215 protein-coding genes, 1 tRNA gene, 3 pseudogenes and 1 riboswitch (2 of these 220 cut by a window edge) are annotated in these 222,683 nt (G+C 71.3%); of the genes and pseudogenes, 77 read left to right on the plus strand and 142 right to left on the minus strand.

Annotated elements, in window-relative coordinates; genetic code table 11:
• On the plus strand, positions 1–282 hold the end of the coding sequence (locus ACZ7PG_RS42515; protein WP_470244886.1) for a hypothetical protein. The gene continues 366 nt to the left of window position 1, outside the view; 282 of the gene's 648 nt are visible here — the last part of the coding sequence; its start codon lies off the left edge, out of view; the stop codon is at positions 280–282.
• A gap of 3 nt (positions 283–285) precedes the next feature.
• On the opposite strand, the gene ACZ7PG_RS42520 is transcribed toward ACZ7PG_RS42515, so the two are convergent.
• The 3 genes from ACZ7PG_RS42520 to ACZ7PG_RS42530 all read right to left on the minus strand — a co-directional run bounded on the left by ACZ7PG_RS42520 (position 286) and on the right by ACZ7PG_RS42530 (position 3,031).
• The gene (locus ACZ7PG_RS42520; RefSeq protein WP_470244887.1) at positions 286–1,110 is read right to left on the minus strand and encodes an NAD(P)H-binding protein; all 825 of its coding nucleotides are present in this window, start codon (positions 1,108–1,110) and stop codon (positions 286–288) included.
• Between the two features lie 47 nt (positions 1,111–1,157).
• A complete protein-coding gene (locus ACZ7PG_RS42525) occupies positions 1,158–1,529 on the minus strand; it encodes a YciI family protein (protein ID WP_470244888.1) in 372 nt (123 codons plus the stop codon).
• A 116-nt stretch (positions 1,530–1,645) separates the two neighbouring features.
• On the minus strand, positions 1,646–3,031 hold the full coding sequence (locus ACZ7PG_RS42530; RefSeq protein ID WP_470244889.1) for an MFS transporter: 1,386 nt from the start codon (positions 3,029–3,031) through the stop codon (positions 1,646–1,648).
• A 24-nt stretch (positions 3,032–3,055) separates the two neighbouring features.
• Here ACZ7PG_RS42530 and ACZ7PG_RS42535 point away from each other — a divergent pair, with 24 nt between their 5' ends.
• Together ACZ7PG_RS42535 and ACZ7PG_RS42540 are read left to right on the plus strand one after the other, a co-directional pair.
• Positions 3,056–3,481 carry a MerR family transcriptional regulator gene (locus tag ACZ7PG_RS42535; RefSeq protein WP_470244890.1) on the plus strand — a complete coding sequence of 142 codons (426 nt, stop codon included), beginning with the start codon at positions 3,056–3,058 and terminating at the stop codon, positions 3,479–3,481.
• 168 nt (positions 3,482–3,649) lie between these two features.
• Positions 3,650–4,876 (plus strand): annotated as a pseudogene (locus tag ACZ7PG_RS42540) (HNH endonuclease signature motif containing protein); the annotation flags it as partial.
• Positions 4,877–4,886: 10 nt separating this feature from the next.
• Here ACZ7PG_RS42540 and ACZ7PG_RS42545 read toward each other — a convergent pair.
• The 13 genes from ACZ7PG_RS42545 to ACZ7PG_RS42605 all read right to left on the minus strand — a co-directional run bounded on the left by ACZ7PG_RS42545 (position 4,887) and on the right by ACZ7PG_RS42605 (position 19,535).
• Entirely contained in the window at positions 4,887–5,936 is a 1,050-nt protein-coding gene (locus tag ACZ7PG_RS42545) for a radical SAM protein (protein WP_470244891.1), read from the minus strand.
• Between the two features lie 55 nt (positions 5,937–5,991).
• Positions 5,992–6,522, minus strand: a complete 531-nt coding sequence (locus ACZ7PG_RS42550) for a flavin reductase family protein (RefSeq protein WP_470244892.1) — start codon at positions 6,520–6,522, stop codon at positions 5,992–5,994.
• Positions 6,522–7,868: an FAD-binding oxidoreductase gene (locus ACZ7PG_RS42555; protein ID WP_470244893.1), complete on the minus strand. Its 1,347-nt coding sequence runs from the start codon at positions 7,866–7,868 to the stop codon at positions 6,522–6,524. Before ACZ7PG_RS42555 ends, ACZ7PG_RS42550 begins: the two co-directional genes overlap by 1 nt.
• Entirely contained in the window at positions 7,865–8,206 is a 342-nt protein-coding gene (locus tag ACZ7PG_RS42560) for an avidin-fold protein (RefSeq protein ID WP_470244894.1), read from the minus strand. The genes ACZ7PG_RS42555 and ACZ7PG_RS42560 overlap by 4 nt, the downstream gene beginning before the upstream one ends.
• Positions 8,203–9,501, minus strand: a complete 1,299-nt coding sequence (locus ACZ7PG_RS42565; protein ID WP_470244895.1) for an ATP-grasp domain-containing protein — start codon at positions 9,499–9,501, stop codon at positions 8,203–8,205. Before ACZ7PG_RS42565 ends, ACZ7PG_RS42560 begins: the two co-directional genes overlap by 4 nt.
• Positions 9,502–9,519: 18 nt before the next feature.
• Complete coding sequence (locus ACZ7PG_RS42570; RefSeq protein ID WP_470244896.1) at positions 9,520–10,950, minus strand: NAD(P)/FAD-dependent oxidoreductase; 1,431 nt, start codon at positions 10,948–10,950, stop codon at positions 9,520–9,522.
• Entirely contained in the window at positions 10,947–12,485 is a 1,539-nt protein-coding gene (locus ACZ7PG_RS42575) for a class I tRNA ligase family protein (RefSeq protein ID WP_470244897.1), read from the minus strand. The genes ACZ7PG_RS42570 and ACZ7PG_RS42575 overlap by 4 nt, the downstream gene beginning before the upstream one ends.
• Entirely contained in the window at positions 12,482–12,853 is a 372-nt protein-coding gene (locus ACZ7PG_RS42580) for a cupin domain-containing protein (RefSeq protein WP_470244898.1), read from the minus strand. The genes ACZ7PG_RS42575 and ACZ7PG_RS42580 overlap by 4 nt, the downstream gene beginning before the upstream one ends.
• A complete protein-coding gene (locus ACZ7PG_RS42585) occupies positions 12,850–14,196 on the minus strand; it encodes a SidA/IucD/PvdA family monooxygenase (protein ID WP_470244899.1) in 1,347 nt (448 codons plus the stop codon). Before ACZ7PG_RS42585 ends, ACZ7PG_RS42580 begins: the two co-directional genes overlap by 4 nt.
• Before the next feature lie 59 nt (positions 14,197–14,255).
• Complete coding sequence (locus ACZ7PG_RS42590; RefSeq protein WP_470244900.1) at positions 14,256–15,923, minus strand: peptide ABC transporter substrate-binding protein; 1,668 nt, start codon at positions 15,921–15,923, stop codon at positions 14,256–14,258.
• 41 nt (positions 15,924–15,964) lie between these two features.
• On the minus strand, positions 15,965–17,140 hold the full coding sequence (locus tag ACZ7PG_RS42595; RefSeq protein ID WP_470244901.1) for an acyl-CoA dehydrogenase family protein: 1,176 nt from the start codon (positions 17,138–17,140) through the stop codon (positions 15,965–15,967).
• A 164-nt stretch (positions 17,141–17,304) separates the two neighbouring features.
• Positions 17,305–18,129, minus strand: coding sequence for an isocitrate lyase/PEP mutase family protein (locus ACZ7PG_RS42600; protein ID WP_470244902.1), 825 nt, complete (start codon positions 18,127–18,129; stop codon positions 17,305–17,307).
• A gap of 20 nt (positions 18,130–18,149) precedes the next feature.
• Positions 18,150–19,535 carry an AlkA N-terminal domain-containing protein gene (locus tag ACZ7PG_RS42605; protein WP_470244903.1) on the minus strand — a complete coding sequence of 462 codons (1,386 nt, stop codon included), beginning with the start codon at positions 19,533–19,535 and terminating at the stop codon, positions 18,150–18,152.
• 169 nt (positions 19,536–19,704) lie between these two features.
• Here ACZ7PG_RS42605 and ACZ7PG_RS42610 point away from each other — a divergent pair, with 169 nt between their 5' ends.
• The 7 genes from ACZ7PG_RS42610 (at position 19,705) to ACZ7PG_RS42640 (ending at position 25,896) form a co-directional block, all read left to right on the plus strand.
• Positions 19,705–20,001: a putative quinol monooxygenase gene (locus ACZ7PG_RS42610; protein WP_284750715.1), complete on the plus strand. Its 297-nt coding sequence runs from the start codon at positions 19,705–19,707 to the stop codon at positions 19,999–20,001.
• A 231-nt stretch (positions 20,002–20,232) separates the two neighbouring features.
• Complete coding sequence (locus tag ACZ7PG_RS42615; protein WP_470244904.1) at positions 20,233–21,450, plus strand: MFS transporter; 1,218 nt, start codon at positions 20,233–20,235, stop codon at positions 21,448–21,450.
• Positions 21,451–21,653: 203 nt separating this feature from the next.
• Entirely contained in the window at positions 21,654–22,979 is a 1,326-nt protein-coding gene (locus ACZ7PG_RS42620; protein WP_470244905.1) for a helix-turn-helix domain-containing protein, read from the plus strand.
• A 208-nt stretch (positions 22,980–23,187) separates the two neighbouring features.
• The gene (locus ACZ7PG_RS42625; protein WP_470244906.1) at positions 23,188–23,760 is read left to right on the plus strand and encodes a hypothetical protein; all 573 of its coding nucleotides are present in this window, start codon (positions 23,188–23,190) and stop codon (positions 23,758–23,760) included.
• Positions 23,761–23,850: 90 nt separating this feature from the next.
• Positions 23,851–23,997 carry a hypothetical protein gene (locus tag ACZ7PG_RS42630; RefSeq protein ID WP_470244907.1) on the plus strand — a complete coding sequence of 49 codons (147 nt, stop codon included), beginning with the start codon at positions 23,851–23,853 and terminating at the stop codon, positions 23,995–23,997.
• 91 nt (positions 23,998–24,088) lie between these two features.
• Positions 24,089–24,886: a dimethylarginine dimethylaminohydrolase family protein gene (locus ACZ7PG_RS42635; RefSeq protein WP_470244908.1), complete on the plus strand. Its 798-nt coding sequence runs from the start codon at positions 24,089–24,091 to the stop codon at positions 24,884–24,886.
• Between the two features lie 125 nt (positions 24,887–25,011).
• Positions 25,012–25,896 (plus strand): intradiol ring-cleavage dioxygenase, encoded by an 885-nt coding sequence (locus tag ACZ7PG_RS42640; RefSeq protein WP_470244909.1) that lies wholly within the window; start codon positions 25,012–25,014, stop codon positions 25,894–25,896.
• A 5-nt stretch (positions 25,897–25,901) separates the two neighbouring features.
• On the opposite strand, the gene ACZ7PG_RS42645 is transcribed toward ACZ7PG_RS42640, so the two are convergent.
• Entirely contained in the window at positions 25,902–26,840 is a 939-nt protein-coding gene (locus tag ACZ7PG_RS42645) for an NADP-dependent oxidoreductase (protein ID WP_470244910.1), read from the minus strand.
• A 128-nt stretch (positions 26,841–26,968) separates the two neighbouring features.
• On the opposite strand from ACZ7PG_RS42645, the gene ACZ7PG_RS42650 reads away from it, so the two are divergent.
• Entirely contained in the window at positions 26,969–27,475 is a 507-nt protein-coding gene (locus ACZ7PG_RS42650) for a MarR family winged helix-turn-helix transcriptional regulator (protein WP_470244911.1), read from the plus strand.
• A gap of 27 nt (positions 27,476–27,502) precedes the next feature.
• On the opposite strand, the gene ACZ7PG_RS42655 is transcribed toward ACZ7PG_RS42650, so the two are convergent.
• Entirely contained in the window at positions 27,503–28,351 is an 849-nt protein-coding gene (locus ACZ7PG_RS42655) for a helix-turn-helix domain-containing protein (RefSeq protein WP_470244912.1), read from the minus strand.
• 55 nt (positions 28,352–28,406) lie between these two features.
• Here ACZ7PG_RS42655 and ACZ7PG_RS42660 point away from each other — a divergent pair, with 55 nt between their 5' ends.
• Positions 28,407–30,176 carry a pentapeptide repeat-containing protein gene (locus ACZ7PG_RS42660; protein WP_470244913.1) on the plus strand — a complete coding sequence of 590 codons (1,770 nt, stop codon included), beginning with the start codon at positions 28,407–28,409 and terminating at the stop codon, positions 30,174–30,176.
• On the opposite strand, the gene ACZ7PG_RS42665 is transcribed toward ACZ7PG_RS42660, so the two are convergent.
• Together ACZ7PG_RS42665 and rlmN are read right to left on the minus strand one after the other, a co-directional pair.
• The gene (locus tag ACZ7PG_RS42665; RefSeq protein ID WP_470244914.1) at positions 30,166–30,432 is read right to left on the minus strand and encodes a hypothetical protein; all 267 of its coding nucleotides are present in this window, start codon (positions 30,430–30,432) and stop codon (positions 30,166–30,168) included. The two genes, ACZ7PG_RS42660 and ACZ7PG_RS42665, sit on opposite strands and share 11 nt — an antisense overlap.
• A 33-nt stretch (positions 30,433–30,465) precedes the next feature.
• Entirely contained in the window at positions 30,466–31,572 is a 1,107-nt protein-coding gene (rlmN, locus tag ACZ7PG_RS42670) for a dual-specificity RNA methyltransferase RlmN (RefSeq protein ID WP_470244915.1), read from the minus strand.
• Between the two features lie 176 nt (positions 31,573–31,748).
• On the opposite strand from rlmN, the gene ACZ7PG_RS42675 reads away from it, so the two are divergent.
• Both ACZ7PG_RS42675 and ACZ7PG_RS42680 read left to right on the plus strand, forming a co-directional pair.
• Positions 31,749–32,462, plus strand: coding sequence for an RDD family protein (locus ACZ7PG_RS42675; RefSeq protein ID WP_470244916.1), 714 nt, complete (start codon positions 31,749–31,751; stop codon positions 32,460–32,462).
• 81 nt (positions 32,463–32,543) lie between these two features.
• The gene (locus ACZ7PG_RS42680) at positions 32,544–33,137 is read left to right on the plus strand and encodes a hypothetical protein (protein ID WP_470244917.1); all 594 of its coding nucleotides are present in this window, start codon (positions 32,544–32,546) and stop codon (positions 33,135–33,137) included.
• Here ACZ7PG_RS42680 and ACZ7PG_RS42685 read toward each other — a convergent pair.
• The 6 genes from ACZ7PG_RS42685 to ACZ7PG_RS42710 all read right to left on the minus strand — a co-directional run bounded on the left by ACZ7PG_RS42685 (position 33,130) and on the right by ACZ7PG_RS42710 (position 39,985).
• On the minus strand, positions 33,130–35,433 hold the full coding sequence (locus tag ACZ7PG_RS42685) for a transketolase-like TK C-terminal-containing protein (RefSeq protein ID WP_470244918.1): 2,304 nt from the start codon (positions 35,431–35,433) through the stop codon (positions 33,130–33,132). The two genes, ACZ7PG_RS42680 and ACZ7PG_RS42685, sit on opposite strands and share 8 nt — an antisense overlap.
• 107 nt (positions 35,434–35,540) lie before the next feature.
• Positions 35,541–36,026 (minus strand): Lrp/AsnC family transcriptional regulator, encoded by a 486-nt coding sequence (locus ACZ7PG_RS42690; protein ID WP_470244919.1) that lies wholly within the window; start codon positions 36,024–36,026, stop codon positions 35,541–35,543.
• Positions 36,027–36,129: 103 nt separating this feature from the next.
• The gene (locus ACZ7PG_RS42695; protein WP_470244920.1) at positions 36,130–37,137 is read right to left on the minus strand and encodes an ABC transporter substrate-binding protein; all 1,008 of its coding nucleotides are present in this window, start codon (positions 37,135–37,137) and stop codon (positions 36,130–36,132) included.
• The gene (locus ACZ7PG_RS42700; protein ID WP_470244921.1) at positions 37,127–37,945 is read right to left on the minus strand and encodes an ABC transporter ATP-binding protein; all 819 of its coding nucleotides are present in this window, start codon (positions 37,943–37,945) and stop codon (positions 37,127–37,129) included. Before ACZ7PG_RS42700 ends, ACZ7PG_RS42695 begins: the two co-directional genes overlap by 11 nt.
• Positions 37,946–37,955: 10 nt before the next feature.
• Entirely contained in the window at positions 37,956–38,981 is a 1,026-nt protein-coding gene (locus tag ACZ7PG_RS42705; protein ID WP_470244922.1) for a FecCD family ABC transporter permease, read from the minus strand.
• Positions 38,978–39,985, minus strand: coding sequence for a FecCD family ABC transporter permease (locus tag ACZ7PG_RS42710; RefSeq protein ID WP_470244923.1), 1,008 nt, complete (start codon positions 39,983–39,985; stop codon positions 38,978–38,980). The genes ACZ7PG_RS42705 and ACZ7PG_RS42710 overlap by 4 nt, the downstream gene beginning before the upstream one ends.
• A 160-nt stretch (positions 39,986–40,145) precedes the next feature.
• Here ACZ7PG_RS42710 and ACZ7PG_RS42715 point away from each other — a divergent pair, with 160 nt between their 5' ends.
• Positions 40,146–40,787 carry a PadR family transcriptional regulator gene (locus ACZ7PG_RS42715; RefSeq protein WP_470244924.1) on the plus strand — a complete coding sequence of 214 codons (642 nt, stop codon included), beginning with the start codon at positions 40,146–40,148 and terminating at the stop codon, positions 40,785–40,787.
• Here ACZ7PG_RS42715 and ACZ7PG_RS42720 read toward each other — a convergent pair.
• Complete coding sequence (locus ACZ7PG_RS42720; RefSeq protein WP_470244925.1) at positions 40,724–41,536, minus strand: class I SAM-dependent methyltransferase; 813 nt, start codon at positions 41,534–41,536, stop codon at positions 40,724–40,726. The genes ACZ7PG_RS42715 and ACZ7PG_RS42720 overlap by 64 nt on opposite strands.
• A 111-nt stretch (positions 41,537–41,647) precedes the next feature.
• Here ACZ7PG_RS42720 and ACZ7PG_RS42725 point away from each other — a divergent pair, with 111 nt between their 5' ends.
• A complete protein-coding gene (locus ACZ7PG_RS42725) occupies positions 41,648–42,493 on the plus strand; it encodes a VOC family protein (RefSeq protein WP_470244926.1) in 846 nt (281 codons plus the stop codon).
• Here ACZ7PG_RS42725 and ACZ7PG_RS42730 read toward each other — a convergent pair.
• The 6 genes from ACZ7PG_RS42730 to rpsB form a co-directional block, all read right to left on the minus strand.
• Positions 42,481–43,800 carry an MFS transporter gene (locus tag ACZ7PG_RS42730; RefSeq protein WP_470244927.1) on the minus strand — a complete coding sequence of 440 codons (1,320 nt, stop codon included), beginning with the start codon at positions 43,798–43,800 and terminating at the stop codon, positions 42,481–42,483. The two genes, ACZ7PG_RS42725 and ACZ7PG_RS42730, sit on opposite strands and share 13 nt — an antisense overlap.
• 80 nt (positions 43,801–43,880) lie before the next feature.
• Complete coding sequence (locus tag ACZ7PG_RS42735; RefSeq protein ID WP_470245682.1) at positions 43,881–44,771, minus strand: phosphatidate cytidylyltransferase; 891 nt, start codon at positions 44,769–44,771, stop codon at positions 43,881–43,883.
• Between the two features lie 449 nt (positions 44,772–45,220).
• Positions 45,221–45,778: a ribosome recycling factor gene (gene frr, locus ACZ7PG_RS42740; RefSeq protein ID WP_020644474.1), complete on the minus strand. Its 558-nt coding sequence runs from the start codon at positions 45,776–45,778 to the stop codon at positions 45,221–45,223.
• Between the two features lie 48 nt (positions 45,779–45,826).
• On the minus strand, positions 45,827–46,570 hold the full coding sequence (gene pyrH / locus ACZ7PG_RS42745) for a UMP kinase (RefSeq protein WP_003065595.1): 744 nt from the start codon (positions 46,568–46,570) through the stop codon (positions 45,827–45,829).
• Positions 46,571–46,688: 118 nt separating this feature from the next.
• The gene (gene tsf, locus ACZ7PG_RS42750) at positions 46,689–47,504 is read right to left on the minus strand and encodes a translation elongation factor Ts (protein ID WP_470244928.1); all 816 of its coding nucleotides are present in this window, start codon (positions 47,502–47,504) and stop codon (positions 46,689–46,691) included.
• A 93-nt stretch (positions 47,505–47,597) separates the two neighbouring features.
• Positions 47,598–48,482: a 30S ribosomal protein S2 gene (gene rpsB / locus ACZ7PG_RS42755; RefSeq protein ID WP_470244929.1), complete on the minus strand. Its 885-nt coding sequence runs from the start codon at positions 48,480–48,482 to the stop codon at positions 47,598–47,600.
• Between the two features lie 612 nt (positions 48,483–49,094).
• Here rpsB and ACZ7PG_RS42760 point away from each other — a divergent pair.
• Positions 49,095–49,628: a M23 family metallopeptidase gene (locus ACZ7PG_RS42760; RefSeq protein ID WP_470245683.1), complete on the plus strand. Its 534-nt coding sequence runs from the start codon at positions 49,095–49,097 to the stop codon at positions 49,626–49,628.
• Here ACZ7PG_RS42760 and ACZ7PG_RS42765 read toward each other — a convergent pair whose 3' ends face one another.
• From ACZ7PG_RS42765 to ffh, 17 genes are all read right to left on the minus strand, one after another.
• Positions 49,629–50,477, minus strand: a complete 849-nt coding sequence (locus tag ACZ7PG_RS42765) for a FliA/WhiG family RNA polymerase sigma factor (RefSeq protein WP_470244930.1) — start codon at positions 50,475–50,477, stop codon at positions 49,629–49,631. It lies immediately after the preceding gene.
• 109 nt (positions 50,478–50,586) lie between these two features.
• On the minus strand, positions 50,587–51,570 hold the full coding sequence (locus tag ACZ7PG_RS42770) for a tyrosine recombinase XerC (RefSeq protein WP_470244931.1): 984 nt from the start codon (positions 51,568–51,570) through the stop codon (positions 50,587–50,589).
• Positions 51,571–51,673: 103 nt separating this feature from the next.
• On the minus strand, positions 51,674–52,768 hold the full coding sequence (dprA, locus tag ACZ7PG_RS42775) for a DNA-processing protein DprA (RefSeq protein ID WP_470244932.1): 1,095 nt from the start codon (positions 52,766–52,768) through the stop codon (positions 51,674–51,676).
• 737 nt (positions 52,769–53,505) lie between these two features.
• Entirely contained in the window at positions 53,506–55,017 is a 1,512-nt protein-coding gene (locus ACZ7PG_RS42780) for a YifB family Mg chelatase-like AAA ATPase (RefSeq protein ID WP_470244933.1), read from the minus strand.
• On the minus strand, positions 55,017–55,394 hold the full coding sequence (locus ACZ7PG_RS42785) for a YraN family protein (RefSeq protein ID WP_470244934.1): 378 nt from the start codon (positions 55,392–55,394) through the stop codon (positions 55,017–55,019). Before ACZ7PG_RS42785 ends, ACZ7PG_RS42780 begins: the two co-directional genes overlap by 1 nt.
• Before the next feature lie 259 nt (positions 55,395–55,653).
• The gene (locus ACZ7PG_RS42790; protein ID WP_003096226.1) at positions 55,654–55,977 is read right to left on the minus strand and encodes a DUF2469 domain-containing protein; all 324 of its coding nucleotides are present in this window, start codon (positions 55,975–55,977) and stop codon (positions 55,654–55,656) included.
• The gene (locus ACZ7PG_RS42795; protein ID WP_470245684.1) at positions 55,974–56,816 is read right to left on the minus strand and encodes a ribonuclease HII; all 843 of its coding nucleotides are present in this window, start codon (positions 56,814–56,816) and stop codon (positions 55,974–55,976) included. The genes ACZ7PG_RS42790 and ACZ7PG_RS42795 overlap by 4 nt, the downstream gene beginning before the upstream one ends.
• A 91-nt stretch (positions 56,817–56,907) precedes the next feature.
• Positions 56,908–57,846, minus strand: coding sequence for a signal peptidase I (gene lepB, locus ACZ7PG_RS42800; RefSeq protein WP_470244935.1), 939 nt, complete (start codon positions 57,844–57,846; stop codon positions 56,908–56,910).
• 31 nt (positions 57,847–57,877) lie between these two features.
• Positions 57,878–58,246, minus strand: a complete 369-nt coding sequence (gene rplS / locus ACZ7PG_RS42805; protein WP_155545319.1) for a 50S ribosomal protein L19 — start codon at positions 58,244–58,246, stop codon at positions 57,878–57,880.
• Between the two features lie 166 nt (positions 58,247–58,412).
• Entirely contained in the window at positions 58,413–59,159 is a 747-nt protein-coding gene (gene trmD / locus ACZ7PG_RS42810; RefSeq protein ID WP_470244936.1) for a tRNA (guanosine(37)-N1)-methyltransferase TrmD, read from the minus strand.
• 1 nt (position 59,160) lies between these two features.
• Complete coding sequence (gene rimM, locus ACZ7PG_RS42815; RefSeq protein ID WP_470244937.1) at positions 59,161–59,673, minus strand: ribosome maturation factor RimM; 513 nt, start codon at positions 59,671–59,673, stop codon at positions 59,161–59,163.
• A 19-nt stretch (positions 59,674–59,692) separates the two neighbouring features.
• Positions 59,693–59,932 (minus strand): RNA-binding protein, encoded by a 240-nt coding sequence (locus tag ACZ7PG_RS42820; protein ID WP_003103110.1) that lies wholly within the window; start codon positions 59,930–59,932, stop codon positions 59,693–59,695.
• A complete protein-coding gene (rpsP, locus tag ACZ7PG_RS42825) occupies positions 59,929–60,372 on the minus strand; it encodes a 30S ribosomal protein S16 (protein ID WP_086855878.1) in 444 nt (147 codons plus the stop codon). Before rpsP ends, ACZ7PG_RS42820 begins: the two co-directional genes overlap by 4 nt.
• Before the next feature lie 183 nt (positions 60,373–60,555).
• Entirely contained in the window at positions 60,556–61,359 is an 804-nt protein-coding gene (locus ACZ7PG_RS42830) for a CPBP family intramembrane glutamic endopeptidase (protein WP_155545315.1), read from the minus strand.
• Between the two features lie 104 nt (positions 61,360–61,463).
• Positions 61,464–62,189 (minus strand): lysostaphin resistance A-like protein, encoded by a 726-nt coding sequence (locus ACZ7PG_RS42835; RefSeq protein WP_470244938.1) that lies wholly within the window; start codon positions 62,187–62,189, stop codon positions 61,464–61,466.
• A gap of 45 nt (positions 62,190–62,234) precedes the next feature.
• Positions 62,235–63,311, minus strand: coding sequence for an amidohydrolase family protein (locus tag ACZ7PG_RS42840; RefSeq protein WP_470244939.1), 1,077 nt, complete (start codon positions 63,309–63,311; stop codon positions 62,235–62,237).
• A complete protein-coding gene (ffh, locus tag ACZ7PG_RS42845) occupies positions 63,308–64,843 on the minus strand; it encodes a signal recognition particle protein (RefSeq protein WP_470244940.1) in 1,536 nt (511 codons plus the stop codon). The genes ACZ7PG_RS42840 and ffh overlap by 4 nt, the downstream gene beginning before the upstream one ends.
• A gap of 218 nt (positions 64,844–65,061) precedes the next feature.
• On the opposite strand from ffh, the gene ACZ7PG_RS42850 reads away from it, so the two are divergent.
• Both ACZ7PG_RS42850 and ACZ7PG_RS42855 read left to right on the plus strand, forming a co-directional pair.
• The gene (locus ACZ7PG_RS42850) at positions 65,062–66,852 is read left to right on the plus strand and encodes an ABC transporter ATP-binding protein (protein ID WP_470244941.1); all 1,791 of its coding nucleotides are present in this window, start codon (positions 65,062–65,064) and stop codon (positions 66,850–66,852) included.
• A gap of 9 nt (positions 66,853–66,861) precedes the next feature.
• A complete protein-coding gene (locus tag ACZ7PG_RS42855) occupies positions 66,862–67,326 on the plus strand; it encodes a MarR family winged helix-turn-helix transcriptional regulator (RefSeq protein WP_470244942.1) in 465 nt (154 codons plus the stop codon).
• A 279-nt stretch (positions 67,327–67,605) separates the two neighbouring features.
• Here the strand turns inward: ACZ7PG_RS42855 and ku are convergent, their stop codons facing one another.
• Both ku and ACZ7PG_RS42865 read right to left on the minus strand, forming a co-directional pair.
• Positions 67,606–68,472 carry a non-homologous end joining protein Ku gene (gene ku / locus ACZ7PG_RS42860; protein ID WP_470244943.1) on the minus strand — a complete coding sequence of 289 codons (867 nt, stop codon included), beginning with the start codon at positions 68,470–68,472 and terminating at the stop codon, positions 67,606–67,608.
• 52 nt (positions 68,473–68,524) lie between these two features.
• Complete coding sequence (locus ACZ7PG_RS42865; protein ID WP_470244944.1) at positions 68,525–68,884, minus strand: hypothetical protein; 360 nt, start codon at positions 68,882–68,884, stop codon at positions 68,525–68,527.
• A gap of 121 nt (positions 68,885–69,005) precedes the next feature.
• On the opposite strand from ACZ7PG_RS42865, the gene ACZ7PG_RS42870 reads away from it, so the two are divergent.
• The 6 genes from ACZ7PG_RS42870 (at position 69,006) to ACZ7PG_RS42895 (ending at position 75,108) form a co-directional block, all read left to right on the plus strand.
• Positions 69,006–69,593: a TetR/AcrR family transcriptional regulator gene (locus ACZ7PG_RS42870; RefSeq protein WP_470244945.1), complete on the plus strand. Its 588-nt coding sequence runs from the start codon at positions 69,006–69,008 to the stop codon at positions 69,591–69,593.
• A 22-nt stretch (positions 69,594–69,615) separates the two neighbouring features.
• The gene (locus ACZ7PG_RS42875; RefSeq protein WP_470244946.1) at positions 69,616–70,368 is read left to right on the plus strand and encodes a glucose 1-dehydrogenase; all 753 of its coding nucleotides are present in this window, start codon (positions 69,616–69,618) and stop codon (positions 70,366–70,368) included.
• 755 nt (positions 70,369–71,123) lie between these two features.
• Positions 71,124–72,428: a GGDEF domain-containing protein gene (locus ACZ7PG_RS42880; protein ID WP_470245685.1), complete on the plus strand. Its 1,305-nt coding sequence runs from the start codon at positions 71,124–71,126 to the stop codon at positions 72,426–72,428.
• Positions 72,429–72,498: 70 nt separating this feature from the next.
• Positions 72,499–73,101: a TetR/AcrR family transcriptional regulator gene (locus ACZ7PG_RS42885; RefSeq protein ID WP_470244947.1), complete on the plus strand. Its 603-nt coding sequence runs from the start codon at positions 72,499–72,501 to the stop codon at positions 73,099–73,101.
• The gene (locus ACZ7PG_RS42890; protein WP_470244948.1) at positions 73,098–73,760 is read left to right on the plus strand and encodes a VC0807 family protein; all 663 of its coding nucleotides are present in this window, start codon (positions 73,098–73,100) and stop codon (positions 73,758–73,760) included. Before ACZ7PG_RS42885 ends, ACZ7PG_RS42890 begins: the two co-directional genes overlap by 4 nt.
• Positions 73,753–75,108, plus strand: coding sequence for an FAD-dependent oxidoreductase (locus tag ACZ7PG_RS42895; protein WP_470244949.1), 1,356 nt, complete (start codon positions 73,753–73,755; stop codon positions 75,106–75,108). The genes ACZ7PG_RS42890 and ACZ7PG_RS42895 overlap by 8 nt, the downstream gene beginning before the upstream one ends.
• 185 nt (positions 75,109–75,293) lie before the next feature.
• On the opposite strand, the gene ACZ7PG_RS42900 is transcribed toward ACZ7PG_RS42895, so the two are convergent.
• From ACZ7PG_RS42900 to ACZ7PG_RS42910, 3 genes are read right to left on the minus strand one after another with little or no spacing between them, the layout of a single operon-like run.
• Entirely contained in the window at positions 75,294–77,609 is a 2,316-nt protein-coding gene (locus ACZ7PG_RS42900; RefSeq protein WP_470244950.1) for a [protein-PII] uridylyltransferase, read from the minus strand.
• 9 nt (positions 77,610–77,618) lie between these two features.
• Positions 77,619–77,957: a P-II family nitrogen regulator gene (locus ACZ7PG_RS42905; protein WP_086855863.1), complete on the minus strand. Its 339-nt coding sequence runs from the start codon at positions 77,955–77,957 to the stop codon at positions 77,619–77,621.
• Positions 77,954–79,336: an ammonium transporter gene (locus ACZ7PG_RS42910; RefSeq protein WP_470244951.1), complete on the minus strand. Its 1,383-nt coding sequence runs from the start codon at positions 79,334–79,336 to the stop codon at positions 77,954–77,956. The genes ACZ7PG_RS42905 and ACZ7PG_RS42910 overlap by 4 nt, the downstream gene beginning before the upstream one ends.
• 174 nt (positions 79,337–79,510) lie before the next feature.
• Here ACZ7PG_RS42910 and ACZ7PG_RS42915 point away from each other — a divergent pair, with 174 nt between their 5' ends.
• The 3 genes and pseudogenes from ACZ7PG_RS42915 to ACZ7PG_RS42925 all read left to right on the plus strand — a co-directional run.
• A complete protein-coding gene (locus tag ACZ7PG_RS42915; protein ID WP_470244952.1) occupies positions 79,511–80,362 on the plus strand; it encodes a putative RNA methyltransferase in 852 nt (283 codons plus the stop codon).
• 72 nt (positions 80,363–80,434) lie between these two features.
• Positions 80,435–80,617 (plus strand): annotated as a pseudogene (locus ACZ7PG_RS42920) (Fe-S oxidoreductase); the annotation flags it as partial.
• A 483-nt stretch (positions 80,618–81,100) separates the two neighbouring features.
• Positions 81,101–81,541: pseudogene (locus tag ACZ7PG_RS42925) on the plus strand ((2Fe-2S)-binding protein); the annotation flags it as partial.
• A gap of 6 nt (positions 81,542–81,547) precedes the next feature.
• Here the strand turns inward: ACZ7PG_RS42925 and ACZ7PG_RS42930 are convergent.
• From ACZ7PG_RS42930 to ACZ7PG_RS42950, 5 genes are all read right to left on the minus strand, one after another.
• The gene (locus ACZ7PG_RS42930; protein ID WP_470244953.1) at positions 81,548–82,405 is read right to left on the minus strand and encodes a sigma-70 family RNA polymerase sigma factor; all 858 of its coding nucleotides are present in this window, start codon (positions 82,403–82,405) and stop codon (positions 81,548–81,550) included.
• Positions 82,406–82,520: 115 nt separating this feature from the next.
• Complete coding sequence (locus tag ACZ7PG_RS42935) at positions 82,521–82,934, minus strand: PPOX class F420-dependent oxidoreductase (RefSeq protein ID WP_470244954.1); 414 nt, start codon at positions 82,932–82,934, stop codon at positions 82,521–82,523.
• A gap of 62 nt (positions 82,935–82,996) precedes the next feature.
• A complete protein-coding gene (locus ACZ7PG_RS42940; protein ID WP_470244955.1) occupies positions 82,997–83,434 on the minus strand; it encodes a VOC family protein in 438 nt (145 codons plus the stop codon).
• Entirely contained in the window at positions 83,431–84,729 is a 1,299-nt protein-coding gene (locus ACZ7PG_RS42945) for a serine hydrolase (RefSeq protein ID WP_470244956.1), read from the minus strand. The genes ACZ7PG_RS42940 and ACZ7PG_RS42945 overlap by 4 nt, the downstream gene beginning before the upstream one ends.
• A 40-nt stretch (positions 84,730–84,769) precedes the next feature.
• The gene (locus ACZ7PG_RS42950) at positions 84,770–85,300 is read right to left on the minus strand and encodes a DUF3887 domain-containing protein (protein WP_470244957.1); all 531 of its coding nucleotides are present in this window, start codon (positions 85,298–85,300) and stop codon (positions 84,770–84,772) included.
• A 278-nt stretch (positions 85,301–85,578) separates the two neighbouring features.
• On the opposite strand from ACZ7PG_RS42950, the gene ACZ7PG_RS42955 reads away from it, so the two are divergent.
• The 4 genes from ACZ7PG_RS42955 (at position 85,579) to ACZ7PG_RS42970 (ending at position 88,756) form a co-directional block, all read left to right on the plus strand.
• Positions 85,579–86,865 carry an O-acetylhomoserine aminocarboxypropyltransferase/cysteine synthase family protein gene (locus ACZ7PG_RS42955; protein WP_470244958.1) on the plus strand — a complete coding sequence of 429 codons (1,287 nt, stop codon included), beginning with the start codon at positions 85,579–85,581 and terminating at the stop codon, positions 86,863–86,865.
• Positions 86,862–87,338: a CoA-binding protein gene (locus ACZ7PG_RS42960; RefSeq protein ID WP_470244959.1), complete on the plus strand. Its 477-nt coding sequence runs from the start codon at positions 86,862–86,864 to the stop codon at positions 87,336–87,338. The genes ACZ7PG_RS42955 and ACZ7PG_RS42960 overlap by 4 nt, the downstream gene beginning before the upstream one ends.
• A gap of 37 nt (positions 87,339–87,375) precedes the next feature.
• The gene (locus tag ACZ7PG_RS42965; protein WP_470244960.1) at positions 87,376–88,131 is read left to right on the plus strand and encodes an MBL fold metallo-hydrolase; all 756 of its coding nucleotides are present in this window, start codon (positions 87,376–87,378) and stop codon (positions 88,129–88,131) included.
• Between the two features lie 451 nt (positions 88,132–88,582).
• Positions 88,583–88,756, plus strand: a complete 174-nt coding sequence (locus ACZ7PG_RS42970; RefSeq protein ID WP_196425520.1) for a hypothetical protein — start codon at positions 88,583–88,585, stop codon at positions 88,754–88,756.
• A 48-nt stretch (positions 88,757–88,804) separates the two neighbouring features.
• Here ACZ7PG_RS42970 and alc read toward each other — a convergent pair whose 3' ends face one another.
• Both alc and allB read right to left on the minus strand, forming a co-directional pair.
• On the minus strand, positions 88,805–89,818 hold the full coding sequence (gene alc / locus ACZ7PG_RS42975) for an allantoicase (RefSeq protein WP_470244961.1): 1,014 nt from the start codon (positions 89,816–89,818) through the stop codon (positions 88,805–88,807).
• A 1-nt stretch (position 89,819) separates the two neighbouring features.
• Positions 89,820–91,148 carry an allantoinase AllB gene (gene allB, locus ACZ7PG_RS42980; RefSeq protein WP_470244962.1) on the minus strand — a complete coding sequence of 443 codons (1,329 nt, stop codon included), beginning with the start codon at positions 91,146–91,148 and terminating at the stop codon, positions 89,820–89,822.
• A 131-nt stretch (positions 91,149–91,279) separates the two neighbouring features.
• Between allB and ACZ7PG_RS42985 the strand changes: the two genes are divergently transcribed.
• From ACZ7PG_RS42985 to ACZ7PG_RS43010, 6 genes are all read left to right on the plus strand, one after another.
• Complete coding sequence (locus ACZ7PG_RS42985) at positions 91,280–91,786, plus strand: helix-turn-helix domain-containing protein (RefSeq protein WP_470244963.1); 507 nt, start codon at positions 91,280–91,282, stop codon at positions 91,784–91,786.
• Positions 91,787–91,865: 79 nt separating this feature from the next.
• A complete protein-coding gene (gene uraD / locus ACZ7PG_RS42990) occupies positions 91,866–92,345 on the plus strand; it encodes a 2-oxo-4-hydroxy-4-carboxy-5-ureidoimidazoline decarboxylase (RefSeq protein WP_470244964.1) in 480 nt (159 codons plus the stop codon).
• Positions 92,342–92,659 (plus strand): hydroxyisourate hydrolase, encoded by a 318-nt coding sequence (gene uraH, locus ACZ7PG_RS42995; RefSeq protein WP_470244965.1) that lies wholly within the window; start codon positions 92,342–92,344, stop codon positions 92,657–92,659. Before uraD ends, uraH begins: the two co-directional genes overlap by 4 nt.
• Positions 92,660–92,662: 3 nt before the next feature.
• Positions 92,663–93,544 (plus strand): factor-independent urate hydroxylase, encoded by an 882-nt coding sequence (gene pucL, locus ACZ7PG_RS43000; RefSeq protein WP_470244966.1) that lies wholly within the window; start codon positions 92,663–92,665, stop codon positions 93,542–93,544.
• A gap of 759 nt (positions 93,545–94,303) precedes the next feature.
• Positions 94,304–94,864 carry a TetR/AcrR family transcriptional regulator gene (locus ACZ7PG_RS43005; RefSeq protein ID WP_470244967.1) on the plus strand — a complete coding sequence of 187 codons (561 nt, stop codon included), beginning with the start codon at positions 94,304–94,306 and terminating at the stop codon, positions 94,862–94,864.
• A 114-nt stretch (positions 94,865–94,978) separates the two neighbouring features.
• A complete protein-coding gene (locus ACZ7PG_RS43010; RefSeq protein WP_470244968.1) occupies positions 94,979–96,553 on the plus strand; it encodes a glycoside hydrolase family 27 protein in 1,575 nt (524 codons plus the stop codon).
• 1 nt (position 96,554) lies between these two features.
• Here ACZ7PG_RS43010 and pucD read toward each other — a convergent pair whose 3' ends face one another.
• The 4 genes from pucD to ACZ7PG_RS43030 are packed head-to-tail and all read right to left on the minus strand — an operon-like array spanning position 96,555 to position 101,465.
• Positions 96,555–98,810 (minus strand): xanthine dehydrogenase subunit D, encoded by a 2,256-nt coding sequence (pucD, locus tag ACZ7PG_RS43015; protein ID WP_470244969.1) that lies wholly within the window; start codon positions 98,808–98,810, stop codon positions 96,555–96,557.
• Complete coding sequence (locus ACZ7PG_RS43020; RefSeq protein WP_470244970.1) at positions 98,807–100,147, minus strand: 8-oxoguanine deaminase; 1,341 nt, start codon at positions 100,145–100,147, stop codon at positions 98,807–98,809. The genes pucD and ACZ7PG_RS43020 overlap by 4 nt, the downstream gene beginning before the upstream one ends.
• Positions 100,144–100,611, minus strand: coding sequence for a (2Fe-2S)-binding protein (locus ACZ7PG_RS43025; RefSeq protein WP_470244971.1), 468 nt, complete (start codon positions 100,609–100,611; stop codon positions 100,144–100,146). Before ACZ7PG_RS43025 ends, ACZ7PG_RS43020 begins: the two co-directional genes overlap by 4 nt.
• On the minus strand, positions 100,602–101,465 hold the full coding sequence (locus tag ACZ7PG_RS43030) for an FAD binding domain-containing protein (protein WP_470244972.1): 864 nt from the start codon (positions 101,463–101,465) through the stop codon (positions 100,602–100,604). The genes ACZ7PG_RS43025 and ACZ7PG_RS43030 overlap by 10 nt, the downstream gene beginning before the upstream one ends.
• Positions 101,466–101,608: 143 nt before the next feature.
• On the opposite strand from ACZ7PG_RS43030, the gene ACZ7PG_RS43035 reads away from it, so the two are divergent.
• Together ACZ7PG_RS43035 and ACZ7PG_RS43040 are read left to right on the plus strand one after the other, a co-directional pair.
• Entirely contained in the window at positions 101,609–102,925 is a 1,317-nt protein-coding gene (locus tag ACZ7PG_RS43035; RefSeq protein WP_470244973.1) for a PucR family transcriptional regulator ligand-binding domain-containing protein, read from the plus strand.
• A 1-nt stretch (position 102,926) separates the two neighbouring features.
• Entirely contained in the window at positions 102,927–103,415 is a 489-nt protein-coding gene (locus ACZ7PG_RS43040; protein ID WP_470244974.1) for a MarR family winged helix-turn-helix transcriptional regulator, read from the plus strand.
• Here ACZ7PG_RS43040 and ACZ7PG_RS43045 read toward each other — a convergent pair.
• Entirely contained in the window at positions 103,412–103,738 is a 327-nt protein-coding gene (locus ACZ7PG_RS43045) for a DoxX family protein (protein WP_470244975.1), read from the minus strand. The genes ACZ7PG_RS43040 and ACZ7PG_RS43045 overlap by 4 nt on opposite strands.
• Positions 103,739–103,794: 56 nt before the next feature.
• On the opposite strand from ACZ7PG_RS43045, the gene ACZ7PG_RS43050 reads away from it, so the two are divergent.
• On the plus strand, positions 103,795–104,889 hold the full coding sequence (locus ACZ7PG_RS43050) for a DUF2786 domain-containing protein (RefSeq protein WP_470244976.1): 1,095 nt from the start codon (positions 103,795–103,797) through the stop codon (positions 104,887–104,889).
• Between the two features lie 3 nt (positions 104,890–104,892).
• Here the strand turns inward: ACZ7PG_RS43050 and ACZ7PG_RS43055 are convergent, their stop codons facing one another.
• Together ACZ7PG_RS43055 and aceB are read right to left on the minus strand one after the other, a co-directional pair.
• Entirely contained in the window at positions 104,893–106,080 is a 1,188-nt protein-coding gene (locus ACZ7PG_RS43055; protein ID WP_470244977.1) for a DUF6986 family protein, read from the minus strand.
• Positions 106,081–107,658 carry a malate synthase A gene (gene aceB / locus ACZ7PG_RS43060; protein ID WP_470244978.1) on the minus strand — a complete coding sequence of 526 codons (1,578 nt, stop codon included), beginning with the start codon at positions 107,656–107,658 and terminating at the stop codon, positions 106,081–106,083.
• A 113-nt stretch (positions 107,659–107,771) separates the two neighbouring features.
• On the opposite strand from aceB, the gene ACZ7PG_RS43065 reads away from it, so the two are divergent.
• Complete coding sequence (locus ACZ7PG_RS43065) at positions 107,772–108,548, plus strand: IclR family transcriptional regulator (protein WP_470244979.1); 777 nt, start codon at positions 107,772–107,774, stop codon at positions 108,546–108,548.
• On the opposite strand, the gene ACZ7PG_RS43070 is transcribed toward ACZ7PG_RS43065, so the two are convergent.
• Positions 108,545–109,045, minus strand: coding sequence for a GNAT family N-acetyltransferase (locus ACZ7PG_RS43070; RefSeq protein WP_470244980.1), 501 nt, complete (start codon positions 109,043–109,045; stop codon positions 108,545–108,547). The two genes, ACZ7PG_RS43065 and ACZ7PG_RS43070, sit on opposite strands and share 4 nt — an antisense overlap.
• Positions 109,046–109,192: 147 nt before the next feature.
• Here ACZ7PG_RS43070 and ACZ7PG_RS43075 point away from each other — a divergent pair, with 147 nt between their 5' ends.
• Positions 109,193–109,663, plus strand: a complete 471-nt coding sequence (locus ACZ7PG_RS43075; RefSeq protein WP_470244981.1) for a hypothetical protein — start codon at positions 109,193–109,195, stop codon at positions 109,661–109,663.
• 118 nt (positions 109,664–109,781) lie between these two features.
• On the opposite strand, the gene ftsY is transcribed toward ACZ7PG_RS43075, so the two are convergent.
• Positions 109,782–111,068 carry a signal recognition particle-docking protein FtsY gene (ftsY, locus tag ACZ7PG_RS43080; protein WP_470244982.1) on the minus strand — a complete coding sequence of 429 codons (1,287 nt, stop codon included), beginning with the start codon at positions 111,066–111,068 and terminating at the stop codon, positions 109,782–109,784.
• A gap of 140 nt (positions 111,069–111,208) precedes the next feature.
• Between ftsY and ACZ7PG_RS43085 the strand changes: the two genes are divergently transcribed.
• The 4 genes from ACZ7PG_RS43085 (at position 111,209) to ACZ7PG_RS43100 (ending at position 114,870) form a co-directional block, all read left to right on the plus strand.
• Positions 111,209–112,417, plus strand: a complete 1,209-nt coding sequence (locus ACZ7PG_RS43085; RefSeq protein ID WP_470244983.1) for an anhydro-N-acetylmuramic acid kinase — start codon at positions 111,209–111,211, stop codon at positions 112,415–112,417.
• A gap of 20 nt (positions 112,418–112,437) precedes the next feature.
• The gene (locus ACZ7PG_RS43090) at positions 112,438–114,003 is read left to right on the plus strand and encodes a sodium:solute symporter (RefSeq protein ID WP_470244984.1); all 1,566 of its coding nucleotides are present in this window, start codon (positions 112,438–112,440) and stop codon (positions 114,001–114,003) included.
• Between the two features lie 84 nt (positions 114,004–114,087).
• On the plus strand, positions 114,088–114,588 hold the full coding sequence (locus tag ACZ7PG_RS43095; protein WP_470244985.1) for a DUF3455 domain-containing protein: 501 nt from the start codon (positions 114,088–114,090) through the stop codon (positions 114,586–114,588).
• A 57-nt stretch (positions 114,589–114,645) separates the two neighbouring features.
• Entirely contained in the window at positions 114,646–114,870 is a 225-nt protein-coding gene (locus tag ACZ7PG_RS43100) for a hypothetical protein (protein WP_470244986.1), read from the plus strand.
• A 4-nt stretch (positions 114,871–114,874) separates the two neighbouring features.
• Here the strand turns inward: ACZ7PG_RS43100 and smc are convergent, their stop codons facing one another.
• Together smc and ACZ7PG_RS43110 are read right to left on the minus strand one after the other, a co-directional pair.
• Positions 114,875–118,477 (minus strand): chromosome segregation protein SMC, encoded by a 3,603-nt coding sequence (gene smc / locus ACZ7PG_RS43105; RefSeq protein WP_470244987.1) that lies wholly within the window; start codon positions 118,475–118,477, stop codon positions 114,875–114,877.
• Positions 118,478–118,646: 169 nt separating this feature from the next.
• Positions 118,647–118,934: an acylphosphatase gene (locus ACZ7PG_RS43110; RefSeq protein WP_470244988.1), complete on the minus strand. Its 288-nt coding sequence runs from the start codon at positions 118,932–118,934 to the stop codon at positions 118,647–118,649.
• Between the two features lie 233 nt (positions 118,935–119,167).
• Between ACZ7PG_RS43110 and ACZ7PG_RS43115 the strand changes: the two genes are divergently transcribed.
• Positions 119,168–119,740, plus strand: a complete 573-nt coding sequence (locus tag ACZ7PG_RS43115; RefSeq protein ID WP_470244989.1) for a hypothetical protein — start codon at positions 119,168–119,170, stop codon at positions 119,738–119,740.
• Between the two features lie 138 nt (positions 119,741–119,878).
• Here ACZ7PG_RS43115 and ACZ7PG_RS43120 read toward each other — a convergent pair whose 3' ends face one another.
• The 8 genes from ACZ7PG_RS43120 to kdpF are packed head-to-tail and all read right to left on the minus strand — an operon-like array spanning position 119,879 to position 128,009.
• Complete coding sequence (locus ACZ7PG_RS43120; protein ID WP_470244990.1) at positions 119,879–120,106, minus strand: hypothetical protein; 228 nt, start codon at positions 120,104–120,106, stop codon at positions 119,879–119,881.
• 5 nt (positions 120,107–120,111) lie between these two features.
• Positions 120,112–120,342 (minus strand): hypothetical protein, encoded by a 231-nt coding sequence (locus tag ACZ7PG_RS43125; protein ID WP_470244991.1) that lies wholly within the window; start codon positions 120,340–120,342, stop codon positions 120,112–120,114.
• Between the two features lie 29 nt (positions 120,343–120,371).
• Positions 120,372–121,070: a response regulator gene (locus ACZ7PG_RS43130; RefSeq protein WP_470244992.1), complete on the minus strand. Its 699-nt coding sequence runs from the start codon at positions 121,068–121,070 to the stop codon at positions 120,372–120,374.
• Complete coding sequence (locus ACZ7PG_RS43135; RefSeq protein WP_470244993.1) at positions 121,067–123,601, minus strand: sensor histidine kinase; 2,535 nt, start codon at positions 123,599–123,601, stop codon at positions 121,067–121,069. The genes ACZ7PG_RS43130 and ACZ7PG_RS43135 overlap by 4 nt, the downstream gene beginning before the upstream one ends.
• A 4-nt stretch (positions 123,602–123,605) precedes the next feature.
• A complete protein-coding gene (locus ACZ7PG_RS43140) occupies positions 123,606–124,196 on the minus strand; it encodes a potassium-transporting ATPase subunit C (RefSeq protein WP_470244994.1) in 591 nt (196 codons plus the stop codon).
• A gap of 5 nt (positions 124,197–124,201) precedes the next feature.
• Positions 124,202–126,250: a potassium-transporting ATPase subunit KdpB gene (kdpB, locus tag ACZ7PG_RS43145; protein WP_470244995.1), complete on the minus strand. Its 2,049-nt coding sequence runs from the start codon at positions 126,248–126,250 to the stop codon at positions 124,202–124,204.
• Entirely contained in the window at positions 126,247–127,908 is a 1,662-nt protein-coding gene (gene kdpA, locus ACZ7PG_RS43150; protein WP_470244996.1) for a potassium-transporting ATPase subunit KdpA, read from the minus strand. The genes kdpB and kdpA overlap by 4 nt, the downstream gene beginning before the upstream one ends.
• On the minus strand, positions 127,908–128,009 hold the full coding sequence (gene kdpF, locus ACZ7PG_RS43155; RefSeq protein WP_328443292.1) for a K(+)-transporting ATPase subunit F: 102 nt from the start codon (positions 128,007–128,009) through the stop codon (positions 127,908–127,910). The genes kdpA and kdpF overlap by 1 nt, the downstream gene beginning before the upstream one ends.
• Positions 128,010–128,412: 403 nt before the next feature.
• Between kdpF and asnB the strand changes: the two genes are divergently transcribed.
• Both asnB and ACZ7PG_RS43165 read left to right on the plus strand, forming a co-directional pair.
• Positions 128,413–130,254 (plus strand): asparagine synthase (glutamine-hydrolyzing), encoded by a 1,842-nt coding sequence (gene asnB, locus ACZ7PG_RS43160; RefSeq protein ID WP_470244997.1) that lies wholly within the window; start codon positions 128,413–128,415, stop codon positions 130,252–130,254.
• A 34-nt stretch (positions 130,255–130,288) separates the two neighbouring features.
• A complete protein-coding gene (locus ACZ7PG_RS43165; protein WP_470244998.1) occupies positions 130,289–130,588 on the plus strand; it encodes a hypothetical protein in 300 nt (99 codons plus the stop codon).
• 1 nt (position 130,589) lies between these two features.
• Here the strand turns inward: ACZ7PG_RS43165 and ACZ7PG_RS43170 are convergent, their stop codons facing one another.
• Together ACZ7PG_RS43170 and ACZ7PG_RS43175 are read right to left on the minus strand one after the other, a co-directional pair.
• On the minus strand, positions 130,590–131,588 hold the full coding sequence (locus ACZ7PG_RS43170; protein ID WP_470244999.1) for a Gfo/Idh/MocA family protein: 999 nt from the start codon (positions 131,586–131,588) through the stop codon (positions 130,590–130,592).
• Complete coding sequence (locus ACZ7PG_RS43175; RefSeq protein WP_470245000.1) at positions 131,585–132,604, minus strand: LacI family DNA-binding transcriptional regulator; 1,020 nt, start codon at positions 132,602–132,604, stop codon at positions 131,585–131,587. Before ACZ7PG_RS43175 ends, ACZ7PG_RS43170 begins: the two co-directional genes overlap by 4 nt.
• Positions 132,605–132,718: 114 nt before the next feature.
• Between ACZ7PG_RS43175 and ACZ7PG_RS43180 the strand changes: the two genes are divergently transcribed.
• Genes ACZ7PG_RS43180 through iolD form a run of 7 tightly spaced genes read left to right on the plus strand, consistent with a single transcriptional unit; the run spans position 132,719 to position 140,129 of the window.
• Entirely contained in the window at positions 132,719–133,597 is an 879-nt protein-coding gene (locus tag ACZ7PG_RS43180; RefSeq protein ID WP_470245001.1) for a TIM barrel protein, read from the plus strand.
• Between the two features lie 20 nt (positions 133,598–133,617).
• Positions 133,618–134,616: a sugar ABC transporter substrate-binding protein gene (locus tag ACZ7PG_RS43185; RefSeq protein ID WP_470245002.1), complete on the plus strand. Its 999-nt coding sequence runs from the start codon at positions 133,618–133,620 to the stop codon at positions 134,614–134,616.
• A gap of 9 nt (positions 134,617–134,625) precedes the next feature.
• Positions 134,626–135,666, plus strand: a complete 1,041-nt coding sequence (locus tag ACZ7PG_RS43190; RefSeq protein WP_470245003.1) for an ABC transporter permease — start codon at positions 134,626–134,628, stop codon at positions 135,664–135,666.
• Positions 135,666–136,445, plus strand: coding sequence for an ATP-binding cassette domain-containing protein (locus ACZ7PG_RS43195; RefSeq protein ID WP_470245004.1), 780 nt, complete (start codon positions 135,666–135,668; stop codon positions 136,443–136,445). The genes ACZ7PG_RS43190 and ACZ7PG_RS43195 overlap by 1 nt, the downstream gene beginning before the upstream one ends.
• A complete protein-coding gene (gene iolC, locus ACZ7PG_RS43200; RefSeq protein WP_470245005.1) occupies positions 136,442–137,371 on the plus strand; it encodes a 5-dehydro-2-deoxygluconokinase in 930 nt (309 codons plus the stop codon). The genes ACZ7PG_RS43195 and iolC overlap by 4 nt, the downstream gene beginning before the upstream one ends.
• A gap of 35 nt (positions 137,372–137,406) precedes the next feature.
• Positions 137,407–138,297 (plus strand): 5-deoxy-glucuronate isomerase, encoded by an 891-nt coding sequence (iolB, locus tag ACZ7PG_RS43205; RefSeq protein ID WP_470245006.1) that lies wholly within the window; start codon positions 137,407–137,409, stop codon positions 138,295–138,297.
• A complete protein-coding gene (gene iolD, locus ACZ7PG_RS43210; protein ID WP_470245007.1) occupies positions 138,294–140,129 on the plus strand; it encodes a 3D-(3,5/4)-trihydroxycyclohexane-1,2-dione acylhydrolase (decyclizing) in 1,836 nt (611 codons plus the stop codon). The genes iolB and iolD overlap by 4 nt, the downstream gene beginning before the upstream one ends.
• On the opposite strand, the gene ACZ7PG_RS43215 is transcribed toward iolD, so the two are convergent.
• Complete coding sequence (locus ACZ7PG_RS43215; protein WP_470245008.1) at positions 140,119–141,498, minus strand: cytochrome P450; 1,380 nt, start codon at positions 141,496–141,498, stop codon at positions 140,119–140,121. The two genes, iolD and ACZ7PG_RS43215, sit on opposite strands and share 11 nt — an antisense overlap.
• Positions 141,499–141,576: 78 nt before the next feature.
• On the opposite strand from ACZ7PG_RS43215, the gene ACZ7PG_RS43220 reads away from it, so the two are divergent.
• The gene (locus ACZ7PG_RS43220; RefSeq protein WP_470245009.1) at positions 141,577–142,149 is read left to right on the plus strand and encodes a TetR/AcrR family transcriptional regulator; all 573 of its coding nucleotides are present in this window, start codon (positions 141,577–141,579) and stop codon (positions 142,147–142,149) included.
• On the opposite strand, the gene ACZ7PG_RS43225 is transcribed toward ACZ7PG_RS43220, so the two are convergent.
• From ACZ7PG_RS43225 to ACZ7PG_RS43360, 28 genes are all read right to left on the minus strand, one after another.
• The gene (locus ACZ7PG_RS43225; protein WP_470245010.1) at positions 142,139–143,071 is read right to left on the minus strand and encodes a TolB-like translocation protein; all 933 of its coding nucleotides are present in this window, start codon (positions 143,069–143,071) and stop codon (positions 142,139–142,141) included. The two genes, ACZ7PG_RS43220 and ACZ7PG_RS43225, sit on opposite strands and share 11 nt — an antisense overlap.
• Entirely contained in the window at positions 143,068–144,297 is a 1,230-nt protein-coding gene (locus ACZ7PG_RS43230; RefSeq protein ID WP_470245011.1) for an MFS transporter, read from the minus strand. The genes ACZ7PG_RS43225 and ACZ7PG_RS43230 overlap by 4 nt, the downstream gene beginning before the upstream one ends.
• Before the next feature lie 10 nt (positions 144,298–144,307).
• On the minus strand, positions 144,308–145,858 hold the full coding sequence (locus ACZ7PG_RS43235; RefSeq protein WP_470245012.1) for a discoidin domain-containing protein: 1,551 nt from the start codon (positions 145,856–145,858) through the stop codon (positions 144,308–144,310).
• A gap of 472 nt (positions 145,859–146,330) precedes the next feature.
• The gene (locus tag ACZ7PG_RS43240; RefSeq protein WP_470245013.1) at positions 146,331–147,389 is read right to left on the minus strand and encodes an NAD(P)-binding domain-containing protein; all 1,059 of its coding nucleotides are present in this window, start codon (positions 147,387–147,389) and stop codon (positions 146,331–146,333) included.
• 504 nt (positions 147,390–147,893) lie between these two features.
• A complete protein-coding gene (locus ACZ7PG_RS43245) occupies positions 147,894–149,120 on the minus strand; it encodes a GGDEF domain-containing protein (RefSeq protein ID WP_470245686.1) in 1,227 nt (408 codons plus the stop codon).
• A gap of 401 nt (positions 149,121–149,521) precedes the next feature.
• The gene (locus tag ACZ7PG_RS43250) at positions 149,522–150,325 is read right to left on the minus strand and encodes an SRPBCC family protein (RefSeq protein WP_470245014.1); all 804 of its coding nucleotides are present in this window, start codon (positions 150,323–150,325) and stop codon (positions 149,522–149,524) included.
• A gap of 84 nt (positions 150,326–150,409) precedes the next feature.
• Positions 150,410–151,264, minus strand: a complete 855-nt coding sequence (locus tag ACZ7PG_RS43255) for an FAD binding domain-containing protein (RefSeq protein WP_470245015.1) — start codon at positions 151,262–151,264, stop codon at positions 150,410–150,412.
• A complete protein-coding gene (locus ACZ7PG_RS43260; protein WP_470245016.1) occupies positions 151,261–153,702 on the minus strand; it encodes a xanthine dehydrogenase family protein molybdopterin-binding subunit in 2,442 nt (813 codons plus the stop codon). The genes ACZ7PG_RS43255 and ACZ7PG_RS43260 overlap by 4 nt, the downstream gene beginning before the upstream one ends.
• Positions 153,702–154,226 carry a (2Fe-2S)-binding protein gene (locus ACZ7PG_RS43265; protein ID WP_470245017.1) on the minus strand — a complete coding sequence of 175 codons (525 nt, stop codon included), beginning with the start codon at positions 154,224–154,226 and terminating at the stop codon, positions 153,702–153,704. The genes ACZ7PG_RS43260 and ACZ7PG_RS43265 overlap by 1 nt, the downstream gene beginning before the upstream one ends.
• A 204-nt stretch (positions 154,227–154,430) precedes the next feature.
• Positions 154,431–155,543: an XdhC family protein gene (locus tag ACZ7PG_RS43270; protein WP_470245018.1), complete on the minus strand. Its 1,113-nt coding sequence runs from the start codon at positions 155,541–155,543 to the stop codon at positions 154,431–154,433.
• The gene (locus ACZ7PG_RS43275) at positions 155,536–156,648 is read right to left on the minus strand and encodes a vWA domain-containing protein (protein WP_470245019.1); all 1,113 of its coding nucleotides are present in this window, start codon (positions 156,646–156,648) and stop codon (positions 155,536–155,538) included. The genes ACZ7PG_RS43270 and ACZ7PG_RS43275 overlap by 8 nt, the downstream gene beginning before the upstream one ends.
• 669 nt (positions 156,649–157,317) lie before the next feature.
• A tRNA-Arg gene (locus tag ACZ7PG_RS43280) sits at positions 157,318–157,391 on the minus strand.
• A gap of 260 nt (positions 157,392–157,651) precedes the next feature.
• Complete coding sequence (locus ACZ7PG_RS43285; protein ID WP_470245020.1) at positions 157,652–158,521, minus strand: AAA family ATPase; 870 nt, start codon at positions 158,519–158,521, stop codon at positions 157,652–157,654.
• 122 nt (positions 158,522–158,643) lie between these two features.
• Complete coding sequence (locus ACZ7PG_RS43290) at positions 158,644–159,240, minus strand: nucleotidyltransferase family protein (RefSeq protein ID WP_470245021.1); 597 nt, start codon at positions 159,238–159,240, stop codon at positions 158,644–158,646.
• 336 nt (positions 159,241–159,576) lie between these two features.
• A complete protein-coding gene (locus ACZ7PG_RS43295) occupies positions 159,577–160,407 on the minus strand; it encodes an IclR family transcriptional regulator domain-containing protein (protein ID WP_470245022.1) in 831 nt (276 codons plus the stop codon).
• A 10-nt stretch (positions 160,408–160,417) separates the two neighbouring features.
• Complete coding sequence (pcaC, locus tag ACZ7PG_RS43300) at positions 160,418–160,822, minus strand: 4-carboxymuconolactone decarboxylase (RefSeq protein ID WP_470245023.1); 405 nt, start codon at positions 160,820–160,822, stop codon at positions 160,418–160,420.
• 11 nt (positions 160,823–160,833) lie between these two features.
• Positions 160,834–161,637, minus strand: a complete 804-nt coding sequence (pcaD, locus tag ACZ7PG_RS43305) for a 3-oxoadipate enol-lactonase (RefSeq protein WP_470245024.1) — start codon at positions 161,635–161,637, stop codon at positions 160,834–160,836.
• Positions 161,634–162,188, minus strand: coding sequence for a protocatechuate 3,4-dioxygenase subunit alpha (gene pcaG / locus ACZ7PG_RS43310; RefSeq protein ID WP_470245025.1), 555 nt, complete (start codon positions 162,186–162,188; stop codon positions 161,634–161,636). Before pcaG ends, pcaD begins: the two co-directional genes overlap by 4 nt.
• Entirely contained in the window at positions 162,185–162,922 is a 738-nt protein-coding gene (pcaH, locus tag ACZ7PG_RS43315; RefSeq protein ID WP_470245026.1) for a protocatechuate 3,4-dioxygenase subunit beta, read from the minus strand. The genes pcaG and pcaH overlap by 4 nt, the downstream gene beginning before the upstream one ends.
• A 12-nt stretch (positions 162,923–162,934) precedes the next feature.
• On the minus strand, positions 162,935–164,116 hold the full coding sequence (locus tag ACZ7PG_RS43320; RefSeq protein WP_470245027.1) for a thiolase family protein: 1,182 nt from the start codon (positions 164,114–164,116) through the stop codon (positions 162,935–162,937).
• A complete protein-coding gene (locus tag ACZ7PG_RS43325) occupies positions 164,113–164,865 on the minus strand; it encodes a CoA-transferase subunit beta (protein ID WP_470245028.1) in 753 nt (250 codons plus the stop codon). Before ACZ7PG_RS43325 ends, ACZ7PG_RS43320 begins: the two co-directional genes overlap by 4 nt.
• Positions 164,862–165,011: a hypothetical protein gene (locus ACZ7PG_RS43330; protein WP_470245029.1), complete on the minus strand. Its 150-nt coding sequence runs from the start codon at positions 165,009–165,011 to the stop codon at positions 164,862–164,864. Before ACZ7PG_RS43330 ends, ACZ7PG_RS43325 begins: the two co-directional genes overlap by 4 nt.
• Entirely contained in the window at positions 165,008–165,817 is an 810-nt protein-coding gene (locus tag ACZ7PG_RS43335) for a CoA transferase subunit A (protein ID WP_470245030.1), read from the minus strand. Before ACZ7PG_RS43335 ends, ACZ7PG_RS43330 begins: the two co-directional genes overlap by 4 nt.
• A 167-nt stretch (positions 165,818–165,984) precedes the next feature.
• Positions 165,985–167,280: a glycoside hydrolase family 27 protein gene (locus ACZ7PG_RS43340; RefSeq protein ID WP_470245031.1), complete on the minus strand. Its 1,296-nt coding sequence runs from the start codon at positions 167,278–167,280 to the stop codon at positions 165,985–165,987.
• A 22-nt stretch (positions 167,281–167,302) separates the two neighbouring features.
• Positions 167,303–168,142 (minus strand): carbohydrate ABC transporter permease, encoded by an 840-nt coding sequence (locus ACZ7PG_RS43345; protein ID WP_470245032.1) that lies wholly within the window; start codon positions 168,140–168,142, stop codon positions 167,303–167,305.
• Complete coding sequence (locus tag ACZ7PG_RS43350; protein WP_470245033.1) at positions 168,142–169,095, minus strand: carbohydrate ABC transporter permease; 954 nt, start codon at positions 169,093–169,095, stop codon at positions 168,142–168,144. The genes ACZ7PG_RS43345 and ACZ7PG_RS43350 overlap by 1 nt, the downstream gene beginning before the upstream one ends.
• The gene (locus ACZ7PG_RS43355; RefSeq protein ID WP_470245034.1) at positions 169,092–170,360 is read right to left on the minus strand and encodes an ABC transporter substrate-binding protein; all 1,269 of its coding nucleotides are present in this window, start codon (positions 170,358–170,360) and stop codon (positions 169,092–169,094) included. Before ACZ7PG_RS43355 ends, ACZ7PG_RS43350 begins: the two co-directional genes overlap by 4 nt.
• An 18-nt stretch (positions 170,361–170,378) precedes the next feature.
• Positions 170,379–171,569 carry an ROK family protein gene (locus tag ACZ7PG_RS43360; RefSeq protein WP_470245035.1) on the minus strand — a complete coding sequence of 397 codons (1,191 nt, stop codon included), beginning with the start codon at positions 171,567–171,569 and terminating at the stop codon, positions 170,379–170,381.
• Positions 171,570–171,645: 76 nt separating this feature from the next.
• Between ACZ7PG_RS43360 and ACZ7PG_RS43365 the strand changes: the two genes are divergently transcribed.
• The 4 genes from ACZ7PG_RS43365 to ACZ7PG_RS43380 all read left to right on the plus strand — a co-directional run bounded on the left by ACZ7PG_RS43365 (position 171,646) and on the right by ACZ7PG_RS43380 (position 176,811).
• Positions 171,646–173,736, plus strand: coding sequence for an alpha-galactosidase (locus ACZ7PG_RS43365; protein WP_470245036.1), 2,091 nt, complete (start codon positions 171,646–171,648; stop codon positions 173,734–173,736).
• A 106-nt stretch (positions 173,737–173,842) separates the two neighbouring features.
• Positions 173,843–174,730, plus strand: coding sequence for an SGNH/GDSL hydrolase family protein (locus ACZ7PG_RS43370; protein ID WP_470245037.1), 888 nt, complete (start codon positions 173,843–173,845; stop codon positions 174,728–174,730).
• Between the two features lie 30 nt (positions 174,731–174,760).
• Positions 174,761–175,693, plus strand: a complete 933-nt coding sequence (locus ACZ7PG_RS43375; RefSeq protein WP_470245038.1) for a 2-hydroxyacid dehydrogenase — start codon at positions 174,761–174,763, stop codon at positions 175,691–175,693.
• A complete protein-coding gene (locus ACZ7PG_RS43380; protein ID WP_470245039.1) occupies positions 175,690–176,811 on the plus strand; it encodes a glycerate kinase in 1,122 nt (373 codons plus the stop codon). Before ACZ7PG_RS43375 ends, ACZ7PG_RS43380 begins: the two co-directional genes overlap by 4 nt.
• A gap of 44 nt (positions 176,812–176,855) precedes the next feature.
• Here ACZ7PG_RS43380 and ACZ7PG_RS43385 read toward each other — a convergent pair whose 3' ends face one another.
• Together ACZ7PG_RS43385 and ACZ7PG_RS43390 are read right to left on the minus strand one after the other, a co-directional pair.
• A complete protein-coding gene (locus ACZ7PG_RS43385; protein ID WP_470245040.1) occupies positions 176,856–177,149 on the minus strand; it encodes an iron-sulfur cluster biosynthesis family protein in 294 nt (97 codons plus the stop codon).
• 83 nt (positions 177,150–177,232) lie between these two features.
• Positions 177,233–177,628: a hypothetical protein gene (locus ACZ7PG_RS43390; RefSeq protein ID WP_470245041.1), complete on the minus strand. Its 396-nt coding sequence runs from the start codon at positions 177,626–177,628 to the stop codon at positions 177,233–177,235.
• 136 nt (positions 177,629–177,764) lie between these two features.
• On the opposite strand from ACZ7PG_RS43390, the gene ACZ7PG_RS43395 reads away from it, so the two are divergent.
• From ACZ7PG_RS43395 to shbA, 4 genes are all read left to right on the plus strand, one after another.
• Positions 177,765–178,244, plus strand: coding sequence for a GtrA family protein (locus tag ACZ7PG_RS43395; RefSeq protein ID WP_470245042.1), 480 nt, complete (start codon positions 177,765–177,767; stop codon positions 178,242–178,244).
• 9 nt (positions 178,245–178,253) lie between these two features.
• Complete coding sequence (locus ACZ7PG_RS43400; protein WP_470245043.1) at positions 178,254–178,607, plus strand: YidH family protein; 354 nt, start codon at positions 178,254–178,256, stop codon at positions 178,605–178,607.
• Between the two features lie 358 nt (positions 178,608–178,965).
• Entirely contained in the window at positions 178,966–179,262 is a 297-nt protein-coding gene (locus ACZ7PG_RS43405; RefSeq protein ID WP_470245044.1) for a DUF202 domain-containing protein, read from the plus strand.
• Positions 179,263–179,516: 254 nt separating this feature from the next.
• Positions 179,517–180,173 (plus strand): RNA polymerase sigma factor ShbA, encoded by a 657-nt coding sequence (gene shbA / locus ACZ7PG_RS43410; protein ID WP_470245045.1) that lies wholly within the window; start codon positions 179,517–179,519, stop codon positions 180,171–180,173.
• Between the two features lie 31 nt (positions 180,174–180,204).
• On the opposite strand, the gene ACZ7PG_RS43415 is transcribed toward shbA, so the two are convergent.
• The 3 genes from ACZ7PG_RS43415 to ACZ7PG_RS43425 are packed head-to-tail and all read right to left on the minus strand — an operon-like array spanning position 180,205 to position 182,365.
• Positions 180,205–181,056 carry an amidohydrolase family protein gene (locus tag ACZ7PG_RS43415; protein ID WP_470245046.1) on the minus strand — a complete coding sequence of 284 codons (852 nt, stop codon included), beginning with the start codon at positions 181,054–181,056 and terminating at the stop codon, positions 180,205–180,207.
• Positions 181,053–182,021: an aldo/keto reductase gene (locus ACZ7PG_RS43420; RefSeq protein WP_470245047.1), complete on the minus strand. Its 969-nt coding sequence runs from the start codon at positions 182,019–182,021 to the stop codon at positions 181,053–181,055. Before ACZ7PG_RS43420 ends, ACZ7PG_RS43415 begins: the two co-directional genes overlap by 4 nt.
• A 5-nt stretch (positions 182,022–182,026) precedes the next feature.
• Positions 182,027–182,365: an L-rhamnose mutarotase gene (locus tag ACZ7PG_RS43425; protein WP_470245048.1), complete on the minus strand. Its 339-nt coding sequence runs from the start codon at positions 182,363–182,365 to the stop codon at positions 182,027–182,029.
• A gap of 80 nt (positions 182,366–182,445) precedes the next feature.
• Between ACZ7PG_RS43425 and ACZ7PG_RS43430 the strand changes: the two genes are divergently transcribed.
• The gene (locus ACZ7PG_RS43430) at positions 182,446–183,177 is read left to right on the plus strand and encodes a FadR/GntR family transcriptional regulator (protein ID WP_470245049.1); all 732 of its coding nucleotides are present in this window, start codon (positions 182,446–182,448) and stop codon (positions 183,175–183,177) included.
• Positions 183,178–183,222: 45 nt separating this feature from the next.
• On the opposite strand, the gene ACZ7PG_RS43435 is transcribed toward ACZ7PG_RS43430, so the two are convergent.
• From ACZ7PG_RS43435 to ACZ7PG_RS43460, 6 genes are read right to left on the minus strand one after another with little or no spacing between them, the layout of a single operon-like run.
• Positions 183,223–184,236, minus strand: a complete 1,014-nt coding sequence (locus tag ACZ7PG_RS43435; protein ID WP_155545210.1) for an ABC transporter permease — start codon at positions 184,234–184,236, stop codon at positions 183,223–183,225.
• Positions 184,233–185,756, minus strand: a complete 1,524-nt coding sequence (locus tag ACZ7PG_RS43440) for a sugar ABC transporter ATP-binding protein (RefSeq protein ID WP_470245050.1) — start codon at positions 185,754–185,756, stop codon at positions 184,233–184,235. The genes ACZ7PG_RS43435 and ACZ7PG_RS43440 overlap by 4 nt, the downstream gene beginning before the upstream one ends.
• Positions 185,753–186,787, minus strand: coding sequence for a sugar ABC transporter substrate-binding protein (locus ACZ7PG_RS43445; RefSeq protein WP_470245687.1), 1,035 nt, complete (start codon positions 186,785–186,787; stop codon positions 185,753–185,755). The genes ACZ7PG_RS43440 and ACZ7PG_RS43445 overlap by 4 nt, the downstream gene beginning before the upstream one ends.
• A 47-nt stretch (positions 186,788–186,834) precedes the next feature.
• Complete coding sequence (locus ACZ7PG_RS43450) at positions 186,835–187,578, minus strand: SDR family NAD(P)-dependent oxidoreductase (RefSeq protein WP_470245051.1); 744 nt, start codon at positions 187,576–187,578, stop codon at positions 186,835–186,837.
• On the minus strand, positions 187,571–188,875 hold the full coding sequence (locus ACZ7PG_RS43455; protein WP_470245052.1) for an enolase C-terminal domain-like protein: 1,305 nt from the start codon (positions 188,873–188,875) through the stop codon (positions 187,571–187,573). The genes ACZ7PG_RS43450 and ACZ7PG_RS43455 overlap by 8 nt, the downstream gene beginning before the upstream one ends.
• 2 nt (positions 188,876–188,877) lie before the next feature.
• A complete protein-coding gene (locus ACZ7PG_RS43460; RefSeq protein WP_470245053.1) occupies positions 188,878–189,729 on the minus strand; it encodes a fumarylacetoacetate hydrolase family protein in 852 nt (283 codons plus the stop codon).
• A gap of 203 nt (positions 189,730–189,932) precedes the next feature.
• Here ACZ7PG_RS43460 and ACZ7PG_RS43465 point away from each other — a divergent pair, with 203 nt between their 5' ends.
• Positions 189,933–191,138 (plus strand): multidrug effflux MFS transporter, encoded by a 1,206-nt coding sequence (locus ACZ7PG_RS43465; protein ID WP_470245054.1) that lies wholly within the window; start codon positions 189,933–189,935, stop codon positions 191,136–191,138.
• Here the strand turns inward: ACZ7PG_RS43465 and ACZ7PG_RS43470 are convergent.
• Positions 191,128–191,382, minus strand: coding sequence for a hypothetical protein (locus tag ACZ7PG_RS43470; protein ID WP_470245055.1), 255 nt, complete (start codon positions 191,380–191,382; stop codon positions 191,128–191,130). The two genes, ACZ7PG_RS43465 and ACZ7PG_RS43470, sit on opposite strands and share 11 nt — an antisense overlap.
• A 55-nt stretch (positions 191,383–191,437) precedes the next feature.
• Between ACZ7PG_RS43470 and ACZ7PG_RS43475 the strand changes: the two genes are divergently transcribed.
• The gene (locus tag ACZ7PG_RS43475; RefSeq protein ID WP_470245056.1) at positions 191,438–192,157 is read left to right on the plus strand and encodes a MerR family transcriptional regulator; all 720 of its coding nucleotides are present in this window, start codon (positions 191,438–191,440) and stop codon (positions 192,155–192,157) included.
• Here the strand turns inward: ACZ7PG_RS43475 and ACZ7PG_RS43480 are convergent.
• On the minus strand, positions 192,150–193,373 hold the full coding sequence (locus ACZ7PG_RS43480; protein WP_470245057.1) for an NAD(P)/FAD-dependent oxidoreductase: 1,224 nt from the start codon (positions 193,371–193,373) through the stop codon (positions 192,150–192,152). The genes ACZ7PG_RS43475 and ACZ7PG_RS43480 overlap by 8 nt on opposite strands.
• 207 nt (positions 193,374–193,580) lie before the next feature.
• Between ACZ7PG_RS43480 and ACZ7PG_RS43485 the strand changes: the two genes are divergently transcribed.
• From ACZ7PG_RS43485 to ACZ7PG_RS43495, 3 genes are all read left to right on the plus strand, one after another.
• Positions 193,581–193,784: a hypothetical protein gene (locus tag ACZ7PG_RS43485; RefSeq protein WP_284743660.1), complete on the plus strand. Its 204-nt coding sequence runs from the start codon at positions 193,581–193,583 to the stop codon at positions 193,782–193,784.
• Between the two features lie 74 nt (positions 193,785–193,858).
• Complete coding sequence (locus ACZ7PG_RS43490) at positions 193,859–195,838, plus strand: SDR family oxidoreductase (RefSeq protein ID WP_470245058.1); 1,980 nt, start codon at positions 193,859–193,861, stop codon at positions 195,836–195,838.
• Between the two features lie 342 nt (positions 195,839–196,180).
• Positions 196,181–197,962 carry a hypothetical protein gene (locus tag ACZ7PG_RS43495; protein ID WP_470245059.1) on the plus strand — a complete coding sequence of 594 codons (1,782 nt, stop codon included), beginning with the start codon at positions 196,181–196,183 and terminating at the stop codon, positions 197,960–197,962.
• Here ACZ7PG_RS43495 and ACZ7PG_RS43500 read toward each other — a convergent pair.
• From ACZ7PG_RS43500 to ACZ7PG_RS43515, 4 genes are all read right to left on the minus strand, one after another.
• Positions 197,959–199,083, minus strand: coding sequence for an FAD-dependent oxidoreductase (locus tag ACZ7PG_RS43500; protein WP_470245060.1), 1,125 nt, complete (start codon positions 199,081–199,083; stop codon positions 197,959–197,961). The two genes, ACZ7PG_RS43495 and ACZ7PG_RS43500, sit on opposite strands and share 4 nt — an antisense overlap.
• Before the next feature lie 95 nt (positions 199,084–199,178).
• Positions 199,179–200,501 (minus strand): aminotransferase-like domain-containing protein, encoded by a 1,323-nt coding sequence (locus ACZ7PG_RS43505; protein WP_470245688.1) that lies wholly within the window; start codon positions 200,499–200,501, stop codon positions 199,179–199,181.
• Positions 200,502–200,651: 150 nt separating this feature from the next.
• Positions 200,652–201,887, minus strand: a complete 1,236-nt coding sequence (locus ACZ7PG_RS43510) for an NAD(P)/FAD-dependent oxidoreductase (RefSeq protein WP_470245061.1) — start codon at positions 201,885–201,887, stop codon at positions 200,652–200,654.
• Complete coding sequence (locus ACZ7PG_RS43515; protein ID WP_470245062.1) at positions 201,884–203,209, minus strand: MFS transporter; 1,326 nt, start codon at positions 203,207–203,209, stop codon at positions 201,884–201,886. Before ACZ7PG_RS43515 ends, ACZ7PG_RS43510 begins: the two co-directional genes overlap by 4 nt.
• 125 nt (positions 203,210–203,334) lie before the next feature.
• Between ACZ7PG_RS43515 and ACZ7PG_RS43520 the strand changes: the two genes are divergently transcribed.
• Together ACZ7PG_RS43520 and ACZ7PG_RS43525 are read left to right on the plus strand one after the other, a co-directional pair.
• Positions 203,335–204,468 carry a CdaR family transcriptional regulator gene (locus ACZ7PG_RS43520; RefSeq protein WP_470245063.1) on the plus strand — a complete coding sequence of 378 codons (1,134 nt, stop codon included), beginning with the start codon at positions 203,335–203,337 and terminating at the stop codon, positions 204,466–204,468.
• Positions 204,465–205,121, plus strand: a complete 657-nt coding sequence (locus tag ACZ7PG_RS43525) for an O-methyltransferase (protein WP_470245064.1) — start codon at positions 204,465–204,467, stop codon at positions 205,119–205,121. Before ACZ7PG_RS43520 ends, ACZ7PG_RS43525 begins: the two co-directional genes overlap by 4 nt.
• A 1-nt stretch (position 205,122) precedes the next feature.
• On the opposite strand, the gene ACZ7PG_RS43530 is transcribed toward ACZ7PG_RS43525, so the two are convergent.
• Positions 205,123–207,036, minus strand: a complete 1,914-nt coding sequence (locus ACZ7PG_RS43530; RefSeq protein ID WP_470245065.1) for a transglycosylase domain-containing protein — start codon at positions 207,034–207,036, stop codon at positions 205,123–205,125.
• A 232-nt stretch (positions 207,037–207,268) separates the two neighbouring features.
• Positions 207,269–207,994 (minus strand): FadR/GntR family transcriptional regulator, encoded by a 726-nt coding sequence (locus ACZ7PG_RS43535; protein ID WP_470245066.1) that lies wholly within the window; start codon positions 207,992–207,994, stop codon positions 207,269–207,271.
• Between the two features lie 191 nt (positions 207,995–208,185).
• Here ACZ7PG_RS43535 and ACZ7PG_RS43540 point away from each other — a divergent pair, with 191 nt between their 5' ends.
• Positions 208,186–208,362, plus strand: a complete 177-nt coding sequence (locus tag ACZ7PG_RS43540; RefSeq protein WP_470245067.1) for a hypothetical protein — start codon at positions 208,186–208,188, stop codon at positions 208,360–208,362.
• Positions 208,363–208,367: 5 nt separating this feature from the next.
• Here the strand turns inward: ACZ7PG_RS43540 and ACZ7PG_RS43545 are convergent, their stop codons facing one another.
• The 7 genes from ACZ7PG_RS43545 to ACZ7PG_RS43575 form a co-directional block, all read right to left on the minus strand.
• The gene (locus tag ACZ7PG_RS43545) at positions 208,368–209,735 is read right to left on the minus strand and encodes an L-serine ammonia-lyase (RefSeq protein WP_470245068.1); all 1,368 of its coding nucleotides are present in this window, start codon (positions 209,733–209,735) and stop codon (positions 208,368–208,370) included.
• A 14-nt stretch (positions 209,736–209,749) separates the two neighbouring features.
• Positions 209,750–210,751, minus strand: coding sequence for a lipoyl synthase (gene lipA / locus ACZ7PG_RS43550; protein ID WP_470245069.1), 1,002 nt, complete (start codon positions 210,749–210,751; stop codon positions 209,750–209,752).
• Complete coding sequence (glyA, locus tag ACZ7PG_RS43555; protein WP_470245070.1) at positions 210,748–212,022, minus strand: serine hydroxymethyltransferase; 1,275 nt, start codon at positions 212,020–212,022, stop codon at positions 210,748–210,750. Before glyA ends, lipA begins: the two co-directional genes overlap by 4 nt.
• A complete protein-coding gene (gene gcvH, locus ACZ7PG_RS43560; RefSeq protein ID WP_470245071.1) occupies positions 212,022–212,399 on the minus strand; it encodes a glycine cleavage system protein GcvH in 378 nt (125 codons plus the stop codon). Before gcvH ends, glyA begins: the two co-directional genes overlap by 1 nt.
• 13 nt (positions 212,400–212,412) lie before the next feature.
• Positions 212,413–213,504: a glycine cleavage system aminomethyltransferase GcvT gene (gene gcvT, locus ACZ7PG_RS43565; protein WP_470245072.1), complete on the minus strand. Its 1,092-nt coding sequence runs from the start codon at positions 213,502–213,504 to the stop codon at positions 212,413–212,415.
• 4 nt (positions 213,505–213,508) lie between these two features.
• Entirely contained in the window at positions 213,509–216,340 is a 2,832-nt protein-coding gene (gcvP, locus tag ACZ7PG_RS43570; protein WP_470245689.1) for an aminomethyl-transferring glycine dehydrogenase, read from the minus strand.
• Between the two features lie 43 nt (positions 216,341–216,383).
• Positions 216,384–216,482, minus strand: a riboswitch (glycine riboswitch).
• A gap of 145 nt (positions 216,483–216,627) precedes the next feature.
• Positions 216,628–217,962 (minus strand): helix-turn-helix domain-containing protein, encoded by a 1,335-nt coding sequence (locus tag ACZ7PG_RS43575; protein WP_470245073.1) that lies wholly within the window; start codon positions 217,960–217,962, stop codon positions 216,628–216,630.
• Between the two features lie 112 nt (positions 217,963–218,074).
• Here ACZ7PG_RS43575 and ACZ7PG_RS43580 point away from each other — a divergent pair, with 112 nt between their 5' ends.
• Positions 218,075–218,455: a hypothetical protein gene (locus tag ACZ7PG_RS43580; RefSeq protein WP_470245074.1), complete on the plus strand. Its 381-nt coding sequence runs from the start codon at positions 218,075–218,077 to the stop codon at positions 218,453–218,455.
• A 75-nt stretch (positions 218,456–218,530) separates the two neighbouring features.
• Positions 218,531–218,728: a hypothetical protein gene (locus ACZ7PG_RS43585; protein ID WP_470245075.1), complete on the plus strand. Its 198-nt coding sequence runs from the start codon at positions 218,531–218,533 to the stop codon at positions 218,726–218,728.
• On the opposite strand, the gene ACZ7PG_RS43590 is transcribed toward ACZ7PG_RS43585, so the two are convergent.
• The 4 genes in view from ACZ7PG_RS43590 to ACZ7PG_RS43605 are tightly spaced (each overlapping or abutting the next) and all read right to left on the minus strand, a layout consistent with a single transcriptional unit that may run on beyond the window.
• Positions 218,725–219,492: a 3-oxoacyl-ACP reductase gene (locus tag ACZ7PG_RS43590; RefSeq protein WP_470245076.1), complete on the minus strand. Its 768-nt coding sequence runs from the start codon at positions 219,490–219,492 to the stop codon at positions 218,725–218,727. The two genes, ACZ7PG_RS43585 and ACZ7PG_RS43590, sit on opposite strands and share 4 nt — an antisense overlap.
• Positions 219,492–220,859 carry an aldehyde dehydrogenase family protein gene (locus ACZ7PG_RS43595; protein WP_470245077.1) on the minus strand — a complete coding sequence of 456 codons (1,368 nt, stop codon included), beginning with the start codon at positions 220,857–220,859 and terminating at the stop codon, positions 219,492–219,494. Before ACZ7PG_RS43595 ends, ACZ7PG_RS43590 begins: the two co-directional genes overlap by 1 nt.
• On the minus strand, positions 220,856–221,566 hold the full coding sequence (locus ACZ7PG_RS43600) for a gamma-glutamyl-gamma-aminobutyrate hydrolase family protein (protein WP_470245078.1): 711 nt from the start codon (positions 221,564–221,566) through the stop codon (positions 220,856–220,858). The genes ACZ7PG_RS43595 and ACZ7PG_RS43600 overlap by 4 nt, the downstream gene beginning before the upstream one ends.
• Positions 221,547–222,683: the 3' portion of a glutamine synthetase family protein gene (locus ACZ7PG_RS43605; protein ID WP_470245079.1), read on the minus strand. The gene runs 228 nt beyond the window's last position; only the last 1,137 of its 1,365 coding nucleotides appear in the window; its start codon lies off the right edge, out of view; its stop codon occupies positions 221,547–221,549. Before ACZ7PG_RS43605 ends, ACZ7PG_RS43600 begins: the two co-directional genes overlap by 20 nt.

Genomic DNA, 222,683 nt, shown 5'->3' on the forward strand with positions numbered 1-222,683 from the left:
GATACGGGCTTCTCGCCCGGACTCCTGTCCGCGCAGGTCCGCGCCAACGCCGACTACGTCGCCGCGGCCGCCGGCCGGCAGGGCACCGCGTCGCTTCGCTTCTACAACCTGCCGCACAGGTACCGCGTGATAGCCACCGACAAGGTGGCGTACTTGACGCTCTACAGCAACGCCGCGCACGGCCGCCATTCGCCGTGCATCGTCGCGCGGCGGCCGACGTTCCTCTACGAACTCGCGTTGTCGCTGTTCACCATGGCTTGGGACCAGAGCACCGCGGCCTGAGCATCAGCGGAACGCGTCCGCGTGCGCCTCGGCCCAGTCGGTGAACGTGCGGGCGGGGCGGCCCGTCACCTCGGTCACCGTCGGGTACACCGTCGCTTCGTCCAGCGTTCCGCCGACGTAGAAGTCCCAGAACGCTTCGACGTACTCGCGCGGCATGCTCGCTTCCAGCTCGGCGCGGGTCTCGTCGTCCGACAAGCCGACGAACTCCAGCTTCCGGCCGAGCACCTCGGCCAGCACCGCGACCTGGTCGGCGGGCCGCAGTGCCACCGGGCCGGTCAGGTCGTACGCACGCCCTTCGTGGCCGCCCGCGAGCGCCCGCGCCGCCACCGCCGCGATGTCCGCCGGGTCGACGGACGCCGCCGCGACATGGGGGAACTGCGCGCGGACCGTGTCGCCCTCGCGCAGCTGCGGCAGCCAGCGCAGCGCGTTCGCCATGAACGCGCGTGGCCGCAGGAACGTCCAGTCCAGGCCCGAGTCCCGGACCGCGCGTTCGGCCAGAGTCATGTACGCCGAGACCGCGTTGTCGAGGTTTTCCAGCGCGGCCGAACCGCCGGACAGCAGCACGATCCGGCGGACGCCCGCGTCGCGCGCCTTCGCCAGCATGCCGGGCATGTCGTGGTAGCCGGGCAGCAGGAAGACCCCGTCGACGCCCTCGAGCGCGCCGCCGAGACTCGCGGGATCGTTGAGATCGCCCGTCACGGCTTCGGCGCCGTCCGGGAGCACGGCGTCCGGCCGGCGCACCAGCGCCCGGACCGGTTCGCCCGCCTCCGCCAGTGCCGCGACCACTTCCGCGCCGACATTGCCGGTGGCGCCGGTGACCAGGAACATCGCTCCACCCCCAGAGTTCCCGCCCAGCCTAGCGCCACCGGCGGCCGTCAGTCCTGCGCCGGAAGGTCGTCGAACTCGACGACCTGGCGCACCTCGACCTCGATCTCGTGGTCGAACAGCTCGACGTACTTCTCGGCGAACGCGACGGCTTCCGCCCGGTCGGCGGCGTTGATCAGGGCGAACCCGCCGATGACCTCCTTGGCCTCGGCAAAGGGCCCGTCGGTCACGCGGATGGCCGCACCGCGCGACTTGCGCACCAGCGCGCCCTTGTCCGACTTGTGGACCCCCTCGGCCGTGATCAGGATGCCCTTCTCGGCCGACTCCTGGATGAACCCGCCCATCTTCTGCATGAACTCCGGGGTGGGGTTCCACGCCTGCGGGTCGTTCTCGTCGATCCGGTGCATCATGAGGAAACGCATGATCTTTCTCCCTGCTCTCGTCGGCCGGGGCCCGGCCTTCACCCCCGCGTCGATCGGCCGCACGCGGCGTTCGACATTTCTCTCCAAGAAATTTTCGAGAGCAGCATATGGCCTGGTCACCGCGTTGTCGGCACCCCTTCCACCTCGGCGAACAGCGCCGCGGCCCGGGTGGCCGTCGCGCCGGCGCGGCGTCCCGTGCTGACCAGCGCCAAGGCGAGGACGCCGGCCCCGAGCGCGGCCACCAGCCACCACACGCCGGCGCCCGCGAACGTCCCGGCGAGCGCGACGCCCAGGGTGGTGCCGGTCTGCCGGCCGGCCGAGGCCAGCGACCCGGCCACCCCGGCCATCGACGTGGGCATCCCGGAGACGGCCGTATTCGTGATCGGCGGGTTGACCGTGCCGAGGAAGACGCCGAACAGCAGGTAGACCGCGAGGACGAGCGGCAGCGGCGTCGCCGGGCCGAGCCACGCCGCCGCGGCGCCGCCCATGGCGAGCGCGACCCCGGCGACGACCAGCGGCAGCCGCGGCCCGCGCGTGCCGACCAGCCGTCCCGCCCGCGGGGACAGGACCAGGACGAGTACGCCGACGGGGAGCAGGCACAGCCCGGCGTCGAGGGCGGGCAGGCCGCGGACGTCCTGCAGGTACTGCGTGGTGACGAACAGGAACGCGCCGAACCCGCAGAGCGCGAACAACGCCATGGCGATCGCACCGCTGAACGAGACGCTGCGGAAGAGCCGCAGTTCGAGCAGTGGGTCGGCGCGGCGCGGTTCGTAGCGGAGGAGGGCGGCCACGGCTAGCGCGGCGACGGCGAACAGGCCGAGGATCACCGGCGACGCCCAGCCGAGCCGGCGCGCCTCGACGATCGCCTCCACCACGCAGCCCAGCGCGAGGACGACGAGCACCTGCCCGACCGGGTCGAACCGGCGCGCCCGGGCCGCGCGGGACTCGGGCACGAAGGCGGCGGTGGCCACGATGGCGGCGACGACGATCGGCACGTTGACCCAGAACACGGCCCGCCAGCCCAGGCCGTCGACGAGCGCGCCGCCGACGATCGGCCCGAGCGCGAGCGCCAAGCCGGACATCGAACCGAAGACACCGATGGCGCGAGCACGTTCCGTCGGAGCGGGGAAGGCCGTGACGACGATGGCCAAGGCGACCGGGTTGAGCATCGAGCCACCGACCGCTTGGACGGCGCGCGCGGCGATCAGCCAGCCGATGCCGGACGCGACGCTGCACAACAGCGACCCCAGCCCGAAGACGGCGAGCCCGGCGAGGAAGACGCGTTTGCGCCCGAACCGGTCGGCGGTCGACCCGGCGAGCACGAGGAAACCGGCGAGCACCAGCGTGTAGGCGTCGACAGTCCATTGTAGACCTGCTGTGGACGCGCCGAGGTCATCGCGGATCGATGGCAGGGCGACGGTGACGATGGAGATGTCCATGACCGCGACGATGATGCTGGCGCAGCAGATCGCCAGCACGAGCTGAGGATGCGGAACTTTCATGAGGACGACGGTAGGATTTAGAGCGTGCTCGAAGTCAAACCGATCCCCGAGGCCGGACTGACCATCGCCGAGGCTGCGCGCCGCTCCGGGGTCAGCGCGCACACTCTGCGGTACTACGAACGGGCCGGGCTGGTGGTCACGCGGGTGGACCGCACTTCCGGTGGGCGGCGGCGGTATCGGAAGGTGGACCTTGAGTGGATCGCCGTCTGTACTCGGTTGCGGGCCACCGGGATGCCGATCAAGGTTGTTCGGCGGTATGCGGAGCTCGTCAGTGCCGGGCGGGGTAACGAGCAGGAACGGCTTGAGTTGCTGGAGTCGCATCGGGATGACGTCTTGGCTCGGTTGGCTGAGTTGACGGAGAACCTTCAGTTGATCGATCGGAAGATCGGGGTCTATCGGGGGCGCTTGGATGCTGGGGATGCTGAGGGGCTTTGGGCTCCTGGGGGTTGATTTTTACCGATACGGCTTCGCCGGGGCGTGGGAAATCGGCGCTTCGTGTTGTTGCTTGCTGCTCGGTGCGAGAGCGCCGATTCCCCACGCTTCGGTGCCCCTACCGTGTTTCGGGGTTCCACCTGATCGAGTGATGAACATGCGTTCGTCTGCCGGTAATCTTGTTGTGTGGACAGCGAAGTGGTGTGGAAAGCGGATGCGGTGGCTCTGGCCGACCGTATCTCCACCCTGCTCACTGTTGTGCGGTCTGCCGAGGCCGAGATCGGGTCGCTGCTCGTGGAAATCGAGTCGCGTGGTGTCATGGAACTCTTCGGATACCGTTCTGCCGCAAGACTTTTCGAACACCTCGCCGACGTCCCCAAATCTGCCGCCGAGACGGTGGTCAAACGAGGTCGCGCCCTCACTGGTGGCCATAGCCTCGACGGCACCCCCATCCCCGCCGTCGCCCCCGCCACCGGCCTTGCCGCCTTGGATGGTCGCTTGAGCACGCCGATGATCGACACGATCGTCGGCGTGATGACCCAAGTCCCGCCCGAGCACCGCGACGACGCCGAACAGCACCTGCTCACCTTCGCCGCCGAGGCGGGTTACAAGCAGGTCGCCGCCCTGGGCACCCGGATCCTGGCTCACCTCGACCCCGACGGCGCCGAACCCGACGAGACCGGACCGGCCACCCCCAGCCGCGAACTCTCGTTGCGCCGCAAAAGAACCGGGGTCTGGGAGCTGAACGGCCGTTTCGACGACGAAACCGGCACCCGAGCCAGTGCGCTCCTGGACTCTCTCGCGGGACGTCGCACCACCGACGAAGGCCCAGACCTCCGCTCCCCACAGGAACGCTACGGCGACGCCTTCTCCGACGCGATCAACCTGGCTCTCAACTCCCCCGACTTGCCGATGCAGGCCGGCGAACGAGCCCACGTGATGGTCGCGGTCTCGTTGGAGGACCTGAAGTCCGGTGTCGGCCGCGCCACCCTCGGTGACCTGGGCACGATCTCGGCAGCCGAGGCCCGCATCCACGCGTGTGACTGCATGCTCATCCCCGCGGTCCTCGGTTCGAAGAGCGAACCTCTCGACCTCGGCCGCCAATATCGCTTGGTCACGGCCGGACTCCGCCGAGCGTTGTACCTCCGCGACCGCGGCTGCGCCTTCCCCGGCTGTCACCGCCCGCCGCGGCACTGCCAGGGCCACCACGTCCGCCACTGGGCCGACGGCGGCCCGACCGAGCTCGGCAACCTGGTCCTCATGTGCGCCCACCACCACCGGCTGTTGCACCGCTCCGGCTGGCAAGTCCGCATCGCCCCCGACGGCCTACCGGAGTTCTTACCGCCGGTGTTCTTGGACAAACACCGAAGACCCAGGCGCAACAACATCCACCAACCGTTGCCGTTCGCGGCGTCACCGAGGTTCAGAACAGCGTTGCCTGGGCCGGTTCTTCCGGCGGCTGCTGTCCCCGCCGTCCGTTCAACGCGAACTTGTCCTCGATCACCTTGTCCGGCTCCGGGAACCCGTACTTCGCGATCAACGGCCGGATCCGCGCCCCGATCTCGTGCCGGTACGCCGTCTCCGAACCCGACGAATACAACCGCGTGTACTCCGCCACCAACGCCGGATACGCCTGCCGCAGCCACCCGAAGAACACGTCCTTGACACCGGAAGACAAATACAGCGGGTGGTACAGCACATCCGTCGCCCCCGCTGATGCCACCGCCGCGACCAGGTCCGCCAGCTGGGCTGGTGAATCCGACAGATGCGGCAGGATCGGCGACAGGAACACCGTGCACTCCAGACCCGCGTCGCGGATCGCGCGGACCGTTGCCAGGCGGGCCGTTGTCGTTGCCGTGCCGAACTCCACCGACTGCTGGAGCTCCTCGTCCAGCATCGACAGCGACACACCCAGGTGCACCGTTGCCCGCTGGGACGCGCGAACCAGCAGGGGCAAGTCCCGGCGGATCAACGGTCCCTTCGTCAGGATCGAGAACGGGACCCGGTGACCGGACAGCGCGTCGATGATGCCCGGCATCAGCTCGTAACGGCCCTCCGCGCGCTGGTAGACGTCCGTGTTCGTGCCGAAGGCCACGCGGGGCGGGAGCTTTCGCTTGCGGGCCAGCTCGTTTCTCAGCACCTCCACGATGTTCGTCTTGACGATGATCTCGTTGTCGAAGTCGCCGGCGATGTTCAAGCCGAGGCGGGTGTGCGTGTTGCGGGCGAAGCAGTACTGGCACGCGTGCGTGCATCCGCGGTACGGGTTGATCGTGTACTCGCCCGGCAACATCCTCGCGTCCGCCGGGACGTGGTTCAACGCGCTCTTCGCCAGCACCTCGTGGAACGTCACGTCGCGGAACTCCGGGGTCCGGACGCTGCGCACGAACCCCGTCAGCCGGGCCAGGCCCGGCAGCGTTCCCTCGTCGACCCGGTCCGTGCGCTGGCCGCTCCAGCGCATCGCTTCTTCACTCACCGCACGAGCATGCCCCGCCCCGGGAAGCCGGGCTAGCCAGATTCGGACATGACCGCTAGAGCGCCTCGCCCCACTGCCCCGGCCCGGAAACGTGCCTCGGGTCCGTGACCGCGTGGTAGCCGCCGTGCACGAAGACCAGGGCCGGTGCCTGCCGGTCGCGGCCCGTGGCCAGCACCTCGCCGACGACCAGGGTGTGGTCGCCCAAGTCGAACTTGTCGGCCAGGGTGCACTCCAGCCAGCTCGCTCCGTCGAGCACGAGCGCTCCGGTCCGCTCCCCCGGCTTCGCCGCCAAGAGCGCAATCTCGGAGACGCGCGACGCACGCGGCCCCGCCAGCCGGCGGGCGACGTCCCGCCCGTCCGCCGGCAGGATCGACACCACCCAGCGGCCGGTGTCCAGCAGATCCGGCAGGAACGACGACTCCTTGCGGAAGGACAGCGAAACCAGCGGTGGGTCGAGGGAGATCGACCCCAGTGAATTGACGGTGACGGCGTCGTGCCGCCGGCCGCCCGGGGTGTCGCGGTACGTCGTGGCGACGCACACGCCGGTCGCGAAGGTGCGCATCGCACCGCGAAGATCGGGAGCCATCACAACCCCTGTGGGTGCGAGAAGAACCGGTCCGGGTCGTACCGGCGCTTGACCTCGGCGAGCCGGGCGGCGTTCGGGCCGTAGTAGGCGCCGCGCCAGTCCTCGAGGTCCGGATCGGTGAAGTTGACGTAGGACGCGTCCGGCGCGAACTCGCCCGTCTCGGCGTGCAGCGCGTGCAGCCAGTCCAGGTTCGCCGCGACGACGCCGGGTGCGTCCCGCTCGGTCCACGACGTGTCCAGGCTCAGCAGGAACTTCGTGTCCCGGTGCGGGAACGCGGTGTCCGCCACCGGGACGCGGCCGATCGCCCCGCCCCACGCGAACAACGCCGCCCCGGCACCGTCGGGATTGCCGCTGCCGGGCCACTTTTCGACGGCCCGGACGAGCGCCTCCAGCCCGGCGTCCTCGATCGCGTGCGGCGTGCACCGCGTGCGGACCGCGAACGCCCCGCCCTCGCTGGAGTGGTGCAGGAAGGACGCCGCGTCCCAGAAGTCCCGGTCTTCGATGTCCACGCGGTCGGGAGCCGCGACGGCGAAGGCCGGTGCCAACAGCTCCCACAGGTCCGACGCCGCGCCGAGGTGGTGACCCACCACCGAAACGACGCCGTCGTCGCCCGCCGAGCGCGCGATGCCGATCCGCGCGGAGAACTCCGCCGGCGCGGCGAGCATGATCTCCTGCATCACCGCGAGGACCTCGACCGCGTGCGGCCACGCCCAGAGCACGACGCAGGTCGAGCCGGCCGGGGCCGGCCGCGCCTGGAACGTGAAGCTCGTGTTGACGCCGAAGTTGCCGCCCCCGCCGCCGCGGCAGGCCCAGAACAGGTCCGGGTTCTCCGCCGCCGACGCCGTGACGACCTCGCCGGAAGCGAGCACGACGTCGGTCGAGACCAGCGCGTCGCACGTCAGGCCGTGCGCGCGGGAGATCGTCGTGACGCCGCCGCCGAGGGTCAGGCCGCCGATGCCGACGGTGTCGGAGTTGCCGAGCGGGAACGTCAGGTCCCACGGCCGCAACCCGGCGTAGAGCGCCTTCATCGGCGTCCCACCGCCGACGGTGACCCGTCCGGTGCCGCGGTCGACGCGGATCCCGGACAGGCGCCCGAGGTCGAGCACCAGGCCGGGGCCCGCCGAGTGGCCCGCGTAGCTGTGGCCGCCGCCGCGGACCGTCACGGGCACCGACTCCGCACGGGCCCACTGGACGGCCCGGGCGACGTCTTCCGTGCGGGAGACCGAGAGCACCGCCATGGGGCGGGTGGCGGCGAACCGCCGGTTCACCGGCGCCACGGTGTCGAAACCGGGGTCGCCGGGGAACCGGAGCTCGCCCAGGCCGCGCAGGCCGTCCCAGGCGGTCATGACGCCCTGCTTTCCGCCATGACCTCTTCGAGGAAGGAGACGCCGGTGGCGGCGTGCTCGCCGTAGCGCTCCCAGACCTCGCGCAGCACCAGGGTGCCGCCGTGCCACTGCGGGGTGTTGGTGCTGTGCCCGGCGATCACCTCGCCGCTCGCCATGACCATCGTGTAGGCCAGCCGCAGGACGCCGCCGGCGTCGCAGGTGCCGGTCACCGTGCCGCGCAGGACGTGGCCGCCCTCGAACTCGGCCCACACCAGGTCGCCGTCCTGCCGGTACTCCGCGTACGTGCCGTCGCCGCCGCCCAGTGCGCGGAACCGGCGGCCGTCGTAGTGGATGCTCATTCGTCCACGTCCAGGAGTCCGGCCGGCATCGCCAGGGTGGTGCCGGTGGGCGGCGGCTCGATCTCGACGGCGTCCACCTCGACCAGGGAGGCCGCGTGCTCCAGCCGCTGCCGGCACGTCGCGGCGTCGTCGGCTTCGCAGGCGACGAACGAGTGACGCGCGATGTAGCCGCCCGGCGGCAGCCGCAGCGTGGTGCCCGGCTCGACCATGGGCGAGGCCATGACCAGCCCGTCGGCGTCCCACGGAACCTCGACCGAGTGCACGACGCAGTCGTGGTCCGGGTAGCCGAACCGGATGCCGGCCACGCCGGAGCGCGTCGGGGTGACGTCCGGGCGCTGGCCGGTGGCGACGTCGAACAGCACGCTGCCCGGGTCGATGCCGGTGGCCGTCTTGCCGAGCAGCGGGATCAGGTCGCCGCCGAGCCTGCCGTTGACCTCGATGATCACCGGGCCGCTGGTGGTCAGCCGGACCTCGGTGTGGGTGATGCCGTTCTCGATGCCGAGCACGCGGTGGGCTTCGGCCAGGACGTGCAGCAGCTCTTCGTCGCGCAGCAGCGGGTCGGCGGAGTCGACGAGGTGGCCGGTCTCCTCGAAGAACGGCGGCATGCCGGTGCTCTTGCGGGCGAGGAACATCGGCAGGTACTCGCCCTTGTGGACGGCACCGTCGATGCTGATCTCGGGTCCGTCGGCGAAGCCCTCGATGATGGCGCCGCCGCGGTAGGGCTCGTCGCCGACGAGGCTGGCCTCGTGGGCGACGCGGTAGGCGGCGTCGAACTCCCCAGCGTCACGGGCGAGGGAGACGCCCATGCTGGCGCCGAGCGCGCGGGGCTTGACGACCACCGGGAAGCCGATGCGGGCGACCGCCGCGCGAGCGTCGTCGAGGTCGACGGCCAGGTGGAAGCCGGGCTGCGGCAGGCCGGCTTCCGTCAGCCGGACGCGGCAGCTGTGCTTGTCGCGGCAGCCGTGCACGCCGGGGATGCTCAGGCCGGGGACGCCGAACTCGGCGGCCAGCTCGGCCGCGGGCATGACCAGCGGCTCGTCCCAGCAGAGCACGCCCGCCACGGTGTACTGCTTCGCCAGCTCGCGGGCGGTCTCGGTGAGCAGCACGTGGTCGAAGACGTTCACCACGGTGATGTCGTCGAAGTACTCGTGCTGCCAGGTCGGCTTGAGGTTGTTGATCAGGACCAGCCGCAGCCCGGCTTCGCGGGCCCGGTCGGCCACGGATCGGACGAGGTATTCGCGGTAGAGCTTGAGGCCGCTGCCGATCACGAGCAGCGCACCCGGGTTCGCGTTCATCGAAAAGTCCTTTCGGGGTCAGGGAAAGAGGGCGAGGGCTTGGCCGGCGAGCTCGGCGACGACGGCGTCCGCGGCCAGCGGGGCGGTGCGGAAACCGTCGGCGCCACTGGCCGGTCGGGCCCAGGCGGCGGGCCCGACGCGGACGAAGCCCGTGTCGCCGCCGTCGGAAGTGGCGTAGTGGCAGTGCTTGACGCGCACGACGTCGTATCCGTCCACATCGGACACGATGCCGGCGGACAGGACGCGCGCCGCCCAGCCCGCGTCGTCGTCGGGACCGGACAGGGTGGTCACCTCGCGCCGGACGGCGTCGGTGCTCACCTTGAGCAGCGTGCCCGCCACCGAAGGCAGCAGCCACGCCCGCCCGTCGGCGCCGATCCCGCCCGCGGTGGGCGTCGCCGCCCAGGCGTGGGCGAGCGCGGCGGGCGGACGCAGGTAGACCATCGTCTGCCGGTGCAGCGCGACCGGCCGGTCGAGCAGCGCCCCGGTCCAGGGCCCGGCGGCGACGAGGACGACGTCGCCGGTCACGGCCGTGCCGTCGGCCAGGTGCACGGTCGCCCGGTCCGGATCGACTTCGACGGCCTCCCGGCCGGGCCGCAGCTCGGCGTCCGGGTGGTGCCGCAACCAACGAGCGGCGGCGTGCAGCACGCGGTCGGCGAGCAGCGTCCCGGCGTGCGGCTCGTACACCGCGCCGCTGCCCCTCGGGAACCCGATGAGGGGGTAGGCGGACGGGTGGACGATCCGGATGGGCACGCCGGCGGCCCCCGCGGTCGCGACGGCCGCCGGGACGAGCCCGGGCGGCAGGGCCTGGAGCACCCCGACGCGCCGGTAGAGGCCGGCCCCCGGCAGGTGGTCGCACAGCAGGGTGTCGAGCTCACGCCACCGGTGGTGCAGCTCGGCGGCCCGCCGAGTGGCCGCCCGATCCCCGACGACGAGCGCCCGCAGCGCGCGGTGCTGGTCGAAGGAGGTGGCCCCGGGGTGCGGCACGGGGCCGCGTTCGAGCAGGACCACCCGGTGCCCGGCGAGGACGCACTGGATGGCGGTGAGCAGGCCGGTGATGCCTCCGCCGACGACGATGACCTGCAGGCTGTCGCGCCGCCCGGAGCGGGGACGGCTGCTCCCGGACGCTGTGTTCGGGAGCGCGGTGCCGGGGAGGGTGACGGTCCCGGCCAGGGAGGTGCCCGGCCGGGCGGGAGCGTTGGCCGCCCCGCCCAGCCCGGCCACGGCGAGGCCCGCCCCACGCGCGGCCAGCGACGAGGCAACGCTTGCCGCCGCCACGAGGTCACCGCCGAGCGCGAGGCCGGCGCCAGGCGCGGCCGGCGACGGGGCAGCGCTTGCCGCAACCCCACCCATCTCCAGGTTCGCGCGGGCCCGGCCCAGGTCACCCCGGCCGGCGCTGGCCATCGACTGCGCGCGGGCCGGCAGCTCCTCCTGCCGGATGCCGGTGCTCATCGGCCGGCCTCCGCGAGACGCAGTCGCGGCAGCGCAGCCGGTGTGAACGACTCCGCCTCCGCTCCCGCGTCCGCACCCAGTGCCTGCTCCGCCAAATCCACCAGGATCGGGGCGGCTCCGCGCAGCAGGCGATCGACCTCGAAACAGAAGTCGCCCGCGTTCGCTCCCGTCACCTCGCGGCGGTCCAAGCGACCCAGCTGCTCCGCGATCGTCTCCGCCGCCCGGTTCAGGCTGAACCCGGCCAGCTCGTACGACTCCGCGAACCGCGACGCCATCAGCGAAGCCGCGCGCCGCGACCGCGATGACACCGGCAGCGGGCCGAGACCGACCCAGCGGTTCACCTTGTCCGCCACCCGGTTCCACGGCTCGACGAGCCGCAACCCCGTGACGCGGGACAGGCCGTCCCGGCTGAAGCTGGTCCGCTGGTGCTCCGGGCTGGTCGCGGCCAGGTGGAACCGGATCAGGTCGCGCGGCACCTCGGCGGCCAGCTCCCGGCTCCACACCACGTGCCCGCGGCTGGTGGAGAACTTCCGGTGGTCCAGCTCGTAGAACTCGTTCGTGAGGTACCGCGTCGGCAGGTCGTAACGGCCGTCCAGCGCCAGCAACATGGCCGGGCCGGCGATCGCGAACGGGTAGATGTTGTCGAACCCGAGGAAGTACACGATCTCCGACCCCGCGCCGGCCAGCCACAGAGCGTCCTCCGACGAGACCGCGCCCGACCGCTTCTCCGCCGAGAGGGCGGAACAGTGCATGCTCCACGCCATCGGCTCGGCGTTCGGGTTGACGCGCTGCCCCGCGACCTCGGGGAAGGGCACCTCGATGCCCCACGAAGTCGGGTACGTCACCGGGAAGTCCGGCAACGGACGCGACAACATGGCAGCCATCGCCTGCGCCATGTGCGGCCGCATCCCCGCCGCATGACGCGAGAAGTGCTCGCGCAGCTGCGACCGGTACCGCTCGACCGGCAGCACGAGCACGTCGGCTTCGCGCAGCACCACGGGGTCCGACGGGTCCAAAGTGGACCGGACGTCCAGCAGGTCACCGGCGGCGACCAGCTGTCCACAGCTCTCGCAGAGTCCCGCGCAGCCTTCGGCGAGACACTCCGGGCAGCTGCCGGACGCGAACCCGTCCACCAGGAACTCGCCCGACCGCGACGAGTACGGGAACTTCATCGTGCGCAGTTCCAGCTTGCCCGCCGAGTACAGCCGGCCGACGAAGTCGACGACCCACTTGGTGAACCGGTCGTCGTCGCCGGTGTAGCCGTCGACGCCGATGCCCATGGCTTCGAGGCTGGCGGAAATCTGCGCGGCCGACGTGGCCACCAGCTCCGCCGGGGTGACGCCGCGGCGGTGCGCGGTCGTCACCACGAACGTCGACGTGTCCTGAAAACCGGTGCCCAGCAACACTTCCCGGCCCTGGGACCGGGCGTAGCGGGTGTGCACGTCCGCGGCCAGGAACGGGCCCGCGATGTGCCCGAGGTGCAGGTCGCCGTTCGCCGTCGGAGCCGGCGAGATGACGACCGTCCGGGCGCTCATGACACGCCTGCTTCGTGCCGGGCCGTGAACTGCGCGGCCATCTCGGGGTCCCACCAGACGCCGTAGTACTCGAAGTCCGCGTCGCCCTGGTTGGTGACGCAGTGCGTCGAACCCGGCGGCAGCCGGACGACGTCGCCGGCGGCGAACGGGTGCGGCTCGTCGTCGACGACCAGCGTGGCGGTGCCGGCCAGGGCGATGAAGATCTCGTACTCGTGGTGGGAATGGGCGGTGGAGGTGGTGCCCGGGCGCAGGACGCACCACGCGCCTTCGAACGGCGCGTTGAGCTCCGGCCAGGGCAGCAGCCGCTGGGAGTCGAGCCCGTACGCGCGCTCCAGGTGATCGCGGTCGAGCCGGTGGATGTCGATCATACCGCCACCACCACGGACTCGTCGGTGCGGCGAAGGTCGTCGTCGGGGCCCGCGCCGGTGACGCGGCGCTCGACGATGTCCCCGGCGATCTCGGCCGAACGCTGGGCCAGCACGCTGATCAGCGAGTCCGAGATGCCGTGCGTCGCCTCGTTGACGCCCTGCAGGTACAGCGCTCCGAAGGCGTCGGCGCCGAGGTCCGCGCGGTAGCGCCGGTTCACGGAGATCCCGTCCAGGCCGATCGCGTCGGCCAGGCCGCGGACCATCGACGGCATCCGCGGGTCGAAGCCGGTGCCGAGGAACACCGCGTCGCAGCGGACCTGCTCGACCGTGTCGTGCTTGAGGTCGCGGACGTCGAGCACGATCTCCTCGCCGCCGCCGGGCAGCGACTCCGTCCGGGAGGCGACGACGTCGGCCGAACCGCGGATCGTCGAGACGGGCTGACCGAGCATCTTCTGCTTGTAGAGCATCGTGTAGAGCTCTTCGAGGAACGGCCCGGCCAGGCCGCCGTAGTTGGTCAGGTGCATCTCCGCGAGCACCTTTTCCCGTGCCTCTTCGGACATCGTGAAGAACTCGTCCACAAAGGACGGGAAGAACAGCTCGTTGATGAACTTGCTGGTCTGGTAGTCCTTGAGCGCGATCGCGCGCAGCAGCAGCGTCGGCGACGAGCCCGGCGCCTCCTGGTGCAGGGCCATGAACATCTCGGCCGCGCTCTGCGCACCGCCGACCACGACCGGCCGCAGCGCCTTGCCCGGGCGGGCGAGCCCCGTGGTCTCGGCGACCCGGGTGCTGAACTCGGTGCTGTGCACGACCCGCTCGGCCGGCAGCCCGCGGAACACCTCCGGCACGTGGGCGTCCCGGCCGCCGCCGACGACCAGGTCGCGGCAGAGGATCGTGTCGCCGTCGGACAGCGGGACGGTGAAGCCGAGCACCTGGCCCGACTCCGAGTGGATCGGCAGAACCCGCTCCGCGCGGGCGTTGTAGCGCACCCGGACCTGCTCCAGCGAGTCGGCCACCCACTGCAGGTAGGCCGAGATCTGCCAGCGGAACGGGTTGAACGTGCCGAGGTTGACGAACTCGTCGAGCTCGCCGCGCTCGTGCATGAAGTTGAGGAACGAGAAGCGGCTGCGCGGGTTGCGCAGGGTCACCAGGTCCTTCACATAGGACACCTGGCTGCGCGCCCAGGGCAGCATCAGGTTGCGCTGCCACTTCACGTCTTCGTGCTGTTCGAGGACCATGGCGCTGCGGGCCACGCCGGCCCGCCCGCACTCCTCGAGGGCCACGGCCAGCGCGAGGTTCGCCGGGCCGGCCCCGATCATCAGGACATCCACTTCGTGGACGGTCATGTCATCACTGCTTTCCGGGTCGACCTGCGGCGCGCCGGGTCGCGGCGCGCCGCAGGGAGCTACTTGCTGACGGTGACGCTGAACAGGTCGAGCTCGCGGAACTGGGTGGGCTGGACGTTGTGCAGGCGGGGCGCCCAGGCCGCGGTGCCGGACTGCCACCAGATCGGGATGGTCGGCATGTCCTGCAGCACGAGCTTCTCGGCCTGCTGGTAGAGCGCCTGGCCCTGCTTCTGCGACGGCGCCGCGTCGGCCTGCTTGAGCAGGTCGTCGACCTTCGGGTTCGAGTACTGGCCGACGTTCGAGGCCGCACCGGTGCGGAAGAGCGGGTTGAGGAAGTTCTCGATGGACGGGTAGTCCGCGACCCACGCCGAGCGGTAGATGCCCGTGACGGTCCGGTTGTTGAGCTGCTTGCGGAAGTCGCCCAGCGTCGTCTGCGGGGTGAACTTGCAGGTGCGGCCGAGGGAGTCCTGGATCTGCTTGCAGATGACCTCCATCCACTCCTGGTTGCCGGAGTCGATGTTGGACGTCAGCTCGATGTCACCCTGGAAGCCCGAGGCGTCGAACAGCTGCTTGGCCTTCTGCGGCTGGTAGGTGCACAGCTCGCCGCACTGGTTGTCCAGGTGGCCCTGGACGTTCGGGGCGACCAGGCCGTCGGCCGGGGTGCGGCCGCCGTTGAACACCTTCTGGATCAGTGCCTTCCGGTCGATGGCCATGGAGATCGCCTGGCGGAACTGCGGGCTGTCGTAGCGCTTGTCGAACAGTGGGAACGCGATCGCCTGGTAGCCGAGGTAGGTGTAGGTCTTGCGCCGGTCCTCGGGCAGGTCCTTCTTGATCTTGCCGCCCTGCGTGGAGGTCCACGGCGTGAACGACAGGAAGTCGAGCTTGTTCGCCAGGACGTCGGCGTAGGCCTGGTCCAGGTCGGTGTAGAAGCGGAAGTCGATGCCGCCGATGTTCGGCTTCTGCGTGCCGGCGAAGCCGTCGAACCGCTTGACGACGAGGTCCTTGCCCGGCGTGTACGACTCGAACTTGAACGGGCCGTTGCCGACGGGGTGCGCCTCGAACGCCTTGCGGTCGGCGAAGAAGCTCGCCGGCATCGGGAAGAACGCCGCGTAGCCGAGCTGGACGCCGAACTCCGAGAACGGCGCGTCGAGGGTGACCGTGAACGTCTTGTCGTCGACGACCTTCAGGCCCGAGAGATCCTTGGCCGCCGGCAGGGTCGCCGGCTGCTTGCCGTCCGCGGTCGCGTTGTTGACCTGGGAGAAGCCCACGACATGCGAGAAGTAGCTCGCGCCCGCCATCAGGTTCGGGGAATACGCGGTGTAGTTCCACGCGTCGACGAAGCTCTTCGACGTGACCGGCGTGCCGTCGTGGAACGTCCAGCCGTCCTTGAGCTTGATGGTCCACACCTTGGAGTCGGTGGTGGTGATCGAGTCCGCGACGGCGTTGTGCGGGGCGGCCGTCTTGGCGTCGTACTCGATGAGGCCGCGGAAGAGCGTGCCCAGCACGCTGATGCCGCCGACCTCGGTCGTGTTGCCGGGCACGAGCGGGTTGGCCGGCTCGGTCTCGCTGTAGCTGATGACCGCGTCGCGGTCGATGCTCGCCGCGGCGGGCGCGGCGGCACCGTCGGGCGAGGGAGCGGCGGTGGTGGTGCCGCTCGGGGTGCTGCACGCCGTGAGTGTCACGGCGAGCACGGCGGCCGCGCAGACGGCGGCCCGGAGCTTGCGCATGGGTGTCTTCCTTCTTATTCGGGGGGTGGGACGGGGTGGAGTCAGCGCCGGCTGGAGGTGATGCCCAGTGCCAGCGGGAACGCGGGGCGGCCACCGAGGAGGTGGGCGCCGGCGGTCTGCAGGATCCGGTCCTGCGCCACGATGTGCTGGCACATCGTGGTGGTGTCGCGCAGCCAGCGGTCCAGCGGCGACGGCCGGTAGATCGCGGTGGTCTGCACCAGGTCGTAGAGCCGGGTGACGATCGCCCGGGCAGTGCGGAACGCGTGCCGCCGTGACAGCGGCAGCGCGGCCCGCTCGCGCGGGGTCAGGTCGTCGAGGGAACCGCCGGCGGACAGGACTTCGTGCTGGCGGCGCAACGCGCCGTAGACGCCTTCGCGCGTCGCGGCGAAGTCGGCTTCGCAGTCGGCGAGGGTGGTCTGCGTGCGGTAGTCGTCTTCGCGGCCCGCGGAGACGGCGGCGTCCGTGGCGAAGTCGAGCGCGGCGCGGGCGACACCGAGCGCGACGCCCGGCATGTTCCGCATGTGCACCTCGGGCTGGGCCAGCGGACCCGAGCCGCCGCGGACGTCGGCGAAGGTGAGCGTGTGCTCGGCGGGCACGAACACGTCGGTGATCGTGTAGTCGCAGCTGCCGCTGCCCGCCAGGCCGGTGGTGTGCCAGGTGTCGAGCACCTCGACGTCGGACTTCGGGACCATCAGCAGGATCGAGTCGTGTTCGGGCTCACCGTCGCGGTACAGGAACGCTCCGGAGACGACCCAGTCGGCGTGGGTGACACCGCTGCCGAACTGCCAGCGGCCGGTCAGGCGGTAGCCGCCGGGGACGATTTCCGCCCGGCCGTTGGGAAAGAGCAGCCCCGCGGTCGCCATGTCCAGGCTCGGGAACATCTCTTCGGCGACGGCGTGGTCCAGGAACGAGGCGTAGAGACCGGTGTCCGACCCGATCATCGCGCACCACCCGGCCCCGGGGTCGCCGTAGGCCAAGGCTTCGATCACCTCGGTCTGCTCGATCGACGTCAGCTCGGGACCGCCGTGCGTGCGGGAGAACCCCATCCGGAACACTCCGGTGCCGCGCAGGAGGTCCACGACGTCCGGGGGCAGCCGCCGGGCCCGCTCGATCTCCTCGGCGCGGTCCCTCAGCACCGGGGCGAGGGCATGGGCCCTGGCGAGGATCTCCGCCGCGGTTTCCGGCGGGCGGACCGCCAACGGCTCGACTACGGTCATCACATCACTTCCCTCGAGGTCTTCTTCTCGGCTGTGGAAGTGATTGAAGCCAGCGGTTTAATTGATGGAAACGGTTGTCCACCAAGGAAAATCAACGGGGCGCAAAAACGAAGTGGACAGGGCCGCGACGGAAGCTCCGTCGCGGCCCTGTCCCGGGGGAAGAATCAGCCGGTCACGGCGCTGTTGACCGCGCCGAAGTCGAGCCCGCCCTCCAGCGCGGTGTAGGTGCCCTGCTCCAGCAGTTCGACCGCCGCGCGCTGCGCGACCGCGTAGGCGCCCTGCGCGATCGCCGTGCCGACGCTGATCCGGCGGACGCCGACCGCTTCCAGCTCCGCCACGGTCGGGGCGCCCGGCCACACCATCACGTTGACCGGCAGCGGGCTCTCCTTGACGAGGACGCGCAACGTCTCCAGCTCGATCAGGCCCGGCACGAACAGGCTGTCCGCGCCCGCGGCGGCGTAGGCACCCGCGCGGGAGAGGACGTCGTCCAGGCGGCCTTCGGGCTCGCCGATGCCGAACAGGTAGACGTCGGTGCGGATGTTGACCCACAGCTCGGGCAGGCCGGCCGCGGTCGCCGCGTCACGGGCCGCGCGGACCCGCCCGACCTGGGCCGGGACGTCGAACAGCGGACCGCCGGGAGCGGTCGAGTCCTCCAGGTTGATCCCGACCGCGCCGGCCTCGACGATCGCGCGGACGGTCGCCGCGACGTCGGCTTCGGACGGGCCGTAGCCGCCTTCGATGTCGGCGGTCACCGGGACGTCGACGACGCGCACGATCCGCGCGACCAGCTCCGCCATCTCCTCACGCGTGAGGCCGTGCCCGTCGGGCCGTCCGGCGGACCAGGCGACCCCGCCGCTGGTGGTGGCGATCGCCGGGGCACCGGCCCGCGCGATGAGGGCCGCGCTGGCGGCGTCCCAGGCGTTCGGCAGCACCAGCGTGCGGTCGGTGTGCAGGGCACGCAGCTGTTCGGCGAGCCGCTTGGTGGACATCCGTACTCCTTCTCGGTGGTTCAGGCGGCCGGCGTCGGTACACCGGCGGCGATCAGGTGGGTCGCGGCGAAGGCGCGCCACGGGTGCCAGGCGGCGGCCAGCCGGCCGGCGTCGGCGGAGACGTCGTGCTCGAGCAGCATCGTCTCGAGCGTGCGCTCGGTGGCCGGGAACGCATCGGCGTGCCCGAGCCGCAGCGCGATCTCCTGGGCGGTGCTCTGCTCGATGCCGGGCAGTGCCGTCAGCGCGGACGTGCAGTCGGCGAGGCTCGCCCCGGGGTCGAGCAGGGTCTCGTCCGCGGCCACGGCGGCGGCGAACGTGCGCAGCGTCTTCGCGGTCGCCGCGGGCAGCCGGGCCCCCGCCAGGTCCGCCTGGGCCAGGGTCTCGGCCGAGGGGAACAGGTGGGTCAGGCTGTGCTCGAGGCCGGGCACGCGCTGGCCCGCCGCTTCGACCAGCGCGGCCAGCTGCCGCCGCACCCGCGCGCGGACGCTGTACTGGCTGAGCACGGCTTCCACCGCGACCTCGAAGGAGCCCCACGCCCCCGGCACGCGCAACCCCGGCCGCTTGCGCAGGAGCGGGCCCAGCACCGGGTCCCCGGCGAAGGCGGCCTCGGCGGGCGCGATGTCGGCGTCGACGCCGAACATCCGCCCGACGCGGTCGACGACGTGGATGAGGCCTTCCCAGAACGGCATGTGCGCGGTCAGCAGCAGGTGGTCGTCGCCGCCGCGCGTCACCTCGATGACCCCCGCTTCGCCGTCGAGGCTGATGGTGCGCCGGTAGACGCCGTCGCGCACCGACTCGACGCCGGGGACCGCGCGCTCGGCCAGGAAGGCGCTGAGCGCTTCCCAGTGCAGGGGCGGTGCGAAGGGCAGCCGCACCGTCAGGCCACCGTCGGCGGCGAGCCGGTCGGTCCGCCGGCGCCGGTTGCGCAGCTCGACCGGGGACGCGCGGAAGACGAGCTTCATGTCCCGGTTGAACTGGCGCAGGCTGCCGAACCCGGCGGCGAACGCCACGTCCGCGACGGTCAGGTCCGAGTCGTCGAGCAGGCGGCGCGCGAAGTGGGCGCGGCGCGACCGGGCGAGCTGGTCCGGTGTCACGCCGAGGTGGTCGTGGAAGAGCCGGCGCAGGTGCCGCGGGGACACCGCAAGCCGCTGGCCCAGCGCCGCCTCGGTGCCGGTGTCCAAGGCTCCGGCGATGATCAGCTGCACCGCGCGGCAGACGAGCTCCGGCGCGTCGGCGCCGACCGGGCCGGCGACGCGGTAGGGGCGGCAGCGCAAGCAGGCCCGGAACCCGGCCGCCTCGGCCTCGGCGGCGAGCTCGAAGGTCTTCACGTTCTCCGCGAGCGGCTTCGCCCCGCAGCCGGGACGACAGTAGATGCCGGTCGTGACCACGGCCGAAAAAGTCGTCATGTCCCAGGTGTAGGCGATCGGGCGGGGGCCGCGCTAGCCAGATCCGGACACGACCGTGGCAGGTGCGCACACCAGGAGAAGAGACGTGTCCGGATGTGGCCGGACGCGGCCGCGCGCGCTCGGCAAAGTGGTCGCCGGACCAAGCACCGCACTACCGAGAGGTTTTCCCATGCTGGCGAAGGTGTTCCCCATCCCCCTCAAGCCGGGCAAGCAGGCCGAGGCCGAGGCGCTCGTGCACGAGTTCGCGCCGCTCGGCCCCGGGCAGGAGGACGGCACCGTGTCCTTCCGCGTGTACCGCGACCCCGCCAAGCCGGACTTCCTGCTGTTCGTCGAGCACTTCGCCGACCAGGCCGCCTACGACGCGCACACCGGGTCGGCCGCCTACAAGGAACTGATCGCCGGCAAGTTCGCCGATCTGATCACCGAGTTCGTCGAAATCGACCACGAACTGATCGTCGGGCTCTGATTCTCCCGTTGACCGGCCGGATGCAGCAATCGCTGCGTCCGGCCGGGCGCGGGTAAGGTGAATTCCGCGACAACAGCGTCACGCTCCGATTATCCGAGTAGTCCACGTCACGGTCGAATTGATTTTCCGGCGGAAACAACTCTGCCGGTCAACCGGCCGGGCAGCTGCAATGAGGAAGCCGCACCCGATGAGGTGCGGCACCCCCCAACGCATGCCACTGGAGGCTCGGCCGTGACCACCACCGAAAAACCCGCCGGCGTACTGGCCGTCCTGCGCCGGACGCCCACACCCGTCCGCTACCTGCTGGGCGGTGTGCTGGTCAACCAGCTCGGCGCGTTCGTCCAGACGTTCATGCTGCTGTACCTGGTCTTCCGCGGCTTCTCCGCGGGACAGGCCGGCATCGTCATCGCCGCCTACAGCATCGGCTCGGTCCTCGGCGGACTCGCCGGCGGCGAGCTGGTCCACCGCATCGGCCCGCGCGCCACCATCACCGCGGCGATGTCCGGTTCGGCCGCGATCCTCGCCCTCGTCCCGTTCTTCGGCCGACCCGGGATGCTCGCCCCGCTGCTGGCCGCGATGCTGCTCGCGGGCCTCGCGACCCAGAGCTACCGGCCCGCGGCCGCCGTCCTGCTCAGCGAGCTGATGCCCGACGGCGACCGCGTCATGGGCTTCTCGATGATGCGGATCGCCCTCAACCTCGGCGCGGCGCTCAGCCCGCTGATCGCGGCGGGGCTGATCCTGCTCGACTGGAACCTCCTGCTGTGGTTCGACGCGGCGACCGCGCTGCTCTACGCCGTGCTGGCGGTCCGGCTGCTGCCCGACCTGCGGGTCGACCGTGACGCGCAGGCGCCCGCCGAGAGCGGGACCCGGGCCGCGTACGGGACGCTGCTGCGTGACGGGCGGTTCTGGTTCTTCCTGGCCTCGGTGCTGATCGGGTCGATCATCTACGTCCAGTACACGGTTTCGCTGCCGCTGAAGATCACCGCCGAGGGCCACTCCGCCGGTCTCTACAGCGTGGTCCTCGTGACCGCGTCGGCCGTGCTCATCCTGTGCGAGCTGAAGATCACCTCCTACGTCACGCGCTGGCCCGGCCACGTCGCCGCCACGGCCGGGACCGTGCTGATGGGCCTGGGGGTCGCCGGCTTCGGGATCAGCGGCGGGTCGGCGGTCGCGCTCGTCGCGTGCACGGTCGTGTTCGTCTTCGGGATCATGATCAACGGGCCGACGATGTTCGCCTACCCCTCGACGTTCCCCGCCGCGGTCAAGGCGCGCTACATCAGCGCCCACCAGGCGACCTTCGGCCTGGGCATGGCGCTCGGCCCGCTGTTCGGCGTCGCCGCGTGGGTCGCGCTGGGCAACGGCGTCTGGTGGCTGTGCGGCGCGCTCGGCCTGGTGTCGGCGCTGTGCGCCCTGCTCGGCATGACGGGCCGCCGCCCCGCCACCCCCTGAGGCCCCCGACCCCGACGGCCGTCCGCTGCGCGCGGACGGCCGTCGAGCGCTGTCGCAATTAACCGAAAAGACGTAAACGAGCAACAACAATGATCTACAAAGCGTCAAAGCAATGCACGAACGGGCTAACAAGACCGCCAGACAGCGGAAGAGACACCGGCCGCGAAGAGCGACGCTGAGTGAGTGAGGGGAAGGGGATTCACATGGGCAGACCAGAAAAGCCCGTCAACACGTCCGGTGGCATCGCGACCCAGTTCGCTCGGCAATTGCGCGAACTGCGGGCCCGGGCCGGCAACCCGACCTACCGGGAAATGGCCCGGTCGGCGATGTTCTCGTCGTCGGTGCTCTCCAGCGCGGCGAGCGGCAACCGGATGCCGTCGTTGCAGGTGACGCTCGCGTTCGTCGCCGCGTGCGGCGGTGACGACGAGGCGTGGCGCCGGCACTGGCACGCCGCGACGAGCGGCTATACGCAGCCTCCGTTCGGGGGGCGCAAGAGAAGACCGACGCTGTTCCAGCGGCGCGGTGGCCCGCCGCACCCGGCACAGCTACCGCAACGACCCCGGGGGTTCACCGGCCGCACAGCCGAGCTGGCGTGGCTGCGGTCCCCCTGCGACACCCCGCTGGTGATCAGCGGCCCGGCCGGCGTCGGGAAGAGCGACCTGGCGCTGCACTACGCGCATTCGATCGCGGCGGAGCAGACGGACGGGCAGCTCTACGCCGACCTCGGCGGCCTGCGCCACGGCGGCGGGGTCCCGCCCGCACCGGCGACCGCCGACGTCCTCGACGGCTTCCTGCGCGCGCTCGGCGTCGACGACGACCAGCTGTCGGGCACGTTCGACCACCGGGCCGGGCTGTACCGGACGCTGCTGGCCGAACGCCGGATCGTCGTCGTGCTCGACAACGTCCAGGACGAGCAGCAGGTACGCCCGCTGCTCGCCGAAACCACCACGAGCACGACGCTGCTGGTCAGCCGCAAACGGCTGCTGGGCCTGCGCGACGTCCACCGGCTGCAGCTGACGCCGCTGCCGCGCGGCGACTCGATCGCGATGATCACCGCCGCACTGCCGCACGTCGCCGTCTCGGCGGGTCCGGACTGTGACCGCCTCGCCGAGCTGTGCGGCGACCTGCCGCTCGCGCTCGACCTGGCGCTGCGCAAGATCGCCTCGCGACCGCGGCTGACCCTGCGGGGAGTCGTCGAGGAATGGCGCCTGAACGGCACCACCGTGGACTGGCTGTGCGTCGGGGACCTTTCCCTGCGCGACTCCCTGACGTCGGCCTACCGCACGCTCAGCCCGCCCGCGCGGGAGTTGCTGGAGCAGCTGGCCCGCACCCCGCCCAGCGGGTTCGACGCGGTGTCCGCGACGCTCGACGAGCTCGTCGAGGAGATCGCCGACGCCGGCCTGCTCACGCACGCCGACCCGTACCTCGACGGGCACACGGTGCCCCCGCTCGTGCGCGCCTTCGTGCTGAGCACCGTGGGACCCGGCGGACACGACCTTTCCGCCCTCGCGGGGCCGGTGTCCGCCTAGCGCCGGGACGGCCCGGCAACGACGCCGCCGTCCCTGTCTTCTCCTCGGCAGTACGGGATTGATTGTCCTTTGCGGACAACGCTCCCAGCCAAGTCCGCGATGGCCTGTAATCAGCACAGCACGGATTCCCGCTGACGCAGGCAGGTCGGACGCACCGGTCGTTCCGGCGGAACCCGTTCCCCCCACGGATTTCCCGGAAGGACAGGTCATGCTCGACAACGGCATCCCGGTACGGATCCCGCCCACCCCGCGTCCGTCGGGGCTCGGTGTCCACCGACGCTACGCGGCCTATTACGCCATGTCTGCCTCGATCATGCTGCTCGCCGGCGCGATCTGGCTGTCGACGCGGCTGCGGCCGAGCGCGGCGTGGCACGACATCGCGCTGTTCGCCCACCTCTCCTCCCTCGTGGTGGGCTTCGGCGCGGTCCTGGTCGCGGACTACTTCTTCGCGCTGTGGGCACTCGGGCGCGTGCCGTTCGCCGAGGCCGTCCGGAGCGCTTCCCGGCTGCACCTGCTGGTCTGGGGTGGGCTGACGGGTCTCGTGGCGAGCGGCGCGCTGCTCTCCCCCGACCTCGGTTCCGCGGCCACGGTCGTGAAGCTCTGCCTGGTCGGCGTGCTCGCCGTCAACGGCGTGCACGCGACGGTGCTGGGCCATCGCATGGCCTTCTTCGACGACCCGGTGCCCGTCCGCCTGCTCGTCCGGGGCGGGCTCACCACGGCGGTTTCGCAGCTGTGCTGGTGGGGTGCCGTCGTCATCGGCTTCCTGAACGCGACGCGATGACCGCGAAGCTGTCCGGATCTGGCCAGACCCGCGACCCCGTGCCCGGGCACCCTGAGTTTCCCCGGAGTTCCGCGAAGAAGAGGAGAAGAAATGATCACCAAACTGGTGCGCGCGGTGAACGCGGCCCTGCGGCCGGCCCCGTCGGCCACAACGGTCGCGCAGCGCATCGACGCGGCCCGGTCGCAGCCCGACTACCTCATGACGATCGAGCTGTTCCGCTTGCGCGGCCTGGGCTGAGGCGGCTCACCCGGATCGCCGGCCGTGCGCCTCCCGGGCTGGGTTCCCGCCAGCCCGGACCACCCGCCCGACCGACGAATCGAGTGAACCCATGACGCACCAACGGCTTTTGATGTGTTCCGCCCGGTATTTCCGCATCGACTACGAAATCAACCCGTACATGCACGTCGGTGTCCAGCCCGACGTCGAAGCCGCCATCGTGGAACACGAGAACATCGTGGAAGCGCACCTGGCGGCGGGCCGCAAGATCGAGTTCGTCGACGCGGACCCGTCCTGCCCCGACATGACCTACACCGCCAACGCGGCGGTCGTCCAGGGAAACCGCGCGGTGCTGGCGACGCTCCCGCCCGAGCGGGCGGACGAAACCCCGCACCACCGGGCCTGGCTCGAATCCCACGAGTTCGAGGTGGCCTCGACGCCGTACGCGTTCAGCGGCCAGGGCGACGCCTTGGCGTGCGGGCCGTTGCTGCTGGCCGCCCACGGGCAGCGCACGGACATCCGCGCGTTCAGGACTCTGGCGCGGCACCTGGACTACGAGATCGTGCCGCTGCGGACGACGAGTCCCCAGTGGTACGACCTGGACCTGGCGGTGGCGGTGATCGCTCCTTCGGTCCTGGCGTACAGCCCCGCCGCGTTGGACGCGCCCAGCCTGCGGACGTTGCGGGGCCTGGGAGTGGAGCTGATCGAGGTGGCCCCGGCCGAGGCGGCGGCGTTCGCGCTGAACCTGATCAGCGACGGCCGCACGGTCACGATGACCGCGGGAGCCCCGCGGCTGGCGGCGGACCTGAGGTCGCTGGGCCTGACGGTGACGGAGCTGGACACGACGGAGCTCCGCAAGGGCGGCGGCGGCATCCGCTGCACGGCGTTGACCCTGGACAACCCCGCCTGACGCGCGGCGCCTGGCGGGGCGTCCCCCCTCGCCAGGCACCGCGTTCGTCCGTAATGTTCGTTTCCAAAGCCGCTTCACAGCTCTCGCACATCGGTCCCCTACCTTCTCCCGGGAAGGTCGAAGGCATGGAAAAGCCTGCTCCGGCCTACGAAGGCCGCCCCCTGCCCCGGCCGCGGGACGAGGTCGTGGACCAAGGTCTCGGCTTCGACGTCGCCACGCTGCTCAACCGCCGCCGCGCGCTGCGGTTCCTCGGTCTCGGCGCGGCCGGTGCCGTGCTGACCGCGTGCGGCACCAGTACTTCTTCGAGTAGCACGACGACGTCGTCGGCTTCGACCGCATCGGGCGAGATCCCCGACGAGACCGCGGGACCGTACCCGGGCGACGGCTCCAACGGGCCGGACGTGCTGGAGCAGAGCGGCGTCGTGCGCGCGGACATCCGGTCGAGCTTCGGCACCGGCAGCGCGACCGCCGAAGGCGTGCCCATGACCTTGGAGCTGGTGGTGGCCGACCTGGCCAAGGGCGGCTCACCGTTCGCCGGCGTGGCCGTCTACGCCTGGCACTGCGACCGCGCCGGCCGGTATTCCCTTTATTCGGACGGGATCGAGAACGAGAACTACCTGCGCGGCGTCCAGGTCGCCGACGCCGACGGCCGGGTCCGCTACAGGAGCGTCTTCCCCGCTTGTTACGACGGCCGCTGGCCGCACATCCACTTCGAGGTGTACCCCGACCAGGCCGGCATCACCGATGCCACCAACGCGATCGCCACCTCGCAGGTCGCCCTGCCGCAGAACGTGTGCGAAGCGGTCTACGCGCAGTCCGGCTACGAGCAGTCGGTGGCGAACCTCGCGAAGGTGAGCCTGAGCGACGACAACGTGTTCGGCGACGACAGCGGCGCGTTGCAGCTCGCCACGGTGACCGGCGACGTCACCAGCGGCTACCAGGTGACGCTCAAGGTGGGCGTGGACACGACGACCAAGCCGTCGGGTGGCGGGCAGCCACCGTCTCGCTGAAGTCGTCAGTCCGCGAGGACCACGACTTTCCCGGTCAGCGTGCCCGCGGCGGCCTGGGCGTGGATCTCCGGCAGTTCGGCCAGCGGCACCCGCTGCCCGACGTCGACGCGCAGTTCGCCCCGGTCGACCAGTTCGACCAGCTGCGCCAGCTGGCCGGCGTCGCTGCGGACGAAGAGGTCGACGCCGCGCACGCCACGCTCTTCGTCGGACGGCGCGGGCATCCACACCGTCGTGTTCACCACGACCCCGCCCGGGCGGACCAGGGTGACCAGCGCCGCCAGCTCGGCCGGGTCGACCGGCGCGAGGTTGAGCACGACGTCGACCGGCTCGGTCACCGCCGCGGTCACGCCGGTGGTGGTGTGGTCGACGACCTCGTCGGCGCCGGCGGCCTTGACCGCGTCGCCGCTGCGGGGGCTGGCGGTGGCGATGACGTGGGCCCCTGCTCGCTTGGCCAGCTGCACGGCGTAACCGCCGACCGCTCCCCCGGCGCCGTTGACCAGCACGCGCTGCCCGGCCTGGAGCTTGCCGTGGTCGAAGAGCGCCTGCCAGGCGGTGAGGCCCACCACCGGCAGCGCGGCGGCGTCGGGCAACGGGACGCTCTTGGGCGCCGGCGCCAGGATCGCGGCCGGGGCGATGACGTACTCCGCGGCGGCGCCGTCGCCGTCCATCGGCAGGAAGCCGAGGACGTCGGCACCGACCTCGACACCGTCGACGCCCTCGCCCAGCGCGTCGACCGTGCCGGCGACGTCGAGGCCGGGCGTGTGCGGCAGCACCACCGGGATGGGGCCCTGCATGAAGCCGCCGCGGATGTTGCCGTCGACGGAGTTGAACGACGTCGCGGCGACGCGGATCCGGACCTCGCCGGCGCCGGGGACGGGCTGCTCCACGTCCTCGTAGCGCAGGACACCGGGCTCGCCGTATTCGTGGAAACGCACTGCCTTCATCGGAGTTCTCCTTGCCGGTCGACTGCTTCGAGTTCGAAGCAACTGAAGGCGACAGTACATCTGCTTCAAATTCGAAGCAAGTGACGCTGGTCACGGGTACTTCCAATTCGAAGCAGTAGACTGACGGCATGTCTGAACCGTCCCTCGACCCCGTGCAGCTCGGCGCCTACTTCGACCTCGTCGAGGTGACCAGCCTGCTCCGGCACGCGGTCGAGCAGCAGCTGCGCGAGGCCGGCGACCTGAGCTACGTGCAGTTCCAGCTCCTGGCCCGGCTCGGCGACTCGCCGACGGGCAGCCACCGCATGACCGACCTGGCAGACGGCGTCGTCTACAGCCGCAGCGGCCTGACCTACCAGGCGAGCCTGCTCGAGAAGGCGGGCCTGGTCGTCCGCACCCCGTCGCCGGACGACGAGCGGAGCGTCACGGTCACCATCACCGAGGCCGGCCGCGCGCTGCTCGCGAAGGTGCTGCCGGGGCACATCGAGGTCGTCGCCGGCCTGCTGTTCGAGCCGCTCGCGCCGGCCGACGTCGAAACCCTCGCCGGCCTGCTGGCCCCGGTGCGCGACCACATGCGCTCGGCACCGCCCCGCTCGGCCGCGCCACGCCGCCGCAAGGGCGGAGCTTCGTCCACATGAGACCCATGATCACGGCCGCACGGCGAGTCAGCCTGGGCCGTCTTGGCCCACCCTGACAACGGACGGCTCGCCGACGATCTCCCCGAGCCGCGCGGCATCGGCCGAGCCCGGCGCGGCGGTGAGGACCACGGCCATCAGGTCGTCCCCCGGGACGTCGAGCAAGGTGCCGTCGAGGGTGATCTCGCCGACCCCCGGATGCCGGAAGACGGCCCGGTTCTCATAGGAGGTAACGGTTCTCGGCGTGCGCCACAGGGTGTCGAAGGGCCGGCTGGTGGTCCGCAGCTCGTCGACGAGCTCGGCGAGCGAGCCATCACCGGGATAGCGCGCGGACGTGCGGTGCAAGCGGGCGACAAGCATGGCCTGGAAACCGGCCGCGCGCTCGTCGGTCCGGCTGATGCCGCCGAGCGCGTTGCGGAAGGTGCGCCACGCGACGTTCCAGTCCCGGGGGTGGGCAGCGGGCGTCCCACATTCCAGCGCCAGCCAAGCACCGTTGACGGCGACCACGTTCCACGCCGCGTCGGCCAGGAAGACGGGGGTGTCGCCAAACCGCTCCAGCAGCCTGGTGGCGGCCGCCCCGGCCGTGCGCGGAACCTGCCCATCCGCGGCGGCGTACCCGGCCAGCGCGCAGAGCCGTTCGTAGTCCGCCCGCCCAGCCCGCAAGGCACGAGCAATGGCACTCACCACCGCGGCCGACGGGTGACTGCGTCCCTGTTCCAGCCGCCGCACGTAGTCGGCGGAAACCCCGGCCAGCTCGGCGAGCTCTTCGCGCCGCAACCCGCGAACCCGCCGCCGGCCCTCGGCCACCAGCCCCACCGAGGCGGGCTCGGTGTTCTCACGCAACCACCGCACCGCCGCCCCGAGTTCACGCAAAGCCATGGTGCGAGTGTGCATCAGCGATCACGCGCGGCCGATCTGCCCTACGGTGATCGACGTGGAGAACGGCAGCACGAGTGACGACGAAACCCGCCACGCCGAGCCGGGGAAGGTCCCGTACCGGGTCTTGTCGATCCGGATGATCTGGTTCGCCTCCGCGGTGATCGTGGTGCTGGGCATCGCCGTCGCGGTGTGGTTGCTGGCGGCGTTCGGCCACGGCGACGCGCAGGAGCGCAACCAGCTCGAGGCGATCAAGACCGCGGGCACCATCGTGGTCGGGACGGGCGGGGCGGCGGCCCTGCTGCTCACCGCCCGTCGTCAGCGGACCGCCGAAATCAGCCTGAAGCAGAAGGACCTGGACCAAGCGCTCCAGGAGCGGATGGCCGACGACACCCGGCTGGACGCGGCGGAACGGCGGCTCACCGAGCTGTACAGCAAGTCCGTCGACCAGCTGGGATCGGACCGGCTGGCCGTGCAGCTCGGCGGGCTCTACGCGTTGGAGCGGCTCGGCCAGAGCAGCCCGGGCCAGCGGCAGACGATCGTCAACGTGCTCTGCGCCTACCTGCGCATGTTCACCGACGCGGCCGCCGACGTCGTCGAAAGCGGCATCGGGCAGCAGGGGCGCGTCCGGCAGGCCGTCGGCGGGGTCTTGGCGGCGCATCTGCGCACGGACGCACCGGACGACCGTTTCTGGCCGGACATCGACGTCGACCTCGCCGGCGCGAGCCTGCTCGGCTTCGACCTGAGCGGCTGCCGGGTGCGGTCGGCCGGCTTCTCCTCGGCGACGTTCGTGGGCGCGGCACGCTTCAACGGCGCGACGTTCACCGGCGCGGCCGGCTTCTCCTCGGCGAAGTTCACCGCGGTGGCTGACTTCACCGGGACCGCGTTCGACGACCGCGCGGATTTCACGGCAGCGAGCTTCCGCGGCGACGCGGTGTTCAGGTCGGCGCGTTTCGCCCGCGGCCCGGAGTTCGCCGACGCGGAGTTCCTGACCCGCTCCGACTTCGCGTCGGCGGCCTTCACACTTGGCGACGCGGCCCCGGTGTCATTCGAAGAACTGCCACACGAGCTGACGCGGCAGCTGACCGCGCTGCCGACCCGCGTGCCCCGCACCGAGGTGCCGCCTTCCGACGCCGGCTCCCTGCCGCTCGGGGTACGCCTCGACGGAACACCGGCCGTCTGGCAGCCGGCCGCCGAACCGCACTTCATGGCGTTCATGGGCCCGGAATCCGGCAAGACGACGCTCGTGCGCACCATCCTCCGCGGCATCACCGAGCAGTACACCCCGGCGGAGGCGGCCATCATCCTGGTCGACTACCGCCGCACCTCGCTCGGCTACGTGGCGACGGAGCACCTGCTGGCGTACGCGGTGTCGAACGCCCAGCTCGGCGCCATGCTCGAAGAGGTCCGGGAATCACTGCGGCGACGGCTTCCCGGACCGGACGTGACGCAGGAGCAGCTGAAGAACCGCAGCTGGTGGTCGGGGCCCGACCTGTACGTGGTCGTGGACGACGCGGAGCTCGTCACCCCTGGCGACACCGACCCGCTCGAGCCGCTGCGCGAGTTCATCCCCCAGGCGAAGGACGTCGGCTTGCACGTGGTGATCGCCCGCCGCACAGAAGGAGCGGCCACCGCACTCCAGCACGGAGTGCTGAACACGTTGGCGGCCATCCAGGTCCCGGGTGTCGTCGGCGACGGCGACTTCCGCGAGGGCCCGCTGATCTTCGGAGTCTGGCCGTCGGCCTTGCTGCCGGGCCGCGTGACTTCGGTCCGGCGCGCGGGCCAGGAGCTGGTTCAGCTCGCGTGGTCGGAGCCGGTCAGCGAGTGAGCCACGGAGCGAGCAACGACTCCAGATCCGCATCCGACAACGCACGCGGCCCACCGTGGAACTCGTGCCAGCGCGAAGCGTCGCACGCCGCCGAGTACTCCACCTCGAACGCCCGCATCAGCACGTACATGAACGTCACCGAGCTGAACCGCTCACCCAGCAGCGTCCGCGCCTCGCGCGCGACGTCCGTCGCACCGACGAAGTCCGACAGCTTCAACGATTCAGCAGCCGGGTCCAGCAGGCTGGGGGCATACATCACGACAGAATCTCCATAACTGAAAAGAAAAACTCAACCCTCGGCGGCGAGCTGGCCACAAGCCGCGGCGATCTCCTGGCCGCGCGTGTCACGCACCGTGCACGCTACTCCGCCCGCGTTCACCAGCCGCACGAACTCCCGCTCCACCGGCTTCGGCGACGCGTCCCACTTCGACCCCGGCGTCGGGTTCAGCGGAATCACGTTCACGTGCACCAGCTGACCCAGATGCTTCCGCAACCGGCGAGCTAGCAGCTCAGCCCGCCACGGCTGATCGTTAATGTCCCGGATCAGCGCATACTCAATGGACACCCGACGCCCGGAAGTATCGGCGTAGTACCGAGCCGCGGACAAAACCTCGTCCACCGACCAGCGCTCGTTCACCGGCACCAGCGTGTCCCGCAGCTCGTCATCCGGCGTGTGCAGCGAGACCGCCAGCCGCACCTGCATCTTCTCGTCGGCCAGCTTCCGGATCGCCGGCGCCAGACCCACAGTGGACACCGTCACCGAACGCTGCCCGATCCCCAGCCCACCCGGCGCGGGATCGGTGATCCGCCGCACCGCGGCCACCACGCGCTTGTAGTTCGCCAGGGGCTCGCCCATGCCCATGAAGACGATGTTGGACAGCCGCCCGGGACCACCGGGCATCGTGCCGTCGCGCATGACCGCCGCCGCCGAACGGACCTGGTCCACGATCTCCGCCGTCGACAAGTTCCGGTCGAGACCACCCTGGCCGGTCGCGCAGAACGGGCACGCCATGCCGCAGCCGGCCTGGCTCGAGATGCACAGCGTCGCGCGGTCCGGGTAGCGCATCAGGACGCTCTCCAGGAGCGTGCCGTCGTGCGCGCGCCACAGCGTCTTGCGGGTCGCGCCGTTGTCGGCCTGCAGCGCGCGGACCTCGGTCAGCAGCGTCGGCATCAGGTCGGCGACCAGCTTGGAGCGGGACGCCGCCGGGATGTCGGTCATCTCCGCCGGGTCGACCGTCAGGCGCGAGAAGTAGTGGTTCGACAGCTGCTTCGCGCGGAACGGCTTCTCCCCCAGCTCGGCGACGGCGGCGGCGCGTTCGGCCACCGTGAGGTCGGCGAGGTGGCGCGGCGGCAGGCCGCGCTTGGGAGCGTCGAAAACGAGCGGGAGGGCAGTCATAACCGAACCAGTGTCCCACGCGCCCCGAGCCGCCGCCCGGGCCGCCCCGGCCGGGTGTACGCCAGGTCACCCGGGGGACTGGACAGTTCCCGGACAAACGCGCGGGGCGTGCAGCACCGCCGCGGCGGTACGCGACTCCCCGGCTTGAACGCGCACCGCGGCGAAGGGAAACGATCGTGACCGGACAGCGCCCGACGACCTGGCGCCGGTGGGGCGCCCGCTGGATCGACTGGCTCGTGCCCTGGCTCATCGGCTCGCCCCTGTGGCTCCCGGCCGGCCACCTGATCCAGTCCGGCGCCGGCGAGCGGGCCGCGCTGCTGACCCGGGACGGCGCCCTCGACGCCGTGTTCGGCAAGTGGGGCGACCTCGACGACGTCGCCCTCGCGGCGCTGTCCGGGTACTGGAGCACCATCGTGCTCATCGCCGGCTGCACCTTGACGCTGCAGGTCCTCGTCGTCGCGGCGTACGAGGTCGTCTTCGTGCACTGGTTCGGCCGCACCCCCGGGAAGATGGCGTTCTCGCTGACCGTGGCCGGGACCGGCGGCGGCCGGCTCACCCTCGGCGCGGCGGCCCGGCGCACGGCCGTCGCGGTCGTCCTCCCGGGGATGGCCTGGGTCCTGCTGCTGCTCGGGCTGCTCGACGTCAGTCTCCTGTGGGCGGTTCCCGGCGTCCTGCTGCTGGCGGGCTCGGTCGCCGACTGCCTCGCCCTGCGGACCACCCGCGAAGGCCGGACCTGCTGGCACGACCGGCACGCCGGGTCGGTTGTCGTGCCGGTCACCTGGGTGGAGCAGCTCCGGCGGGTGCAGAACTCGCAAGCCGCGGCTCAGCTGCGCGACGTGGGCACCCTCGGCCGGCGGCTGCGGTCGCGGGCGGACGACACCGCGTCCTGACGCCCTGGCTAGATTGTCGATCGCCCGGTGAAACCAGCCGGGGCGGTTGTGAGTCCCAGGGTGGACGAAAGAGGTGAACCCGTGCGGAGCCGTTTCATCCTGGCCGTCGCGGTGGTGCTGGGCACCGCCGCGTGCAGCTCCACCACCGGCGGTCAGGCGCAGCCCGTGCCGACCGTGACCAAGGTCGCCGGGCCGCAGGTCGTGGTCGCGACCATGCACGTCGCCCTCCCGGTCGGGACGAAGTACACGGACAAGAGCCAGGACGGCCTGCTCGACGGCTGCGTCTCCGAAGGCGGCGCCGTCTGCCAGGCGCGGTTGCTGGACCTGCGCGAGGCCACTTCGGACCCCAACGCGCCCATCAACCTGCCCAGCGCGAAGCGGCCCTTCGGCTGGTACACCGGCACGGACGTCCCGACGTGCATCACCGCCGCCTCGCCGCCCGGGGACGCCGCCGTCGCGACCGGCAGCGACCTCCTCGACTCCGGGTTCAAGCCGATCGGCCCGAAGACGGCCGAGTACGGCGAGTGGCAGGTCACCTGCCAGGACGCGACCCAGAACAACAAGGTCCGGATGTGGTGGCTGCCGACGAGCAAGATCCTCGTGGTCGAGTACGGCGCCTCGGCCGACTGGGACACCAAGATGGACACGATGCTCGCGGCGGCGACCTTCAGCTGACGACGTCCAGCGCGGCCCGGATGATCGCGTCCGTGTCGATGCCGTGGTGGCGGTACACGTCCTCCAGCGACCCGGACTGACCGAAGCCCGTGACGCCCAGCGCGACCGACGGCACCCGGTTGATCCCGGCCAGGAACGCCAGCGTGTGCGGGTGGCCGTCGAGGACGGTGACCAGCGGCTTCGCCCGCGAAGCCGGGAACGCCTGGTCGAGGATCCACGAGTCGCCGCTGCCCCGGCCGGACCGCGCCTGCAGGGCCTCGAACAGCAGGCCCGGGCTGGTCACGCACACGACGTCGGCCTCGACGCCCACCTGGGCCAGCCGCTCGGCCGCGGCCACGGCGTCCGGCACCAGCGCGCCCATCGCCACCAAGGTCACCGACGGCGAAGCGGCCCGCCGCAGCAGGTACGCACCCGCGACGACCTGGCGGCGACGGCGTTCGCGCGCCGCCGGGTCCGTCGGCACGTCGGCCAGGGTCTGGTCGACCGGCCGCGTCGAGAGTCGGAAGTACGACGACGTGCCGCCCGGCTTGCCGAGCCGGCCGAGCGCCGCCAGCAGCGTCCACTCCGTGTCGATCGCGAACGCGGGTTCGTAGCTGACGCAGCCGGGCTGCTCGATGCCGATCGACGGCGTGGTGATCGACTGGTGCGCGCCGCCCTCCGGGGCGAGCGTGACGCCGGACGGCGTGCCGATCAGGATCGACTGCCCGCCCGCGTAGATGCCGAACGACCACGGCTCCAGCGCGCGCTCGACGAACGGGTCGTACATGACGCCGATCGGCAGCAGCGGCTCGCCCCAGCGGCTCCAGGTCGCGCCCAGCTCGCCGAGCAGCCCGACCAGGTTCGTCTCGGCGATACCCAGTTCGACGTGCTGGCCGGTCGGCTTCTCGCGCCAGTGCATGATCGTTTCGGGGTCGTCGTCGAACCAGTCGCGGCGCTCGGTCGCCGACCAGACGCCGACCTTGTTGACCCAGCCGCCGAGGTTGGTCGTCGAGCTGACGTCGGGGCTGACCGTGACGACGCGCTTCGCCGCTTCGGGCGCTTCGCGCGTCAGGTCGAGCAGGACGCGACCCAGCGCGGCCTGCGTCGTCGCGGTCCCGGACGGCGTCCGTCCGATGTCGACCGGCAGTTCCAGCGAAGGCGCCGAAGGGACGTCCGGACGGCGAAGGCGCGAAGCGACTTCAGCGCACAACGCGGCTTCGGACGACCCCGGCGCGAAGCCCTGCCACGGCGAAGCGAGGTCAGTCCCGAGAGACGTCGCCAGCTCCTCCATCTGCGCGACGGTCAGCAGCGACGAGTGGTTCTGCGGGTGCCCCTGGGTGGGGAGACCGCGGCCCTTGACCGTGTAGGCGAAGATCACCGTCGGGCGACTGTCCGAAATGGACGCGAAGACCTCGTCGAGCGAGCCGAGGTCGTGGCCGCCGAGGTTGCGGATCGCGGCCAGCAGCGTCTCGTCGTCCAGCGTCGCCACCAGGCCGGCCAGCGCGGCGTCGCCCGCGGGCAGGCGGTCGCGCACCTGGGCGGCGTCGCAGCGCAGCAGCCGCTGATACTCGGGGTTCGGCATCGCGTCGATCCGCGCGCGCAGCTCGGTGCCGCCGGGCCGGGTGAACAGCTCCTCCAGCAGCCGCCCGTACTTCAGCGTCAGGACCTGCCAGCCTGCCGCGTCGAACATGCCCTGCAGGCGTCCCGCCGCGATGTTCGGCACGACGCGGTCGAGCGACTGGCGGTTGAGGTCGACGATCCAGACGATCTCGCCGAGGTCGGCGACACCCGGGTCGAGGATCGCCTCCCAGATCGCGCCTTCGTCCAGCTCGGCGTCGCCGACGAGGGAGTACTGCCGTCCGGTGCCGGCGTTCGAGCCCCGGGTGGTCAGGTAGCGGCGGGCCAGCGCGCCCCAGATCGGGGCGGTCGCACCGATGCCGACCGAGCCGGTGGAGTAGTCGACGGGGTCGGGGTCCTTGGCGCGGCTCGGGTAGCTCTGCAGGCCGCCGAACTCCCGCAGCGTCGGCAGGTAGTCCTCGTCGAGCTCGCCGAGCAGGTAGTTGATCGCGTGGAGCACCGGCGACGCGTGCGGCTTCACCGAGACGCGGTCCTCGGGACGCAGGTGCCGGAACCACAGCGACGTCATGATCGAGACGAGCGACGCGCACGACGCCTGGTGCCCGCCGACCTTCAACCCGGACGGGTTGGGCCGCACCCGGTTCGCCTGGTGCACGATCGCGGTGGCGAGCCACAGCACCCGCTGCTCTATGGAGGCGAGCGTGCCCGTCGCCCGAGCCGTCGGGGTGGCCTGAGTCATCGTCGACACCTTTCGTGCAGGAAGCGCACACCAGGACAGCACTGGTGGACGCTTCGCACAACCGATGGCGTCAGGACTGAGCAGAATGCCCACGACGCACCGTGGCGTCAGGTCTCCGGCTGGGCAGAATGCACGCGCTCCAGCAGGGGCGTGAGCCGGTACGGGACGAGCTCGCGCATGACGAGCGAGATGTTCGTCCGCTCCACCCCCGGCGAGGCCAGGATCCGCCCGGCGATGCGGTAGAGGTCGTCGGCGTCGACGGCCACCACCTGCACCATCAGGTCGCTCGCCCCGGTCAGCCCGCACACCTCGGTGACCTCGGGGACGACCGCGAGCGCGTCGGCGATCTCGGCGAGGCGCCGCTGGTCGACCTGCGCGTTGACGAAGGCCCGCAGCGGGTAGCCCAGCCGCGCCGGGTCGATGCGGCGTTCGAACGACCCGAGGACGCCGCGCTGCTCCAGCCGCGCGAGCCGGGCCTGCACCGTGTTGCGGGAGAGGCCCAGCCGCTCGGCCAGCGCGACCGCCGTGGACCGGGGGTCCTCCCCCAGCGCCTGGAGCAGCCGCGCGTCGATCTCGTCGATGGTTTCCGGCACGCGCCGATCTTCTCAAGAACCTTATTCAGCCGTCGGCCGGCGCCAGGTCACCGCGCGCGGCCGAGCTCCGGTCCGTGGCGCCGGCCTAACCAGAATAAGGTTCTCAGCCCAGGTACTTCTTGAGGTCGTCGAGGACCTTCATCGCCCCGATCGGGCCGAGGCCGAGGAACCACACCGAGTCGTCGACCGCGATCGCGTGCTTGGCCTTGACCGCGCCCAGCCCCGCCCACAGCCCGCTGCTCGTGACGGCCTTCTCGTCCGCGCTCGGGCCGGCGCCGAGACTGGAGTAGAAGATCCAGTCGCCGTCGGCCTCGTCGATGCGCTCCTTGGAGATCTGCGCGGCGAGCTCGTCGATGTTCTGGTTCGCGGGCCGGCCGAGGCCGGTGTCCTTGAGGATGACACCGATGAACGACAGGTTGCCGTAGAGCCGGATGCCGGTGGAGTGGAAGCGCAGCAGCGAGATCTTCGGCTCGCCCTTGACCGCGGCCTTCACCTCGTTGGCCCGCTTCTGGTAGTCGTTCAGCAGCCCGATCGCCTGCGTCTCCGCGCCCAGCGAAGCGCCGATCAGCAGCAGGTTCTCCTTCCACGGGAACCCGGGGCGGATGCTGAACACCGTCGGCGCGATCTTCGACAGCTGCGGGTACAGGTCGTTCGCGCGCAGCTTGCTGCCGAGGATCAGGTCCGGGTTCAGCGCCGCGATCGCCTCGAGGTTGAGGTCGCTGATCCCGCCGATCGTCGGGATGCCCTTGGCACGGTCGGCGAGGTAGGCGGGCACGTCGTTCTGCCCGGCGTTGGTGGCCATGCCGACCGGGGTGATGCCGAGCGCGAGGACGTCGTCCAGCTCACCGCTGTCGAGCACGACGACCCGCGACGGCTTCTTGTCCAGCTTCGTCTTGCCCAGCGCGTGGGTGACGGTCCGCGGGAAGACACCCGGGCCGACGTCCGCGCCGAGCTTCGCGGTCTCGGAGTCGGCGGTGGAGAACAGCTTGCCGCCGGTGGCGACGTCCTGGTCGCCGACGCCGGAGGTGCTCTGCCTGTCCGGCTGGCCGCACGCGGCGAGGAGGGTGCCGACCGCGAGCACCGCGACCAGGCGAGTCCACTTAGGACGCATCGGGGGTTCCTTCTTCCTGAGGGGTGGCCCGCCGCCTGCCGATCGGGACGACCAGGGGCGTGGCGGAGACCGGGTCCTGGATGACCTGGCAGGGCATGCCGAAGACGTCGGCGACGAGGTCGGCGGTGAGGATGTCGGCGGGCGCGCCCTCGGCGGCGATCCGGCCGTCCTTCATCGCGATCAGGTGGTCGCCGTAGCGGGCGGCCAGGTTGAGGTCGTGCAGGACGATGACGATCGTCCGGCCGTCCTCGGCGTTCAGCTCGGCGAGCAGGTCGAGAACCTCGACCTGGTGGGCGATGTCGAGGAACGTCGTGGGCTCGTCGAGCAGCAGCAACGGCGTCCGCTGCGCCAGCGCCATGGCGATCCACACGCGCTGGCGCTGCCCGCCGGACAGCTCGTCGACGGGCCGCGCCGCCAGCTCGACCGTGTCGGTCGCGAGCATCGCCTTCGCGACGGCGTCGTCGTCTTCGTCGCTCCAGCGGCGGAACATCCCCTGGTGCGGGTAGCGGCCGCGGCCGACGAGGTCGGCGACGGTGATGCCCTCGGGCGCCGTCGGCGACTGCGGCAGCAGGCCGAGCACGGTCGCGACGTCCTTGCTGCGCAACGTCGTGATGCCCTTGCCGTCGAGGTAGACCGCGCCCGCGGTCGGCGTGAGCAGCCGCGCGAGCCCGCGCAGGAGCGTCGACTTCCCGCAGGCGTTGGTCCCGACGATCATGGTGACCTTGCCGGGTGGGATCCGCACGGACAGGTCCTTGACCACGCGCAGCGGCCCGTAGCCGAGTTCGAGGTTCTCGGTGTGCAGTGTCACGGCGTTCCTCTCACACTCGCCCGGCCCGGTTGGCGGTCGCGAGCAGCCACAGCAGGTAGGGCGCGCCCACGGCGCCGGTGACGACGCCGACCGGCAGCTGCTCGCCGAGCAGGTGCTGGGCCGCGAAGTCGCCCAGCAGCACCACGAGCGCGCCGATCAGCGCCGCGGGCAGCAGTCCCGCGCGGGCGCCGCCGACGAGCCGCGTCGCGATCGGGTTGGCCACGAAGGCGACGAACGAGATCGGGCCGGCCGCCGCCGTCGCGAACGCGGCCAGCGCCACCGCGACCACCAGCAGCGCCAGCCGGCTGCGTTCGACGCGCAGGCCGAGCCCGGCCGCGGTGTCGTCGCCCAGCTGCAGGCCGGTCAGCGTGCGGCCGAGCAGCAGCGCGGCGGGCAGGAGCACGACGAGGGCGGCGGCGAGCGGGCCGGCGTGGTCCCAGGTCCGGGCGTTGAGGTTGCCGGTGAGCCAGACCAGGGCCTGCTGCGCGAGCGTGACGTCGGCCCAGGTCATCAGGTACGAGACGACGCTGGTGAGCATCGCGCCGATCCCGACGCCGACGAGCACCAGCCGGTAGCCGTGCACACCGCCGCGGCGGGACAGCAGGTAGATCGCGGCGCCGGTGAGCAGGGCGCCGCCCAGGGCCGCGGCGGACACCACCGGGCCGGCGGCGCCGAAGAGGACGATCGCGACGACGGCCGCCGCGCTCGCGCCCTGCGTCACGCCGATGACGTCCGGGCTGGCCAGCGGGTTGCGCAGCAGGCGCTGGAAGAGCGCCCCGGCCGTCCCGAAGGCGAGGCCGACGAGCAGGCCGGTGACCGCCCGCGGCAGGCGCAGTTCCGTGACGACGTAGGCGGCCCGGCCGGTCGCGTCGCCGAAGAGCAGCCCCGGCAGCTCACCGAGGGGCACCGGGAAGTCCCCGACCGCCAGCGAAACCGCGAAGACGACCACGATCGCGAGCAGCAACAGCAGGGACACCACCCGGGCCCGGGCGGCTCCCCGGCGGCGCGCGGCGACGATCGTCTCGAGCGCGGTCACACCGTCACGACCTTGCGGCGGCGCACGAGGAACACGAACACGGGCGCGCCGACCAGTGCCGTGATGATCCCGACCTGCACCTCGGCCGGGCGCGCGACGACGCGGCCGACGACGTCGGAAACCAGCAGGAGCAGCGGGGCGATGAGCGCCGAGTACGGCAGCAGCCAGCGGTGGTCGGGCCCGGTGACCAGCCGCGCGACGTGCGGCACGGTCAGCCCGACGAACGCGATCGGCCCGGCGATCGCCGTCGCCGACCCGCACAGGACGACGACGGCCAGCGCGCACACCAGCCGCGCGGCCGTCACGTTCTGGCCGAGCGAGCGGGCGACGTCCTCGCCGAGGGCGAGCGCGTTGAGCATCCGCGCGGCGACCAGCGCGAGCACCACGCCCGCCACGACGAACGGCACGGCCTGGGCGATCGTCGCCGCGTCGCGGCCGGCCAGCGAGCCGACCTGCCAGAACCGGTACTGGTCGAACGTCGTCGCGTCGGTCAGCAGCAGCCCGCTGGTCACCGACGCCAGCGCGGCGGAGACCGCGGCCCCGGCCAGCGCGAGCTTCACCGGCGTCGCCCCGGCCCGGCCGAGCGAGCCGATGCCGTAGACGACGGTCCCGGCGGCCGCGGCACCGGCGAAGCCGAACCAGACGTAACCGCCGACGCTCGCGATGCCGAACGTGCCGATGCCGAGGACGACGAACAGGGCCGCGCCCGCGTTGACGCCGAGCAGTCCCGGGTCGGCCAGCGGGTTGCGCGTCGCGCCCTGGATGACGGCGCCGGACAGGCCCAGCGCGACACCGGCGAGCACCCCGGCGAGCGTGCGCGGGAGCCGGAGCTCGCGGACGACGAGGTGGTCGGCGTTGCCCGGGTCGAAGTGGAAGAGCGCGTCCAGCACGGTGCCCGGGCTCAGGCCGCGGGTGCCGACGGCGACGCTGAGCAGCACGGCGGCGACGACGGCCGCGGCGAGGACCAGCAGCCCCGCCGTCAGCGGGAGCGATCGGGTGCGCACTGGTCGTTACCTTTGCTAACAGGTGTTTAGGCTTGCCTAATCTAAGGCTCAGCACTTGAAGGCTCAAGCTCCGTGAGCGGCATCACCGGGACGAGGTTGCCATCCGACCGTTTCCGATATATCGTGAAGCAGTCGCAACAGTTCGAGAAAGGAACATGACATGCGTAGGCAACGACACCCATTCAGTTCGGAACACCCCTTCGCCCAGGAACGTGGGCGCGCGCCCTTCGGTGGCTTCGGCGACTTCCCCCCGGGCTTCGGCCCTGGTGGACGCGGTCGCGGCGGCCGAGGCCACGGACCGGGCCGGCGAGGTCACGGCGGACGGCGCAGCCGCCGCGGTGACGTCCGCGCCGCGATCCTGGCGCTGCTCGCCGAGCAGCCCCGGCACGGCTACGAGATCATCCGCGAGATCGGCGAGCGCTCCGGCGGCTTCTGGCGGCCCAGCCCCGGCTCGGTCTACCCGACGCTGCAGCTGCTGGCCGACGAAGGCCTGGTCATCAGCAAGGACGAGCACGGCAAGAAGCTCTTCGAGCTGACCGACGCCGGCCGCACCGCCGCGGAAGAGCAGGACAGCACCCCGCCGTGGGAGCAGATCGCGCAGGACGTCGACCCGTCCGAGGTCGGGCTGGCCAAGGCGGGCAAGAACCTGGCGGCCGCCGTCGTGCAGATCATGCGCGCGGGCACCGAGAGCCAGCAGGCCCGCGCGGCCGAGGTCCTCAACGACGCCCGGCGCTCGCTCTACGGCATCCTCGGTGAGGACGAGGACGAGTCCTCGGCTTCGACCGAAGAAGCAGCCGAGTGACCTGGCAGGACGAGGCCGGTGGGCTTGACCCGCGCGTGGACGCGGTAGCCCACCGGCAGCGTCAGGTCGTGCGCGCGATTCCCATTACGCTGCACCGACTCCGCGATCGCCTGTTCGGCGACGCGCTTGCTGAACTCGATCTTCAGCACCGCTTCGAGGTCCCCCGCCGTTTCGAACCGCCACTCGGTGGTGACCCGGCGGCAGCCGAAGCCGGCCCGGGCGAAGAACCGTTCGACGGCGCCCGGGTCGTAGTGCGGTAGGTCGGCTCGCATCCAGGAGCCGTAGGGCTCACTGGTCACGTCGAGGTCGACGATCAGCAGCACCCCGCCCGGCCGCAGCACCCGCTCGGCCTCCGCCAGCCCCGGCTCGCAACCGGGCCCGAAGAAGTACGCCGTGCGCGCGTGGACGACGTCGACGCTCGCGCTGCGGACCGGCAGCCGCTGGGCCCGGCCCATGCGGACGTCCACGTTCAACAGACCCTCGACCCGCTTCAACGCGCTTCGCACGAGCGGCTCGTGCGGCTCCACCCCGAGCACCGAACGCGCGTCGCGGGCGAAGCGCGGCAGGTGGAACCCGTCCCCGCAACCGACGTCCAGCACGTCCCGACCGGCCCAGTCGCCCTCTTCACGCAGCACGCGCCAGATCTCGCCGCCGCTGTCCTGCGCCCGGTTCTCCAGCTCGTAATCGGCCTGGTAGTACCAGATGTTCGGACTCGGCACGACCTCCGCGCGCCGGGACGACCACCGCACCGCTGCTCCTTCCGGGGTCTACTTCGCCGCCAGTGATCTTCACGCGCCGAATTCTTGGCGGAAACCACACGGATCACGCCTAGAATTCGGTGGGTCTCGGGAGGAGCACCCATGGCGATCGACCCGTCCATCACGTCGTCCCCGGTCCCGGCCGGACTTCCGTGCTGGATCGAGCTGGCCTGCCGCGAGCAGGCCGTGGCGGAGAGATTCTACGGTGCTCTCTTCGGCTGGACGTACACCACTCAGCGCGACCCGGCGACGTCCGACGGCCGGTACGCCATGGCGACGCTCAACACCGTCCCGGTCGGCGGCCTCTACCGCGCCGCCCAGGGCGCGCCGCTGGGCTGGATGCCGCACCTGTCCGTGCCGCACACCGCGAGCGCGGCCGAATGGGTCGAGCACCTCGGCGGGCGGCTGACGCTCGGCCCGATGCCGATCCCGCAGCGCGGCACGATCCTGCACGCCTACGACGCGTGCGGCGCGCCGGTGGTGTTCTGGGAGGTGCCGCCGGACTGGGAGTTCGTCACCGGGATCCCCAACACTTTCAGCGGCGCGGACCTCAACACCCACGACGGCGTCGCGGCGGATCACTTCTACACCAAGCTCTTCACCTACGGGAGCCACCAGATCGGCGACGGCGAGTCGCTGGACTACGTCGAATGGCTCATCGAGCACGAACCCGTGCTGTACCGGTACGTGATGGGCTCGGAGTACAGCCTCGACACCCCGCCGCACTGGCTCGTCTACTTCGACATCGACCCGGCGCGCGGCGTCGACGCCGTCGCCGGCGAAGCGCTGATGAACGGCGGCACCGTCGTGATCCAGCCCTACGACACGCCGTTCGGCCGGATGTCGATCCTCGCCGACCCGGAAGGCGCCGTCTTCGCGGTGATCGACCACTCGCGCGTCTCCGAGGACTGGGGCCGCGCCGAGGTCGACGACCCCTACGACGACTGACGTTCGGCCAGCGCGAGTCCCGCGACGAGCGCGTACCCGCCCGCCACCAGCCACATCCCGGTGGCGGGCAGCAGCGCGCCGACGAGCGCGACCCCGATCGCTCCCCCGGTCTGGCGCGACGCGTTGAGCACGCCGGCGGCCAGCCCCGCCTTGCCCGGCAAGGAGTTCATCGCCAGCGACGTCATCGCGGGCATGGCCAGCGAGCAGCACCCGAACACGACCGAGACGACGACGAACGGCACCAGCGCCCGGTCGTGGGGCAGCAGTGCGAAGCCCACCGAACCGGCGAGACCCGCCACCGCGCCCGCGACCATCGGGACGCGCGGGCCGGACCGCCCGGTCAGCCGGCCGCTGACGAACGCGTTGAGCCCGACCACCACCGTCAGCGGTACCAGGGCGAGCCCGGCGGCGAGCGCGCCGAGCGACCACACGCGCTGCAGGTACAGCGCGAGGCAGAAGAGCGTGCCGTAGAGGCAGAAGTTGAACAGGCCGCCGATCCCGGTCGCCACCGCGAAGTTCCGGATCTTCAGGATCCCGAGCGGGAGCACGGGTTCCGCGACGCGCTTTTCGACCGCCACGAACACCGCGCCGGCCACCACTCCCCCGGCGAGCAGCGCGAGGGTCCCGGGCGCGAGCCAGCCGGCGTGCCCGGACGCGATGAACCCGGCGACGAGCCCCGCGAGCGACGCCGTGCCGGTCAGCTGGCCGGCCAGGTCGAGGCGGGTCGTCTCGTGCCGGGGCGGTTCCGCGACCGCGCGCCGCGTCAGGACGATCGCGACGACGCCGACCGGGACGTTGACCGCGAAGACGAGCCGCCAGTCGGCGAGCCCGACCGCGAGCCCGCCGAGCATCGGCCCGGCGGCGAGCCCGACCCCGCTCATGCCACCCCACACACCGAGGGCGCGCGCCCGCTCCCGCGCGTCCGGGAACTGGTGGACGATCAGCGCGAGGGACGACGGCAGCAGCGCGGCGGCACCGGCGCCTTGGACAGCCCGCGCGGCGATCAGCCAGGTCGTGTCACCGGCGAGAGCACAGGCCACGGACGCGAGGACGAAGACGGCGACGCCCACCTCGAAGACGCGTCGCGAGCCCCACCGGTCGCCGGCGGCGCCCCAGGTGAGCAGGAACGCGGCGAGCGTGACGGTGTAGGCGTCGACGACCCACTGCAGCGCGGCCGTCGACGGTTCGCCGAAGTCGGCGCCGATCGCGGGCAGGGCGAGGTTCACGATGGTCGCGTCGAGCGTGATCATCACGAAGCCCAGGCAGACGGCGGCGAGCGCGAGCCGGGCGCGGGTTTCGGTGAGCATGTCCCGAGTCAAACCCACCGAAGCTTCGGCCGTCCACGAACCATCGCCTACGACTGGTAGGCGGAAGCTCCCACCGCAGCTCAGCCGAGGGGCACGAACGCCGAAAGCAGCAGCCAGGACACCACGGCCGAGGGCAGCAGCGAGTCGAGGCGGTCCATGATCCCGCCGTGGCCGGGCAGCAGCGTGCCCATGTCCTTGACGCCGAGGTCGCGCTTGATCAGCGACTCGACGAGGTCGCCCAGCGTCGCGGTCAGCACGATCGCGACGCCGAAGATCACGCCCTGCCAGACGTGGCCGTCCAGCAGCAGGCTGAGGGTCAGCGCCCCGGCCACGACGCCACCGACGACCGAACCCGCGAAGCCTTCCCAGGTCTTCTTCGGGCTGATGGTGGGCGCCATCGGGTGCTTGCCGCCGAGCACACCGGCGATGTAGCCACCGGTGTCCGAAGCGACGACGCCGATCAGGAAGGTGAGAACGCGCCCGACACCGTCCGACGGCGGCACGAGCATCGCCGCGAAGGCACCGAAGAGCGGCAGGTAGGCGGCGGCGAACACCGACGCGCTGATGTCGCGCAGGTAGCCCTTGGCACCGCCGGGCAGCCGCCAGAGAAGGCAGGCGAGCACGGTGAGGACGAACGCGGTGAGCGCGCCTTCCCGGCCGAACGGCCAGGCCAGCCAGATCATCGCCTGCCCGCCGACGAGCACCGGGATCATCGCGACCCGGGTGTCGGCGACCCGGCGCAGCACCCCGGCGAACTCGAAGGTGCCGACCGCGATCGCGACGGCGATGATCCCGATGAAGAGGAAGCGCACGGTGAGCAGGGAGACGATGATCGCGGCCCCGAGCAGGAGCCCCACGCCGATGGCCGCGGGCAGGTTCCGGCCTGCCTTGGAGCCCTTCTTGGCCCCAGGTGCCGGAGTCGCCGCCTCAGCCGGTGCTTCGGCCGCCGCGGCGGCTCCGGCGGCCGACAAGCGATCCGCTTCGCCGGTACCCGGGACCTCGGAGTCGCCGAAGCCGGGAGACTCCGGCGCGCCCGGCGTCTCCGCCGCGATGCCGGATACCGAGCCGGATCCCGAGGTCACCGGCACACCCGGCGTCTCCGCCGCGATGCCCGATCCCGAGCCGGATCCCGAGGTCACCGGCACACCCGGCGTCTCCGCCGCGATGCCCGATCCCGAGCCGGATCCCGAGGTCACCGGCGCGCCCGGCGTCTCCGCCGCGATGCCCGATCCCGAAGTCGCCCGCGCCGCCGGCGTGCCGGATCCCGAGGTCGGCGTCGTCTCCGCGGCAACCCCGTTCTGCGGGGTCCCCGGCGCGGCCGGGATGCCGGCGTCGGCCGGCCCCGGCGTCCCGGGAGCGGCCGCCGGTTCTTCTCCGGTGGCTCCCACCCGGTCCTCGCGTTCCTCGCTCACCTGTGCCATCAGACCTCGAGCAGCTCGGCTTCCTTGTGCTTGACCAGCTCGTCGACCTTGTGCGAGTAGGTGTCGGTGAGGTTCTGCAGTTCCTTCTCCGCGCGCACGACCTCGTCCTCGCCCGCTTCGCCGTCCTTGCCGATGCGGTCGAGCTCTTCCTTGGCCTTGCGGCGGATGCTGCGGATGGTCACCCGAGCGTCCTCGCCCTTGCTCTTGGCGACCTTCACCATCTCCTTGCGCCGCTCCTCGGTGAGCTGCGGGATGACGATCCGGATCACGTTTCCGTCGTTGCTCGGGTTGACCCCGAGGTCGGACTCGCGGATCGCCTTCTCGATGGCGACCAGCTGCGTCTGGTCGTAGGGCTTGATCAGCGCCATCCGCGCCTCGGGCACGTTGACGCTGGCCAGCTGGTTCAGCGGGGTCGGCGCGCCGTAGTACTCGACCACGATGCGCGAGAACATCGACGGGGTGGCCCGGCCGGTGCGCACCGACGTCAGGTCATCCTTCGCGACGGACACCGCTTTTTCCATCTTCTCCTCGGCGTCGAGGAGGGTCTCGTCGATCACGGCTACTCCCGTTGTTGTGATGGGTGGCGCTTGCTGATCCCAGCAGGTCTAGGCCGGCACCCCGTCGGCGGGGGTGCTGACCAACGTGCCGATTCTTTCACCACTGACCGCGCGGGCGATGTTCCCCTCGGTGAGCAGGTTGAACACGATGATCGGCATGTTGTTGTCCATGCAGAGGCTGAACGCCGTCGCGTCGGCGACCTTGAGGTCCCGCTCCAGCACCTCGCGGTGGGTGATCTCGCGGAACATCTCGGCGGTCGGGTCGGCCTTCGGGTCCGCGGTGTAGACGCCGTCGACGGCCTTGGCCATCAGCACGGCTTCGCAACCCAGCTCGAGCGCCCGCTGCGCCGCCGCGGTGTCGGTGGAGAAGTACGGCATGCCGACCCCGGCGCCGAAGATCACGACGCGCCCCTTCTCCAGGTGCCGCTCGGCGCGGCGCGGGATGTAGGGCTCGGCGACCTGGCCCATCGTGATGGCGGTCTGCACGCGGGTGGGCAGACCCTCCTTCTCGAGGAAGTCCTGCAGCGCCAAGCAGTTCATCACGGTGCCGAGCATCGCCATGTAGTCGGCGCGGTCGCGGTCCATGCCACGCTGCGAGAGCTCGGCGCCGCGGAAGTAGTTGCCGCCGCCGATCACGACCGCGACCTGGACGCCGGTGCGGGCGACGTCGGCGATCTGCTGCGCGACGGAGTGGACGACATCCGGATCGACACCGATCGAACCGCCGCCGAACATTTCGCCGCCCAGCTTCAGCAGCACCCGCCGGTAGCCACCTTCGACCCGGTCACCCATCTATGTCGCCTCCTAGGCCGATCGACCATCGACAATTCTTCTTCTGGACCCGACAGTGCCCCGTCCCCGATGGACGGAGACGGGGCACTGGGGGTGAAACCTATACCCGGACCTGGCCTCAGGCCTGGCCGACCTCGAAGCGTGCGAACTTCGTGATCGTCACGCCCGCCGCGTCGAGCAGGGCCTTGACGGTCTTCTTGTTGTCCTTGACCGACGGCTGCTCGAGCAGCACGTTGTCCTTGTAGTACGCGTTGACCTTGCCCTCGATGATCTTCGTGAGGGCCTGCTCCGGCTTGCCCTCTTCACGAGCGGTCTTCTCCGCGATGGAGCGCTCGTTCTCGACGATCTCGGCGGGCACCTCGTCGCGGGTCAGGTACTTCGCGCGCAGCGCGGCGACCTGCATGGCGGCGGCGCGGGCGGCCTCGGTGTCGTCACCGGTGAACTCGATGAGCACGCCGACGGCCGGCGGCAGGTCCGAGCCGCGGCGGTGCAGGTAGTTCGTGGTCTGGCCCTCGAACGACACGACGCGGCGCAGCTCGAGCTTCTCGCCGATGCGGGCGGACAGCTCCTGCACGACCTCGTTGACCGTCTTGCCGTCCAGCTCGGCGCCCTTGAGGGCCTCGACGTCGCTGGTCTTGAGGGTCTTCGCGACCTCGACGACCTTCGCGGCGAGCGCCTGGAACTCGGCGTTCTTCGCGACGAAGTCGGTCTCGGAGTCGAGCTCGATCAGGACGCCGCCGTCGCCGGCGACGAGGCCCTCGGCGGTGGCGCGCTCGGCGCGCTTGCCGACGTCCTTGGCGCCCTTGATCCGCAGGAACTCGACGGCCTTGTCGAAGTCGCCTTCGTTCTCTTCCAGCGCCTTCTTGCAGTCCATGAACCCGGAGCCGGTCAGCTCGCGCAGGCGCTTAACGTCAGCGGCGGTGTAGTTCGCCATTCTGCTAAATCCGTCCTTTTCAGGTACGTGAAATCCGTGGGGGTGCTACGTCCGTGCGGCCGGCGCGAGGCCGGCCGCACGGACGGCGGTACATCAGGAGGAGGCGGTCGCCTGCTCGGCGGGGGCCTCGGCCGGCGTCTCGACCGGGGCGTCGACGGCCGCGGCGGCCTCGGTCGCGTCGGCGGCGGCGGTCTCGGAGCCGGCGAGCAGCTCCTTCTCCCACTCGGCCAGCGGCTCGTCGGTGGCGACACCCGGCTCCGGCTTGGTGTCGGCCGAAGCGCCGTTGCGGCTGGAGCGCTGCATCAGACCGGCGGCCGCGGCCTCGGCGACGACCTTGGTCAGCAGCGCGGCCGACCGGATGGCGTCGTCGTTGCCCGGGATCGGGTAGTCGACCTCGTCCGGGTCGCAGTTGGTGTCCAGGATCGCGACGACCGGGATGTTCAGCTTGCGAGCCTCGCCGACGGCGATGTGCTCCTTCTTGGTGTCGACGATCCACACGATGCTCGGCACCTTGGCCATGTCGCGGATACCGCCGAGGGTCTTCTCGAGCTTGTCCTTCTCGCGGGTCAGCGTCAGGATCTCGCGCTTGGTGAGACCCTCGAAGCCGCCGGTCTGCTCACGCGACTCGAGCTCCTTCAGGCGGAGGAGACGCTTGTGCACCGTCTGGAAGTTGGTCAGCATGCCGCCGAGCCAGCGCTGGTTCACGTAGGGCATGCCCACGCGCGAGGCTTCGGCCGCGATGGCTTCCTGAGCCTGCTTCTTGGTGCCGACGAACATGATCGTGCCACCGTGCGCGACGGTTTCCTTGATGAACTCGAACGCGCGGTCGATGTAGGTCAGCGTCTGCTGCAGGTCGATGATGTAGATGCCATTGCGCTCGGTGAAGATGTAGCGCTTCATCTTCGGGTTCCACCGACGGGTCTGGTGCCCGAAGTGCACGCCGCTGTCGAGCAGCTGCTTCATGGTGACGACGGCCATTGCCGGAATCAACCTCTTCTGTGTCGTGCGCGCTCGCGGTGGTTCGCCGCTCACGCGCTACTCGGTTTTGTCGCTCGCGGCCGGGTGGCCGCTCGCCCTGGTGCCCGTGGCGGTGTCCGGACCCAGGAGTGAGGAACCCCGGGGACCGCCGGACACCGTGCGTCTCGCCCGGCTGGTGGTGCGAAAAAGCCGGGGGAACGCGCACGTGCACGCGAAGTCAGCCCACTCACGTGGACCGCGGAAAAGATTCTACCCCCTGCCACCAGCCCCTCCCCCACCGGCGGCCGCGGACGAGCGCAGTTGTCCACATCGGGTCCGGTTATCCACAGATTCGCCTTCGGCTCCCCGCGCGGGAGTTCGGTGCCGCAGGCTGGAGTCATGGAGTCGATCAAGGATTTCCGACGGCGGGTGACGGGTGGCCTTTGGGCTGCGTTCGCCCTGGTCACGGTGGCTTTAGCAGCGACGTTCGGCACGCTGGCTTCGGCACGGGAGGCGGCTGCGCTGACGACCGGATCGGGCACGGCGGCCGGTGCCCGACCGGCGATGGCGGCGTCGCCGCGGCTGGGGATACCTGCTGCCCGGGCGGCCGACCTTGCGCACCCACAGGCATCGCTGCCACCTCCGCCGCTGCTGCCATCTCCGCTGCAGCCATCGCCGCCGCCTCCGGGACCGGCGGAGCAGGACGGGGCCGGGCCAGCGGCGTCAGTCGACCGGGTGAAGCAGGCACGATTGTCCTGGCCGTTGTCACCCGTTCCGGTGGTCACCAAGTACTTCGACGCCCCGGAAACGCCCTACGGCGCCGGCCATCGCGGTGTCGACCTGGCCGCCGTGCCCGGTCAGGAGGTGCTGGCCGCCGACGCCGGTGTCGTCGTCTTCGCCGGGCTCGTCGCCGGGCGGCCCGTGATCTCCGTCGACCACGATGGCGGTCTGCGGACCACCTACGAGCCCGTCGAGCCGAAGGTCGCCGTCGGGGACCAGGTCTACCGGGGGCAGGTGCTCGGGTCCGTCCTCGCCGGGCACCCCGGCTGCGCGATCGCCGCCTGCCTGCACTGGGGCGTCCGGCGGGGTGACGAGTACGTCGATCCGCTCGCCCTGATCGGAGAGGTGGGCGAGTTCCGGCTCAAGCCGTGGGGAGGGGGTCCGTGATCAGGAGCCGGTCTGCTCGACCAGCTTGGCGCGCAGCCGCATGACCGCCCGCGTGTGCAGCTGGCTCACCCGCGACTCGGTCACGCCGAGGACCTTGCCGATCTCGGCGAGGGTCAGGCTCTCGAAGTAGTAGAGGCTGACCACGATCTTGTCGCGCTCGTTGAGCTGCCCGATGGCCTGGGCGAGCTGGCGGCGGTTGTCCTGGTCGACGAGCACCGCGACCGGGTCGACCGCGTCGTCGTCGGGAATCGTGTCGACCAGCGAGCCGCTGTCCTTGCCCGCGGCCACCAGGTCCTCCAGCGCGACGACGCTGGTGAGCTGCAGCTGACCGTAGAAGTCACGCAGGTCGTCGAGGCCGATGCCGAGCTCGGCGGCGAGCTCCGCGTCGGTCGGGGTGCGGTTCAGGCGGGCGCCGAGCCGCTCCATCGCGCGCTCGGCCTCCTTGGCCTTGCTGCGGACGGCGCGCGGCACCCAGTCCTGCGAACGGAGGTCGTCGAGGATCGCGCCGCGGATGCGCTGCATCGCGTACGTCTCGAAGCGCAGGCCGCGCTCGGGGTCGAACTTCTCGATCGCGTCGACGAGCCCGAAGATGCCGGACTGCACGAGGTCACCGACGTCGACGTGGGTGGGCAGGCCGGTGCCGACCCGGCCCGCGACGTACTTGACCAGCGGGGCGTAGTGCAGCACGAGCCGATCGCGCGACGCCTGGTCGGGGCTGTCGGCGAACTGCCGCCACAGCGCCGCAATCCCGGCGTCGACGTCGTAGCCGGCCCGTGACTCCGCGGGCACGCCGGAGTCACCGTGAGTGGTCACTCCGGCGGCTTCGGTCACGTGCGGTCCTGCGGTCATTGCACAGTCGTTCTCGGCATGCGGCTCAGTGTCGTCTCCGTGCTCGTGCGTATGCGCGTGCGCCGCCGGGCCCGCTGCTGACGACCCCGGCGAGACTCCCCGGGCCGCCTCAGGCCCTGGGGTGCGCTCGGTCATGGATCGCTTTCAACCGGTCGACGGTCACATGAGTGTAGAGCTGCGTCGTGGCAAGCGTAGCGTGACCAAGCAGTTCCTGAACGCTCCTGAGATCGGCACCGCCCTCCAGCAGATGCGTCGCCGCCGAATGTCGCAGGCCATGGGGCCCCATGTCGGTCGCTCCGGGCACTGCCGTGACGGCGTCGTGCACCACGCGCCGCACCGCGCGCGGGTCGACGCGTTTCCCCCGGACACCGAGGAAAAGCGCGGGCTCGACGCCGTCACCGGCGGTTTCCGCGACGATCTTCGGCCGCCCCCCGGTGATCCAGTCGTCGAGCGCTTCCGCCGCCGGGACGCCGAACGGCACGACGCGTTCCTTGCCACCCTTGCCGAGCACCGTCACGACACGACGGGAGAAATCGGCTTCGCCGACGTCCAACCCGCACAACTCGGACACGCGGATGCCGGTGGCGTAGAGCAGCTCGACGATCGCGCGATCACGCAGTGCGACAGGATCGCGCTGGGCTGCGCCGGCCGCCGACGCCCGCATGACCTCCCCCGCCTGCCCGGCGCGCAGCACCCCGGGCAGGGTGCGGTGCGCCCGCGGGGCGGCGAGCCGCCCGCCCGGGTCGGTCGCGAGGACGCCGGTGCGGTGAGCCCAGGCCGTGAACGTCCGTGCCGAGGCCGCCCGCCGGGCGAGCGTCGTCCGGCTCGCCCCGCCGGACTGCTGGGCGGCGAGCCACGCCCGCAGCCGGGCGAGGTCCAGCTCCGCGAGCCCGCCACCGCCGTCCACGACGAACACCAGCAGCGACACCGCATCGCCGACGTACGCCCGGACGGTGTGCGCGGACAGGCCCCGTTCCAGCCCGAGGTGCCGTTCGTAGCCGGTGACGACGGCCTGGACCGGTCCGGGCAGCGCGGCCCGGAGCGCGCGCAGGTCCGGCCGGCGGCCCCGGCCGGAGCGTGATGGCGACGGCATGGATGTCACGCTGCGCGAACAACCGCCCTCGGTCAAGGATCGCCACGCGGGCCCACCGGACCGGCCGAACACTTTCGACGATTTCGCCGGGAATTCGTGGCGTTCACGCGCTTTCCCTCCGTCGTCGCCACCCCCCTTCCCCGCGGACGGCGAATCCGTCGACCTCCAGCGCGGGCAGCAGGGCTCGCACTTTCCGCAGCGGGAGCCCGGATTCGGCCGCGATTTCGGCGTCCGAACGGTCGGCGCGCGCGGCCAAGGCCTCGTACGCCCGCAACGCCTCGGGTCCCAGCCGGTCGGTGGGCCGTTTCGGCCGCGCGGCCTGGTCCTCGGCGATGCCGAAGCGGCCCACGGTCTCGAGGATCTCGTCGACGGTCGAGACGAGGGTTGCCCGGGCGTCGCGGATGAGTTCGTGGCAGCCGACGGACATCCCGGACGAGACGGGTCCCGGCAGCGCCATCACCACCTTGCCGAGGGCACCGGCGGTGCTCGCGGTGTTGCGCGCACCGCTGCGGCGCCCGGCCTCGACGACCAAGGTGCCCTCGGTGAGGGCGGCGATGAGCCGGTTGCGGACGAGGAAGCGGTGCCGGGCCGGCGGAGTGCCGGGCGGGTACTCGCTGACGACCGCGCCGCCGTTGCGGACGATCCGGTTCAACAGCCCGACGTGCCCCGCCGGATAGCCGCCGTCGACAGCGCAGCCCAGCACCGCGACGGTGACCCCTCCTGCGGCGAGCGCACCGCGGTGGGCGGCGCCGTCGATGCCGTAGGCCGCACCCGAGAAAACGGGGACGCCTCGGGTGGCCAGCCCGTACGCCAGCTCGGCGGCGTGGTGTTCGCCGTACTCGGTGGCCGCCCGCGCCCCGACGACAGCGACAGCGCGATCGGCGGCGGTACCGAGCGCGACGTCACCGGAGACCCAGAGCGCGAGCGGAGACACGGCTTCGGTCACGCCGCGCCGGGCAGCGAGATCGAGGGCGAGCAGCGGCCAGGCCGGCCACTCGTCGTTTTCGGGAACGACCAGCCGGGCACCAGCTGCGGCAGCCCGCGTGAAGTCCTGGCCGACGAGGTCGTACTCGCGACGCGCTTCGGTCGCCTTGAGCACTCCGGGCGGACAGTCACCTCGACGGACCCGGGCAGCGGCTTCCACCGGGCCGACCTCGGCTACGAAGGCGACCAGCGCCGGGGCCGGGGGTTCGGCCACGCGGAGGAGGTAGGCACGGGCTCGGCGCAGCTCGTCTGGGCGCTTGCCGCTACCTGCCGCAGGGAGAGCCTGGCGCGCCCCATCGGAGTTCGTGCCGCCACCTGCGGCAGGAATCTCGTGATGCGACTCGCCGGGGCCAACGTCGCCGCCTGCTGCAGGAAGGTCCTGGCGCAACTCGGCGGAGTTCACGCCGCCGTTTGCGGCAGAGGACGCTCGACGCACCTCGCCGGAACTCACCCCACCGCCCGCGACAGCACGCTCCTGACACACCTCGCCGGGACTCACGCCTCCGGATGCGGCAGAAAACGCCTGGCGCACCTCGCCGAGGTCCGCACCGCCGCCTGCGGCGGGAGAAGCCTGGCGAGGCTTGACGGGACTCGCACCACCACCCGCGGCACGGCCTGGCTCATCGGGGTTCAACGCGCCGGCCGTAGGCGAGTGAGCATCGTTCTGCCGACCGGGGCGCAGCTCGCCGCCTGCGGCTGTCTCGCGCAGCTCGACGGGACTCACGCCGCCACTCGCGGCACGGCGTGGCTCATCGGGGTTCAACGCGCCGGCCGCAGGCGAGTGAGCCTCGTTCTGCTGGCCGGGGCGCAGCTCGCCGCCTGCGGCTGTCTCGCGCAGCTCGACGGGACTCACGCCGCCACTCGCGGCACGGCGTGGCTCATCGGGGCTCAACGCGCCGGCCGCAGGCGAGCGAGCCTCGTTCTGCCGACCGGGGCGCAGCTCGTCGGGGGTCATGCCGCCACCCGCTCTCGGAAGGCCAGGGCCGAGCCGACCTGGTCTGTGCCTGGACTTGGCTCGCCGTCCAGGTCGGCCAATGTCCAGGCGATCCTCAAACACCGGTCGGCTCCGCGACCGCTCAATGCTCCGCGTTCCATCGCGCGGTCGAGCAGGGCTGTCGCGTCGTGGGCCAAGGCGAACTGCCGTCGGAGGGCCGAGCCGGGCACCTCCGAGTTGGACAGCCAGCCGTGCTCACGCCATCGGAATGCCGCACGTTCGCGCGCCTCGAGCACTCGTCCGCGGACGGCTTCCGACGATTCCGCCGCTCCGGTGTCGTGCGCGCTGATCGCGCTCAACGGCCGTAGCCGCACTCGCAGGTCGACACGGTCCAGCAGCGGTCCGGAGAGCCGGGCGAGGTAGCGACGGCGGGCAGTCGGTGAGCAGACGCAGTCGGCTTCCTTCGGCGGGGCGCACGCACACGGGTTGGTCGCCAGCACGAGCTGGAACCGCGCCGGGTAAGTGATGGAACCCTTGACCCGGGCGATGCGCACCTCGCCCTCTTCCAGCACGGTCCGCAGCGACTCGAGGCACTGCGCACCGAACTCGCAAACCTCATCGAGGAACAGCACGCCGCGATGGGCGCGGCTGATCGCGCCGGGTGACGCGATTCCGCTGCCGCCGCCGATCAACGCCGCGATGGAGATCGAATAGTGCGGGTCCACGAACGGCGGCACCACGACCAGCGGCGAGGACTTCGACAGCGAGCCGTCGACCGAGTGCACCGCCGTGACCTCCAGCGACTCCTCCGGTGACAGCCGCGGCAGCAGACCGGGCAGTCGTTTCGCCAGCATCGTCTTGCCCACTCCGGGCGGTCCGGTCAGCAGCAGGTGGTGCCCACCCGCCGCGGCGACCTCGAGGGCCCAGCGCGCCTCCGGCTGGCCGACGACGTCGGCCAGGTCCGGTGCCGGCGGCAGGAGCGTCGGACCCGGTGGTTCCGGACGTGCCAAGTCGGCTTCGCCTTTGAGCCAAGCCACCAGGTCGCGCAGATGACACGCGCCCACGACGTCGATTCCGTCGACGAGCGCCGCCTCACTCAGGGAATCCATCGGCACGACGGCTCGCTCGTAGCCGGCTGTGCGCGCCGCGAGCAGGCCCGGCAGGATGCCGCGGACCGCGCGGATCCGGCCGTCCAAGGCGAGTTCGCCGAGCAGCACACTGCCGAGCAGCCGGGTCGCGGGCACGGCGCCTGTCGCCGCGAGCACGGCCGCCGCGATCCCGAGGTCGTACGCCGAGCCGACCTTCGGCAAGTTGGCGGGAGACAGACCCAGGGTCACCTTTCCGTCGGGCCAAGGCTGACCGGAGTTGCGCACCGCGGAACGGACCCGATCTTTCGCCTCGCGCAGTCCCGCGTCGGGGAGTCCGACGAGCGTGACCCGGCTCAACCCGCCGCCCAGGTCGGCTTCGATCTCGATGACCCGGCCGTCGATGCCCAGGAGAGCAGCCGACCAAGCCTTGGCGATGGGCATCAGAACGCCGCCTCGATGTGCTGGACGCGGGGGCGCTTGCCCGGCTCGGCGAGGATCGTCACCACGTCGTAGCGGACCTGGCACCAGCCGATGCGGAACTCGCGCAGCCAGCGTTGCGCGGCCCGGCGCACGCGGCCGGCCTTCTCCTCCGTGACGGTCTCCGATGGCAGGCCGAACTCGGTGCCGGTGCGGGTCTTGACCTCGCAGAAGACCACTCGCGTGCGGTCGGTGAGGATGAGGTCGATCTCGCCTTCGCGGCAGCGCCAGTTGCGGCCCAGCAGGACGAGGCCGCGGTCCTGCAGGTGCCGGGAGGCCAGATCCTCTCCCCACGCGCCCAGGTCGCGGCGGTGTCTTGCGAGCTGGTCGGTGCCCGTCATCGTGTTCGCCCCTCGTCGGTGCGCCGGTCACCGGGGCGGTCCCGGCGATCACGGTGCGTGTGCGTTTGACGATGCCAGCGCACGAGGCGGCGAAACCAGACCGAAAACGCCGGCCTGTGGACAACCGGGGGTATGTGGACAACGGTCCACGGAACGCGGCGAACAGCGCGAAACTGTCGGACCGCTGTGCTAAGGCGGCCAGGGCAGAACGAAACCGCGCCGGCTCGTCGAGGACGAACCGGCGCGGGTGAAGGACAGCTCAGCCCGAGAACGGGCCGTCTTCGGGCAGCCGGAGATCCGGCTTGTCGAGCTCCTCGACGTTGACGTCCTTGAACGTGATGACGCGGACGTGCTTGACGAAGCGGGCCGGGCGGTACATGTCCCAGACCCACGCGTCGGACATGCGGACCTCGAAGTACACCTCGCCGCCGCCGTCGCGGACCTGGACGTCGACCGCGTTCGCCAGGTAGAACCGCCGCTCGGTCTCCACCACGTACGAGAACTGACCCACTATGTCGCGGTACTCGCGGTACAGCGAGAGCTCCATCTCGGTCTCGTACTTCTCGAGATCCTCTGCGCTCATGAAATCCGCGCCCCTCCTCGGGATCGTGCTGCTGCTCCGCCGGCGGAGCGTTCATTGTGACCCACACCCGCGGCCGGGGCATGCAGCGGCAGGCTGAGTTGTGGCTCGAGTGCTTCGTCGAGGACCGCGGCCAGGCCCGCGGCGGACCCCGTCTCGACGGCCTTTTCCAGCGCCGCGTAGGTCAGCAGGACCGGTCGCGCGGGCCGCACGCCGTGCTTGACGGCCACCGTCGCGACGTTCGTGTACGACCAGCGGTGGACGTCGCTGGGCCCGTGTTCGCGCAGCGCCGCCAGGTGGTCGGACGTGCTGTAACCCTTGTGCACGTCGAAACCGTAGTGCGGGAAGTCGTCGTGGTAGCCCGCCATGATGCGGTCGCGCGTCACCTTCGCCAGCACCGACGCGGCCGCGATGCACGCCACCGAACGGTCGCCCTTGATCACCGCCGCGTTCGGGGCCGTGAGGCCCGGGACCCGGAAACCATCGGTGAGGATGTAGCCCGGGGACACGCGCAACGCCGCCGCGGCGCGTCGCATGCCCTCCAGGTTCATCACCCGGATGCCGTAGAGGTCGACTTCGGCGGTGGGGATGACGATCACGGAGTAGTCGACGGCCCGGGCGAGGACCAGGTCGTAGACCCGGTCGCGCGCCTTGGCCGTCATCAGCTTGGAGTCCGTCAGCTCGGTCAGCTTCGCCGCGTCGCCCTGCTTGAGCACGCAGGCCGCGACCACCAGCGGCCCCGCGCACGCCCCGGCGCCGGCTTCGTCCACACCGGCGACCGGGCCGAGGCCACGGCGGTCGAGCGCGCCCTGCAGACCCCAGAAGAGGTCGCCGCGCACCACGGCCCGCGGCGGCCGGATCGGCTCGGCCGCGGTGAGGGGAACGGGAAGAGTCAAGGCTGGATCACCCGTCTGCCGGCACGGATCGGGGTGGCTAGCGTTTCCGCCCGGCCGCCCGGCGCAGTCCGGACTTGAGCTTGCGCCCGACGAAGAGCGCCGGCCAGGCCGCCGCGATGCCGGCCCCGAGCGGAAGACCGCTCTGCCACCCCGGCGCGCCGAGCGCCGCCGGCTGGGCCGCTTCCTGCGCGTTGTAGTCGGTGATGCCACCCCACCGGCCCGGCGGCAGGACGATGATCCGCGCCTTGCCGATGATGTTGTCCACGGGGACCGCGCCGTTCACGCCGCCGCCGCCCTGGAACCGGGAGTCGTCGGAGTTGTTGCGGTTGTCGCCCATGACCCAGACCGTCCCGGCGGGGACCTTGACCGGCTCGAAGGCGCGCTCGTTCTGGTTGGACGGGTCTTCCCAGTGGACGTACGGCTCGTCGAGCCCCTTGCCGTCCACCACGACCCGGCCCTGCGTGTCGCAGCACTGGACGGTCTGGCCGCCGACCGCGATCACGCGCTTGACGAAGTCGCGCTCGTCCGGTGGGGCGAACCCGACCAGCGAGCCGAGACCGCGCAGGCCCTGGACGATGATGTTGCTCGACTCCTGCGGCGCGATCTCGTTGTTGACCCACGCCGGCGGACCCTTGAACACGATCACGTCGCCCGGAGAGGGCTCGGTGAAGTCGTAGGTGACCCGATCGACGAGGATCCGGTCACCGGTGCAGCCAGGGCACCCGTGCAAGGTGGCCTCCATGGATCCCGAGGGGATCATGAAGACCTTCGCGAGGAACGTCTGGATCAGGATCGTGAGCACCAGGGCGATCACGAGCAGGATCGGCAGTTCCTTCCAGAACGACCGTTTCTTGGCGGGCTTGGCTCGCCGCCGTCGGGATCCCCCGCGCTCCTCGGAGCGGGACCGCCTGGGCTGGTCCTCCTCGGAGCGATCGGGGTCATCCTCAGGAGCGTTCTGGGACACGGGTTCGGCCACGTCGTCAGGCTACCGGTAACCGGGTTGTGACTCAGTTAGCCGAGGCCGTCTCGCGGTTCTCGCGGCGCTCCTTGATCTTGGCCTTCTTGCCGCGCAGGTCGCGCAGGTAGTACAGCTTCGCGCGCCGCACGTCACCGCGCTTGTGGACCTCGACCTCGGCCACGTTCGGCGAGTGCACCGGGAAGGTGCGCTCCACGCCGACGCCGAAGGAGACCTTGCGAACGGTGAAGGTCTCCCGGATGCCGCCGCCCTGACGGCGGATCACGACGCCCTGGAAGACCTGGTTGCGCTCACGGTTGCCCTCGATGACGCGGACGTGCACCTTGAGCGTGTCGCCCGGGCGGAAGGCCGGGATGTCGGAACGCAGTGACTGCTTGTCCAGCGCGTCCAGGGTGTTCATCGGTGGTCCGTCCTCGTCTTCGTATGGCTTGCGTACACGTCCCTGGGCGCGCAATGGTGCAGCTGCGGGCGACCCAAGGGGGCTGCTGGCGGGCTCGTGGACGACGAGGTCCACTCACGCCAACCTGTCAAGTATTACAGACGCTGTCCCGCGTCAAGTAACCGGCCTACGCCTGCTCAGGGTCCAAGCCCTCCAGGACCCCGCGATCGCGCTTGTCGAGGCTACCTTCCGGCAGCCTCGCCAGGAGATCCGGGCGGCGGGTAGCGGTGCGTTCCAGGGCCTGGTCGCGCCGCCAGCGGTCGATCAGGGCGTGGTTCCCGGACCGCAGCACGTCCGGCACGGGCAGCTCCCGCCACACCTCGGGACGCGTGTAGCTGGGTCCTTCGAGCAGGCCGTCGGAGAACGAGTCTTCGGCCGCGGACCGCGAGTTCCCCAGCACACCGGGCAGCAGCCGGACGACGGCCTCGACCATGACCAGCACCGCCGCCTCGCCGCCGACCAGGACGTAGTCGCCGATCGACACCTCGTCGACCGGCATCCGCTTGGCGGCGTCGTCGACGACGCGCTGGTCGATGCCCTCATACCGGCCGCACGCGAAGACCAGATGTTTTTCTGAAGCGTAGGCGTGCGCGAGCTCCTGGGTGAACGGCCGGCCGGCCGGGGTCGGCACGACCAGCCGGGTCTCCGGACGGCAGACGTCGTCCAGCGCCGGGCCCCAGATCTGCGGTTTCATCACCATGCCGGGCCCGCCGCCGTACGGCGCGTCGTCGACCGCGCGGTGCACGTCGTGGGTCCAGTCGCGCAGGTCGTGCACGCCGACCTCGATCAGGCCGCGGTCGATGGCCCGGCCCAGCAGCGCGGCGCGCAGCGGGTCGAGGTACTCGGGGAAGATCGTGACGACGTCGATGCGCATCTCAGGCGTCCAGGAGCCCTTCCGGGGGGTCGAGCACGACCCGGCCGCCGTCGACGTCGACCGTGGGGACGATCGCGCGGACGAACGGCACCAGCACCTCGCGGCCGTCGACGTCGAGCTCGAGCAGCTCGCCCGCCGCCGAGTGGACGATCTCGACGACCTTGCCGACGACCGTGCCGTCGAGCAGCTCGGCGCGGAGGCCGGCCAGCTCGTGGTCGTAGAACTCGTCGGGGTCGTCGGTCGGGGGCAGCGTGGCGGTGTCGGCGAGCAGGAGGGCGCCCCGCAGCGTCTCGGCGACGTCGCGGGTCAGGACCTCCTCGAAACGCACCAGCAGCCGCCCGCTGTGTTCGCGGGCGGCTGCGATGGTGAGTTCCCTTGTGCTGCCGTCACGCAGCTTGGTCGTCACGGCCGCACCGACGCGGAACCGCTCTTCCGGCGAGTCCGTGCGCACGTCCACCGCGAGCTCCCCGCGGATTCCGTGCGCCTTGGCGATGCGACCGACTACGACGTCCATGACCGGTCCGAAACTGGGATCAACGGTCGGTGTCGACGACGTCGACGCGGACGCCGCGACCACCGATGCCACCCATGACGGTGCGCAGGGCGGTCGCCGTGCGACCACCCCGGCCGATCACCTTGCCGAGGTCGTCGGGGTGCACGTGCACCTCGAGCGTGCGGCCACGACGCGTGGTCAGCAGCTCGACCCGGACCTCGTCCGGGTTGTCGACGATCCCGCGCACCAGGTGCTCGAGGGAGTCAGCCAGAAAGCTCACTCGGCCTTCTCACCCTCGGCGGCTTCGGCCTTCTCGGCCTCGGCCTTCTTGGGAGCGGACTTCTTCTTCGGCGTGGTGGCCTCGGCGGAGGGCTCCTCGCCGGCCGCGGCCAGTGCCGCGTTGAACAGGTCCTGCTTGGACGGCTTCGGCTCGGCCACCTTCAGGGTGCCCTCGGCGCCCGGCAGGCCCTTGAACTTCTGCCAGTCACCGGTGATCTCGAGCAGACGCTGGACCGGCTCGGTCGGCTGCGCGCCGACACCCAGCCAGTACTGGGCGCGCTCGGAGACGACCTCGATGAGGCTCGGCTCTTCCTTCGGGTGGTACTTGCCGATCGTCTCGATGGCCTTGCCGTCCCGGCGGGTGCGCGCGTCGGCGACGATGATGCGGTAGTACGGCGCACGGATCTTGCCGAGGCGCTGCAGCTTGATCTTGACGGCCACGGGTGTGGGTACTCCTCGTATCTCTCTGATGCTGGGGTGGGCACTCGCGAGCCGAGTGGGGACACGGACGCGGGCACCCGAAGGTCAGGAGCTTTCGCGCGGTGAGAGGGTCCGGCGGAAGCAAGCAGTGACTCATTCTGCCAGACGGCCCCCGCGCACCGGGAAAGAGGCCTGGCTAGCGGCTCAGAACGAAGCCACTCCGAGCGCGCCGAGCAGGATGGTGAGCGCCGGCAGGAAGTTGTTCACCTGGTGCGCGACGATGCTCGCCGGCAGCCGTCCGGTGACGAGCCGCGCCAGCCCGATCGGCACCGCGATGACCAGCAGCAACGTCGTGCGCAGCGGCTCGAGGTGGCTGGCCGCGAACACCGCCGTGCACAGCAGGAACGCCGCGACACGGCCCCAGCGCTCGCTGCGCCACTGCAGCTGTTCGGCCGCGCCCCAGAGCAGGCCGCGGTAGATGATCTCTTCGCAGATCGGCCCGAGCAGCCACAGGTAGACGAACATCACGATGGCCGCCGAGATCGACATCTTCCGGTCCTCGACCAGCGCGCTGATCGCCGACGTCGCGTTGGCGTTGCCGACCAGCTGCGTCCACAGGTAGGCGCCGAGGGTGGTGAAGACGAGCCCGACGCAGCCGAAGCGGAACCCGGTCTTCACGTCGGCCCAGCGCCACTCGATCCGCAGGTCGATCACGGGCCCGTTGCCGCGCACGTAGGTGATCAGGACCGCGACGCCGGCCGCGATCATCGTCGGCAGCATGGTGCCGAGCAGCACGACCCGGATCGGCAGCGGGCCGGGGCCGGTGTCGCCGACCAGCACCGACACGAACGCGGCCGAGGACAGCAGCACGGCCTCGACGAGCAGGAAGGCCCCGAAGCCCCATCGGTGCCGCCGCGCGGGCGGCAGGAACGCGGTCGCGGCGGGTTCCTCCGGCTCGGGGAACGGCGCGGCGTCGGGAGCCGGGTCCCGGGGCTGGGAAGTGGTCACGCGTTGCCCTCCGCGATCAGTCGGCTCCTGGTCCCGAGCCTAGCCGCCGGAGAGTGATCACACAGTATCCGTCCGACTACTGTCCATCGATCATCGCAACACTCTCAGTGCGCGACGAACAGCAGTACCGCCGGCGGCAGGTTGTTCGCCGCGTGGGCGATCACCCCGGCGCTCACCCGGCCGGACAGCTGCCGGGCCAGCCCGATCGCGATGCCCTGGCCGAACAGGGCGATCGTGCGAGTCGGCTCGCCGTGCAGCTGGGCGAAGACCAGCGAGGTGAGCAGGAGCACCACCCACGGCGGGACCCGGTGGAACTGCAGCGCGTTCCACAGCGTGCCGCGGACCAGCAGCTCCTCCGTGATCGGCGCGCCGGCGATGACGATCACCGCGGCGAGCACCAGCCAGACGGTGTCGCCGTCGAAGGTGTCGGCGAGGTCGCTCAGCGGGCTGTCGGAGACGTCGTCGGCGCCGTAGACGGCGATCAGGACCAGGTTGAGCCCGTAGCCGACGACCAGCGCGAGCGCGCCGCAGGCGAGGCCGATCCGGACGTCGCGCCAGGTCGGCTTGAGCCCGAAGTCCGCGCGCAGCCCCTCCCCCCAGCGCCACGAACCCACCGCCGGGCCGAGGCCGAGCAGGAGGTTGGGCACGAACGCCAGGAGCAGCAGCGGGCCGATGTCGTGCAGCTCGAGGGGGTCGAACTCGCCGACGTTGCGGTTGACCGCGGCGGCGATGATCAGGTTGATCAGGTAGTAGCCGGCGATCCCCGCGAAGAACGCCGCAAAGCACCAGTGCGCACCCAGCACGCGCCGTGCGCCGTCGTCGTCCGTCACGCGCCCCACGCTAAAGTGCCGCTCCCGCAAGGAAAACGGCGGGGTCTACGCGTACACGACGCCGCCGAGCACGATGTGCTCCGGGTGCCGAAGGACGCCCAGGTCATCGCGCGGGTCGCTCGCGTAGACGAGCAGGTCGGCCGGTGCGCCGTCGGCGATGCCCGGGTGGCCGAGCCAGTCGCGGGCGGCCCAGGACGCGCTCGCGAGAGCCGCCTCGCGGGTCATGCCCACGCGGTGCAGCGCCTCGATCTCGTCGACGAGCCGGCCGTGCTCGACCATGCCACCAGCGTCACTGCCGGCGAAGACGCGTACGCCCGCTTCGATGGCCGTCGCGACCATCTCGCCGACGCCGGCGTGAAGCGCGCGCATGTGGTCCGCGTACGCCGGGTACTTGCCCGCCTTGTCCGCGATGCCCGGGAAGTTCTCGATGTTGATCAGCGTCGGCACCAGCGCGACATCGGTGCGCGCCAGCTCGCCGAGCTGGTCGGCGCTCAGGCCGGTGCCGTGTTCGAGGCAGTCGATGCCCGACGCGATGAGCCCGGGCAGCGCGGCTTCGCCGAACACGTGCGCGGTGACGCGGGCGCCGTGGTCGTGCGCGACCTTGACGGCTTCGGCGAGGACGTCGTCCGGCCAGAGCGGCGCGAGGTCGCCGGCGCCGCGGTCGATCCAGTCGCCGACCAGCTTGACCCAGCCGTCGCCGTCACGAGCCTGCTCGGCGACGGCGTCCGGCAGCTGCGAGGGATCGTCCAGCTCGATGCCGAGCCCCGGGATGTAGCGCTTGGCCAGCGCGAGGTGCTTCCCGGCGCGGATGATCGTCGGCAGGTCGGCGCGTCGCTGCAGCGGCCGGACGTCGATCGGCAGGCCGCAGTCGCGGATCAGCAACGTGCCCGCGGCGCGGTCGGCCAGCGCCTGTTCGGTCGCCTCTTCGAGCGAGACGGGCCCGCCGACGCCGATGCCGGGGTGGCAGTGGGCGTCGACCAGACCGGGCACCAGGAAGACGTCCCGGCCCAGCGTCTCGGCGTCCGGCACCGGCTCGAACGAGATCCGGCCGCCGGTGATCCAGAGTTCCCCGGGCTCGCCGCCGGGCAGGACCACCCCGGCGGCGTGGAGCGCGGTGCTCAATTGTCCTTGGGGTTCTTCGGCAGCTTGAACTTCGTCGGGTCGAAGCCCGGGACGTCGTTCATGCCGCCCAGCTTCGAGAGGTCGGGCATGCCGCCCGGCATCTGACCGCCCGGGGGCAGCATCGGCATGCCGCCCGGGAAGCCGCCGCGGACCTTGGGCTGCGTCGGGCCGCGGCCCTTCTTGCCCTTCTTGCCCTTGCGCGTCTTGGAGCCGCCCCCGCCGCCGAAGCCGAACCGGCCGGCCATCTGGGCCATCATCTTGCGGGCCTCGAAGAACCGGTTGACCAGGTCGTTGACCTCGCGGACGGAGACGCCGGAGCCGTTGGCGATGCGCAGCCGGCGCGACCCGTTGATCATCTTCGGGTTGTCGCGCTCGGCGGGCGTCATGCCGCGGATGATCGCCTGCAGCTTGTCGAGGTGCTTGTCGTCGACCTGGGCCAGCTGGTCCTTCATCTGGCCGGCGCCGGGGAGCATGCCGAGCAGGTTGCCGATCGGGCCCATCTTGCGGACCGCGAGCATCTGCTCGAGGAAGTCCTCCAGGGTGAGCTGGCCGCTCGACAGCTTCGCCGCGGCCTGCTCGGCCTGGTCCTGGTCGAAGGCCTGCTCGGCCTGCTCGATCAGGGTCAGCACGTCGCCCATGCCGAGGATCCGCGACGCCATCCGGTCGGGGTGGAAGGTGTCGAAGTCCTCGAGCTTCTCGCCGTTGGACGCGAAGAGGATCGGCTGGCCGGTGACCTCGCGGACGCTCAGCGCGGCACCACCGCGGGCGTCGCCGTCGAGCTTCGTGAGCACGACGCCGGTGAAGCCGACGCCGTCGCGGAACGCCTCGGCCGTGGTCACGGCGTCCTGGCCGATCATCGCGTCGACGACGAACAGGGTCTCGTCCGGCTGGACGGCGTCGCGGATGTCCGCGGCCTGCTTCATCAGCTCTTCGTCGACACCCAGGCGGCCCGCGGTGTCGACCACGACGACGTCGTGCTGCGCGCGCTTCGCCTCGGCGATGGCGCGGCGCGCGACGTCGACCGGGTCGCCGACGCCGTTGCCCGGCTCGGGGGCGAAGGTGACGACACCGGCGCGCTCGCCGACGACCTGCAGCTGCGTGACGGCGTTCGGGCGCTGGAGGTCGCAGGCGACCAGCATCGGCGCGTGGCCCTGCTTCTTCAGCCACAGCGCGAGCTTGCCGGCGAGCGTCGTCTTACCGGCACCCTGCAGGCCCGCGAGCATGATCACGGTCGGCGGGTTCTTGGCCAGGTTGAGCCGCCGCGTCTCGCCGCCGAGGATGCCGACGAGCTCCTCGTTGACGATCTTGACGACCTGCTGCGCGGGGTTGAGCGCCTGGGAGACCTCGGCGCCCTTCGCCCGCTCCTTGATCTTCGCGATGAAGGTCTTGACCACGCCGAGGGCGACGTCGGCCTCCAGCAGCGCGATGCGGATCTCGCGCGCGGTGGCGTCGATGTCGGCGTCCGACAGCCTGCCCTTGCGCGTGAGCGTCTGAAGGGCGGCTGTGAGCCGATCGGAGAGGGTGTCGAACACGGGTGTGCACGCTCCAGCTGGGTCGAGAGTGGCGCGCCGGACGAGGCCGGCCCTCCCGAGGGTAGTCGCTCCGGCTCCCCCGCCTCGCGGGTACGCGAAGGTCGCGCACGCGATTAGTACACAGAGGTGTACTACTTCGCGCGCGAGAACTCAGTAAAGTTGGCTTTACCTGCGGAAATTCAGTGGCGACAGCGGTCGCATTCAGTAAACATGCGTGTATGACTTCCGCGACCAGACCCCGTCCGTCACTCGCCGAACCGGCCACCGACGCCGACGAACCGGTCCCCCTGCGGCGCATCGCCGGCCTGTTCCGCCCGCACCGCGGACCCCTCGCCGCGCTGTTCTCGCTGATCGTGCTGCAGGCCGGCCTCGGCGTCGTCTCGCCGTTCCTGCTGCGCGAGATCCTCGACGACGCCCTGCCGCACCGCGACACGCTCCTGATCAGCCTGCTCGCCGCGGGGATGATCGTCTGCGCGGTCGGCAGCGGCTCCCTCGGCGTCGCCACCACCGGCCTGTCCAACACGATCGGGCAGCGGGTGATGAACGAGCTGCGCGTCTCGGTCTACGGCCACCTGCAGCGGATGTCCCTCGGGTTCTTCACCCGGACGAAGAGCGGCGAAGTGCTCTCGCGGGTGTTCAACGACATCGGCGGCGTCGACAACGTGATCACCACGACGGCGGGGTCCGTCGTGCAGAACGCGACCACGACGATCGCCATCACGGTCGCGTTGATCGTGCTGGACTGGCAGCTGGCGGCGCTCTCGCTGATCGTCGTGCCGCTGTTCCTGGCGTTCACGCTGCGGCTGGGCCGCAAGCGGCGGACGCTGGCCCGCGGCCGCACGCGGCGGATGGCCCGGCTGACCACGATGGTCGAGGAGTCCCTGTCGGTCACCGGCGTGTTGCTCGCCAAGACGATGGGCAACGAACGCGCGATGCGGGCGCGCTTCGGCGAGGAATCCAGGGAGATCGCGACGCTGGAACGCGCCGCCGCGCTGGCCGGGCGCTGGCAGATCGCGTCGCGGGGCATGAGCCTGACGGTGATCCCCGCGCTGGTGTACTGGATCGCCGGGCTCGCGCTGGCCGGCGGCGCGTCGCCGATCTCGCTCGGCACCGTCGTCGCCTTCACCAGCATGCTCAACCGGCTGGTCGCGCCGGCCACCGCGATGCAGACGATCGGGCAGAACGTGGCGACGTCGAAGGCGCTGTTCGGCCGGATCTTCGAGGTGCTCGACCTGCGGGTCGAGATCGCCGACAAGCCGGGCGCCACCGAGCTGGCGGTGCGTCGCGGCGACGTCGCGATGCGCGGGGTCTCGTTCCGCTACGACGAGGACGGCCCGCGGACGCTGCACGACATCGACCTGGACGTCCCCGCCGGCACCACCACCGCACTGGTCGGCTCGACCGGCTCCGGCAAGACGACGCTCGCCTACCTGGTCGCGCGGCTCTACGAGGTGGACGAGGGGTCCGTGGAGATCGACGGCACCGACGTCCGCGACGTCACGCTCGCCTCGCTGGCCGCCGGCGTCGGGCTGGTGTCGCAGGAGACGTACCTGTTCCACGACACCGTGCGGGAGAACCTGCGCTTCGCGAAGCCGGACGCGACCGACGACGAGATCGAGGCGGCGGCGAAGGCCGCGCACATCCACGACACCCTGGCCGGGCTGCCCGAGGGGTACGACACGGTCGTCGGCCAGCGCGGCTACCGCTTCTCCGGCGGCGAGAAGCAGCGGATGGCGATCGCGCGGATCCTGCTGCGCAACCCGCCGGTGCTCATCCTCGACGAAGCGACCAGCGCGCTCGACACCCGCACCGAACGCTCGGTGCAGGCCGAGCTCGACCGGCTCGCCTCGGGCCGCACGACGCTGACGATCGCGCACCGGCTGTCCACTGTGGAGCACGCCGACCAGATCGTGGTCCTGCACGAGGGCCGGATCGTGGAACGCGGGACGCACGAGGAGCTGCTGGCGCGCGACGGGCGTTATGCCCGGCTGGTCCGGGGAACCGCATAGCCTGGGGCCATGCAGCCCGAACCCGACGTCGCCGCACCGGTCAGCGCGGACACCGAGCTGGCCGACCTGGCCTGGCGGGTGCGCGAGGGCGTCGGGCGGCTGAACTGGCGGATGCGCGCCGAAAGCGACCCGAACGGCCCGGGCCCGGCGGTGCTGGCGGTGCTGAGCCGGCTCTACCGGGCGGGCACGCACACCCCGTCGGAGCTGGCGGCCGCGGAACGGCTGCAGCCGCAGTCGCTGACCCGGATCCTGGCTTGGGTGACCGGCCGCGAGCTGGTCACGCGCACCCCCGACCCGGCGGACGGCCGGCGGTCGCTGATCAGCATCACGCCGGCAGGACTGTCGGTGCTGCGCGAGTACAGCGTCCAGCGGGAGCGCTGGCTGGCGGCGGCGATGGAGTCGACGCTGTCCCCGACGGAACGGCAGCTGCTGAAGCTGGCGTCGGAGCTGCTGACCCGGGTGGCGGACGCCTGAAAGCCGCCGTGGAGACCCCTCGATCCCTCCACGGCGGCTTTCAAGACACCCCCTTCGTTCGCGCCGCCTCCCCGCGGTGCGACACGGGTTCCGGGAACGGACCGCTCCTCCGTCGGCCCGCCCCGGAACCCTGGTGCCCGGACGGCTCACCTCCCCAGGGGCCGTCCGGTTTCCCTCCCCCTCGCCTGCGGTCCGGTACCCGCTGGCAGGACGAAGTCTGCCGCGCCGGAGCACCCGCCAGCAGTGGGAGAACCCTCAATTACCCGTGGGTAGTAATACTCAGGACGTCTTCGCGCGGGTCGCGGCCCGCTTCGCCGTCGTACGCGCCTTCGCCGCCCTCGACGCGGCGGCCTTGGCCTTCGAGACGGCCGCGTTGCGCGCGTCCTCGGCTTCGGACGCCGACTCCTGCAGGGCCGCCAGCAACCGCGTGACGCCTTCTGCCTGCGCCGCCGCCGTCGGCTGGACGACTTCGGCGCCGTCGATCTTCGCCTGGACCAACGCCTGGAACGCCTCGCGGTAACGGTCGGGATAGCGGCCCGGGTCGAACTCGCCGGTCAGCTCCTCGACCAGGTTCACCGCGCGCCGCAGCTCACCCGGCCGGATGTCGACGTCGGCGTGCCGGAACGGGAAGTCGGGCGTGCGGACCTCGTCTGGCCACAGCATCGTCTCCAGCACGATCACCTGGTCGCGCACGCGCAGCGCGCCGAGCGTCTCGCGGCGGCGCAGCGCGACCGTGACCAGCGCGATCCGCCCGGACTGCTGCAGGGCCTCGCTGAACAGCACGTACGGCTTCGTGCCCGCCGGCTCCGGCTCGAGGTAGTAGCTCTTCGCGAACCAGATCGGGTCGACGTCGGCGAGCGGCGCGAAGCCGCGGATCGCGATCGTGCGGCCGGGCATCGGGAGCGACGCGAGTTCGTGGTCCGACAACAGCACGACGTCACCACCGGGCACGACGTACCCGCGGACCATCTGTTCGGGCGGCACCTCGGCGCCGTCGACCTCGCACACCCGCTTGACCCGGACGCGGCCGCCGTCGGCCTCGTGCACCTGGTGCAGCGGGATCTCGCGGTCCTCGGTCGCGCTGTACGCCTTCACCGGAATGGCGTAACTACCGAACCCGATCGTGCCCATCCACATCGCGCGCATGAGAGCCACCTCCGCAGCTCCAGGCTAGACAAGCGCCCGCGCGCCCCGACAGCTACAAACGGGTGTCAGGCGCGACGGACTCGCTCACACATTCGAACGACGGCGTGACCTCGCCGAGCGCTTCGGCCGCGCAGCGGGCCGCGATGGCCGCCTCGCGGAGCACCTCGGTGACCACCTCCACGTCCAGGGGCGGGGCCGCGGCGAGCGCGTCCGCACCGCCTTCGACGCGGGCGGCGAGGCCGGCGAGCGCGTGGGAGATGGCCTCCTGGCCCGCGATCAGGTGCGCGACGACGTCGGTGAGCTCGGTGGTCGTGGCGCCCGGGCCGCCGCAGCGCAGGCTCGCGGCGAGCTCTTCGGCGCAGGACCGCAGGTGGGTGGCGACGACCGTCGGCGGCAGCGTGAGGTCTTGCATCGCTCACCCCCTCCGGACGGCCAGATCAGCCATGGTGCCACCGCACCCGCCGTCATCGGAGGCGACACACCGCCGCTCGCTTATTTGACCGTTCGTTCTCGAATCGACTAGGGTTTCGATCATGTCCCGGGTCAAGGAGTTCGACGTCGACGAAGCCTGCGACGCCGCGCTCGCGCTCTTCCGGCGTCAAGGCTACGAAGCGACGTCGGTCAGCGACCTCGTCATGCACCTCGGCGTCGCGAAGGCGAGCCTGTACGCGACCTTCGGCACGAAGCACGACTTCTACGTGACGGCGTTGAAGCGGTACGCCGAGCGGACCGACACCCGGGTCATGGCCGAGCTGTCGAAACCTGGCTCGGGCGTGACGGCGGTGCGGCAGCTGCTCGACGGTTATGTCGCGGACATCCTGGGCGAAGACGGGCCCATCGGCTGCTTCGTCGTCAACGCGGCGATCGAGCTGCTCCCCCGCGATCCGGCGGTCGCCCGGATCGTGGAGCGCAGCTGGGACACGCTCGAAGTCGCCCTGACCATGGCGCTCGAACGCGCCAGGACCCAGGACGAGCTCCCCGGCGACAGCGACCCGGCGACGCTGGCGCGGTTCCTGCTCACCGTGCTCCAGGGACTGCGCGTCCTGGGCAAGGGCACGGACGCGGCGAGCCGGCTGGACGCGGCCGTCTCGCAGGCGATGCGCGTACTCATTCGAGAATGACCGGACCAGAAAGAAGGATGACATGGGGGCACGGTTCGCAGGCAAGATCGTCCTGGTGACCGGCGGAGGCTCGGGCATCGGGCTGGCGACGGCGAAGGCGTTCGCGGCCGAGGGCGCGACGGTCGTCGTCGCGGGCCGGGACGAGCAGCGGCTCGCGTCCGCGGTCAAGGAGATCGGGGACGCGGCGAGCGCGGTGACGGTCGACGTGACCGACTCGGCGGACGTGGCGCGGCTGGTCGAGACGGTCGTCGCGCGGCACGGCGGGCTGGACGTCGCGTTCAACAACGCGGGCGTCCTCGGGTCGCCGGCCCCGGTCGCCGACCTCGACGAAGACGGCTTCGCGGCGGTGATGGCCACGAACGTCACCGGGACCTGGCTGTGCCTGAAGCACGAGGTCGCGCACATGAGGGCGCACGGTGGCGGCGCGATCGTCAACATGGCGTCGAACATCGGCGCGCACGGACGGCTGCCGAACATGGCGGCGTACGCGGCGTCGAAGGCAGCGGTCAGCGTGCTGACCCGCACGGCGGCGCGCGACCACATCGCCGACGGCGTCCGCATCAACGCGGTCAGCCCGGGGGCGACCGACACGGACATGTCGCTGCGTCCCGGCGAGACGGGCGCGGACCGCGCGGCACGGCTCAAGAACGCGATCCCGCTGGGCCGGGTGGGGGCCACCGCCGAGGTGGCCGCCGCGGTGCTGTGGCTGGCTTCGGACGAAGCGGCCTTCACCGTGGGGCACGACCTGGTGGTCGACGGCGGCGCGACCGCCTGAGCGGTCCCACCCGCGCCCGCGGGTACTCGAGTGGCCGGAGTTCCTCCGGCGGGAGTTCACGACTCACGGTTGCGCATGGTGACGTTTCCCCTCTCCTGCTGGGACGGACCGGGTGTTCGGCGTGGTCAGGACTCGCGGTTGCGCACGGCGCGTCTCCTTCCGGACGTCGCGACGGGGTCGGCGTGGGTTCAGGACTCGCGGTTGCGCACGGGGCTCTCCTCTCGGGGCGGCGTGACGGGCGGGCGTGAGTTCAGGACTCGCGGTTACGCACAGCGCTCTCCTCTCGCGCGCGGTGACCAGCGGGGCATCGGTTCAGGACTCCCGGTTACGCACGGGCTTCTCCTTCCGGGCGACGTGACGGGCGGACGTAGGCTCAGGACTCGCGATTGCGCACGGGGCTCTCCTTCCAGGCGTCGCGACAGGTGGACGTCGGTCAGGACTCGCGATTACGCACAGGGCTCTCCTTTCAGGCGTCGGACTCGGATCGCCGCAGCTCAGGACTCGCGGTTGCGCACGGCACGTCTCCTCTCGGGCGTTCCAGCGGGGGACTCGGCGGCTCAGGATTCGCGGTTGCGCATGACGGCCTCCCTCCGGCGTCGGCGCGGACGGCGGTCGGGGCGTCAGGATTCGCGGTTGCGCATGGCGACCTCCCTTCGCTGCTCCGAACGTGTGGCAATCGTCGATCGCCGTCGCCCGATGTGGTGAAGTGGACGCGGATCGTCGGATCACCCAGGGGAGTTGCACCCGCCTTGAGTATGGACGGCGCCCGTCCGGCCGAACCCCGCGTGGGCCGGATCCGTGGGGCGCTTCTCCCTGCTCACTGGACGCTCTGGCGCCAGCGCGGATCGCTGATCTTCTACTGCTTCCTCGTCGAGTCGGTGGCGCTCGTGGCCACCGTCTGGACCGCCGCCGTGGTGCCCGTCCACTCGTGGGATCTGGTCGTCTTCGGCGTCCTCGTCGCCCTCGGTGTGCTGCAGGCGGAACTCGGCCGGCAGATCGAGCGCGTCCGGCGGCTGGTGTCCGACACCCCGCACATCAACCTGACGTCGGTCTGGACGTTCGCCGGCGTGCTGCTCCTGCCGCCCGCGCTCGTCACGGCCCTGATCGCCGTCCTCTACCTGCACCTGGCGACGCGCAGCCTCGCGCGGATGAAGCGCGTCCCGCCGTTCCGGACCACGCTGAACGCGACGCTCGTCGTCATCACCTGCTACTCGGCCGAGTTCGTGCTCGCCCGGCTCGGCGTCGGCGACATGTACGCGGCATTGACGGCGGGCTGGCGCGGCATCACGGCCATCGCGCTGGCCGCGGTGACGTACTTCCTGGTCGCGGCGATCACGATCGTCCCGGCGCTGACGATCACCAAGCGCACGATCAAGGCGTTCTTCGGCGGCCTCGGCGACAACCTCCTCGAGGTCGCGACGCTCTGCCTGGGCCTGCTCACGGCGTTGACGCTGGCGACGCTGCCCGCGCTCGCCGTCGCGATCGTGCCGCCGCTGCTGGTGCTGCACCGGGCGGTGCTGATCAAGCAGCTGGAGATCGCCGCGACGACCGACGAGAAGACGGGCCTGTTCAACACGACCGGGTGGCATCTGCTCGCTTCGCGCGAACTGGCCCGCGCCCAGCGCAGCTCACGGAGCACGTTCGGCGTCCTGATGATCGACCTCGACTACTTCAAGCTGATCAACGACGCGCACGGTCACCTGGCGGGCGACACGGTGCTGCGCGCGGTCGCGGCGACGATCAAGAGCGCGGTACGCGACTACGACTCGGTCGGCCGCTTCGGCGGCGAGGAGTTCGTGGTCCTGCTGCCGGACATCGGCCCGGCGGCGGTGCTCGCGGTGGCCGAGCGCGTCCGGTCGGCGATCGAGTCGCTGAAGGTCGAGTACGAGGACGGCAGCCACCTCCGCGTGATCGACGCCCTGTCGGCCTCGATCGGCGTCGCGACGTACCCGGACGGCGGCACGGCCGTCGAACGCCTGCTGCAGGCCGCGGACAAGGCCCTGTACCGAGCCAAGGACGCGGGCCGCAACCGGGTCGTCGACGGCACCGCCACCGCCTGACCCACTCCCCCATTTCCCGCCCCTGACCTGACGACTTGTCAGATTTGCTCGGCTGAGCTAAATTTTGCTCATGCGAGCAAGAACGTTCACCGAGTCCGGCCGGCGGGCCCAGATCGTGCGGGCGGCGATCGAAGTGATCGCCGAGGAGGGCTTCGCCAAGGCGTCGTTCAGCCGGATCGCGAAGCAGGCGGGTCTGTCGAGCACCGGCATGATCAGCTACCACTTCAAGGGCAAGGACGACCTGCTCGCGGCGTGCGTCACGGAGATCGAAGAGATCACCGGGGCGTTCATGGGGCCTCGCATCGACGCCGCCGTCGGGCACGTCGCGCAGCTGCGTGCCTTCGTCGAAGCGAACGTCGAGCTCGTCGGCGAGCACCCGGCCGAAGTCCGCGCCCTGATCGACCTGGTGAAGAACGCCGGCTCGCAGAGCCCCGGCGTCAACGGGCGGCTCGCGCTGTTCGAAGAGCACTTCCGCACCGGGCACGCAGCGGGCGCGTTCGGCCCGCTCGACGCCCGGATCACCGCACTCGCCCTCACCTCCGGCCTCGACGCCGTCGTCGCGACGGCGGCCGCGGCCGGGCTGGCACCCACCGAGCTCACGCGCATCGGCCGTGAGCTCGCCGACCTCTACGTGCGGGCGACCGCACCCGAATCCACTGGGGAACCCGAATGATGATCGACGCGAAACCCGCTCCCGACGCCGGTCTGCGCCGCGTGATCCGCGCGAACGTCCTGACCGTCGTCTTCGAAGTGCTCATCCCGATGGCCTTGTTCTACGGCCTGCGCGCCGCCGGCGTCGACCAGTGGTGGGCGCTGATGGCCGGCGTCCTCTTCGCCGCGCCGTACGTGGTGTGGACGATCGTGCGCAACCGGAAGGTCGACCTCGTCGCCCTCGTGACGCTGAGCGTCATGGTGCTGTCGGTGGTGCTGGGCCTGCTCTCGGACGACCCGCGCACCCTGGTGATCCGCGAAGGGTGGACCGCCGCGCTGGGTGGCGTGTTCGGCGCGTGGATGCTGGTCTCGGTGTTCGTCGGCCGGCCGGCGCAGCTGACGCTCGGCCGCACGATCGCCGAGGTCAAGCGCGGCGCCGAGGGCGCGGAGGCGTGGGTGAGCCGCTGGGACACCGACGCCCGGTTCCGGCGCGGCCTGCGGATCAACACGGCGGCCTGGGGTGCGGTGCTGCTGGCCGGCGCGGTGCTGCACATCGTGCTCGTCTACACGCTGCCCATCGACCTCATCGCGCTGGTCACCAACGTGGCGTGGTTCGGCGCGCTGGGGCTCCTGATCGTCTGGCACCTCTGGTACCTCAAGAAGGAGAACCTCGATGCCTGACGTCCTGGTCGCGGGCGCCGGCCCCACCGGCCTGCTGACCGCGTTCGAACTCGAGCGCGCCGGGCTCGACGTGCTGGTCCTCGAACGCGACGCCCGGCCCACCACGCAGTCGAAGGCCCTCGGCCTGCAGCCCCGGTCGGTCGAGGTGCTGGCCGACCGCGGCCTGCTCGCCGCGATCGAGCCCCACGTGGCGGCGAAGCTGCCCGCCGGGCACTTCTCGGGCTTCCCGATCGACTACACCGACCTGCCGACGCGCTTCCCGTACCAGCTCGGCGTCGAACAGGTCCACGTCGCGGCGGCGATCGAGGCGCGCCTGCGCACCCCGGTGCTGCGCGACGCGGCCGTCACCGCAGTGGCGCAGGACGACGAGGGCGTCACCGTCACCGCCGGCGAGCGCGAGCACCGGGCGGAGTGGCTCGTCGCCGCCGACGGCGGGCACAGCGCGGTCCGCACGCTGCTGGGCGCCGCCTTCCCCGGCAGCCCGGCGCGGATCTCGCTCGTCGTCGCCGACGTCACGCTGGCGGCCAAGCCCGCCGGCCTGGCCGACGCCTGGCAGCTGCCGTCGTCGGCGTCGGGGTACCTGCTCCCGCTGTCGGGCGGTCGCTACCGGACGATCGTCTTCGGCGAGGAGCAGCAACGGCTCGGCCGCGGCGAACCGGTCACGGACGGCGAGCTGCAGCGGGCCCTGACCGCCGCGCACGGAGCGGGCATCGAGGTGGGCGAAGTGCTGTGGGCGTCACGCTTCGGCGACGCGTCCCGGCAGCTCGAGCGCTACCGCCACGGCCGGGTGCTGTTCGCCGGCGATGCCGCGCACGTCCACCTCCCGGTCGGCGGCCAGGGGCTCAACCTGGGCCTGCAGGACGCGGCGAACCTCGGCTGGAAGCTGGCCGCGACGGTCCGCGGCACCGCACCGGACGGCCTGCTCGACAGCTACCACGACGAGCGCCACCCGGTCGCCGCCCGCGTGCTGGTCAGCACCCGCGCCCAGGCGGTGCTCGGCGTACCCGACCCGGACGCGGCGGCCGTGCGCGAGGTCGTCACGGGGCTGCTGGCCGTCCCCGAGGCCCGCCGCGCCGTCGCCCTCGAGATCTCGGGCATCGGGCTGACGTACCCGGGGGTGTCGGGCCGCACCGAGGTTCCGGTCGCGTCCGACGGCCGTGCTGTGCTGATCGGCGCGGCGCTGCCCGCGGGCTGGGCCGACCGGGTCGAGCCGCGGTCCGGCGCCGAGCCGCGGCTCGTCCGGCCTGACGGTTACGTGGCGTGGTCCGGTGGCCCGGGCCTGGAAGACGCGCTGCACCGCTGGTTCGGCGCACCCGAGCACGCGGCCGCCGCTCGCTCGGCGAGCTGAGCCACCGGCTCGGCTCGGCTCGGCTCGGCTCGGCTCGGCTCGGCTCGGCTCGGCTCGGCTCGGCTCGGCTCGGCTCGGCTCGGCTCGGCTCGGCTCGGCTCGGGAAAGCCTGCCGGCCACCACGTGCCTGAGCCCTCGGCTCGGTTCACCCGATGTCGGGTGAACCGAGCCGAGGGCTCGCCGGCTCAGGAAACCGCGGCCACGATCGCCTGCTCCACCTCGCGCCGCCAGCCCGGCTCGATGCGGCCGCCGCGGGGCGTCACCGCGAACGAGTCCACCACCGCCCCGCCCAGCGTCGAGACCTTCGCCCAGCGGACCTCCGCGTTGCACCGGCGCAGCGCGCCCGCGACCCGGAACAGCAGGCCGATCCGGTCGGCGGCGCGCAGTTCGAGGACCACCGTGTCGGGGCCGCTCGTCTCGTCGTCGAACCAGAGCACCTTCGGCGCGACCGGGGCCGCGTCCGGCGAGCCGTAGTCGCGTTCCTTCGCCGCCAGCCGCTGGGTGAGCGGAAGGGTGCCGGCGACCGCGCGGGCGAACTGCTCGCGCAGCAGCGTCGCGTCCGGCAGCGAGCCGAACTTCGGGGACGCCGTGAAGACGCCGGCGCGCCCGCCGTCGTGGCCGCGCAGCACCGCCGAGTGCACTTCCAGGGAGTTCAGCGCCAGCACGCCTGCCGCCGGTGCCAGGAGCTCCGCGCGGGCCGGCACGGCCAGCAGCACCGTGACGACCTTGCCCTGGGCGCTGATCCGGATCTCGCCGGTCCCCGAGGCCACGGCCTGGGCGACGAGCTCGCGCTGTTCGTCGTCCATCGGTTCGGGCGCGGTGAACCCCTTGCCGTGCAACACCTCTTCGCAACCGGTGACGAGCTGGGCGAGCAGCCGCGCCTTCCAGTCGGTCCAGACGCCGGGACCGGTGGCCAGCGAGTCGGCCTGGGTGAGCGCGTGCAGCAGCTCGACCAGGACGAGGTCGCTGTCCAAGGTCTTCACCACGCGCGCGACCGTCTCCGGCTCACTGATGTCGCGCCGCGTCGCGGTGTGCGGCAGCAGGAGGTGGTGACGGACCATCGCCGACACCGTCGCCGCGTCCGCCGGGCTCAGCCCGAGCCGCGTCGCGACCTGGAGGGAGATCTTGGCGCCCAGCTCCGAATGGTCGGCGTCGCGGCCCTTGCCGATGTCGTGCAGCAGCGCGCCGATCAGCAGCAGGTCCGGCCGTGGCACCGTGGTGGTCAGCTTGGCCGCCTCGACGCAGGTGCGCACGAGGTGCCGGTCGACCGTCCACTGGTGCACCGGCGAGCGCGGCGGCAGGTCGCGGACCGCACCCCACTCGGGGAACAGCCGGGCCCACAGGCCGGTCCGGTCGAGCGACTCGACGGCGTCGACCAGCCCCTCTCCCGCGCCCAGCAGCTCGACCAGGGCGTTCAACGCCTCGGGCGGCCACGGGGCCCGCAGCTCCGGCGCCGATTCCGCCAGCGCCTTGAGCGTGCCGAGCGCGATGGGCTTGCCCGTGCGCGCCGACGCCGCGGCGACCCGCAGCAGCAGCGCCGGGTCCTTCGCCGGGACGGCGTCACGGGCCAGGGAGACCTCGTTCCCGTGCAGTACCACGCCTTCGGCGAGCGGAGTGCGGGACGGCCGTCGCCCGAAGCGCGGTTTCGGCGGCTCCACAGTGGACCGGAGCGCGACGTCCAGCGCATACGCGATCGTGCGTCCCGCGCCGGAAAGCTTGCGGGCCAACGTGAAACGGTCGCCGAAGCCGAGTTCGGCGGCCACCAGCTCGGCCTCCGGCGCGGACAGGATATCCCGCTCGCGCCGGATCTCGCGCCGCAGCTCGGTGCGGACGTCGAGCAAGAGCTCCTTGGCTTCCAGGAGCTCTTCGCCGGGCCGCGCGGTGAGCTGCGCCGCGGCCAGTGCTTCCAGGACGGCGAAGTCCCGCAGCCCGCCCCGCCCGTGCTTGAGGTCGGGTTCGGCGGACTGCGCGATCTCGCCGCTGCGAGCCCAGCGCTGCCGGACCGACGCCGTCATGTCCGGGATCTGCTTGCGCGCGGTGCGGCGCCACTGGTCGCGCGCCGCGGAAACCAGCCTGCCGGTCAGCTCGGCGTCCCCAGAGAGGTGCCGGGCGTCGAGCAGGCCCATCGCCGTGCGAAGGTCCTCCGAAGCGACCTTCAGCGCTTCGCCGGGTGTGCGGACCGAGTGGTCCAACCCGACTTTCGCGTCCCACAAGGGATACCAGAGCGCGTCCGCGATCTCGCCGACCTTGCTGTTGCCGTTGTGCACCAGCACCAGGTCGAGATCGGAGAACGGCACCAGCTCCCGGCGGCCGAGCCCGCCCACGGCGACCAGCGCGACACCCGGTTCCGCGGTGTCGACGCCGGCCGCCGAAGCGCCCCTGCCCAGCCAGAACTCGTAGAGGTCGACCAGGGCCGCCCGCAGTGCGGACGCCCCCAGCCTCCCGTGCCTGCCCTCGAGCAAACGCTCGGTGGCCTTGACCAGTTCGCCCCCGTCGGCCATCCCAGACGCCTATAGAGCGTCCGTGCCGCGCTCACCGGTCCGTACCCGGATGACCGTCTCGACCGGCGTCACCCACAGCTTGCCGTCGCCGATCTTGCCGGTGTGCGCGGCCGTGGTGATGGCCTCGAGGACCTTCTCCACGTTGGTGTCGTCGGTGACGACCTCGATCTTCAGCTTGGCCACGAAATCCACCGAGTACTCGGCGCCGCGGTAGACCTCGGTGTGGCCCTTCTGCCGGCCGTAGCCCTGGACCTCGCTGACCGTCATGCCCAGCACGCCCAGCTGCTCGAGCGCGGAGCGGACGTCGTCGAGCGTGAACGGCTTCACAATCGCCGTGATGAGCTTCATGCCTTGCTCTCCTCGAGTTTCGCGGCCGGGGCGGTCTTGACCGGGATGGTGGACGGAGCGCCACCGCCGGACAACCCGGTGAAGTCGTACGCGCTCTCCGCGTGCTGAGCCTCGTCGATACCGGTGACCTCGTCCTCGGTGCTGACGCGGAAGCCGCCCGCCTTCTTGATCGCGAAGCCGATGATGAAGGACAGGACGAAGGAGTACGCGAGCACCGCACCGGCGGCCGCCGCCTGACGACCCAACTGGGTGAACCCGCCGCCGTAGAAGAGACCGTCGGCGCCGAGCGCGTTGACGCTCGTGGTGCCGAAGAAGCCGATCAGCAGCGTGCCGACGATACCGCCGACCAGGTGGACGCCCACGACGTCAAGGGAGTCGTCGAAGCCGAACTTGAACTTGAGCGAGATGGCCAGCGCACAGAGCACACCGGCGATCAGGCCGATCGCGATCGCCCCGAGCGGACTCACGAAACCACACGCCGGGGTGATGGCGACCAGGCCGGCGACCGCACCGGACGCCGCGCCGAGGGTGGTCGGCTTGCCGAACTTGAGCTGCTCCACGATCAGCCAGCCGAGGACGGCGGCCGCGGTGGCGACGGTCGTGTTGGTGAACGCGACGGCGGCGAGGTCGTTGGCGGCCAGCGCCGAACCCGCGTTGAAGCCGTACCAGCCGAACCACAGCAGGCTGGCGCCGAGCAGGACGAACGGCACGTTGTGCGGGCGGCCGGTGTCCTTCGGCCAGCCCTTGCGCTTGCCGAGCACGATCGCCAGCGCGAGACCCGCGGCACCGGCGTTGATGTGGACCGCGGTACCACCGGCGAAGTCGAGTGCCTTGAGGTTGTTGGCGATCCAGCCACCGACCGCGTTCTCACCGACGAAGCCGTTGAACGAGAACACCCAGTGCGCGACCGGGAAGTACACGACCGTCACCCAGACGACGACGAACAGCGTCCAGCCCCAGAACTTCGCGCGGTCGGCGATGGCGCCGGAGATCAGCGCGGGCGTGATGATGGCGAACATCAGCTGGAACATGACGAACGCGAGCACCGGCAGCGCGTCGGTGCCGGGCCACGCGACGGCGGGCGCCGAGTCGGTGGCGGCGACCGCGAAGCCGGCGAGCTTCCCGAAGGTGTTCTCCAAGCCGGCGAAGTGGAAGTTACCGACGAGGCCGCCGAAGGCGTCGTCCCCGAACGACATCGAGAAGCCGTACAGGGCCCAGAGCACCCCCACCACGGCCAGCGCGATGAAGTTCATCATCAGCATGTTCAAGACGCTCTTCGCGCGGACCATGCCGCCATAGAAGAACGCCAATCCTGGTGTCATGAGCATGACCAGCGCGGCGCTGGCCAGTACCCATGCGGTGTCTCCTGCGTTCAGCACATCGTCCTCCCGTGCCCTGGGTGTCCTGCGAAGGCAGTTTTGGCTCGCGGTGTTTCACGAGGCGGCGCGAGAGGTTTCGCCCGCGTGAACTGTCCGTGCCCGGTTGTTACGGCCAGGTTTCCCGGGACGTGTCCTGGAGTGTCCGGTTGCGTTACGTCGTGGTCGAATATCCCCATGACCTCGAGTGACCACGGGAATGACCCACTGCCACCAAGGGTCGTGGAAGCGTTGCGCTGTTCGGTGTGCGGCGCTCCGTTGGGGGCCGTAGATCGCACACTGCGTTGCGCGCAGGGTCACTCGTTCGATCTAGCTCGACAGGGTTACGTGAACCTGTTGCACGCGCGAATCCCGGCCGGGACGGCGGACACGGCACCGATGGTCACGGCCCGCGCGGACTTCCTGGCATCGGGCGCGTACCGGCCGCTCGCGGACGAACTGGCCCGCGTGTGCGCGGAGGCCGAGGGTCTCGTGATCGACGCGGGCGCCGGAACGGGCTACTACCTGGCGCACGTCCTGGAGGCGGCCCCGCGCAGCTTGGGGTTGGCGCTGGACGTCTCCGCGGTGGCGTTGCGGCGCGCGGCCCGCGCCCACGACCGGCTGGGGGCGGCGGTGTGGAACCTGTGGGAGCCGTGGCCGGTGGGCGACGAGGTGGCGTCAGTGGTGCTGAACGTCTTCGCGCCGCGCAACGGGCCGGAGTTCCACCGCGTCCTGCGACCCGGGGGTCTGCTGACGGTCGCGTCCCCGGCTCCGGACCACCTCCGCGAGCTGGGCGACCTGGTGTTGTCGGTCGACGATCGCAAGGCCGAGCGCCTGGACGCCACCCTCGGCGAGTACTTCGCCCGCACCGGCCGGACGGAGGTCCGCCGGACGGCGCAGCTCACCCCCCAGCAGATCCGCCAGGCGGTGGAGATGGGCCCGACGGCATTCCACCTGGACCGCGGCGACCGCCGTGCCCGGCTGGACGCGCTGACCGAGCCCCAGTCGGTGACGGTGTCCTTCACGGTCGCCACCTACCGGCGGCTGTGAAGGCGTGTTGGAAGGCTCCGCAGTCGTCGATCTCACCGGCCCCCGTCGCCAAGGTCTGGAAGGCTGGGTGACGTGAAGCCCGACTGGACCGCGCCCGCGACCCTGCTCGCGGACGCGGAGTGGGTCCGCGCCCGCATCGGCGGCGCGGCCAAGCTCTACGGGTGCGCCCCGCCGGAGGTCCTCGGCACGATCTGGTGGTACTCGCTCTCGTCGGTGCTCGTGGCCCCGGCGCTGGAGAGCCTGGTCGCCGCGACAGAGGGCGTCACCGACCCGTTTTCGGCCGGCTGGGCGCAGCACTCGGCGAGCGAGCCGGCCGGCTCGGCACCGGCCGACCAGTCGGGGACCGCCCGTCCTCAGCGGCCCGCTTCGGCCGACCAGCTCGCCGCCACCCATTCCTTTGCGCCCGCACCGGCCGATCAGCCGGCCGCAGGCCGGTCTCCACAGCCCGCACCGGCCGACCAGCCAGCTGCAGGCCGGACCCCGCAGCCCGCACCAGCCGACCAGCCAGCCGCAGGCCGGTCCCCACAGCCAGCACCAGCCGACCAGCCAGCCGCAGGCCGGTCCCCACAGCCCGCACCAGCCGACCAACCCGCCGCCCGCCGGACCCCGCCGCTCGCGCTGGCCGACCAGCCCGCCGAGCCCCGGACCCCGCCGCGTGCACTGGCCGACCAAACCGCCGCCACCCATTCCCCACCGGCCGACCAGCCGGCCGCCCGCCGGTCCCCTCGGCTCCAGCTCGCCGACCCGTCGCTCGACGCCATGGAGATCGACCTCGTCGCCGACGGCCGGTTCCTCGGCGCCCGGTCCACCCGTCCCCTCTCCGGTGGGCTGCCCGAGCTGGGCGCCGCGCTCGGCGAGGCGCTCGGGGCCGCCATCACGACGATCGCCGGCGTCACCGGCGCTCGTGCGCGCGCCCTCGGCGCCATCGCCACCGACTCGATCGGCAACCGGCTGCTGTGGACACCCGACCCTGAGCGCGCGATGGCCCTGGCCGAGCCGCTCGTCGCCGCGATCGGCCTGGGCCTGCCGAAGCCCCGTTTCGTCCGGGTCGGCCGGGCACCTGCTGTGCGTCGCGCGTCGTGCTGTCTGATCTACGAGGTCGGCAACCCGAAATGCGTGAGCTGCCCCCGCCAGACGCCGGCCGAGCGCGACGCGCGGCTTCGCGCCGCCCTGCGCTGACCCGCCTCAGTCGAGGACGGCCAGCTCCAGCCCGCGCAGCCGCTCCGGGTCGGCGATGACCTCGATCCCGGTGATCCGGTCGCCGTCCACCTGGAACGCCAGGACGACCGACAGCCGGCCCTCCAGCACCCACAGCAGCCCGGGCGAGCCGTCGACCAGGGCCAGCTCGCTGGCACGGGCCCGTTCGGACGCCAGCACCGCGCCCTTGCGCACGTTCTCCACGCCGCGCAGCACGACCGGCGCCGGGCTCGGACCGACGAACCGGTCCGCGTGCAGCACGACGTTCGGATCGAGGAGCGCGAGCAGCGCATCGAAGTCGCCACCCCGCGACGCGGCCAGGAACGCCTCGACGACCTTGCGCCGCCGGGGCAGGCCCGCGTCCACCGCGGTGCCGCCCTTGACCCGCCGCCGGGCACGGCTCGCGAGCTGCCGGGCCGCCGCCGGTGTCTTGTCGATCATCGGCGCGATCTCGTCGAACGGCACGGCGAACATGTCGTGCAGCACGAACGCGACCCGCTCGGCCGGCGCCAGCGCGTCGAGCACCACCAGCAGCGCCAGCCCGACCGAGTCGGCCAGCTCCGCCTCCTGCTCGGGGTCCCGGCGGTCCTCACCCTGTTCGGGCCGGCCGTCCAGAGGCTCCTCACGGTGGTTGCGCCGCGTCCGGAGCATGGACAGGCACACCCGCGCGACGACGGTCGTCAGCCACGCGCCGACGTTCTCGACCTCACCTGTGTCGGTGCGGTCGAACCGCAGCCAGGCCTCCTGGAGAGCGTCGTCGGCCTCGCTCGCCGATCCGAGCATCCGGTAGGCGACCGCGCGCAGCCGCGCCCGCTCCTGCTCGAACCGTTCGGTCAGCGTGTCCACCGTGTCCCGTTCCTTCCCGCGCCGCAGTCGTAGCAGTAGACCCCGCGACGGCGGCCGATGTGACGAGAACGCGCGACACCGTGAGTGATCCCGGTCATCCCGGCGATCCGATCAGCTATCCGTGAACCACCTTCCTCGGCTCGTACCACGTCTCGCCCGCGGGCTCCCCCGCCATGTTCCAGCTCCACGAAACCCGCGGGGTGATCCGGGAGTACCACCCCGGCCCGACCAAGCCCGTCCGTTCCACGGGCTCGTCCGCGTCGCCGTACACGCGGATCGCCCGGGCGATGAACGGCCGCAGCGACACCAGGTCGTCCACCACCAGGGCAACCTTCCGGCGACCGGCGGCGACGTTGCGGAACTTGCGCGTCGCCGCCACCGCCGCGCCGACGCCACCGACCCAGAAGTGCTCGCCGTCGAACTCGAACGCGAGCGGGACCACGTCCGGCTGCTCCTCCGCACCGAGCGTCGCCACGCGGGCGAGTGGCTGCGAACGCAGGTAGTCGATCTCTTCGGCGGTGAATGTCATGAGCGCTCCTTCGTGACCCGGATCCACCTCCTACACGAACTGGTGGCGCCCGGATCGACAGCTCAGAGCACGCAGAACTCGTTGCCCTCCGGATCCGCCATCAGGAAGTGGTCCGGACGGCCGTCCAGTTCGTACTCCCGCACCACCACCGCGCCCGCGGCGGTGAGCCGGGCGACCGCTTCGACGACCCGCTCCCACCGCGTCTCCCACGGAACCTCGCGCCCGCCGCCGGCCTGGACGTCCAGGTGCAGCCGGTTCTTCACGACCTTCTCCTCGGGCACCTTGAGGAAGCTCAGGTTCGGCAGCACGCCTTCCGGATCGCTCAGGTACGCGCCGTCGTCCCATTCCGCCTCGGGCACGTCGTGGTGCGAGAACCAGGCTTCCCAGCTGGCGAACCCGGCGGGTGGTGGCCGCTCGATGTAGCCGAGGGCCACCGCCCAGAACCTCGCCAGGGCGCGGGGCCCCGCGCAGTCGATCGTCACGCTCCACCGCACCGTCACGGACGAAGCGTAGCCGCGAGAAGCGCCACCGCACCCTTCGCGACGGCGATTCCCCGTGCCGCGACGTGGTTTTCGTCCAGTGGCGCGACCGGGTCCGACACCATGACGCTGGTGACCAGCGAGCGACCGTCCGCGGTGCGCGCCAGGTAGTTCAACGTCAGCACGCCGGGTTCGCTGCCGCCCTTGAACCAGACCTCCGGGAACTTCGCCCGGTCGAGTCCCAGGCCACCGTCGTTCAGCGACAGCGCGTGCCCGATCTCCGGCTGGTTCTCCTTCTGCAGCCCCGAGAACGCACGACAGATGTCGTCCGGCGAACCGAACCACTCGATGTCGTCGATCTTCTCGGGCGCCTGCCAGCTTTGGAGACCGGTGAGCGGAAGGCGTTCCAGCCCGGCGACCGCCGCGGGACGCGCCCAGCGTGGCAGCGCCAGGTAGGCATCCACGCGAGCCGGGTACTGCGTGGCCTTGAGCTCGAACATCGCCTTCGTGGTCAGGAACGGGACGTTCGCCGACGGCCGCTGGTTGCCGAACGCCGTGACCTGCCGTTGCACGGCGTCCCGGCCGAGCCGGTGGATCAGGTGATCGGTCGCGGTGTTGTCACTGATCGAGATCATCTTGTCGGCGTACTCGGTCAGCGGGAGCCGCGTACCGGCCGGTTCGTTCTGCAGCACCCCGGACGGCAGACTCTTCCAGTCGTCGCGGATCGCCAGCTGCTCGCTCCAGGACGCCTTGTGCTCGGCGACTGCCTTGCCGAGCGCGCCCAGAACGTAGAGCTTGAAGGCCGAACCCAGCGGCCGCTGCACGTCGTCGCGGACGCCGTGCACGTCCCGGCAACGCCCGTCCGGAAGGATCTCCGACGCGCCGAACGACACGCGGGCACCGAGCGCCGTGAGCTGCGCGTCGACCTCCGGCCAGGACGCCGGGACCGGGTCGTCCGGGCTCGCTTTCAGTCCGTCGATCAGCCCGGCCTGGTCGACGTTGAGGTCGAGCAGGTAGTCGTCGGCGGGTCCGTGGACCGCCGCCGCCACGTGGTCCGGGGCCTCGGTGACGATCCGTTTCACCTCGATCGGGCCGAGCTTGGCGAGCGCACCGTTGACTCCCGCCGTGCCACCCGCGGCCGTCAGCAGGACCTGGGCGACGTGCTCGCGCACTTCGGCATCGGTCACCGGAACGCGCGCGGTCGCGTCGACCACCCACTCGAGCTGGTCCGTCGCCGTGGGCAGCTCGGCGGCCTGGGCCGCCGGAGCCACCAGCGGCGCCAGGATCACGAGCACGCCCGCTATCGCTGTCTTCATCTTTCCCCCTGTGCTTCCATCGTTCCCCCTTGATCACCGGCTACCCCTCGGGCGGCCGGATCCACAACCCGGCCACTCGGCCGTCCTCCCGGTAGGTCACCTGCACGGTCCGCTCGCCGGCCTCGAAGGCCAGCGGCATGTGGACGACCGTGTAGTCACCCGTGGACCGCGCATACGGCTCTCCCATCCGCTCGTACCGTCCGACCGACCCGGCCAGCTGGGCCCAGGCGAGCCGCAGCTCGTCCTCGCCGACCGCTGCCTGCATGCGGTCGTCGAAGTCCCGGCGCACCTCGTGCCACTGACAACTGACGAGCTCCGCCACGAGCCCTTCGGCGCGGTGGATCGCGTCGGGCGGGTTCAGCTCCACCATGGACACCCCCGTCGCCGGATCGACCGGCCGGCCGAACCGCTGGAAGGCGGCCTGCCGGCTGGTTCCCAGCAGATCGCCGATCTCTTGCCAGGTGTGCCCGGCCTCCCTGGCCGCTTCCACGGCCTCCCGCAACGTCGCCTCGGCGGCGCGAACTTTCCGCAACGCCTCGCCGACTTCGGCCAGTGGTCCGTGCTTCGGCACGCTGTCAAGAATGAATTGACGACCCGGGTTTGTCAAGTCACTCTTTACGTGTTCGCGCTGCCGGCGGGCGGCGCTCCGACAAGTGGCGTCACAGTACTGGCGATTTCGCCCTGATCCCTGGCGAGGTGGCAGCGGCTTGCCACACGCGGCGCATTTCATGCTTTCGAGTGTAGCGCACGGAATCCTATTACGTGCTACGCTCGGCGACACGAAATGGTCCCGCCCATCACCTGAGAGGCGTGGCCATCCGATGGGGAGGACGGTTACGGTGAGAACCGATGAGTGAACGCACCTGGGGCTTCCGGACCCGCGCACTGCACGCGGGCGGCACCCCCGATCCGGCGACCGGCGCGCGGGCCGTGCCGATCTACCAGACCACGAGCTTCGTCTTCGAGGACGCCGCCGACGCGGCGAACCTCTTCGCGCTGCAGAAGTACGGCAACATCTACAGCCGCATCGGAAACCCGACGGTGGCCGCGTTCGAGGAGCGGATCGCCAGCCTCGAGGGCGCCATCGGCGGTGTCGCCACTGCGAGCGGGCAGGCCGCGGAGTTCCTCACCTTCAGCGCGCTCACCGAGTCGGGCGACCACATCGTGTCGGCGAGCGGCCTCTACGGCGGCACGGTCACCCAGCTCACCGGCACGCTCAGGCGGTTCGGCGTGGAGACGACGTTCGTCAGCGGCGGGATCGACGACTACGCGGCCGCGATCACCGACCGGACCCGGCTGCTCTACACCGAGGTGATCGGCAACCCCGGCGGCGGCATCGCCGACCTCGCGGCACTGGCGGATCTCGCGCACTCGCACGACATCCCGCTGGTGGTGGACGCGACGCTGGCGACCCCGTACCTGTGCCGCCCGATCGAGCACGGCGCCGACATCGTGCTGCACTCGGCGACGAAGTTCCTCGGCGGTCACGGGACGACGCTCGGCGGGATCGTCGTCGAGTCCGGGAAGTTCGACTGGGGCAACGGGAAGTTCCCGCGGATGACCGAGACCGTAGAGAGCTATGGCGGCCTGCGGTACTGGGAGAACTTCGGGGAGTACGCGTTCTGCACGCGGCTGCGCGCCGAGCAGCTGCGGGACATCGGCGCGGTCCTGTCGCCCCACTCGGCTTTCCTGCTGTTGCAAGGGGTCGAGACGCTTCCGCAGCGGATGGACGCGCACGTGGCCAACGCCCTGGCAGTCGCCGAGTACCTCGAAGCGGACTCACGGGTGGCCTGGGTGTCGTACGCCGGGCTGCCTTCCCACCCGCAGCACGACCTGGCGAAGAAGTACCTGCCCGCCGGGCCGGGCGCGGTGTTCTCGTTCGGCATCGACGGCGGCCGGGCGGCCGGTGAGAAGTTCGTCGAATCGGTGGAGCTGCTGTCACACCTGGCAAACGTCGGGGACGCGCGGACGCTCGTGATCCACCCGGCGTCGACCACGCACGCGCAGCTGTCGGAGGACCAGCTCGCGGCCGCGGGTGTCGGGCCCGACCTGATCCGGCTATCGGTCGGCCTGGAAGACGTCGAGGACATCGTCTGGGACCTCGACCAGGCGCTGGGCAAGGCGGTGGCCGGGTGACGTACGCGGTGGGAGCGGTCGAGCGGCGCGCGATCCTCAACCGGACGAAGTCGGTGACGTTGGTGGGCGCGTCCGACAACCCGGCGCGGCCCAGCTACTTCGTGGCGACGTACCTGCTCTCGTCGACGCGCTACGAAGTCAACTTCGTGAACCCGCGGTTGGACACGCTGTTCGGGAAACCCGTGTATGCCTCGCTCAAGGACCTGCCGGAAGAACCGGATCTGGTCAGCGTGTTCCGGAAGCACGACGACCTGCCTCAGGTGGCCGAAGAGGTGATCGACGCCGGCGCGCGGACGCTGTGGCTGCAACTCGGGCTGTGGCACGAGCCGGTGGCCGAGCGGGCACGGGCGGCCGGGCTGGACGTCGTGATGAACCGGTGCGTGAAGATCGAACACGCGCGCTTCGCGGGCGGGCTCCATCTGGCGGGGTTCAACACCGGCGTAATCAGCTCCCGGAGGCAGTCGGCACCTTAGGGGAAGAGAACGTCCGTTCCCGCTGTTGGCCGGAGGTATGACCGAGAACCTGGGGATCACCCTGTCCGGGGGCCCGACCGCACTCCTGGAGCTGGGCGGGGTCCGGCTGCTCACCGACCCGACCTTCGACGCGCCCGGCGACCATCCGATCGGCGATCGCGTGCTCGTCAAGACCGAGGACTCGGTGCAGACCGAAGCCGCGGTCGGCGTGGTGGACGCCGTCCTGCTGTCCCACGACCAGCACCCCGACAACCTGGACGACCGCGGCCGTGCGTACCTGGGGACGGTGCCGCTGACGCTGATCACGCCCAGCGGGGCCGAGCGGCTGGGCGGGACCGCGCGAGGTCTGAAGCCGTGGGAGGAGACGCAGGTCGGACGGCTGACGGTCACCGCCGTCCCGGCATTGCACGGGCCGGAGGGCGCCGAGCCGACGACCGGCGAGGTCACCGGGTTCGTCCTGAGCGGCGACGGCCTGCCGACGGTGTACGTCAGCGGGGACAACGCGTCGGTCGAGCTGGTGCGGGAGATCGCGTCGCGGTTCCGCGTCGACATCGCGGTGCTGTTCGCGGGCGCCGCCCGGACGGCACTCTTCGACGGCGCTCCCCTGACGCTGACCAGCGCGAACGCCGTCGAGGCGGCAAAGGTGCTCGACGCGGCGAAGGTGGTGCCGTTGCACTTCCGCGGCTGGCAGCACTTCAGCGAAGGACCGGACACACTGCGAAAGGAGTTCGAGACGGCCGGCCTCACCGACCGGCTCGTCCTGCTCGAGCCCGGCGAGCGCGCGGAGATCTGACGTCGGCCCGGGAGCGCGGCGGACTCGACCGAGAGGACACCAGTCTGACGCCTGCCCACGAGCACGGGAGGGTTGGCCGCAGCTCGGGAGGCACCCGGAGGTGACACCGGCGGCGGGGAGAGCCGTCGTCGGTCCGGGCGGAGGCACCGCGGGAGGGACCGACATCAGCCGACGCAAGTCGCCACGGAAAGGCCGTGTGCCGGCCCGACGCAAGACACCTCGGATGGCGCTCGCCGCAGTCCCGATGCACGCCACCCCCGAAGCGGCCAAGCGCCAGTCCCAACGCAAGCCACCTCGGGCAGCGGCCAAGCGCCAGCCCCGACGCAAGGCACCCCGGCTGCAGCCCGCGACAGTCCCGACGCAACGTTCTGCGGGAGCGACCGGCGCCGGTCCCGACGTGTCCTCACCGGGCGCGCGGTGGGTGGACTCGCGCCCGTGAGAGGCTGGTCGCATGGCCAAACCGACCCCGCTGCAGTTCCGGAACATCCTCGTCGCCGTGCTGGCGGCGGCGGCCTTCGTCTGGAGCGTCGTGGCCGGGCTGGAGTGGTGGGTGAGCGCCATCATCGGCTGCGCCTGCGTCCTGTCGCTGGCCTCCGCCTACCTCAACCGGCCGAACGCCGGCTGATCGCGAGCCGCCGGCAACTGGGTGCCGAGGCCGACGGCTCGCGCCATGTCAGCGTGTCTTGGAGAAGCGGGCCTTTACGTTCGTCCGGCCCGCTTCGGTGAGCCGGCCGAACAGGCGCAGCCTGGCCAGCCCGCCGTCCGGGTAGATGTCCAGGCGGGCTTCCGTCACCTCCGGGCCGTCCTTCAGCGCGAACCGGTGGCGCGTGTCCGGCTGCAGGCGGGTCTTGGGCAACAACTTCACCCACTCGCCGTACGTGTCGCGGCCGCTGACCGATGCCCAGCCCGGGGCGTTGCCCTTGAGGTTGCTCGTGTCCAGCTCGGCGAACCGGACGATGCCCGCGCCGGCCAGGCGCAGCGTCAGCCAGTCGTTGCCGTCGTCGCGGCGGCGGGCCGTCTCCCAGCCCTCGGCCTGGTGGGCCGCCAGCCCCGGCGAGAGCACGTTGTTCGGCGACGAATAGAACTTGTTGCTGCAGCCCGTGACCAGGGCACCGTTCTCCAGGGCCGCGAGGTCGAGCGCGTCCAGATCGAGCAGCTCCGGGTCCGGGATCGGCGTGCCGTGCACGCGCAGGCGCGCCACTCCGCCGTCCGGGTGCTGGGTCAGCCGTACGTGCGTGTACCGGCGCGAACCCATGATCGCGTAGAAGTTCTCCGTGTGGCCGGCCGCCGGGGCGCGGTCGACCAGGACGTCCCAGTCCGCTGACGCCAGCTCCGACGCGCTGGGGTAGCCCGGCACCGACGCCGCCTCGACCGAGACGAACGGCGGGTAGTTGCCCTTGAAGAACGCCGTGTCGACGATGACGCCGGTGACCGTGCCGGCCAGGCCGAGGCGCACCACCGCCTGGTCGTCGCCCGGTTCGCGGTGGCGGCGGGTCTCCCAGCCGTCGTAGACCTGGCCCTTCGGGCCGAACGTCTCGGCGCGGTGCGCCGGCGTCCACGGGTTGACCAGGTTCTCCTTCTCGGCGAACAGCTCGTCGGTCGCCCACATCACCGTCCCGCCGAAACGGCGTGACGCGAGGTCGGGCAGTTCAGTCCACTCAGGACGGTCGGACAAGGCGGCCTCCACTTCAGCAGTCTCCCCGGGTCAGCAACGCGCCGAGGGGCTCGTCGCCGGTGATTTCGGTGCCCCGCAACCAGGTCGAACGCACGACGCCGGCGAGCGGCCGCCGGTCGTATGCGCTGACCGGGTTGCGGTGCTTCAGCTTCGCGACGTCGACCACGAACGCCTCCTCCGGCGCGAACACGCAGAAGTCCGCGTCGTAGCCCACCGCGAGGTGCCCCTTGCGGCGCATCCCGGCCTGCGCGGCCGTGCGTTCGGCCATCCAGTGGACGACGTCGGTGAGCGCGAACCCGCGTTGCCGCGCCTGCGTCCAGATCGCCGGCAGCCCCAGCTGCAGGCTGGAAATCCCGCCCCACGCGAGCCCGAAATCGCCGCTGTCGAAGCGTTTCAGCTCCGGCGTGCACGGCGAATGGTCGCTGACGATGGTGTCGATCACACCGTCGGCGAGCCCTCGCCAGAGCAGTTCGCGGTTGGCCGCCTCCCGGATCGGCGGGCAGCACTTGAACTGGGTCGCGCCGTCGCGGATCTCCTCGGCGATGAAGCTGAGGTAGTGCGGGCAGGTCTCGGCCGTCAGCGCCACCCCGTCGCGGCGCGCCGAAGCGACCAGCGGCAGGGCCTCCGCCGAGGACAGGTGCAGGATGTGCGCGCGGGCGTCGTTGCGGCGGGCCGCATCGATGACGTGCGTGATCGCGAGGTTCTCCGCCGCGCGCGGCCGGGACTGCAAGAAGTCGACATAGCGACCGCCGTGCGGCTCCGGCGCTTCGTCGATCTCGTGCGCGTCTTCGGCGTGGACGATCATCAGCGCGTCGAAGGAACTCAGCTCCCGCAACGCTTCGTCGAGCCCCGCCGGGTCGAGCGGCGGGAACTCGTCGACGCCCGAGTGCAGCAGGAAGCACTTGAAGCCGAACACCCCGGCGTCGTGCAGGCCGCGCAGATCGCCGGCGTTGCCCGGGATCGCGCCGCCCCAGAACCCGACGTCGACGTGCACGCGGCCGGTCGCCGCCTTGCGCTTGACCTCCAGCGCGGCGACGTCGACCGTCGGCGGCAGGCTGTTGAGCGGCATGTCCACGATCGTGGTCACCCCGCCCGCGGCGGCCGCGCGGGTCGCCGTCTCGAAGCCCTCCCACTCGGCGCGGCCGGGGTCGTTGACGTGGACGTGCGTGTCGACGAGTCCCGGCAGCAGCACGACGTCGTCGCCGAGGTCGAGCACGCGATCCCCGGACAGCGAAGCGCCGCCGGGTTCGACCGCGACGATCCGGCCGCCGTCGACCCCGAGGGTCGCCGGAACCTCGCCCTCGGCCGTCACGGCCCGGGCTGCGCGCACCACAAGATCCATCCGAAAACCCTTCTCCGGGAGGATTGAACCACCGCCGATTTCACAGTACGGAAAGACGGTTTCGCACAACGACAGTAACCACGGCGCGCGCCACTCGTCAACGACGGCAGCCGCGCGTTACGGTCATCCTCGTGCGGCTTGAAGCGGAGTTCACGACCGAACCGTTCCACGGCGAGGGTTCGCCACCCGAGCACGCCGTCGCCGCGCGCGACGCCGCCACGGAAGCGGGACTGGAGACCGACTTCGGGCCACTGGGGACGCTCGCCCGTGGCGAGGCGAAGGAGCTGCTCGGCGCGCTTCCGGCGATCGCGCGAGCCGCCCTCGACGGGGGCGCGACCCAGGTGACGCTGCAAGTGCGCCAGGCCGAGCCGGGGCGCGCCGAAGCGAGCGAAAAGCCCGCAGAAACGGCCGGCCCGGCCGTCGAACTGACCGACGCGCTGGCCCGGCTCATCGCCGACGTCGAGCGCGAAATGGGCGCCAAGCTGGGCGAGCTCGATCGCGCCGGCAAGCAGCGAGCCGTGCGCGTCCTGCGGGAACGCGGGGCCTTCGGGCTGCGGAAATCCGTCTCGTCGGTGGCCGACGCGCTCGGGGTCACGCGCTTCACCGTCTACAACTACCTCAACCGGGAAGCCGACTGACCAGGGCTTTCAACAAACTGTTGACGGAACTCCGGCGCCGACGTACGGTCAGCGGGACGCCACTCACGAGGAGTTCCCCGTGCCGCTCACCCTCACCGACTTCAACGCCGCCGGCGCCGACGATGTCCGTCCGGCGCTGACCGCCTGTCTCGCCGTCCCCCGATGGGTCGACGCGATTCTCGACCACCGGCCCTACGCGAGCCGGGACGCGCTGACCGTCGCCGCCGACCTGCCGTTGAGCAGCGACGAGATCCGGCAGGCCATGGCCGCCCATCCCCGGATCGGCGAAAAGCCGAAGCAGCAAGGGACCGAGGCCGACTGGTCGCGGTCCGAACAGTCCGGTGTGGACAATGCCGACGCGTTCGCCGCCGCGAATGCCCGGTACGAAGCCAAGTTCGGGCACGTCTATCTCGTCTGCGCCAGTGGCCGCAGCGGGGAAGAACTGTTGAAGATCCTCGAAAGCCGGCTCGACAACGACCCGGCGACCGAACTGGCCGTCGCCGGGCGGGAACTGTTGAAGATCGCCGAACTCCGACTCGCGAAAGCGGTGACCGCGTGAGCCTCGTGACCACCCACGTCCTCGACACGGCGACCGGACGTCCCGCGAAGGGGATCGCCGTCCGGTTCGAAACCGCCGACGGAAAGCCGATCGCCGACGGACGCACCGACGACGACGGCCGCGTCCGCGACCTCGGCCCCGAAACCCTGGACCCCGGCTCTTACCGGCTGGTCTTCGACACCGGCGCCTACCTGGGCCCGGACGCCTTCTTCCCGGAGGTGGCGTTCACCTTCCGGATCTCCGACGGCACGTCGCACCACCACGTGCCGCTCCTGCTCAGCCCGTTCGCCTATTCGACCTACCGAGGGAGCTGAACCGTGGCCATCACCCTGGGCCCCAACCAGTACGGCAAGGCGGAGGTCCGCCTGGTGACGGTGCGCCGCGACGGCCCCGTGCACCACCTGAAGGACCTCACCGTGTCGACGTCGCTGCGTGGCGAGCTCGCCGCGACGCACCTCACCGGCGACAACGCGGGCGTGCTCGCGACCGACACGCAGAAGAACACCGTGTACGCCTTCGCGAAGGAGGCGCCGGTCGGCGAGATCGAGGACTTCGCGCTGCGCCTGGCGCGGCACTTCACCGGCACGCAGGGGAACATCACCGGCGCCCGGGTCAAGGTCGACGAGCACGGCTGGGACCGGATCGCCGTCGGCGGCGAGCCGCACGATCACGCGTTCAGCCGCTCGGGCGACGAACGACGCACGACGGCGGTGACGATCCGGGACGGCCACGAGTGGGTCGTGTCCGGCATCGACGGCCTGACGCTGCTCAAGTCCACGGGTTCGGAGTTCCACGGTTTCCCGCGCGACCAGTACACGACGCTCGCCGAGACCGGCGACCGGATTCTCGCCACGGCCGTCACGGCGAAGTGGCGTTACCAGGGCGAAGACATCGACTGGGCGGAGAGCCACCGCGAGATCCGCCGGCTGATGCTGGAGACTTTCGCGACGAAGCACAGCCTTTCGCTGCAGCAGACGCTGTACGCGATGGGTTCGGCGGTGCTGGAGGCGCGGCCGGAGGTGGCGGAGGTGCGGCTGTCGCTGCCGAACAAGCACCACTTCCTGGTCGACTTGAGCCCGTTCGGGCTGAAGAACGACAACGAGGTGTTCTACGCGGCGGACCGGCCATACGGGCTGATCGAGGGCACGATCCTGCGCGACGACGCCGAGGACCCGGGCCCGGCCTGGGACATCCAGTAGCGGGGGCTCCAGCCGCCCTCTTCAGCGGGTCCCGGCAAAGTCTCCGGACGAGGCTCGCCCCTCGGCGAGGATCGTGTCCGGCAGCTCCAGCTTCTCCGAGCCACCACCGGCGAGCAGATGACAGCTTGGGCGAGGTCGCGAATGGCTCGTTGGGGACACCGGAGGTTCCAACGAGCCATTCGGGACACCACGTTCCACAAGTCGCCGCGTCAGCGCAGAGGTGGCAGCGCCCGGGGATCGGCGGCCCGAACGTCATGAACGATTCTTTCGTGGCACAGGGCGAGGTGAACGGGTCGTTCATGGCATCGCGACTACTCTGTCCAGCCGCGCAAACCTGACTTTGCCGGAATTTGGGCCCTGCCTGGGACAACCAGTAGCAGGCTCCAGCCGCCCCGCCCACTCCGGCAGAGGCTCGCGCCACGACCGGCAAGCAGGGCGGGCAGCTCGGGCGAGACGGACGGGCTGTTCACAACATTGCGACTGCTCTGGCCGACCGCTCACACCTGACCTTTGCCGAGACCCGGGCCCGGCCGGGGACATCCAGCAGTCGGGGCCCAGCCGCCCCCAACGCAGCCCCCGCCCTCTCCGGGGGACCGGCCCCGCATCCAGTGTATCGGGGGCCGCCGACGGGACCCGGGGAAACGGCTCTCCGGCGCCGGCTTGTCCACATCACCGCGGGGTTGTGGACAAGCCGGACTCGGTAGAACGCTCTAATCACCGCGTATCCTTGATCCTGTGGCAGGGACCAAAGAACGCATCATGGCCGCCGGGGCCGAGTTGTTTCGGCGTAATGGCTACAGCGGTACCGGGCTCAAGCAGATCGTCGCCGAGGCGAATGCTCCCTTCGGGTCGCTCTACCACTTCTTTCCCGGTGGGAAAGAGCAGCTCGGGCAGGAGGTCATCCGGACCTCCGGGCTCGCCTACATCCAGCTCTTCGACCTCTTCATCGCGCCCGCGCCCGACCTCGTCAGCGGGGTCGAGGCCTTCTTCGCCGCCGGGATCGCGACGCTCGAAGCCACCGACTACGTCGAGGGCTGCCCGATCGCTACCGTCGCCCTCGAGGTTGCCAGTACCAACGAGCCGCTGCGGGAAGCCACCGCTGATGTCTTCACCGCCTGGATCGACGCCGGGACCGAAAAGTTCGCGAAGTTCGGGCTCAGCCAAGAGGCCGCCCGGACGCTCACCATCACCGCCGTCAACAACCTCGAAGGCGCCTTCGTCCTCTGCCGCTCGCTGCGGGACACCGAGGCCATGGCCGTCGCGGGGGCGGCGACCGTCGATGTCGCGCGGCGACTGCTTCAAGAAAGCACGCAACTTTAGTCGGGAATCCAACAAGAATACTCAACATGGCGCTTGACCACCCAGCATCGGACATCGAAGCTACGGAGTGGTCTAGTCCTCCTGCCTCAACACCGTCGTTCGGTTGGAGCCGCCATGCGCCGTGTCCTCGCCGTCCTCGCCACCGCCCTCGCGGCGGCAACCCTCGTCAGCACACCCGCCCACGCCCTCGAAAACGGGCTCGCCCGAACACCGCCCATGGGGTGGAACACCTGGAACACCTTCGAGTGCGACATCAACGAGACGCTGGTCAAGCAGACCACCGACCTCATGGTCAGCTCCGGGATGCGCGACCGCGGCTACACCTACGTCAACCTCGACGACTGCTGGATGACCCGCACCCGCGACGCCGCCGGCAACCTCGTCGCCGATTCCGCGAAGTTCCCCAGCGGCCTCAAGGCGCTCGGTGACTACATCCACGCGCGCGGGATGAAGTTCGGGATCTACGAGAGCGCCGGCAGCGAAACCTGCCAGCACTACCCCGGCAGCCTCGGCCACGAGCAGGCCGACGCGAACAGCTTCGCGAGCTGGGGCGTCGACTACCTCAAGTACGACAACTGCGGCAGCCCCGGCGGCGAAACCCAGCAGGACTACGTCCGCCGGTACTCCGCGATGCGGGACGCGCTCAAGGCCACCGGCCGCCCGATCGCCTACAGCATCTGCGAATGGGGCAACTTCTCCCCGTCGACCTGGGCGCCGGACGTCGGCAACCTGTGGCGCACCACCGGGGACATCACCAACAACTGGGGCAGCATCGACTCGATCTACCGCCAGAACGTCGGGCTCGCCTCCGCCGCGAAGCCCGGCGCCTGGAACGACCCCGACATGCTCGAGGTCGGCGACGGTATGGACTTCCAGGAAGACCGCGCCCACTTCACGCTCTGGGCCGCGATGGCCGCGCCGCTGATCGCGGGCGCCGACCTCCGCAGCGCCAGCGTCGCCACCTTCTCGACCTACCTCAACGCCGACGTCATCGCCGTCGACCAGGACCCGCTCGGCAAGCAGGCCACGCGCATCTCGTCGTCCGGCGGCCTGGACGTGCTCAAGAAGCCGCTCCAGAACGGTGACGTCGCCGTCGTGCTGTTCAACGAAAACGGGACCACGAAAACCGTCTCGACGACAGCCGCCGCGGCCGGGCTGCCCAGCGCGTCGAACTACCGGCTGACCAACCTGTGGTCGAAGGAGCAGACCACGAGCACCGGCGCGATCAACGCGAACGTCCCGTCGCACGGCACCGTCATCTACCGCGTCAAGGCCAATGCCAGCGGCAGCAGTACCGCCCAGCCGCTGCAGGGCGCGTCATCCTCACGCTGCATCGACATCAACGGCAACGTCACCACGCCCGGCACCAAGGTCGACATCTGGGACTGCGACGGCGGCGCCAACCAGTCCTGGACGTTCACCAGCGCCGGCGAGCTGAAGGCCAACGGCCTCTGCCTCGACGCCAACGAAGGCGGCACCGCGGCCGGGACCAAGCTCATCGTCTGGACCTGTCACGGCGGCGCGAACCAGCAGTTCAAGCTCAACCCCGACGGCTCGATCACGGGCACCCAGACCGGCCTGTGCGTCGACGTCACCGGCGGCGACAAGCCCGCCGGCAACGTCAACGGCGTCCAGCTCGAGCTCTGGGGCTGCAACGACGACGCGAACCAGAACTGGACGCTGAAGTAGTTCAGGTCCCTGTGAGGTGCTCCGGCCGGACCGGGACGCGCGGGAGCGCGAGCCCGGTCGCGGCGCGGATCGCCGCCACGATCGCCGGGGTCGACGAGATCGTCGGCGGCTCCCCCACCCCGCGCAGGCCGTACGGCGCGTGCGGGTCCGGGCGCTCCAGGACGTCGATGCTCATCGGCGGCATGTCCAGGACCGTCGGGATCAGGTAGTCGGTGAAGGAGGGGTTCCGGATCTTCCCGCCGGAGGTCTGGATCTCCTCCATCACCGCGAGCCCGAGCCCCTGCGCCGACCCGCCCTGGATCTGGCCCAGCACAGCTTGGGGGTTCAGCGCCTTGCCGACGTCCTGGGCGCAGTCCAGTGCGACCACCTTGACCAGGCCCAGCTCGGTGTCGACGTCGACGACCGCCCGGTGCGCGGCGAACGCGTACTGCACGTGCGCGGTGCCCTGCCCGGTCTCCGGGTCCAACGAAGAAGTGGGCCGGTGCCGCCACTCGATCGTCTCGTCGTAGACGTCGTCGCCGAGGACGTCCACCAGGTCGGCGAGCACCTGGCCGTCGGCCGCGACGAGCTTGCCGCCGACGACGCGGACCCGCTGGTCGAACCGGGAAAGCAGCCGCGCCCGCACCGCCACGCACGCGGCCTGGACCGCGCCGCCGGTGACATAGGTCTGGCGGGACGCCGACGTCGAGCCGCCGTTGCCGATCGAGGTGTCCATCGGCAGGACCGTCACCTGCTCGACGCCCAGCTCGGTCCGGACGATCTGCTGCATGATCGTCACCAGGCCCTGGCCGACCTCGCAGGCCGCGGTGTGCACGGTCGCGGCCGGCTCGCCGCCGACCACCTGCAGGCGCACCCGGGCCGTCGAGTAGTCGTCGAAGCCCTCGGAGAAGCAGACGTTCTTGATCCCGACGGCGTACCCGACGCCGCGGACGACGCCTTCGCCGTGCGTCGTGTTCGAGACGCCGCCCGGCATGTGCCGCAGGTCGAACGGCCGTTCCGGGGGCATCGGCTTGTCCCGGACCAGACCCAGCAGCTCCGCGACGGGCGCGGCGGAGTCGACGACCTGGCCGGTCGGCATCAGGTCGCCTTCGCTCATGGCGTTGCGGACGCGGATCTCGACCGGGTCGAGGCCGCAGGCGGCCGCGAGCTTGTCCATCTGCGACTCGTAGCCGAACGCCGCCTGCACCGCGCCGAACCCGCGCATCGCGCCGCACGGCGGGTTGTTCGTGTACGTGCCCCAGCAGTCGACCGACGCACTGTCCACTTTGTACGGTCCGACGCCCAAAGTAGCCGCGTTCGCGACGACCGCGCCCGTCGAGGACGCGTACGCGCCGCCGTCGAGGTACAGGCGCGTACGCACGTACACGAGACGCCCGTCGTGAGTGGCGCCGTGCTCGTAGTACATCTTCGCCGGGTGGCGGTGGACGTGACCGTAGAAGGACTCTTCGCGGTTGTAGACCATCTTCACCGGCTTGCCGGTGTGCAGCGCGAGGAGACACGCGTGGACCTGCATCGACAGGTCCTCGCGGCCGCCGAACGCGCCGCCGACGCCGCCGAGCGTCAGCCGCACCTTCTCGACCGGCAGGCCCAGCGCGGCGACGATCTGCTGCTGGTCGACGTGCAGCCACTGCGTCGCGACGTACAGGTCGACGCCGCCTTCGGTGTCCGGCACGGCCAGCCCCGACTCCGGGCCGAGGAACGCCTGGTCCTGCATGCCGACCTCGTAGACGCCCGAGACGACGACGTCGGCCGAGACGTCCTGAGCGCCGTGGCGGATCTTCACGTGCCGCACGACGTTGCCGCCGTCGTGGAGCGAAGGCCCTTCGCCCGCGACGGCGGCTTCGGAGTCCGTCACCGGCGAAAGCTCTTCGTAGGAAACGACGATCCGCTTCATCGCGCGGCGCGCGGTCTCCGGGTGGTCGGCGGCGACCAGCGCGACCGGTTCTCCCTGGTAGCGCACGACTTCGGACGCGAGCACCGGCTGGTCGGAGTGCTCCAGCCCGTAGCGGTTCACGCCGGGGACGTCCTCGTGCGTCAGCACCGCGTACACGCCGGGCACGGTCAGGGCTTCGGTGATGTCGATCGCCGTGATCCGCGCGTACGGGTGCGGGCTGCGCAGGGTCACGCCCCACACCATGTCCTCGTGCCACAGGTCGGAGGAGTACGCGAACTCGCCGCGGACCTTGACGATGCCGTCGGGGCGCTGCGGCGACGTGCCGATGCCGTCGACCGTCTGCGTGCCGACCGTGGTGGTCATCGGTCCTCCCTCAGCCGGGCGCTCGCGGCCGCCAGCTCGCGGGCGATGGCGGACTCGTCGGCTTCGCGCAGCGTGCCGTCCTCGACGACGGCCTTGCCGCCGACGAACAGCCGGCGCACCGGCGGCGTGGTGCCGAGCACCAGCGCCGCGACCGGATCGGTGATCCCGGCGTAGTTCAGGCCGGTCAGGTCCCAGACGGCGAGGTCGGCGAGCTTCCCGGGTTCGATCGACCCGAGGTCGCCGGACCGGCCCAGGCAGCGGGCGCCACCCATGGTGCCCATCCACAACGCTTCGCGCGTGGTCAGCCCGCGCGGTCCGCCGCGCTGGCGGGCCTGCAGCAACGCCTGGTGCAGCTCTTCGCCGAGACCGCCGGACTCGTTGGACGCGGCCCCGTCGGCGCCGAGGCCGACCGGGACGCCGGCGTCGAGCAGGTCGCGGACCGGGGCGATGCCGGCGCCGATGCGGCCGTTCGACGTCGGGCAGTGCGCCGAGCCGGTGCCGGTGGCGCCGAAGCGGCGGATCGCGTCGGGCGCGAGGTGGATCGTGTGCGCGAGCCAGACGTCGTCGGCGAGCCAGCCGAGCTTGTCGGCGTACTCGGCGGGCGTGCAGCCGACCTCGGCGAGGCACTGCTTCTCCTCGTCGACGGTCTCGGCGAGGTGCGTGTGCAGGCGGACACCCTTGCGGCGAGCCAGCTCGGCCGCGCCGGACATCAGCCGCTCGGTGACCGAGAACGGCGAGCACGGGCCCACGGCGATCTGCAGGTGCGCTTCCGGAGCGGCGTCGTGGAAGCGGGCGATCGCCGCTTCGGTGCCGGTCAGCGCCTCCTCGGTCGCCTCGACGAGGTTGTCCGGCGGCAGCCCGCCGTCGGACTCGCCGCGGTCCATCGACCCGCGCACGACGTGCAGCCGGACGCCGATCCGCTGCCGCGCCGAGGCCAGCGCCGCGACCTGGTCGCCGCCGTCGCGCGGGAAGACGTAGTGGTGGTCGGCGACGGTCGTGCAGCCGGTCAGGGCGAGCCGGGCCATCCCGGCCGTGCCCGCGGCGTGCGTGATCTCCGCGTCGAGCCGGCCCCAGACGGGGTAGAGCGCGACCAGCCACTCGAAGAGCGTGTGGTCGGCGGCCATCCCGCGGGTCGCCCACTGGTAGAGGTGGTGGTGGGTGTTGATCAGGCCGGGCGTGACCAGGCAGCCCGACGCGTCGACGCGCTCGTCGAACTCACCGGTGTAGACGCCTTCGCCGACTTCGGCGATGCGGTCGTTGTCGATGACGACGTGGCCGGAGGCGTACTCGGGGCCGCTGACGGTGGCGATCGCGGCGTTCGCGATGAGGGTCTTCACGCGACACCACCTTTCGCCACCGCGCGCACGGCGTCGAGGATCTTTTCGTAACCGGTGCAGCGGCACAGGTTGCCGGCCAGGGCTTCGCGGATCTCCTCGTCGGACGGATCGGGCACCCGGTTCAGCAGGTCGTGCGCGGCGACGACCAGGCCCGGCGTGCAGAACCCGCACTGGACCGCGCCGGCCTCCACAAAGGACTGCTGGACGGGGTCGAGCCGGTCGCCGTCGGCCAGTCCCTCGACCGTGCGCACCACGCGGCCCTCGGCCTGTCCGGCCGCGACCAGGCAGGCGCAGACCGGGACTTCGTCGAGGTAGACCGTGCAGGAACCGCATTCGCCCTGCTCACAGGCGTTCTTCGAGCCCGGCAGGCCGAGCCGCTCACGCAGGACGTAGAGCAGGCTTTCGCCCTCCCAGACGTCGTCCGCCTGCCGTTGCTCGCCGTTGATCCTGACATTCAGGCGCATGCGCGCTCCCCCGTCCGGTGTTCTTCCCAAGCCCACGTCAGCGTCCGTCGCGCGAGAACCCCCAGCGCGTGTTTCCGATACGCGGCGCTGCCCCGGACGTCGTCGATCGGCGACGTCGCTTCGGCCACCAGCTCGCCGAAGCGGCGCTTCAGGGAGTCCGCCAACGCGTCGGACGAGCCCCACGGTAGCTCCGCGGCGAGAAACTGCTCGGCTGCTTTCGCCCGGCGCGGAGTGGGTGCGGCGGACCCGATGGCCGCGCCGACCTCGCCGTTCCGCAGGGCGAGTGCGAACGAGCAGACCGCGATGACCATGGCGTTGCGCGTCCCGACCTTGGCGAACTGCTGCGGTCCGGCGTGCGCGGGCAGGTGGACGGCGGTGATCAGCTCGTCCGGGGCGAGGGCGTGGCGTTTCACGCCGACGTAGAACTCCTCCGCGCGGAGGAGCCGGGTCCCCCGGACGGAGGCCACCTCGATCCGGGCGTCGAGGACCAGCAGCACGGGGTGGGTGTCGCCGGCCGGGGACGCCGCGCCGAGGTTGCCGCCGACCGTGCCGCGGTTGCGGATCTGCGGCGAGCCGACCGTGCGCGACGCCATGGCCAGCGCCGGGACGGAATCACCCAGTTCAGCGATGACGCGGGTGTACGGGACGCCGGCGCCGAGGCGCACCGTCCCGTCCGATGTGGACCACTCCGTCAGCTCGCCGACCGTGGTCAGGTCCAGCAGGGCGTCCGGGCGCCGGTGGTCGAAGTTCAGCTCGACCATGACGTCGGTGCCGCCGGCGATCGGCACGGCGTCGGGCCGCTCGGCCTTGAGGGCCAGGGCCTCGGCGAGCGTCGCGGGACGCAGGAACTCCACTGTTTCTCCTTGAAAGAAGTGCTCCTTCGCCGGATGAAGGGCGATAGACCAGTAGACGCCGGACCGGGGGTGGGCGGCAACGGCACCGACCATGAAACGCACAGGAGCGAAACATAGGTCGTTTGTGCTTTCCTACAAGCCTCATGACGACCGTGAAAACTCTGCTCGGCCTGCCGGGGCTGCGGCTGCGCCCGCTGGCCGGGGCCGACCTGCTCGACCGGCCGGTGACGCGCATCTACGTCACGGAGCTGCCCGACCCCGGACGGTACCTGTCGGCGGGCGAGCTGGTGCTGTCCGGCCTGCTCTGGTGGCGGCGCCCGGGTGACGCCGAGCCGTTCGTGGCCGCGCTGGCCCGGGCGGGCGCGGCGGCGCTGGCCGCGTCCGGCGCCGACTCCGGCGGCATCCCCGGCGACGTCGTCGAGGCCTGCGAACGGCACCGGATCCCGTTGCTGGAAGTGCCCACCGACCTGTCGTTTTCGGTGATCACCGAGCAGGTGGTGCTGGCGCTCGCGGCCGCGTCCGAAAGCGCGCGCAAACGTTTGCAGGCCGCCGCGGACGCCCCGGTCGAGACGCTGCTGGAGCGGGCGTCGGCGGAGCTCGGGCTGCCGTGCTGGGTGCTGTCGGGGCTCGGCCGGGTGATCGCCGGCGCGGCTCCGCTGCCGGTGCCGGCCCCCGACGTCGTCCGCCGGTACGCGGCCAAGGAGTCCGGGTCGCTGACCGTGGTGCCGGTCGAGGGACGGCACGCCGTGCCGTGGCTGATCGCCGTCGGCGGGCCGTTGAGCACCGCGCAGGCGGAGCTGGCCGAAGAGCTTTCCGGGCTCGTGGGGGTCACCCGGGCGCGGATGGCCGACCCGGACGCCGAGCTGCCCGGCGAAGCGCGCGTCGTCGCGTTGCGGACCGAAGGCAGCGACGAAAGCCGGGACGTCCTGCGGGAGCTGCTGCCGGACGGGCTCCTGCTCGAGTCCACAGGGGACACTTCCTTCGCGGCGACCACGCTGTCGCCGGACGCGAGCGCACTGTCCACTGTGGCGCCGCTGCTGCGGGCGAAGCAGATCTTCTGCGGGGTGAGCGATCCCGCGCCGCGGACCGAGGCCTTCGCGGCCGCGCGGTACGCGGTGGCGGTCGCGGTGCGGCGGCGGGCCACGCTGGTCGCCGCCGGCGAGGTGACCGCGCACGAACTGCTGCTGGCCGGCGCCCCGGACGGGCTGCGCGCGGCCGTGCGGCGGCGGGTGCTGGGGCCGCTGCTGGACTACGACGCCGAGCAGCATTCGGACCTGGTGCACACGGTCCGGGTGTTCCTCGAGTGTTCGAGCTCGCCGACGCGCGCGGCGAAGGCGTTGCACGTCCACGTGAACACCTTGCGCTACCGCATCGGCCGGGCCGGCGAGCTGCTCGGCGCGGACCTGACGGAGTTCACCGACCAGCTCGACGTCTACCTCGCGCTGAGCATGGAGGAGTGAAGTGGAACCCGAAATCACTTCGGCCCGGCAGGCGGGGTACGACCCGCGCGTGCTGGCCTTCGGGCGGCTGCAGGGCGCGGCGAACCGGCTCGAATACCTGCTCGGGCGGGCGCTGGAGCGCGAATGCGGGATCACGCACCTGATGTACGAGGTGCTGCTGATCGTGGGCCGCACGGGGACCGGCGGGCTGACCATGCGCGCGATCGCGCAGGAACAGGTGCTCACGACGGGCGGGGCGACCCGGCTGGTCGACCGCATGGAGTCGCTCGGCCTGGTGACGCGCACGGCGTCCCCGCGCGACCGGCGCGTCCAGCTCGTGCGGCTGACCCCGCTCGGCGAGGAGACCACGGTGCGGGCGAGCCGGCTGCACGTCGAGAACATCGAGCAGTTCTTCTTCCGGCCGTTGCCGCCCGACCACCGGGACCGGTTCGCCGAGGACCTGCGGACGTTGAGCCACTTCGCGCGGGACGCCCTACCGCGGTTGCGTTAGAGCAACGTCGCCGCGGCCAGCCCGAGGAAGAGCAGCGGGGCGGCGCCGGTGGCGATCTTGCGGACTCTCAGGTGCGCGACGATCGCGCCGGCGTAGAAGAGGCTCAGGCCGATCGCGGCGGCCACGCCCAGCGGTTCGGCTCCCAGCAGGCCGATGAGCAGACCGGCCGCGCCGGCGAGCTTGAGCGTGCCGAGCAGGGGCAGCCAGCTCGGCGGGACGTCGACGGCTTTCGAGGTGGCCAGGACGAACGGGGCCTTGACCAGGTCGGCGAGGCCGATTCCGGCGTTCAGGACGATCGTGGTGAGGACGACGGCGAGGTGCATGCCTTCCCGACGGGGCGGGCGCCGGGAAGGTGACCGGGCTGCGGCACACTCGGCCCGTGGGCAAGCAGAAGCGACGGGCCGGCGAAACCCCGAGGCCCGGGACCGCCGAGGAGTTCGGCGACGCGCTGCTGGCCGCCGCTTCCGACGTCGCACGAGGAGTCCGCGGCGCGGCCGTCGAGCGGGCGAACCGGCTGGCGCCCGATCTCGAGCTGCCGGTGGAAGCGGCCGAAGGCGCGCGGCTGGCCGGGCAGCAGGTGATCTCCCGGGTCCACCGGGGCGGCTGGCTGCCCGAGGACCTCGACCAGGCGGCTCGGCGGCGCGTCGACGAGTTCGCCCGGTCCTACGCGCTCGACACCCTGGCCGGGCCGGGGACGCCGCACCTGCCTCAGTGGGCGGCGAAGCACATCCTGACCCCGGCCGAGGCGCTGACCTCCGTCATCGAGGCCCTGGGCTTCCTGATGACGTTGCCGAACCTCGTCCCGCCGGGAACCGCGGCACCGGCCCGCCACACGGTGGACGAGAAGAAGCTGAGCCGGGTCCGCGCACTGCTGGCCAAGGCCGAGTCGAGTTCGTTTCCCGAGGAGGCCGAAGCCCTTTCGGCGAAGGCACAGGAGCTCATGACGCGGCACGCCCTCGACCGGGTGCTGGTCGAAGCCGGGCCCGAGCTGCCCGCGTCCCGGCGGATCTGGCTCGAAACCCCTTACGTCGACGCGAAGTCGCTGCTGGTCCACGTGGTCGCGAAGGCCAACCGCTGCCGGGCCGTCTTCGACGCGCAGTGGGACTTCGTCACGGTGGTCGGCGACGAGGACGACCTGGACGCGGTCGCGCTGCTGACGACGTCCCTGCTGGTCCAGGCGACGCGGGCGATGATCGCCGACCCGGCCGGGCGGGACCGGGCGTTCCGCAAGTCGTTCCTCGTCGCCTACGCCACGCGGGTCGGCGAACGCCTCGACCAGGCCGCCGAAGCGACCATCGCGGAGTCCCCGGACGCGGACCGGCTGCTGCCGGTGCTGGCGTCGCACGAGCTGAAGGTGAACGCGGCGTTCAGCAGGCTCTTTCCGCAGGTGGTGGGCAAATCGGTGACCGTGCGCAGCCACGAAGGCTGGCACGCCGGCCGGTCGGCCGCCGACCGCGCGCGGCTCGGTGAGTGACCCTCACGCGAGCCGCAGCGCGTACTTCTCCAGCTCCGGCCGCCCGAACGGCAGCTCACCCTCATCGAGCGCACCGCAGTCGAGGCCGCGCAGCAGGTACACGGCCAGCGCCTGGGCCGTCGCCGGCTCGTCCAGCACTCCTCCGGACGTCTTCTCCGCGTACGCCCGCAGCCTCTCCATCGCGGCCGGGAACCCCGAGCGGTAGAACGTGTACGTCGCCGCGAAACGCGTCGGCAGCTGGTGCGCGTGCAGGTCCCAGCCCTGGTAGAAGCCGCGCTCCAAGGACCGGCGCACCAGGCGCAGGTGCTCCGCCCACGCCTCCGGCAGCGCGTCGCCGATCGGCAGGCGGTTGGTCGACCCGTCGGACAACCGGACGCCGGTGCCCGCCGCCGCGACCTGCATCAGGCCCTTGGCCAGGTCCGCCGCCGGGTGCTCCATGCTCTGGTACGCCGCCGCGATGCCCAGGCCCGCGCTGTAGTCGTACGTGCCGTAGTGCAGCCCGGAACAGCGGCCCGCCGCGGCCTGCACGATGCGCGCCACCGACAGCGTCCCGTCGAGGTCCACAATGGACTGGGCCGTCTCGATCTGGACCTCGAACCGCAGTGTCCCCGCGGTCAGCCCGTACGCGGATTCCAGGCGCTCCAAGACTTCCGCGGCCACCGAGACCTGCTCGACCGCCGTCACCTTCGGAAGCGTGACGACGAACCCGGGCGGCAGCGGCCCGTTCTCGAGCAACGAGCCCAAGAACAAGTCGAGCGTGCGGATGCCACGACGGCGCGTCGCCGCTTCGAAGCTCTTGAAGCGGATGCCGCAGAACGGCGTCCCGCCGGTCGTGGCCAGGGTCTGGCCCGCCGCCCGCGCGGCCGCGTCCTCGACGTCGTCGGGCACGCGGCCGAAGCCGTCCTCGAAGTCGATCCGCAGGTCCTCGATCGGCTCGGTCAGCAGCTTCGCGCGGACGCGTTCGTACACGTCGTCGTCGACGCCCAGAAGCTCCGCGTGCTCGATGAAGACGCGCATCGCCTGCTTGCCCCAGTCGGCGACCAGGCGGGTCCGGTACTGCGACGCTGGGACGTACACGGTGTGCACCGGCTGGCGCCCCGGCCGCTCCCCCGGGTACGCCGCCGCGACGCGCGCGTCGGCCTCGGCCAAGCGCGCGTCGGCGGCGTCGTAGACGTCTTCGGGAAGACGCACCTACTTGATCCGCTCGTAGGCCGGCAGCGTCAGGAAGTCGGGGAACTCGTCGGCCAGGGCGACCTGCTCGAACAGCTCGACGGCCGGCAGCAGCCGGTCGGCGGGCAGCTCGCGGGCGAGCTCGCCGCGGACGTCGGCCAGCACGCCGCGCACCAGCTCCGACGTCACGACGTCGCCGGTGTCGAGCGTGGTCCCGTTCTTGACCCACTGCCAGATCTGCGACCGCGAGATCTCCGCCGTCGCCGCGTCCTCCATCAGGTTGTGGATGGCCGCCGCGCCGTTGCCGCTCAGCCAGGACGCGATGTAACGGACGCCGACGTCGACCGCGGCGCGCAGGCCGGCCGCCGTCGCGCCGCCTGGCGTCGAGGCGACGTCCAGCAGCTGGTCGGCGGTGACGCTGACCTCGTCGCGGGTGCGTCCGAGCTGGTTCGGTTCGTCGCCGAGGACCTTGTCGAACTCCTCCTTGCAGAGCTCGACCATGCCCGGGTGCGCGACCCAGGAGCCGTCGAAGCCGTCGCCGGCCTCGCGGGACTTGTCCGCGTGGACCTTGTCGAAGGCGCCCTTGTTGACCTCGGGGTCCTTGCTCGGGATGAACGCGGCCATGCCGCCGATCGCGAACGCGCCGCGCTTGTGGCAGGTGCGCACGAGCAGCTCGGTGTAGGCGCGCATGAACGGCGCGGTCATGGTGACGGAGTTGCGGTCCGGCAGCACGAACTTCTCGCCCGCGTCGCGGAAGTACTTGATCACGCTGAACAGGTAGTCCCAGCGGCCCGCGTTGAGGCCCGACGCGTGCTCGCGCAGCTCGTAGAGGATCTCTTCCATCTCGAACGCGGCCGGGATGGTCTCGATCAGCACGGTCGCGCGGACGGTGCCGTGCTCGATGCCCAGCGCCTTCTCCGAGTGCGTGAAGACGTCGTTCCAGAGCCGCGCTTCGAGGTGGCTCTCCATCTTCGGCAGGTAGAAGTACGGGCCCTTGCCGCGCTTCAGCAGCTCGGCCGCGTTGTGGAAGAAGTACAGGCCGAAGTCGACGAGCGCGCCGACGGCTTCGCGGCCGCCGAAGGACAGGCCGCGCTCGGGCAGGTGCCAGCCGCGCGGGCGGACCACGATCGTCGCGTGCTCGACGTCGTCCTTCAGCGCGTAGCTCTTGCCGCCGCTCTCCAGCGAGATCGTCTCGCGGACGGCGTCGTACAGGTTGACCTGGCCGGACACGACGTTCGCCCAGTGCGGGGTGTTGGCGTCCTCGAGGTCGGCGAGCCACACCTTCGCGCCGGAGTTGAGCGCGTTGATGGTCATCTTGCGGCTGGTCGGCCCGGTGATCTCGACGCGGCGGTCGCGCAGCGCGGGCGGGGCGCCGGCGACCTGCCAGTCGCCGTCGCGGATCTCCTTCGTCTCCGGCAGGAAGTCGAGCCTGCCGGTGGTCCGGGCCTCCTCGCGACGCTTGCTCCGCGCCTGGAGCAGCTCGTCGCGACGGCCGGCGAAGGCGTCGTGCAGGCCGGCGAGGAAGTCGAGCGCCTCGGGGGTGAGGATCTCGTCGCCGCGCTCGACCGGCTCGCCCAGGACCTGGACTTCAGAAGACATGGGGAAACACCTCGAAGGTTCGGATCTTTGGATAACGGCCCTACGGTTTTCTACCAGCCGGACTATAGTTTCTGCATAGCGGAACCTCAACGCCGACGTAAGGAGGACCACCGGTGGCAGCGGAGAAGAACGGGCGCGACGGTGGCGTCCAGTCCCTGCAGCGCGCCTTCGAGCTGCTGGAACACCTCGCGGACACCGGCGGGGAGGCCAGTCTGTCCGAGCTCGCGACCCTGTCCGGGCTGCCGATGCCGACGATCCACCGGCTGATCCGCACCCTGGTCGACCTGGGGTACGTCCGGCAGAACACCAACCGCCGCTACGCGCTGGGCGCGCGGCTGATCAGGCTGGGTGAGAACGCGAGCATGCAGTTCGGCGCGTGGGCGCGGCCGCTGCTGGCGGAGCTGGTCGAGGAGGTCGGCGAGACGGCGAACCTGGCGGTCCTGGAGCGCGACGAGGTGGTGTACGTCTCCCAGGTGCCTTCGAAGCACTCGATGCGCATGTTCACCGAGGTCGGCCGGCGGCTGCTGCCGCACGGCACCGGCGTGGGCAAGGCGATGCTGGCGCACCTGCCTCCGGGTGACGTGCGGGCCCTGCTGGAGCGGACCGGGATGCCGGCGTACACCGAGCACACGTTCACCGACGCGAACGCGTTGGCCGTCGAGCTGTCGCGCATCGCTGCGCAGGGGTACGCGCTGGACGAGGCGGAGCAGGAGCTGGGTGTGCGGTGCGTCGCGGTGGCGGTGCCGGGGGCGCCGGTGCCCGCGGCGGTGTCGGTGTCGGGCCCGTCGGGCCGGCTGACCGCCGAGGCGGTGGCGCACATCGCCCCGGCGGTGCAGCGGGTGGCGGACGCGCTGGGTGCGAGCCTCTCCCAGGCGACCGTCACGGTCTAGGTCAGCTCCCCCTTCAGCAGGTCCATCAGCAAACCGTCGTGCCAGGTGCCGTCCGGGGCGCGCTCGTAGTCGCGCATCAGGCCCACCGGGCGGAATCCCACCTTCGTGTACACCCGGATCGCCGTCTCGTTGGACGCCGCCGGGTCGATCGTCAGCCGGTGGTGACCGGCTTCGAACAGGTGGCGGGCCAACGCTCGCAGCGCGTCCGTGCCGACGCCGCGGCCGTGGAAGTCCGGGTGGACCGAAATGTCGATGCCCGCGTGCTTGTACAGCGGGTCGACCTCCTCGCAGCTCTGGATCAGCCCGACGACCACGTCGCCGAGTTCGATGACGTAAGGCGAGTAACCCTCTTCGACGGTGTACAGGCCTTCGGTCTCGACGTCCGGGTCGCCCCACCAGCGGGCGACCGCCGGGGTGGCCAGGATCTCGCGCAAGCGGGCGCGGTCCGCTGCGACGATCGGGCGCAACCGCACCCGTTCGCCGGTGATGACGGTCATGATGGGTCCTCTCTCGTAGCGAATGACGGCTTCGGGGCGTCTGTTACGAGGAGGGGCACGGGCGAAAAGCGCGCTGCGTCAACCGGGCATGCCGGGAGTGTGCGCCGCCGCGCGGGCGCCCGTCACCTGAATATCGCCGGAGGCCGCATGGACACGCACACCGGCGCTCTGACCTGGCTCGCACAGGGTGCCGCTTCGAACCTGCTGGACCGCCTGGTCGACCGCGCGCTCGACGGCTCGCCGCCGCCGCCCGCGTGGCCACGCCCGCCCAAGACCGCGGCGGGGACGGTCGAAATCACCGTGCGGCACCACGCCACCGCGAAGGGGCGAACGCCGGTGATCCTGACGCTGCAGGAGGACGGCAGCCGCACGGGCACGGTGTTCTCGGTCGTCCTGGGGAACACGGCCCGCATCGCGGTCCCGGGCGGCGCCTACTTCGGCGCGGCGATGGTGGTCGACCCGCGCCGCCGCACCCTGCAGGGCATCGGCTGGTCGCGGCTGACCGTGGCGGCTCGCCGGACGTCCCCGTGCCTCATCCCGGCGAACCGCCCGACGGCGCCGGTGCTGCTGCAGCTGGGCCTGCGCAAGGCGGACGGGACGCCGCTCTTCCGGCTCTGATACCGGTAAAACCGGGGTCGAGAACGGCGGGGACCGGTTCGCCGACCCGCGGCGGAAGACGGTCGTCGTACCCGAGACGCCGGCCGCGCCCACCCGGCACCTGCTCGGGAACGATCACCTAGCCGAGCAGGGCGTCCACGAAGGCACCCGGCTCGAACGGGGCCAGGTCGTCCGGGCCCTCGCCGAGCCCGACGAGCTTCACCGGCACGCCCAGCTCGCGCTGGACCTGGAACACGATGCCGCCCTTGGCGGTGCCGTCCAGCTTCGTCAGGACGATGCCCGTCACGTCGATGACCTCGGCGAACACGCGCGCCTGCATCAGGCCGTTCTGGCCCGTCGTCGCGTCCAGCACCAGCAGGACCTCGTCGACCTTCGCCTGCTTCTCCACGACGCGCTTGACCTTGCCCAGCTCGTCCATCAGGCCCGTCTTCGTGTGGAGCCGGCCCGCCGTGTCGATCAGGACCGCGTCGACGCCGGTGTCCACGCCGCGCTTGACCGCGTCGAACGCCACCGCCGCCGGGTCCGCGCCCTCCTTGCCGCGCACGACCTCCGCGCCCACGCGCTCGGCCCACGTCTGCAGCTGGTCGGCCGCCGCCGCGCGGAACGTGTCCGCCGCGCCCAGCACCACCGACTTGTCCTGGGCCACCAGGACGCGGGCGAGCTTGCCCGTGGTCGTCGTCTTGCCCGTGCCGTTGACGCCGGCCACCAGGACCACCGCGGGCTGCTTCTTGCCGTCGACGATGTGCGGCAGCGCCCGGACCGCGCGCTCGCTGTCGGTGGACAGCTGCGCCGTCAGGACCTCGTGCAGCACCTCGCGCGCCTCGGCCGACGACCGGATCGCGCGGCGGGACAGCTCGTCGCGCAGCCGCTCGACGATCTGGGTCGTGGTGGCCGCGCCCAGGTCGGCCATCAGCAGCGTGTCTTCGACGTCCTGCCAGGAGTCCTCGTCGAGGTCACCGGCGCCGAGCAGGCCGAGCAGGCTGGTCCCGAACACCGACCGCGACTTCGACAGCCGGCCGCGCAGCCGCTCCAGACGGCCGGTCGCGGGGTCGATCTCTTCGAGCACCGGGGCGGGCGCGGGCGCGGAAGGTTCTTCGGGGAGCTTGACGTCGCGGACCGTGCGCTGCGCCGAGTCGCGCGGCACCGCGGCGTCGTCGCCGACCGCGGGCTGCCCCTCGGTCTCCGGCCGGTCCTCGACGGGGTGCTCGACTTCGGGAGCCGTGCCACCGGGCGCCAGTGCGATGCCTCCGCTGGCCGCGTAGGAGCCGCCCTTCGGTTTCGCCTCGACCTCGCGCTGGGCGTCCAGGGTGATCCGGCGCTTGCGCGCGACGAGCAGGCCGGTCACCAGGAGGGCGACCAGCACGACGACGGCGAGGACTACGAACAGGAACCAGGTGCTCGACACCCGCCCATCCTTTCATCCGCACCGCACCGCGCCGGACACCCCGTCCGCACAGGCAATTCATAACGACGTAGGTCCCGATTGGGCCAAGACTTCACGATGTGGGGTTGCGCCACCGGAGACCCTGCACTAAACCCCTCCGGATGGGGAAAAGCGCGAGCCACGGCTTCCGGGTGATCGGGCTCATTTCGGGCACCTCGGTCGACGGCATCGACGTGGCCGCCGCCGAACTCCGCGCCGAGGACGACACGGTGGTCCTCACCCCGCTCGGCGAGCTCGACCTCCCCTACCCGGAACCACTGCGCGAAGGCCTGCTCGCCGCGTTGCCGCCGAACCCCTGCACCGCCGGGGAGCTGACGCGGCTCGACACCGGCGTCGGCCGGGCGTTCGCCGACGCGGCCGCGCGCGGCGTCGAAAAACTGGCCGGCGGCCGCGCGGACCTCGTCGCGTCGCTGGGCCAGACGGTGTTCCACTGGGTCGAGGACGGTCACGTCCGCGGCACGCTACAGCTCGGCCAGCCCGCCTGGATCGCCGAGCGCACCGGGCTGCCGGTGCTGGCCGACCTGCGGGCCAGGGACGTCGCCGCGGGCGGCCACGGCGCGCCCCTGGCGAGCACATTCGACCAGCTGTGGCTGCGCGGCCTGGCCCAGGACACCGGCCGGCCGGTCGCCGCGCTCAACCTCGGTGGCATCGCGAACATCACCGTCGTCACCGGCGGCGAGCCGGCGATCGCCTACGACACCGGGCCCGCCAACGCGCTGCTCGACGTCGCCGCCCACCGCGTCACCGGGCGGCGCAGCGACGTCGACGGCCGGCTCGCCCTCGGCGGCTCGGTGCGCGCCGACCTGCTCGGCCGGCTGCTCGCCGACCCGTACTTCGCCGCCGCGCCACCGAAGTCCACCGGCAAGGAGTACTTCAACGCGCCCTACCTCGACGCCGCCCTCGCCGGGCTGCCGCCGGTCGACCCCGGTGATCTCCTGGCGACGCTGACCGAGCTCACCGCGGCGACCGTCGCCGGCGAGTGCGTGCGCCACGGCGTCACGACGGTGATCGCGTCCGGCGGCGGGGTCGCGAACCCGGCCGTGATGGCGGCGCTGGCGCGGAACCTGCCGGACGCGGTGCTCAAGACCAGCGACGACCTCGGCCTGCCCGGCGCCGGCAAGGAGGCGTACCTCACCGCGCTGCTCGGCTGGCTGACCTGGTGCGGCGTGCCCGGCACGGTGCCGTCCGCCACCGGTGCCCGCGGACCGCGCCTGCTCGGCGCGCTCGTCCCGGGCGCCGGGCCCCTGAACCTTCCCGCCCCGCTGGGGGGCACCGTGACGCGGTTGCGAGTCTCGGAGAAGGCCGGATGACATGACAGTAGGAGAAGTCCATGCGTGGTGTTGACCTCGCCATCATCGTGGTCTACCTGGCGGCGATGCCGCTGATAGGCGTGCTCGTCGGCCGGAAGCAACGGTCGGCGGCCGACTACTTCGTCGGCGAGCGCAGCCTCCCGTGGGGTGCGGTGATGCTGTCCGTGGTGGCCACGGAAACCTCGACGCTCACCGTGATCAGCACGCCGGGGCTCGTCTTCGGCAACGCTTTCCTGTTCCTGCAGCTGGCTTTCGGCTACATCATCGGCCGGGTCATCGCCGCGTTCGTGCTGCTGCCGCGGTACTTCAAGGGCAACCTCGTGAGCGCGTACGCGTTCCTGGGCAAGCGGTTCGGCTCCGGGCTGCAGGGCACGGCGTCGGTGACGTTCGTGATCACCCGGCTGCTGGCCGAAGGCGTCCGTCTGTTCGCCGGCGCGATCCCGATCAAGGTGATCCTCGGGCACTACAACATCCACCTGGACTACTGGGTGATCGTGGTGATCCTGACCGCGCTGACGCTGATCTACGCCTACATCGGCGGGATCAAGGCGGTCGTCTGGGTCGACGTCATCCAGCTGACGCTGTACCTCGGCGGCGCGGCGGTGGCGGCGATCGTGCTGCTGAACAAGCTGCCCGGCGACTGGATGACCCAGGCCTCCGACGACGGCAAGTTCATGCTCGTCGACTTCACTAAGAACCTGCTGACCAGCCCGTACGCCTTCATCACGGCGGTGCTCGGCGGCGCGGCGCTGTCGATGGCCTCGCACGGCGCCGACCAGCTGATCGCGCAGCGGCTGATGGCCACGCGCAGCCTGCGCGACGGCCAGAAGGCGCTCATCGGCTCCGGCATCATCGTCACCATCCAGTTCGCGCTGTTCCTGCTGGTCGGGGCGATGCTGTGGGTGTTCAACGGCCGCAAGTCGGTCGCGCAGCTCGGCCTGCAGAGCCCGGACGACGTGTTCTCCCGGTTCATCATCGACGACCTGCCGGTCGGCGTGTCGGGCCTGCTCATCGCGGGTGTCCTCGCGTCGACCATGGGCGCGCTGGCGTCCGCGCTCAACGCCCTTTCGACGTCGACCGTGGCCGACCTCTACCAGCGCTTCACCAAGCGCGCGCCCGAGGATTCGAAGCTGCTGCAGCACGGTCGCATGTGGACGCTGATCTGGGCGGTCGTGTTCGCGCTCTTCGCGTCGTTGTTCTCGACCACGAAGAACTCCGTGATCGAGCTGGGTCTCGCGATCACCGGGTACACCTACGGCGCGCTGCTCGGGTCGTTCCTGCTCGGCCTGCTGATCAAGAAGGCCCGGCAGCTGGACGCGATCGTCGCGTTCGTCGCCACGGTCGTGGTGATGGCGTTCGTGATCCTCGGGGTGAAGTTCAGCGCGAAGACCGGCGGCCTGATCGGGATCGACTTCTCCAAGGCGGCCGGGGATCGTGTGGCACTGGCCTACCCCTGGTACACGCTGCTGGGCGTGGTGATCACGCTGGTCGTCGGCGGGTTGCTGTCGCTGCGGCACCGGACGCCGGACCCGAAGGCGGCCGAGGCCAACGCAGTCGGTGAAGCGGAAGAGGTCCCCACCGCCTGATCCTTTTGAACCGTTTCCGGTGGGCTCCCGTGTCGAGGTGCGGGAGCCCGCCGAGAAGCGGCGGGAGGAATCGAAGGTGGGTTCATGAAGCGGATGACGGTGGCGCTCGCGATCGGCGCCCTGCTGGTCGGCGGCGCGGCGACGGCTTCGGCCAGCCCGGCGGGCGCGAAGGTCCCGGACGCGATCAAGGTCCCGGCCGGCAACCGCGCGCTGGCGAGCTACCCGGCCGAGGGCGTGCAGATCTACGGGTGCACCGCCGGCGCGTGGACGCTGATCCAGCCCGCGGCGGTGCTTTCGAAACACGGCAAGCCGGTGGCGCTGCACAGCAAGGGCCCGGTCTGGACGTCCATTGTGGACGGCAGCACCGTCGGCGCGGCAGCGGTGGCCACCTCCCCGCGGGACGGCGCGATCCCGGAAGTGCTGCTCAAGGCGAACCTGAACACGGGTGACGGGATCTTCGGCAAGGTGACCTACGTCCAGCGCCTGAACACGCGCGGCGGGGTGGCTCCGGCGGGGACCTGCACGGATGGCGCGCAGACGGCGGTCCGCTACTCGGCCGACTACGCCTTCTGGGTCGCCGGATAAGGGGATGTGGCACCCCTCCCGCTCCCGTTAACCTGGGAGCGGGCAAGGGGGTCTCACATGGGGTTCTTCATCGGCATCGGGGTGGTGCTCGCCGTGCTGCTCGTCGTCGGCCTGGTCATGGACCGGCTCGACCGCAAGCGCGGCGTCAAGCACGGAATGCTCCGGCCGGGCGGGCGGCGGCCGAACATCGGCGACGCCGGCAGCGTCGGCAACGACCTGAGCACGTACGAGCCGCGCGTGCGGGGCGACGACCGCCGCGCGCCGCGCGAAGACGACATGTGACGCGTCAGCCGACCGCGACCGGTTCGTCGTCGGCCGTGCGCAGGCGCTGCGAGATCACCTTCGTGATGCCGTCGCCCTGCATGCTCACGCCGTAGAGCGCGTCGGCGATCTCCATCGTCGGCTTCTGGTGGGTGATGATGATCAGCTGCGACGAGTCGCGCAGCTGCTCCAGCAGCCCGATCAGCCGGCGCATGTTGGTGTCGTCCAGCGCGGCCTCGACCTCGTCCATGACGTAGAAGGGTGAGGGCCGGGCGCGGAAGATCGCGACCAGCATGCCGACCGCGACCAGCGACTTCTCGCCACCGGACAGCAGCGAAAGCCGCTTCACCTTCTTGCCCGGCGGGCGCGCTTCGACGTCGACGCCGGTGCTCAGCAGGTCGTCCGGCTCGGTCAGGACCATCCGGCCCTCGCCGCCCGGGAACAGCACGCTGAACACCGTCTCGAACTCGCGGGCCACGTCGGCGTAGGCCCCGGCGAACACCTCGAGGATCTTCTCGTCGACCTGCTTGATGACCGCCTCGAGGTCCTTGCGGGTGTCCTTGAGGTCTTCCAGCTGCGTGGAGAGGAACTTGTACCGCTCCTCCAGCGCCGCGAACTCCTCCAGCGCGAGGGGGTTCACCTTGCCCAGCAACGACAAGTCCTTCTCGGCGCGCTTGGCGCGGCGGGCCTGGGTGTCGCGGTCGTACGGCATCGGCGGCGGCTGGGTGACGTCTTCGCCGCGGTCCTTCGCCGCTTCGTACTCGGCCATCTCGCCCGCGCTCGGCGGGACCGGGACGTCCGGGCCGTACTCCTGGACCAGGTCGGTGAGGCCGATGCCGAAGTCCTCGGCGATCTTGGCTTCCAGGGTCTCCAGCCGCAGCCGTTGCTCGGCGCGCAGCACCTCGTCGCGGTGGACGGCGTCGGTCAGCTTCTCCAGCTCGCCGGTCAGCTCGCGGACCTTGGCGCGGACGCCGGTCAGCGCGGCCTCGCGGCTCTGGCGGCGGGCCTGGACCTGGTCGCGCTCGGCGGCCGCGCGCTGGACCGACTGCTCGATGCGTTCGAGAGCGATTTCGCCGCCGTTGACGACGGCGTTGGCGATCTCGGCGCCGCGCTTGCGGTTCGCGGCCGCGCGCTCGGCGCGTTCACGGGCCTGCTGCTCGGCGTGGGCGGCGCGGCGCAGCCCTTCGGCCTTGCCCGCGATGCTGCGCGCCCGCTCCTCGGCGGTGCGCTGCGCGAGCCGGGCTTCCATCTCTTCCTGCCGGACGACGGCCAGCTCTTCGACGGCGGCGTCGCGCTCGGCGGTGTCCGGGTCGTCCTCGACGGGCTGCTCGGCGACGGCGGCGAGCCGTTCCTCCAGCTCGGCGAGCTGGGCCAGGGCCTGCTCGCGGCTCTGCTCGACCTTCGCGCGCTGGCCGCTGAAGCGTTCGACCTCGGCCTGGGCCTGGCGGGCCGCCTGCTGCAGCCGGCTCAGCCGCTCCGACGACCGGGCCTTGCGGACCTTGGCCTCGCCGAGCGCGTCCTTGGCCTGGGAAACCTCTTCGCGACGCGCTTGCTGCTCGGCGCGGGCGCCTTCCAGCTCGGCCGCGTAGCGCTCCAGCGAGCGTTCGGCCGTGCGGAGCCGCTCCCCCGCCTCGTCGACGGCGGCCTGGACCTCGATGACGCTCTCGCGCTTGCCCGAGCCACCGATCGCCCAGCGGGATCCGAAGACGTCGCCTTCGGCGGTGACCGCCCGGACCTCCGGGTGCACCGCGACCAGGTTGCGCGCCGACTCGAGGTCGCGGACCAGGGCGAGCTTGTCGAGGGCCTGCTCGACGGCGGGCCGCAGCTGCGCCGGCGCCGTGACGACCTCGCGGGCCCAGCGCGCGCCTTCCGGCAGCGACGGCCACGAGTACGTGTCCACAGTGGACTCGGGCCCGCCGAGCAGGATGCCCGCGCGGCCGGAGTCGGTGTCCTTCAGGTACCTGAGCGCGCGCAGGGCGTCTTCGCCGCCGGTGACGGCGACCGCGTCGGCCACCGGGCCGAGCGCCGCGGCCAGCGCGACCTCGTAGCCCGGCTCGACGGTCAGCAGCGCGGCGACCGAGCCGAGCAGGCCCGGCAGCTCGTGGGACGCGCCGAGCAGCGCGCCCGCGCCGTCCTTGCGCCGCAAGCCCATCGACAGCGCTTCGACCCGGGCCTTCTCGGACGCGATCTCGCGCTCGGCGGTGCGTTCGGCCTTGACCAGCTCTTCGACGCGCGCCTTGGCCGCGTTGTTGGCCTCGACCGCGCGGTCGTGGCGGTCCATCAGGCCGGAGTCGTCCGACTCCTCGACGCCGCCCTCGGCCTTGGCCACTTCGAGCTCTTCGACGGCGATCTCGGCGCGCTCGGCGGACTCCTCGAGGGAGACGCTCAGGCGGTCGATCTCGTCGGAGGTCGCGCCGTTCTTGCTGCGCAGCGCCTCGACCTGGCCGGTCAGCTTCGCCATGCCCTCGCGGCGGTCGGCGATGGCGCGGACGGCGGCCCAGTGCGCGCGCTCGGCGGCCTGGACGCGCTGTTCGAGGTCTTCGCGGCGCAGCACGGTCTGGGCGAGCAGCTCGCGGGCCTCCATGACGGCCTCGTTGAGCTCCTCTTCCTGCTCGGCGACGCGCTCGGCCTCTTCGAGCAGCTCTTCGGGGTCGCGGCCGCCGGTCGACGTCGAGACGTCGGCCGACAGGTGGCGCTGCCGCTCGATCGCGAGCCGGACGGTGCCGCGCAGGCGCTCGGCCAGCGCGGAAAGCTTGTACCAGGTCTCCTGGGCGGTCTGCAGCAGCGGCGCGTCCTCGGCGAGCGACGACTCCAGCTCGGTCTCCTCGGCGGAGACGATCTCGAGGGTCTGCTCGACCTCGGCGCGGCGCTGGCGGGCGGTCTTCTCGTCGGCCTCGTCGCGGGTGATCGCGCTGCGCTGGGTGACCAGGTCGTCGGCGAGCAGGCGCAGGCGGGAGTCGCGCAGCTCGGACTGGACGGCCTGGGCCCGGCGGGCGATCTCGGCCTGCTTGCCCAGCGGCTTGAGCTGGCGGCGCAGCTCGGTGGTGAGGTCGCCGAGGCGGTCGAGGTTGCCCTGCATGTTGGCCAGCTTGCGCAGGGTCTGTTCCTTGCGCTTGCGGTGCTTGAGGACGCCGGCGGCCTCTTCGATGAAGGCGCGGCGCTCTTCGGGCTTGGACTCGAGGATCGCCGAGAGCTGGCCCTGCCCGACGATGACGTGCATCTCGCGGCCGATGCCGGAGTCCGAGAGCAGCTCCTGGACGTCCATCAGGCGGCAGCGGTCGCCGTTGATCTCGTACTCGCTCGCGCCGTCGCGGAACATCCGGCGGGTGATCGACACCTCGGCGTACTCGATCGGGAGCGCGCCGTCGGCGTTGTCGATGGTGAGGGTGACCTCGGCGCGGCCGAGCGGGGCGCGGCCCGCGGTGCCGGCGAAGATGACGTCCTCCATCTTGCCGCCGCGCAGGTCCTTGGCGCCCTGGGTGCCCATGACCCAGCGCAGGGCGTCCAGCACGTTGGACTTGCCGGAGCCGTTCGGCCCGACCACGCAGGTGATACCCGGCTCGAAGCGCAGCGTGGTGGCCGAGGCGAAGGACTTGAAGCCCTTGAGCGTCAGGCTTTTCAGGTGCACTGGGTGCTGACCCCTCTGGCTGCCGGTACTGGCGATTCAATCGTCCCAGGCTACCCGGGGGCTCCCGGGGACCGCCGGACGCGCCCCCTCATCGGCGCGCCTTAGCATAGCTTCGGAGGCCTCAGCAACCTCCTGCGTCACACCCGCCCCGGAAGTACCAAGGCCCGCGTCAGCGTTCGAGGAAGCCGCCGAGTCCCCCTTTCGGGTCGGACCAGCGCTCGACGACGTTCTCCACACTTCCGGGTGATTCTCCGGACCGCAGGGCGGTCAGCAACCGCTCACAGTGGTCTCGATCACCCTCCGCTATGACCTCGACACGCCCGTCGGGCATGTTGCGGGCACTGCCCACCAGTCCGAGCTCGAGCGCCCGGCTACGGGTCCACCAGCGGAAACCGACACCCTGGACGCGCCCGCGGACCCACGCCGTCAATCTGGTGTTCGTTTGTCCCTCACTCACGCTTTCATCCCTTCCGGACACTTCGACTGCACACAGTGATCGCACAGGCCCACTACCTGGGCGAATAGGGCACCGACGGTGATAGCCTCGCCGCCGAGGTCGTCCTCCCGGGTTCCCCCGCTCGGGAAAGCAGTGATCGATTAACGGCCTCGCACGGCGTATCCCCAGCCTCTCCCGAGCCCCCCGAGGAGCCTGCAATGCCCCGCCCCGACGGGTCCGCATCGAGCTCGCACGTGAGCAGGATCGACACCGCCCCGCCCAAGAGCAGCAAACCGAACCGCACCGGGTACGTCGTGCTCGGGGTGGCCGGCCTGGTGGTCGCGACCGCGTTCGCCGCGGTCGCCGAGCTCGCCGGCCCGGACCCCGCCACCACCGCGGGCGGCACCGGTGGCACCGGCGGCCAGGGCACTTCGCAGGCCGGCCTGCAGACGGTGCCGAACACCCCGTCGTCGGCCGGCCCGTCGACCGTCGGCGCGCCGACGTCGAGCGAGTCGGCGACGTCCTCGACCGCGCCGAGCACGGTCGTGTCGATCAGCCCGGACGGCAAGACGACGACCACGGTGGTCACCCACGCCGACCCACCCCCGCCGCCCCGCGACGACACGGGCAACCCGCCCCCGGTGACCTCGACGACGCCGACGACACCCAAGACGACGACGCCGACCACGACACCGGACCCCACGACGACGCCTCCGACGACCACGACGTCGTCGACCGGCGGTGGCGGCACCAGCACCGCAGGTTCGCCGTCGCCGGGCACGAGCGACTCCCCGTCCGCGACCGGGAGCACCACGCGCGCGCAGTAAGACAGCGAACAGCGAAGGCCACCGCCGCGGCGGTGGCCTTCGGCATGTCCGGACCGAGCGAGAGCATCACGCACGCGCAGCGAAAGGGCCGGCCGTCTCAAGATGCGCGAAACCGCTGTCACCAGCGTTCCGGCTAGCTCATCCACGCTCCCGGCTCGCCTGCGCGTACCGGAACCAGTAACACCCGGCCAGGAGCACGCCGCCCGCCGTCACCACGACGTGGAGCGTCCCTCGCCACCCCGGCGCCACTCCCCCGACGAAGGCGATCAAGCCGAAGCCGAGCGCGCACACGGTCCACGTGATCGCCAGTGCCAAGGCGGCCTTCGCCGGCAGCCGGCCGCCGGAAACCCACTTCCCCCCGGTCACCGGTGCTAGCCGTCGCGGCGGAGCCGGTGGGCGAACAGCCTCCACAGGTAGACCGTCAGCAGCGCCCCGGCGCCCGCGGCCGCGATGCGCAGCCACCTCGCCCAGCCGACCTCTTCGCCGTCGAAGGCCGTGAGGATCCAGCCGGTCACCCCGAAGGTCGCCCCGACCGCCAGCGTCAGCACGATCACCGGCGGGATGCGCTCACCGCCGAGCAGCCACGTCTTCGACCCGTCCATGCCGGTGAGGTACCCCGCCGGACGGCGTCCTAGACCTCGAAGCGGTAACCCATCCCCGGCTCGGTGAGCAGGTGGCGGGGCCGCGACGGCTCCGGCTCCAGCTTGCGCCGCAGCTGGGCCAGGTACACCCGCAGGTAGTGGGACTCCCGCTCGTACGACGGGCCCCACACCTCGTGCAGCAGCTGCTTCTGCGCCACCAGCCGGCCGCGGTTGCGGACCAGCAGCTCCAGCACGCCCCACTCCGTCTTCGTCAGGTGGACCTCCACGCCGTCGGTGCGGCGGACCTTCTTCGCGGCCAGGTCCACGCTGAACGACGACGTCTCCACCACCGCGTCCACGTCGTCCGCGCCCGTCACCGCCGAGCGGCGGACCGCTGCCCGCAGCCGGGCCAGCAGCTCGTCCATCCCGAACGGCTTCGTGACGTAGTCGTCCGCGCCCGCGTCGAGGGCCTGGACCTTGTCGGCCGAGTCGCCGCGCGCGGACAGCACGATGATCGGGACCGTCGTCCAGCCGCGCAGGCCCGCGATGACCTCGGTGCCGTCCAGGTCGGGCAGCCCGAGGTCGAGCACCACGACGTCCGGCTTGGTCTCGGCGACCGCCTTGAGCGCGGCCGTGCCGTCGTGCGCGGTGATCACCTTGTAGCCGCGGGCGTTCAGGTTGATCCGCAGCGCCCGCACGATCTGCGGCTCGTCGTCCACCACCAGCACGGTGGCGCCCGTGTCGCTCATCGCACCCCCTCTTCTTGGAACTCGACGCTGAACGCGGGCAGCGAGACCACGACTGTCAGCCCGCCGCCCGGCGTGTCCTCGGCGCGGATCGTGCCGCCCATCGCCTCGGTGAACCCCTTCGCCACCGACAGCCCGAGCCCGACGCCCGGCGTCGTGTCCCGGTCGCCGCCGAGCCGCTGGAACGGCGCGAACGCCGAGTCCGCGGTCCCCTTGCGCAGCCCCTTGCCGTGGTCGACGATCCGCAGCTCCACGTGGCCGGAGTGCGCGGAAGCCCGCGCCGACACCGGGGCCCCGCCGTGGCGCAGGGCGTTGTCCAGCACGTTCGCCACGACGCGCTCCAGCAGGCCCGGATCGGCCAGCACCGCCGGGAGCCGGTCGTCGACCGCCACCCGCACCGCGTCCGAGGAGTCCACATTGGACAACGCGTGGGCGACGATCTCGTCGTAGCCGACCGGGCGCAGGTGCGGCTTCACCGCGCCGGTGGCCAGGCGCGAGGAGTCCAGGAGGTTGTCGATCAGCCCGGCCAGCCGGTCGGCCGACAGCTCGATGGCCTCCATCAGCTCGGCGGTGTCCTCTTCGGACAGTGCGAGGTCGGGCGCGCGCAGGCTGCCGATCGACGCCTTGATCGACGTCAGCGGCGTCCGCAGGTCGTGCCCGACCGCGGACAGCAGCGTCGTGCGCAGCTCGGTCGCCTCGGCCTTGCGCTCGGCGCGCGCCGCGGCGGCGGCCGTCCGCTGCTGGCGCAGGGCGAGCAGCGCCTGCCCGGCCACGGCTTCGAGCACCCGCCGGTCGGCCGCCGGCAACGCGCGCCCGCGCAGCGTCAGGTGCACGTCGGCGGTGACGGCGATGTCGACGTCGGCCTCGTCCGGGTCGGCGCACGGGTGCTCCCCCGCGGTCGCGACGCCCTGCCAGACGCCGTCCTGCTTCTCCAGCAGCGTCACCGACGTCAGCGCGAAGTTCTCGCGCACCTTCTCCAGCAGCCGCTCGATCGGGTTCGCGTGGGTCAGCACGGTCCGGGCGTACGAGGCGAGCAGCGCCGCCTCCGTCCGCGCCCGCGCCGCCTGCGTGGCCCGGCGCGCCGCCTGGTCGACGACCAGCGCGACGAGCACCGCGACGACGACCATCGCGATCAGCGTCACGAGGTTCTGCGGGGTGTGCACGGTCAGCGTGTACAGCGGGGGCGTGAAGAAGAAGTTCAGCAGCCCGGCGCCGAGCACGGCCGCGACGAGCGCCGGCCCGAGCCCGCCGACCAGCGCCACGACGACGGTCGCGAGCACGTAGGAGATGACGTCGGTGGCGAAGTCGAGCCCGGCCGGGATGAAGAACCCGACGACCGTGACCAGCACCGGCAGGACGACGCTGAGCACCCAGCCCGCGACCAGCCGCGAGAACCCCAGCGGGCTCGCGCTCAGCCGGGCCCGCAGGCGCCCGCCCGCCTCGGAGTGGGTGACCATGTGGACGTCGATCGAGCCGGACTGCCGCACGACGCCGGCGCCGATGCCCTCGTCGAACAGCCGCGCCACGCGCGAACGCCGCGAGGTGCCGATCACCAGCTGGGTCGCGTTGACGCCGCGGGCGAAGTCCAGCAGGGCGGTCGGGACGTCGTCGCCGACGACGGTGTGGAAGGTCGCGCCGACCTCTTCGGCGAGCGTCCGGCAGCGGGCGATCGCGGCCGGTCCGAGCCCGGAGAGGCCGTCACCGCGCAGGATGTGGACGACCTGCAGCTCGGCGCCGGCGCGGGTGGCGATCCGGCTGGCGCGGCGGATGAGAGTCTCGCTCTCCTCGCCGCCGGTGATGGAGACGACGACGCGTTCGCGCGCCTCCCAGGTCTCGGTGATGCTCTGCTCGGCGCGGTAGCGCTGCAGGGCGACGTCGACCTGGTCGGCGACCCAGAGCAGGGCGAGCTCGCGCAGCGCAGTGAGGTTGCCGGGGCGGAAGTAGTTGCCGAGCGCGGCGTCGATCCGCTCGGCCGGGTAGATGTTGCCGTGGGCGAGCCGCCGCCGCAGCGCCTCCGGCGTCAGGTCGACCAGCTCGAGCTGTTCGGCGCGGCGGACGACCTCGTCCGGCACGGTCTCCTGCTGGGTGACGCCGGTGATCCGCTCGACGACGTCGTTGAGGCTCTGCAGGTGCTGGACGTTGACCGTGGACAGGACGTCGATCCCGGCTTCCAGGAGCTGTTCGACGTCCTGCCAGCGCTTGGCGTTGCGTGACCCGGGCACGTTGGTGTGCGCGAGCTCGTCGACGACGGCGACCTCCGGGGCACGCGCGAGGATGGCGTCGACGTCCATCTCGTCGAACTCGCGGCCGCGGTGGCCGGCGGGGCGCCGCGGCACGATCTCGAGGCCGTCGAGCAGCACCGCGGTCTTCTCGCGGCCGTGCGTCTCCACCAGCCCGACGACGACGTCCGTGCCGCGGTCCAGGCGCCGGCGCGCTTCGCCGAGCATGGCGAAGGTCTTGCCGACGCCCGGAGCCGCGCCGAGGTAGATCCTCAGCTCTCCCCGGCGCGGCTTCGGTGCGTTCGCGGTGGTCACGCTGTCAGTGTGCCCCTCCGGCCGCACCTTGCACGGCCAAGTTGAGCTGGAGCACATTGACGCCGGGGACGCCGATTCCCGCGCCGGAGGTGTTCGCTTCGACGAGCTGCTTCACCCGATCCACCGGCAACCCGGTCACGCGGGCCACGCGGGCGATCTGGAGGTCGGCGTAGGCGACGCTGATCGCCGGGTCGAGCCCGGACCCCGACGCCGTCACCGCGTCCGGCGGTACCTGACCGGGTGACACGCCTTCGCGCCCGGCGATGGCGGCGCGCCGCTCCTCGATGGCCTTCACGAGGTCCTCGTTGTACGGGCCCTTGTTGGACGCGCCGGACGGCATCTCCGGGGTGACCGCCGAGGGCCGGGAGTGGAACCACGGGTCGTGCGCCGGGTCGGCCGGCACGGGGTCGACGCCGATGAGCGACGACCCCACCGCCTGCCCGTTCTGCGTGACCACCGAGCCTTCGGCGTTGCCCTCCAGCCCGGGAATGCGGGCGACGGCCCACACGGCCAGGGGGTAGAGGATCCCGAGCAGGACCGTCATCACGAGCAGGACGCGCAGCCCGGCCCACGTCTGCTTGACGAGAGTGTTCACGACGTTCACCCGATTCCAGGGATGAGGCGCACGAGCAGGTCGATCAGCCAGATCCCGAGGAAGGGGCTGACGATGCCGCCGAGGCCGTAGACGAGCAGGTTGCGGCGCAGCAGGGCCGACGCCGACGACGGCTTGTACCGCACGCCGCGCAGGGCCAGCGGGATCAGCACGACGATGATCAGCGCGTTGAAGATGACCGCGCTGAGGATCGCCGACTTCGGCGTGGCCAGGTGCATGATGTTGAGCGCGCCGAGCTGGGCGAAGATGCCGGTGAACATCGCGGGCAGGATCGCGAAGTACTTCGCGAGGTCGTTGGCGACGCTGAAGGTCGTCAGCGCGCCGCGCGTGATCAGCAGCTGCTTGCCGATCTCGACGATCTCGATCAGCTTCGTCGGGTCGCTGTCGAGGTCGACCATGTTGCCGGCCTCCTTCGCGGCCGACGTGCCGGTGTTCATCGCGACGCCGACGTCGGACTGCGCGAGCGCGGGGGCGTCGTTGGTGCCGTCGCCGGTCATCGCGACCAGCCGACCGCCTTCCTGCTCCTTCTTGATGAGCGCCATCTTGTCTTCGGGCTTGGCCTCGGCGAGGTAGTCGTCGACGCCCGCGTCCGCGGCGATGGCCTTGGCGGTGAGGGGGTTGTCGCCGGTGATCATCACCGTCTTGATGCCCATCGCCCGGAGCTCCTTGAAGCGCTCCTTCATGCCCGGCTTGACGACGTCGGACAGCCGGATCACGCCGCGCACCACGGTGTCCTCGGCGACGACCAGCGGAGTGCCGCCCTGGGCACTGATCTCGTCGACGACACGCTCGGTCTCGTCGGGGAACTCGCCGCCGTTGTCACGCACCCAGGCGCGGACCGCGGACGCGGCACCCTTGCGGATCCGCCGGTTGCCGAGGTCCATGCCGCTCATCCGCGTCTGCGCGGTGAAGGGGACGAACTCGCCCCGCTCGTCCTGGCCCGCGTGGGCCGCGGTCAGCTCGACGACGCTGCGGCCCTCGGGGGTCTCGTCGGCGAGGCTGGCCAGCCGGGCGGCCCGCGCGAGTTCGTCCATAGTGGACGTTCCGACCGGGATCAGCTCGGTGGCCCGGCGGTTGCCGAAGGTGATGGTGCCGGTCTTGTCGAGCAGCAGTGTCGAGACGTCGCCGGCGGCCTCCACCGCGCGGCCCGACGTCGCGAGGACGTTGCGCTGCACCAAGCGGTCCATGCCCGCGATGCCGATGGCGCTCAGCAGCGCGCCGATCGTCGTCGGGATCAGGCAGACCAGCAGCGCCGTCAGCACGATCACCGACTGTTCGCTGCCGGAGTAGCGGGCCATCGGCTGCAGCGCCACGACGGCGAGCAGGAAGATGATCGTCAACGTCGAGAGCAGGATGGTCAGCGCGATCTCGTTCGGCGTCTTCTGCCGCGAAGCGCCCTCCACCAACGCGATCATGCGGTCCACGAAGGACTCGCCCGGCTTGGTCGTGATCTTGACGACGATCCGGTCGCTCAGCACCGTCGTACCGCCGGTGACGGCGCTGCGGTCGCCGCCGGACTCCCGGATGACCGGGGCCGACTCGCCGGTGATGGCCGACTCGTCGACGGTCGCGATGCCCTCGACGACGTCGCCGTCGCCCGGGATCACCTGGCCCGCCTCGACGACGACCAGGTCGCCGATCTTCAGCTCGACGCCGGGCACCTGCTCTTCCGAGCCGCTCGACGTGAGGCGGCGGGCGACGGTCTCCTTCTTCGACCGCCGCAGGGATTCCGCCTGCGCCTTGCCGCGCCCTTCCGCGACAGCCTCGGCGAGGTTCGCGAAGAGCACCGTGAACCAGAGCCAGACGGCGATCAGGATGGTGAACACGCTCGGGTCGGTGACCGCGAAGACCGTGGTCAGCGCGGACCCCACCCACACCACGAACATCACCGGGTTGCCGAGCTGGTGCTTCGGGTTGAGCTTGCGGAACGCGTCCGGCAGGGACGTCCAGAGCTGGCGGGGGCTGAACACCCCGGCGCCGACCCGGCCGGCGGGTTCGGCGGGAGTCACCTGGGGTCGTTCTTCGGTGACGGTCATGCGAGTGCCTCCGCGATGGGCCCGAGCGCGAGCGCCGGGATGAAGGTGAGGGCCGCGACGAGCACCACCGTGCCGGTGAGCATGGTGGCGAACAGCGGCCCGGTGGTGGGCAGCGTGCCCGCGGTTTCGGGCACCTTGCGCTGCGCGGCCAGGGAACCGGCCAGGCAGAGCACGGCGAGGATCGGCACGAACCGGCCGATCGCCATGGCGACGCCGAACGACGACTGGAACCAGTCGCTCGTCGCGGTCAGGCCGCCGAACGCGCTGCCGTTGTTGTTACCGGTGGACGCGTAGCCGTAGAGGATTTCGGACAGGCCGTGCGCGCCGCCGTTGCCGAGCGCGCCCGCCGTGTCCGGCAGCAGCAACGCAATCCCGGAGCCGAGCAGCACCACGGTCGGCATCGCGAGCATGGCGATCGCAGCCGCGGTGACCTCGCGCTTGCCGAGCTTCTTGCCCAGGTACTCCGGCGTGCGCCCGACCATCAGGCCGGCCAGGAACATCGCGATGATCGCCATGACCAGGATCCCGTAGAGGCCGGTGCCGACGCCGCCCGGCGAGATCTCGCCGTAGAGCATGTTCAGCAGCGGTCCCCCGCCGCCGAGGCCCGAGAGACTGTCGTGGGCGCCGTTGATCGCGCCGGTCGAGGTCCCCGTGGTGGTGTCGGCGAAGATCGACGTCAACCCGATGCCGAACCGCTGCTCCTTGCCTTCCATGCTCGCGCCCGCGGCCAGTGCGGCCGGGTTGCTCGCGTTGGCTTCGGAGAACCAGATGATCGCCAGCGACGCGGCCCAGAGCAGGCTCATCACGCCGAGCAGGACGTACCCCTGCTTGGGCTTGCCGACCATCTTGCCGAACGCGCGGGTCAGGCTGACCGGGATCACCAGGATCAGGAACAGCTCGATGAGGTTGGTCCACGCGGTGGGGTTCTCGAACGGGTGCGCGGAGTTGGCGTTGAGGATGCCGCCGCCGTTGGTGCCGAGCTCCTTGATCGCCTCCTGGCTCGCCGCCGGAGCCAGCGCGATGGCGCTGTGGCTGCCGTCCGGGTTCGTCACGGCGACGCCGGCCTTGAGGCTCTGCACCACGCCGAGCGCGACCAGCACGATCGCGAAGACGAACGCCATCGGCAGCAGGACGCGGACCGTGCCGCGCGTGAGGTCCACCCAGAAGTTGCCGAGCCGGTCGGTCTTCGCCCGGACGAACCCGCGGGTCACCGCGATCGCCACGGCCAGGCCGACGCCCGCCGACAGGAAGTTCTGCACGGTCAGCCCGGCCATCTGCACGAAGTGGCCCATCGTCGTCTCGGGGACGTAGGACTGCCAGTTCGTGTTGGTGACGAAGGAAACCGCCGTGTTGAACGCGACGCCCGGGCTCACCGAGCCGCGGCCCAGGTTCCACGGCAGGACCGGCTGGAGCCGCTGCAGCAGGTAGAGCAGGACGACCGAGACGAACGAGAAGCCGAGCACGCCCGCGGCGTAGGTCGGCCAGCGCTGCTCGGAGTCCGGGTTGACGCGGAAGAGCTTGTACAGCCCTTTCTCGAGCTTCCAGTGCTTCTCGGTCGAGAAGACGCGCGCCAGGTAGTCGCCGAGAGGTTTGTAGACCGCGGCGAGGGCGGCGAGGAGGAGGCCGAGCTGGATGAGCCCGGCCGTCGTGTCGGACATCAGAATTTCTCCGGCCTGATCAAGGCGACGAACAGGTACACGAGCAGGCCGAGCGCCAGCAGCCCGCCGACGATGTTGGCCACGGTCCCGGCGCCGCTCACAGCTTCTCCAGCCCGCGCAGCGCGAGCGCGAGCACCACGAACACGCCGATCAGCAGGACGGCGTAGAGCAAGTCGGCCACAGGGCACCTCTCAAGACGGGTCACCGGGTTCGGTGACCGGACAGTTCACTGTGCGGCGGCGGGACCCCGTCCCGACCTGCGGCTGACGGCCTCTTGATGCGTTCCTGACACCCATTTACGCCGTCTTTATGGCGGGTGGCGGGCGTCACGCAAACGTTTGCCGATTAATCACTGTATGCAGTTGGTTAGTGACTCGCGACACAACGAGTGACCGAACAAGTGCGGAACGTGCAATTCGGGCAGACAAGATCTTCGGGCCGTGTTACACCTGTGTTACCGATAGTTGTATCGGCTAAGTAAATCTTTGGGAGAGGGGATCACCTATGTGCGGTATCGCCGGCTGGGTTTCCTACGACGCCGACCTCACCCGCCGCCAGGACGTGGTCGACGCCATGACGGCGACCATGTCCTGCCGCGGCCCGGACGACGAGGGCACCTGGGTCCGCAAGCACGTCGCGCTCGGCCACCGGCGGCTGGCCATCATCGACCTGCCCGGCGGCCGGCAGCCGATGTCGGTGCACACGCCGAACGGCGACGTCGCGATGGTCTACAGCGGTGAGGCCTACAACTTCACCGAGCTGAAGGAAGAGCTGACCAAGCTCGGCCACAAGTGGGAGACCGACAGCGACACCGAGGTCGTCCTGCACGGCTACCTGCAGTGGGGCGACGAGGTCGTCGACCACCTCAACGGCATGTACGCCTTCGCGATCTGGGACGAGCGCGACGACCGCCTCGTCATGATCCGCGACCGGATGGGCATCAAGCCGTTCTACTACTACCCGACCCGCGACGGCGTCCTGTTCGGCTCCGAGCCCAAGGCCATCCTGGCGAACCCGCTGGCGAGCAAGGTCGTCGACACCGACGGGCTGCGCGAGCTGATGGCGTTCACCAAGCGGCCCGGCTGGTCGCTGTGGAAGGGCATGGAGGAGGTCCAGCCGGGCACGATCGTCACCGTGTCCCGCGAGGGCGTCCGCACCCGCACGTACTGGAAGCTCGACGCGAAGCAGCACACCGACGACCAGGAGACCACGGTCGCCCGCGTCCGCGAGCTGATGACCGACATCGTGCACCGCCAGCTCGTCGCCGACGTCCCGCGCTGCGTGCTGCTGTCGGGTGGCTTGGACTCCAGCGCCGTCACCGGGCTCGCCGCGCCGCACCTCGCCGAGCAGGGCGAGCAGCTGCGGACGTTCTCCGTCGACTTCTTCGGCCAGGAGGAGAACTTCAAGCCGGACGAGATGCGCGACACCGCGGACTCGCCCTACATCCGCGACGTCGCCGACCTGGTCGGGTCGGCGCACCAGAACGTCATGCTGAACCCGGCGGAGCTGAGCGACCCGGCGGTGCGCCGCGCGGTGCTGAAGGCCCGCGACATCCCGGCCGGCCTCGGCGACATGGACACGTCGCTGTACCTGCTGTTCAAGGCGATCCGCGGCGAGTCGACGGTGGCGCTCTCGGGCGAGTCGGCCGACGAGGTGTTCGGCGGCTACCGCTGGTTCCACGACGAGAAGGCCGTCAACGCGGACACGTTCCCGTGGCTGGCGTTCCGGACGTCGATGATGGACGAGCGGGCGTCGCTGTACACGACCGAGCTGCGGCAGAAGCTGAACCTCGAGTCCTACGTCGCGGACCAGTACGCCACCGCGGTCGCCGCGGTCGACCACCTGGACGGCGAGACCGCGCTGGAGGCGCGGATGCGGACCATCTGCAACCTCCACCTGACCCGGTTCGTGCGGATGCTGCTCGACCGCAAGGACCGCGCGTCGATGGCGGTGGGCCTGGAGGTCCGCGTGCCGTTCTGCGACCACCGGCTGGTGGAGTACGTCTACAACACGCCGTGGTCGCTGAAGACGTTCGACGGCCGGGAGAAGAGCCTCCTGCGCCACGCGACCAAGCACGTCCTGCCGGAGTCGGTGGCCCAGCGGGTGAAGAGCCCGTACCCGTCGACGCAGGACCCGGGCTACGCGGCGGCGTTGCAGCAGCAGGTCAAGGAGGTCCTGGCCGAGCCGGGTCACCAGGTGTTCGGCCTGGTGGACAAGGCCTGGGCGCACCGAGTGTCCGAAGTGGACCCAGCGGCCATGGACCCGGCGGCGCGGATCGGCCTGGACCGGCTGCTCGACCTGTACCACTGGATCGAGATGTACCAGCCCACGCTCGAACTGTCTTGACCTCGAGTGCCCTTGAGGTGTGAGGCTGGGCGGCATGAAGGTGCTGCTCTTCGGCCGCAACCCGGCCACGGTCTCGAGGGTGACGACGGCGCTGTCCGCGGCGGGTCTCGCCGCGGACGGCGTCGTCTCGGAGGAAGCCGTCCTGACCCGCCTCGGCGTGGTCGACGCGCTGGTACTGGGCGCGGGGGTGGTGGGTTCCCCGCGGGAGCGCGTCACGGCCGCCGCGCTCCGGCACGGCGTCGTGTGGGTGCAGGGGCCGCACATCGTCCCCGAGCGGGACGCGCTGGAGTACGTGCGGACGGAGATCCTGCCGCGGCTGGCGGCCCGGCGCTGAGCTAGCGCCGGACCTCCGTCAGCTTCACCGGACGCCGTTCGCGACGCGAGACCTCACACGCCTCCGCGATGTAGAACGCCTCCAGCGCGTCCGCCGCCACACACGGCGACGGCGCCCGGCCGGCGACGACGTCCAGGAATGCCCGCAGCTCCGTCGTGTACGCGGGCCGGAAGCGCTCCATGAACCCCGGGTACGCCGGCCCCGGCAGCGGGGCCACGCCCGGCTCCACCGACCGCAGCGGCGCCCGGTCGTCCAGGCCGACCACCACGCCCGACACCGACCCCAGGACGTCCAAGCGCACGTCGTAGCCCGCGCCGTTGTAGCGGGTCAGGGACACCGTCGCCAGCGTTCCGTCGTCCAGGGTCAGCGTCGCCGCCGCCGTGTCGACGTCGCCCGCCTCCACGAAGAAGCGCTCGCCGCGGTTCGCGCCGATCGCGTACACCTCGGCCACCTCGCGGCCGCTCACCCAGCGGATGACGTCGAAGTCGTGGACGCCGCAGTCGCGGAACAACCCGCCCGAGTGCGCCACGTACTCCGCCGGCGGGGGTGCCGGGTCGAACGTCGTCGCGCGCAGCGTGTGCAGCCAGCCCAGCTCGCCCGACGCCACCGCCGCCCGCGCCGCCGCGTAGCCCGCGTCGAACCGGCGCTGGAAGCCGATCTGGACCTGGACGTCCGACGCGCCGATGCGGTCGATCACCGCCAGGGTGCCGGGGATATCCGCCGCGACCGGCTTTTCGCAGAACACCGGGATGCCCGCGTCGACCGCCGCGATGATCAGGCCCGGGTGCGCGTCCGTGGCGGCCGTGACGACCAGGCCGTCCAGGCCCGCGGTGAACAGCTCGTCGAGGGATGCCGTCTCGACGCCGAGCTTCGCGGCAGCCGACTGAGCACGCGCGGGGTCGACGTCGGCCACGACGACCGACTCGACCTCGTCGAACCCCTTGAGCGTCTCCGCGTGCGCGGTGCCGATCCGGCCGGTGCCCGCCAGTCCCAACCTCATCGTGGTGCTCCTCCTGTAGCCAGAACCTCGGCGGTGGTCGCCCGGACCACCAAAGACGGGTGCAGCAGGTGCCGGACCGGCTCCGTGCGCTCCCCGCGGACGCGTTCGACCAGCGCTTCGAAGGCCAGCCGGCCCATTTCGGTGCGCGGCTGGTCCACCGTGGTCAGTGAAAGGTGGCGCAGTGCCGCCAAGGACGTGTTGTCGTAGCCGACGACCGAGACGTCCTCGGGCACGCGCAACCCCGCCTCTTCGAGCGCCGAGATCGCGCCGACGGCGTTGAAGTCGTTGCCCGCCACCAAACCCGTGGGCAAGTCGGCCCGCGAGTACGTCGCCAGCAGCTCCTTCACGGACTTCTCCCCCGCCGTGTCGGTGTGTTCGCTGCGCACGATGACCGGATCGAGCCCGTGCCGCCGCATCGCCTCCTGAAACCCGCGGCGGCGCTGGGCCGCGCCCGCCGCGCCCCCGCCGTCGAGGTGGGCGATGCGCCGGTGCCCGAGCCCGACCAAGTGGTCGACGGCCAGCGCGGACCCCGCCTCGCCGTCGTCGTTCACCGTGTCCACTGTGGACGACCGGATCGTCCGCGAGACCAGCACGACCGGGCACTGCTTGGCCGCGAGCTGGATCGACGCCGCCGGCACGACCGGGGAGAGCAGGATGATTCCCGCCGGACGAAAGGAAAGCAGGTTGTGCAGGGCGTTCCACTCGCGCGCGGGACTGCGGCCGCCGGTGTTGAGGATGAGGTCGAAGCCGGCGGCCTGCGCCGCCGCGTCCAACCCCTCGACGACGTCGGCGAAGAAGGCGTTGCGCAGGTCGTTGACCATCACGCCGAGCACCGTGGACGTCCGGCTGGCCAGCGACCGCGCCATGACGTGCGGCTGGTAGCCGAGTTCTTCCGCCGCGCGCAGGACAGCGGCGCGCCGGGCGTCGGAGACCTTCGGTGAATTCCTCATCACCAGGGAGACCAGTGCGCGGGAAACCCCCGCCCGCGCGGCGACGTCCTCCATCGTCGGACGCATGCGGCGCACCTCCCCTGATCACCGGAAACTCGGCCTTGACTTGCTGTGACGGACGCTACAAGATTAGAGCGCTCTAATCAATAGAGCGCTCCAACGGACCAACGGAGGCCCCTTGTGACAGCGACGATCCGCGTGGCCGCCGCCCCGATCTCCTGGGGCGTCTGCGAAGTCCCGGGCTGGGGCCGGGTGCTGGACGCCGCGACCGTGCTCGGCGAGATGGCCGCCCTCGGCGTCCAGGCGACCGAGCTGGGCCCGCCCGGATACCTCCCGCGCGACCCGGCCGAACTGCGGGAGCTGCTCGGGAAACACAGTCTGAGGCTCGTCGGCGGCTTCCTCGCCGTCGTGCTGCACGCCGACCGGGAAAACGCGCTCAAGGAAGCCGAAGAGTCGGCCGCGCTGTTCGCCGCGTGCGGTGGTGACGTCCTCGTGCTCGCCGCCGCGACCGGGCTCGACGGCTACGACGAACGCCCGAAGCTCACCGACGCCGAATGGGCGACGCTCATCGAGACCGCCGGCGAGATCCGGGACATCGCCGCCGCGCACGGCCTGCGCACCGTGCTGCACCCGCACGTCGGGACGCACGTCGAGCAGCAGGCCGAGGTCGAGCGCTTCCTCGCCGACTCCGATCTCGGCTTGTGCCTCGACACCGGGCACCTGATGATCGGCGGGACGGATCCGGTCGAGCTGGCGAAGCGGTATCCCGAACGGGTGGGGCACGTGCATCTGAAGGACGTCCGAGAAGACCTCGCGGCCGACGTCCGCGCGGGACGGATCGGCTACACCGACGCGGTCGGGCGGGGCATCTACACCCCGCTCGGCGAGGGGGACGTGGACGTGGCGTCGATGGTGCGCTCCGTCCAGGCGGCGGGCTACGACGGCTGGTACGTCCTCGAACAGGACACCGCCCTCGGCGATTCGAGCCCCGACGACACACCGCGCCGGGACACCGAGCGCAGCCTGGCCCACCTTTCGAAGATCATCGACTCCCTGTAATCGGTCCCAAAGGAGTGACTGTGTTCTCTTTCAAGAAACTGGCCGGAGTGGCGGCGATCGCCGCCACCGGGCTGGTGCTGTCCGCCTGCAGCGGTCCCAGCGCCGACAACTCGAGCAGCAGCAGCTCGAGCGCCCCGTCCGCCGCCGCCCCGAGTTCGGGCGGCCCGCTGAAGATCGCCGTGGTCACGCACGGCACCTCCGGCGACGCCTTCTGGAACGTCGTCAAGAACGGCGCCGAGCAGGCGGGCAAGGACCTGAACATCGGCGTCGACTACTTCGCCGACGGCGACCCGGGCAACCAGGCCAGGCTGATCGACAACGCCGTCGCGCAGAAGGTCAGTGGCCTGGTCGTCTCCATGGCGAACCCGCAGGCCCTGCAGACGTCGATCCAGAACGCCGTGAAGGCCGGCATCCCGGTCGTCACGATCAACTCCGGTGAGGACTCCAGCGCGGCGTTCGGCGCGATCGCGCACGTCGGGCAGAGCGAAGGCCTCGCGGGCCAGGGCGCGGGCCAGCGCCTCAAGGCGGCCGGCAAGACGAAGCTGCTGTGCGTCATCCACGAGGCCGGCAACATCGGCCAGAACCAGCGCTGTGACGGCGCGAAGCAGACCTTCGGCAACGTCACCACGCTGCAGGTCGACATCTCCAACCCGACCGACGCGCAGGCCCGCATCCGCGGCGCGCTGCAGTCCGACCCGTCGATCGACGCCGTGCTGGCGCTGAACTCGCAGGTCGCGGCCCGCGCGGTCGACGCGGCCAAGGAGGCGAGCTCGAAGGCGCAGGTCGCCACGTTCGACCTGAACGCCGACGTCGTCGCGGCCATCAAGGCCGGCACGATCCTCTTCGCCGTCGACCAGCAGCAGTACGAGCAGGGCTACCTGCCGATCGTGTTCCTCAAGCTGTACAAGGAAAACGGCAACACCATCGGCGGCGGCCACCCGGTGCAGACCGGCCCCGGCTTCGTCGACAAGACCAACATCGACACCGTGGCCCCGTACGCGCAGCGCGGCACGCGCTAGGGGAAGCCGATGACCACCGCGATCCAGACGCACCCGGACGAACGCGTAGCGAAAAAGAGCCTGACCGACCGCCTGGTCGTCCGGCCCGAGATCGGCGCGCTGCTCGGCGCCGTGCTCGTGTTCGTCTTCTTCTCCGTCGTCACCGGCCAGTTCCTCAGCCCGCTGGGCGTGGCGACCTGGCTCGACGACTCGTCCACCCTGGGCATCATGGCCGTCGTGGTCGCGCTGCTCATGGTCGGCGGCGAGTTCGACCTCTCGGCCGGCGTGATGACGGCGTCGACGTCGCTGGTCACGGCGATCCTGGCGACGCAGGCGGGGTGGAACGTCTGGCTCGCGCTGCTGGCGTCGCTCGCCTTCGCGCTCGGCGTCGGCGCGTTCAACGGCTGGCTGGTCATGAAGACCGGGCTGCCCAGCTTCATCGTCACGCTGGGGTCGTTCCTCGCCCTCCAGGGGCTCAACCTCGGCGTGACGCGCTGGGTGACCAACACCGTCCAGGTCTCGGGCATGCGCTCGACCAGCGGCTACGAGTCGGCCGGCGGGCTGTTCGCCTCCACCTTCAACATCGGCGGCACGGAGTTCCAGTCGTCGATCATCTGGTGGGTCGTCGTCACGGCGATCGCCGCGTGGCTGCTGGTCCGGACCCGGTTCGGCAACTGGATCTTCGCGGTCGGCGGGTCGCAGGTGTCGGCCCGCTCGGTCGGCGTGCCGGTGGTGCGCACGAAGATCCTGCTGTTCATGGGCACCGCGCTCGGCGCGTGGCTGGTCGGCTCGATCAACATCCTGCGCTTCGCCAGCGTGCAGGCGAACCAGGGCATCGGGCTGGAGTTCCAGTACATCATCGCCGCGGTGATCGGCGGCTGCCTGCTCACCGGCGGGTTCGGCTCGGCGGTGGGCGCGGCGATCGGCGCGCTGATCTTCGGCATGGCGCGCCAGGGCATCGTGTTCGCGCAGTGGAACAGCGACTGGTTCATGCTGTTCCTCGGCATCATGCTGCTGGCCGCGGTCCTGGTGAACAACGCCTTCCGGCGCCGCGCGGAAAGGGTCCGTTGATGAGTCTCATCGAAGTCAAGGACATCGGGAAGACGTACGGCAGTGTCATCGCGCTGCGCGATGTGTCCACTGTGGTCAACGCGGGCGAGGTCACCTGCGTGCTCGGCGACAACGGCGCCGGGAAGTCCACGCTGATCAAGATCCTGGCCGGCGTGCACCAGCACGACCGCGGCGAGTTCCTCATCGACGGTCAGCCGGTGCGGCTCGCCTCGCCGCGTGAGGCGCTCGACCACGGCATCGCGACGGTGTACCAGGACCTCGCCGTGGTGCCGCTGATGAGCGTCTGGCGGAACTTCTTCCTCGGCTCCGAGCCGACGACCGGGTTCGGCCCGTTCAAGATGCTCGACCGGAAGAAGGGCCGCGATACGACCAAGCAGGCGCTGTCCGACATGGGCATCGACCTGCGGGACATCGAGCAGCCGGTCGGGACGCTCTCGGGCGGTGAACGCCAGTGCGTCGCGATCGCGCGGGCGGTGTACTTCGGCGCGAAGGTGCTGATCCTCGATGAGCCGACCGCCGCACTCGGCGTCAAGCAGGCCGGCGTGGTGCTGAAGTACGTCGCGCAGGCCCGTGACCGCGGGCTCGGCGTCGTGCTGATCACGCACAACCCGCACCACGCCTTCCCCGTCGCCGACCGGTTCCTGCTGCTCAAGCGAGGTGCGCCCCTCGGTTCGTACGAGAAGGCGGACATCGACATCAACGAGCTGACCCGGCAGATGGCGGGCGGTGCGGAACTGGAAGCCCTGGAGCACGAGCTGCGGCAGGTGGAGAAGGCGTGAGTCTCGAAGCGTTGACGATCGGCCGGGTGGGCGTCGACCTCTACCCCGAGCAGAGCGGCGTCCCCCTGGCCGAGGTCAGCACGTTCGCCAAGTCGCTCGGCGGGACCGCGACCAACGTCGCGGTCGCCGCCGCGCGGCTCGGCCGGCGCACGGCCGTGCTGACCAAGGTCGGCCCGGACGGCTTCGGCGACTACGTCCGGCAAGCCCTGGACGGCTTCGGCGTCTCACCGGCGCACGTGGGCACGTCGCCAGACCTGCAGACGCCGGTGGTGTTCTGCGAGCTGAACCCGCCCGCGGACCCGCCGCTGCTGTTCTACCGCTCCCCCATCGCCCCCGACCTCACGCTGACCGACGACGACGTGCCCTGGGACGTCGTCGAGTCGGTGCCGCTGCTGTGGGTCACCGGCACCGGCGTCTCCGCCGAACCGGCGCGGGCGACCCAGCGGAAGATCCTCGCGACCCGGGGACGCCGCGAGCACACCGTGCTGGACCTCGACTACCGCCCGATGTTCTGGCCGTCGGTCGAGCAGGCCCGCGAAGAGATCGGCGCGATGCTCGACCACGTCACCGTCGCGGTCGGCAACCGGACCGAGGTGGAGGTCACCGTCGGCACCGCGGACCCGGACACCGCCGCGGACCGCATGCTCGAACGCGGCCTGCGGCTGGCGGTGATCAAGAAGGGAGCCGACGGCGTGCTCGTCGCGACGCCGGAAGGACGTTCGACCGTGCCACCGCAACGCGTCGAGGTCGTCTGCGGCCTCGGTGCCGGCGACGGCTTCGGCGGCGCCCTGATCCACGGCCTGCTCTCGGGCTGGGACCCGGTGCGGATCGCCGAGTACGCGAACGCGGCGGGCGCGCTGGTCGCGTCCCGGCTGGCCTGCGCCGACGCGATGCCGACCGCCGGGGAGATCGAGGAGCTGCTGTGATCCCCACGGACGAGCAAAGAACCGGAGGCCGCGAAATGAGCAAGCTGCACCGTCCACTCGGGACACTGTCCGACGACGCCGACCCGGTTCGGCTCACCCCGGATTCGGCGGGCTGGACGTACACGGGGCTGCGGGTGCTCCGGATCGGCACCCGGCTCCCGCGCACGGTCAAGACCGGCGAGTTCGAGGCGTTCGTCCTCCCGCTGTCCGGCTCGCTCACGGTCCGCGTCGATGGCGAGGAGTTCGAGTTGGAAGGGCGTGAGTCGGTGTTCACCCGGGTCACGGACTTCGTCTACGTCCCCCGCGACGCCGAGGTCGAGCTGATTTCCGAGACCGGCGCGCAGGTGGCGCTGCCGATGGCGCGCTGCACCCGCCGTCTGGAACCGAAGTACGGCCCCGCCGAGAACGTCCCGGTCGAGGTGCGCGGCGCCGGGCAGGCGACGCGGCAGGTGACCAACTTCGGCGTGCCCGGGGTGTGGGACCACGCCGACAAGCTCAACGCGTGCGAGCTGATCACGCCGGGCGGCAACTGGTCGTCGTACCCGCCGCACAAGCACGACGAAGCGAGTGAGTGCGAGGTCGTCAACGAGGAGATCTACTACTTCCGCGTCGCCGGCCGCGACGGGGTGACGCCGTCACGCGAAGGGTTCGGCCTGCACCGGACGTACACGTTGGACGGTGACCTGGACGAGGACGTCGCCGTCCGCGACCACGACGTCTTCCTGATCCCGCGCGGCTTCCACGGTCCGTGCGTGGCCGCGCCGGGTTACCCGATGTACTACCTGAACGTCCTGGCCGGACCCGCGCCGGAGCGGTCCATGGCGTTCTGCGACGACCCCGCGCACGGCTGGGTCCGCGAGACGTGGGAAGCGCAGGAGCTGGATCCGCGCTGCCCGGTGACGAGCCACGAAGGACGTGTCCGGTGAAGCTGACGACGGCTCAGGCGCTGGTCCGCTGGATCCTCGCCCAGCGCTCGGAAACCCTGGACGGGCGTGAAGTCCCGCTCTTCCCGGGCGTCTTCGCGATCTTCGGGCACGGCAACGTCCTCGGCCTCGGCACGGCCCTGGAGGAACACCGCGGCGAGATCCCGGTCTGGCGCGGGCACACCGAACAGGGCATGGCGCTCGCGGCGGTCGGGTACGCGAAGGCCACGCACCGGCGGCAGGTCGGCGTCGTGACGTCGTCGATCGGGCCGGGCGCGCTGAACATGGTCACCGCGGCCGGGGTCGCGCACGCGAACCGGCTGCCGGTGCTGCTCCTGCCGGGCGACACGTTCACCAGCCGCGCGCCGGACCCGGTGCTGCAGCAGATCGAGCCCTTCGGCGACGCGACCGCGACGGCCAACGACGCCTTCCGCGCGGTCAGCCGCTACTTCGACCGGATCACCCGCCCCGAGCAGCTGATCTCGACGTTGCCGCAGGTCGCGCGGGTGCTCACGGACCCGGCGGACAGCGGGCCCGTCGTCCTGGCGCTGCCGCAGGACGTCCAGGCGGAGACGTACGACTTCCCGGACGAGCTGTTCGCCCCGGTGACGCACCGGCCGCTGCGGCCGCGTCCCGACCGGCGCGCGGTCACCGAGGCGGCCGGGGCTCTGCGGTCTTCGAAGCGGCCGCTGCTCGTCCTCGGCGGCGGCGTCCGGTACTCCGGCGCCGGGCGGCGCGCCCTCGACTTCGCCGAGCGGCACGGGATCCCGCTGGTGGAGACGACCGCGGGCCGCACGCTGGTGGCCCACGACCACCCGCTGCACGCCGGGCCGCTCGGCGTCACCGGCTCGACGTCGGCGAACGTCCTCGCGGCCGCGGCCGACGTCGTCCTCGCGGTCGGGACACGGCTGCAAGACTTCACGACGGCGTCGTGGACGGTCTTCTCCCCCGACGTCCGCCTGGTCGCGCTCAACGCGGCCCGGTTCGACGCGGTGAAACACGGCGCGCTGTCGGTGGTCGCCGACGCCGACGCGGGCCTGGTCGACCTGGGCGCGCAGCTGGAGAGCTGGCGGGTCGACCCGGAGTGGACCTCGCGGGCCGCGACCGAACGGGCTTCCTGGGACGCGCACGTCGACTCGCTGCGCTCGGCCGGCGCGGAACTCCCGTCGTACGCCCAGGTCGTGGGCGCGGTGAACGACCTGTCGGCACCGGACGACTACGTCATGACGGCGTCCGGCGGGCTGCCGGGCGAGCTGATCGGCGGCTGGCGCGGGTCCGGCTCGATCTCGATGGACGTCGAGTACGGCTTCTCGTGCATGGGCTACGAACTGTGCGGCGCGTGGGGCGCGGCGATCGCGCATCCGGGCCTGGTGACGACGCTGCTGGGCGACGGTTCGTACCTGATGCTGAACTCCGAGCTGTTCTCGGCCGCCTTCGCGGGTCACCCGTTCGTCGCGGTCGTGTGCGACAACGACGGCTACGCGGTGATCGCGCGGCTCCAGGAGGGTCAGGGCGGGAAGCCGTTCAACAACTTCTACGCCGACTGCACGACTTCGCACGCTTCGCCGCCGCGCGTGGACTTCGCGCGGCACGCGGAATCGCTGGGCTGCCTGGTGTTCCCGGCGTCCGATGTGGACTCACTGCGGACCGCGTACGCCGCCGCGCGCGAGGCCGCCGTGGCCGAGCGACGGCCGGCGGTGGTCGTGGTGAAGACGCAGCCGTCGTCGTGGACCGAAGCCGGCGCGTGGTGGGAGGTCGGCGTGCCCGAGCACCTCGCGGGCCGGGACGAGTACGACCGGACGAAGCCCGGTCAGGTGCGCTACCTCAAGTCGTGAGCGGCTCCCGCGCCCGGACGCGGGGCCGGAGCGTGAACCCGCTCGGCTTGAGCGTCAACGACTCGACGATCTTGAGCTCGTACGACGGATCCACCTCGAAGTCGTAGCGCTGCAATACCATTCCCAGCGCCAGCACGGCTTCGTGCAGTGCGAACTGGCGGCCGATGCAGGCGCGCTCGCCCGTCCCGAACGGCTTGTACGCCTGCGCCGGCCGCTTCCGCACCGCGGCGGGCTCGAACCGGTCCGGGTCGAACTTCTCCGGGTCCGGCCAGGCCGAAGGATCGCGGTGCACCAGGGGCAGCGGCACGATCACCCAGTCCCCCTTGCGCATGCGGTACTCGCCGCCGAGGACGACGTCTTCGCGTGCTTCGCGGGAGTAGCCCGGCGCGGTCGGCCAGAGCCGCATCGCCTCGTCGAGGACGCGACGCACGTAACGCAGCTTCGCGACGTCTCCGAAGGCAGGCTCGCGGTCGCCCCACACCGCGTCGACCTCGGCGCGGGCCTTCGCCAGCAGCTCGGGGTGGCGCGTCAGGTAGTACAGCGCGAACGACAGCGCGCCGGACGTCGTCTCGTGGCCCGCGACGACGAACGTGATGGCCTGGTTGCGGATGTTCACCGGATCGAGGCGCTCCCCCGTCTCCGGGTGGCCCTCGGTGAGCATCAGGCCGAGCAGGTCGCGGCTCTCCTCGCCGTCCTGGCGCCGGGCCTCGATGACCTCGTCGACCAGCCCGGTCATGGTCGCGATGTCGGCCTGGTTCTGCTCGGCCGTCCCGGCGAACGCGCGCCGCACGAACGGCAGCTTGACGTTCTGCAGCTGCGCGTACCGCAGCGCGCGGATCATCGCCGTCACGAACGGGTGCGGTTCGCTGCGCTCGAACGAGCCGAAGCGGTAGCCGAACCCGGCGAGGCCGATCGTCTCCAGGGTCAGGCGCGTCATGTCGGCGGCGACGTCGACCGGCCCGGACGCGGCGTCCCAGGCCGCGGTCAGTTCCCGCGCGACCTCCAGCATCATCGGGTGGTAACGGCGCATCGCCTCGGCGGAGAACGCCGGCTGCAGGATGTCGTGCGCCAGCCGCCAGTTCGGCTCGTGGGTGTGGGCGGTGAACAGCCCGTCGCCGGCGAGCGCGCGCAGGTTCTCGATGCCCATGCCGACGTGCTTGCCGAACTTCGTCTCGTCGTTCAGCTCGGTCACGAGGTCGACGCCACCGACGAAGACGATCTCGAAGCCGAAGATCTTCCGCGTGAAGATCGGCCCGACGCGCTTGCCGATGCGCAGCGTGTCCTGCAGCGGCGTGCGCGGGTTGGCGCCGATCAGGTCACCGATCACCGGCAGGCGGCCCGGCCGGTGCGGAAGCGCGGACGTGTCCACGACGTACCCCCTATTGAACCCGTATCCAATAGGGTCACGATCCCCCGCTACTGAACCCGTGTCAAGTAAGCTCGGGGGATGCGGACGAGGCTGAGCACCGAACAGCGGCGCGAGCAGCTCCTCACGATCGGGGCCGGGTTGTTCGCGAAACGGCCGTACGACGAGGTGTGGATCGAGGAGGTCGCCGAGATCGCGCAGGTCTCCCGCGGCCTGCTGTACCACTACTTCCCGACGAAGAAGGACTTCTTCGCTTCGATCGTCCGCGCGCAACGCGACCAGCTGCTGGCGATGAGCGAGCCCGACCCGGCGCTGCCCGTGGCGGAGCAGCTGCGGGCCGGGCTCGACGTGTACCTCGAGTTCGCGCGCACGCACCCCGACGGCTACCGGATCGTGCACCGCGCGGCGAGCGGCGCCGACCGCGAGATCCAGGAGATCCGCGAGGCTGGGATGGCCGCGAACGCCGCCCGCATCCTCGACGCGGTGAGCCTGCTGACCCCGATCACCGAGGCGACGCGGCTGGCCGTCCGCGGCTGGCTCGCGTTCGTCGCGACGACGATCCTCGCGTGGCTCGACCAGCCGACGGTCACCCAGGAGGAGCTGCGCGACCTGGCCGTGCGGACGTTGTTCGCGGCGGTCGGCGTCACCCCGTGACGGCCGGCGACGCGGCTTTGTCCACCTGCTTCCGCGGCGTGCCGGAGCCGTCCGCCGGGACCGCCCAGACGGCGTTGTCCAGCCCGTAGAGGATCGTGTGGTCGTCCTGCCACAGCGCCTGGTCGTCGACGCTCTTCTGCTCCGCCAGCTCGGTTTCCTTCAACGTCTTCAGGTCCAGGACCGACAGCCGCCAGACGCCCTCGCCCGTCTTCTTCTTGAAGGCGACCCGGGTGGCGTCCGGGGACAGCGACGGGCATTCGACGTTCTCCCGGAGAGTCTTCCCGCGGTAGCGCCGGTAGTCCGCTTCGACGAGGTAGGTCTTCCCCTTGCTGCCGAGGGTGGCGTAGAAGCGGTTGCCGTCGGGGGCGAACGTGATGCCCCAGTAGTTGACGTCCGAGGCGAAGTAGCGCTCGTCGCCCATGAAGACCGGAAGCTCCTCGATCGTCTTGACGAGCCGTCCGGTGTCGACCTCGTACAGCCCCGCGCGCGTCGAAAAGCCGGTCTGCGCGTACGAATCACCGGTGACGAACAGCGTCCAGTCGACGCGCTTGCCGTCTGGGGACACGCGAGCGCGGCTCGGTGTGCCCGGCAGGGACTCGGTGTGGCGGACGGCGAGGTGGTCGTCGAGGACGAGGACGTCGGTCACCGCCGGGAGCGTCCCCGATCGCACGGCGAGGCAGACCGCGGTCTGCTTCGCCACCGCGAACCGGTCGCACTTCAGGTCACTGAGCCGGCGTTTGTCCTGCGTGAAGGTGCCGATGCGGCCGGTGTCGGTATCGCGGAACAGCAGCTGACCGGGGCTCAGCGTGAGCTGGGCGGCCGGTTCGGCGTCGGCGGTGTCGTGGCGGGCGCTGACGGTGTAGACGACGGCCGCGGCGACCAGGAGGACCGTGCCGATCAGGGCGAGGACGATTTTCTTCACGGGCGCACCGGTTTCACGAGAGCGGCGGCGAGGGCGACGACGGCCAGGCAGGCCGCGGCGACGAGCACCGCGGGGCGCAGGTCCCAGAGCGTCCAGGCCAGTCCGAAGAGGACGGACGAAAGCATGCGGGCCACGGCCTGCCCGGTCTGCACGACAGCCATCCCGGTAGCCCGGAGATCACGCGGGATGAGCGGGCCGGCAGCGGCCATGAGGACGCCGTCGGTGGCCGCGTAGAACACTCCGTGCAGACCGAGGGCGACCACCGCGAACACCAGCGCGGCGGGCCCGCAGAGCAGCACGAGGGCCAGGCCCAGCGCGACGTGCCCGCCGAGGAACACCGGCCAGCGGCCGACGCGGTCGGCGAGCTTGCCCAGCGGCACGGCCAGCACCAGGTAGACACCGGAGGTGCCCAACGGCAGCAGGGGGAAGAACGTCGCCGCGATCTCCCAGCGCCGCTGCAGGGCGAGGTAGACGAACGAGTCGCCGACCGTCACCAGGCCCAGCAGCGCGGCCCAGAGCGTCACGCGCCGGAAGTCGCTCTGCTTGAGCAGACCTGCCGCCGTGCGCAGCGACACCACGGCGCGATCGACGCTGCCCGGGTGGTCCCGGACGAACAACGCCAGCAGCAGCACGGCGATCGCGGCGACGCAGAAGCTGGTGAAGAACACGCTGGTGTAGCTGCCGAGGCTGAGCGCGAGCACCGCCATCGCGACCAGGGGGCCTAGGAACGCGCCGACGGTGTCGAGCGCGCGGTGCACGCCGAACGACCGGCCGAGCGCGTCCGGGGTGCTGCTGAGGGAAATCAGGGCGTCGCGCGGGGCGGTGCGCAGGCCCTTGCCGGTGCGGTCGGCGGCGAGGACGACGCCGATCGCCGCGACCGACGAGCCGGCCGCGACCAGGCCGAGCTTGCACACCGCGGACAAGCCGTACCCGAACCCGGCGACGGCCTTGAGCCGCCGCCACCGGTCGGCGAGGTGGCCGCCGAGCACCCGCACGAGGGCGGTGGCGCCGGCGTAGAGCCCGTCGAGCAGCCCGAACTGCAGCGGGTTCAGGCCGAGGCCGAGCACCAGGTAGAGCGGGAGGACGGCGGTCACCATCTCCGAGGAGACGTCGGTGACCAGGCTGACCATCCCGAGCGCCACGACGTTGGCGGACACGCGTTTCAGCGCGGGTTTCCGGTCGGTGCCCGCCGCCACGTCCGAGGTACGGCTTGCCGCGATGTACATGCCATTCCCCTTAGTGGCAGGTGTAGGTCGGGCTGCTGTCCAGGACCTTGCCGTCGACGCCGATGAGCTGCGACTGGAACGACGTGTCCGTCATCGACAGCTTGAGGACGCCGAAGGTCTTGAGCAGCTTCGCGGTCGTCTGGTGCGCCGGGCTCAGGTCGTAGAGGTTGGCGCCGCCGCTGCCGCCGACGATCTCGACCGGGCCGTTCGCGTCGGCCTTGCCATTGGCGTCCTGCGGGACGAACCGCTCGTAGTCGTGGTCGTGACCGTTGAGGACCAGGTCCACCTTGTTGCTGGTCATGATGTTCCACAGCTCGATGCTGTCGGGGTTGTCGCCGTGGTCACCCGAGCTCCACCGCGGGTGGTGGTAGTAGGCGGCGACGCAGCCCTTCTTGTTGTTCGCCAGGTCCTGCTTGAGCCAGGTGATCTGGGGCGGCTCGGCGAAGTCGTCGTGCGTGGTGAAGTCGTTGGAGTCGAGGGCGATGAAGTGCCAGTTGCCCATTTCCCAGCTGTAGTACCGCTTTCCCTGGGGCTTGGCGATGGCGCCGAAGTAGTCCTCGTAGCCCGTGAACTTCGAGTAGGACTCGTGGTTGCCCGGGACGGGGTGGGTGATGTTCTTGAACTTGCCCCAGGTCTTGTCGTAGTAGTTCTTGAAGTCCGCCAGGGTCGGCTCGTCGTACTGATTGTCCCCCATGGTGATCACAGCCGCGGGCTTCATGGCGTCGACGAGTTTCGCGGTCTTGACGTGGGCGCAGCTGGAACTGCTCGCGGTGCACTGTTCGGCGATGTCGCCGGCCGCGGCGAGGACGAAGCCGCTTCCGGTGCCCGCCTTGGTCTTCACGGTGACCGGGGTGCTCGCGGGCGAGGCGTTCCCGGCGGCGTCGCGGGCCCGGACGGTGTAGGTGTAGCTGGTGTCGGGGTTGAGGCCGGTATCGGTGTAGGACGTCGTCGAACTGGTGGCGACGACGGTCCCGTCGCGCAGGACGTCGTAGCCGGCGACGCCGACGTTGTCCGTGGCGGCGCTCCAGGTCAGGGCGGCGCCGGTGGCGGTGATCGTGCCGGCGGTGAGGCCGGTGGGGGTGGTCGGGGCCTGGGTGTCGCCGGACGAGTCCGTGCTGCCGAACACCTGCATCTCCCAGAAGGAGTAGCCGTAGCTCGTCGCCCGGGTGACGCCGACGAAGCGCACGTACCGGCCGTGGGCGTTCACGGTGAGGTCGTCGGTCTTGCCGTCACCGTTGTCGACGGTGGTGGCCGCGGTGAAGTTCGTGCCGTCGTCGGAGACTTCGATGCGGTACTTCTTGGCGTAGGCGGCTTCCCAGGTGAGGAGGACGCGGTGGATCGCGGCGGACTGGCCGAGGTCGATCCGCAGCCACTGCGGGTCGGCACCCTCGACGCTGGCCCAGCGGGTGGAGGCGTTGCCGTCGACGGCCTTCGCACCGGCGTACGACGAGCTCTCGACGGTGGAGGTCGCGACGGGTTTCCCTTGCGAGAGCAGGACATCGGCTCGCGGCGTGCTGGCCGCGGCGATCGCGCCGGGCAGCAGCGCGATCGCGGCTACCACGGGCGTGAGGCGGGTGAATGTTCGTAGGCGGGTCGACGGCACGTCGCGCTCCTTCTGGGCCTGGCGGTGGCTGGTGGGCTGCGGCGTCTGGTGAACGGGAGTTGAACTGTTAAGAAACTTTCCTAACTAAAGCGAACTGTATCGGTGACCGGTTTCGACTGACAAGACGTGTCTTGTCGTTGAATCGGTCAAGAGGGTGAGTTTCACCGTGTTTTCCCAGCTCAGCAGGGTTTCCACTGAGCGGCGCACTGTGCCGTGCGGCGGGACGGGCCTCGCAGACCCCCGACCTTTCCCGGCCTTTTCCGGTTTTGTCGGTGGTCGCGGGTAATGTGGGAACCGGGGGCAGCGCCCACCACCTCGCGCGCGATTCCCCTGTTCCACAACGAAAATCTCGCCACGCGCGGTCGCTGAAGTTCACCCGATCCAGCGATGATCATCGCTCAAATGTTCGGGTAGCTTCGGATGTATGACCTCAACCCAGCAGTTTCTTGATCTCGGCGACCGCGGCACGTCCCGCCCGGTTCGCCCCGACCGTGCTCGCCGAGGGCCCGTACCCCACGAGGTGCAGCCGCGGCTCACGCACCACGCGCGTGCCGTCCATCCGGATCCCGCCCCCGGGTTCGCGGACACGCAGCGGCGCGAGGTGGTCGATCGCCGCGCGGAAGCCGGTCGCCCAGAGGATGACGTCGGCGTCGAAGCGAGAGCCGTCCGCCCAGACGACCCCGTCGGGCGTGATGCGCTCGAACATCGGCCGCCGCTCGAGAATCCCGGCGGCGCGCGCGGCTCGCACTTCCGGCGTCACGGCGAGATCGGTCACGCTCACAACGCTCTCCGGCGGCAGCCCGGCCCGCACCCGCTCGTCGACCTTCGCGACGGCGTCACGTCCCCAGTTCTCGCTGAAGGGCTCGTCGCGCCACGCGGGGGGTCGCCGGGTCACCCAGGCCGTCGCGCGGGCGAAGGGGGCGAACTCCATGAGTAGCTGAACGGCCGACGCCCCACCCCCGACCACGACAACCCGCTGTCCACGAAAGTCTTCGGGGCCGGCGTAGTCGGCCGTGTGCACCTGACGCCCGGCGAAGGTCTCCTGGCCGGGATAGTGCGGCCAGAAGGGCCGGTCCCAGGTACCGGTAGCACTGATCACGGCCCGCGCGGCCCAGGACTCGGCCGGGCTCGAAACCACCAACCGCTCCCCCGCCCGCGTCACGGACTGGACGTCGACGGGCCTGAACACCGGGAGGTCATAGACGCGTTCAAAGCGAGCGAAGTACTCCGAGACAACCTCGGACGCGGGTCGCGTGACGTCCGGGCTGCCGAAGGCCATGCCGGGAAGGTCATAGATGCCATGCACCTTGCCGAGAACAAGGGAGGGCCACCGATACTGCCACGCGCCCCCGGGCCGTTTCCCATGATCGAGCACAACGAATCCGGACCGGTTGGAGAACCCGGCCCGCCGCAGGTGATAGGCGGCCGAGAGCCCCGCCTGCCCCGCCCCGATCACCACCACGTCGGCCTCGTGATCCGCACCGCTCATGTGGGTTTCAACGGCTGACTGCCAGGGGTATTTCGCGCCCTAGATCACAGGCCGCGGAGGTTGCGGGTTACTCGCTCGCTGCGGGGCCTCCCACAGGCGGCCGCCCACCAAGCTTGGCCGCAACCAACGATGCCGGCCCGCGCCTAGCCCAAACTCACCCGCACCGCGATCACGACCAGCCTGCCCGGCCAAAGCTCGCGGCCAGCCCGACCCCCACCCAGCCAAGCCACCCGCGAACCGCCCCTCGCCCCGGCAACGCGACCAGCCGCAGCCGAGCCCGACCTCACCCAGCCACCCCGAACCGAGCGAGCCGAACGCCCCGCAACGCGATCGGCCGCCCCGAACCACTCCGCGACCGTCCGACCTCACCCGCACCGCGAACGCGACCGACCACCCCAGCCAAGCCCGCGATCAGCCCGAACTCACTCTGCCCCCCGAGCCGAGCCAGCCGCCCCGAGCCGTTCCGCGACCAACTCCAACCGAGCCAGCCAGGCACCCCGTCACTCACACGGCAACGCGGTTCCGCCCAGCCTCCTTGGCGCGATACAACGCGGCGTCAGCGGAACGAAGCACGTCATCGAGCGTCAGGCCCGCGTCCGGGTAGCGGGCCACGCCGATCGAGACCGACAACCCGCTGACCCGGACCGTCCCGCCCCCAGTCGAGATCACCACGTTCAGCTCGCCCACCGCCACCCGCACTCGTTCGGCGATGCCGAGTACCTCCGCGCGGCCGATGCCCGGGAGCAGCACCACGAACTCCTCGCCGCCGAACCTTCCTACTGTGTCGGCCTTGCGCACCGAACCGGAGATCGCGACCGCCACCGCGGCCAGCACGTCGTCGCCGGTGAGGTGGCCGTACGTGTCGTTGATGCGCTTGAAGTGGTCCAGGTCGATCATCAGCACCGCGAACCCGCCGCTGATCGGGCCGCGTCGCTGGGTGCGGATGTGCTCGCGGGCCGCGGAGTCGTGCCAGCCCGCCGTGTTGAGCAGGCCCGTCTTCTCGTCCGTCACGGCCGCTACCTGCAGCTGCTGTTTCAGCAGCAGATAGCGGTGCAACAACAGCAACGGCGCCACGACGAACACCACCAGCACCGGCTGCTCGGCCAGCGCCAGCGCCGCGAGGCCGCCCAGGCACAGCGTCGCGAGCTCGAACGCGTTGTCCTCCCAGGTGCCGATCAGGTCGGCCGCCGAACGCTGGCTCGTGTAGAGGTAGATGCCCGCCGCGACCAGGCCGATGTTCACCAGCTCGAACACCGCCGCGGCCAGACACAATGCGACCAGTCCACGCGCTGTCTGCAACGGCGTCCCGTGCAACCCGTACACCGCGAGAACGGACGAAGCCGCGAAGCACGAGAGCATCGCCCAAGCCGTACTGGCGACGAAGCGGTGCGCCGGCCGCGTACGGACCTGACGCCACACGCGCACCCACAGGTGCGTGTAGAGCACCACAGCCAACAGCGCCACCCAGGCCGGTGGCAGTAGGACGACGCCGGCGAGGTACCAGACCGACGTCACGTTGATGTGGGTCTGCCCGCTCATCCACCGCCGCAGCCGCTCGATGCGGCGCGACATCTCCGCCTGCGCCACGCCGAGCCCGACCAGCACCGCGAACCAGACCGGCCGCACCGGCCCGCCGAACCCGGTGACCAGCGCGGCCCCAGTCGCGCCGACCGCGACCAGCTCACAACCAAGCGCGTACGTGATCCAGCGGGCCTTCGCCCCGGTCCACATCTCCCACCGCGCGGGCCAGCCCGGCCAGGCGAAAAGCGCTTCCCGGCGCACGGCGGCCTGGGCTCTCAAGAGCCGAAGCCACGGAAGTGACGGACCGGCATCGTGACGTACCCCTCGCGCGAAGTTCGGCCGACCAAGTAGCCCAGCGTAGCCGTTCCGGCGACGCGCGTCGCCAGTCCGGGCGAATTGTGGGCAACGCACGTGCCCGAAGACCCGCGCAGGGTAGATCCGCCCAGCTCAACGGCTCACGAGCGGATCATCGCGCGACACGATTCCGCGCGTGTGGACGACCGGCTGCCGGCGAAGATTCCCGCGATCGGGCCGAACGCATCGCCGTTACCCGCCACGAGTGCGGCTTGAGTTGCACAGCGCGCAACCAACCTGCGCGCGCGTCGACCTCGCTACTTGCGCAGCGCCCGGATGATCGCCACCAGCCCGACGATCGCCGCGATCCCCAGCACCACCGGTGCCAGCCGCTTCAGCACCGACTGGCCCGCGTAGTCGAGCAAGTCGATCGCTTCCGTCTCCGGGGCCGCCGGGACGCTCCGCAGCGGCGGACGCTCGGTCGCCGGCTTCGGGTCCGTGTTGATCTCCGCCGTCGTCGGGGCCGGCTTGACCGCCGGCTTGGCCACCGGTTCCGCGGGCGCCGAAGCCGGCGCCGCCGACACAGGCGCGACCGCAGGCGCAGGCGCAGCCGCGGGTGCAGGCGCAGCCGCGGGTGCAGGCGCAGAAGCGGGCTCCGAAGCGGGCGCGGCCTCCGCCGCCGGAGCCAGCTTGCTCGACAGGCACCCCGCGAACGTGTCGAGGATCTTGCCGCCCACCTCGCTGATCAGGCCGCGGCCGAACTGGGCCGGCTTGCCCGTGATCGAGAGGTCCGTCGAGACGGAACCGTGCGTTCCGCCGTCGGCCTCCGTCAGGGTCAGCGTGACCGTCGCCGCCGCCGTGCCCGATCCGCGGGAGTCCTTGCCCGACGCCTTGATCGTGACCTTGCGCGCGGCTTCGTCCTTCTCCAGGAACTCGCCATTTCCCTTGTACAGCAAGGAAATCGGCCCGAGCTTGACCTTCACCGTCCCGCTGAACCTGTCCCCTTCGACCTTCGTCAGCGTGGCGCCCGGCATGCACGGGGCGACGCGCTCGGGGTCGACGACAGCCTGCCAGACCTCGCCGATCGGAGCCGGGACGGTGAATTCGTGGTCGAGCCGCACGGGCCGACCTCCTTCCTCGAGACGAGCTTGCGCACCCCACCCTAGCCGCCGCCGGAGCGGCGGCCAGGGTGACGAACGGATGCGTCAGGCTCCGGCCGCCGCCGCGATCGCCCGACCCGTCAGGACCTGGGCGAGGTGACGGCGGTATTCGACGTCGGCGTTGCTGTCGACCGGCGGATTCGTGCCCTCCGCCGCGTGCGAAGCCGCTGCCGCGATCGCCTCGGCCGAGGCCTGGACCCCGACCAGCGCCGCTTCGACGCCCGAGGCGCGCACCGGGGTCGAGCCCATGTTCGTCAGCGCGACCCGGGCCTCCTCGATGACTCCCGCTTCGGTACGGACGGTGACCGCGACCGCGACCATCGACCACGCCTGGGCGACCCGGTTGAACTTCTCGTAGTGCGCCCGCCACCCGGTGTGCTTGGGCACGCGGACCTCGACCAGCAGCTCGTCCGCGGCCAGCGCCGTGGTGAACAGGTCCTGGAAGAACTCCGCGGCCGGCACCGTCCGGCGTCCCGAAGGCCCGGCCAGCACCAGCGACGCGTCCAGCGCGAGCACCGGCGCCAGCAGGTCACCGGCCGGGTCGGCGTGGGCGATCGCGCCGCCCAGCGTGCCCCGGTGGCGGATCTGCGGGTCGGCGACCGTGTCCGTCGCCTCTTTCAGCAAGGCCGCGTGCGAAGCCACCAGCGCATCCCGCTGGACGTCGTAGTGCGTGGTCATCGCGCCGATCACCAGTGTGTCGCCGTCCTCGCGCACGCCGCGCAGCTCCGCGACGCGCCCGAGGTCGACCAGCGTCGTCGGCGCGGCCAGCCGCATCCGCAGCACCGGCAGCAGGCTCTGCCCGCCCGCGATGACCTTGGCGTCCTCGCCCGCCGACGCCAGCGCCTGCACCGCTTCGTCCACTGTGGACGGGCGGACGTAGTCGAAGGAAGCCGGGATCACTGCGCACCTCCGGTGGCGTCGATGGAGCCGAGACCGCCGCCGGCTTCACCGCGGCCGGGGCCGCCGGCGTCGGTGGTGCCGTGCCGCAGGGCGTGCCACACCCGCATCGGCGTCAACGGCATCTCGATGTCGTTCACCCCGTAGTGGCGCACCGCGTCGATCACCGCGTTGACCACCGCCGGGGTGGACGCGATCGTGCCCGCTTCGCCGACGCCCTTGGCGCCGAGCGGGTTCGTCGTCGACGGCGTCTCCGTGCGGTCGGTGGTGAACGACGGCAGGTCGGCCGCCGACGGCAGCAAATAGTCGGCGAACGTGCCGGTGGTGAGCGTGCCGCTGTCGTCGTGTTCGGTTCCTTCGAACAGCGCCTGCGCGATGCCCTGCGCGAGCCCGCCGTGCACCTGGCCCTCGACGATCAGCGGGTTCACCGCGACGCCGACGTCGTCGACGCAGACGTACGAGCGCAGCTTGATCCGCCCGGTCTCGGTGTCCACCTCGGCGGCGCACAGGTGCGTGCCGTGCGGGTACGAGAAGTTCTCCGGGTCGAACGTCGCGTCCGAGTCGAGCGACGGCTCGACGCCGTCGGGCAGGTTGTGCGCCGCGAACACCGCGAGCGCGATGTCGCCGATGCCCGTCGACGTGTCGGTGCCCTTCACGGTGAACTTGCCGTTCGCGAACTCGAGGTCGTCCTCGGCGCATTCGAGCAGGTGCGCCGCGATCGGCTTGGCCTTCGCGACGACCTTCTCCGCGGCCTTGACGATCGCGATCCCGCCGACGACCAGCGACCGCGAGCCGTAGGTGTCCATGCCCTTGTGCGAGGACTGCGTGTCGCCGTGGATGATCTCGACGTCCTCGAACGCGACGCCGAGCTGGTCGGCGACGATCTGGCTCCACGCCGTCTCGTGGCCCTGACCGTGCGCGGACGCGCCGGTGATGACCTCGACCTTGCCGGTGGGCAGCATCCGGATCGCCGCGTGCTCCCAGCCGCCGGCGCCGTAGTCCAGCGAGCCGAGCACCCGTGACGGCGCGAGCCCGCACATCTCGGTGAACGTCGAGATGCCGATGCCGAGCTGGACCTTGTCACCCGACTCGCGACGCTGCGCCTGCTCGGCGCGCAGGCCGTCGTAGTCGAAGAGCTGCTTGGCCTTCGCCGTCGCGGCCTCGTAGTTGCCGGAGTCGTAGGTCAGCCCGCACACCGTGGTGAACGGGAACTCCTCGTGCTTGATCCAGTTCTTCTCGCGCAGCTCCATCGGGTCCATGCCGAGCTCGACGGCGAGCTCGTCCATGATCCGCTCGATCGCGAACGTCGCCTCCGGCCGGCCGGCGCCGCGGTAGGCGTCGGTCAGCGTCGTCGTCGTGTACACGTTCGTGCAGGCGAAGTGGTACGCCGGGATCTTGTAGATCGCGTTGAACATGAACGCGCCGAGGATCGGCACGCCGGTGCCGACGAGGCCGTTGTACGCGCCGAGGTTGGCGAGCAGCTCGACCTTGAGGCCGGTCACCTGGCCGTCGCGGGTCGAGGAGATGGTGATGTCCTGGATCTGGTCGCGGCCGTGGTGCGCGGCGAGCATCGTCTCCGACCGCGACTCGTTCCACTTGACCGGTTTGCCGAGCTTCTGCGCGACCAGCAGCGACATCATCTCTTCCGGCAGGACACCGATCTTGCCGCCGAAGCCGCCGCCGACGTCGGGGGCGATCACGCGCAGCTTGTGCTCGGGGATGCCGAGCGTCAGCGCCGACATCACGCGCAGGATGTGCGGGATCTGCGTGGCCGACCACATGGTGATCTGCGTGCCGGTCGGGTCGACGACGCACGCCCGCGGCTCCATGAACGCCGGGACCAGGCGCTGTTGACGGAAGCGGCGCTTGACGACGACCTCCGCCGAGCTGAGAGCGTCCTCGACGTTGCCGCCGGTGCCGGCCTCGCCGGAGTCGAACTTCCAGACGGCGCTGGTGTTGCTGCCCTGGTCATCGTGGACCAGCGGCGCGCCGTCGGCGATCGCGGCTTCCATGTCGAGGATGACCGGGAGCTCGTCGTACTCGACGTCGATCTCCTCGAGCGCGTCGTGCGCTTCGGCGGACGACCTCGCGACGACGACCGCGACGCCCTCACCGGCGAAGTTGACCTGGTCGGCGGCGAGCACCGGACGGCGTGGCGCCTTCATGTCCGGCGTGATCGGCCACGCGCAGGGCATGCCGATCGCGCTGTCCGGGTCGAGGTCCTTCGCGGTGTAGACGGCGACGACGCCGGACGCGCCCTTCGCCGCCGACGTGTCGATCGAGACGATCTTGGCGTGCGCGAACGGGCTGCGCAGGATCGCCATGTGCAGCAGGCCCGGCAGCGTGATGTTGTCGGTCCAGCGGGTGCGGCCGGTGATCAGCCGCTCGTCTTCCTTGCGGCGCCGTGACTTCCCGACTTCCGGTTCGATCGTGGCGGTCATCAGTCACCACCCACGCCGACGTGCTTGTTCTCGGCGATCCGCTCGGCTTCGGGGCCGGCGCCGGGGCTCATGTTCTGCGCGGCGTCGCGGACCGCGCGGACGATGTTCTGGTAACCGGTGCAGCGGCAGAGGTTGCCTTCGAGGCCCTCGCGGACGGCCTGTTCGTCCGGGTCCGGGTTGTCCGCCAGCAGGTCGATCGACTGCATGATCATCCCGGGCGTGCAGAACCCGCACTGCAGGGCGTGGTTGTCGTGGAACGCTTTCTGCACCGGGTGCAACTGGCCGTCGCGGGCGAGACCCTCGATCGTCGTGACCTCGCAGCCGTCGGCCTGCACGGCCAGGACGGAGCAGGACTTCACGCTGTGCCCGTCCAGGTGGACGGTGCAGGCGCCGCAGTTGCTCGTGTCGCAGCCGACGACGGTGCCGACCTTGCCGAGTTTTTCGCGCAGGTGGTGGACCAGCAACGTGCGGGGCTCGACTTCGTCGGTGTACTTCGTCCCGTCGACAGTGACGGTAATGCGCATCAGGCCTCCAAAGCCGGTTCGGGAACGGCCTGCCCGACCGTGATCGGGCTCACAGACTCCCGAGCGTGCTACGCGACCTTCGCGCGGACAAGTCCTGATGTCACACGTTCAACTACCCGTTCCGCAGATGCGCGGGAATCCACTATGGATCGCCGTATGTGCGGAAGTCCGGATGGGTGAACTTTTGTGGGCCACCCGGAGGAGTCAGCCGTGGATCCGCCCGGTCAGCTCGGCGAGGCGTTTTCCGCCGCCACCCCACCGCAACGCGATGATTTCCGCGGCGATCGAAACGGCCGTCTCTTCCGGGGTCCGGGCGCCCAGGTCGAGGCCGATCGGCGACGACAGCCTTTCCAGCTCCCCCTCGGTGATCCCGGCCTCGCGCAGGCGCGAGAACCGGTCGTCGTGGGTCTTGCGGGAGCCCATCGCGCCGACGTAACCGACGTTCAGGCGCAGCGCGACCTCCAGCAGCGGCACGTCGAACTTCGGGTCGTGGGTCAGCACCGCGATGGCCGTGCGCTGGTCGATGCGGCCCGCGTCGGCCTCGGCCTGCAGGTAGCGGTGCGGCCAGTCGACGACGACGTCGTGCGCGTCCGGGAAGCGGCTGCTGGTGGCGAACACGGGCCGCGCGTCGCAGACCGTGACCTGGTACCCGAGGTAGGCGCCCATGCGCGCCATCGCGGCGGCGAAGTCGATCGCGCCGAACACGAGCAGCCGGGGCGGCGGCTCGAAGGAGTTGACGAACACCGCCATGCCCTCGCCGCGACGCTGCCCGTCCGGGCCGTAGTGCAGGGTGCCGGTGCGGCCGCTGGCCAGCAGGCCGCGCGCGTCGTCGGCGACGGCGTCGTCCATCCGCGACGACCCGAGCGAGCCCGTGGTCCGGTCCGGCCAGACGATCATGTGCTCGCCGACCAGGCCTTCCTGTTCGTGCTCGATGACGGTGACGACCGCGACGGGCTCGCCGCCGCGCACCGACGCGACGACGTCGCCGAGCTCCGGCATCGACGCGCGGTCGACGTGCTCGACGTAGATGTCGATGATCCCGCCGCAGGTCAGGCCGACCGCGAAGGCGTCGTCGTCGGTGACGCCGTAGCGCTGCAGCACCGGCTTGCGCTCGCTGACGACCTCCTGCGCGAGCTCGTAGACGGCGCCTTCGACGCAGCCACCGGACACGCTGCCGGCGACGGTGCCATCGGAGGCGACGACCATCGCGGCGCCGGGCGCGCGCGGCGCCGACGAGAAGGTCGCGACCACGGTGCCGAGCCCGACGGTTTCGCCATCGGACCAGCGGCGGAACACATCGTCCAGTACGTCACGCATCGGAAATCTCCCCGAGCAGTCGTTCCAAAGTGGCCAGGGTGTGCCCGGCCAGCAGCCGGTCGATGTGGGGCAGTGCGGCCACGATGCCCGACTGGACCGGAGCGTACCCCGCACGGCCGGCGTGCGGATTCACCCAGAATACGGCGTGCGCGAGCCGGCGCAGGTGGGCGAGCTGCTCACCGAGCAGGCCGGTGTCGCCGCGCTCCCAGCCGTCGGAGAAGACCGTGACCACGGCGCGGCGGGCCACCCCGCGCCGTCCCCAGCGCTCGAGGAAGGCCTGCATCGTCTCGCCGAGCCGGGTACCGCCGGCGAAGTCCGGCACCGCCGAACCCGCCGCGAGCATCGCGCGTTCGGGGTCGCGCTGACGCAGCTGGCGCGAAACCCGGGTCAGCCGCGTGCCGAGGGTGAAGACCTCGACCGACTGGGGCGCGCTGCGCGTGAGGACGTGGGCGAACCGGAGCAAGGCGTCGGCGTAGGGGCTCATCGAGCCGGAGACGTCGATGAGCAGCACGACGCGGCGCGGCCGGCTGCCCCGCCGGACGTAGGCGAGCTTCACGGGTTCGCCGCCGCTGGCGAGCATGGCGCGCAGCGTGCGGGAGGGATCGAGCCGTCCGCGGTGCGAGGGGGTCTTTCGCGAGGCCGGCCGTTTCGGGGGCGCGGGCTTCAGGGTGGCCAGTAGTTCGCGGAGGTGTTCGCGTTCGGCGGTGGTGAGCGCGGCGAGGTCGCGGTGACGTAGGACCTCCTGGGCGCTGGCGGCGACTTTCAGCTGGTCGGGGCCGTCGCCACCGTCGGTATCCGAGCCTTCGGCATCGACGAGCGGAGCGATCCTGGCCTGCTTCGGCGCGGCGGTCTTCGTGCGCTGCGGGGTGGTGGTTTCGATCGAGAACCACTGGCTGAAGGCTTCTTCGTAGCAGGGGAGGTCGTCGGGGCTGGAGCAGAGGGTGAGCCGGCCGGCCCAGTAGAGCTGGGTGGGTTCGGCGACATCGACCTCACGGACGGCGGCCAGGTAGGCCTGCACGCGCCGCGCATCACAGGCGACGCCGGCTTCCCGCAGGGCGGCGGCGAACCCGGCGTACCCGGCGACGGGATCGGCGGCGGTGGTCATGACTCCATTGTGCGCTCGCCGGGTTCGGAGGGGGTGGTTGAGCGGCCGGCCTGGGTGCGGCCGAGCGCGGGGCCGCTGCGGAGTGCGCTGGCTGCAGCGGTGCGCGCGTGCTGGTGAACGGCGGTTCGGCCGGCTCGAGTGCTCCGGCGCGGGGTGCGCCGGCGAACGGCGGCTGCGGCCAGCTTCGAAGTGCCCTGGCCGGAGCGGCGCGCGCTGGTCAACGGCGGTGCGGCCGGTGAAACGGTGGGTGCGGCCAGCTTCGGAGGAGTGGTTGAGTGCCCGGCCGGGCGCGGCCGCCGTGGAGCGCCCTGGCCGGAGCGAGGCGGGCGTGCCGGTGAGCGGCGGGTGCGACCGGTTTCGGAGATGGCCGTCCGGCCGGGCGGGCGGACGGCCGTGGAGCGCCCTCAGCCGCAGCGGCGCTGACCTGCCCGGCGAAAGGCGGGTGCGGCTGGCTCCGGCGCGACGCGAGTTGCGCCGGCGAAACGGCGGTGCGGCCGGCACCTGCGTGCGACGCGAGTTGCGCCGGCGAAACGGCGGTGCGGCCGGCACGGATACTCCGGCGCAGCGCGGGTTGTGCCGGCGAAACGATGGGTGCAGTCGGCTGCGCGCGGCGCAGGTGCGGCGGCGCGTGGATTTCGCGGCTGGGCGCGTGGTCTGGTGGTGTCGCTGTGTCCCGGCGAGGAGTCGAACCTCGGACCTCGGCGTTCGTAGCGCCGCGCTCTGTCCTGCTGAGCTACCGGGACGGGGGCGGTCTGCGCGCACGTCCCTCCCCGGACGGGCGCAGACCGCGCTCTTCGCGGCAGCCGACCCGAGGTAGCGAGGGGTGGGCGCGAAGAGCCTTCAGGAAGATTCAGCGAACGGCACGGGAGATCGTGCCGCATCGGTACTGCCGGACTTCGGTCACGATCTCCTCCTCTCGAGGTGTTGCGTTGCTGTGCTGAGAAAAGCATGCCGGAGCCCGTCACGGCGGTCAACGCAATTAACCACAGTCCTTTGTGGACGATCAGGCGAACAGGGCGTCGAGCTTCGCGCGGACCCGGTCGAGGTCTTCGCTGTACTTCAGGACGGCGCCGAGCGTCCGCGCCGCCGATGCCGCGTCCAGCTCGTCGCGGTGCAGCGCCTGCAGGGCACGGGCCCAGTCGAGTGACTCCGCCACTCCCGGCGGCTTCAGCAGGTCCATCTCGCGGAGCCGGTGCACCGCTTCCGCGACCTGCCGGGCCAAGCGCTCGCCGATGTCGGGGATCCGCCGGCGCAGGATGGTGACCTCGCGCGCCAGGTCCGGGTGTTCCAGCCAGTGGTAGAGGCAGCGGCGCTTGAGGGCGTCGTGCACTTCGCGGGTCCGGTTCGAGGTCAGCACCACGAGCGGCGGCTCGGCGGCGCGGACTTCGCCGTATTCGGGGATGGTCACGGCGTGCTCGTCGAGCAGCTGGAGGAGGAAGGCTTCGAACTCGTCGTCGGCGCGGTCGATCTCGTCGACCAGCAGCACGCACGGCGAGGTGATCAGGGCCTGCAACAGCGGGCGCGCGAGGAGGAAGCGCTCGGTGTAGAGCGAGCGTTCGGCGGTCTCGACGTCGACCCGCCCGTCCCCGGCGGCTTCGAGGGCCCGCAGGTGCAGGAGCTGGCGCGGGAAGTCCCATTCGTAGAGCGCCTGGGCGGCGTCGATGCCTTCGTGGCACTGGAGGCGGACGAGCGGCCGGTCGAGCGCGGCGGCCAGCGCGATGGCGAGCGAGGTCTTGCCGGTGCCGGGTTCGCCTTCGCAGAAGAGCGGACGCCCCATGCGGAGGGCGAGGAACCCGGCGGTGGCGAGGCCGTCATCGGCGAGATAGCCGGTCACGTCCAGCGCGGCGGCGAGTTCTTCAGGCGAGTCGGTCACGCTGTCGATCGTAGGCGGAGCGACGGCGATGCGCGGGCCGCCGCCGGGTCCGGGGTGGTTTCGGACGGACGACACGCGTACCTGGGTGGACGACACGCGTGCCTGGCGGGTCGGGCTGGTTGCTAGCTGCCGGGGAGGTCGGCGCGGTGGTCGACGTCGCGGCCGCTGCCGAGGTCGGCGCACTCGACGAGGCTGAGGTCGGGGCGGCCGGCCAGCCAGTCTCGGGCGCCGCGGTCGCCCTGGGCGGTTTCGGCGATTTCGGCCCACCAGTCGCGGCCGAAGACGACGGGGTGGCCGGGAACGCCGTCGTAGGCGGCGCGGGCGACGGTTCCGGAAGTCGCGCCGGCCGCGACCCGGGCGAGGATGTCGGCGCCCACCCACGGCAGGTCGACGAGGTGCACCAGCGCGGCGACGGGACCGGTCTCCCGGGAAAGCGCCGCGAGGCCGGCCTTGAGGGAGGCACCCATGCCGGTCTCCCAGCCCTCGGCCCGTACGGCTTGGGCCGGGTCGGGCAGGAGTGCGCCGACCTCGTCGGCGGCGGCGCCGATCACGACTCGGATGGGGTCACAGCCAGCTGCGGTCAGGGTGGCGAGAGCACGCAGGACGAGGGGTTGACCATCGAGTTCGGCGAGCGCTTTGGGGCCGCCGAAGCGACGCCCGGCCCCGGCGGCGAGGAGAAGGCCGGCGACGGGTGGAGTGCCGGAATCGGGCGAGGTCATGGGCGCGCCGGCCGGTCGCGAGGTGCAAGTGCGGGCGGACATGGCGAGTCGGCAAGAGCGGCGCCGCGCCACGACGGCACGGCCGCTGAAGCGGCCCGTGGCAACACCGCGGCCGGCGGCGAGACAACCCGCGATCGCGCGACGGCCGACAGCCGCACGGCGACCTCCGGCACTGCAGCCCGGGATCGCGCGACGGCTGGCTGCCACACCGCGAACTCCGGCACGGCTGCCCGGGATCGCGCGGCCGCCGGCGGCCGCTCTGCTAACTCCGGCGATGCGGCGGTTCGGCGCGGTGCGGTGGGCGGCCGCGGTGCGGGTCGTGGGGTGGTTTTTGCTTCAGCCATGGGCTCGGCCGGGGGCTCCTGCCGCCAGGTCGGCCTCTACCGCTCGGGCCGTCTCCAGCAACGGCGGTACCAGGTCTCTCTCCACTGACTCTGCCGTTGTGCGGCTCGCGTGCGTCGACAGGTTCACCGCTGCCACTACTCGGCCCTTGCGGTCGTGGATGGGGGCCGCTACCGAGCGGAGGCCTTCCTCCAGCTCCTGGTCCACCATTGCCCAGCCCTGGCCCGTCACCTTGGCCAGCTCGGTCCGGAGGCGGTCCGGGGCCGTGACCGTTCGGTCCGTGATGCGGTCGAGCTTTGCCACCACGAAGTACGCCTCCAGCTCCGCCTTGCTCAAGCCGGCCAGCAGGACGTGACCCATCGAGGTCGCGTAGGCCGGGAAGCGGGTTCCCACGTTGATGCTCACCGTCATGATGCGGGAGACCGCCACCCGCGCCACGTAGACGATGTCCGTTCCCTCCAGGACCGATACCGAGCTCGACTCGTGCACTCCCGCCGACAGGTGCTCCAGGTGGGGCTGGGCCACCTCGGGCAGCGTCATGCTCGACAGGTACGCGTACCCCAGCTCCAGCACCCGGGCCGTGAGGGAGAAGTACTTGCCGTCCGTGCGGACGTAGCCGAGGTCGGTCAACGTCAGCAGGAAACGCCGGGCCGCGGCGCGGGTCAGGCCCGTCGCGCGGGCGACGTCGCTCAGGGTCAGCTCGGCCGCGTCCGCGTGGAATGCCTTGATCACCGCCAGACCGCGCTCCAGTGACTGGACGTGGTGGGCGCCGCGGTGGGCCGGCTCGCTGGCGAGCTCGACTTCGATGGGCCTCCCCGTGTCCATGCCCGGCACCTTATCCGGCGTCGGCCGGCAGGGCGCTCGGCTCGCCGAGCTCGGCCAGGGTGCGCTGGGCGATGGCGAACGCCGCGTTCGCCGCCGGGGCTCCCGCGTAGACCGCCGTGTGCAGCAGGACCTCGCCGATCTCCGCCGCCGTGAGGCCGTTGCGGATCGCCGCTCGAACGTGCATCGCCAGCTCGTTGTGCGCCTGCAGCGCGGTCAGGGCCGCCAGCGTGACGCAGCTGCGCGTCCGGCGGTCGAGACCGTCGCGGGACCAGACCGACCCCCACGCGCCTTCGGTGATGTAGTCCTGGAACGGGCGGCTGAAGTTCGTGGTGCCCGCGACGGCGCGGTCGACGTGCTCGTCGCCGAGCACCTCGCGCCGGACCTTCATGCCCTGCTCGTGACGGTCTTCGCTCATGTCTTTCGGTGTCACAGCGCCTCCAAGTGCTCGAGGATCAGCCTCGTGAATTCTTCGGGCTGTTCGTAGCTGCCCAGGTGTGCGGCGTCCGGCACGACCTCCAGCCGCGCGCCCGGGATGCCCGCCGCGATCAGGTCGGCGTGGCCCTCCGGCGGGGTGGCCGGGTCTTCGGCACCCGCGATGACCAGGGTGGGCGCGGTGATCTTCGGCAGCACGTCGAGCAGGTCCATCCGCTCGATCGCGCCGCAGCAGGCCGCGTAGCCCTCGGCCGGGACGGCGGCGATCATCGACCGGAGGTACGCGGCGCGGTCCGGATGCCGCTCGGCGTAGCCCGGCGTCAGCCAGCGGCTGACGCCGGCCGCGGCCACCGCACCGGTGCCCTTCTCGCGGACCGTGCGGGCCCGGTCAGCCCACATCTCGGGCGGGCCGAGCTTCGCGGACGTGCAGCAGAGCACCAGGCTCGCGATCCGGTCCGGCGCGTGCGCGCCGAGCCACATGCCCGTCATCGCGCCGAGCGACAGGCCGACGAGGTGCGCCTTCGCGACCCCGAGGTCTTCGAGCAGCGCAAGGAAGTCGAAACCGAGGTCTTCGAGGTCGTAGGGCGCCGGCGGCACCGGCGAGGCGCCGTGGCCGCGCGTGTCGTAGCGGACCACCCGGAAGCCGCGCTCCAGCAGCGGCACGACCTGGGGTTCCCACATCCGGAGGTCGCTGCCGAGCGAGCCGCCGAACACCACCACCGGGCCGTCTTCGGGCCCTTCGACGACCCTGTGCAGCCGGACGGCACCCACGCCGTCACCTCCGTTCGCGTTCGTCATACCCGGAAGAACACCGTCTCCCCGTCGCCCTGGAGGCGCACGTCGAAGCGGTAGCCGTCCTCGGTCTTCGCCGCGATCAGGGTGCCGCGCCGCTCCTCCGGGACCGTCGCCAGCACCGGGTCCGCAGAATTGTCCTGGTCCTCGAAGTAGATCCTCGTGACGCACCGGTTGAGCAGGCCGCGCGCGAACACCGACACGTCGATGTGGCGGGCCTGCGCGGTGCCGCCCTCGCCGGGCACCACCCCCGGGAGCAGGGTGAGGATCCCGTACGTGCCGTCGGGGGTGGTCGGGCAGCGGCCGAAGCCGCGGAAGTCGCCGGACGCCTCGCCGCGCGGGTCGTCGGGGTGGCGGAACCCGCCGTTCGGGTCGGCCTGCCACGTCTCGATCATCGCGTCCGGGACCGGGTCGCCGTTGCCGTCGCGGACGATGCCGCGGATCCAGAACGCGCCCGGGGTGCCCTCGGGCACGACGTGCGGGCCGTCGGGCCAGGGCAGCCCGATCGACAGGTACGGGCCGACGGTCTGCGACGGGGTGGGAAGCAGTGTGCTCATTCGTCTTCGTCCTCTTCCTCTTCGAACACCGACGCGTCACGCCCGCGCAGCACGATGTCGAACTGGAACCCCAGTGCCCACTCCGACTGCGTGATCTCGTGGTCGTAGCGCGAGACCATGCGCTGCCGGGCCTTCTCGTCCGGGATCGAGTTGAAAATCGGGTCCTGGGAGAAGAGCGGGTCGTCCGGGAAGTACATCTGGGTGACCAGCCGCTGGGTGAACGCCGAACCGAACACCGAGAAGTGGATGTGCGCGGGGCGCCAGGCGTTGTCGTGGTTCTTCCACGGGTACGCGCCCGGCTTGATGGTGGTGAAGGTGTAGCGGCCGTCGCTGTCGGTCAGGGCGCGCCCGACGCCGTCGAAGTTCGGGTCGAGCGGCGACGGCCAGCGGTCGCCGGTGTGGCGGTAGCGGCCGCCCGCGTTCGCCTGCCAGATCTCGACGAGGGAGTCGCGCACCGGGCGGCCTTCGCCGTCGAGGAGCCGGCCGGTGACGATGATCCGCTGGCCCTGCGGCTCGCCGGCGTGCTGCCGGGTGAGGTCGTTGTCCAGCTCGCCGAGGCGGCCGGGGCCGAGCAGCGGGCCGGTGACCTCGGTCAGCATCTGCGGCAGCAGCACCAGGTCCTGCTTGGGGTGGCGCAGCGCCGTGGAGCGGTAACCGGGGAAGCCGAGCGGCGGGTGCGTGCCTTCGGGGTCTTCGCCGTAGCGGGGCAGCCTGAGTTCGGTCGGAGTAACCACGTCTTCTCTCCCTTACCGGCCTTCGAGGACGACGGCCAGGCCCTGGCCGACGCCGATGCAGATGGCGGCCAGGCCCCAGCCTCCGCCGCGGCGGTGGAGGTCGTGCGCCAGGGTGCCGAGGATGCGGCCGCCGGACGCGCCGAGCGGGTGGCCGATCGCGATCGCGCCGCCGTGGGTGTTCACGATCTCCGGGTCGAGCTTCTTCCAGTCGCGCAGGCAGGCCAGCGACTGGGCGGCGAAGGCCTCGTTGAGCTCGACCGCGGCCAGGTCGTCCCAGCCGATGCCGGCGCGCTCGAGGGCGATCTCCGCCGCGCGCACCGGGCCGATGCCGAAGACGTCCGGGTCGACGCCCGCCGCGCCGCGGCCGGCGATCCGGGCCAGCGGGGTCGCGTTCAGGCGGCTCGCGGTCGCTTCGTCGCCGAGCAGGAGCGCCGACGCGCCGTCGTTCAGCGGGGACGCGTTGCCCGCCGTGACGGTGCCGTTCTCCTTGCGGAAGACGGGCTTCAGCTTGGCCAGCTTCTCGGCGCTGGAGTCCGGGCGGATGCCTTCGTCACGGGCCAGGTCCACGCCGTCGACCGGGACGACCAGCTCGTCGTAGAAACCTTCGTCCCACGCCTTCGCGGCATTGACGTGGCTTCGGGCAGCGAAGGCGTCCTGCTCGTCGCGACCGATGCCGTAGCGCTCGGCGAGCTGTTCGGTGGACTCGCCGAGGGAGATCGTCCACTGCGAGGGCATCTCCGGGTTGACCATGCGCCAGCCGAGCGCGGTGTTGTAGAGGGTCTGGTTGCCGGCCGGGAACGCCTTCTCCGGCTTCGGCATGACCAGCGGCGAGCGGGTCATGGACTCGACACCGCCGGCGACGACCAGGGACGCGTCGCCGACCTGGATCGCGCGGCTGGCCTGGATCACCGCGTCGAGGCCGGAGCCGCAGAGGCGGTTGACGGTGCTGCCGGGGACGCTCGTGGGCCAGCCGGCCAGGAGGGCGGCCATGCGGGCGACGTTGCGGTTGTCCTCGCCCGCGCCGTTCGCGTCACCGAGCGTCACCTCGTCCACTGTGGACGGATCGAGGTCGTTGCGGGCCACCAGGGCCTTGAGCACGCCGGCGGCCAGGTCGTCCGGGCGGACGCCGGCCAGTGCGCCGCCGTACCGGCCGAACGGGGTGCGGATCGCGTCGAGGACGTAGACGTCGGTCATGCCTTCTCCAGCTCTCGCAGGAGGGTGAGCTCCTGCTCCGTCGGGGCGGGGGTGGTCTTCAGGTCTTCCGCGACCTTCAGTTTCCACCCCGTGGCGGCGATGGCCTGGTCGAGCTCCACGCCGGGGTGGAGCTCGGTGAGGACGAACTCCGAGGTCTCCGGGTCGGGACGCATCAGGCCGAGGTCGGTGACGACCAGCGTCGGGCCCCGGCCCGGGAGGCCGAGCTTCTCGCGGTCGCCCTTGCCGGAGCCGTGGCCGAACGACGTGACGAAGTCGACCTTCTCCACGAACGCGCGGGGGCTCTGGCGCAGCACGATGAACACCTCACCACACGACGCCGCGATCTCCGGGGCGCCACCCGCGCCCGGCAGCCGGACCTTCGGGTCGTGGTAGTCCGAGCCGATCACGGTCGTGTTGATGTTGCCGAACTTGTCGAGCTGGGCGGCGCCGAGGAAGCCGACGTCGATGCGGCCCGGCTGGAGCCAGTAGTTGAACACCTCCGGGACGCTGACCACCGCGTCGGCGGTGTCGGCCAGCTCGCCGTCGCCGATCGACAGCGGCAGCCTCGACGGCTTCGCGCCCAGGCAGCCGGATTCGTAGATCAGCGTGAGGTTCGGGGCGTGCGCGCGGCGGGCGAGGTTCGCCGCCTTGCTCGGGAGGCCGATGCCGACGAAGCAGGACATGCCGTCGCCGAGGGCGCGGGCCGCCGCGACGCTCATCATCTCGTCGGCGGTGTAGTCGGTGCTCATGCCGGGACCTCCGCGGTCTTGCGGGCGTTGCCGGTGGTGGGGTGGATCGGGCGCGGGATGGGCGCTGGGTGGGCCGCTCGGGCCCGCCGCACCGGGGAAAAGCTCAGCGTCGCGGTGCGACCAGGCAGGGCGGGAAGCGCGCTCATGCCGTCACCCCGGTCAGCTCGTTCAGCCACTTCGTGAAGCCCTCGCGGTCGCGGCCCACCTCGTCCCATGCCTGGTACGCCGAGTTGTCGCGCTCGTAGTACCCCGCCGCGTACGACGGCTTCGCGCCCCCCGGGACCTCCGCCACCGCCGTGACCACCCAAGCCGGGAGGATCACCGCTCCGGGACGGGGCTCCAGCTCGTCGACGATCTCCTCCACCGTCACCAGGGAGCGCTTCGCCGCCAGGACCGCTTCCTTCTGGACGCCGGTGATGCCCCACATCTGGACGTTGCCGGCCCGGTCCGCGCGCTGGGCGTGGACGATCGTGACGTCCGGGTTCAGTGCCGGGACCGCCGTGAGGCGCTCGCCGGTGAACGGGCATGTGATCGGCTTGATCGTGTCCGTCTGGGCCGGCAGGTCCGTGCCTGTGTAGCCGCGCAGCACCGCGAACGGCAGGCCGGACGCGCCGGCGACGTAGCGGTTCGCCATGCCCGCGTGGCTGTGCTCCTCGATCTCCAGTGGCACCGGCCAGTCGTGCTGGACGGCGTCGCGGAAGCGGTGCAGCGAGCCGACTCCGGGGTTGCCGCCCCACGAGAAGATCAGCTTGCTCGCGCAGCCCGCGCCGATCAGCTGGTCGTACACGATGTCCGGGGTCATCCGCACCAGCGTGAGACCACGACGGCCCTGCCGGATGATCTCCTGCCCGGCCGCGACCGGGATGAGGTGCGTGAAGCCTTCGAGCGCGACGGTGTCGCCGTCGTGCACCAGCCGGCCGACGGCCTCCTCCAGTGACAGCAGCTCCGCCATCCCACTCCCTCGCATCCGTTCGCATGACGCACACTCGTTCTGCAACCGAACATAGCACGGCGTCCCGGCGTCCGACCAGACGTCTTCCACCCAATGGATGACGCAGGCACGACGAAGGGGACTTTCCTCGCGTGAGCAGCGAGGAAAGTCCCCTTCGAAAGACGACGTCAGCCGATCCGCACCAGGCGGGAGCCGTGCGGCGGCACCGCGGAAGCCGTCCACGAGCCCCGGAACCGCCCGAGGTCCTTCCGCGCGACGAGGTCACGGACCGGCCCGCCGAGGTCCACCGTGATGTCCGCGGGCGTGGACCCCAGGTTGTAGACGGCCGCGTACGTCCTCCCGTCCGGCGCGCGCTTCGTCCACACCTGGTGGTCGCCGCCGGACACCTGCGTCGCGTACGTCCCCGACCGGTCGACCGCGATGACCTCGGGGTTCGTCAGGATCGACACCGCGGAGGCGTCCAGGAAGTAGATGTCTCCCCCGACGTACAACGGCGAGGACGCCATGGACCAGAACGTCATCACGCTCTGCCGTTCGACGTCGGAGATGCCGTCCTGGATGCCGGACCCCGTGTTGTTGTTGATCGGCATGGAGTCCAGGTCCGGCCGGTACTGCGGGCCGAACACGCCCTGCCAGCCGGGCAGGTCCGCCCAGCGTGCCTTCACCGAGCTGTCCCACGAGGAAACCGTCTCGCAGTAGCACTCCATGTCGGTGTCGATCCGGACGCCGTTCGCGTAGGGCGCCAGCGAGGAACCGATGGACCGCGGCACCGGCCACGCGCTCGCGGTCAGCCACATCGGCCGCCGCGAATGGTCGACAGCGGCAGACCACGCCTTGATGTCGGCGACGTTGTCCGCGGTCGTCCCGTCCACCTTGACGAAGTCGACGCCCCAGGAAGCGAAGCGGGCCACGATCGAGTCGTAGTACTTCTGCGCGCACGGGTTCGTGAAGTCGACCTTCCAGTTGCCGCCCCAGCCGTTGGACGGCGTCAACGGCCGGTACGCGATGTCCTGGGCGTGGCACGACGTCCCGGCGATCGGCGCGTTCTTGTCGTAGACCTCCTTCTCGAGCCCGGTCACGGCGTACAGACCGAGCTTCAGTCCGAGCCCGTGCACGTAGGTGGCCAAGGCGGGGATGCCGGACGGGAAGCGGCCCGGATCGGGCGCCGGGATCCCGTTGACGTCGGTGTGGAACACCCACGACAGGTCCGCGTTCCAGCCCGAATCGATGTTGACGTAGGTGTAGCCCGCGGACTTGAGCTTCGACGCCACGGCCGAAGCCGCGTCGCGGATGTGGCCTTCGTTCAGCCACGAAGTGCCGTAACCCGCGCGGGTCGACGACTCGAGGCTCCAGCTGCTCCAGCCCATGAACGGCCGGACGAACGGTGTCCGCGCGTCGGCCACCGGCACCAGGAACGCCGAAAGACCCAGGACAGCGAGGAACACGGAAAGGAGGCGCTTCACTGAACACTCCTCGGTAGGGGACCTACTCCTTGAGCCCGCTCGCGGCGATTCCGCTGACGATGAACCGCTGGGCGACCAGGAACATCGCGACCAGCGGCGCGATGGTGACCAGAGCGCCGGCGAACAGCGCCGGCAGGTTGACCGACTGCGCGGTCAGGAACGTCGAAAGCGCGATCTGCGCGGTCCACGAAGACGGGTCCTGCCCGATCACCAGCGGCCACAGGAACGCGTTCCAGCTTTCGATGAACATCAGCGCCCCGAGCGAGGCGATCATGCTCCCCGAATTCGGCAGGACGAGCCGCCGGTAGACGCCGAGGTAGCCGAGCCCGTCGAGCCGTCCCGCCTCTTCCAGCTCGACGGGGAACCGCAGGTAGAAGTTGCGGAACAGGATCACGGTGAACGCGCTGAACAGGTTCGGCGCGATGATGCCCCACTCGGTGTTGACCCCGCCCATCGAGCCGACGACGACGAACGTCGGCACGAACGTCACCGACTGCGGGATCATCAGCGTGACCAGCACGTACGTGAACACCGCGCGGCGTCCCGGGACGTTGATCCGGGCGAGTGCGTACCCGGCCATCGAGCCGAACAACGTGCCGACCGGCGCCGTCACGATCGCGACCAGGAACGAGTTCCACAACGAATGCGCCATCGGCACCGACGCGTCGGCGAACAGGTCGCCGAAGTTGACCCACGACAGCGGGTCCGGCAGCCACGACCAGTCCGGCGAGCTGACCTGCTGACGCGTCATCAAAGCGTTGCGCAGCATGATGTAGAACGGCAGCAGGAAGATCAGCGAGAGCATCGACGCCAGGACGTACTTCGGTGCCTTCCGCGCGCGGGGAGCGGCGAGGACGGCCATCAGTCCTTCTTCCCGAAGCCGACGAACCGGCCCTGCAGCAGGGTGATCACGACGATGAGCACGGTCAGCAGGAACGCCCCCGCCGAGCCGACGCCGTAGTTCTGGTCGCCGAGCGCGGAGTCGTACAGATAGACGAGCGGCGGCTTGACCGGCGCGGTCGCCGTGCCCGAAAGCCCGGTGCCGAACAGGTTGTAGAACTCGTCGAACGCCTGGAACGCGGCGATCACGATCAGCAGCAGCACCGCCACCGACGTGTTCCGCAGCTGCGGCAGCGTGATGTAGCGGAAGGCCTGCCACTTGGTCGTGCCGTCCAGCTCGCCGGCCTCGTACAGCGACGGTGAGATCGCCTGCAGCCCGGCCAGGAACAGGATCATGTACAGCCCGACCTGCAGCCACAGCCGCAGCGTCACCACCGCGACCCAGTACACCGGCGGGTTCGTCTCCGACAGCCACGGCACCGGGTCGGCGCCGAACAGCCCGCCGATGACGTTCGCGACGCCGGACGGCAGGCCGTTGAACAGCGCCATCTTCCACACCAGCGCCGCGACGACGTAGGACACCGCGGCCGGGATGAGGAAGATCGTCCGGAAGAACGCCTTGCCGCGCTTGATGCTGTTGATCAGCACCGCGAGGCCGAGCGACGCGACGAACGTGATCGGCACGATGAACACGGTGAAGAGCGCGATCGTCGACAGCGACGTCAGGAAGGCGTCGTCGCCGAGCAGGAACGCGTAGTTGTCGAAGCCGATCCAGTGGCCGATGGTGATGGTGCCGCGCGCGTCGTTGAAGCTGAGCAGGAAGCTCCACGCGATCGCGACGTACTTGAACAGCCCCAGCCCGATCACCACCGGCCCGGTCAGCACGGCGAACGCGCCGATCGCCCGCCAGTCCCGGCGGCGACGCTTCTTCGCAGCCGCCACCGGCACCGCCGGAGCCTCCATCAAGGCGGTCATGCCAGCTGCTTGTCGACTTCGGCCTGCGCCTTCTTCGCCGCGTCGCCGAGCTCGGCGGCCGGGTCGGCCTGCCCGTTCGCGATCTTCGTCGCGGCCTGCAGGAACAGCGTCGCCGACGCCTTGTTCCACAGCCCCGAGTACGACTTGCCGTCCTGCTGCGAGATCGTCACGGCGTCCTTCGCGGGACCGCTGGAGAACTCGGTGGTCTGCGCGGCGACCGGCTTGCGGGCCGGGATGTGGAAGCCGTACTTGACGCACCAGTCCTTCTGCAGGTCGGCGTTCTTGATCCAGAGCCAGTCGATGAACTTCTTGACGGCGTCGAGGTTCTGGCTCTTCGCGTTCGCCAGCTGGTACCAGCCGCCGACGCGCGCGACCTGCTTGCCGGCGTCGCCGAACTTCGGCCACGCGACGACGCCGAAGTCGTCCCCGAGCGCCTTCTTGATGTCCGGCAGCGACCACAGGCCGCCCCACTGCATGGCGGTGGCGCCGTTGGCGAACGCGCCGGGGTCGGACCAGTCGGTCGGGTAGCCCTGGAGCAGGCCGCCGGTGTCGTGCAGCTGCTTGAGCCCGGCGATCGCCGCGATCGCTTCGGGCGAGGCGAACGCGACCTTCTTGCCGCTGCTGTCGAAGAAGTCACCGCCGGACGACCAGAGCAGGAGCGTCGCGGCCTCGCCGACGCCGTCGGTGCCGACGTAGAGACCCTTTTGCTTGCCGGTGTTGAGCTTCCGGGTCGCTTCGAGCAGCTCGGCGAACGTCTGTGGCGGTTGGACGCCCGCAGCCTGCAACGCGCTCTTGCGGAAATACAGCATCATGACGTCGTCGATCATCTTGACGCCGTAGATCTTGCCGTCGACGGTCACGGTGTCCAGCGCGGCCGGGCTGAAGTCGGCCTTGGCCGGCGCGATGACGTCGTCGAGCGGCGCGAGCAGGCCGTTCTTGACGTTCTGGTAGCGGAAGTCGCCCAGCTCGAACAGGTCCGGCGCCTGCGCGGTGAGCATCGCCGAGTTGAGCTTGGTCTCGTAGTCGCCGGCGATCCAGCTGACGTTGATCGCGATGTCCGGGTTGGCCTTGGTGAACTCCTGCGCGTAGCGCTGGACGGCCTGCTGTGTCCCGGATTCGCCGTACGCGTGGTACCACTGCTGCAGAGTGACCTTCGCGCCTGAAGCGGCGCCCGCGTTCTTGTTCAGCGGGTCGGAGGTGCAGCCCGCGAGGGCCGCTCCCCCGGCGAAGAGGACGGAACCGACCAGGAAGCTTCGGCGATTCATGGGGCTCACAGGGACTCCTTAGACGCTTTCGGCGACGAAAAGACTTTGGATGGCGACGGCGGCCGCGCCCCGCGCCCACTCCTCGAACGGCAGCGGCCGGATCACCAGGCCGCAGCGGGCGGCACTGCCGAACGCCTGGACCGCGAAGGTCCGGCGGATCTGGTCCTCGAACAGGTCGTAGGTCGCGACGCCTTCACCCGAGACGACGACTCGTTCCGGGCCGAACAGGTTGACCAGCGCGGCCAGGCCGAGCCCGATCGCGTGCCCCGCGCCGGCGAAGACCGCGCGCAGCGGCTCGTCACCGCCGCGGGCGCGGAGCACGGCGTCTTCCATGGTCAGCGCGGGATCTCCGGAGACCTCGCGAGCGCGGACGAGGATCGCTTCGGTGGACGCGATCGCCTCGACGCAGCCCTGGCCACCGCAGTGGCAGGACGGGCCGCCGTCGGCGACCGGGACGTGCCCGATCTCGCCGGCGACGCCGTGCGCGCCGCGGACCAGGTCGCCGTTCACCACGAGCGCGCTGCCGATGCCCGTTCCCACCGTGACCAGCGCGAACGACGACGCTCCGACACCTTCGCCGAACCACTGCTCGGCGACGGCGAGGGCCTTGACGTCGTTCTCCAGCGTCGCCGTGAGCCCGGTGGCGTCTTCCAGAAGGGAAGCCAGCGGCACGTCCCGCCAGCCGAGGAACGGCGAGTACCGGACGACGCCGGACGCGCGGTCGACGTCGCCGGAGACCGCGACGCCCAGGCAGTAGGCGCGCTCGCGGAGGTTGCTGGTGCCGTCCGGGGTCGGGCCGGCCAGCAGCTCGCCGGCGAGGTCGGCCAGCGCGCGGACGACGTGCTCGACGTCGTGGCCGGTCAGCGCGTGGTGAGCGCTGGCCCGGACGTCCGCCCGCAAGTCCGTGACGACGCCGATGAGGTCGTCGCCGGTGATCTTGACGCCGACGAAGTACTCGCGGTCGGGGCGGATCGCGAGGGGGTTGGCGGGACGGCCGGCGCCGGGACCGGTCCGGCCTTCGGAGGCGAGCTCTTCGAGGTAGCCGGCTTCGATGAACGGCCGGGCCGCCTTGGTGACCGCGGCCGACGACAGGCCGGTGCGCCGGGCGACGTCGACGCGGGAAACCGGCCCCTCGGTCAGGACCGTCGTGAACACGGTCGCTGCCGCCGGACTGGTGATCGGCGCCCTTGCCGGTGCACTACGAGGCATGGCCGGAAGGGTAGGCAGGATTAATTAACTTCGTCAAGAATTTATTTTTCGGCTGGTCATGCCTACGCTCGGGATCATGTCGCTCGTCGAACACGACCCCGCGCACCGGCTCTGGCTGCTGCGCACCCCCGAGAGCTCCTACGCCTTCCGGCTCGACGCCGACGACCGCCCGCGGCACGTCCACTGGGGCCCGCCGCTGACCTTGGCGCAGGCCACGCAGGTCGCCGCGCGCCGCAACCCCGCCGACAGCAGCTTCGACGAGCCGGGCGACGAGCGGCAGGAACTCCCGGCCGAGGGCGGCGCGTTCTTCGGCGTCGCGGCACTGGCCGTGCGGTACGAGGACGGGACGTCGGCCCTCGAGTGGCGCTACGCCGGGCACACCAGCACCGAGGACTCCCTGGTCGTGCGGCTCGAAGACCGGCACTACCCTCTCGAACTTTCGCTGCACTACCGCCTCCGCGGCGAGGTCGTCGAGCGCTGGACGTCGCTGCGCAACACCGGCGAAGCCCCGATTTCCCTGCTGCGCACGGACTCCGCGGCGTGGACGCTCCCCCGCCGCGACAGCGCGCGGCTCACCCGGACGTCCGGCGCGTGGAGCGCCGAGTACGGCGCGCTGCGCGAACCGCTGCCGGTCGGCGAAACCACGCTCACCAGCCGCCGCGGCGTGTCGAGTCACCAGGTCAACCCCTGGGTGATGCTCGACGCGGGCGACGCGACCGAGACGTCCGGCGAAGTGTGGTCGACCGCCCTCGCGTGGAGCGGGAGCTGGCGGATCACCGTCGAGCACACCCACACCGGCCGCGTCACGTGGACCGGCGGGTTCGGCCACGAGCACGTCGGCTGGCGGCTGCTGCGCGGCGAAACCTGGGAGACGCCGGTGTTCGCCGGGCTCTACGCGGCCGACGGGTTCGGCGGTACCAGCCGGCGATGGCACGCCTACGTCCGCGAGTTCGTCCAGCCGCACCCCCAGGAGCTGCGGCCGATCGTCTACAACTCGTGGGAGGCGACCGGCTGGGACGTCGACGAAGCCACCGAGACGTCCCTCGCGGCGGCCGCGGCGAAACTCGGCGCGGAGCTGTTCGTCATGGACGACGGCTGGTTCGGCGCCCGCACCGGCGACACCGCCGGGCTCGGCGACTGGACCGCCAACGAGCAGCGCTTCCCGGCCGGCCTGCGGCCCCTGGTCGACGCCGTCCACGCGCACGGGATGAAGTTCGGGCTGTGGGTCGAGCCCGAAATGGTCAACCCGGACAGCGATCTCTACCGCGCGCACCCGGACTGGGTGCTGCACATGGCCAACCGTTCGAGGACGACGTTGCGCAACCAGCTCGTGTTGAACTTCGCGCGCCCGGATGTCGCGGACTGGGCGCACAAGTGGCTCGACCGGCTGGTCGGCGAGCACGGGATCGACTACCTCAAGTGGGACATGAACCGCGCGTTCACCGAGGCCGGCTGGCCGGCGGCGGGCGACGACGCGGGACGGCTCTGGGTCGAGCACGTGCGGGCCGTTCACGCGATCCTCGACCGGCTGCGCGCCGACCACCCCGCGCTGCGGATCCAGGGCTGCGCGGGCGGTGGCGGGCGCACCGACCTCGGGATCCTCGCGCGCACCGACGAGATCTGGGCGTCCGACAACACCGACGCCGCCGACCGGATCACCATCCAGCACGGCTACGGCCAGCTCTACCCCGCCGGCACGATGTCGGCGTGGGTCACCGACAGCCCGAACCCGACCACCGGCCGCGCGGCGCCACTGAGCTTCCGGTTCCACGTCGCGATGGCGGGCGTGCTCGGCCTGGGCGGCGACCTGCCCCGGTGGTCCCCGGACGAACTGGCCGAAGCGGCGTCACTCGTCGCGCTGTACAAGGAGATCCGGCCGGTCGTGCAGCACGGCGCGTTGTACCGGCTGGCGGACCCGGCGACGTCGGCGCTGACCGCGGTGCAGTACCTCCTGGACGACCGTGTGGTCGTGCTCTTCTGGCGGCGGCCCGCGGAGTTCGCGCGGCCGGTCACCCCGCCGCGGCTGGCCGGGCTCGATCCTTCCGCGCGGTACCGCGACCAGGACGGCGTCGTGCACGACGGCGCGGTGCTGCTGAGCCACGGCCTCGACGTCGACCTGCCCGGGAGCGGCTACGCGAGCGCCGTGGTGCGGCTGACCAGGGTCTGATTACCCACGCCGACCGGCGTCACCAGGACGGGTGAGCCGGATTGACTTTTCACCGGACGCGAGCCGAATGTGAAAGTCCTTCACTACGCTCGCCAACGGAGGCAGCATGCGCAAGCGCCTGTCCGCTCTGCTCGTCGTGCCCGCGCTCGCCATGCTCGCCTTCGCCGCTCCGGCGTCGGCCAGCGCGCGGTACCACGAATACGTCGCCCTCGGTGACTCCTGGACCGCGGACGTCTTCGTCACCTTCCCGCCCACCACCGAGTTCACCCCGCTCGACTGCGCACAGTCCACTTCGGACTACCCGCACGAGGTCGCCGGCGCGCTGGGCGTCGAGACCTTCCGGGACGCGAGCTGCGGCGGCGCGACCACGACGGACTTCACGCAGCCGCAGAAGCTGCCGCTGGGCGGGACGAACCCGCCGCAGTTCGACCGGCTCACGCCGTCGACCGACCTGGTGACCGTGGGGATCGGCGGCAACGACATCGGGCTCGCCTCGGCCGTGACGAAGTGCCTCAACCTCCTGCCCGTCAGCACCTGCAAGGCGAAGTTCACCGCGGGCGGCGTCGACCAGCTGGAAAACGCGGTCAACGCGACCGCGCCGAAGGTCGCCGCGTCGCTCCAGGCCATCAAGGAGCGCTCCCCGAACGCGCGGATCCTGCTGGTCAACTACCTCGCCGGGCTGCCCGCCAGCGGCAAGGGGTGCTGGCCGGTGATCCCGGTCGCCGACGGCGACATCGCCTACCTGCAGGCGAAGTTCCTCCAGATGAACGCCATGCTCGCGCGGGTCGCCGCGGACAACGGCGCCGAGCTCGTCGACACCTACACCCCGACCGTCGGGCACGACGCGTGCCAGGCGCCCACCGTGCGCTACGCCGAGGGCCTGATCCCGATCTCCGTCAGCAACCCGCTGCTGCTCGCGTTCCCCTTCCACCCCAACGGTGCCGGGGCCGCCGCGCAGTCGGAGATCGTCCTCGACGCGGTCCAGCGGGGCTGAACTGCCGGTGCCGTGAACTAGGCTGTCGGCGTGCCCAAGATCGCGGTGACCCGATGGATTCCCGACGACGCGGTGAAGGTCCTGGCCGAGGCGGGCGACGTGGTGGTGTCGCCCGCCGACCGCCCGTTGACGCCCGAAGAGCTGCACGAGTTCGTGGCCGGCGCTGCGGCCGTCGTCGGGATGCTGCACGACCGGCTCGACGGCGCGCTGGCCGACGCCGCCGGGCCGGAGCTGAAGGTGGTCGCGAACGTCGCCGTCGGCTACGACAACGTCGACGTCCCGGCGCTGGCCGGGCGCGGCGTCGTCGTCACGAACACGCCGGGCGTACTCACCGACGCGACCGCCGACCTCGCCTTCGGCCTGCTGCTCGCGGTCACCCGGCGGATCGGCGAAGGTGAAAGGCTGCTGCGCTCGCGGACGCCCTGGTCGTTCCACCTCGGGTTCCTCCTCGGCTCGGGCCTGCAGGGCAAGACGCTCGGGATCGTCGGGTACGGCCAGATCGGCCGCGCGGTGGCTCGCCGCGCGGAGGCGTTCGGGATGTCGATCGTCCACTCGGGACGGTCGAACCAGGGTTCCGTTTCCTTCGAGGAACTCCTGGCCCGCTCGGACGTCGTCTCGCTGCACTGCCCGCTGACACCCGAGACGCGGCACCTCATCGACGCGGCCGCGTTGCGCGCCATGAAACCCGGTGCCTACCTGGTGAACACGACGCGCGGCCCGGTCGTCGACGAAGCCGCGCTCGCGGACGCCCTCGAAGCCGGGGAGATCGCGGGCGCCGCGCTGGACGTTTTCGAAAAGGAACCCGACGTCGAACCGCGGCTGCTCGGCCGGGACGACGTCGTGCTGAGCCCGCACCTCGGGTCCGCCACGGTCGAGACCCGGACCGCGATGGCCGTGCTGGCGGCCCGCAACGTCGCGGCGGTGCTCGCCGGGCGTCCCCCGCTGACGGAGGTGCAGCCGTGACCCGCGTCGTCATCGCGCCCGACAAGTTCAAGGGCAGTCTCACCGCGGTCGAGGCCGCGGCGGCCATCGGGCTCGGCGTGCGAGACGCCTTGCCGGACGCCGAGATCGTCTCCTGCCCGGTCGCCGACGGCGGCGAAGGCACCCTCGACGTCCTCGAAGCGGCGGGCGCGCGAATCGTCCGGTTGACGGTCCGGGGGCCGCTCGAGGAGCCGGTCAAAGCTTCTTACGCGGTGCTCGACGGCACCGCCTACGTCGAATCGGCGCGCGCGTGCGGGATCGAGTTCGTCGAGCCCAGCCCGGAAACCGCGCTGGGCGCGCACACCTGGGGCGTCGGCGAGCTGCTCGCGGACGCGCTGATCCACGGCGCTCGTCGGCTCGTCCTGACGGTCGGCGGCACGGCCAGCACCGACGGCGGCGCCGGGATGCTGGGCGCGCTCGGCGGCGGTGTGCTGGACGCGTTCGGCGCGCCGGTCGGACTGGGCGGCGGCACGCTTTCACGGGTGGCGTCGGCCGAACTGGGGCCGGTGCGGGAACGCCTCGACGGCGTGCGCGTCGCGGTCGCCACCGACGTCACGAACCCGTTGCTGGGCCCGTCGGGCGCGGCGGCGGTGTTCGGGCCGCAGAAGGGTGCGGGGCCGGCGGAGGTGACGCTGCTCGACGAAGCGCTGGCCCGGTGGGTGCACGCGCTCCAGGTGGGTGGCGCTCCGGACGTCTCGCGGATCCCGGGCGGGGGTGCCGGTGGCGGGGTCGCCGCGGGGGCGATCGCGCTGGGTGCGACCGTCGAATCCGGGTTCGACCTCATCGCCGGGCTGACCGGCGTCGACGCGGCTTTGGAAGGCGCCGACCTCGTCATCACCGGGGAGGGTTCGCTCGACGAGCAGAGCCTGAACGGCAAGGCGCCGGCCGGGATCGCGGACCGGACGCGGCCGCGGGGAGTGCCGCTGCTGGCGCTGGCCGGCCGGATCCAGCTCGACGCCGAGGGGCTGGCCCGGCTCGGAGTCGTGGGGAGCAGCGCGTTGATCGACCACGCGCCGTCGGTGGAGCACGCACAGGCGAACGCGGCGGAACTGCTCCGGGCGCGAGCGGCGGAGCTGGTCCGCGACTGGCTGTCCCGCTGACGAACGGGCCCTCCGCGACGATGAGGAGGGCCCGTCCGCCGCGGTCAGCTCGTGTGCTGCGGCAACACGGCGAAGGCGACTCCGCCGGCTTCGTCCTCTTGGACGTCGAGCACCTTGTCGTCGAGCAACGCCGCGGCCTGCGGTTCCAGGAAGACCTTCGGGCCTTCGTCGACGCCCAGCACGCTGTCGCCCTCCGCGGGTTCGGGGGCGACGGACAGCGCCAGCTGGGCGCTTTCGCCGTCGGCGTTCTGGACCGCCAGGCGGAGTCCGGCTTCGCCCTCCCCTTGGCTGGTCAACGCGGTGATCGCCTCGGCGGCGGCTTCGGTCACGGTCAGCATCTTCGGCCTTCCCTTCGTCGCGGTCCGATGCACTCTGGTGCCCCACGCTAGGGGCGTCCGTCCGGGCGTGCAGTCTGAGCGGATCAGCCCTGCCGCGCCTCGCGGATGGCGTCCGCCACGGACCCGCCCGCGTAGTCCGCGTGCTCGCGCGGATCGGGGTCGGCGTGGCGGCGCGGGATCTCGTCGGCCGGGACCACCGGCTCGAAGTCCGCCGGGGCGTCCTCGACGGTCTCGTCGAGCTGGTCGGCCGGGGTCGCCGCGAGCGGGCGCTCCGGGACCGGCTCCGGCTCGGTGTCCGGCACCTCTTCGGCGAGGCGTTGCGCCATCGGCTCGCCTTCGCGCGCTTCTCTGGGCGTGGTGCCGAAGCGGTCGGCGCCACTCCACTGCTCGGGCGGCTCGATGCCCGCTTCGAGCGGGTCCACGCGCAGCTCGTCCTCGTCCAGCGCTTCGCTGGGCTCCAGGCTTCCCGGTTCGGTCACTGGTTCTCTCCCGTCATCGCCGGTGACCTACCCGGGCCGTCGGGGGCTTCAAACCCGGGCGGTGTCACCGGGATCACATTTCTTCAACGGGTTTAACATATTCACAAGTTTGTGAACGCGGAGTAGGTTCGGGATCATGGCCACCACCAGGTGCGCACCGGGGCACCGGCTGCTCGCCACCGACCCGGAGCGGCACCACGAGCTCGGCACGCACGCCGCGTGGTACGTCGTGGCCGGCGTGGTGACCACCGGCCTGCAGGCCGCACTGTTCCTCCTGCTGCGCGACGAGCTCGGCTCCCAGGTCGCGAACCTGGTCGCGATCGCGCTGACGACGATCGGCAACACCGAGTTCCACCGCCGCGTCACCTTCGCCGGCCGGCCCAGCAACGCCGGGAAGCGGCACCTGCAGGACCTGCTGACGTTCGCGTTCTACGCCGGGTACGGCTCGGCGGTGCTGGCGATCCTCGACGCCGTCGTCGAACGGCCGACGTCGTGGGAGGAGACGGGCGCGCTGCTGCTGGCCAGCCTGGTCGGCGGGTTCGTGCGGTTCGCGGTGCTGCGCTGGTGGGTGTTCGCGCACCGTTCCGAAGCGGCCGCGGCGGCACACAGCGGCTAGCGTCTGGGCGTGGCCTCGGACGACATCAAGCCCCACTCGGGTGGCACCGAACCGGACTATCGCTTCACGCTGGCCAACGAGCGGACGTTCCTGGCCTGGCTCCGGACGGCGCTGGGGTTGCTGGCGGGCGGGGTGGCGGTCCACCAGCTGGTCCCGGCTCCGGCGGCGGCCAGCGCGGTCCTCGCCGGGTTGTGCGTGGTGCTGGCGGCCGCGTTGGCCGCGACGGCTTATCCGCGGTGGCGGCGGGTGCAGATCGCGATGCGGGCCGGGGAGCCGTTGCCACGGAGCTGGACGATCGTGGCGTTGACGGTAGGTCTGCTGGCGTTGACCGTGGCGGCGGCGGTGTTGCTGGTGCTGTCGTGAGCGAGCCGGGCCGCCGGGGGACGGCGATCGCGCCGGCAGGTTGCGGCCGGGCCGCGGCAGCCGGGCCGGCGATCCGAGCCACAAGGCCCCAGCACCACCAGCCGGCCAAGCCGCTCCGAACCGGCCAAACCGCCGCCGCCCAGCGCCCGGCGGCACCCGTCCCGGCGGAACCCCGCCCGCACGCTCCGACACGGACCGCACATGCCACTGGGCCGTCCGAACACCCTCGCCGGACCTCGCCGGATGCCGTTCGAGCCATTCGGACCAACGCCGCCCAGCCCCTCGTCGTCCCCCGAATACCGCTGCTTCGCGATTATGACGACGTCAGAAGTACCGTCATCCACCTGTGGGTAATCCCGTGACCGCCCCCGATGGGGCCCAAGCCGAGCGGACCGGGCTCGCCTGGCGGCGGACCGCTCTCGCCTCCGCCGCCTGCACCGTACTTCTCCTGCACTCCGCAGCCCAGCGCCATTGGGGTGTCTCTTTGGTCCCCGTACTGCTCGCCGCCGTGACATCCGCCCTGCTAGCGGGCGTGGGCGTCGCCCGCGAACGGGCGCTGCGGACCGCTCGGCCGGCCGTCATGAGCGCCGTCCTGCCCGCGGTCGCGTCGCTCGCCGTGACCATGACTGCCGCTTCCGTGGCCGTTCTCCACTGACGAGTGAACTCGGCACATCCTGAAACCGATTAATCGCAATGTGCGGGGGCTGGTCGCGGGAACATCACGGTCGCTGCTGCTAACGGGGTATTGGTCGTTGAAATCTGGACTGATGCGGCATGAGGTGCTTACGATTACCCAGCGTCGCACGGAACGCAGGTAAGCCCGGGTCTCCCGGAGTATCTGCGACCGGAACGTCACAGAGAGTTGAGCCCCCAGCAGCGACGGTCTGGGGTCGGCCGGGGAGACGACTCATGACAGCACCGACGAGGACCACCGAGCAATCGGACAGCGGCGTTCGCGATTATCGGACCCCTGAGTCATTGCCACGGCCCAGCGGACGGCTCACCAAGGAGGACCTCGACCCGCTCGTCAAAGACGCGGGCGAGGGCAACCCCGCCGCCATCCACCGCCTGCTCCAGATGATCGAGCCGGTCGTGGTGCGGTACTGCCGGGCGCGCATGGGGGGCCGCGACCTTTCCTACCTCTCGGCCGACGACGTCGCGCAGGAGGTCTGCCTCGCCGTCCTCAAGGCCCTTCCGGACTATCAGGACCGCGGGGGCTCCTTCCTCTACCTCGTCCACGCGATCGCGGCCAACAAGGTCGCCGACGCGTACCGGGCCGTCGCCCGTGACCGCTCCGAGCCCGTCCCCGAGCTCCCCGAGCGCCCGCTCGTCGCCGGCAACGAGCCCGAGTCCCACGCGCTGCACCTCGACCTCGGCGCCCGCCTCGGCCGCCTGCTCGCCTCCCTGCCGCGCGTGCAGCAGGAAATCCTGACCCTCCGCATCGCCGTCGGGTTCTCCGCGCAGGAGACCGCCGAAGCGCTCGGGATCTCCGCGGGGAACGTGCGCGTGACGCAGCACCGCGCGCTGACCCGGCTGCGCGGCATGATCCACGACGACGAGTTCTGAGCCACCCCAGCGGCGGGCGGGGAAACCTCTTTTACCCCCTGGAAGACGTTTCCCCGTCCGCGTCCAAACCGTAGGCGCGGCGGGCGTTGTACTCGAACACGCCCAGCCGCTCGGGGTCGGACAGCCCGCCGGTCAGCGCGATCGCCGCGTCCAGGACCAGCTCGTAGGACGCCGCCAGCTCGCAGACCGGCCAGTCCGAGCCGAACAGCAGCCGCGACGGACCGAACACGTCCAGCACGTGGTCGACGTACCGGCGCAGGTGCGCGACCTCCCATCCCGTCCAGTGCGCCTCCGTGACCAGCCCGGACAGCTTGCACACGACGTTCTCGTGCGCGGCCAGCGCCGCGACGCCGGACGCCCACGGCTCCCACTCCCCCGCCGCGATCGGGGGCTTCGCGGCGTGGTCCAGCACCAGCCGCAGCTCCGGCAGCCGCGCCGCCAGCGACGCCGCCGCGGGCAGCTGGGAAGCGCGCACGAGCAGGTCGTACGCCAGCCCCTCGGACGCCACCGCCCGCAATCCGGCCAGCACCGCGGGACGCAGCAGCCACTCGTCGTCCGGCTCGGTTTCGACCTGGTGCCGGATCCCCACCAGCGGCCCGCTCAGCGCGGCGAGCCGGTCGGCGACGTCGGGGGCCGCGAGGTCCACCCAGCCGACGACGCCCGCGATCACCGGCTCGGACTCGGCGATCGAGAGGAACTCCGCGGTTTCCTCCGCCGACGAGACCGTCTGGACCAGCACCGTCGCGTGGACGCCGGCCGCCTTGGTGACCGCGCGCAGGTCGTCCACCGTGTACGGGCGGCGGATCGGGTCGAGCGCCGCCCCCGCCATCCACGGGTACTCGCGCCGCGACGGGTCCCACAGGTGGTGGTGGGCGTCGATCATGAGACTCCTTCGGCGATGACGACGTCGGCGCGCAGCAGGCCCGCGTCCACCAGCTCCGTCCACAGCTCCGGCGGCACCGCGGCCCGTGCGCGTCGCGCGTTGACGCTGACCTGCGAAGGATCATGCGCGCCGACGACGACCGACACCACCGCGGGATGCGCCATCGGCAGCGCCAGCGCGGCCTCCGGCAGCTCGACGCCGTGCCGCGCGCAGATCGCGGCGATCCGCGCGGCCCGTTCGACCAGCTCGGGCGGGGCTTCGGCGTAGTCGTAGAGCCGGCCCGGCTCGGTGGTCGCGAGGATGCCGCCGTTGAACGCGCCGCCGGCGACCACCCGGACGCCGCGGTCGAGGCACAGCGGCAGCAGCTCGTCGAGGGCCGGCTGGTCGAGCAGCGTGTAGCGCCCCGCCACCAGCACGACGTCGAGATCCGTCCGGCGGACGAACTCCGTGAGCATCGACGCCTGGTTCATCCCGGCGCCGAACCCGCCGATCACGCCCTGGTCCCGCAGCTCGCGCAACGCGGGGAAGGCGCCGCGCAGGGCTTCCTCGAAGTGGTCGTCGGGGTCGTGCACGTAGACGATGTCGACGCGGTCGAGCCCCAGCCTCACCAAGCTGTCCTCGAAGGACCGCAGGACGCCGTCGCGGCTGAAGTCCCACCGGCGCTTGTACGCGGCCGGGACGGCGAAGCCCTGGTCGTCCATGGCGCCGGCGCCGTCCGGGTTCGGCTCCAGCACGCGGCCGACCTTGGTCGAGAGCACGTACTCGTCGCGGGGGTACGCCCGCAGCGCCGCGCCGAGGCGGGTCTCCGAGAGGCCGAGACCGTAGTGCGGCGCGGTGTCGAAGTACCGGACGCCTTCGTCCCACGCGCGGCGCACGGTCGCGGCCGCGGTCTCGTCGCTGATCGCGTGGTAGAGGTTGCCCAGCTGCGCGCAGCCGAGACCGAGCGGGGACAGGGAGAGTTCCAACGCCGTCACTCCTTCACCGGCAGTTCCCAGACCAGCCCGATGCCGGTGTCACCGCCGGAGTAGTCGTCTTCGACGGCCAGCAGCTCTGCCATCCTGGCCTGCCACGGGACGTTCGCGGGGTGGTCCCGCAACGCCGCGCGCATCGCCGCGTAGTCGTCGACTTCGACGACGTGAAAGAGGTCGAGACCGTTACGCCAGATCCGCCAGGTGCGGACGCCGGCTTCGCGCAGGGCGACGTCCAGCTCGGGCGGGATGACCGCGTGGACGGACTCGTACTCGGCCTCTTTCCCCGGCTTCAAGCGGGTATGGAGCGCCACTCTTTGAGGTGCGGGCTGGTGGGTCATCACCACTCCTTCGCCGGGACATGGCACGCTGGGGAGGAACACCGAAACATCCGAGGTCTGTTGCAGGGAGGGCGGACGCGATGCCCGTCACCGATGTCGCGATCGACAAGATCAAGGACATGATCATCTCCGGCGAGCTGGCGCCGGGCGACCGGCTGCCGAAGGAGGCCGAACTGGCCCAGCGGCTCGGTCTCTCGCGCAGCTCCCTGCGGGAGGCCGTCAAGGCGTTGTGCCTGATCAGGGTGCTCGACGTCCGGCAGGGCGACGGCACGTACGTCACCAGCCTCGAGCCGAACCTGCTGCTCGACGCCATGACGTTCGTGGTCGACTTCCACCGCGACGACACCGTGCTCGACTTCCTCGCCGTGCGGCGGATCCTCGAGCCGGCCGCGACCGCGCTGGCCGCGCTGCACATGAGCGACGACGACATCACCGAGCTGGGCACGCTGCTCGGGGAGCTGGAGGACTCGCCGACCGTCGAGGCGCTGGTCGCCAACGACCTCCAGTTCCACCGCAAGATCGCCGACGGCTCCGGCAACCCGGTGCTCTGCTCGCTGCTCGACAGCCTCTCCGGGCCGACGGCCCGCGCCCGGATCTGGCGCGGCCTCACCCAGGAGGGCGCGGTCGCGAAGACCCGGGAGCAGCACTCGGCGATCTACGAGGCGATCGCGGCGCGCGAGCCGGAGCTGGCGCGCTCGTGGGCGACCGTGCACGTCGCGGGCGTCGAGCAGTGGCTGCGCAACGCCCTGGGCACCGCGGACGACCCGACCACGCCCGACGCGGACGCCGAGCCGGCCGCGGAAGCCTCCTGACACGCTTCTTCTCCTCGCAGTGGTCGGATGATCACAGCGTGTGCGTCAGGTCTGGGGCTTTCCGCCCGCGTACCGGGCGATGATCAGCGCGACCAGGATGATGGCGCCGTAGATCGCGCCCTGCCACTCCGCCGTCACGTGCGCGTAGTTGAGCAGGCTCGACACCGACGACAGCAGCAGGACGCCGGTGAGGGCACCGACCAGGGTGCCCTTGCCGCCGTCGAGCGAGACGCCGCCGATCACCGCCGCCGCGAACACCTGCAGGATCAGCCCGGAGCCCTGGTTCGCGCCCAGCGCGCCGACGTACCCCGTGTACGCGAGCCCGCCGATCGCCGCCAGGATGCCGGCGACGACGAACACCGCCCACGCGATCCGGTCGACGCGGACGCCGGCCGCCCGCGCGGCTTCGCGGTTGCCGCCGATCGCGTACAGCGCGCGGCCGACGCGGTGGTAGCGCAGCACCCAGCCGGCGATCGCGAACAGCACCGCCGCCAGCCACACCGACATCGGCAGCCCGGCGAACGTCGTCGTCGCCAGGTTCGTGAACGAGTCCGGCAGGTTGAACAGCGTCTTGCCCTTGGTCGACCCGACCTGGACACCGCGCAGCACGGTCAGCATCGCCAGCGTCACGATGAAGGCGTTCAGCTTCAGCTTCACGATCAGGAAGCCGTTGACGAACCCGACGAGCGCACCGCACAGCGGGATCACCAGCAGGCCGATCGCCGCCGGCAGCTCGACCCCGAAGCCCGCCGACGCCGCCGGGATGACGACCATCGCGCCGAGCGCCGGCGCCAGGCCCATCGTGGACTCCAGCGACAGGTCGAACTTCCCGGTGATCAGCACCAGCGACTCGCCGAGCACGACCAGCGACAGCGCCGCCGACGCGGTCAGGATGCTGACGATGTTGCTCCAGCCGACGAACGTGTCGTCGACCAGGCCGCCGATGACGAACACCACGATCAGCGCGGGCAGGAGGGCGAGTTCGCGCAGCCAGCCGGCCTTGCGACGCCGGGGTGGCGCGGGCAGCTCCGTCTGGGGAGAGGTCATCACGTCGGTCACGAAAGCTCGACTCCTTCGATGTCGGCCACGAGGTCGCCGTCGGACCACCCGGCCTGGTGCTCGGCGACCACGGCCCCGGCGCGCAGCACCAGGACCCGGTCGCTCAGGCGCAGGTCGTCGAGCTCGTCGCTGACGATCAGCACCGCCTTGCCCTCGGCGCGCACCCGGTCGACGACCGCGAGCAGCGCCTCCTTCGACTTCACGTCCACGCCCGCGGTCGGGTTGATCAGCACGACCACCCGCGGGTCGCCGATCAGGGCCCGCGCCAGCACGACCTTCTGCTGGTTGCCGCCGGACAGGTCCGACACCGGCTGCTCGGCGCTCGCGGCCACGATGTCGTAGTCCTTCAACGCCTGCGACGCCTTCGCGCGCCGGGCGGTGGGCGAGGCGATCCCGCCGCGGCCCATCCGGTCCAAAATGGACAGCGTGGCGTTGTCGGCGATCGAGTGCTCCAGCACCAGGCCTTCGTGGTGCCGGTCGCGCGGCACGCAGCCGATGCCCGCCCGGAGCGCCGCCGGGATGTCGCCCGGCCGCAGCGGCGAGCCGTCGACGCGGACCGTGCCCGCCGACGGCGTCCGCAGGCCGTAGACCGTCTCGGCGACCTGGTGCTTCCCGCTGGCGTTGCTGCCCGCGAGCCCGACGACCTCGCCCTGGTGGAGCCGGAACGAGACGTCGCGGAAGCCGTCGCCGGAGAGCCCGTCGACCGCGAGGATCTCGGCGGCGTCGGCTTCGAGGGACTCCCGGGAAGCGGCGTCGCGGACGGACAGGCCGCCGGGTTCGCCGGTCATCGCGTCGACCAGCTCGGCCCGGCCGACCTCGGACACCGGCGCGGTCAGCACGTGCTTCGCGTCGCGCAGCACCGTGACGGCCTGGCAGACCTCGTACACCTCGTGCAGGTGGTGCGAGATGAACAGGAACGTCACCCCGCCCGCCTGCATCTGGCGCATCCGCTCGAAGAGCCGCTCGATGGCCTGGCTGTCGAGCTGCGCGGTCGGCTCGTCGAGGACGATGAACCGGGCGCCGTAGGACAGCGCGCGGGCGATCTCGACGAACTGCCGGTCCTCGACCGACAGCTCGCCGGCCGGGGTGTCGACGTCGACGTGCACGTCCCACGAGTCGAGCAGCTCGCGGGACTTGCGCCGCAACGACTTCCAGCCGATCGAGAACCCGCCGCCCGCCTGCCGGTTGAGGAACAGGTTCTCGGCGACCGTGAGCTGCGGGACGACCATCGCGTGCTGGTACACGCAGGCGACGCGCGCCTTCCAGTCGTCCTGTTTGGACAGTGCGGGGGCCGGCTCGCCGCCGAACTCGACGTGCCCGGTGTCCGTGGCGGACAGGCCGGTGAGGATGGTGACGAGCGTGGACTTGCCGGCCCCGTTGCGCCCGACGAGCGCGTGCGACTCGCCGGGGTGGACGGTGAGGCTGACGTCGTGGAGCGCCACGGTGGGGCCGTAGCGCTTCCCGACTCCTACGGCGCTGACCACCGGGACGGCGGATTCGCCGACGGGCAGCGCGGTCACAGGTTGTTCCCCCACAGGGCCTTGTCGTCCACGTTGGCCTTGGTGATGACGGGCGCGGGCAGCTGGTCCTCGAGGATGCCGGGGCTGATCTCGACGATCGTGCTGCCGTGGTCGGTCGGGCCCGGTTTGAACGTCTCGCCCGCCATGGCCTTCTTCAGCCAGTACAGGCCGTACTTCGCGTACGCGTCGGCCGGCTGGGACACGGTGGCGTCGAGCTCGCCGGCGCGGATCGCGGCCAGCTCCTGCGGGATGCCGTCGTTCGACACCAGCACGATGTGCTTCGGGTCGCCGACCGGGAAGAACAGGTTCTTGCGCTTGAGCGCCTGCTCGGTCGGGGCCAGGTAGACGCCGCCGGCCTGCATGTAGACGCCCTTGATGTCCGGGTTCGCGGTCAGCATGCTGTCCAGCCCGGAGGACGCCTTGTCGGCCTTCCACTCGGCCGGGATCTCCAGCACCTGGACGCCGGGGTACTTGGACTTCATGCAGTCGCGGAAGGCTTCCGAGCGGTCGCGGCCGTTGACCGACGCGAGGTCGCCCATGATCTGCACGACCTTGCCGGACTTGACCTTCTCGCCGATCGCGTCGCAGGCCTTGGTGCCGTAGGCCTTGTTGTCGGCCCGCACGACCATGGCGACCTTGCCGCTCTCGGGGGCGACGTCGACGGCGACGACCGGCACGCCCTTGTTCTCGGCCTGCTTGAGCCCGGCGACGATGGCGGCCGAGTCCAGCGGCGTCACGACCAGGCCCTTGACGCCCTGGTTGAGAAAGGTGCCGATGTCGGTGATCAGCTTCGCCGGGTCGCTGTCGGCGTTGACCGTCGGGAGGACGTCGACGCCCTCGGACTTCGCCATCTGCGGCACGTAGTTGTTGTAGGCCTGCCAGAACGGCGAGGTCAGCAGCGGCAGGGTCGCGCCGACCTTGCCACCGGTGTCGCCGCCGCCCGCCGCGGGGGCCGCGGCGTTGTCCTTTGTGGACCCACAGGCGGCCAGTACGAGGCCGCAGACGGCGGCCGTGGCGGCCACCTGGATCACCCTGTTACGCACCGCATCCTCCTTGATGACAGCGGAAATCAAGTCTGTTACTGCTGAACGGGGCCGCGCGGGCGCAGGCCGTACATACCACCGTCGACCGCGAGCGCGGTGCCGGTGGTTGACGCGGAAAGCGGGGAAGCGAGGTAGGCGACGGCGTTCGCGACCTCCTCGGCGGTCACCAGCCGGCCCATCGGCTGACGGGCCGCGAGGGCCGCGCGTTCGGCCGCCGGGTCGTCGGCGGCGTCGAGCAGCCGGCCCACCCAGGGGGTGTCCGCCGTGCCCGGGCACACGCAGTTGACGCGGATCCGGTCGGGCAGGTGGTCGGTCGCCATGGCCAGGGTCAGCGAGAGCACCGCGCCCTTGCTGGCCGAATAGAGCGCGCGGTTGGGCAGGCCGGCCCAGGCCGCGATGGAGCAGGTGTTGACGATCGCCGCGGACGGCGAGTTCTTGAGGTGCGGCAGCGCGGCCCGGGCGAGCCGGACCATGCCGACGACGTTGACGTCGAACACGCGGTGCCACTCGTCGTCGTCGTTGGCCGTAACGTCGCCCTGCGCGCCGATGCCGGCGTTGTTGACGAGGATGTCGAGGCGCCCGAAGCGTTCCACGACGGCGTCGATGGCCGAACGGACTTCCTGATCCGAACCGACATCACACCGGAAGCCGTCGTCGTCCGGTTTCAGGTCGAGGACCGCCACCTGCGCGCCGCGCTCGGCCAGCAAGTCCGCGGTGGCCTTGCCGATGCCCGAGGCGCCTCCGGTGACGGCGGCCACCAGGCCCTCGAATTCACTCACTTGCGGTCTCCGTCCACTCGGGACCGTCCGGGAAGCGGAACCGGCGCAGCGTGGCGTCGTGCATGCGCGCGGAGAACCCGGGTGCGGTCGGGGCGAGGTACCGGCCGCGTTCGACGACGGCCGGGTCGGTGAAGTGCTCGTGCAGGTGGTCGACCCACTCGATGCTGCGGTCCGCGTCGGTGCCGGACACCGCCACGAAGTCGAACATCGAGAGGTGCCGGACGAGCTCGCAGAGCCCGACGCCGCCCGCGTGCGGGCACACCGGGACGCCGAACTTGGCGGCCAGCAACAGGATCGCGAGGTTCTCGTTGAACCCGCCGACGCGGGCGGCGTCCAGCTGCAGCACCGAAATCGCATTCGCCTGCAGCAGCTGCTTGAAGACGACACGGTTCTGGACGTGCTCACCGGTGGCGACGCGGATCGGCGCAAGCGCTTTCGCGATCGCCGCGTGGCCGAGGACGTCGTCCGGAGACGTCGGTTCCTCGATCCAGTACGGGTCGTACGGCGCCAGCTCGGTCATCCAGTCGACCGCGGCCTGGACGTCCCAGCGCTGGTTGGCGTCGACGGCGATCCGGACGTCCGGGCCGACGGTTTCGCGGGCGAGCTTCATGCGGCGGACGTCGTCCTCGAGGTTGCCGCCGACCTTGAGCTTGATCATCTCGAAGCCATCGGCGACGGCTTGTTCGGCGAGCCGCACGAGCTTCGCGTCGGCGTACCCGAGCCAGCCGGGTGACGTGCTGTAGGCGCGGTAGCCGTTCGCTTCGAGCTGCTTCGCGCGCTCGGCCCGGCCGGGTTCCGCCCGGCGCAGGATCTCCAGGGCCTCGGCCTCGGTGAGCGCGTCGGACAGGTACCGGAAGTCGACGAGCGAGACGAGCTCTTCGGGCGTCATACGCGCCGCGAACTGCCAGACCGGAAGGCCGGCGCGACGCGCGGCGAGGTCCCACGCGGCGTTGACCACCGCGCCGACGGCCATGTGCGCGACGCCCTTTTCCGGGCCCAGCCAGCGGAACTGCGAGTCGCCGACGAGCGTGCGCGACAGGCCGCCGAGGGCGGCCGCGTCCTCCGGGACGTCCCGGCCGACGACGTGCGGCGCGAGCGCGCGGATCGCGGCGGCCTGGACGTCGTTGCCGCGCCCGATGGTGAACGCGAGGCCGTAGCCGTCCGGGCCGCCGTCGGTGTGGAGCACGACGTAGGCGGCGGAGTAGTCCGGGTCGGGGTTCATGGCGTCCGAGCCGTCCAGCTCCCGCGAGGTCGGGAACCGGACGTCGAGGACCTCCATGCCGATGATCTTCGCCATGGTCAGGCCTGCCTCGCGGTCTGGCGCTGCCGGCCGAGCCCGTCGATCTCCAGCTCGATCACGTCGCCGTCGCGCAGGTAGGGCTTGGGGTCGGGCTGGCCGAGCGCGACACCCTCGGGGGTGCCGGTGTTGATGAGGTCGCCCGGCCGCAGCACCATGACCTGGCTCAGGTGGTGGATGATCTCGGCCACCGAGAAGATCATGTCCTTGGTGCTCGAGTCCTGCTTCTTCTCGCCGTTGATCCACAGCCGCAGGCCCAGGTCCTGGGGGTTCGGCACCTCGCTCGCCGGGACCAGCGCCGGGCCGAGCGGGTTGAAGTTCTCGCACGACTTGCCCTTGTCCCACTGGGCGGTGCGGAACTGCAGCTCCCGCTCGGAGACGTCGTTCGAGACGACGTAGCCGGCGACGTACTCCAGGGCTTCGTCGACGCTGCCGAGGTAGCGCGCGGTCTTGCCGATGACGACGCCGAGCTCGACCTCCCAGTCGGTGCTCGTGGAGCCGCGCGGGATGAGGACGTCGTCGGACGGCCCGACCACGACGTCCGGCGCCTTCATGAAGACGACGGGCTCGGTCGGCGGCGTCGCGCCGGTCTCCTCGGCGTGGCGGCGGTAGTTCATGCCGATGCAGACGACCTTGCCGGGCTGGGCGATGGGCGAACCGGCGCGCAGCCCTTCGACGTCCGCCTCGGGCAGTTCCCCGGCGGCGAGCGCGGCGGCCGCCCGCGCGATCCCGTCCGCGGCGAGGAAGCCGCCGTCGATGTCGGCGGTCAGCCCGCCCAGCTCGTAGGTCGCGCCGTCGTCGGCACGCACGAACGGACGCTCACTTCCCGGCTCCCCGAGACGCACCAGCTGCACGGATTTTCCCTTCACCTGCCCGACCAGACATCCGATGTATATCGCAGTCTTGAGCCTGGATCCAGAGCCGTCGCCCAATCGACCGGAAATTGATCGGATCAGTACCGGTTCAGTGCTCGTTTGAGCACGGGGTGTCACCGCTCACAGCCGGAATAGCGCAGGTCACCGCGTCGCTGGTCGGAGTCGGAGGCCTGAGGAGGCGGATGACCATCACGGCGGAACGTACCGCGACGAGCAGGCGGGCGCAGCTGAAGTTCGTGCTCGTCCTGGGTGGCCTGTCGGCTTTCGGGCCACTGTCCATCGACATGTACCTGCCCGCGCTGCCGCGGATGGCGGACGACCTCCACGCGGCCGACACGACGGTCCAGCTGACGCTCACCGCGTTCATCGCCGGCCTGGCACTGGGCCAGCTGGTGCTCGGGCCGTTGTCCGACTCACTGGGACGGCGTCGCCCGTTGCTGGCGGGCTTGGTGCTGTACGTCGTGGGCTCGGTGTTGTGCGCGGTGAGCCCGGACGCGTGGCTGCTGGTCGCGGCGCGCGGGGTACAGTCCCTCGGTGCCGCGGCGGGCATCGTGATCGCGCGGGCCACGGTGCGGGACCTGTTCTCCGGGACCGCGATGACGAAGTTCTTCTCGACGCTGATGCTGGTGAGCGGGCTGGCCCCGATCCTGGCGCCGCTGATCGGCGGGCAGCTGCTGAACTGGACGTCGTGGCGCGGGGTGTTCGTCGTGCTGACGGCGTTCGGCGCGCTGCTGCTGGCCGTGGTGGTGTTCTTCTTCCCGGAGCCTTCTTCGACGCGGTCGCCGGCCCGGCTCGGCCAGGTGATGCGGACCTACGGGCGGCTGGCGCGGGACCGGTCGTTCGCGGGCTACGCGCTGGCGTCCGGGCTGCTGTTCGCGTCGATGTTCGCCTACATCTCGGGTTCGTCGTTCGCGCTGCAGGGGGTGTACGGGCTCAGCCCGCAGGCGTACAGCGTGGTCTTCGGCGTCAACGGCGTCGGCATCGTGCTGGCGGGACAGCTCAACGGGCGGCTCGTGGGGCGGGTGCCCGAGCGGGCGCTGCTGCTGTCCGGGCTGCTGCTCGGCGTCTTCGGCGGAGCCTCGGTGCTGGCATCGGTCTTCTTCCGGGCGCCGTTGGCCTTTCTGCTCGTGTCGCTGTTCCTGCTGGTGTCGAGCATCGGGCTGGTGACGCCGAACGCGAGTTCGCTGGCGCTGGCTTCGCACGCGCGGTCCGCCGGGGCGGCGTCGGCGTTGCTGGGGGTGCTGCAGTTCGTGGTGGGTGCGCTGGCGACGCCGTTGGTCGGGCTGGGCGGGCCGGGGACGGCGGTGCCGATGGCCGCGACCATGGCCGGGTTCGCGCTTTTGGCGTTGGTGGCTTATCTCGCCCTGACGCGGCCCGTCACGGCCTGAGCAGGCGTTCCAGCTCTTCACCGGCGGGCTCGTGGCCGGCGTCGGCGATCCGCTGCAGCGCCAGGAGGTCTTTTCCGGCGACCGCGCGGCGGGTCAGCAGCTCGCCGGCGTGGTCGCAGCCCTCGTCCAGCAGCTCGCTCAGCTCTTCGACGTCCCCGCGGGCGTCGGCGAGGTCGGCGAGCCGGTCGAGGGCCGTCTCGTTGCCCTCGTCGGCCAGCGCGCGCAGGGTCTCGTAGTCCGCCATGCCGCCCATCCTGCAACCTTGCCCTTGGGGCAAGGTCAAGTGCGACGATGGCGGGGTGCTCACCATCGGACAGCTCGCCGGGTACGTCGGGGTGACGGCCAAGACGATCCGCGTCTACCACGCGAAGGGGCTCCTCCCCGAGCCCCCGCGCGACGCGTCCGGCTACCGCCGCTACAGCGCGGCCGACGCGGTCGAGCTGATCAAGATCCGCACGCTGGCGGAGGCGGGCGTGCCCTTGGCGCGCATCCGCGAGCTGCGGTCCGGCGGCGAGCTGCGTTCCGCGCTCCAGCGAATCGACGACGACCTGTCCGCCCGCATCGACGGCCTGCGCGCCACTCAGGAACGGTTGCGGCAGCTCGCCAACGGTCAGCTGTCCGCGCTGCCGGAGCCGGTGGTGGCGTTCCTGTCCCGCTTGCGCGACCTCGGGTTCAGCGAACGGTGGGTGACACTGCAGAACGACTTGTGGCTGCTGGTGTTCGCGACCCACCCCGAGACGGCGCGGGCGAACTTCCGCGACCAGTCGTCGATGCTGGAGGATCCGGCGCTGCTTTCCCTTGTCCTCGAGTACGACCGGGTGCACGACGTGCTTCCGGACGACCCCCGCGTCGACGCGCTCGCCGAGAAGCTCGTCTCGGCGACACGGGCACGTTATGGGCCGGATTTGCCTGCGTACGAAGGAGGTTCGGCGATCCCGGCGTTGGTGCAGGGTGCCGTGAACGCGTCTTCGCCCGCCTGGGCGCGGCTCGACACCCTGCTCCGCGAACGTCTCAGGTGAGCGACGCCAGATCCGCCGTCTTCAGCTGCTCCGCCGTCACCTTCGTCCGGCCGTCCACCAAGGCGCTCAACGCATCCCCGTCGTCCCACATGTTCACGTTCATCGCCGCCGACACTTCGCCGTCGCGCAGCCAGAACGCCGTGAACTCCCGGGAAGCCAAGTCCCCTCGGACCACCAGCTCGTCCGTCACCGGGTCCGCCAAACCCCGGTACTCGCACCCCAAGTCGTACTGGTCGGTGAAGAAGTACGGCGAAGCCAAGAACGGCTCGTTCTCCCCCAGCAGGTTCTGCGCCACGTGCGTGCCCTGCTCCTTCGCGTTCGACCAGTGCTCGACGCGGATGCGGTGGCCGTAACGCGGGTGGAAGTGGGCCGCGATGTCGCCCACCGCGTACACGTCCGGGGCCGCCGTGCGCAGGCCCGCGTCCACGCACACCCCGCCGTCGTCGGACAGCTCCAGGCCCGCCGCGTGGGCCAGCTCCACCCGGGGTGCCGCGCCGACCGCCACCAGGACCACGTCCGCTGTCAGCTCGTCGCCGCCGCTCAGCCGGACTCCGCGGACGCCGTCCGGGCCGCCGGTGATCTCCGTGACCTGCTCGCCGAGGCGCCAGTGAACGCCCTTTTCCGTGTGCAGGTCGCGGAACACGCCGCCGACCGTCTCGCCGAGGACGTTCGCCAGTGGCACCGGGACCGGGTCCACGACCGTCACGTCGGCGTTGTGCGTACGGGCCGCCGCGGCGGCTTCCGAGCCGATCCAGCCGGCGCCGATGATCACCACGCGCTCCGCCGCCGCGAACGCCGACCGCAGCTTGAGCGCGTCGTCGAGGGTGCGCAGCGTGTACAGCCCGGGCAGGTCGCCGCCGGGTACCGGGAGCGTGCGCGGGCGCGAGCCCGTCGCCAGCACCAGCCGGTCGTAGCGGTGCTCGCCGCCCGCGTCGTCCAGCACCAGCCGCGCGCCCAGCTCGATCCGGGTCGCCGTGACACCCGCGCTGAAGCGGATGTCGTGTCCCTCGTAGTACTTCTCCTCGTGCACCCAGTCGGGTTCGTCGGTGGTGCCGAGCAGCACGCCCTTCGACAGCGGCGGCAGCTCGTACGGCCGGTGCGGGTCGGCGCCCATCAGCAGCACTTCGCCGGTGTAGCCGCGTTCGCGCAGCGCGGCCGCGGCGGACGCGCCGCCCAGGCCCGCCCCGACGATGACGATCTTGTGCGGCTCCGGCATCAGTGACCTCCCACGTCGACGAGTCCGGTGCGGACGGTACTCCCGAACGGGCTCGGCCACGACCGGGGGATACGCCGGAAATCCGCGAAGCGCAAGAGAAAACTGACGAGTAGGCAGATCGGGTGAACCGGCGTCATAGCACCCGCACGCCTCCCTCCCACCCTCGCACGGAGCACGACCACGAGGAGAAATCGGAGGGCGGCGACCATGAGTCGGGGCGAATGGTCGGTGGGCTGCCGGGATCTGGCCGGCAGGCGCAGGGATGTGACGGTGTTCGTCAGTCAGGACAAGGTGGTGCTGGTCGCACCGCCGGGCGAGGCGGCCGTACTGGGCCCGCTGGACGTCGGACGGCTGCGCGCCGCCCTGCGTGACGCTGTCGTCGCGACGGCGGACGAGACGGCCGAACCGTGAGCCGAAGACACTGACAACTACCGTTCCTACTTTCCAGTAGGTTAGAGTCGGCCCGACTACCGAAGGGACCGGCCATGACGACCTACTTCGTGACGGGCGCGACGGGCTTCATCGGGAAACGCCTGGTCGCCCGCCTGCTGCGGCGGCCGGAGACGTCCGCGGTGCACGCACTGGTCCGCGAAACCTCCCGCGAGCGCCTGGCGACCTGGGTCCAGGGCCTGCCGGGCGCGGGCAAGCTCCACCCGGTGGTCGGCGACCTCGCCGAACCGCGCCTCGGCGTCGACCCCGCCGGGCTGCCGCACCTCGACCACGTCGTCCACCTCGGCGCGATCTACGACCTCACCGCCGGCGAGGACGCCAACCGGCGCGCCAACGTCGAGGGCACCCGGCACCTGCTCGCCTTCGCCTTGGCCGCGGAGGCGGGCCTGGTGCACCACGTGTCCTCGATCGCCGTCGCGGGCGACCACGCCGGGCGGTTCACCGAGGCCGACTTCGACCTCGGGCAGCACTTCGGCTCGCCGTACCACGCGACGAAGTTCCAGGCCGAGAAGCTCGTGCGCGAGCAGTCCCTGCCCTTCCGCGTCTACCGGCCCTCGGCCGTCGTCGGCGACTCGCGCACCGGCGAGATGGACAAGGTCGACGGCCCGTACTACTTCCTCCCCGCCATCTCGCGGCTGGCGGCGCTGCCCGCGCGGCTGCCGCTCGCCGCCCCCGGCCTCGGCGCGACGAACCTGGTGCCCGTCGACTACGTCGTCGAGGCGATGGAGCACCTGATGCACCGGGACGCGCCGTCCGGGTCGACCTACCACCTCGCCGCCGCGCGGCCGCAGTCGCTCAACTCCGTCTACAACGCCTTCGCGCGCGCCGCGGGCGGGCCGACGATCCGGGCCGTGCTGCCGGCGCGGCCGTCCGGCGTGGTGCGGCGCGCGGGCACCCGGCTGGCCCACGCGGCCGCGGCCGGCGTCGACCGCCTGCCCGGCGGCCGGGCCACCCGCGCCGCCGTCCTGGAGGAGCTGGGCATCCCCCTCGACGTGCTGCCGCACCTGAGCACGGACGTCGTCTTCGACACCGCGCGCACGACGACCGCGTTGTACGGCAGCGGCATCGAGCTGCCGGAGCTGCGCGACTACGCCGGGCCGCTCTACCGGTACTGGCAGGCCCACCTCGACCCCGACCGCGCGCGTCGCCGGCCCGGCCTGGCCGGGCGGACGGTGCTGATCACCGGCGCGTCGTCCGGGATCGGCCGGGCGTCGGCGCTCGCCGTGGCCCGCAAGGGCGCGAAGGTGATCCTCGTGGCCAGGCGCGCTTCGGAGCTCGAAGAGGTCCGCGACGAGATCACCGCGGCCGGCGGCGTCTCGGCGGCGTACCCCTGCGACCTCACCGACGGCGACGCCGTCGACGCGCTGGTCAAGGACGTCCTCGGCGACCACGGCGCCGTCGACATGCTGGTGAACAACGCCGGCCGGTCGATCCGGCGCTCGGTCGCGCTGTCCACCGAACGCTTCCACGACTACGAGCGCACGATGGCCATCAACTACTTCGGGCCGGTGCGGCTGATCCTCGGCTTCCTGCCGTCGATGACCGGGCGCCGGTTCGGCCACGTCGTCAACGTGACGACCATGGGCCTGCAGACCGACACCCCGCGCTTCTCGGCCTACCTGGCGTCGAAGGCGGCGCTGGAGGAGTTCGGGCTAACGGCCGGGCGCGAGACGCTCTCGGACGGCGTCACGTTCACCTCGGTGCGGATGCCCCTGGTCCGGACGCCGATGATCGCGCCGACCGGCTACCGCGGCCTCCCGTCGAGCAGCCCGGAACGCGCGGCCGCGCTGGTGGTGAAGGCACTGGAAGAGCGTCCGGAGATCCTCACCCTGCCCGAAGGCCGGGCCGCCGAGCTGGCGACGCTCGCCGCGCCGAAGCTCGCCCGGTTCGCCGCGCACCTCGCCTACCGGGCGGTGCGGGAGTCCGCGCCCGAGGCGCGCGACCTGCCCCGCCGGCCCGCGCCGGCGGCCGTCGCGGCGGCGGTGACCCGCCTGTTCTGGCGCCGTCGTGCTTGATCCCCGCGAATTCCGCCGAAACCCTGGATTCACGACGACGGTACTTCTACCCTCGCGCGAGTCCCGTACATCGGTACGGGCGTGAACTGGGGAGTTCGGAATGCCGGAAATCAGCAGTACTGGGGAACGATCCGCGGTGGCCGACGAGACGGCCGCTATCGGCACCGCAAGGCACACCATCGGTTAGCACCGGCGCAGGTCCGCGGTCGTGAGTGGGAAACAGTGTTCTAACGCTGTTTCCCACTCACGACCCGGCCGCGGCAGGTGCGGTTCGCGCCGGTCCCGGGCCGGGCCGCTACCATCGCTTCCCGGGTGTGATCGGGGAGCGGAAGGCGGGCAGGCGTGGACGTGGCGAGTCCGGCGCGCGTCGCCGCGCCGGAGCCCGTGCCCGCGAAACGCGCCCGGCCGCTGCTGCGGTGGGGCATCCACGCCGGCTGGGTGGTGCTGCTGGCGCTGGCCACCGAACTGCGCGTCGGCCGCTTCGGGTTCCATCCCTCCGACCAGGGCTTCATCCTCGCGCAGGCGTGGCGCGTGCTCCACGGCGAAGTCCCGCACGCCGACATCATCTCCGCCCGCCCGCTCGGGTCCGCGGTGCTGCACGTCGTCGACTTCGCCCTGCCGATGCCGCTGTTCTTCGGGTCGAGCTTCCTCTCGATGATCGAGATCATCGTCGCCACCATCGCCTTCGCCGCGCTCGTCACCCGTCGCCGGGTGCTCGACTGGGGCCCGGGCATGACCGCGATGGTCGCGGCGGCGTCGCTGATCAACCTCAACGCCTTCCCGCTGATGGCCTGGCACACCGTCGACGGCATCGCGCTCACCGCGTGCGGCGCCTGGGCGCTCGACGCCGGTCTGAGCGGAAACCGCGCGCTCGCCCGGCGCGGCGGGCTGGTGCTGCTCGGCTGCGCGGTGTTCGTCAAGCAGAGCTTCGCCCTCGCCGCGGTGATCGGCGTCCTGTGGCTGCTGCTGCACCCGGCCACCCGCGCGGGGACCCGGCGCGTGCTGCGGGTGCTGCTCGACCTCCTCGCGCTCGGCGCGCCCGGGCTCGCCTACGTGGCGTGGGTGAGCCTCGGCGGCGGGTTCCCCGAGATGGTCGACCAGCTGACCGGCGGCGTGCCCGCGTACGGCCAGCGGCTGCTCGGGCTCTGGCTGGAAGACCCCGAGGTGCTGACGCAGGCACCGTTCCGGGAGCTGACCTTCTTCGCCGCGATCGCCGTGGTGCTGCTGGCCGTCCGGCTGCCCGGCGACCGGCTCGGCGCGGCCGGGCGAGCCGCGTCCTGGGTGCTCGTGCTCGCCGGCGCGGCGGCGATCGTCTGGACGGTCGTCGACGGCCGGTTCACCGGCTCCTCGCGCTGGGCGGACGTCCTGTGGTGGATCGTCGCGGTCAGCGTGCCGGTGAACGCGGCCGTGCGGCGGAAGGTGCCGTGGGCCGGGCTGCTCGTGCTCGCCACGGGCTTCATGACCAGCCTGTCGTGGGGCAACGACACACCGACGCTGCTCACCGGCACGCTCGCCCTGACCGCGTTGCTGCTGCTCAGCCACGTCGTCCCGGCGCGGCCGCGGCTGGCGCGGCGCTGGGTGACCGCGACGGCGGGCGTCACGGCGGTGGCGGTGTGCGGCTGGGTCGTCGTCGCGCAGCACGACCAGGCGGCCTACCTCGACCTCGGGCACGACCGGCTGACCGAGGACCTCGGCGACGTCAGCCCGGCGATGGCGGGCATCCGCACGAACCCCTCGACGCACACGTTCGTCCGGCAGATCCGCGACTGCCTGGACCGCTTCCCGGCCGCCCGGACGGCGATCCTGCCGGACAGCCCGTTCGCCTACCCGGCGTTCGGCCTGCGCAACCCGTTCCCGCTGGAGTGGCCGCTGCCGCTGGAGATCGTCGGCGACGCGCCCGAGCGGATGCTCGCGACGGCGGACCAGCTCAACCGCGAGGGCGGTTACCTGGTGCTGTTCGAGACGGATTCCATCCGGATGCTCGCGACGGGCGGCCCGGTGCCGGAGTCGATCCCGGTGGACACGCCGGTGTTCGACTACCTGGGCCTGGAGAAGGCGATCCAGAGCCGGCTCACCGGGCGCGCCGTCACCTGCGGCAGCTTCGTCGGGAAGTACGCGCCCTAGTTCCGCTCGCCCCGGACCAGCTCGAGCAGGCTCTCCGGGACGTCGTCGCCGAACAGGCTCTCGAGCAGGACGGCGTCGTCCACGGGCGTCGCGCTGCGGACGAACATGGCCTCCTCGTACGCGGCGATGGCGCCCTCGACGTCGCCCGGGTGCGCGGCGAGGGCCTGCCCCAGCTCCGCGCCGTCGAGCATGGCCAGGTTGGCGCCTTCGCCGTTCGGAGCCGTGAGGTGCGCGGCGTCGCCGACGAGGGTCACGCCCGGCACGCGGGCCCACCGGAGCCCGATCGGCAACGTGTAGTGCGGGCGCAGGACCGGGTCGGTGTCGCCGTCGGTGATCAGCGCCGTGAGCTCCGGGGCCCAGCCGTCGAACTCCGCGGCGATCCGCGCGGCGGCCGCGGCGGGGTCGGTGAAGTCGATGGCGGCAAACCAGTCCAGCGACCGGGATAGCGCCACGTACGTGTGCACGGTGTCGCCGCTTTCCCGGTGGGCGTTGATCCCGTCGTCGGGCGAGCCGCCGTGCGCGACCATCGACCCGCCGCCGACTGCCGCCGCGGTGGCCGGGTGCTTCGCGACGGCGTCGAACAGGTAGGTCTCGACGAACGCCGTGCCCTCGTACTCCGGCGTGGCGTCGGTGAGCAGCGACCGGACCTTCGACCAGGCACCGTCGGCTCCGACCAGCAGGCTGGTGACGACGGTGCTGCCGTCGGTGAAGGTGACCTCGTGGCAGCCGTCGTCGAGCGTGCGGACGCCACCGACCTTGTGCCCCCACCGGACGGTGCCTTCGGGGAGCGCGTCGAGCAGCAGCTGCCGCAGCTCGCCGCGCTGCACCTCGGGACGGCCGCCGGTGCCGTCGTCGACCTTCTCGTACACGAGGTTCCCGTCCTGGTCGAGGATCCGCATCGCCTGGCGGCCGTCCAGGACGAGACCGCGGAACTCGTCCACCAGGCCGGCGGCTTCGACGGCGAGCTGCCCGTTGTAGTCGTGGATGTCGAGCATCCCGCCCTGCGTGCGCGCCATCGGGGACGGCTCGGCCTCGTGGACCGTGACCGGGATGCCGTGGACGTGCAGCACCCGGGCCAGGGTGAGGCCGCCGAGCCCGGCGCCGATGATCGTGACGTTCATGGATGCTCCTTCGGTTCGTTTCGCGACGACCGAAGAGTGGCGCGGGTCCCTGGTGCGGGCCGCACACCGCACTGGCACCCCGCTGGCACCCGCTGTCAGTCGGCCAGCAGGTCGTCCGGGCTGCCGTTCGCCAGCGCGGCGAGGACGTCGAGGGCCGCGGCCAGCGTCTCCACCGGCGGGGCCGAAACCGCGATGCGCACGGCGTTCGGCGCGTGGCCCGGCAGCACCGCGAACGCCGCGGCCGGGGACAGGGCGATGCCGCGACGGCCCGCCGCCGCGACGAACGTCTCCGCCCGCCACCGCTCCGGCAGCTCCCACCAGCGGTGGTACGACGCCGCATCGCCCCGCAGCCCGGGCAGCTTCGCCTCGACCACCGTCGCCCGCGTAGCGGCGTCACGGCGCTTCGCGGCTTCGACGTCGGCGAGGGTGCCCGTCACGATCCACTGCGTCGCCGCTTCGACGGCGAAGCGCGACGCGGCCCAGGCGCCCGACCGCACCGACGACGCCAGCCGCGCGGTCCAGGCCGGCGGCGTCACCAGGAATCCCGCGGTCAGGCCGGGTGCGACGCGCTTGGAGAGGCTGTCGACGAAGACCGTCCGCTCCGGCGCGTACGCGGCGAACGGCCGGACGTCGTCGCGCAGGAACGTGTAGATGCCGTCCTCGATCACCGGCAGGTCCAGCCGGGCGACGACGGCGGCCAGCTCTTCGCAGCGCTTCGGCGGCATCGTCGTGCCGAGCGGGTTGTGCAGGGTCGGCTGGACGTACAGCGCGCGCACCGGCCCGGCCGCGACGAGGGCGTCCGGGACGAGGCCGTGCTCGTCGGTCTCGATCGGCACCAGCTCGACGCCGAGCCTCGACGCGACGGCCTTGACCACGGGGTAGGTGAGCGACTCGACCGCGAGCCGCTCCCCCACCGGCACGAAGGCGGCGATCGCGGCCGCGATGGCCTGCCTGCCGTTGCCGGTGAACAGGAGCGTCGCGGGGTCCGGCCGCCAGTCGCCGCGGGTGAGGAGCGTGGCCGCGGCTTCGCGGGCGGTGGGGGTGCCCGCGGCGCCGATCGGGTGCAGGGCCGCGGTCAGGACGTCGTCGCGCAGCAGGGGTTGGAGCGCTTTCGCGAGCCGTGCGCTTTGGTCGGGCAGGACGGCGAAGTTGAGCTCGAGGTCGACGCGGGCGTCCCCCGGCTCGGCCAGCGCCGGTTCCGGCGGCGGCTTCGCGGCCCGGACGAAGGTGCCGCGCCCGACCTCGCCGACGGCCAGGCCGCGCCGGACGAGCTCGCCGTAGACGCGGGCGGCGGTGGAGTTCGCGAGCCCGCGCTGCCGCGCGAAGCGGCGTTGGGGCGGGAGCCGATCACCGGGGCGGAGGCGGCCGGCCTCGATGTCGGCGGCGAGGGCGTCCGCGACGACGCGGTAGTCGTCCATTCCCACCTTCGCTTCCCGCCGGAACGCCGTCGTGGCCATGATCCCAGCCCACCGGATCGGCGCAGCTCAGGGGGGTCGTGAGTGAGAAACAGGGTTAGAACACTGTTTCTCACTCACGACAAGCCGCGGCAGACCCACCGCGCCGGCCGTTCACCGCGCCCGGCGCGAGAGGCGAGCCGGGTCGAGGGCCGCGGCCAGCTCCGGGTCCGGCGAGCCCGTCACGAAGTCCGTCACCAGCCGGCCTGTCGCCGGGCCGAGCATCAGGCCCAGCATGTTGTGCCCCGACGCCAGCAGCACCCGGTCGTGCCCGGGGAGGCGCCCCACCGCCGGGAGGCCGTCCGGGGTCAGCACCCGCGCGCCGACCCACTCGTCCTGGCGGCCGGCCCAGTCCGCCGACCGGAGGTAGCCCGAGGCCGCCGCCACGATCGCCTGGACGCGGCGCGGGTGGAACGCTTCCGGGTCCGCGTCGAACTCCATCGTGCCCGCCACCCGGACCCGCTTGCCCATCGGCGTCAGCACCACCCGCGCGTCGCCCAGGTGCACCACCTGCCGGGGCACCGGGTCCGCGTCCACCGAGAAGCTGTACCCCTTGCCGGGGAACAGGTCCGTCCGCACGCCCAGTGCCCGGCACAGCTCCCGCGACCACACGCCGGCCGCCACCACCGTGACGTCGGCGTCGAAGTCGCCCACCGTCGTCCGGACGCGGGTGCCGCCGCCGCGCTCGCCCACCGACGTCACCCGCGCTCCCTCCACAATGGACACGCCGAGCGCGCGCAGCCGGCGGACCAGCCGGTCGACGAACAGCGACGGGTCCACCGACCACTGCTCCCGCACCAGGAACCCGGCCCGCGCGGCCGGGCCCAGCGCCGGCTCCAGCGCAGCCAGGTCACCGGCGGACAGCACCGGCTCGACCGGAGCCCCGATGTCCCGCTGCCCTTCCCACGCCGCCCGCGCCGAGGCATCGGAAGCGAAGGCGAACACGAAACCGGACTTCACGGCGTCGCCGTCGACGCCCGCCGCTTCCAGCTCGCCGAACAGCCCGAACGTGCCGCGCGCCAGCCGGGCCAGGGTCCGGACGCCGGCGGTGTACCGGCGACGCGAGGTGTTGAGCCCGAACCGCAGGAGGAACCGCGCCAGGGACGCGTCCAACCGGGGCCGCACGTACAGCGCGCTGTCCGGCCGGGGCAGTCCCCGCAGCGCCGGGCCGATGACGCCGGGCGCGGGCAGCGGCGTCACGAGGTCCGGGCAGATCTCGCCCGCGTTCCCCCGTGACGCGCCGCCGCCGACGCGACCGCGTTCCAAGACCGTCACCGTCGCTCCGGCCGAGGCCAGGTAGTAGGCGCTGCAGAGGCCGATGAGCCCGCCGCCGGCGATCGTCACCTTCACGCCGCACTCGATTCCGCCAGGGTCATGCCCTTGGTCTCCGGCGCCAGCCACAGCGACGACACCAGCCCGGCCACGGCGATCAGGCCGCCCACGAGCATCGCCAGGCGCGTGCTCTGCGCCAGCAGCAGCGGCGCGCCGTACGTGCCGATCGCCGCGCCGATCCGGCTGACCCCGGTGGCGAAGCCGTTCGCCGTCGCGCGGACGCCGGTCGGGAACAGCTCCGACGGGTAGATCGCCTGCAGGCACTGGCTGGAGAACGACGCGACGCCGAACACCGCGAACAGCAGGATCACCAGCCACGTCGACGGGTGCCCGAGGATCCCCAGCAGGAACAACGGGATCGCGGCGATCCCGAAGCTCCACAGCAGCAGCTTCCGGCGGCCGCGGTTCACCACGAGCGCACCCGAAAGCGAGCCGAGCACGAAGAAGATCTGGATGACGACCGCGCCGAAGTAGGACGCGTTGCCTTCGGCGAGGCCGAGCGAGTGCAGGATCGTCGGCTGGTACGTCGTGATCGCGTAGATCGGCAGCAGCTGGCACGCCCAGAAGAGGCAGACGAACACCGTGCGCTTGCGGTACGCCCCGCGGAAGATGTCGCCGTAGCGCGTCTTCGACCCCGTGTCGGCCTCGATGTCGGAGAAGTCGGCGTCCGGGCCGAGCATCTTCCGCAGCACGGCGTGCGCCTCTTCGGTCCGGCCCTTGCTCAGCAGCCAGCGCGGCGACTCCGGGGTCCCGATGCGCAACGCGAGGATCACCAGTGCCGGGATCGCGCTGCTCGCGAGCATCCAGCGCCACGCGTCGCCGCCCAGCGAGAGCATCGCCCAGCCCGCGACGTACGCGGTCGCGGCGCCGACCGACCACATCGTCACCAGCACCACCAGCAACGGCCCGCGCGACTTCTGCGGCGCGAACTCCGAGGCGATCGTGGCCGCGATGGCGAAGTCGGCGCCGATCGCGATACCCATCAGGAAGCGCAGCGCCGTCAGCTGTCCCGGGTCGGTGGCGAAGAACTGCAGCGCCGACAGCAGGATGAACGCCGCGATGTCGGCGAGGTAGACCTTCTGCCGCCCGACGCGGTCGGTCACGTACCCGAAGATCAGGCCGCCGACGAACATCCCGACGAGCGAAGCCGAACCGAGCAGCCCGGCCGCCGAGCCGCTCAGGTGGAACGCGCCGGTCACCAGCGGCAGTGCGACGCCGATGATCGACAGGATGTAGCCGTCGCAGAACTCGCCGCCGCCGGCGTACATCGTGATGAGCCAGTGGGTCTTCGTCGGCCTGCTGTGTTCGAGGGACTGCCGCTCCGGCGAGGTTGCCTTCATGGTCCGCTCCCGGGGTTTCGGGGGTCTGGTTGGCAGGTGACGCTAGACACATCGATCGCGACGGTCATCGGACGAACCATCCGAAGTATCACCCCATCCGGCGACTGGCGTTGTACGGTTCGTCCATGGCTGATCCACAACTGACGCCCGCGCTCGCCCAGGAGATCGCCGGCGAGACGAGCGCCGTGATCGGCCTGAACGTGCTCATCACCGACGTCGAGGGCGTGGTCATCGGCAGCGGCGACGTCTCGCGCGTCGGCAGCGTCCACGAAGCGTCCCTGGAGGTCCTGCGCACGCTCGAAGCCGCGGAGCACTCCGCCGAGCGGGCCCGCGCGCTCCACGGCGTGCGGCCCGGGATCACGCTGCCGATCGTCATCGACGGGACGGCGGTCGGCACGGTCGGCCTCACCGGCGCGCCCCGGCACGTCCGCCCGTTCGGCCTGGTCGTGCGGCGCCAGACGGAGATCCTGCTGCGCGAGGCGATCGGCCTCGAGTCGCGGTTGCTCGGCGAGCGGGCCCGCCACGACCTGGTGCGCGACCTCGCGTTCTTCGACGCCGACGTCGTCGAGCCCGCCGCGATCGCCGCCCGCGCCGGCGAGCTCGGGCTGGACCTGCGTCTGCCGCGCGTCGCGGTGCTCGTCGAGGTGCGCGGCACGCCTGCCGCGTCACCGCTGCGGGCGATCCGCGACGCGTTCCCGCAGGACCTGGTCGCCGAGATGACCGCGAGCCGCTTCGCGGTGCTGCACCACCCGCGGCACCCGGGCGAGACAGCGCGGCGGTGCGCCCGGCTCGTCGCGGAGCTGCGCGACCGGTACGGGCTGGCCGCGCACACCGGGTCCGGTACTCCGGCCACGGACGTGCCGGGGCTGCACGCGTCCTATGTGGACGCCGCCGCCGCGGTGCGGCTCGGCCCGCTGCGCCACCCCGCGGAGTCCGTCTTCGCCATCGAGGCGCTGCGGACCGAGCAACTGCTGGAGACGACCGCACACCAGGCCCGCGACCGGTTCGCCGCCGGGCAGCTCGGCGCGCTGCGGACCGACCCGGCGTGGGAGGCGCTGTCCGAGACGGTGCTCGCGTGGGTCGAGCACGGCCTGAACCTGGTGCACACCGCGGCGGCGCTGCACATCCACCGCAACACGCTGCTGCACCGGCTGGCGAAGATCACGGATCTGACCGGACGCCCGGTGCGCGACGCCACCGCCGCTGTCCCCCTGTATCTGGCTTGTCTGGCGGCTAGATTGGCGGTGGAGGTGTCATGACCGACAAGACCTGGGCCGAAGTCGACGAATACTTCACCGGCGCGCTGCTGGCGCCCGATCCGGTGCTCGACGACGCGCTCGCCGACTCGGCCGCCGCCGGGCTGCCGCGCATCGCCGTCGCCCCCAACCAGGGCAAGCTGCTGAACCTGCTGGCCCGCCAGGCCGGGGCCCGGTCGATCCTGGAGATCGGCACGCTCGGCGGGTACAGCACGATCTGGCTGGCCCGCGCGCTGCCGGCCGGCGGCAAGCTGGTGACCTGCGAATACGAGCGCAAGCACGCCGAAGTCGCGCGGGCCAACCTGGCGCGGGCGGGCTTCGGCGAGGACGTCGTCGACATCCGCGTCGGCGCCGCGCTCGACACGCTGCCGGCGCTGAGCGGCCCGTTCGACTTCATCTTCGTCGACGCCGACAAGAACAACTCCGCGAACTACGTGCGCGCGGCGCTGGAGCTTTCGCGGCCGGGCACGACGATCGTCGTCGACAACGTCGTCCGCCAAGGCCGCGTGACCGACGCCGCGAGCACCGACCCGGACGTCGTGGGCGTGCGCGAGATGTTCGCCCTCCTCGCCGCCGAGCCGCGGCTGGACGCGACCGCCGTCCAGACCGTGGGCAGCAAGGGGCACGACGGGTTCGTGCTGGCCCTGGTCCGCTGACTCAGCGCGGCGGCCGCACCACCGGTGGCGGGCCCGGGGTCGCCATCCGGGCCGGCACGCCCTGGTGCGCCGCCGCCATGAACCCGCGCCAGATGTCGGCCGGGACGACGTCGCCGGTGAGCTTCGCGCCGTTCGCGTCCTTCAGCAGCCGTTCGTCGTCGGAGCCGACCCAGACCGCGGTCGCCAGCCGCGGGGTGTAGCCGACGGCCCAGGCGTCCTGGTTGTCCGGGCTGCTGCCGTGCTCGGCCTCGCCGGTGCGCAGCGCGGTCCCGGTGCCGTCCGTCAGCGTGCCCGTGACGTCCCGGGCGATGCGGCGGCTTTCGTCGCCGTCTTCGTCAAACGCGGGGCGCGCGGTGTCGGTGTGCTCCCAGACGACCGCGCCGCTCTCGTCGCGCACCTTCGCCACCAGGTGCGGGGTGGTGCGGCGGCCGTCCGCGGCGAAGGTCGCGTAGGCGCCGGCCATGTCCATCGGCCGCAGCGGGTACCGGCCGATGGCGATGCCCGGCCCGATGAGGAAGCCGTCCTTCTCCCGCATCGTCGGGGTGCCGTCGACGGTCTCGGGGATGCCGGCCTGCCGCGCGGCGTCGCTCAGCGCGTCCGGGCCGAGCTTCTTCGCCAGTGCGATGAACGGGCCGTCGGCGTGCGCCTGCATCGCGGTGCGCGGGGTGCACTTGAGGCCGCAGACTTCCGGGTACTTGAACTTCTCGCCGAGGAACTCCTGCTCTTCGGGCGCCGGGACCGGGACGTCGGGGCCGTAGCCGCGGCGCAGGGCGGCGGCGAGGGTGAACGGGTAGAACGCCGAACCGGCCGCGTGCGGGGTGCTCGCGTAGTCGCGGACGCCCTGGTCGCCACCCTGGTAGACGCGGACGGCGCCGGTCTTCGGGTCGACGGCGACGACCGCGCCGCGGAACTCCTTCGGCTCGCCCTTCAGCCTGTCCTGCAACGCCTTCTTCGCGGCGTCCTGCATGCCGCGGTCCAGGGTCGTCTCGACGGTCATGTTGCCCTGCTGGAGCCGGCCGAGCGGGAAGCCGTCCTGTTCGAGCTCGGCGAGGACCTGCTGCTTGATGTGGAACTCGTCGTAGGTGACGCGACCCGCGCGGGTCTCCGACGGCGCCTGGATCTCACCGCCGGGGTAGGCCATCGGTTCGGCGGGCTTCACGTAACCGCGGGCGACGAGCTTGTCGTGCACGTACTGCCAGCGCCGGGCGGCGTGGGCGTCGCCGGACGCGGCCGGGTCGTGCACCGACGGCGACTGGATCATCCCGGCGAGGAAGGCGGCTTCGCTCCACGTCATCGAGTCGTCGAGCTTCTTGCCGAAGTAGGCGTTCATCGCGGCGGCGGGCCCGAACGTGCCGCGGCCGAAGGAGATGATGTTGACGTAGCTTTCGAAGATCTGTTCCTTGCTCTGTTCCTGGGTGATCTTCGTGGAGAGGACCAGCTCGGCGAACTTGCGGCCGATCGTGGCGTCGTCGTCGCCGGTGGACTTCTTGATGTACTGCTGGGTGATCCCGGACCCGCCGCCGACACCGGTGAGGAACGCGCGGCCGATGCCGGTCGGGTCGAAGCCCTGGTTGTCCCAGAAGGTCGGGTCTTCGGTGGCGATGATGGCGTCCCGCAGCTTCTCGGGAACCTGCGTGTAGGGCACGAAGGTCCGATCGCCGTCGGCCGGGATGACCTTGAACATCTCTGACCCGTCGGAGTACTTGAGCACTACGGTCTTGTCGAGCCCGGCGAGGACCTCTTGCGGGCTGCGGACGTCGAGCACGAGGTAGGCGACCCAGAAGGCGATCAGCGGGACACCGACGAGCAGCCCGAAGCTCCAGCAGCCGACCCGCCGGATCCGCCGCCACCGCCGTCGGCGCGGGGTGTCCGGTCGCTCTTCCTGTTCGTCTATTTCCTCGCTCGCCAAGGTCACGAATGGATGACGGCCGACCGGGTGAGGAGGTTCTGTGGAGAACTAACGAGGTTGTTCGAATCCTGTCAAGACGGGTTCACGCCAGGAGCGAGGCCGTCCCGCGGGACAGGTAGCGGATGGCCTCGCCGCGGTCATCCTCGCCGACGAAGCGATCGCTGGACTATCGGCCCGGGTCACCGAACTCGCAGTCGACCACTTCACCGCGGCCAGGCGCGACGGCCCCAAGACAGGCTCACGCCAGGAACGCGCGCAGGAGTGAGGCCGTGCCCTCGATGTGCTCCGCCATGGCCTGGCGGGCCGCGGGGGCGTCGCCGGCCAGTATCGCGTCGACGATTGCCTCGTGCTGGGCGTTCGAGTGGTCGAGGTTGGGCGGGAGCAGGGGGATCCGGTCGAGCAGCTGGTTGACGCGGGAGCGGGCGTCGGCCATCGCCGTGGTCAGGGAGCCGGATGCCGTCACCTCCGCGATCGCGAGGTGCAGGCGGGAGTCCTTGCGGCGGTAGTCGTCGAGGCCCGCGCTCGCGGCCTCGGCGAGCGTGCCGGTGAGGTGCTGGCGGTCGGCCGGGCTCAGCGAGCGGGCGGCGGCCATCTCCGCGGCGCCCGTTTCGAGGACGTACCGGATGCACAGCGCGTCTTCCAGCGCGACCGGTTCGACCTTGTCTTCGGGTGACCGTTCCGACGGTCCGGGGAGGGTGTCGTTCACGAACGTGCCGCCGTAGCGCCCCCGCCGTGACTCGACGTAACCGGCGTCGGAGAGGGCCCGGATGGCTTCGCGGAGCGTGACGCGGCTGACCCCGAGCCGCTCGGCGAGCTCACGCTCCGACGGCAGCCGTTCCCCCGCACCGACCACGCCGAGGCGGATGGCCTGGAGCAGCCGCTCGACGGTCTCCTCGAAGGCGTTGCCCGCGCGGACCGGCCGGAACAGCGCTTCACCGGCATTCACCACCGAGGTCGGTTCCATCCCCCGAGTTTAGGCCGCACCGCGTGGATCACCCCGGCGCGGCGCACCTTCGGAGTGGCCACGGCCGGTCGCTGTCGGTGACAATGTCGTTCGCCCGCGGAAAAACCGGTGGAAGCGGACGGCCACGGTCGGCGACGATGACACCACCGACACCGAACATCGACGCAGGGGGCGATCCGGTGCATTTTCTGATGGCCGAAGATCTGGTCCACGAGCGGGAGAACGAGCTGCGCCACGGAGTGCGCAGCCACCCACCAGGCCGGGCGACGCCGAGCCGCAGTCCGGGAACGAGAAAACAGCAGCTGGGCTGGCGCCTGGTGGAGGTGGGCTTGAAGCTGGCAGTGGAGGACGAAGACCGGCGGACCTGACCCCGTCAGCACTCGATGACGTTCACCGCCAGCCCGCCGCGGGCGGTCTCCTTGTACTTCACGCTCATGTCCGCGCCCGTCTCGCGCATCGTCTTGATCGCCTTGTCCAGGGTCACCACGTGGCTTCCGTCGCCGCGCATCGCCATGCGGGCCGCGTGGATCGCCTTCGACGCTCCCACCGCGTTGCGCTCGATGCACGGGATCTGGACCAGGCCGCCGACCGGATCACAGGTGAGCCCGAGGTGGTGTTCCACCCCGATCTCCGCCGCGTTCTCCACCTGGGCCGGGGAGCCGCCGAGGACCTCCGTCAGGCCCGCCGCCGCCATCGCCGACGCCGAGCCGACCTCGCCCTGGCACCCCACCTCGGCGCCCGAGATCGAGCCCGTCTGCTTGAGGATCGAGCCGATCGCGCCCGCCGTGAGCAGGAACGTCACGATCCCGTCGTCGGTCGAGTGCCGGATGAACCGCTGGTAGTAGTGCAGCACGGCCGGGATGATCCCGGCGGCGCCGTTGGTCGGCGCGGTGACCACCCGGCCGCCCGCGGCGTTCTCCTCGTTCACCGCCAGCGCGTACAGGCTCACCCAGTCCATCGCGTACAACGGGTCGCCGACGCCGTCCTCGGCCAGCAGCTTCTCGTGCAGCGCCTTGGCCCGGCGCGGCACCTTCAGCCCGCCCGGCAGGACGCCTTCGTGGCCGCAACCGTTGCGGACGCACTCGGCCATGACCGCCCAGATCGCGAGGAGCCCGTCGCGCACCTCCTCGCGCGTACGCCAGGACAGCTCGTTCGCCAGCATGATCTCGCTCATCGGCAGCCCGGTCGACGCGCAGTGCGCCAGCAGGTCCGCGCCGGTGCGGAACGGGTACGGCACCGGCGTCGAATCCTCGACGAACACCGCGTCCGTCTCGTACGACTCGTCGCGGACGAAGCCGCCGCCGACCGAGTAGTACGTCCGCTCGCGCAGCAGCGCGCCCGACGCGTCGAACGCGCGGAAGATCATGCCGTTCGGGTGCGCCGGCAACGACTTGCGCCGGTGCATGGTGAGGTCGTTGTCCTCGTCGAACGCGATCTCGTGCGTGCCGGCGAGCAGCAGCCGGCCGGACTCGCGGATCGCCGCGATGCGCGCCGGGACGGTGTCCGTGTCGATCTCTTCCGGACGCGAGCCCGAAAGCCCGAGCAGGACGGCTTTGTCGCTGCCGTGGCCGAAGCCGGTCGCGCCGAGCGAGCCGAACAGCTCGGCCTGGACGCGTGCCGTACGCCCGAGATCGTCGCCGAGACCGTCCACAAAGGTCCGTGCCGCCCGCATCGGCCCGACGGTGTGGGAGCTCGACGGGCCGATGCCGATGGAAAACAGGTCGAAGACGCTGATCGCCATTGATCCGCCCCTTCCTATCGCGCCAGCAGGGAGCTGGCTTCTTGCGCGGCCGGGCCCTGGTCGGCGAGGTGCTGCAGGTTCTCCGGCAGCTCCTCTCCACGGTAGCCCTTGGTCTGCGCGTACAGCCGTCCCGCGCGGTACGACGACCGCACCAGCGGCCCCGCCATCACACCCGCGAAGCCCATGGCCTCGGCAGCCTGGGAGTGCTCGACGAACTCCTCCGGCTTGACCCAGCGATCCACCGGGTGGTGCCGCGGCGACGGACGCAGGTACTGCGTGATCGTCAGGATCTCGCACCCCGCGTCGACCAGGTCCTGCATCGCCGGAGCGACCTCGTCCGGCGTCTCGCCCATACCCAGGATCAGGTTCGACTTCGTCACGAGCCCGAACTCACGCGCCTTCGTGATGACCTCAAGCGAACGCGCATACCGGAACCCCGGACGGATGCGCTTGAAGATCCGCGGCACCGTCTCGACGTTGTGCGCCAAGACCTCCGGCCGCGACCCGAAGACCTCGGCCAGCTGCGACGGCTCGGCGTTGAAGTCCGGGATCAGCAGCTCGACGCCGGTACCCGGATTCAAGTCGTGGATCTGCCGGACGGTCTCCGCGTACAACCACGCGCCGCCATCGGAAAGGTCATCGCGCGCGACACCGGTGACCGTCGAATACCGCAAGCCCATGGCCTGCACCGACTCCGCGACTTTCCGCGGTTCCGTGCGATCGAGAGCGGCGGGCTTGCCCGTGTCGATCTGGCAGAAGTCACACCGGCGAGTGCACTGATCGCCACCGATCAGGAACGTGGCTTCACGGTCTTCCCAGCACTCGTAGATGTTGGGACAACCGGCCTCTTCGCACACCGTGTGCAGACCCTCGCGACGCACGAGACCCTTGAGCTCGGTGAACTCCGGCCCCATCCGCACCCGCGTCTTGATCCACGGCGGTTTCTTCTCGATCGGCGTCTCGCTGTTGCGGACTTCCAGCCGCAGCAGCTTCCGGCCCTCGGGCAGCGCGCTCATCGGGAGAGGTCCGCGTACAACGGGTGCTTCGCGGCCAGCGCCTCGACGCGGTCGCGCAGCTTCGAACGCAGGGCGTCGTCGAAGTCGGGCTTGAGTGCCTCGGCGATGACGTCGGCGACCTCGGTGAAGTCGTCCGCCTGGAACCCGCGGGTGGCCAGCGCCGGCGTGCCGATGCGCAGGCCCGACGTGATCATCGGCGGGCGCGGGTCGAACGGGACGGCGTTGCGGTTGACCGTGATGCCGACCTCGTGCAGCCGGTCCTCGGCCTGCTGACCGTCCAGAGTGGACTGGACGAGGTCGACCAGCACCAGGTGGACGTCGGTGCCGCCGGTCAGCACGCGCACACCGGCGTCGGCGCAGTCCGACTGCGACAGCCGCGAAGCCAGGATGCGGGAACCCTCCAGGGTGCGCTGCTGACGCTCCTTGAACTCCTCGCTGGCGGCGATCTTCAGCGCGACGGCCTTGGCCGCGATGACGTGCTCGAGGGGCCCGCCCTGCTGACCCGGGAACACCGCAGAATTGATCTTCTTCGCCAGCTCCTGACGCGAGAGGATCAACCCGCCGCGCGGGCCGCCGAGGGTCTTGTGCGTGGTCGTGGTGACGATGTCGGCGTGCGGCACCGGCGACGGGTGCAGCCCGGCCGCCACCAGCCCGGCGAAGTGCGCCATGTCCACCATCAGGCGTGCGTCGACGAGGTCGGCGATGCGCCGGAACTCGGCGAAGTCGAGCTGACGCGGGTAGGCGGACCAGCCGGCGATGATCAGCTTCGGCTGGTGCTCGACGGCCAGGCGCTCGATCTCGGCCAGGTCGACGATCCCGGTCTCTTTGTCCACGTGGTAGGCGACGACGTTGTAGAGCTTGCCCGAGAAGTTGATCTTCATCCCGTGCGTCAGGTGACCGCCGTGCGCCAGGTCGAGGCCGAGGATCGTGTCGCCCGGCTTGAGCACGGCGAACATCGCGGCCGCGTTGGCCTGCGCGCCCGAGTGCGGCTGGACGTTGGCGTGCTCGGCGCCGAACAGGGCCTTCGCGCGGTCGATGGCGAGCTGCTCGACGACGTCGACGTGCTCGCAACCGCCGTAGTAGCGGCGGCCTGGGTAGCCCTCGGCGTACTTGTTGGTCAGCACCGAGCCCTGCGCCTCGAGCACGCCCACCGGGGCGAAGTTCTCCGACGCGATCATTTCCAGGGTGGACTGCTGACGGGTCAGTTCGTCGGCGACGGCCGCGGCGACCTCGGGGTCGACTTCGGACAGGTGCTGGTCGAACGTCGTCATCAGTTCTCCTGGGTGAGCGCGGCGTACGCGGCGGCGTCGAGCAGTTCCGGCACGTCCCCGGTCAGACGCACCTTCAGCAGCCAGCCTTCCGTGTACGGGTCGGAGTTGATGACCTCGGGGGTGTCCGCTGTGGTGCCGTTCACCTCGACGACCTCGCCGGAGACCGGCGCGTACAGCTCGCTGACCGACTTGGTCGACTCGACCTCGCCGAACACCTCGCCCGCGGTGATCGTGGCGCCGGCCTCGGGCAGCTGGACGAACACGATGTCACCGAGCGACTCGGCGGCGAAGGCGGTGATGCCGACGGTGGCGACGCCGTCCTCGACGTTCAGCCACTCGTGTTCCTTGGTGTACTTCAGGTTCTCGGGGATGCTCATGGCTCAAAAGTCCTTACGCGCGGGAGTAGAAGGGCAGGGCGACGACCTCGACGGGCTCGATCCTGCCCCGGATGTCGACGGAGAGCTCGGTGCCGGGCTCGGCGTACGCCCGATCGACGTACGCCATGGCGATCGGGTAACCGAGCGTGGGCGACAGCGCGCCACTGGTGACCTCGCCGATCTCGACACCGTCAGCCAGCAACTTGTAGCCGTGACGCGGGGCGCGACGACCCGCGCCCTTGAGACCGACGCGCACGCGCGGAACGTCCTGCTTGGACCGCTCCTCCAGGGCCGAGCGGCCGACGAAGTCGCCCGGCTTCTCGAACTTGACGACGCGGCCGAGCCCGGCCTCGAACGGGCTCTGGTCGAGGGTGAGTTCGTTGCCGTACAACGGCATCCCGGCTTCCAGCCGCAGCGTGTCGCGGCAGGCCAGACCCGCCGGGACGAGCCCGTGCCCCTCACCGGCTTCGGTGAGGATGCGCCAGACCGCCGGTGCCTCGTCGGCCGGAACGAACAGCTCGAAGCCGTCCTCGCCGGTGTAGCCGGTGCGGGCGAGCAGGACTTCGTGGCCCTTCACGACCGCCGGGACGCTCGCGTAGTACTTGAGCGCACCCAGGTCGGCGTCGGTCACCGAGCCGAGGATCGCGACGGCGTTCGGGCCCTGCACGGCGATCAGCGCGGTCGTCTCGCTGCGATCGTCCACGACGGCGTCGAAGCCCGCGACCCGCTCGGCCAGGGCGTCCGCGACGACCTTCGCGTTGCCCGCGTTCGCGACGACCAGGTAGTGCTCGTCGGCCAGCCGGTAGACGACCAGGTCGTCGAGCACGCCGCCGGACGCGTCGCAGATCATCGTGTACCGCGCCCGGCCCGGCTTGACCCCGGTGAGGTTGCCGACCAGCGCGAAGTCCAGGACGTCGGCGGCCTGCTTGCCGGTGACGTGGATTTCGGCCATGTGCGAGAGGTCGAACAGCCCGGCCGCCTCGCGGACGGCCTTGTGCTCGGCCAGCTCGCTGGCGTAGCGGACCGGCATCGACCAGCCGGCGAAGTCGGTGAACAGCGCACCGAGTCCCTTGTGGACTCCGTGCAGGGAAGTCTCTCGTGACACGGGTTCAGCCTTCGTAAGCGTTGAGGGGCGGGCAGGAGCACACGAGGTTACGGTCACCGCGAGCGCCGTCGATGCGGCGGACCGGCGGCCAGTACTTGTTCTTGCGCGACACCCCGGCCGGGTACACGGCCAGCTCGCGGTCGTAGGGCTTGTCCCACTCCCCGACCAGCGTCTCGGCGGTGTGCGGCGCCCCGCGCAGCGGCGACTCCTCTGCGCTCCAGCGACCGGAAGCCACCTCGTCGATCTCCGCGCGGATGGCGATCATCGCGGCGATGAACCGGTCGATCTCGCCCAGGTCCTCGGACTCGGTCGGCTCGACCATCAGCGTCCCCGCGACCGGGAACGACATGGTCGGCGCGTGGAAGCCGTAGTCGATGAGCCGCTTCGCGACGTCGTCGACCGTCACGCCGGTCTCCTTGGTGATCTGCCGCAGGTCGAGGATGCACTCGTGCGCGACCAGGCCGTCCTGGCCCGTGTAGAGCACCGGGTAGTGCGGCGCCAGACGCGAGGCGACGTAGTTCGCGGCCAGCACCGCGACCTTCGTGGCCGCGGTCAGGCCGGGCGCGCCCATCATCCGGACGTAGGCCCAGGAGATCGGCAGGATCGAGGCCGAGCCGTACGGCGCGCCGCTGATCGGGCCGACGCCGGTCGCCGGGCCGGCCTGGTCGAGCAGCGGGTGGTTGGGCAGGAACGGCGCGAGGTGCGCGCGCACCGCGACCGGGCCGACGCCGGGGCCGCCACCGCCGTGCGGGATGCAGAACGTCTTGTGCAGGTTGAGGTGCGAGACGTCGCCGCCGAACTCGCCCGGCTTGGCCAGGCCGAGCAGGGCGTTGAGGTTCGCGCCGTCGACGTACACCTGGCCGCCGCCGTCGTGGACGATCTTCGCGAGCTCGTCGATGTCGTGCTCGTAGACGCCGTGCGTGGACGGGTAGGTGACCATGATCGCGGCGAGGGTGTCCCTGTGCGTGTCCACCTTGGACCGCAGGTCGGCCAGGTCGACGTTGCCCTCGTCGGTGCACTTGACGACGACCACGCGCATCCCGGCGAGCACCGCGGACGCGGCGTTGGTGCCGTGCGCGGACGACGGGATCAGGCAGACGTCGCGGGCCTCGTCGCCGCGGGACCGGTGGTAGGCGCGGATCGCGAGGAGCCCGGCCAGCTCGCCCTGGCTGCCCGCGTTCGGCTGCAGCGACACCTTGTCGTACCCGGTGACCTCGGCCAGCCAGTCCGCCAGCTGCCCCACGAGGACGTGGTAGCCCTCAGCGTCCTCGGCCGGGGCGAACGGGTGGATGCCGGCGAACTCGCGCCAGCTGATCGGCTCCATCTCGGTGGTGGCGTTGAGCTTCATCGTGCAGGAGCCGAGCGGGATCATGCCGCGGTCGAGCGCGTAGTCCTGGTCGGAGAGGCGACGCAGGTAGCGCAGCATCGCCGTCTCGGAGCGGTGCGAGCCGAAGACCTCGTGACCCATGAAGCCGCTCTCGCGGGCGAGACCGTTCGGCAGCGCGACGCCGTCACTCAGGTCCGCCTCGACGCCGAACGCGCGCAGGACCTTCTCGGCGATCGCGGGGGTGCTGACCTCGTCGAAGGCGACGCGGACGTGGTCGGCGTCGACGTGGCCGAGGTTGATCCCGGCCTCGCGCGCGGCGGCGTGGACCTCGGCGGCCTGGCCCGGGACGTGCGCGACGACCGTGTCGAAGAAGGACTCGTGCACGACCTCGACGCCGGTCTTGCGCAGGGCGTCCGCGAAGCCCGCGGCGAGGCCGTGGACGCGCTGGGCGATCCGCTTCAGGCCGTCGGGACCGTGGTAGACCGCGTACATCGCGGCCAGCACGGCCGGGAGGACCTGCGCGGTGCAGATGTTGGACGTCGCCTTCTCGCGGCGGATGTGCTGCTCACGCGTCTGCAGCGCGAGGCGGTAGGCGGAGTTGCCGTCGGCGTCGACCGAGACGCCCACCAGGCGCCCGGGCAGCGAGCGCTCGAGCCCGGCGCGGACGGACATGAACCCGGCGTGCGGGCCGCCGTAGCCGAGCGGCACGCCGAAACGCTGCGTCGAACCCGCGGCGACGTCGGCGCCGAACTCACCCGGCGCGGTGATCAGCGTCAGCGAAAGCAGATCGGCGGCGACGGTGAACAGCGCGCCCGCGGCCTTCGCCGACTCGGAAATCGCGTGGTAGAAGCCGCGGCCGCGCAGCACGCCGGACGCACCGGGGTACTGGGCGACGACGCCGAAGAACTCGTCCGGCAGGCCGGTGAGCAGGTCGCGGACCTCGACCTCGATGCCGAGGGCCTCGACGCGGGTCCGCACGACGGCGATGGTCTGCGGCAGGCACTCGGCGTCGAGGACGACCTTGTTGGACTTCGACTTGGACGCGCGGCGCATCAGCGTGACGGCCTCGGCGACGGCGGTCGACTCGTCCAGCAGGGACGCGTTCGCGGTGGCCAGGCCGGTCAGGTCGGCGACCATGGTCTGGAAGTTGAGGAGCGCTTCGAGCCGGCCCTGGGAGATTTCCGGCTGGTAGGGCGTGTACGCGGTGTACCAGGCGGGGTTCTCGAGGACGTTGCGGCGGATCACGCCGGGGGTGACGGTGTCGGAGTAGCCGAGGCCGATCATCTGCGTCATCGGGCGGTTGAGCGCGGCGAGGGCGCGCAGCTCCGCGGTGGCGTCCTCTTCGGACGCGGCGGGCGGGAGCCGCAGGTCGGCGGTGGCGCGGATGGCGGTCGGCACGGCCGCACCGACGAGGGCGTCCAGGCTGCCGTAGCCGCACTCGGCCAGCATCTTCGCGCGTTCGGCCTCGGACGGGCCGATGTGGCGGGCGTCGAACTGCGTGGAGGTGATGGGAGCTCCTCGGGCCGGGCACCGGGCACAACGGTGCGCTGGGAACTCCCCCTCTGTCATGGCACCTGAGAGTTTCACTGTGCGGAGCACAGCTTTCACCTTGGGTGAGGCGCGGGTGCGCCTGCTTTCCAGAGTGGCCTCGCACGAAGCGGTAGCAGGTACCTGAGAGATTCCGGGGAGTTTGCTCCTTCGGTGCCCCACCACGTTCGTGAGGGCTCTCCCGCCTCGGCTCGACGGCCCGATCTGCAGTTGTGGCGGCTACGGTACCTGCCGCCGCCGAGGTCCGTCTACTTCACCGGGCCAACGCCACAGTGATCCTCGACCGCGCCTCGATCGGCGAACCGGTGCACCACGCTCCCGGCCAGCGCCGGCGGCCGCCGAACCCGGCCCGACGGCAGGACCAGGCGTTTCAACGGCCCGCCGAGCGGCACCGGCGGGTGCCCCGCCCCCAGCAGCACCCGCTCCACGATCTGCTCGGCCAGCCACGCCACCGAGTCGTTGAGCCGGTCGAGCGAGAGGCGGTCGCCGTCGAAGACGTCGGAGTCGGCCAGGGTCACCTCGTAGTACGCGCAGCCCGGTGGCACCCCCGACGAGACCGCGTCCTCGATCGCGCGGGCCCCGGCCAAGGCGTCCGGGAAGCCGGCTTCGAGCAGCGGCTCGCGGTAGATGCGGGCCGCCCGCTCCCGCATTCGCGGGCCGTAGCGGACCACCACCGGGAGCCGGCCGGTCAGGTCGGGCACGGCCAGGCCGTGCAGCAGCATGATCGGCGGCACCGCGTGCACCAGCCGCGGCGCGGGCTCGGCCAGCTCGCGGGCGGTGATCCGGACGCGGTCGGCCATCGCGTCCGGGAGGCCGAAGTAGCGGAAGTCGACGTTGCCGAACCCGAGCCCGTCGGCGACCAGCGACGCGAGCAGCTCGCCGTACCCCCAGATCGGCGACAGCACCACGACGGGCGGCGCGGCGACGACCGGCGACGGCGCGGGCGGCCGCGTCGCCTCCTGCTCGGGCACCTGGATGACCAGCCGCGGCGGCTCGTGCCAGTCGTGCACCTCGGCGACTCGCCAGTACAGCCCGAGCGGCCGCCACAGCTCACCGAGGACGTCGTGCTCGAGGATCCGGCGCACCTCGGCGTCGTCGTGCGGGAAGTCCCGCGGCGCCACGATGCCGACGTAGTGGTGGTAGGTGACGCGGACCTCGTCACCGCGGGTGGCGGAGCGGATCCGCATCTCCCAGTCGATCGGCGACGCGGCGATGAGGTTGGCCACCTGCGTACCGGGCGAGGAGTAGACGAGCGCCGTGGCCTGCCGGAGGAACTGCCCGGCCTGGTCGATGCCTTCGCGCAGCGCCTTCGCGGCTTGAGCGACGTGGACCGGGCTGGCGAGGCTTTCGGGCAGGACGCCGGCGACGCGCAGGAGTTCGGCTTCGGAGAGCCCGGTGACCTCGGCGATCTGGGCCCAGTGATCGAAGACGGTGACCTTGGGCGCGTGCCGGTGTTCGATCCAGCTGCGCAGGGTCGACGTGGGGACGCCGATGCGTCTGGCGGCCTCGTCCAGGGAGAGGCCCCTCGCCCGGATGCCGGCCCGGACCGCTTCCGCCCACTCGTCGGCGCGCCAATGCGTCACCTCACAAAGCTAACGCAGCAGCGGGTGTCTTCCACGCGTAACGATCCAGCTGCACGAGCAACACCGGCCACCGGCGGCGCGACATCAGTCCCACCGCGGAAGGAGACCGGCCATGACGACGGAACCTCAAGGCACACGGCGGCGATTCGTGATCAGCGGCCTCGTGCTCGTCGGTCTTGCCGCGCTGGTCACCGGCGCCGTGGCGATCGCGCTCGCCGTGGACCGGAGCGCCGGCCCGGTCAGGGCCGAACCCGACTACGAGGCGGTCGTCCGCGACACCGTGTCGATCATCTTCCCCGGCAGCGTCGCGTCCCCGGACCAGCTGCAGGAACTCCTGCCGAGCTCGAAGCGGTCCACCGACGTCGCGTGCGACAACCTCGCCCACATGCCGCGGAGCGAAGTCGTCGGGTACACCACCCTGTCGGTGGGCGACCGGGCGAAGGCCGACATGCTCGTCGCGTCCATGGAGCGCAACGTGTGCTCGCGCCGCTAGTTCCACGCGAAGCTGACGAAACCCGCTAGCTTTGCGCAGGGACGAATCGCCCAGGCGGGATCGACGCTGGTCACCATGACCACCACCATCATCGCCCTGACCCTGATCGTCGGCGTCCTCACCTTCGCCGCCGGCGCCTTCCTCGCCTCCGAGATCGCCGTCCGCGTGCTCAAGCGGCGCGAACGGCTGGTCTCCGAAGAGCGCAAGAAGCTCAACGCCGCCTGGAACTACCTGCGGGAGGTCTACGGCGTCAAGAAACCGACCAAACGTTAGAGCGGGGTCACGTACGCGCCGGAGATGCCGCCGTCGACCAGGAACTGGGATGCCGTGATGAAGCTCGCGTCGTCGCTGGCCAGGAACGCCACCGCCGCCGCGATCTCCGATGGCTCGGCGAACCGGCCGACCGGTACGTGCACCAGCCGCCGGGCCGCGCGTTCCGGGTCCTTCGCGAACAGCTCCTTGAGCAGCGGCGTGTTCACCGGCCCCGGGCACAGCGCGTTGACGCGGATGTTCTCCCGCGCGAACTGGATGCCCAGCTCGCGGCTCATCGCGAGCACCCCGCCCTTGGACGCGGTGTAGGAGATCTGCGACGTCGCCGCGCCCATCACCGCCACGAACGACGCCGTGTTGATGATCGAGCCGCGGCCCTGGCGCTGCATGTGCGGCAGGACGGCCTTGCAGCAGTGGAACACCGACGTCAGGTTGACCCGCTGCACCCGCTCCCACGCGTCGATGCCGGTGGTCAGGATCGAGTCGTCCTCGGGCGGTGAGATCCCCGCGTTGTTGAACGCGACGTCGACCGAGCCGAACTGCTCGACCGTGCTGTGGAACAGGTTCTCGACCTGCTCGGCGTCGGTGACGTCGGTCTGGATGAACGCGCCGCCGACCTCGTCCGCGGCCGCCTTGCCCTCGGCCGGCGTCAGGTCGCCGATGACGACCTTCGCGCCTTCGCTCGCCAGGCGGCGGGCCGAGGCGAGCCCGATGCCGCTCGCGCCGCCGGTGATGACCGCGACGCGGCCTTCGAAACGCTGGACCATTACTCCTCCGTGCTGAGAAAGACGTTCTTGGTTTCGGTGAACGCCGCCGCGGCGTCGGGGCCCAGCTCGCGGCCGAGGCCGGACTGCTTGAAGCCGCCGAACGGCGTCCAGTAGCGCACCGAAGAGTGCGAGTTCACCGACAGGTTGCCGGCTTCGACGCCGCGCGCCACCCGGAACGCGCGGCCGGCGTCGCGGGTCCAGATCGACCCGGACAGGCCGTACTCGGTGGCGTTGGCCATCCGGACCGCGTCGGCCTCCTCGGCGAACGGCACGACGGCGACGACCGGGCCGAACACCTCGTCCGCCGCGGCCGGGTGCCGCAGGTCGGGCGGGGTGAGGACGGTCGGCGGGAACCAGTACCCGGGTCCGGCGGGCGCGCTGCCGCGGAAGGCGACCGGCGCGTCGTCCGGCACGTAGGAGGCGACCTTCTCGCGGTGCGCGGCCGAGATCAGCGGGCCCATCTCGGTCTTCTCGTCGCCGGGGTCGCCGACGACGACGCCGTGCACGGCGGGCTCCAGCAGTTCCATGAAGCGGTCGTACGCGCTCGCCTGCACCAGGATCAGCGACCGCGCGCAGCAGTCCTGGCCCGCGTTGTCGAAGACGCCGTAGGGCGCGGTCGCGGCGGCCTTCTCGAGGTCGGAGTCGGCGAAGACGATGTTCGCGTTCTTGCCGCCCAGCTCCAGCGTCACGCGCTTCACCTGCGCCGCGCAGCCGGCCATGATCTGCTTGCCGACCTCGGTCGAGCCGGTGAAGACGACCTTGCGCACGCCAGGGTGGTCGACGAACCGTTGCCCCACCACGGATCCCTTGCCGGGCAGCACCTGGAAGACGTCCTCCGGGATGCCCGCCTCGCGCGCCAGCTCACCCAGCCGGATGGCGGTCAGCGGCGTCAGCTCGGCGGGCTTGAGGACGACGGTGTTGCCGGCGGCGAGCGCGGGCGCGAAGCCCCAGCCCGCGATCGGCATGGGGAAGTTCCACGGCACGATCACGCCGACGACGCCCAGCGGCTCCTGGAACGTGACGTTGACCCCACCCGGGACCGGGATCTGCTTGCCGATCAGGCGTTCCGGCGCGGCGGAGTAGTAGTTGAGGACGTCCCGGACGTTGCCGGCCTCCCAGCGGGCGTTGCCGATGGTGTGCCCGGAGTTGGCGACCTCGAGCCGCGCGAGGTTCTCGATGTCGGTCTCGACAGCGTCGGCGAAGCGGCGCAGCAGCCGCGCGCGGTCGCCGGGGGTGACGTCGCGCCACGCCGGGAACGCCGCCTGCGCGCGGGCGATCGCCGCGTCGGTCTCCTCGGCGCTCGTCAGCGGGACGGTCCGCACCACCTTCTCGGTGGCGGGGTTCAGGACGTCGAAGGTGCTGGTCATGCCCTCTCCTTGCTCGCGTCGACGAGGGCCGCGAAGAGCCGCACGTCGTCGCTGTCCTGCTCGGGGTGCCACTGCACGCCCAGGGTGAACTCGCCGGGCACCTCCGCGGCCTCGACCGTGCCGTCGGCGGCCCAGCCGACCGGCTCCAGGCCGGTGCCGAGCCGGTCGATCGCCTGGTGGTGGTAGCAGAGCGTCTTGGTTTCCGAGCCCAGGATCGCGGCGGCCCGGCTGCCCTCGGCGAGCGTGACCGTGCCGCGGCCGAACGTCGCGAGCGCGGGCTGGTGCTCGGTGGTGCCCGCGCTTTCGGGCAGGTGCTGGGTGAGCGTGCCGCCGAGGGCGACGCTCATCACCTGCAGGCCGCGGCACACGCCGAGGACGGGTTTGCCCGCCTTCCGCGCCGCTTCGAACAGGCCGAACTCGAACGCGTCCCGGTCCGGCCGCGTGTAGGTCGCGGGGTGCCGCTCCTGGCCGTAGCGCTCCGGCTCGACGTCGGCGCCGCCGGTCAGCACCAGGCCGTCCACAGTGGACACGAGCCGGTCGTACGCGTCGGACACCGGCGGCAGCAGCACCGGGATGCCGCCGGCCGCGACGACGCAGTCGACGTAGACCCGGTGCAGCAGCACGGCTTCGGTCTCCCAGACCAGGAACTTCGCGGGTTCCAGGTAGCTGGTGAGACCGATGACGGGCTTAGAGCCGTTCGAAGCCACGGACGAGCTCCCAGTCGGTGACGGCGGCGTTGTAGGCGTCCACCTCGATCTTCGCCGCGTTCAGGTAGTGCTCGACGACGTCTTCGCCGAACGCCTCACGCGCCAGTTCGCTGCCCGCCAGCGCGGCGGCGGCCTCGGGCAACGTGGTCGGCACGGTGCCGCGGTCGGAGTTGTAGGCGTTGCCGCTGAACGGTTCTTCCAGCTCCAGCTCGTTTTCGATGCCGTGCAGGCCGGCGGCGATCAGCGCGGCGACGGCCAGGTACGGGTTGACGTCCCCGCCCGGCACGCGGTTTTCGACGCGCAGCGACTCGCCGTGGCCGACGACGCGCAGCGCGCAGGTCCGGTTGTCGGTGCCCCACGCGATCGCGGTCGGCGCGAAGCTGCCGGGCACGAAACGCTTGTAGGAGTTGATGTTCGGCGCGAAGAAGTACGTCAGCTCGTGCAGCCCGGCGAGCTGGCCGGCGAGGAACTGCCCCATGAGCGTCGAGAAGCCGTGCTCGTGGTCGCCGGCGAGCACCGCCCGGCCTTCGGTGGAGCGCAGGCTGATGTGGATGTGGCAGGAGTTGCCCTCGCGCTCGTTGTACTTCGCCATGAACGTGAGGCTCTTGCCGTCCTGGGCCGCGATCTCCTTGGCGCCGTTCTTGTAGACGCTGTGGTTGTCGCAGGTGCTCAGGGCATCGGTGTAGCGGAAGGCGATCTCCTGCTGGCCGGGGTTGCACTCGCCCTTGGCGGACTCCGGGTAGAGCCCGGCACCGGACATCTCGTTGCGGATGCGGCGCAGCAGCGGCTCGAGCCGCGCGGTGCCGAGCATCGAGTAGTCCACGTTGTACTGGTTGGCGGGCTTGAGACCGTGGTAGCGCTTGTCCCAGGCGGCTTCGTAGGTGTCGTCGAAGACGATGAACTCCAGCTCGGTCCCGACGTAGGCGGTGAGCCCGCGTTCGGCGAGCCGGTCGAGCTGCCGACGCAGGATCTGGCGCGGCGACACCGACACCGGGCCGCCCTGCACGCGCTCGACGTCGGCCAGCACCAGCGCGGTGCCCTCGTGCCAGGGGATCTCGCGCAGGGTCTCGAAGTCGGGACGCAGCACGAAGTCGCCGTAGCCGCTCTCCCAGGAGGA

This window comes from Amycolatopsis sp. NPDC114504, assembly GCF_055633595.1.

Excerpts from the sequence above, each read along its gene's own strand:
- ACZ7PG_RS43485 (WP_284743660.1), top strand. The coding sequence starts at position 193,581 with ATGAGTCGGGGCGAATGGTCGGTGGGCTGCCGGGATCTGGCCGGCAGG.
- ACZ7PG_RS42875 (WP_470244946.1), top strand. The coding sequence starts at position 69,616 with ATGGGGGCACGGTTCGCAGGCAAGATCGTCCTGGTGACCGGCGGAGGC.
- gcvH (WP_470245071.1), bottom strand. The coding sequence starts at position 212,399 with ATGAGCATCCCCGAGAACCTGAAGTACACCAAGGAACACGAGTGGCTG.
- ACZ7PG_RS43165 (WP_470244998.1), top strand. The coding sequence starts at position 130,289 with ATGAAGGTGCTGCTCTTCGGCCGCAACCCGGCCACGGTCTCGAGGGTG.
- ACZ7PG_RS43190 (WP_470245003.1), top strand. The coding sequence starts at position 134,626 with ATGACCACCGCGATCCAGACGCACCCGGACGAACGCGTAGCGAAAAAG.
- pcaG (WP_470245025.1), bottom strand. The coding sequence starts at position 162,188 with ATGAGCACACTGCTTCCCACCCCGTCGCAGACCGTCGGCCCGTACCTG.
- ACZ7PG_RS43505 (WP_470245688.1), bottom strand. The coding sequence starts at position 200,501 with ATGGACGACTACCGCGTCGTCGCGGACGCCCTCGCCGCCGACATCGAG.
- ACZ7PG_RS42955 (WP_470244958.1), top strand. The coding sequence starts at position 85,579 with ATGAGTGAACGCACCTGGGGCTTCCGGACCCGCGCACTGCACGCGGGC.
- kdpB (WP_470244995.1), bottom strand. The coding sequence starts at position 126,250 with ATGACCGTCACCGAAGAACGACCCCAGGTGACTCCCGCCGAACCCGCC.
- ACZ7PG_RS43490 (WP_470245058.1), top strand. The coding sequence starts at position 193,859 with ATGACGACCTACTTCGTGACGGGCGCGACGGGCTTCATCGGGAAACGC.
- ACZ7PG_RS43515 (WP_470245062.1), bottom strand. The coding sequence starts at position 203,209 with ATGAAGGCAACCTCGCCGGAGCGGCAGTCCCTCGAACACAGCAGGCCG.
- ACZ7PG_RS42640 (WP_470244909.1), top strand. The coding sequence starts at position 25,012 with ATGGAAAAGCCTGCTCCGGCCTACGAAGGCCGCCCCCTGCCCCGGCCG.
- ACZ7PG_RS42715 (WP_470244924.1), top strand. The coding sequence starts at position 40,146 with ATGCGTAGGCAACGACACCCATTCAGTTCGGAACACCCCTTCGCCCAG.
- ACZ7PG_RS43360 (WP_470245035.1), bottom strand. The coding sequence starts at position 171,569 with ATGCCTCGTAGTGCACCGGCAAGGGCGCCGATCACCAGTCCGGCGGCA.
- ACZ7PG_RS43355 (WP_470245034.1), bottom strand. The coding sequence starts at position 170,360 with ATGAATCGCCGAAGCTTCCTGGTCGGTTCCGTCCTCTTCGCCGGGGGA.
- rlmN (WP_470244915.1), bottom strand. The coding sequence starts at position 31,572 with ATGACTGCCCTCCCGCTCGTTTTCGACGCTCCCAAGCGCGGCCTGCCG.
- ACZ7PG_RS42600 (WP_470244902.1), bottom strand. The coding sequence starts at position 18,129 with ATGTCCACCAAGCGGCTCGCCGAACAGCTGCGTGCCCTGCACACCGAC.
- ACZ7PG_RS42570 (WP_470244896.1), bottom strand. The coding sequence starts at position 10,950 with ATGAGCACCGGCATCCGGCAGGAGGAGCTGCCGGCCCGCGCGCAGTCG.
- ACZ7PG_RS42725 (WP_470244926.1), top strand. The coding sequence starts at position 41,648 with ATGGCGATCGACCCGTCCATCACGTCGTCCCCGGTCCCGGCCGGACTT.
- ACZ7PG_RS43365 (WP_470245036.1), top strand. The coding sequence starts at position 171,646 with ATGTCGCTCGTCGAACACGACCCCGCGCACCGGCTCTGGCTGCTGCGC.
- shbA (WP_470245045.1), top strand. The coding sequence starts at position 179,517 with ATGACAGCACCGACGAGGACCACCGAGCAATCGGACAGCGGCGTTCGC.
- ACZ7PG_RS43480 (WP_470245057.1), bottom strand. The coding sequence starts at position 193,373 with ATGCCGGAGCCGCACAAGATCGTCATCGTCGGGGCGGGCCTGGGCGGC.
- ACZ7PG_RS43130 (WP_470244992.1), bottom strand. The coding sequence starts at position 121,070 with ATGAGCGACACGGGCGCCACCGTGCTGGTGGTGGACGACGAGCCGCAG.
- glyA (WP_470245070.1), bottom strand. The coding sequence starts at position 212,022 with ATGACGACGTTCGACCAGCACCTGTCCGAAGTCGACCCCGAGGTCGCC.
- ACZ7PG_RS43455 (WP_470245052.1), bottom strand. The coding sequence starts at position 188,875 with ATGGCGAAGATCATCGGCATGGAGGTCCTCGACGTCCGGTTCCCGACC.
- ACZ7PG_RS42695 (WP_470244920.1), bottom strand. The coding sequence starts at position 37,137 with ATGCGTCCTAAGTGGACTCGCCTGGTCGCGGTGCTCGCGGTCGGCACC.
- ACZ7PG_RS42560 (WP_470244894.1), bottom strand. The coding sequence starts at position 8,206 with ATGAGCATCCACTACGACGGCCGCCGGTTCCGCGCACTGGGCGGCGGC.
- ACZ7PG_RS43520 (WP_470245063.1), top strand. The coding sequence starts at position 203,335 with ATGGCTGATCCACAACTGACGCCCGCGCTCGCCCAGGAGATCGCCGGC.
- ACZ7PG_RS42900 (WP_470244950.1), bottom strand. The coding sequence starts at position 77,609 with ATGGCCGACGGGGGCGAACTGGTCAAGGCCACCGAGCGTTTGCTCGAG.
- ACZ7PG_RS43265 (WP_470245017.1), bottom strand. The coding sequence starts at position 154,226 with ATGCGCATTACCGTCACTGTCGACGGGACGAAGTACACCGACGAAGTC.
- ACZ7PG_RS42635 (WP_470244908.1), top strand. The coding sequence starts at position 24,089 with ATGACGCACCAACGGCTTTTGATGTGTTCCGCCCGGTATTTCCGCATC.
- ACZ7PG_RS42730 (WP_470244927.1), bottom strand. The coding sequence starts at position 43,800 with ATGCTCACCGAAACCCGCGCCCGGCTCGCGCTCGCCGCCGTCTGCCTG.
- ACZ7PG_RS43070 (WP_470244980.1), bottom strand. The coding sequence starts at position 109,045 with ATGACCGTCATCACCGGCGAACGGGTGCGGTTGCGCCCGATCGTCGCA.
- pucD (WP_470244969.1), bottom strand. The coding sequence starts at position 98,810 with ATGACCACCACGGTCGGCACGCAGACGGTCGACGGCATCGGCACGTCG.
- ACZ7PG_RS42590 (WP_470244900.1), bottom strand. The coding sequence starts at position 15,923 with ATGCGCAAGCTCCGGGCCGCCGTCTGCGCGGCCGCCGTGCTCGCCGTG.
- ACZ7PG_RS43095 (WP_470244985.1), top strand. The coding sequence starts at position 114,088 with ATGAAGCGGATGACGGTGGCGCTCGCGATCGGCGCCCTGCTGGTCGGC.
- ACZ7PG_RS43535 (WP_470245066.1), bottom strand. The coding sequence starts at position 207,994 with ATGGAACCGACCTCGGTGGTGAATGCCGGTGAAGCGCTGTTCCGGCCG.
- ACZ7PG_RS42525 (WP_470244888.1), bottom strand. The coding sequence starts at position 1,529 with ATGCGTTTCCTCATGATGCACCGGATCGACGAGAACGACCCGCAGGCG.
- tsf (WP_470244928.1), bottom strand. The coding sequence starts at position 47,504 with ATGGCGAACTACACCGCCGCTGACGTTAAGCGCCTGCGCGAGCTGACC.
- ACZ7PG_RS42625 (WP_470244906.1), top strand. The coding sequence starts at position 23,188 with ATGCTCGACAACGGCATCCCGGTACGGATCCCGCCCACCCCGCGTCCG.
- ACZ7PG_RS43290 (WP_470245021.1), bottom strand. The coding sequence starts at position 159,240 with ATGACCTCGCCCGATTCCGGCACTCCACCCGTCGCCGGCCTTCTCCTC.
- ACZ7PG_RS42665 (WP_470244914.1), bottom strand. The coding sequence starts at position 30,432 with ATGTATGCCCCCAGCCTGCTGGACCCGGCTGCTGAATCGTTGAAGCTG.
- ACZ7PG_RS42580 (WP_470244898.1), bottom strand. The coding sequence starts at position 12,853 with ATGATCGACATCCACCGGCTCGACCGCGATCACCTGGAGCGCGCGTAC.
- ACZ7PG_RS43345 (WP_470245032.1), bottom strand. The coding sequence starts at position 168,142 with ATGGCCGTCCTCGCCGCTCCCCGCGCGCGGAAGGCACCGAAGTACGTC.
- ACZ7PG_RS43330 (WP_470245029.1), bottom strand. The coding sequence starts at position 165,011 with ATGAGCGCGCTTCCCGCCCTGCCTGGTCGCACCGCGACGCTGAGCTTT.
- ACZ7PG_RS43395 (WP_470245042.1), top strand. The coding sequence starts at position 177,765 with ATGGCCACCACCAGGTGCGCACCGGGGCACCGGCTGCTCGCCACCGAC.
- ACZ7PG_RS43220 (WP_470245009.1), top strand. The coding sequence starts at position 141,577 with ATGCGGACGAGGCTGAGCACCGAACAGCGGCGCGAGCAGCTCCTCACG.
- ACZ7PG_RS42520 (WP_470244887.1), bottom strand. The coding sequence starts at position 1,110 with ATGTTCCTGGTCACCGGCGCCACCGGCAATGTCGGCGCGGAAGTGGTC.
- ACZ7PG_RS43100 (WP_470244986.1), top strand. The coding sequence starts at position 114,646 with ATGGGGTTCTTCATCGGCATCGGGGTGGTGCTCGCCGTGCTGCTCGTC.
- ACZ7PG_RS43335 (WP_470245030.1), bottom strand. The coding sequence starts at position 165,817 with ATGGCGGAGCTGCTGTCACTGGAGGAGGCCGTCGGCCGGCTGGTGCAC.
- lipA (WP_470245069.1), bottom strand. The coding sequence starts at position 210,751 with ATGAGCGCGCTGCCCGAGGGCCGGAAGCTGCTGCGGCTGGAAGTCCGC.
- ACZ7PG_RS43350 (WP_470245033.1), bottom strand. The coding sequence starts at position 169,095 with ATGACCGCCTTGATGGAGGCTCCGGCGGTGCCGGTGGCGGCTGCGAAG.
- ACZ7PG_RS42575 (WP_470244897.1), bottom strand. The coding sequence starts at position 12,485 with ATGAGCGCCCGGACGGTCGTCATCTCGCCGGCTCCGACGGCGAACGGC.
- ACZ7PG_RS42905 (WP_086855863.1), bottom strand. The coding sequence starts at position 77,957 with ATGAAGCTCATCACGGCGATTGTGAAGCCGTTCACGCTCGACGACGTC.
- ACZ7PG_RS42605 (WP_470244903.1), bottom strand. The coding sequence starts at position 19,535 with ATGACGACTTTTTCGGCCGTGGTCACGACCGGCATCTACTGTCGTCCC.
- ACZ7PG_RS43010 (WP_470244968.1), top strand. The coding sequence starts at position 94,979 with ATGCGCCGTGTCCTCGCCGTCCTCGCCACCGCCCTCGCGGCGGCAACC.
- ACZ7PG_RS43500 (WP_470245060.1), bottom strand. The coding sequence starts at position 199,083 with ATGAACGTCACGATCATCGGCGCCGGGCTCGGCGGCCTCACCCTGGCC.
- ACZ7PG_RS42935 (WP_470244954.1), bottom strand. The coding sequence starts at position 82,934 with ATGACATTCACCGCCGAAGAGATCGACTACCTGCGTTCGCAGCCACTC.
- ACZ7PG_RS43320 (WP_470245027.1), bottom strand. The coding sequence starts at position 164,116 with ATGACCGACGTCTACGTCCTCGACGCGATCCGCACCCCGTTCGGCCGG.
- ACZ7PG_RS42785 (WP_470244934.1), bottom strand. The coding sequence starts at position 55,394 with ATGACGGGCACCGACCAGCTCGCAAGACACCGCCGCGACCTGGGCGCG.
- pcaD (WP_470245024.1), bottom strand. The coding sequence starts at position 161,637 with ATGACGAACGCGAACGGAGGTGACGGCGTGGGTGCCGTCCGGCTGCAC.
- ACZ7PG_RS43430 (WP_470245049.1), top strand. The coding sequence starts at position 182,446 with ATGCCCGTCACCGATGTCGCGATCGACAAGATCAAGGACATGATCATC.
- ACZ7PG_RS42650 (WP_470244911.1), top strand. The coding sequence starts at position 26,969 with ATGTCTGAACCGTCCCTCGACCCCGTGCAGCTCGGCGCCTACTTCGAC.
- ACZ7PG_RS43025 (WP_470244971.1), bottom strand. The coding sequence starts at position 100,611 with ATGCGCCTGAATGTCAGGATCAACGGCGAGCAACGGCAGGCGGACGAC.
- ACZ7PG_RS42770 (WP_470244931.1), bottom strand. The coding sequence starts at position 51,570 with ATGCCGTCGCCATCACGCTCCGGCCGGGGCCGCCGGCCGGACCTGCGC.
- ACZ7PG_RS43385 (WP_470245040.1), bottom strand. The coding sequence starts at position 177,149 with ATGCTGACCGTGACCGAAGCCGCCGCCGAGGCGATCACCGCGTTGACC.
- ACZ7PG_RS42630 (WP_470244907.1), top strand. The coding sequence starts at position 23,851 with ATGATCACCAAACTGGTGCGCGCGGTGAACGCGGCCCTGCGGCCGGCC.
- ACZ7PG_RS42885 (WP_470244947.1), top strand. The coding sequence starts at position 72,499 with ATGCGAGCAAGAACGTTCACCGAGTCCGGCCGGCGGGCCCAGATCGTG.
- ACZ7PG_RS43295 (WP_470245022.1), bottom strand. The coding sequence starts at position 160,407 with ATGGACACGGGGAGGCCCATCGAAGTCGAGCTCGCCAGCGAGCCGGCC.
- trmD (WP_470244936.1), bottom strand. The coding sequence starts at position 59,159 with ATGCGCATCGACGTCGTCACGATCTTCCCCGAGTACCTCGACCCGCTG.
- ACZ7PG_RS42585 (WP_470244899.1), bottom strand. The coding sequence starts at position 14,196 with ATGACCGTCCACGAAGTGGATGTCCTGATGATCGGGGCCGGCCCGGCG.
- ACZ7PG_RS42765 (WP_470244930.1), bottom strand. The coding sequence starts at position 50,477 with ATGACCGCAGGACCGCACGTGACCGAAGCCGCCGGAGTGACCACTCAC.
- ACZ7PG_RS43470 (WP_470245055.1), bottom strand. The coding sequence starts at position 191,382 with ATGGCGGACTACGAGACCCTGCGCGCGCTGGCCGACGAGGGCAACGAG.
- ACZ7PG_RS43240 (WP_470245013.1), bottom strand. The coding sequence starts at position 147,389 with ATGAGCGGTGCGGATCACGAGGCCGACGTGGTGGTGATCGGGGCGGGG.
- ACZ7PG_RS42880 (WP_470245685.1), top strand. The coding sequence starts at position 71,124 with ATGGACGGCGCCCGTCCGGCCGAACCCCGCGTGGGCCGGATCCGTGGG.
- ACZ7PG_RS43585 (WP_470245075.1), top strand. The coding sequence starts at position 218,531 with ATGACCACCACCATCATCGCCCTGACCCTGATCGTCGGCGTCCTCACC.
- rimM (WP_470244937.1), bottom strand. The coding sequence starts at position 59,673 with ATGGACGTCGTAGTCGGTCGCATCGCCAAGGCGCACGGAATCCGCGGG.
- ACZ7PG_RS42895 (WP_470244949.1), top strand. The coding sequence starts at position 73,753 with ATGCCTGACGTCCTGGTCGCGGGCGCCGGCCCCACCGGCCTGCTGACC.
- ACZ7PG_RS43170 (WP_470244999.1), bottom strand. The coding sequence starts at position 131,588 with ATGAGGTTGGGACTGGCGGGCACCGGCCGGATCGGCACCGCGCACGCG.
- ACZ7PG_RS43595 (WP_470245077.1), bottom strand. The coding sequence starts at position 220,859 with ATGACCAGCACCTTCGACGTCCTGAACCCCGCCACCGAGAAGGTGGTG.
- ACZ7PG_RS42550 (WP_470244892.1), bottom strand. The coding sequence starts at position 6,522 with ATGGCTCCCGATCTTCGCGGTGCGATGCGCACCTTCGCGACCGGCGTG.
- ACZ7PG_RS43075 (WP_470244981.1), top strand. The coding sequence starts at position 109,193 with ATGGACACGCACACCGGCGCTCTGACCTGGCTCGCACAGGGTGCCGCT.
- ACZ7PG_RS42685 (WP_470244918.1), bottom strand. The coding sequence starts at position 35,433 with ATGACTCAGGCCACCCCGACGGCTCGGGCGACGGGCACGCTCGCCTCC.
- ACZ7PG_RS42915 (WP_470244952.1), top strand. The coding sequence starts at position 79,511 with ATGACCTCGAGTGACCACGGGAATGACCCACTGCCACCAAGGGTCGTG.
- ku (WP_470244943.1), bottom strand. The coding sequence starts at position 68,472 with ATGCGCGCGATGTGGATGGGCACGATCGGGTTCGGTAGTTACGCCATT.
- ACZ7PG_RS43245 (WP_470245686.1), bottom strand. The coding sequence starts at position 149,120 with ATGTGGACCGGGGCGAAGGCCCGCTGGATCACGTACGCGCTTGGTTGT.
- ACZ7PG_RS42850 (WP_470244941.1), top strand. The coding sequence starts at position 65,062 with ATGACTTCCGCGACCAGACCCCGTCCGTCACTCGCCGAACCGGCCACC.
- ACZ7PG_RS42890 (WP_470244948.1), top strand. The coding sequence starts at position 73,098 with ATGATGATCGACGCGAAACCCGCTCCCGACGCCGGTCTGCGCCGCGTG.
- aceB (WP_470244978.1), bottom strand. The coding sequence starts at position 107,658 with ATGTCTTCTGAAGTCCAGGTCCTGGGCGAGCCGGTCGAGCGCGGCGAC.
- ACZ7PG_RS43005 (WP_470244967.1), top strand. The coding sequence starts at position 94,304 with ATGGCCGCCGGGGCCGAGTTGTTTCGGCGTAATGGCTACAGCGGTACC.
- allB (WP_470244962.1), bottom strand. The coding sequence starts at position 91,148 with ATGGATCTTGTGGTGCGCGCAGCCCGGGCCGTGACGGCCGAGGGCGAG.
- ACZ7PG_RS42530 (WP_470244889.1), bottom strand. The coding sequence starts at position 3,031 with ATGAAAGTTCCGCATCCTCAGCTCGTGCTGGCGATCTGCTGCGCCAGC.
- ACZ7PG_RS43465 (WP_470245054.1), top strand. The coding sequence starts at position 189,933 with ATGACCATCACGGCGGAACGTACCGCGACGAGCAGGCGGGCGCAGCTG.
- ACZ7PG_RS42780 (WP_470244933.1), bottom strand. The coding sequence starts at position 55,017 with ATGCCCATCGCCAAGGCTTGGTCGGCTGCTCTCCTGGGCATCGACGGC.
- ACZ7PG_RS43580 (WP_470245074.1), top strand. The coding sequence starts at position 218,075 with ATGACGACGGAACCTCAAGGCACACGGCGGCGATTCGTGATCAGCGGC.
- ACZ7PG_RS43195 (WP_470245004.1), top strand. The coding sequence starts at position 135,666 with ATGAGTCTCATCGAAGTCAAGGACATCGGGAAGACGTACGGCAGTGTC.
- ACZ7PG_RS43275 (WP_470245019.1), bottom strand. The coding sequence starts at position 156,648 with ATGACCACCGCCGCCGATCCCGTCGCCGGGTACGCCGGGTTCGCCGCC.
- ACZ7PG_RS43590 (WP_470245076.1), bottom strand. The coding sequence starts at position 219,492 with ATGGTCCAGCGTTTCGAAGGCCGCGTCGCGGTCATCACCGGCGGCGCG.
- ACZ7PG_RS42945 (WP_470244956.1), bottom strand. The coding sequence starts at position 84,729 with ATGAAGACAGCGATAGCGGGCGTGCTCGTGATCCTGGCGCCGCTGGTG.
- ACZ7PG_RS43085 (WP_470244983.1), top strand. The coding sequence starts at position 111,209 with ATGGGGAAAAGCGCGAGCCACGGCTTCCGGGTGATCGGGCTCATTTCG.
- asnB (WP_470244997.1), top strand. The coding sequence starts at position 128,413 with ATGTGCGGTATCGCCGGCTGGGTTTCCTACGACGCCGACCTCACCCGC.
- ACZ7PG_RS42620 (WP_470244905.1), top strand. The coding sequence starts at position 21,654 with ATGGGCAGACCAGAAAAGCCCGTCAACACGTCCGGTGGCATCGCGACC.
- ACZ7PG_RS43540 (WP_470245067.1), top strand. The coding sequence starts at position 208,186 with ATGGCCGAAGATCTGGTCCACGAGCGGGAGAACGAGCTGCGCCACGGA.
- ACZ7PG_RS42645 (WP_470244910.1), bottom strand. The coding sequence starts at position 26,840 with ATGAAGGCAGTGCGTTTCCACGAATACGGCGAGCCCGGTGTCCTGCGC.
- ACZ7PG_RS42870 (WP_470244945.1), top strand. The coding sequence starts at position 69,006 with ATGTCCCGGGTCAAGGAGTTCGACGTCGACGAAGCCTGCGACGCCGCG.
- ACZ7PG_RS43090 (WP_470244984.1), top strand. The coding sequence starts at position 112,438 with ATGCGTGGTGTTGACCTCGCCATCATCGTGGTCTACCTGGCGGCGATG.
- ACZ7PG_RS42970 (WP_196425520.1), top strand. The coding sequence starts at position 88,583 with ATGGCCAAACCGACCCCGCTGCAGTTCCGGAACATCCTCGTCGCCGTG.
- rplS (WP_155545319.1), bottom strand. The coding sequence starts at position 58,246 with ATGAACACCCTGGACGCGCTGGACAAGCAGTCACTGCGTTCCGACATC.
- ACZ7PG_RS43525 (WP_470245064.1), top strand. The coding sequence starts at position 204,465 with ATGACCGACAAGACCTGGGCCGAAGTCGACGAATACTTCACCGGCGCG.
- ACZ7PG_RS43045 (WP_470244975.1), bottom strand. The coding sequence starts at position 103,738 with ATGCACCTCGCCGTCGTCCTCACCACGATCGTCCTGAACGCCGGAATC.
- ACZ7PG_RS42610 (WP_284750715.1), top strand. The coding sequence starts at position 19,705 with ATGCTGGCGAAGGTGTTCCCCATCCCCCTCAAGCCGGGCAAGCAGGCC.
- pyrH (WP_003065595.1), bottom strand. The coding sequence starts at position 46,570 with ATGGGTGACCGGGTCGAAGGTGGCTACCGGCGGGTGCTGCTGAAGCTG.
- ACZ7PG_RS43545 (WP_470245068.1), bottom strand. The coding sequence starts at position 209,735 with ATGGCGATCAGCGTCTTCGACCTGTTTTCCATCGGCATCGGCCCGTCG.
- ACZ7PG_RS43125 (WP_470244991.1), bottom strand. The coding sequence starts at position 120,342 with ATGGACGGGTCGAAGACGTGGCTGCTCGGCGGTGAGCGCATCCCGCCG.
- ACZ7PG_RS43230 (WP_470245011.1), bottom strand. The coding sequence starts at position 144,297 with ATGTACATCGCGGCAAGCCGTACCTCGGACGTGGCGGCGGGCACCGAC.
- iolB (WP_470245006.1), top strand. The coding sequence starts at position 137,407 with ATGAGCAAGCTGCACCGTCCACTCGGGACACTGTCCGACGACGCCGAC.
- kdpA (WP_470244996.1), bottom strand. The coding sequence starts at position 127,908 with ATGTCCGACACGACGGCCGGGCTCATCCAGCTCGGCCTCCTCCTCGCC.
- ACZ7PG_RS42655 (WP_470244912.1), bottom strand. The coding sequence starts at position 28,351 with ATGGCTTTGCGTGAACTCGGGGCGGCGGTGCGGTGGTTGCGTGAGAAC.
- ACZ7PG_RS42595 (WP_470244901.1), bottom strand. The coding sequence starts at position 17,140 with ATGACCGTAGTCGAGCCGTTGGCGGTCCGCCCGCCGGAAACCGCGGCG.
- ACZ7PG_RS42965 (WP_470244960.1), top strand. The coding sequence starts at position 87,376 with ATGACCGAGAACCTGGGGATCACCCTGTCCGGGGGCCCGACCGCACTC.
- ACZ7PG_RS43425 (WP_470245048.1), bottom strand. The coding sequence starts at position 182,365 with ATGACCCACCAGCCCGCACCTCAAAGAGTGGCGCTCCATACCCGCTTG.
- rpsB (WP_470244929.1), bottom strand. The coding sequence starts at position 48,482 with ATGGCCGTCGTCACCATGAAGCAGCTGCTCGACAGCGGCGTGCACTTC.
- ACZ7PG_RS42565 (WP_470244895.1), bottom strand. The coding sequence starts at position 9,501 with ATGAACGCGAACCCGGGTGCGCTGCTCGTGATCGGCAGCGGCCTCAAG.
- ACZ7PG_RS42865 (WP_470244944.1), bottom strand. The coding sequence starts at position 68,884 with ATGCAAGACCTCACGCTGCCGCCGACGGTCGTCGCCACCCACCTGCGG.
- ACZ7PG_RS43270 (WP_470245018.1), bottom strand. The coding sequence starts at position 155,543 with ATGCGTGACGTACTGGACGATGTGTTCCGCCGCTGGTCCGATGGCGAA.
- ACZ7PG_RS42555 (WP_470244893.1), bottom strand. The coding sequence starts at position 7,868 with ATGACCGCCTGGGACGGCCTGCGCGGCCTGGGCGAGCTCCGGTTCCCC.
- ACZ7PG_RS43370 (WP_470245037.1), top strand. The coding sequence starts at position 173,843 with ATGCGCAAGCGCCTGTCCGCTCTGCTCGTCGTGCCCGCGCTCGCCATG.
- ACZ7PG_RS43035 (WP_470244973.1), top strand. The coding sequence starts at position 101,609 with ATGACGACCGTGAAAACTCTGCTCGGCCTGCCGGGGCTGCGGCTGCGC.
- ACZ7PG_RS43325 (WP_470245028.1), bottom strand. The coding sequence starts at position 164,865 with ATGAGCACCGACTACACCGCCGACGAGATGATGAGCGTCGCGGCGGCC.
- ACZ7PG_RS43260 (WP_470245016.1), bottom strand. The coding sequence starts at position 153,702 with ATGACCGCCACGATCGAACCGGAAGTCGGGAAGTCACGGCGCCGCAAG.
- ACZ7PG_RS43415 (WP_470245046.1), bottom strand. The coding sequence starts at position 181,056 with ATGATCGACGCCCACCACCACCTGTGGGACCCGTCGCGGCGCGAGTAC.
- ACZ7PG_RS42790 (WP_003096226.1), bottom strand. The coding sequence starts at position 55,977 with ATGAGCGCAGAGGATCTCGAGAAGTACGAGACCGAGATGGAGCTCTCG.
- ACZ7PG_RS43175 (WP_470245000.1), bottom strand. The coding sequence starts at position 132,604 with ATGCGTCCGACGATGGAGGACGTCGCCGCGCGGGCGGGGGTTTCCCGC.
- ACZ7PG_RS42855 (WP_470244942.1), top strand. The coding sequence starts at position 66,862 with ATGCAGCCCGAACCCGACGTCGCCGCACCGGTCAGCGCGGACACCGAG.
- pcaC (WP_470245023.1), bottom strand. The coding sequence starts at position 160,822 with ATGAGCGAAGACCGTCACGAGCAGGGCATGAAGGTCCGGCGCGAGGTG.